Below are 230686 nucleotides of genomic sequence, written 5' to 3' on the forward strand. Positions count from 1 at the left end.
CCAATACCATTTTACCAATGTCTTGCCATTCTAGATCTTCTTCTTGGCGCCCTAACACTTTGTAGGTGCCGCAAATATGCTCAGCCATTTTTAAAATACAGGTCAGTGTGGTTTGATCATTCTCAACGGTTTGCTGACCAAATATGCGTTTACAGCTGTGATGCTCAGCAATGATGTCACAGAGTATTTTGGGCAGGTTCCATGATTTAGCGGTGTAATAGCCTATTACCGCGTGGTTTGTGTTGAGTTGTTGGTTTTCAAAGTCGATGATGCGGTTATAACCGCCACTGTAGCTTTCTTCTAAAACCGATAGGTAATTCGGGTAGCGACTCATAAGTAGCGGAACACCAACATTATGGAATAGCCCTAAAGCATAGGCATTATCAGGGTAGTTATACCCGACCTGTTTAGCGATGGTGGCACTGGTCATAGCCACATCCATTGCGCTGTCCCAAAAGCGTGTTAATGATTTGATGGTGTCATCGGTCATGGAGCTCTTAATACTGATGCCATTGACGATGTTCACCACACTGTTCATACCCAAAATACCAACCGCTTGTTGAATACTGGTGATTTCATTTGCTAGGCCATAAAACTGGCTGTTTACAACCTTTAATACCGTGCCAGCAAGCCCCACGTCTTGTTTTATGAGTTCAGCAATGCGGTTGATGTCGGGGTCGGGCATGACCTGTTCCATCTGTAGATCCACCATGATTTTGAGGCTGCGGTGGAATGCTGATGCCCTGTAGGATCTTTTTGATTTGTTCTTCAGTCAGGTCAGACACGGATAGTGGCCTAAAAATGGTTATCTGATATTTAGTTTAGACAACATTTCGTATTTCCCAGTTATAATTAGCCCGTTTTGATACAAATCATTTATCCACAGGAATCCTATGACCTTACCCATTTTGCGCTTGCGAGCGAAAGAAGATAAACGCCTAAGACAGGGTCACGTTTGGATTTACAGTAATGAGGTGGATACAAAGGCGTCGCCATTGAAAAGCTTCACCTCGGGCGAGCAAGTTATTGTTCAAAGCTCGCAAGGCAAAAATTTAGGAGTGGCTTATATTAATCCTAACAGTTTGATCTGTGCGCGCTTGTTATCTCGTCGTCCTAAGTTATTTGGTCGTGGCCAGATCATGCAAAAAATTGAAATGGCGCTGACTTTGCGTGAGGCTTGTTTTGACCATCCTCATTATCGTTTGGTTTACGGTGAAAGCGATGGTTTGCCTGGTTTAGTGGTTGATCGATTTGGTGATTATTTTGTTGCGCAAATATCCACCGCGGGAATGGAAGCGATGAAGCCACAAATTCAAGCGGCCTTAACCCGTATTTTTGAGATCAAAGGTTTGCTATGGAAAAACGATGGCAAAATGCGTGTGCAAGAAGGTCTTGAAGAATACGTTGAAGTGGCTGTGGGTGACGTGCCAAAAATGGTGCCGATGATTGAAAATGGAACCCAGTTTGAAGTGCCAGTTTGGGATGGGCAAAAAACAGGTTGGTTCTATGATCATAGGTTGAATCGCGAGCGTATTAACCGCCACGTAAAAGGTAAGCGTGTACTGGATATTTGCAGTTATGCTGGTGGCTGGGGTGTGCAAGCAGCGACCGCGGGTGCTGAGCATGTGACGTGTGTGGATGTTTCTAAGCAAGCGTTAGAGTGGGTCGAAAATAACGCCCAGTTAAACGCAGTACAAGATTCGGTTACGTGCATTAAAGGTGATGCGTTTACTGTAATGGAAAAATTGATCGAAGAAGGCCAGCAGTTTGATGTGGTGATCTTAGACCCGCCGGCGTTTATCCCTAAACGTAAAGATATTGCCGCGGGTGAGCGTGCGTATCAAAAGCTTAATCAATTGGGGATGCGGTTATTGGGAGCGGAAGGGTTTTTATTAAGTGCATCGTGTTCAATGCATTTGAGCGAAAGCAGCTTAGAAAATATGCTGATGCAAGCTGGTCGCCATCTTGACCGTCATGTACAGATTATAGAGCGCGGCAGTCAAGGCCCTGACCACCCCGTGCACCCAGCTATCCATGAAACTCGCTATATTAAAAGTTTAATGTGCCGTGTTGCATTTAATTTATAAAGAATGGCAGTTGGAATATGAAAGCATTAATTCAACGAGTTAAGTATGCGAAAGTTGAGGTTGCCGGTGAAACCATCGGTGAAATCGATCAAGGTATCTTAGTGTTGCTGGGTGTTGAAAAAGACGATACTCAGGATATTGCAGATAAGCTGTTAAAAAAACTGCTTGGTTATCGAATTTTTTCTGACGAAGACGGAAAAATGAATTTGAACGTGCAACAAGTTGCAGGCAGTGTATTGGTGGTATCACAATTTACGTTAGTTGCCGATACACAAAGGGGCACACGACCTGGCTTTTCAAAAGGTGCATCACCGCAGTTAGGTGAATCGCTTTATGATTATTTTGTGCAAAAGAGTTCAGGCTTAATAGCCACTCAAATAGGTCGCTTTGGTGCCGATATGCAAGTAAGTTTGCAAAATGATGGGCCTGTAACATTTATGTTAGAAGTGAATTAATTCTGTCTCGGCTTGATGAAAAAAGGCGATCATTTGATCGCCTTTTTTGTTTTCAGAATAAATGTTCCGGCGTGAAATCGTCGGTTCTATTATTTTCATTTGAAGGTTCATTAGAATACGGGTTACCAATCGCGGGTGGTTGTTCCATCTGTTGAGGAATGTTCTCTTGGCGAAAGGTTTCAAAAATGGCATTAGGTTGCCCAGGGTAAGCTCGGTTACCTGTATCAGGGTCAATTCTAATAGAGACCAAACCATCCGGTTGTTTAATTGGAGACTCAGGCACCCCTTTTAATGCGACTTTCATATATTCAACCCAGATTGGTAATGCTGTGTTGCTACCAAATGCCCAGCGCCCTAATGTTCTTGGGCTATCAAAACCAACCCAGACATTGGCAACCAGCTTACTGTTGTAACCTGAAAACCACGCATCTTTTTGATCATTGGTTGTACCCGTTTTGCCCGCTAAGTCATTGCGTTTAATTGCTAAGGCGCGCTTGCCTGTGCCGTATCGGATTACATCTTTTAGCATGGTATACATTAAGTAGTTCACACGCTGATCCATAATACGTGGTGCTAATGGTGGAAATTGCTGAATATACTCTTCAAGCTGCATTTGTTTTTGTTCTTTTAAGGCCGTGGCATTCATCTCACTATCGAATTCTGCACGTTCCAATTGCGTTTGCTCATCTTCATCCAGTCTTTGCTTAAATTCGGCAATACTTTTTAAGCACGATTCACACACAACTTTAGCTTCATGCTCAAATAACACTTGGCCTTCGTTATCTTCAATCTTGGTAATAAAATGTGGGTCCACTCGGTAGCCACCATTGGCAAGTGCATTATAGGCACTGGCCATTTCATATGGCGTTAAGCCTGAGCTACCTAAAGCAAGTGATAGATCTCGGTTTAGCTTTTGTTTTGGAAAGCCAAAGCGCGTCATGTAATTAATAGAACGACCAACGCCTGTACGACTTAGTACTCGAATCGATACAAGGTTTCGCGACTTGTAGAGTGCTTGGCGTAAGCGTGTTGGGCCGAAGAATTTACCACTGTAATTCTCAGGCCGCCAAATAGCCTCAAGGCTGTCATCTTCAAAAACTACAGGCGCGTCATTCATAATTGACGCAGGTGTCAGGCCATATTCTAAGCCAGCACTGTATACGAATGGTTTGAAACTTGACCCGGGTTGGCGGTCTGCTTGAGTGGCACGATTATATTTACTCAAATTGAAATCGTACCCGCCGACCATTGCTTTAAGCGCGCCGTTTTGAGGGTCAAATGATACTAACGATGCCTGCGCTTCGGGTTCCTGTGCCAACCAATAACCGTCATTAATTTTTTGGATCAATACGCGTTGACCGATACTGAATAATTGATCGGCTTGTTTGATTTCTGGCCCCAATTGATTCACCGACTTATAGGTTCTTGCCCACTGATAATGTTCAAATGGCATGACGATATCGGTTTCTTGATCTGTAGCAAGCTCAATAGATTGAGCTTCGGTATTAATAGCTGTTACGACAGACCATTCTAAATCACCGGGATTATTTAAATTCTTAATTTGCTCACGCCAATTGTGGATATTTAAATCTTTTGGGCTAGGGGGTAAAAAAATTGTTTTATCGACAATGGGACTAGGGTCGTTAGGTTGCCAAATATTCGGGGGAATATTAACCAGGGACATTTTGCTGTTCGGCGAGAATAAAGGTATGTAATACTTTTTTCTCTGAGCGCAGCCCATGTTTGCGGTCATAATCTTGTAAACCTTCACGAACAACCTTCTGAGCTGTAGTTTGTAGCTCGCTGTGAATGGTTGTCGTGACACTATAGCCTTTTGTATATAAATCATCAGGAAAGCGATCAACCATTTGTGCGCGCACCAGTTCTGCAACGTAAGGTGCTTCAGTTTCGGTTGCCAGGCCGTGATATTTTGCGCTTATAGGCTCAGAGCCAGCTGAATCAAACTCTTCTTGTGTTATGAAGTCCGAAGTAAACATACGAGCCAAAACATAGTTGCGACGGTAAATCGCTCGCTCTGGATTGTTGATTGGATTAGCGGCGCTCGGTGCTTGGGGTAAGCCAGCAATCATGGCAAGTTGTGCCAGTGATAACTCTTGTATCGATTTACCGTAATACACTTGGGCCGCAGATTCGACACCGTAAGCGCGTTTGCCCAAATAAATCTTATTAACATACAGCTCTAGAATATCTTTTTTGCTTAATTCTTGTTCAATATGTAACGCCAGTAAGATCTCTGTAAATTTACGCGTGAAGGTTTTGGCGCTGCTTAAATAATAGTTTTTAGCGACTTGCATGGTGATGGTACTACCACCAGAGCGTTTTTTACCCGTGGTGATGAGTTCATAAGCCGCACGAGCAAGACCTTTAAAATCAATACCGATATGTGTATAGAAATTTTCATCTTCTGCTGCAATTAATGCATTGTAGAATTGTTGTGGCACATCGTCGTAGGAAACAGGCGTTCGACGCTTCTCGCCATACTCGGCCATAAGCTTGCCGTCACTGGTATAAATACGAAGTGGCGTTTGTAATTGAATGTTTTTTAAACTTTCAACAGCAGGTAAGCTAGGTGCTAGGTATAAATAGACACTTGAGACCCCTAAAATAAGACTAAATATGCCAGCGGCGCCAACTAAAATCAAAAAACGCAAAACAGGTCGATTTTTTTTCATCATAAAATGCTTAAAATGCTCGTTTACCCAGTAATTATGGGGTGTTGCCATTATAAATGGTTTTTGTTCTTTTCGCAGGATTGTGCTTATAATGCTTTAATATTCATGCATTTTGGCATTTTTCCGCCTTCTATGCTGGATAAATTAAGGAATAGCAGTGCTAGCCAATCTATTTAAAAAGAAAAATAAGGCAGTCCTCGGGGTCGATATTAGCTCAACCAGCATCAAATTAATTGAACTTGCTGAGCAAAACGGTCGAATGCAGGTTGAAGCCTACGCATCAGAGCCCCTGCCAGAAAACTCCGTGGTTGAACAAGCCATTAACGATGAAGAAGCCGTCGGCGGTGCTATTAAGAAAGCATTGTTGCGATCGCGTACGGGTGTTAAACGTGCAGCGGTTGCCGTGGCTGGCTCGGCTGTTATTACTAAAGTCATACAGATGGGTGCCGGCTTATCTGATGATGAGATGGAACAGCAAATCACCTTAGAAGCTGATCAATATATTCCTTACCCTCTTGAAGAAGTTGCCATGGACTTTGAAGTTCAAGGTGCGGTTGAGGGGGATGATCAGCGTGTCGATGTACTGCTAGCGGCCTGTCGAAAAGAAACCGTTGAATTAAGAGAAGACTCAATCGAGATTGCTGGTATTGAGTCCTCGGTTGTAGATGTTGAAGCATTTTGTATTGAGCGTGCCTTTCAGCTTTTAGAGTCTCAGCTAGAAGGCGAGCAAAAAGAGACCGTAGCTATTGTGGATATTGGCGCCACTATGACCACGTTGAACGTGTTAAATAATGGCAAAATTATTTATACCCGTGAACAAATGTTCGGTGGCCAGCAATTAACAGAAGAAATTCAGCGTCGCTATGGTATTAGTGCACAAGAAGCGGCTCGAGCTAAGTTAGAAGGCGGCTTGCCAGACGATTATGCGACAGAAATATTAAAACCATTCAAAGAGTCCGTTGTTCAACAGGTAAGTCGGTCTTTGCAGTTCTTTTATAGTTCAAGCCAATTTAATGATGTTGATTACGTGATATTAGCTGGCGGCACGTCCTCCCTAGACGGTTTAGCTCATTTGGTTCAAGACAAAATTGGCACACCTGCGATTATTGCCAATCCTTTTGCTAATATGACATTAGGGTCAAAAGTAAATGCACAAATGTTAGCGAATGATGCTCCTGGATTATTAGTGGCATGTGGCTTGGCCATGAGGAGTTTTGATTAATGGCAAAGATTAACCTCAGACCGTGGCGAGAAGAGTTACGTCAAGAGCGTCAAAAAGAATACGTGGGTGTGTTAGTGCTTGTGCTTATGGCATCGCTTTCTATTTGGTGGTTTACAAGCGGTGCTTACGACAGTGCCATAGAGGCACAGCAGTATCGTAATCAATACGTGCAAAAGCAAACATCTGCATTAGATAAAAAGATAAAAGAAATTCAAGAACTGAGAACGAAGCGTCAGGAATTGTTAGATCGGATGAAGTTAATTCAAGACCTGCAGGGTAATCGGCCTGTTATTGTACGTATGTTTGATGAGATGGCCCGTATTATGCCTGAAGAACTGTTCCTATCAGATGTGTCATCAAAAGGCACATTGTTTACTTTAAAAGGGCAGGCTTCTAGTAATGATCAGATATCTCAATTAATGCGTAATTTTGATGCATCCCCTTGGTTTGTAAATCCTAATCTTTTGGGTGTTAAGGCTGGGGATAATGGTTATAACAGTTTTGACATGTTGGTTAATCAGTCTACTCCTGTTGTTGAGGAGATTAAATAATGGATATTCAGTCATTAACTGAAAAGATTAATAGCTTTGATGTAAACGATATTGATTGGAATAATATGGGGTCATGGCCGTTAGCGGGCCGTGCATTCTTTGCTGCTTTGGTTTTTTTTGGTGTATTGATAGGGCTTTACTTTCTCGATATTCAAGCATCTATTGAGCGTTACGATCAGGTTGTTGCTCAAGAGGAGGTTATCAAAAAAGAGTTTGAAATTAAGGCCTTTCGAGTAGCTAATTTAGAATCTTATAAAAAACAGTTAGCTGAAATCGAAGAATCATTTGGTAGTTTGCTACGTCAGTTACCACGTGATACAGAGGTGCCTGGTTTGTTAGAAGACATAACTGCTTCTGCAGTTGGGGCTAACTTGGAAATTCGCTCAATAAACCTCGATAAAGAAATTGAAACAGAGTTTTATACGGAGCTTCCTATTAGTATTGATGTTGTTGGTGAGTACCATGATTTTGGTGCATTTGTGAGTGCAGTTGCTGGTTTAGGTCGAATTGTGACTTTGCATGACTTCTCTGTTGTACCTTTGAGCAAGCAAGATAATAATAGATTGAACTTGAAGATAACTGCCAAGACATATCGTTACAATGATGAGGCAAAAAAAACAGGCAAAAATAAACGGGCTAAAAGGTAGCAGTAATGAAGAGACTATTATTACTTAGTGTTATTTTTTTAGCCGCTTGTAGTGATTCAAATACACGCGATCTAGAGGAATTTATTGCGCAGACCACTGCAAAACCCAAGGGGCGCATTGCACCTTTACCTGAATTTAAGCCCTATTCTGCATTTATTTACAGTGCTTCAGCACTACGATCACCGTTTGAATCACCGGTTGCATTTGAGCAGTTAAGTAGTCGAGTTGATGATACCGTAGATGCACCGAGTTTAACTCGTGCAAGGGAAGCGTTAGAGCGATATAACCTCAGTGAGCTATCTTTAGTTGGGACACTTTCAAAAGATGTAGACGGTAAACTAAAAGCGTTGGTTAAGACTCAAGCAGGTAATGTTCATATGGTTGAGCATGGTCAGTATATTGGTAAGAACCATGGCCAAATTATGAACGTTACAGATAACAAAATAGAAATAATCGAAGTCGTGCCGAACGGCAGTGGTGGCTGGATTTCAAGGCCTCAAACTTTGGGGTTAAACCAGTCAGCTGGGGATGAGTAATCATGAAAAGCATAATAATGAAAAATAGTTTAGTAGCCTTATTATTTTTGGCGTCCTCATCTTTGTATGCGTCAGCTATAAAGGATGTAACATTTGCCTCCTTGCCGGGTGACAAAATAGAAATGAAGTTATCTTTTGATGGTGTGCCCCCTGATGTTTCGGGGTATACGATTGAAGAGCCTGCGCGAATTGCACTTGATTTACCTGATACGACCAGTGAGCTTAAATCTAAGTATCATAAGATTGGTATGGGGAATGCGCGAACTGCAATTATAGTAGGTACTCAAGAAAAAACTCGAGTCATTATAAATTTAACAGAGTTAACTGGGTATCAAACTAGAACTCAGGGCAATGATCTATTTGTTGTTATTGGTCAACAAGATGTGTTGCCAGAACCAGATATTGGCTTGTTGTCAGCTCAGGCTGGAGCTCAGTATCAACCTAAGAAAAAAGATGAGAGTGGCCGCATAATTGATGTTGATTTTCGTCGTGGTGACCTAGGTGAAGGCCAAGTATTAATAAGTTTAAGTAATCCAAATGTACCTGTAGATATTAGTCAAGAGTCTGGCCGCATTCGTGTTGAATTTAGTAATGTAAAGCTTGCAGAAGAAATGCGTCGCCGCCTAGATGTGCGTGATTTTGCCACACCGGTACGCTTTATTGATGCAACAATTGAATCTGGTAAGCCAGTGTTTTTCATCGAACCGACTGATGATCGTTATGAGTATTTGGCTTATCAAACGGATAATTTATTGACTGTCAATGTGAAACCCTTAACTAAGGCGGAGCAAGAGCGAAATAAAGAAGAACGCTTCCCTTATACGGGTGAAAAATTGTCTCTTAATTTTCAAGACATCGAAGTGCGTACGGTATTGCAGATCATCGCTGACTTTACTGGTTTTAACTTAGTGGCTAGTGACACTGTTCAAGGCAGTATTACACTTCGATTGAAAAATGTGCCTTGGGATCAGGCTTTAGATATCGTACTTAAATCTCAGGGATTAGCTAAACAACAAATTGGTAATGTATTGATGGTGGGTCCTGCTGATCAAATTGCTAATCGCCAAAAAATCGAATTAGAGGCTAATCGCCAAGTTGAAGATTTTGCACCATTGCGTACCGAGTTTATTCAAGTGCGTTACGCAAAAGCGACGGACTTGCTTGCATTAGTATCATCAGAGGGTTCTTTGTTGGGTGAGCGTGGGAGTGCTAGTGTTGATGCGCGTACTAATACTATTATTTTACAAGATACTGCTACCTCTATAGAAGCGGTTCGCCGAGCGATAAAAGTACTTGATGTGCCGGTGCGTCAGGTGTTGATAGAAGCACGAATCGTTGTAGCCTCTACTAATGTCGGTGAAAACTTAGGTATTCGTTGGGGCGGCGGCTATGGTAAATTGAAAAATGACAAAATATTTACAGCGGGCGGTTCTCGTGCAGCGACAACAGCTTACAATAATATTGTAGTTGATCGAATCAATGGTGATGATCCTAAGGATTTTAATCTTGAGGATGGCAACGTTGTTAATTTGCCTGTAAATAGTGCGAATGCAACAACATTTGGTATTGGCGTGAATGCATTTGATTATATGTTGGATTTAGAATTGTCTGCGATGGAGTCGGATGGTAAAGCTGAAATAATTTCTCAGCCACGTGTTATTACTGCTGATGGCCAAACAGCTCGTATCCAAGCAGGCTCACAAATTCCATATGAGCAAGCCTCTGCAAGTGGTGCGACAACTATTACATTTAAAGATGCTGTGCTGAAGTTAGAAGTGACACCGCAAATCACACCGGATGATCGCATTTTGATGGACTTAATTATTAACAAAGATGCGATTGGTGAAGTTATTAATAATATTCCAACCATAGATACAAATGAATTGGAGACTCAGGTGTTAGTAAATAATGGTGAAACTATTGTTTTGGGGGGCATCTTTCAATCTGAAGATGTAACTCAAATTGATAAAACACCATTCTTTGGTGATCTGCCTGTCATTGGACGTTTGTTCCGTCGTACTACTCATACAGAAGATAAAAGTGAGCTGCTTATCTTTATTACACCAAGATTGGTGAAGGATGTATTAAGCACCCGCTAGAGAAATATATGGCAAAGCATAATGTTTATTTAGTGGGGCCGATGGGTGCTGGAAAAAGCACCATCGGCCGCTTACTTTCCACTGAATTAAAACTTGAATTTAAAGATAGCGATAAAGAAATCGAAGATCGCTGTGGCTGTAACATACCTTGGATTTTTGATGTTGAAGGTGAACAGGGTTTTCGTGATCGTGAAGTGATTGCTATTGATGAAATTACACAAGAAAATGATGTATTGATGGCGACAGGTGGTGGTGCAGTGCTTCGACAAGAAAATAGAACGCACCTTAAAAGCCGTGGCACTGTCGTTTATTTAAAAACCTCCGTTGAGCAACAGCTTGCGCGTACATCAAAAGATAAAAATCGTCCACTTCTTCAAATTAGTAATCCAGAAGAAGTACTAACACGATTAATGGCACAGCGTGATCCCCTCTATAAAGAGGTGGCCGATATTACAATTTACACTGACGACCGCAATCCAAAATTTGTTGTGCAAGAAATCCTCAAACGATTATCTGAGATTAGTATCATTGAATAATATGAAAACCTTAACTGTCGACTTGGGTGAGCGCAGCTATCCCATATTTATTGGGCAAAATGTTTTAGCGCGTGCCGAACTTGTGAAACCTTATGTAAAAGGTCAGCAAGTCATGATTGTGACTAACGAAACGGTTGCACCTCTATACCTTGAGCAGGCGAAAGCAATATTTTCGGATTTTCAGGTTGATGAAGTTATTTTACCAGATGGCGAAGAGTATAAAAATTTAGAACATTTAAATCTTATTTTCGACGCTTTATTGAGTAAGCGCCATAATCGAACTACGACATTAGTGGCCTTAGGTGGGGGTGTTGTGGGTGATATGACCGGCTTTGCTGCTGCTAGCTATCAGCGTGGTGTTGATTTCATTCAAATTCCTACGACTTTGCTTTCTCAAGTTGACTCTTCAGTTGGCGGTAAAACAGGTGTCAATCACGCCCTTGGTAAAAATATGATTGGTGCTTTTCATCAGCCAAATTGTGTATTGATCGATGTAAACAGTTTGAATACGTTGCCGGCTAATGAATTAGCGGCGGGTATGGCTGAGGTCATAAAGTACGGTTTAATTTGCGATTTGCCATTTTTTGATTGGTTAGAGTCCAATGTTGAGCGGTTAAATAACAAAGATACGGCTGCGTTAGTGCATGCGATTGAAGCGTCATGCCTAAATAAAGCAAAAGTGGTTGCACTGGATGAGCGAGAAGGAGGGATTCGCGCTATTCTGAATCTTGGCCATACCTTTGGTCATGCTATTGAAACGGACCAAGGTTACGGGAACTGGCTTCATGGAGAGGCTGTTGCCACGGGCATGTTAATGGCCGCGGATCTATCTGCTCGCTTAGGCTGGATTACTACTCAGGACGTTACTCGTATTGAGGCGTTGCTGCTTAAGTCGCATTTACCCATAAAATCGCCCGAAGGAATGAGCCCTAGTCGATTTAAAGAGCTGATGGCTGTAGACAAAAAGGTGTTAGATGGTAAGCTGAGATTGGTTCTTTTGCGAGCAATGGGTGATGCGATCACCACATCTGATTTTGCACTGGAACATTTTGAGGCTACTCTGACGCACCTGACCAACTAATAATAAAATGGAGGGCAAGATGGCTGACTCAAATAAGGCATCGCCCGACATTATCCTCTTAGGGGAGCGTGAGCAACAACTTGATATGTTGCTGCATGTGCAAGAATTCAGTGCCATGTCGGTATTAATTACCGGCCCTAGCGATATAGGCAAAACAGCTTTGCTGAATGCCGCAATGACACAGTTAAGTGTCCATCATCAAATTATTTCTATTAACGCACTTCAAACCAATCAATTACCTGAACTTATTGATGTTATCTCACTGCAGTTAGGCTGTGCCGCTAATCTTTTAGATCTAGATTCCGAACTCAAAAACATGGCTCAACAGCAAGAAACGCTACACCTATTGGTCGATGATGCGCATTTGATTGCTGATGATGTGCTTCAGTTGTTAATGGAAAAATCGACACAAGAGCATGGTTGGCGGCTTATTTTATGTGGTGATGAGTCCTTAAAAGATCGCCTTAATAGTTTACAGAGTCAATTTGAAAACAAGTTATATCATTTAATTGAGTTGTCGCCTCTGACAGAAGAAGAAAGCGAAGCTTTTATTTCTCAATTATTTAAACGCTCAGGCGTCGATGTTGTTCCGATGAGCCTTAAGGATATGCATCAGTTGTGGCTTTTAAGCAAAGGGGTTCCTGGAAAGTTAATCGAGTTGATTGAGTTAGAGCAAGATAACCAAAAGCAACGTTCTGGTCGCTTACCTCTGGGTCATATAGCCGCCGTTTGCTTAATTGGTTCAGCATTGTTTGTTTCATTCCTTTATCAAGATAAAGACGTTAATCAGCAAATAGACAGTGATGATGCTATTGCAATGCTTTTGGCTGAGCAGAAAGCGCGCAAGGCTGTAAACGATAATTTGGGTATTGCTAAAAGCCATGGGCTATCAAGTGAAGAGGTTGCCATCGACGTTGTTTCTGATGAACCTGAAACAATCCTAGTACCTAAAAAAGAGCGAGTTAGTTCGGCTGGAAGTGTTGCAACCGAGAGTGCCGATGAGCAGCCGATAGCGGTTACTACAAAAAGCTTAGAGAGGGCATCTATACCTAAAAGGGTAGAGACTCTGGAGTCGCCTGTTGGCAAAATAAAGCAAGAGTCTGTAGTTCAGTCTAAGCAAAGAGCTGATTCCAGTAAGCATCCATTGCTATCGGCACCTAGCCAATCCTATGCTTTACAGCTACTTGGTGTGCGTAATGAAGAGAGTGCGAAGGCGTTTGTTCGACGCTTTGCTCGACAAATGGACGGTACAAAATTAACGATTTATGAAACACGATATAAAGGCGAGCCTTGGTTTGTGGTGGTGTATGGTCCTATGGACAATAAACAGCAAGCTAATCAACAAGCTAGCCAGTTATCAAAGACCATTAAAGGGCAGCCATGGGTGCGCCCAATCAGCAAAATTCAGGCGGATATAAGACAGATACGATAACTTAAATTTGAGTTGATCCTTTTCTAAAGAACGTAAACATCCCTGCTTTACTTGATGGGGTAATCCCCACTTTGGCTAATTTATTTGAGCCTACCCTCACTCGCGTGTAGAATAAGCCTCCTTTTGTCTGTTCAAAACTACTGAATCGGCGTCCAAATGCCATATAAGGCATTGATTTATAAAGAATTTTTGATGAGAGCGTCTATGAGAACAGGTCTGTACACACCAGGTGAATTCAAAGACAACTGTGGTTTTGGCTTGATTGCCCATATGGAAGGCCAAACGAGTCACGACCTATTGCGTACGGCTATCGAATCATTGACTTGTATGACACACCGCGGTGGTATCGCGGCAGATGGCAAAACAGGTGATGGTTGTGGCCTACTGATCCAAAAGCCAGATAGTTTCTTACGTCAGGTGGCTAAAGCCGACCTGGGTGTTGAGCTGCCTGAACAGTACGCTGTTGGTATGATTTTTTTAGATTTAGATCCAGCAATTGCAGATGAGCAGCGCGCTGCAATGAATACGGCACTTGCCGCACAAGGCTTAGACGTTAAAGCATGGCGTGTTGTTCCAACTAATAATGATTGCTTAGGGCCGATGGCGGTTGATTGTTTGCCGCGGTTTGAACAGGTCTTTGTTAGCGCAAAAGCCACCCAAACTGAGCAGGCGTTTGCAGTGCAGCTTTATTACGCTCGCCGTAAAGCAGAGATTGCATTAGCTCAGTATCCTGATTTTTATATTTGTTCGTTGTCAGAAAAAACCTTGTCTTATAAAGGTTTGATGATGCCAGTTGATTTACCTAATTTTTATTTAGATCTTGGTGATGAGCGTCTAGAAACCGCTATCTGTGTTTTCCATCAGCGTTTCTCTACGAATACGGCACCACGCTGGCCTCTAGCTCAACCGTTCCGTTTATTGGCACATAATGGTGAGATCAATACCATTCGTGGTAACCGTAATTGGGCCGCCGCTCGTGGCAATAAATTTGAGTCTCCACTACTCGAAAACTTAGAATCTATTCAACCAGTTGTAAATACAACGGGTTCTGACTCGTCCTCTATGGATAACATGCTTGAGCTACTGCATACCGGTGGTATGGATATGTTCCGTGCGATTCGTATGATGATTCCACCGGCCTGGCAAAACGTAGAGACAATGAATGCAGATCTTCGTGCATTTTATGATTACAACTCTATGCATATGGAGCCATGGGACGGTCCTGCTGGTTTAGTAATTACAGATGGTCGTTATGCGGTTTGTGGTCTTGACCGTAATGGTTTGCGTCCTTCGCGTTGGGTGAAAACCAAAAATGGTTTTATTACGGTTGCATCTGAAATTGGAACGCATAACTACAAGCCTGAAGATGTGATTGCGAAGGGGCGTGTCGGCCCAGGTCAAATTCTTGCAATTGATACGCAAACAGGTGAAGTACTTGAGGCGGACGAAATTGATAATCGCTTGAAGAACTCTCAACCGTACAGCAAATGGTTGAAAGAAAATTCAATGCGTATTGAATCTAAGTTAGAGCTAGAAAGCTTTCAAGAAAACAACTTAGATGAAGATGAATTAAAGTCCCGTCAAAAACTTCACTTAATCAGCTTCGAAGAGCGTGAGCAAGTGCTACGTCCTATGGCGGAGCAAGGTGTTGAAGGCACTGGTTCCATGGGCGACGATGCGCCAATGGCAGTACTTTCTCAAAAATCACGTCACATTGCCGATTACTTCCGTCAAATGTTTGCGCAGGTGACGAACCCGCCAATTGACCCGTTACGTGAAGCCATCGTAATGTCTCTAGAAACCTGTATTGGTAAAGAGAAAAACGTATTTATTGAAAATGCAGATCACGCAAGTCGTATCGTATTAACGAGCCCAGTACTGTCGCCGCTAAAATTCAACGGTTTAAAGAGTACAGGTAAAGATGAGTTTAACTTTACAACGTTATCTTTAGGTTATGACGCAGGCGTCGACTTAAAAGCAGCTATTAATGGCGTGGTTGATCAAGCGATCAATGCTTCTCGAGAAGGCATAACCGTTTTAATTCTATCTGACCGTAACATTGAGCAAGGCCAGTTAGTGATTCCAGCTGCCATGGCCACTGGCGCAGTGCATCACGGCTTAATTGAGAAAGGCCTGCGTACAGAAAGCAACTTAGTTATTGAAACGGGTGATGCTCGTGATGCGCATCACTTTGCGGTACTGATTGGTTTTGGTGCGACAGCGGTTTATCCATGGTTAACGTATGAAGTATTAGCGGACATGCACCGCAGCGGTGAATTATTGGGTGATCCTCTTCAGTCTAATCAAAATTACCGTAAGGGCATTCGCAAAGGCTTAATGAAGATTTTATCTAAAATGGGTATCTCTACCATTGCGTCTTATCGTGGCTCTCAATTATTTGAAGGTATCGGTCTTGCGAGCGATGTAGTTGATTTATGTTTCTGTGGATTAAGCAGTCGTATTCAAGGCGCAGGTTTTGAAGAACTTCAAGAAGACTTGGCTCGTAATGCAGCTAACGCGTGGAAAGCACGTAAAGGTTTAGATCAAGGTGGCTTGCTGAAATATGTTCACGGTGGTGAATATCATGCATTTAACCCTGACGTGATTACGACTATTCAAGATGCGGTGCAAACAGGCTCACAAGCGGCTTATGACAAGTACGCTGATCTTGTTAATAAACGTCCTGCTGCTACCTTGCGTGATTTGTTAGCCGTTAAAACGACAAACAGTATTTCGATTGATGAAGTTGAACCAGTTGAAGCAATCTTCCCTCGCTTTGACTCTGCGGCTATGTCATTAGGAGCATTATCACCAGAAGCCCACGAAGCATTGGCGCAAGCCATGAACGAGTTAGGCGGTAATTCTAACTCAGGTGAAGGTGGTGAAGACCCTAAGCGTTATGGCACGGTTAAAAACTCCCGTATCAAACAAATTGCATCTGGCCGCTTTGGTGTCACACCGCACTACCTATCCAGTGCGGATGTATTGCAGATCAAAGTAGCCCAAGGCGCGAAGCCAGGTGAAGGCGGTCAGTTGCCAGGCGGTAAGGTTAATAACCTAATTGCCACCTTACGTTATTCGGTGCCGGGTGTGACGTTGATTTCACCTCCACCACATCACGATATTTATTCGATCGAAGATTTAGCTCAGCTAATTTACGATCTTAAGCAAGTGAATCCACGCGCTAAAGTATCGGTGAAATTAGTATCTGAACCGGGTGTTGGTACCATTGCTGCGGGTGTTGCAAAAGCATATGCTGACCTCATTACCATTTCCGGTTATGACGGTGGTACTGCCGCATCACCACTTACCTCTATTAAATATGCAGGTTCGCCATTTGAACTTGGTTTGTCTGAAGCTCATCAAACTCTACGTGCCAATGACCTGCGTGGTAAAGTGCGCTTACAAACCGATGGCGGTTTAAAAACAGGTTTAGACATTGTTAAAGCTGCCATGCTAGGTGCAGAAAGCTTTGGCTTTGGTACTACGCCAATGGTTGCTCTAGGTTGTAAATACTTACGTATTTGCCACTTGAACAACTGCGCCACGGGTGTGGCCACTCAAAATGATTACCTGCGTGAAAAACATTTCATCGGCAGTGTTGAGATGGTGAAAAACTTCTTCCGCTTTGTTGCTGAAGAAACTCGTCAATGGATGGCCGCTGTAGGTGTGCGCTCTTTAGGCGAATTAGTAGGTCGTACCGATCTTTTAGAAATGATCGAAGGCGCGACGAATAAACAACGAAAAATAGACCTTACGCCGTTGCTAGGCAGCGATCTTATTCCTGCTGATAAACCCCATACCGTACAAGTTGATCGTAATAATCCATACGATGAAGGTGCAATGGCTGAACGCATGTTAGCGGATACGTTAACGGCCATAGAAAACAAAACAGGTGGTGTATTTACTTACACCATTGGTAACTGTGATCGTTCTATCGGTGCGCGTCTTTCTGGCGAAATTGCACTGCGTCATGGTAACCAAGGCATGTCATCTGCGCCAATCAAGATTAATTTAACCGGTACCGCAGGCCAGTCGTTTGGCGTATGGAATGCCGGTGGCCTTGAAATGCGTTTAGAAGGCGATGCGAATGATTATGTGGGTAAAGGCATGACAGGCGGTAAGCTTGTTATCTTCCCACCGAAAGTATCTGAATTCTCATCACAAGATGCGTCTATTGTAGGTAACACCTGCTTATACGGCGCAACAGGTGGCAAGCTGTTAGCAGCGGGTCGTGCAGGTGAGCGTTTTGCAGTACGTAACTCTGGCGCGAAAGCGGTAGTGGAAGGTGCTGGTGATCACTGTTGTGAATACATGACAGGTGGTCAAGTAACTGTTTTAGGCAGTACCGGCTATAACTTCGGTGCCGGTATGACAGGTGGTTTTGCATATGTCTTAGATCAAGACAACACCTTTGTGGATAAATATAATCACGAGTTAGTAGATATCCACCGCATTAGTAATGAAGAAACCGAAGGCCATCGTAATCACTTACGCGGCATTATTAAAAACTACGTTGAAGAAACCGGCAGCGACTGGGGCCAAGAAATCTTGGAAAACTTTGATAATTACATTGGCAAGTTCTGGTTGGTTAAGCCAAAGGCCGCCAGCCTAGAACAACTGCTGAAAAACACCCGGACTCGCTCCGAGTAATATTTACGAATAGCGAGTGAGTCAAGCAGAGGTGACTATGGCGAAACGATTAAGTAATGATTTTCAATTTTTAGATGTGGGTCGTAAAGACCCGGCTAAAAAAGATATTCAAACCCGTAAACGTAATTTTGTGGAAATTTATCAGCCGTTCCAACAGGCACAAGCTGGTGAACAAGCACACCGTTGTTTATCGTGCGGTAACCCATATTGTGAGTGGAAATGCCCTGTGCATAACTACATTCCAAACTGGTTACAGCTAGCAAGCGAAGGCAACATCATGGAAGCGGTGGAGTTAAGCCACCAAACCAATACGTTGCCAGAAGTGTGTGGTCGTGTGTGTCCACAAGACCGTTTATGTGAAGGTGCATGTACATTAAACGACGGCTTTGGTGCAGTCACCATTGGTAATGTTGAGAAATACATTACGGATACAGCACTGGCTATGGGCTGGCGCCCTGATATGTCAAAAGTGGTTGAGACAGGTAAGCGTGTTGCCATTATTGGTGCAGGCCCTGCAGGTCTTGGTGCAGCGGATGTATTAGCACGCAATGGCGTTAAGCCAGTGGTATTTGATAAGTACCCAGAAATTGGCGGCTTACTGACGTTTGGTATTCCAGAATTTAAGCTAGAAAAAAGCGTCATGTCGCGTCGTCGCGAAGTCTTCGAAGGCATGGGTGTTGAGTTTCGTTTAAATACTGAAATTGGTAAAGATATCCAGTTCAGTGAATTAGAAGCGGAATACGACGCTGTCTTTTTAGGCATGGGAACCTACAACTACATGAAAGGCGGTTTTCCTGGTGAAGAACTTCCGGGCGTTTATGACGCACTGGACTTCTTGATTGCCAACGTGAATCACAACCAAGGCTGGGAAAAGAATCCGGCTGATTTTATCGATATGAAAGGTAAAAAAGTGGTTGTGCTAGGTGGTGGTGATACGGCTATGGATTGTAACCGTTCCTCTATCCGTCAGGGTGCTAAGTCAGTAACCTGTGCTTATCGTCGCGATGAAGCCAATATGCCGGGTTCTAAACGCGAAGTAATTAATGCTAAAGAAGAAAGCGTTAAATTCTTGTTTAACCGTCAACCGGTTGCCATCGTTGGTGAAGATAAGGTTGAAGGGGTTAAGGTGGTCACCACTAAAATGGGTGAACCAGATGAGAACGGCCGTCGTCGCCCTGAAGTAGTAGAAGGCTCTGAAGAAGTATTACCCGCTGACGCTGTGCTAGTTGCCTTTGGTTTCCGCCCAAGCCCTGCACCTTGGTTTAAAGACTTTGGAATTGAAGTTAATAGCTGGGACGGTGTGGTAGCACCAGAAGAGCAAGAATTTAAATTTCAAACCAGCAATAAAAAAGTGTTTGCTGGCGGTGATATGGTTCGCGGATCAGACTTAGTGGTAACCGCCATTTGGGAAGGTCGTCAAGCTGCTGAGGGTATTCTAGATTTTCTAGACGTTTAAAAAAACAACCAGCTCAGTTACAAAAAAGCACGACAATCTTATGATTAGTCGTGCTTTTTTGTGCTTGTGTCATTGTTAGTTAAGAGTGATGCATAGATAATAGCCTAATTAAAAAAATCATGATAAGAACAAGCGGGAAATAACAGGGAATTTTATGAAAAGTACAATATTAACGTGGACCATGATGGTCCTACTGTCATTACTGACAGCCTGCGGCGGGTCTGATTCGTCAGATGGATCTAAATTCAGTAAGTCAGATGACACCCCTACAGATACAACAGATACGACAGACAAAACAGGTGATGATACTGGAACTGAAGAACCCGATACTGTGCCTGAAGATAATGTATTAGTTGCATTAGGCATCGGTTCTGGCAATACATTTCAGCCTGGTGTTGCTCGCACAGGCTTGGCGAATGGAGAGTCATTATCGGCTAGCGGTAGCACAACTATTTCTGTTGATTTAGTCGATTTAAATGCGAATAACGCACAGTTCTTGGGTTTACGTGAAGTATCGTTTGTTTCTACTTGCTCAAGTGCTGGCTTGGCTGAATTTACACCTGCAACAATTAAGACCTCAGGTACGGCCACCGCTACATATAAAGATTTAGGTTGTGGCAAAGAATTAGGCGCCAGCGATAGTATTGTTGTGTATGTCGCAGCAGAAACAGATACCAATCCAAATGCAACGGCTAGAACGACTATAGCGGTGCAAGCTGCCGAGATTGGAGCAATTCAATTTTTAGAAGCAAAACCTAGTTTAATTGCGCTAAGTGGTTATGGCGCAGGGGATGTACCATCATTAAGCACTTTGACATTTCAAGTAGTTGATCGTTCAGGAAACCCGATGCCTGATCGTACCGTAAACTTTGAATTGGATTACGAATATGGTGGTGCGGCTTTATCACTAGAAAAAGCGATTACAGATGCAGAGGGTAGCGTCAGTGTTATTTTAAATGCAGGTGCAGCAGCAGGGACTATTCGTGCCAAAGCATCGGTCGATATCAAAAATGCTTCTGGTGTTGTTACAGACATTATTACGACCATGTCAGTACCAATTACTATGGCGACAAGTCTTGGCGATCAAAATAGCTTCAGTTTTTCAGCTACACCGTTCAACCCAAATGCATGGGAAGTTGATAGTAAAACGGTAACGTTTGCCGTTCAAATTGGTGATCATTATCAAAACCCTGTTATTGATGGTACACGCGTTTATTTTCGTGCAAGCGGCGGTTTAATTACGTCTAGCTGTGAAACAGAGAATGGTGCATGTAAGGTGGACTGGAAAAGCAGTAACCCTCGCCCAGTTGATGGCTATGTAACAGTAGTCGCATACACGCGCGGCCAAAGTGATTTTCAAGATGTGAACAGCAATGGTTTATTCGATTTAGGTGAGTCATTTACCACTTATGGTGAATCTTATATTGATGCAAATGGTAATGGCGTGTTTGAAACAAGTGGTGATTATCAGCCGATTGTGGATATAGATAATGACGGTGTTGCAGATTTTGGTTGGAACCCGAATAAATATAAAACGGATGTTGATTCAGTTGGCAACCCTACTACAGGTAGTGACAATGATAACTTCCTAGAAGAGTTTGTTGATGCGAACAATAATGGTGTCTTGGATCTGATGCCAGCGTCTCGTTATCAAGGTGTGAATTGCAGTGATGCTGCCGTTGCAGCTGGTCACTGCGCAGCGCAAATTAACTTAGTCGGCAGTATTCGCTTGCAAATGTCGCAAGGGAATAATGCTTATATTGAAGGACCTTTTGCTTGGGATGACACTTTAGGGCGTTATGATACAACTAATAAACTGACTTGCATTGACGGCAGTGAAACGGCACAAAAAGTTGCTTGGCGTGTAGCCGACTCATCTTCACGACGAAATAATTTGCCTGTTGGCACCTCTATTGATTTAGATTTGGACGATGTTGAAGCTAAGTCATTATCCGGAAGTGGTACAGTCGCGAGTGTGCACCCTGCCCCTGTGTGGCCTGTGTGGAGTGCTTTACCGAATAATACAGCAAAGCCGAGTGCGCAAAAGAAATATGAATATCTAAATACTCGTGGACACTTTATTGTTGCCTCCTTAATTCGATCCCAAGAAATTTCTAGCTTTACTGGCCTTGGCTCTGCCGCGTTAAAAGTGAAAACAGTCAATGGTCCTGAAATCACATCAGGGTTTATCGACGTCGATTTGACAGGTCAAGCAGCGTTGTTATTTAAAGGTGGTATCCCACAAAGCTCAGTAGATGTTACTAATTCCACAGATACTTACACAGTCAAAATTAAAAATAAGTGCTCTCAAGGTTTACCAGAGAATGCAACATTACTGATCGGCTTATCGAATGGTAAGTTAAATGCGATTACCGTAGGTGGTGGTGCTGATACTGTGCTATCTAGCGACGCAGCAAGTGCATCAGTATCTATTGCAGATTCTACGCAAACAGTAATAGTAAACCTGACTATCGAAAGTGATAACACCTCTGACGGTTTAACTAATGCATTAAAAGTATCATATCAAGTTCCAGATGGTAGTGACTTTAAGCTATATAACTTGAATGACTTTACAATTAAAGATTAATTTATACGCGCTCTTATGAGCGCATTGTTTTTGTTGGAATGTATGACTGAATTAAAAAACGATCGTTTTCTTCGTGCTTTACTTAAGCAACCTGTAGATCGCACACCCATTTGGATGATGCGCCAAGCGGGACGTTATTTACCAGAGTACCGTGCAAGTCGTGCGACGGCTGGCTCATTCATGGATTTATGCATGAATCATGAGTTTGCCTGTGAAGTCACTATGCAGCCCCTTGAGCGTTATCCATTAGACGCTGCGATTTTGTTTAGTGATATTTTGACCATTCCTGATGCGATGGATTTGGGTCTTTATTTCGAAACAGGTGAGGGCCCTAAATTCAAAAAAGTGGTACGTACAGAGCAAGATGTAGCGGCTCTGCCCATTGTCAATACCGCCAGTGATTTGTCTTATGTGACAAAAGCGGTGTCGACGATTCGTCATGAATTGAATGGCCGCGTTCCGTTAATTGGATTTTCTGGCTCGCCTTGGACACTCGCCACTTACATGGTTGAGGGCGGTAGCAGTAAAGATTTTCGTCATGTGAAAGCCATGATGTACAGCCAGCCTGAAGTGATGCATGAGCTGCTAAATAAACTCGCCTTGTCTGTCATTGATTATTTAAATGCGCAGATTCAAGCGGGTGCTCAAGCGGTGCAAATTTTTGATACCTGGGGTGGTGTGTTAAGCCATGCTGCGTACCAAGAGTTTTCATTGAAGTACATGCAGAAAATTGTCGACGGTTTAATTCGTGAACACGAAGGTCGTACAGTCCCTGTTATTTTGTTCACCAAAGGCGCAGGTCAATGGTTAGAAATGATGGCGGACACTGGCTGTGATGCACTCGGTTTAGATTGGACGACTGATATTGCCAGCGCACGTCGTCGTGTTGGTGATCAAGTAGCCCTGCAGGGGAATATGGACCCAAGCGTGCTCTATGCTAAACCTGCCCGGATTCGTGAAGAAGTTGCTTCTATTTTGGCAAATTATGGTACCGGCTCGGGCCATGTCTTTAACCTAGGCCACGGTATTCACCAGTTTGTGGATCCTGATCATGCTAAAGCCTTTATAGAGGCCGTAGTTGAATTGAGTCCTGAATATCATAAGTAGACTTTAATTGACATTTGTTCACTAAATGTCCATTTAAAAACCCATTAAAAGCACAGCTTTTAATGGGTTTTTTGTTTTAAAGTCATTAGGTTTTGTAGCGGTCAGAATATAATCTAGTGTCATTTTGATGTGCTTGCTTCAACTAAAGTGTTTTTGTGTTTATGGTGCGAAATCAATACGTCATATTGAGCAAACCTCTGATAGGAGTCTTAAATTATTGGGGACAAGTCATCAATGAAAGGGATGTGGCGCGAATTAGTACAAAAAATCTCTTACTTAAACCATAACGTTTCTTTGTTTTATGGTTCGATTTATCAGTGTTATTGCACCCTGCGCGTTTTACCAAAAGCGATATTGAAGAGTCATTGTGTAATGGGCTATCGGGTCTTCTTTTGTTACATAAAAAACTTGGATTTTTCACTTAGTCCGTGAAGGGATTGTTGTTAAGTGGCCGTTATAACAAACCAACTTTCTATGTTGAGGGTATATGACATGGAGCTTATGTGGCCCATTAAGGACATCAGTATTCAGCGTTTTAATTCAGTGACCTGTGTACTGTCTATATTTAAATATATTAGCGCGTTGCAGGGACGTTAATGCAAACAAAGCAAATGATAAAAAATATGCCAATTGATCGTAAAAACGTTCTTGTTTTTTGACCAAGGTATTACAATGTGTATAGTAAGCAGTACATAAGGTATGACTTATCAATCAGTCTATTATTTACATCGCACTTTAATCTGGAGTCATCCCTTTATATGAACCTGCTATGGGTCGTACTGTTGCCTCTTATAGGCACACTAGTTCCTTTGTTAACAGAGCGTTTTGGGCGTAATGCCTGTGCTTTTTCAGTTGCAATATTACCCGCTTGGTCACTTATTTTAGTGTTCATGTATGCAGGAAATATATTTGATGGTGAAGCCGTTAGGCAAACCATAGATTGGATCCCAGCTATTGGTTTGGATCTTTCATTTCGGCTTGATGGTCTTTCTCTATTATTCTTGTTATTGATCCTCGGCATTGGTCTGCTGGTGATTCTGTATGCGCGATATTATTTATCTTCAAAAGACTCGATGGGTCAATTCTATGCTTACCTGATGCTATTTATGAGCGCCATGGTCGGTATTGTTATATCGAATAATTTGATTCAATTATGGATGTTTTGGGAATTGACGAGCATTAGCTCGTTTTTATTAATCAGTTTTTGGTCCCATAAGTCCGATGCTCGCAAGGGTGCAAGAATGGCCCTAACAGTCACGGGCGCCGGTGGACTTGCCTTGTTAGCGGGGCTATTGCTGATAGCTAATATCGTTGATAGTTATGACCTTGATACGGTCTTGGCCAGTGGCGACTTGATACGTTCACATGCCGCTTACCCGGTTGCACTAGTCTTGGTGCTTCTTGGCGCATTTACTAAATCGGCTCAGTTCCCATTTCATTTTTGGTTGCCTCACGCCATGGCAGCGCCTACACCTGTAAGTGCTTACTTACACTCTGCGACAATGGTAAAAGCCGGTATCTTCCTGATGGCTCGTTTTTATCCAGCGCTAGCCGGTACCGATTTATGGTTTATTATTGTCAGCATAACCGGCCTAATAACGTTGCTTTTAGGGGCTTATATTGCTCTGTTTAAACACGATCTTAAGGGCTTACTTGCTTATTCGACGATCAGCCATTTAGGCCTTATTACTCTTTTATTGGGTTTGAACTCCGACCTTGCAGCGGTCGCAGCTGTATTCCATGTTATTAACCATGCGATCTTCAAAGCCTCGTTGTTTATGGCCGCAGGTATTATTGATCATGAGTCTGGCTCACGGGATATGCGCAAGCTCAATGGCTTGATGAAATACATGCCCTATACCGCCACACTGGCAATTGTCGCGGCGTTATCCATGGCTGGCGTGCCATTGCTCAATGGCTTTTTATCAAAAGAAATGTTTTTTGCTGAGACCCTTAACCTTAGTATGCTTGGCTCACTTTCTTGGTTGATCCCCTTGCTTGCTACCGTGGGCGCGGCGTTTTCTGTGGCTTACTCGTTACGCTTTATTCATGATGTGTTCTTTAACGGTGAGCCAATCGATCTGCCTAAAACCCCAAAAGAACCGCCACGCTACATGAAAGTACCCGTGGAGATTCTTGTGGCGTTGTGTTTATTGGTCGGCATTTTTCCTGCTTTTGTCGTGGGGGATTTATTGAATGTCGCTTCTGCTTCTTTGCTTATTAACGGCCTTCCTACTTACAGCTTGGCCGTGTGGCATGGGCTTAATATTCCGTTATTTATGAGTGTTCTTGCTATGGTTGGCGGCATCACGATTTACTATAACCGCCGTCATTTATTTCAATTCCAATCACAATTTGATGAGCCAGATGCAAAACATATTTTTGAGGGTGTCATCCAGCGGGTTGTCAAAGCGTCGGAATACATTATTGATCTCTTAGAAAACGGCTCCTTACAACGTTATATCTTTTTACTGCTTTTGTTTACATTGACGATGGCGGCAGTGCCGCTGTTTAATCTGACACAAAATGCAGGTTCACGCCCTCAAATCCCGATTGATGCTGTCACGATAACAGGTGCTGTGTTGATGATTTTAAGTGCCATCGCAACGGTGGTATGGCATAGAAGACGTTTCCTTGCACTCATATTTTTGTCTGTGGTGGGACTCGTCGTCTCACTGGCATTTGCTCATTTCTCTGCTCCTGATTTAGCGCTTACACAGCTTTCAGTTGAGATTGTGACCATTATTTTGCTACTGCTGGCGTTATTCTTTTTACCGCAAAGTACGCTAAAAGAATCGAGCAACAGGCGCTTAAGTGGCGATTTATTTGTAGCTGGAATGATAGGGTGCGTAATCGGCACCATCTGTTACGCAATGCTAACAACCCCTTTGAATACCATTTCTGATTTCTTTTTAGCGAACAGTAAAACCGGTGGCGGTGGCACAAACGTGGTTAATGTTATCTTGGTGGATTTCCGAGGGTTCGATACATTGGGTGAAATCACCGTGCTGGGTATCGCTGCATTGGGTATCTTTAAGCTTATTGCTAAGATGCGAATCTACATGCCGACCCGTGACGACAAGGGGCGTGCTTGGAGTAATGATCCACACCCTATGATGTTTGAAATGGTGTCACAAAGTTTGCTTCCTTTAGCATTACTGGTATCGGTTTATATTTTCTTACGTGGGCATAACGTACCCGGTGGTGGTTTCATTGCAGGTTTGATTACGGCCGTAGCGATTATTCAGCAATACATTGCACATGGCGTTCATTGGATAAAACCGCGCGTTAAGGTGGATTACCAATGGCTTATTGCTGGTGGAATACTGATAGCGACTGCAACAGGTTTAGGCAGTTGGATCTTTGATAAACCATTTCTTAGTACTTGGTTCGACTATTTCAATTTACCTTGGATTGGCGAATTCGAACTTGCAAGTGCCATGTTGTTTGATTTAGGCGTATACCTAACGGTAGTCGGCGCTGTCATGCTGATACTGGCCAATTTGGGTAAGTTAACCACCAGTGAACGCATTGTTACTAAGGAGAACGATTAATGGAAGCGATGTACGCGTTCTGTGTCGGTGTATTAACCACCTGTGGATTTTTTCTTGTGTTAAGAGGGCGGACATTCACCGTTGTTATCGGGCTGACCTTATTATCGTATGCCGTAAACCTGTTTCTTTTCGCCAGTGGTCGGTTAAAGCTTGATGGTGCTGCTGTGTTAGGGCAGTCCGCTGAATACAGCGACCCACTACCTCAAGCATTGGTTTTAACCGCAATTGTGATCGGCTTTGCTATGACAGCATTTGTGGTGATATTAGCCATGCGCTCTCGTGCCGATCAAGGCAACGATCATGTCGATGGTCAAATCCCTGAGCAGTTAACCAACCTCAGTGCTTCAGATAAGAGGAATGGTTAATGCAGCACCTGCCTATTTACCCTATTTTATTACCGATGTTGGCGGCCATATTTATGCTGCTGCCGCCGTTAAGCAACTCTATAACTCGGCACCGCGTTTTCGCCGTCCTGGTTATGATTCTACTTGTTATCACATCTGCGTTTCTTTTGTTAAGCAGTCATCAACATGGGGTTCAAGTGTATGTGCTTGGTGGTTGGCAGCCGCCGTTTGGCATAACCCTCGTCGCAGATAGACTATCCACCATGATGGTGTTGCTAACCTCGGTATTGGGGCTGTGTGCACAGCTATACGCCTGTGCTGGTGATGATAAAGATGGTATGTTTTTTCATCCATTGTTTATGTTTCAGATCATGGGCATTAATGGCGCGTTTCTAACCGGAGACGTGTTTAACTTGTTTGTTTTCTTCGAAGTATTGCTGATTGCGTCGTATGCGTTATTGATTCATGGCGGTGGTAAACAGAAAACCAAAGCCAATGTGCACTATGTAATTCTTAACCTAGTGGGCTCTAGTATTTTCTTGTTTGCTTTGGGGATTCTCTACGGCACCATCGGCTCACTTAATATTGAAGACATGGCCAACAAGGTACCTTTATTAGGAGAGCATGAGCAGGCGTTAGCCAAAACAGGTGGGCTATTGTTGTTGGTGGTATTTGGATTAAAAGCAGCCATGTTACCGTTACATTTTTGGCTGCCCAAAACCTATGCCGCCGCGAGTGCGCCGGTTGCTGCGCTATTCGCTATTATGACCAAGGTGGGTATTTACAGTATTCTGCGAGTGCATACGACGATCTTTGGTGAAGATGCAGGTGCACTTGCGAGTATCGTTATACCGTGGTTGTGGCCATTAGGTTTGTTAACGATCGTTATGGGTGCTATTGGCGTGCTTGCCAGCCCAAGCTTAAGATTAACCAGTGCCAATTTAGTGGTTGTTTCGGTCGGCACATTGATTGTGGCCATTGCTATGGAACGTGAAGCCGCAACATCCGCTGCGCTTTATTACATGATACACAGCACTCTGGTTACAGGCGCATTATTTTTGATTGCTGATTTAGTGAGTAAACAACGCGGTAAAGCTGAAGATCGGTATGTTATAGCGCGTCAAATGCCCCATGCAAAAGTCATTGGTATTGCATTTTTTATTGCTGCATTAGTTGTAATCGGAATGCCTCCACTATCTGGTTTCGTCGGCAAAATACTCATATTACAAGCCGCGCAAGGCGTGACCGAAATGGTTTGGGTATGGCCCGTTGTTTTGATATCTAGTCTGGTGTGTCTGGTTGCAATATCTCGTGCGGGTACCACCATTTTCTGGCGATCGGCAGGGGAGGCAACAGGTGACGTACCGATTCCCCCGCTAAAGCTGATTGCTGTCGCATTGTTACTTTGTACTTCACCCTTGTTAGTCGTGTTTGGTAGTGCTGTGACCGATTATACCGACCTTGCCGCGTCTCAATTGCATGATCGAACTCCGTTAATTGAATCTATAATCGAAGGAGGGGATGAATAATGAAAGCTAAACCGACATTTCGCTTGTTGCCGATGCCATTCCATTCTCTTTTGTTGCTTATCGTTTGGTTATTGCTTAACAATACAGTGGCACCTGGGCACTTAGTGTTAGGTACATTTTTGGCCGTTGTGATTCCTTTGCTGACATCGGGTATGCAAGATCCTCAACCTAGTTTCCATAAGCCATTTACCATTATTCGTTATGTGTTAATGGTGATCGGTGACATCGTTGTGGCTAATTTTGAAGTAGCGATATTGGTGGTTGGGTCATCTAAACATTTGAACCCGGCACTAGTGGCCATTCCAATGGATATTGAACATGAGCTTCCGATCACCATATTGGCCAGCACGGTATCTTTAACACCGGGTACCGTTAGCGCAGAAATCTCCGAAGATAAAAAATGGCTCTATGTGCATGTGCTTAACCTAACGGATAAAGATGAGCTTATTGCTTTAATTAAAAGCCGTTATGAGCGACCTCTTATGGAGATATTTCAATGCTAAATATTGCAATAATGATAGCTACTATATTGGTTTGTATCTCGTTGTTCCTTAATTTGTGGCGACTGTTCAAAGGGCCAAGTAGGCCAGACCGTATTTTGGCACTGGATACCATGTACATTAATAGCATTGCGTTAATTATTTTGTTTGGTATTTCCTCCGCCACCACTCTTTATTTTGAGGCCGCATTGTTAATTGCCATGCTGGGGTTTGTCAGTACTGCGGCCATGTGTAAATACATTTTACGTGGCGATTTAATCGAATAATCGATCGTTTAAAGTCTGGTAACAAGAATCGTTAGGACAAGATAATGGAATTTTGGGTTGAATTAGTGGTATCCGTGTTTTTAGTGGTGGGAGCGATTTTTGTTTTCATTGGCTCTTTGGGGCTTGCAAAGCTGCCTGATTTTTACACCCGCCTTCATGGCCCAACCAAGGCGACAACATTGGGCATGGGCTGTTTACTGACGGCATCTGTGATATTAGTGACTTATCAACAGGGTTATTTAAGTTTGCATGAACTGCTTATTACACTGTTTTTACTGATAACGGCACCGGTTACGGCGCATATGTTGGCTAAAACAGCGCTGCACCATAAGTTAAAGATGGTCGATAAAACGATAGATAAAGACCTGTCAAAGCGTGCGCGAGAGCGAACAGCCCCTTAAAAAAAGCCTCCGTAAGATAGGCAGTCTCTTGTGTTGAGCTGCCTTTAGATGACAGTATACGTGTTGGATTCCGATTGTTTTTTGATCACATGTGCTTTTTACACTTCTTATCTTGATACACCCCTTAGTAGTTATGGTTTAGTCATGACGCATCCTCTAAAATGTCCGCCTTCTTTTTTATGGGGTGCCTATGATGCCTGACTATCTATCAGTAATAATAATTGGGTTAGCGTTTGCTGGCTTATTGTTTGTGGTTCTTGAGGATGTTATTCATGTGAACAAAGCCCAGACGGTTTTGTTTTTTGGCACACTCTCATGGTTACTGCTGTTTGCATTTTCTGGTCATGGTGCTCAGCATGAAAAGGTGATCGAGGGCCTGTATGAAAATATTGCTGAGATTGCAGGGTTATGGCTATTTTTATTAGCGGCAATGACCTTTGTTGTTTATCTCAATAAAAAGGGTTTGATAGAAAGTCTCATATATCGTTTTTTGCCAAGTCAAATGAGTGAGCGGAAACTTCTTTTCTTCATTGCGCTGTTCGCTTTTGTATTTTCGTCACTGGCAGACAACATTACGGCTACGCTCATTTCGATCGCGCTTATTTTATCGCTTAAACTTGATACAAAGAAAACCATACGCTTTGCCACTGTCGTAGTATTTGCAGTGAACTCAGGTGGTGTTGCCATGATTACAGGCGATGTCACCACCTTGATGATATTTTTGCAGGGCAAAGCGAGTATTTTAAATTTATTGCTGCTATCGATGCCGGCATTATTAGCCGTTGTTGTACTGGCTAGCTTATTAAGCTTTTCGTTAAAAGATACGATTTATATTCAAAAGAAAAAAGATATTCATGAAACAGTGGATGTTGCCATTGCCATTGTTTTTGTATTGACCATATTAAGTACCATTGCCAGTAATATCTTATTTGATATCCCCCCTGTATTAACCTTTTTGTTTGGTTTATCAGTGATGTTTTTGTTGGCGCGCGCCTTTGGTGAAGACACAGAAAACGACCCTATTTTAAATTATATCCGCCAAATTGAATTTGATACCTTGCTCTTCTTTTTAGGCATTTTGTTGTTGGTTGGTGCGTTAAAAGAAATTCATGCCCTAGAAAGCTTTGTTCGCATTTACGATGTATTGCCGGTTTGGCTGGCGAATTATGTAATGGGGATCTTGTCGGCCATTATTGATAACGTGCCTTTAACCGCCGCGCTATTAAAGTCTGATGTCACCATGAATGTACAAGAATGGTTAAGCCTAACTTACGCCGTAGGTGTGGGTGGCTCGATGTTAATTATTGGATCGGCGGCGGGTATTGTGGCGATGAGTAAAATCGAAGCGCTGACCTTTATCAGTTATTTTAAGTATTTTATCCTACTATTTTTTGCTTACACCCTAGGGTATGGTGCCACCATGTTGATGGGCACACTTTTGTAATACTGGTCGATTGAAGCGGAGCTTAATATTTATGGCAAAACGTAAGGTTGCATATGTGTGCAGTGATTGCGGTTCAGATCACAGCAAGTGGCAAGGGCAATGCGGTGCATGTGGTCAATGGAATACCTTACAAGAGTTTACGGTTTCACCCACCTCTAAATCGGCATCGGTGCGTGAAGGTTATGCGGGCAACGCAGGTGGGGTAGGCGCCAATAAAATTGTTAAGCTTAATGATGTTTCTTTAGAAGCGTTACCCCGTTTTAGCTGTGGTATGGCAGAGTTTGATCGAGTGTTGGGCGGTGGTTTAGTGCCGGGTTCGGTGAACTTAATCGGTGGTCACCCTGGCGCGGGTAAATCCACTTTGCTTTTACAAACCATGTGCTATTTGGCTGAGCACATGCCGGTGCTTTATATTACCGGTGAAGAATCATTACAGCAGGTGGCATTACGCGCGCAACGTTTGAATTTACCCTCCGATAAATTACAAATGTTGGCTGAGACCGATGTTGAGCAAATTATTTCCATCGCCAAAAATCACACGCCTAAAGTCATCGTTATTGATTCTATTCAAGTTATGCATACACCGGGTGTCGAATCCGCACCGGGCAGTGTGTCACAAGTGCGCGAGAGTGCCGCATACCTAACGCGTTTTGCTAAACAAAGTAATACGGTTTTATTTTTGGTGGGCCATGTTACTAAGGATGGCTCATTAGCTGGGCCTAAAGTGCTAGAGCACATGATCGATTGCTCCATCATGCTAGAAGGGGACAGCGATAATCGTTTTCGTACCTTGCGCGGTATTAAAAACCGGTTTGGCGCAGTGAACGAACTGGGTGTGTTTGCCATGATGGAAACCGGTCTTAAGGAAGTGAAAAACCCTAGCTCTATTTTCTTAAGTCGTTCCGATCAACCCGTCAGTGGTTCTAGCGTGATGGTGGTGTGGGAAGGCACTCGTCCTATTTTGGTAGAGATTCAGGCGCTGGTGGATGACAGCCATTTTGGTCATCCGAAACGTGTAGCGGTGGGCTTAGATCAAAACAGATTGAGCATGTTGCTCGCCGTAATGCATCGTCATGGCGGTATTCATTGTGGTGATCAAGATGTGTATATCAATGTGGTGGGCGGGGTCAGAGTCAGTGAAACCTCTGCAGATTTGGCTTTGTTGATGTCGGTATTGTCGAGCTTTCGTGATCGTCCGTTACCGCAAGATATGGTGATTTTTGGTGAGGTGGGTTTATCAGGTGAAATTCGCCCAGTACCAAGTGGACAAGATCGCTTAAAAGAAGCGGCTAAGCATGGTTTCAAGCGTGCCATTGCACCCAAAGCCAATATTCCTAAAGGCGGCATCGCAGGTATGGAAGTGATGGCGGTCGAGCATATATCGCAGGCGCTAGAAATTATTTAAAGCGCCAATGGCTAATCGACATCATGTTCTTTAATCAACGCGGCTAACTCTCGCTCTACCGATTCATCAGAGCCTACGTTCAGTTCAACCAAGCGCTTAAGCAAGGTGATGCTGTCTAAATCAATGTGACCACATTGGCAGCCCACATATTGAGGTGTAATGTGGACAAGTAGGGCTTCCATCTTGATATGGGTATGGTCAGCCAAACGAATGTCGATCATCAGGGCATTACCCGGATGAATGCTCCATACTTCTGGTTGCTTGAAGAGTACACCGTTGAGGCTTAGATCAATCAAATCCACGGGCCAGCTGTGATTACCTTGGCTGACCGTGGTTTGGGCATCGAATGGGATGCGGGTAAAGTGGCGATTTTCAGACATATTAGCTCCTCTAACGAGGAGCCTGTCCTCGTTAATTTAAACGCTTGTATTTGATGCGTTTAGGTTGCTCCGCCTCGGCACCAAAGCGACGTTTGCGGTCTTCTAAGTAATCTTGGTAATTGCCTTCCATAAAGTACAACTGGCTATCACCTTCATACGCAAGAATGTGGGTGGCAATACGATCCAAGAACCACCTGTCATGTGAAATAACAATAGCACAACCTGGGAAGTTCAGTAGGGCCTCTTCCAGTGCACACGTAGGGTTTCCACGTCTAGGTCATTGGACGGTTCATCCAATAACAGCATGTTCGCACCCTGCTTTAATACGCAGGCTAATTGCAAGCGGCCACGTTCACCACCAGAGAGTTCACCCACACGCTTTTGCTGGTCATTGCCTTTGAAGTTAAAGCGACCACAGTAAGCACGAGAACTGGTTTCGTAATTGCCAATTTGCAACATGTCATGACCATCGCTAATGGCTTCCCATACTGTCTTGCTGTCTTCAAGTTGATCGCGGAGCTGTTCCACAAAGGCGGTTTTAACAGTAGAGCCAATGCGAATTTCGCCGCTATCAGGCTGCTCAACACCGGCCACCATTCTGAAGAGTGTCGACTTACCCGCGCCGTTCGCGCCGATGACACCCACAATCGCGCCCTGAGGAATCTTGGCTGAGAAGTTATCAATCAATAATTGATCATCAAAACTTTTGCTGACGCCATCAAATTCCACCACTAAGTCACCTAGGCGTTCACCTTGGCGGAATAAAAATTTCGCTGGTTTCGTTACGCTTTTGCGTCTCTTGGCTGTTTAGTTCGTCGAAGCGTGCAATACGTGCCTTGCTTTTAGCCTGACGTGCTTTGGGGTTAGAGCGTACCCACTCAAGTTCGTGTTTAATAGTACGATCGAGTGCCGATTGTTGTTTGTTTTCTTGCTCTAGGCGGGCTTCTTTTTGCTCAAGCCAGCTAGTGTAATTACCTTCAAACGGAATGCCGTGGCCACGGTCTAATTCAAGAATCCACTCGGCGCAGTTATCAAGGAAGTAACGGTCATGGGTAATGGCGACCACGGTGCCCGGGTAGTCTTCTAAAAAGCGCTCAAGCCAGCCAACGGATTGTGCATCCAAATGGTTAGTCGGTTCGTCTAAAAGCAGCATGTCGGGTTTACTTAATAACAAGCGGCAAAGTGCCACACGACGACGCTCACCACCAGATAGCTTGGTTACGTCTGCATCCCAAGGGGCAAGACGTAACGCCTCTGCGGCGCGTTCCATAATGTTATCAATATTGTGACCATCGTTTGCTTCGATAATGGCTTCTAATCGCCCTTGTTTTTTGGCCAGTTTATCAAAGTCCGCTTCAGGGTCAGCGTAATCGGCATAGACTTGGTCTAACTGAGCCATTGCGTCGAACAGTTCACGCAAACCATCTTGAACATTTCCACGAACGTCCTTGTTAGGGTCTAATTCTGGCTCTTGAGGTAAATAACCGATCTGAATGTCTGGCTGTGGGCGCGCTTCACCGTTATATTCTGTATCGACTCCTGCCATGATACGCAGCAAAGTTGATTTGCCAGCACCATTTAAGCCTAGGACACCAATTTTTGCACCAGGGAAAAAGGATAAGGAAATGTCTTTTAATATTTCACGCTTAGGGGGAACCACTTTCCCCACTCGATTCATTGTAAAAACGTACTGAGCCATAGCTTTAAATGCCCTTAATATGGGTGAGATGCTAGAAATAGCTGCAAATTAATAGATTAAGCAGCTAAACGCAAACTGGGTAGGGAAAACAATGTTGATTGATCGTTTAATAACAATAAAAAAAGATTCTGTTCGGCTATTACTATTTTTGTTCTTTGTGTTCCTCTTGGCCACACAAATTGTTTCTTTTTATATTGAATACACACAAGGACAAGAGCATCGACGATTAATGATGGGCCATACCTTGTCTAGCTTGGCTAAACAAACGGCCAATAGCGTTTATGCGCAAAAAAACAGTATACCTTCTCTTATTAATCAGCACCGTGAACAAATAGAACGGTTTATTCAAGGTAACGGCGATCCATCATCTTATCAAGAGTTTCCTCAAGCGCTTGCAAGTACTCTGGCCGATTATCATGGCTTTATATTGTTTGATAGTGGTTTTGACATGGTCGCGTCTGAATACGAGCCCTTGTTCAAAGACGAAATTTCACGACTATCAAGCTTGATAGAAGTTTACCCACCTTCAATACAAGCCCCTATCAACCTGTTTGCAGATTCTGAATCTGGCGTAGGCAGTGTGCATTTTGTTTATGATCTTACGCATTATATTGACCAACCCTACTATTTAGCCGTAAGCCGAAAGATCCAAGTTTATAATCGAATTATCGAAAGCGATAATTATGAAAGCTTTCGGTTGGCGATAGTGAATGCTCGTGATGGTCGTATTGTATTAAGTATCGAAGACTTTAATGGTCAAAGCCGAGCCAATTATTTAGACAATCTTGATCAAACTGTATTGGGAGTACACGATATTGCTAATACGCCATGGCGAGTGGTGGCGGTGGAAAAACCGAATTTTTTACAAAAAGAAATACTGACTCTGGTTTTCCCAAAATTACTATTTATTGCTGTTTATATTCTATTGGGTTATTTGGCATTAAGAATCATTGGTCGTATTCACAATGAAAGTGGCCAAAAGCTGGAAAAATTTAATCGTAAATCGCAACGTGCTGAACAGGCCCTTGATTGCATTGATGAAGTCGTGGTTACGACGACCTTAAACGGCAAAATTATTTTTTGTAATACCTCTGCCGAGCGCTGGCTAAAAGGGCAAGAAATTGAAAGTGTCATTGGTAAGCCAATCCAAAAAGCATTTCCGTTTGAAGGCATGCCTTGGTTACAGAACTGGTCATACAGGCGAGATGATTCAGTGCTGACACAATATGGTGAGTTGCTGGTGGATCTTGATGGCAAGCTGGTGACGTTAGATATTAATCAGCATTTTTCTTACTTAGAAAAAACGGCCCCGACGATTATTTGGGTATTGCGTGATGTTAGCCGGCAAACCGCCGATAGAGACTTACTTAATATAAGCCGCTCTCGTTATCGTGCGCTTTATAATGGCAGTGGTATTGGTATGTGGCATATTGATATTTCATTGGTTAGAGAATGGTTGTCCAATATTGGTAGTAGTACCGTTCATGAATATATTAAGCAACACCCAAAAGAATTTGCCGCGCTGCGCTCATCGTTTCATTTGATTGACATTAATGATGCGGCATTAAAAATCTATAACGGCGCCAGTAAAAGTGAAATATTAGGAAAAATAAGTGAATTATTTAAACTTTATAATAAAGATTTAATGATCGATATTGCACAAAAAATTAATGAAAATAAATCTCGCTTTAGTACAGAAATTAAATTCACATCACTTGATGGTAAACAACATTTTTATCTTGTAAATGGTGCGCTTGATAGCGTAGGTCAAGATCAAGCCTTATTAAGTTTTATTAATATAAGTGATCGCATTGCTGCCGAATCGGCACTTAAAGAAAGTGAAAGTTTTTGGGCCAGTGTTATCGAAGCGTTACCTGACCCGATCTATGTAAATGATTTAAATAATAAACAAAGCGTTTACAGTAGTCGCCACATTGGTGAATTACTGGGTTATAGTCAAACACAAATGGAACTACTAGGCAGCTGGCGTAACTTATTACATAAAGATGACCTAGCAAAGGTTGATAATGCGACCACTGATTTAAAAACATTAAAACCAGGTCAGGTTAATGAAGTCAGCGCTCGTGCCAAACATTGTGATGGTAGTTGGCGTGTCATGCGTTTTCGCGATACTATTTTTACCCGTAATGATTCACAAGAGAGCCGCTATTATGTAGGGCTTGCCCGTGATATTACCGATGAAGAACTTGCTAAAAAACAGTTATCACAAAGTGAACGACGTTATCGACTATTAGCCGAAGGCATGTCAGATGTGGTTTTTACCTTAGATAGCGAGCTAAACCTTAATTATATTAGCTCTTCGGTTACACGTATTCTCGGTCAGAATGCAAGCAAAGTACTTGAAAGCGGTTTGTCTGTTATTTTAAAAGACAACAGCTACCAGTATTTGTATCGCGTATTTAAACAAGATTTAGACGCAGCCAATGATGATAAAAAAGAATCCGATTTTGTTCGGACCTTTGATGTTGATGCCACCGTTTATGACGGCTTACCTATGGTGCTTGAAATTCAAAGCAGCATTTTGCGCAATGAGGCAAATGAGATAGAAGGCATTTTGGCAACGGGTCGAGATGTGACGCAAAAACGATTCATAGAAAAAGAAGCACGCACGGCATCAGAAGTATTTGAAAACTCATCAGAATCGATCATCGTAACAGAAGCCAACGGCCGCATTAGTCGTGTTAATAAAGCATTTACACATTTAACCGGGTATGAATCTTCTGAAGTTATCCATAAGAATCCACAAAAATTTGTTTCGCCATCCACATCACGAGCAACAATAAAAGAACTTAATGCCGCGCTGCTCAGCGACAGTTATTGGCAAGGTGAGTTACAGTATGTTAACCAGCGTGGTGAAGTTCGCCCAAGTTGGACGGGCATTACGGCACTTAAAGACACAGAAGGCCGTGTGCAAAGCCATATTATTATTTCATCGGATATCGTTGAGAAAAAAATCACCGAAGCGCGTATTGAGCGTTTAGCGTATTTTGATGGCTTAACCGGTTTACCCAATCGCTCACAAATGCATGAAACACTAGAACGTTTAATGCTTGATAGAAAACAAATTCTCGCGTTACTGTTTATTGACCTTGATCGCTTTAAACCCATTAACGACAGTATGGGACACCCTGTTGGGGACAAAGTATTAAAAGAAGTGGCTAAGCGATTAAGTAATGCCATTCGCTCGCAAGACTTAGTGGCCCGAATTGGCGGTGACGAATTTACCGTGATTATGTCTGGCTTAACCAGCAGTCACGATGCGATGTTAGAATCCTTAGACGTGTCCGAGCGTATTCTTAAAAGACTGGAGCAGCCTTTTAATATCGAAGATCGCCAGTTGTATTTAAGTTGTAGTGTGGGTGTTGCTATCTATCCAGATAATGCAGACAGCGGCATGGACCTATTAAAAAATGCCGACACCGCCATGTACCATGCAAAAGCCATGGGTAAAAACAATGTGCAGTTCTATGCCGAGAACATGAATACCCACGCCATGGAGCGTTTAGAGCTTGAAAATAATTTGCACTTGGCACTGCGCCGTAACGAATTTGAATTATTTTACCAAGCGCAATGGGACACCATTGAAAATCAAATTTGTGGCATAGAATCATTATTGCGCTGGCGTCGACCTGGGTTTGGTATTGTTGCCCCGGATACTTTTATACCGGTCATTGAAGAAACCGGTTTAATTGTCCCCGTTGGTGAATGGGTATTGCGTACCGCCTGTGAGCAAATCATCGACTGGCAAGATGCGGGCTTTGTGGTGCCTAAATTATCGGTGAATTTAAGCGCTCGCCAATTTAAAGATGCCCAAATGCTCGATCGTATTTGCCGTATTGTGGATGAAACTGGGGTTGACCCAGAACTCATTGAATTAGAACTGACCGAAAGTATTCTGATGGACGATGTTGACCGCGCGCTAGCGGTGCTGAATGAAGCCCGCGCAATGGGCTTTCAGTTATCCATTGATGATTTTGGTACGGGTTATTCATCTTTAAGCTATTTAAAACAGTTCCCTGTGAATAACCTGAAAATCGATAAGAGCTTTATTGAAAACCTGCCGGATAACTTAGAAGATGCCCAAATTACTCGTACCATCGTCGCCATGGCTAATAACCTAGGTTTAGGGGTAATTGCAGAAGGGGTCGAGAAACAAGAGCAACAGGCCTTTTTGCAAGAAGTAGGCTGTCATAAGGTACAGGGTTATATGTACAGTTATCCCGTGACAGCGGATATTTTGGCCCATGACTTCTTAGACACAGAGCAAGAAGTGTATATGGAATAAACGTTAGGCGCGGCAGGCTCAAGTGTGGGCCTGCTTGCCCTACATGAGTAATCCTCCACTCCCCTTGATAGCCTTTCAAGTGCCTCGCCTGAACGCTTGATGTACAATGCGGCCAATTCCTCTTAGATTAGCTAAAATAGGCTAATGTAAGACACACCAGCTTTATCATTTAACTGAATCACGGGGACTATTTATGTTCAAAAAAGACATGAACATTGCGGATTTTGATCCAGCGCTATGGGAAGCCATGCAAGCCGAAGACGTGCGTCAAGAGCACCACATCGAGCTGATCGCTTCTGAAAACTACACTAGCCCTCGTGTAATGGAAGCCCAAGGCAGCCAGCTAACCAATAAATACGCTGAAGGTTACCCGGGTAAGCGTTACTACGGTGGTTGTGAGCACGTAGACGTGATCGAACAACTGGCCATCGACCGCGCAAAAGAGCTATTCGGCGCACAATACGCCAACGTACAGCCACACTCAGGTTCACAAGCCAACGCCGCGGTTTACATGGCGCTAGTGAAACCAGGCGACAAAGTTTTAGGCATGAGCCTAGCCCACGGTGGTCACTTAACTCATGGTGCATCTGTTTCTTTCTCTGGTCGTATTTACGATGCCGTTCAGTACGGTCTAAACCCAGACACAGGCGAAATTGATTACGAGCAAGTGGAAGCACTTGCCCTTGAGCACAAGCCAAAAATGATCGTAGCGGGATTCTCTGCGTACAGCCGTATTGTTGATTGGCAGCGCTTTCGCGATATCGCCGACAAAGTAGGCGCTTACTTGTTCGTTGATATGGCACACGTAGCGGGTCTAATCGCCGCTGGCGAATACCCAAGCCCAGTTGGCATCGCTGACGTGGTAACCACAACGACACACAAAACTCTACGTGGCCCACGTGGTGGTTTGATCCTAGCGAACGATAACGAAGAGCTTAACAAGCGTCTTAACTTTGCAGTATTCCCTGAGTCGCAAGGCGGCCCATTGATGCACGTTATCGCAGGTAAAGCGGTTTGCTTTAAAGAAGCCATGTCTGATGAATACAAAACTTACCAAGCACAAGTGGTTAAAAACGCCCGTGCCATGGCAGAAGCATTTATCGCTCGCGGCATTAACGTCGTATCGGGTGGTACAGACGATCACCTATTCCTAGTTGATTTAATCGGCAAAGAATACACAGGTAAAGATGCCGACGCAGCCTTAGGCGAAGCGTACATCACGGTAAACAAAAACGCGGTGCCTAATGACCCACGTTCACCGTTCGTAACCTCTGGTTTACGTATCGGGACACCAGCGATTACTTCTCGTGGTTTCAACGAAGCACAATCAGCTGAACTAACCGGTTGGATTTGTGACGTGTTGGACAGCCTAGAAAACGGCAACACTGAAGAAGTAACAGCGCAAGTACGTGAGAAAGTAAAAGCGCTTTGTGCGACGTTGCCTGTTTATTCTTAATAAACACTAGACGCGGTACGGGAGACGTAAGACGCTGATTGGGTGTCTAAATTTTGTAGGAGGGTGCTTGCACGGAACCACTTCTACAAAGCGTCTTCCTTACGAAAAACCCAAGCTATGAAAGTAGCTTGGGTTTTTTTATGGCTAAAATTTAGTTGGTATTAATTCTCTTCCCATTTTTTCAAGATATTGCTGGCTTTCTCCAACTAAGTATCCGTTTTTAGATATTTCGATGGTATCGTTTAGTTTACTGGATTTTATATCAATAATCGCGCTAGATAGATCAATATCTGATAGATTAAGTGTGTTTTTTAGATCTGATAAGGCGGTTCCTTTCGATGACTTAAGAGTCATCTTTGCGCTGGAGTTTTTAGTTATAAAAACATTTTCAGCAACAATTTTTTTTATAGTAATAGACCTATTTCCAAATATCTTTTTGTTTAAGTGTATAAAGTGTTCTATGTCAAAATTAATTTTATCAATAGAATAATTTAACTTAACTTCTTTTGAAAAGAAATCGAATAAAGGTTTTATAGACCTAGGAGGGTTGTAAATCAGTAATTCATTTAAGTTGCTGGATGAACTCATTATCTTAAATGAAATGTTTATATAATTAATTCTATCCTCTATCTCTTCATTTCCAAATGGATCTATTGTATATGTTTTTGTTGTGATTTTTTCTATGTATCTGGCGGTTAATTCAATTTTATTTATTTCTTCAATGATAAACCCCATAGTAGAGTTTTCTTTGAAAATAAATTCGTTAATTAAGTTAATGAAATAATTTAGACTAAAATTTGAATTTATTTTAAGCCATTTGATCTTCATGTAATGACTCCGAGTCTTTCGGTTTGGCTAATGAATTTGATTCGTTTAAATTTTCAATATAATCAATTGTTTCTTTTGCGGAGTTTTCAAGCTCAATGTTTATTTTTGTCTCATCGATATTTGATAGTAGGGTTTTGCTTTTGCTGAATTCATTGGCCGAAATGTAACGATAAAAACCTTTTGCGAGGTAATTGAAGTTATTAAATTCATCTGGATCAGAGAATTGTGCTTCCAATACATATTTATCTGAGTCTACCAGGTTTCTTTCTTTAGCAGTCCAGATAATTTTTGATATATAAAAGCCTCGAAGGTGTAGGTCATTTAATTCTGATGATTCAAGAACGCCTACTCCCTTTAAAGATGCTTTGTCTATTCTTATCCCTATATTTGTATCTGTTTCCTCGTTATATTCTTCTTTAGGGTGAAAAACAAACACATCTGTTACATCGACTAATTCGTAGGATTTAAGGCTTACGACAAGCTTCTTGAAGAACTCAGTTCTTAGTTGGCTATCCTGTATGTGAGAAAGAGATATTTCGGTTACATTTAACTCGGATTCGTGCTCTCTTTCAATGTTGTCTACTAAAGCGCATTTCCATTCTTCAGTTTCACTATTGTAGGGTGCTCTTATAACAATATTAGAACTTGTACATTCAAGTGAAATTATAGACTCTTTGTCAGTTACTTGTTTGAATTCACTTTTACTAAAATCAGTCTTTTTATAATTTATCTTTACAATGTAATTTCCATTTTTTGAAATCACCTCGGCGATAGCGCCTTCATTTATTATAGAGCTTTTTAATTCATCTAGTGCTGTTTCAATTGTTTCAGAATTTATATTATTGTTTATTCGTGTAGAAGTAACTCGATCCCTTCTTTTATTATTTCCAAGTATTAGTGAGAGCTGATGGTAATCATTGTATCCATGGGTGAATCTTGAGAATGTCCTTGCTATATTCTCTCTATTTGTGCTCTTTGAAACTATAATTCCTCTAGATAAGAAAAGGCTCTTGAGATCACTATTTGTGACCTTTGACTGATTTAGAGCATCGTATAGTGCTTTGTCACCTACACTATAAAGACTTCCTTTTATCATCTTATTTCCATCCAATTGCTGTTTTAGAAAAATTATTAGTTGTGGTTTCTACAATATCAAATTGAATGCTATTTATTTTCATTTCTTTTTCTTTATCAAATCCCCAGCCATGGATGTATTGGCTCACAGCTGATTCAAATTTACTTAAAATATCCGGATCGTAATCTGAGTTGGCAGCCCTAACTCTAATAAGTTCTCCTCTATCCAGAATCTGAAATTTGGAGATCATGTCGAGTAAATACAGGAATTCATTACTATGAGATCCTTTTCCATTGTAATAAATCAATACGCCTTTCTCTCCAGTAGTATCAATTTCTCCTCTGTCCTCACAATACTTTTTTACGTCCCCGTGTTCAATTATGATGAATGGGCCGCATATCATTTCGATAGTTGCAGGTCTATCTGATTTATCTCCAAATGACTTGTGTAGATGTAATTCAGGATAAAAGAAATTGTAATTTTTTTCTGGGAATGACCCTAACATGTGTAACTTTGATATGTCAGTTAGTATTGTTTGCATGTAGTTTATTGTAGCTGGCTCAATAATATGTAGCTGCTGGTTTTTTGCTAAAGGAATTGAGTCTGTATTAATTTTTTGAGTTTTCCCCTTTTCTTTATGAAAAAATTCCTTATAAAAATCCTTGTCGTATTTGTTATCATGATTATAAATAAATAATAAAGCCCTGATTTCGAAGTTGTCAGTAAAAATATTGTATCTTTCGACCCATTCTTTGCTAACTTTCGCACACTCAATAGTTTTAGCTAATGACTGGAGTGCAGTTCTTACTTGGGATGCGCCTATAGACCCTTTTTGATAGCTCTTTAAATCAGTGTTGAAATATATTCTTTTTCCTAGATAAGGATCAACATAGTGGAACACTACATCTACGGGATGGGTATGCTTTAGGTCTTGTTTATCTGGTAGGTCTGAAGATTTAGTACTTTTCTTGATTTTATGTTTTTCGGCTTTAACGCATGCAAAGTCTTGATCCATTAAATTTATCTTACCCCACTTAAACCAAGTGAGTAGATCAGTGCTAACCTTATTAGCCATCTCTGCGGTTGGGGCTGTTTCAGACATTATATCTACCTTAAGAAAACTCTATATCCATCAAATAATCCGTAACCTCAATATCCACTCCAGCTTGATAAAGCAAGGTAGAAACTTGGCCACGGTGATGGGTTTGATGATTAAACAAATGGGAAAGCACTTCCCCAAAGTTTTTACTGTGACTTTCGCCTTTGATGTTTTGGTAAGTAAACGTGCTGTCTAAATTCGCTTCGCTTAATTGGGTGTTAATCCAATCACTTATAGAGGCGTCTACTTCAATGCACACCGTTTTAAATGCTTCAAAATCATCAAATAGAATTTGATTGAGGGACTCAACAGCAGGGTAATTATCAAGCGTTTTTAAGTGGGAGAATCTCTGACTATCAGGGCCGTGATGCAAATAGAAACGACGCAGCCACAATAAATCGCCTACTAATATGTGATTAAGCGTACCGAGAATAGATTTAAAAAACGCGCCGCGATCTTCATTAATCTGATCGTGGGATAAAGACGAGGCGGCGACTAATACTTGCTGATTAAGGCGAATATTGTACTTAGCGAGGGTCTGAAAGTGCTGTATGCCGTTCATCTCTGTCCTTGAGATACTTGTACCAATTGGGTCAAACTATATTCTGAGTATGCGGTGAAATCAATTGTTTGGTTTATTATGACTGTTTGATACATCACAGATTACATTACCAATACACAGGCTACTACCCCGTCTAATCCAGCCATGCTAAGCTTTGCCCACTTAAAGAAAAGGATATAACTATGGATTCTACTATGATCACTTGGGCCGTTATTATCGGCGCCGTTTTGTTTGTTGTTATGATGTTCAACCGCTTGGTGAGCCTACGGAATCGTCATAAAAACGCCTTTTCTCAGATCGATGTTCAATTACAGCGCCGTTATGACCTGATCCCTAATTTGGTCGAAACGGCTAAAGGTTACGCCAAGCATGAGCGTGAGACCTTAGAAGCGGTAATTACGGCTCGTAATGAAGCCAGTGCCATTTTAAAGGGTATGCAATCGGCTAAAGGTCAGATAGACGTGAGTGCATTAAACGGTGCTGAAAATGCCCTTGGCGGCATGATGAGTAAACTGTTTGCATTAAGCGAATCTTACCCAGACCTAAAAGCCGATACTCAGTTTCAGCAATTGATGGAAGAACTCAGTTCGACCGAGAACCGCATCAGTTATTCACGTCAAGCATTTAATGATGCGGTGATGGCTTACAACACTTATCGTGAGTCGTTTCCTAATAATGTCATTGCCAATGCGTTTTCATTCCAAGAAGCTAACTTGCTAGAGTTCAAAGACAAAGCCATTAAAAAGCCTGTTAAAGTTAACTTTGGTTAATTCGAACAGCGTGTAAGAAGTGAATAAATAATATGGATTTTTTTGAGCATCAAGCACAAGCAAAAGCAGCCAGTAATCGGCTGCTTTTATTGTTTTTAGCCTTTTGTGTTTTTATCGTCTTGTGTGTGAACGGCACTATTTATGTTGGCCTAAGCTGGTCTAGCATCAGCCAATTTGCGTCTTCTAACATTACGTTTAGTGACTTTTTAGTGTGGCAGTTTAGCTATGCAGGTTTCATTACCTCTGTGGTCACGCTTTTCATTATCGGTAGTGGTAGTTTTGGCCGTTGGTTGGAGCTGCGTCATGGTGGTAATGGCATGGCGGTGAAGCTTGGTGCGCGCTCTTTGGGGTTTGCATCTAAAGACGAAACCGAGCAAAAGCTAATTAATGTTGTAGAAGAAATGGCCATTGCGGCAGGTGTCACGACACCGGGCGTGTATGTACTTGATCACGAAACGTCGGTGAATGCATTTGTGGTCGGTTACGATTTTGAAGACAGTGCTTTAGTTGTGACTAATGGTTTAATCAACGCGATGAACCGTGACGAATTACAAGCGGTTGTAGGCCATGAGTTTAGCCATATTTTGCATGGCGACAATCGCATTAATATTCGCTTGATGATTTTACTCGGCGGCATTGTTTGGGTGTCAGAACTAGGGCGCATGTTGATGGCGGATAGTCGACACCGATCTGGTCACAGGCGCTCATCGATTGGTTTTAATAAAGATAATTACAACAATGTTATCGCGAGCAATTCATTGTCAAGTATGAGAAGAAAAGATGACGCGGGTGTTTTTTTTATTGGTTTGCCACTAATCGTTATTGGCTCTGTTGGTGTTTTCTTAGGTCGTTTGATTCGAACGGCAATCAGCCGTAAGCGTGAATATTTAGCCGATGCGTCAGCTGTGCAATTTACCCGAAACCCAGAAGCACTTGCCAGTGCGCTTAATATTATCCGCACCAATAGCCATCAAGGTTTTTTGCAATTACCACGAGCCGAAGGCATTAGTCATATGTGCATTAGCTCATCACAAAAATCGTCTTGGTTTGCAACGCATCCGCCATTGGACCAGCGAATTAATAGTATCGACCCTACATTTATAATGCGCTTTGAATCTCGCGAGAAGAAGCAGCAACGTGAAGAAAAACGAGAGCAAAAACAGGCACAACAAACACAAGCCGCTCAGAGTATTTACAATCCGGATGTGGCCCGTATGCAAAATCATGCTAACGAGCATTTACATGATGTGATTGGCACGCTAAACCCAGAAAACCTTGCCTATGCAATGAGTCTGCATGAGCAAATTCCTTATGAATATCGCCAAGCATTGCATGACCCTGAACTGGCAAAAATCATGCTGCTGTATGTTCTGATGGATACAGAAACAGCGTTACGTCAAGAACAGCAAGCTTGGTTGTTGGCCCAGTACCCAGCCTCTAAGCAATATTTACAAACGCTCACATTGCTTTCACAAGGGTTAAACCCTCGCTTGGCACTGCCTTTGGTTGAGTTACTGATTCCATTATTAAAAACCCTTGATGAGGACATGCAAAAAGGGTTACTAGAACAAGTGCTCGTCATGGCAAAATGGGATGGCAAGTTAACGTTATTTGAGATTTGTTTGTATAGCTTGCTTAAGCATACGTTTGAACCTAAAAAACCTAATCGTTCGTCTCATACCATTAAAAAGTTTGATGTGGTGTCCTATGAGGTCAACGTTATTGTGTCTAGCTTGGTCCATAATGCAGGCGGGCAAGCACAAGAAAAAACGGCGTTACATCAACGCATGATGGATGTGTTTGTAATGAAGCAGCAAAGTTTAATTGCTGAAAAAGATGTTCAAACAAAAGATATATACAATAGTTTGAAAAAGCTCAAAACCCTTTCGCCGATGTTAAAGCGCTCCCTGATGGATGTCTGTGGTGATATCGTTTTACACGATGGCATCATTCAAGGTTCAGAGTACGAGACGGTAAAATTAATGAGTTTATTATTGGCGTGCCCAATGCCTGCTATGAAGCTGTAGTGGCTTTTGTTAGATACTTCTTATTATCATTGAAGCTATGCATACCTGAAAACAACAATTGTAATAATTGTCCTTTATTTCAGGTGTGTATTTTTTTGATTGTGCTCGCTAATATGCGGCACACAACCCTTGCGTCTGCAAAAAAAATCAGCATTCATGTATTTTTTTTGGCCTAGTCATAAACCGTTTGTTTAATGAGTTTTTTTAACGTGCAGGAATTTGCACAATCATAAAGCAAGGCTGAATGCTTTAGTGAATACCTGTGCTCTACCCCTTAAGTGATATGGATTAACTTGACTGTATTGCTCAAAATGCTACAAGTTGAGACAGATAATCAATTTCAGTTCACAAAGGGGGTGTGGCATGGCCACACAATACACACCAGCGCAACTTCGCCATGCAATTCGTACGGGTGAATACACAACCAATACCTCAGGCTTATGTCAGGGGTTTGTGCAATGCAATGTGGCCATACTCCCTAAAGCGTGGGCCAATGAATTTCTCCAGTTTTGTCAGTTAAACCCCAAGCCTTGCCCCGTAGTTGCCATGGCGGCACAGCCCGGTGATACCAATCTTGTCGAAGTAGCCCCCGATTTCGACATTCGCACCGATGTGCCTAAATACCGTATTTGGCAGCAGGGCAAATTAGTGGATGAGGTTGCTGACATTTCTCATGTATGGCGTGATGACTTAGTCACGTTTTTATTAGGCTGCTCTTTTAGTTTCGAAGAGGCCTTAATCGCTGATGGCTTAGACGTGCGCAATATAAGCGAAGGCAAAAACGTCCCTATGTACGATACTAATATAGCGTGTCGACAGGCGGGGCGTTTTCATGGCAATACGGTGGTGAGCATGCGCCCATTTAAACCGGTTGATGCGATTCGTATGATTCAAATTTGCAGTCGGTTTCCATCGGTACATGGGGCCCCTATTCATTTTGGTGACCCAGCGGCCATTGGTATTAAAGATATTAACCAACCAGAATACGGCGATGCGGTGACGATCAAAGAAGGTGAAGTACCTGTGTTTACCGCCTGCGGTGTGACACCACAAGCGGCGATTATGGCCGCTAAGCCTGACTTCTGTATTACCCACTCACCGGGCCACATGGTTGTGACAGACATACCTAATTCTAAATTAGCCATTTTATAAGGGTGGTAAATATGAACAATAACCGCCGTCAAATGGCCGCTAAACAACACTCTAGATTTTTTAGTATTATCCACTCACCGGGCCACATGGTTGTGACAGACATACCTAATTCTAAATTAGCCATTTTATAAGGGTGGTAAATATGAACAATAACCGCCGTCAAATGGCCGCTAAACAACACTCTAGATTTTTTAGTATTACCCATTCACCGGGCCACATGGTTGTGACAGATATACCTAATTCTAAGTTAGCCATTTTATAAGGGTGGTAAATATGAACAATAACCGCCGTCAAATGGCCGCTAAACAACACTCTAGATTTTTTAGTATTACCCATTCACCGGGCCACATGGTTGTGACAGATATACCTAATTCTAAGTTAGCCATTTTATAAGGGTGGTAAATATGAACAATAACCGCCGTCAAATGGCCGCTAAACAACACTCTAGATTTTTTAGTATTACCCATTCACCGGGCCACATGGTTGTGACAGATATACCTAATTCTAAGTTAGTCATTTTATAAGGAGCCACCATGTCGTTGTTGTTAAATTGTGATTTGGGTGAAAGTTTTGGCTCGTGGAAAATGGGTTTAGACGAAGACGTTTTCCCGCATATTGATCAAGCGAACATTGCCTGCGGGTTTCATGGTGGTGACCCTGTTGTCATGATGAATACCTTAGCGTTGGCAAAAAAACATGATGTGATAGTGGGCGCGCATCCAGCTTACCCAGATCTTGTGGGATTCGGTCGCCGCTCGATGAATTGCTCAAGTGATGAAATTAAAGGGTTAGTGTTATATCAAATGAGCGCCCTGGACGGCATGGCAAAAAGCCAAGGCATGATCATGGCGTATGTCAAACCACATGGTGCGTTATATAACGATATGATGGCAAAAGCGGACGTGCGTCAGGCCATTATGCAAGCCATTGCTCACTATCACCGTCCGGTTAAATTGATGCTGCAATCCACCAATGACTCGCCGCAGCACGCACAAGAAGCAAATGAGCTTGGCATTGAATTATTATTCGAAGCCTTCGCCGATCGTTGTTATGACGATGACGGTAAACTATTAGCCCGCAGTCAACCGGGTGCCGTACACAATACAGAAAAAATGCTGGCGCAAGTTAAGCAATTAAATGAACACGGTACGATCACCTCTGTTAGCGGCAACACGCTGACTATCAAAGCCGATTCTTTATGTGTGCATGGTGATAATCTTGACGGTGTAACGGCCATTGCGCAGATTCGTAACATAATCGAAGGCGCATAACATGAACATTCATGTGGCGGGTGAAAATGCACTCATCGTTTATGTTGCTGAAACCGTCAGTGATGAAACCAGTGTGCGTATTCAACAAATGTCCCAAGTATTAGCGCAACATATGGGTGACGCGTTAATTGATTTAGTGCCCAGTTATGCTTCTATTTTGGTGGTGTTCGACCCGTCTAAAACGGATCACTTACACGTGCGTGGTTTGATTCGACACGCTGCTAGTCAAGAGCAAACAAAACAACCCTTACAAGCAGAAAACATTGTGCGGTTACCGGTTTACTATGGCCCACAAACCAGCCCAGACTTAAGCAACATCGCCCAACATGCCGGCTTGAGTGTTGAGCAAGTTATAGAGATACATCAACAAACGATTTATCGCGTGTACGCCATTGGTTTTGCACCAGGCTTTGCATACTTGGGTGAAACGGATGAACGCATTGCTATGGCCCGTTTAGCCACGCCTCGTAAAAAAGTGCCAAAGGGAGCCGTTGCTATTGCGGATCGTCAAACGGCGGTTTACCCATCAGTGAGTCCAGGTGGTTGGAATTTAATTGGCTGTTGCCCAACGCCTATGTTTAATCCAAACGCGTCACCAACCATGCCTGTGAAAGCTGGTGATGCTGTGCAGTTTTATGCCATTGATCAAGATACGTTCTTAGCCCTAGGTGGCAGCTTCGACGGCTGGGAGGGCTTATAACATGAGTTATATGATGCACGTTTTAACGCCGGGTATTTTAACGTTAATCCAAGATGCTGGACGGTTTGGTCAACACGGTATTGGGTTGACCACTGGTGGCCCAATGGACCCGTTGGCGTTTAAATGGGCCAATAGGTTAGTGGGCAACGATGAAAACACACCGGTTTTAGAAAACACCATTGGTGGGTTAAAGCTCAAAAGCCCATGCCAAACACAAATCGCCATTACTGGTGCCGAAGTTGTCGTTAAAGTAAATGGTAAACCACAATCACAATGGCAAACCTTAAACGTAAATGCGCACGATGAAATTGAATTGGGTTATGCCACTGAAGGTTGCCGTATTTATGTGGCGGTGGCGGGTGGCTTTAAAATTAAACAACAATTTTCAAGTGTTAGCACGGTGGTGCGTGAAGGCATTGGCGGTTTAAACGGCAAGGGGTTACAAGCGAGCGATAAATTAGTATTAACGGCGTCGACCACGGCGAAAAAATGTTTTGTGCTCCCCTTGAGTGCTCGCCCAGTTTATAAAAACAATGTGACGCTGCGTTTGATTCCGGGTTATCAGCAAGCACATTTTTCTCGACACGAGCAACGCATGTTTTTTAATCATCAATACGCGGTGAGTGATTTGTGCGATCGCATGGGTTACCGCTTAACCGGTCCAAAAGTTACGTGCGATATTGACGGTATTTTATCTGAAGGCATTTGTTTAGGCGCGGTACAAATTCCCAAAGACGGTCAACCCATTGTATTAATGAATGATCGCCAAACCATCGGCGGCTACCCAAAAATGGGTTCGGTACTGTCACTAGATTTAGCCAAGCTTGCGCAATTAACCGCTGGCGGCAAAGTAACATTTGAACCGATCTCCATTGATCAAGCCCATAACGAATTAGCGCTTGCCCACTATAAATACAGTCAGCAAGTTTTAGTAGCAGTGGCACCTGAGGACACCCCATGAGTCAATTGACGACGGCAATGCAGTTAAGCCTTGATATTGAAAACATGCTGGTTGAACGTAACCTTCGTGGCATGAAAACTATACAAGGGGCGTTGCCTCAAGGTTATGTATTACGTGCGGCGCAAATGATGCTGCCTATTCGTGGCACGGTTTTAATCGGCACGGGCTTTCCAGTGGTGGATACGTTTGAAACCGATGGGCCAGTGGGGGCCATCGCGTTGTATCAAGTATTTGAAGCACTGGGCGCGCACCCTGTTATCGTTTGTGGTGCTCCGTTAAGTGGGCAATTAGCCAATATCTATCGTGTACATGAAATTACCGTGGGGCTTAATGCTCATCGTGATGAAGAAGCGCTGCAAGCCCTTGAACAATTACAACCAGAATTGATTGTATCGATTGAGCGCCCAGGTTTAGCCGCCGATGGTAAATATTACAATATGCGTGGTGAAGACATCAGCGCGCGTGCGGCCTGCTTTGATACCTTTTTGATACACGGGCAGTGCCCAACCATTGCGATTGGCGACGGTGGCAATGAGATTGGTATGGGCAATATTCAAGACGCGTTAAAAAGCTTAGATATTCAAGCGGCTGCCACGGGCTGTAATGAATTGATCATTGCCGATGTGTCTAACTGGGCGGCGTTAGGGCTCATTGCCATGCTTGATTGGTTAAGCGGACAAAACCTGTTAGCGAAGCTAGATGCGATGGCTGTACTACAATTTCTATCAGAGCATGGCAGCGTTGATGGTGTTACTCGTGAAAATACATTAACTGAAGATGGCCTACCAGCTCAAGAGGGCATTGACTTGCTCAATCGTTTACACGCATTAGTTAGTAAAAAGAAATTAGTAAATAAGTAAATCATAAAATTTTATCGAGGTGCCCTATGAGCATTGTATTTTTAAACAACGATTTTATGCCCATGGAAGAGGCAAAAATTTCACCGATGGATCGTGGCTTTTTATTTGGTGATGGCATTTATGAAGTGATCCCCGCTTACAATGGCAAACTTGTAGGTTTTGGCCCACACATTGATCGTATGAATCAAGGCTTAGAGTTAATTGGCATTGAATTTAAGTGGGATCAAAATAAATGGCGTGAAATTTGTGACCAATTAATCGAGAAAAACGAGGGTGAAAATCTCGGAATTTATTTGCACGTAAGTCGAGGCACAGACAGTAAACGTTTCCACGCTTACCCTGAAAATGTCGCGCCCACTGTGTTTGCGTATGCGTTTGATATTCCGGCCGCCAACGTACCCGATAAATCAAAAGCGAAAGGCTATAAAGTCGCCACTACACAAGATTTACGCTGGCAGCGCTGTAATATTAAATCCACGGCCTTGTTAGGTAACGTGATGCACTTTCAGTTTGGTTATGCTCAGGGTTACAACGAAACATTATTGTATAACGAGAAGAATGAATTAACCGAAGCAGGCGCATGCAACGCTTACATTGTTAAGGATGGTGTGGTGATTACGCCACCTTTAGATAACCAAATTTTACCGGGCATTACGCGATTTATGCTGCTTGAAATTTTACGCAAATACAGCGATATAAGAGTAGAAGAACGCATCGTGACAATGGATGAAGTATTGAACGCAGACGAAGTGTGGATTACCAGCTCATCGAAAGAAATTGCCGCAGTGGTTGAGATCGATGGCAAGCCAGTGGGCGATGGCAAAGTAGGCGACGTATGGCTTGCGGCGCAAACTCAATACACGGCCCATAAATTTGAATTTTAATTAACGCTTATATTTAGATTATGATTTGGTGAATGTAAGCCCATCTTCATGCAAATAGAGGTGGGCTTTTTTAATGCTTAAAGACAAAAAATATTGTGGTAGGTTCGGGCATTGCCCACCCTACCAAATATAGATATTTTAGATTGAAGCGGACATGGATGTTTGATCGCTCGCGGGGCAAGCTCGTACAAAAGAATAGTGATGTAGGTCGGGCATTGCCCGACAAAAGCAGTTGCTGGTGGGCAGTGCCCACCCTACCAAATATAGATATTTTAGATTGAAGCGGACATGGATGTTTGATCGCTCGCGGGGCAAGCTCGTACAAAAGAATAGTGAGGTAGGTCGGGCATTGCCCGACGAAAACAGTTGCTGGTGGGCAGTGCCCGCCCTACAGCGACAGCTACTCAGTGTTTATTTATACGGATTTACATCGTCTGGGTTTTCTTGTGTTTTAAAGCGTTTATGCAACCAAAGATATTGGGCAGGGTAACGACGAATTGCGCTTTCTAACCACTGATTGTAGGCTTTAGCATCTTGTTCTTCATCGCCTGTTTCAGGCAGTGCTTCGTAGAATTCTAAAATATATTCTTGGCAATCTTGTTTGCGATGATAGCTGTAAGGCACGATGCGCGCGTTGCCGCTTTTGCTTAAAAACGTTAGGCCAGAAATAGTAGAGGCTTGGCGGCCAAATAAGGGTGCAAATACAGCGTGCTTACGGCCGTAGTCTTGGTCGGGTGCATACCAAAGTGCTTCGCCACGTTGCAAACAATCAATAAATCCTTTGACGTCTTTTTTGTGGTACGCGTGGGTCACAAAACGGTAGCGGCCACGCATCATGATGGCGTTCATTAATTTGTTATCTAATGGGCGATAGGTGACGTTCATTTCGGTAATGAGACTGGTGATGGCACCTGCTAAATCTAAAATACTAAAGTGTGCACCGGCTAATACAACGCCTTGGCCATTGTCTAAAAACTTATCGAAGTGCTCTTTGCCACGCACATCCAAGGTTGGTTTAAAACGTTTATAATTGCCAAACCAAGCTGTACCGCTGTCTAAATAACCTTGCATGTTTTCGTGAAAAATTTCTTTTACTAACGCGTCTTTTTCATCGGCGTTTAACTCAGGAAAACAAATATCCACATTGACTTGCACAACATGGCGGCGGCTTTTTGCTAAATTATAGGTTAGCCACGCTAAGCCTTTACTGATTTTCCATTGGACTTTGAATGGGAATAATTGGCATACAAATAAGAAACCCACAAATAACCATACGCCCCAATATTTAGGTTTTAAATATTCGAGCTTTAATAAGCGTGTATCTTCAATTTGATTGGGTTCTTTTTTATTATTCATATTTCTATCGTTAGATGGGATACGAGAGAAGAGAGATGTTTTGCTCTTCTCGTTAGTAAATTAATAAGGTGACGACGTCTAACGTCTAACGTCTAACGCTCAGCTATGGGCTTTAATACTGTTAATAATGTTGGTGGTGCTGCACCCGTCTTCGAAGTTTAGCACTTGTACTTGGCCACCATTTTCGAGGACTTCTTTACCACCAGCGATGTCTTCAATTTTATAATCACCACCTTTGACTAAAATACCTGGGTAAAAGTTTGGCGATTAAACGCTGAGGAGTGTCTTCGCTAAACGGCACGACGTAATCCACACTTTCAAGACCGATTAATACATCCATGCGGTGGTCGGTTGGGTTAATTGGGCGACCTTCGCCTTTTAAACGGCGCACGGAATCATCCGTGTTCACGGCAACAATTAATTTATCACCTAATTTTTTGGCATTTTTCAAATAACTAACATGGCCTGGGTGCAATATATCAAAACAGCCATTGGTCATGACGATGGTTTCGCCTTGGGCTTTGGCATCGCTGATGATATCCAGCAAGGCGTCTTCGTCTAAGATGCCGCCGTGGGCAATTTCATCGGCTTTGGCAGCTCGGCGTAACTCCGCAAGGCTCACAGTTGCGGTTCCTAATTTCGCAACCACAAGAGCGGCGGCGGTGTTGGCAAGTGCAGTGGCTTCGGCCAGTGGGCTACCCGCGGCAAAGGCAGCCGCTAGCACGCTGATCACGGTATCACCTGCACCGGTGACGTCATACACTTCGCGAGCGGTGGCGGCCAAATGCACAGGCTGTTCGCCTTTTTGAAAAAGTGTCATGCCTTTTTCGCTGCGCGTGACCAGTAAAGCATCAAGGCCTACGGTTTCGAGTAGTTTAAACCCCTTGCTTACCAGTTCGGCTTCGTCTTTACACGGGCCAACCACTTGCTCGAACTCACCCATGTTAGGGGTGATTAAAGTTGCGCCACTGTAACGCTTAAAATCACTGCCTTTAGGATCAATAAAAATAGGTTTGTCTTGAGCATTGGCGATGGCAATAAAGTCTTCGATGTTGTGCAATGCGCCTTTGCCATAATCACTTAATATGACCACGTCGCATTCTTCAATTTGCTGTTTATAGTTTTCTAGCATGTTGGTGTTGTCGGCATCAGCAAAGGATTCTTCAAAATCCAAGCGAATCAATTGTTGGTGGCGACTTAAAACACGCAATTTGGTAATGGTCGGGTGACTGGCAATGGCGGTGAATTGGGTTTTAATGTTTTGGTGACGCAAGGTGGTGCTTAATACTTGTGCGTTGTCATCGCTGCCCACCAGTCCTAACAAGCTGGTTTGGGCGGTGAGACTGGCAATGTTGAGCGCCACGTTACCTGCACCACCGGCGCGATCTTCGATATCGCTAACTTTAACCACAGGTACAGGTGCTTCTGGTGAAATACGCGAAGTTGGGCCGCTCCAGTAGCGATCTAACATCACGTCCCCAACCACTAAGATACGGGCGTTGGCAAAGTTAGGAATACGCAAAGTCATGAATTAAAACCAAATAATTTTATTAGCTGGCTATGTTAGCACAAGCAAATGCTGTGGGCAGTGCTTCGTGTACCAGTTGTGCCTCGCTTTTGCGACAAAGGGGTAATCATGAATCGGTGGTGCTAGAATGAGCTCGTACTCATTATGTATCCACAGTATTAGATAAATCATGGCTAGATTACTTTATACCCTTGTTTTAAGTGCGCTCATTCCCATCATCGTGTTGCGTATATTTGTGCGTGCACGTAAAGCGCCTGCTTACGCAAAACATTGGTGGCAGCGTTTTGGTTTTTTCACGGGTCCTAAGCGTCTCAATGGTAAGCAAGGTGGTATTTGGTTTCATACTGTGAGTGTGGGTGAGTTCATTGCAGCGGTGCCGCTGATTGAGCAAACCATGAAAGCGCATCCTGATGAACTGATTACAATTACGACGACTACCCCTACTGGTAGCGAACAAGTTAAGAAACGCTTTGCAGCTGAGTTGGGTAAGCAGCTATTTCATGTGTATTTACCTTATGATCTGCCTTGGTTTTTGCAGGGGTTTTTACGCAAAGTACGTCCGCAATTGTTGGTGATCTTAGAAACAGAGCTGTGGCCGAATTTGATTCATTGCAGTAAAAAAAGTGGCTGTAAGGTGTTGGTGGTGAATGCGCGCTTGAGTGAAAAAAGTGCCAAAGGCTATCAAAAAGTAGCTGTGTTAGCGCGCGCTATGCTGAATCAATTAGATGGCTTAGCGGTGCAAAATGCAGCGGATGCTCAGCGGTTTGTAGCGCTGGGAATGCCGGAACATGCCATGAATGTCACGGGCAGCATTAAGTTTGATTTAACGATTTCGCCTGAATTACTTAACCAAGGCCAAGCCCTACGCCACAGCTGGGGGAATAAGCGCAAGGTGTTAATTGTGGCGAGTACCCACAAAGGCGAAGACGAGATTGCATTGGACGGTTTTGCAACGTTGCTCAAACACGACCCTGAACGGATGATGATTCTGGTGCCGCGCCACCCTGAGCGTTTTGATGATGTAGCGGGGTTGATTCAGCAGCGTGGTTTTACGCTGAGCCGTCGCAGTTTATTAGACGCCTCAAATCAAACACAGGTCTTGTTGGTGGATGCCATGGGCGAGCTGATGGCATTTTTGGCGGCAAGCGATGTGTGTTTGATGGGTGGCAGTTTTGTTGAAAACGGCGGGCACAATCCGCTTGAGCCAGCGGGTTTAGGTGTGCCTGTATTGATGGGCACTAGCCAGTTTAATTTTGCTTTGATTTGCCAGCAACTAGAGCAAGCGGGTGGCCTGCAAACGGTGGGGGCTGAAAACTGGGCTGATGTAGCCAATGATTGGTTAACAGATGCGCAATTAGCTCAATCAAAGGGGCAAGCTGCGAAAGCCGTAGTTGAGGCTAACCGTGGTGCAAAACAAACCGTATTCGAATGGATTGAGGCATTATTTGCCCGTCACTAATACGGGTTTGAGTTCTAAAGCTAAAAAGCCCAAGCGGATATCGATTCGCTTGGGCTTTTTTATAAAACGGTGTGAAGTTGTTTTACTCAGGTATTTTTGATCAATACCCTTTGGTTGTGTAATCAATTTTAAAGTCGATGCCTTCAACACGGGATACGGCGGTTTCTATGGTGCCGTCATCGTTTAGCTCTATCCAGCGGTAGCCAGGCCCTTCTTTGTCGACATCAAAATCATTGGATTCTGGCGTAAACTGTACGCAAGTCGAAGGTGTCGAAATGAAGCGCACGTCGTCTACCATGTTGTCGCTGTCTTGATGAACATGACCCCACAACACCACACGAACGTTGTCGTATTTAGCGATGATATCTAAGAAGGCTTGGCTGTTTCGAATTTGCTGAGTATCTAACCATTTACATCCCATAGGTTTTGGATGGTGATGCATGGTGATAAGCGTGTGACTGGTTGAATCGGCTTGCAAGGCGTTTTCAAGTAAATCGAGCTGGCTCTGAGCAAGGTTGCCGAACACACTGCCAGGGACTTGGCTATCTAATAAAATTAACTGCCACTTCCCTTTTTTAATCACGGGCAACATTTCGTGTTGCTCGCTGACCACCTGTAGCATATTGGTACGATAGTCGTGATTACCAGGGATCCAGAATTGTTCTTTTTTATCTTGGGCTAACAGATTTTTTAAATGTTGGTAGGACTCAACACTGCCGTCTTGGCTTAAATCGCCTGTGCATAAATAAAAATCATAGTTATCTTGTTCGCAGTGGATTTTATCCATGACAGCCTGAAGACTAGCTTGAGTATCCATGCCGAGGAGTTTGCCTTCCTCTGTTGCAAACAGATGGCAGTCAGTGATTTGTATAAATTTTTGCATGACTAGTAAGGTCCATACCCATCCGTAGGCGCTAACAACATGAATTCATAGCACTATAATGTTAATAGCTTAGTCACTTCCAGTGTCGGAGTCACATTTTAACGGCTTTGGGTGGAAATTTAGTTCGATGTCCGCTTCACCATGACGCAAGCAATGCTCTAACCAATCCGCTAAAAACTGATTAATTTGATGCTTTTCATCCGGCTGACGCATTTGAGGGTTTGGATAGTGGTATACCCCATTAAAGCGATGGTGGTGATCAAATACCACAACTTCAGCCATGTTTACATCATGGTACAGGCGGACTTCCATATGGGGAGGCTGCAAGAAATCATGTAGCTCACTTATTTGTTCAATGGCAATGGTTAAGGTGTATGGGAACTGTTCCGTGATAGTAAAGCGAATACTGGTGCGATGACCTATACCGCCAGTCACGGTGAATTCACGACCTGTGCCTTTGTCCATTTCGGGCAGCAAAGTGAGCAAGCGCATGTAATTATTTTCACATACCTTGGCAAAATTGGTGAGGTCGGGCACATAGTGCTTGGCCATGTTTAATGGTGTCCCATGGTTTATGACTGGGCCTGTTTAAGTAATCTAAGCTCTAACCACTGTAGCGCAATAATGGTGGCGGCATTGCTAATAATACCTGAGTTTACCGCGCTAAAGGCCTCAGAGCTTGAGATCTTGGTTATTTTAATGTCTTCGGATTCGTCTGCCACACCATGTATGCCCTCAATGGCTTGGCTATCTACCTCCGCCATAAACACATGCAATACTTCATCGCAGCCACCAGAGCTTGATAAATAACGGCTGATAGGGACAAGGTGCTCTATGTCTGCGCCGCTTTCCTCTTTGGCTTCTTTAGTGGCAACGGCTTCTGGTGAGAGGCCTTCTTCAATCATTCCCGCCACAATTTCAAATTGCCAAGGGTGTTCGTAATTTAGGGCACCAATTCGAATTTGCTCGGTCAGAACCACAATGTCGAGATTAGGGTCATACAATAAGACAGCTGCGGCTTCACCTCGTTGAAATAATTCACGGGAAATAACCGGCCCCCACTGGCCATTGAACATTTTATGCTGCAATGTAATCTTACTCATACGAAAGAAACCCTGATAACAGGTTTCTTTTTTATGAATTTTTATGTCGTTTTGTTGGTACGTTGGCTTTATCATAGTGACAATTTAAAACTTAACTCAGGCTTTATATCTGATTTTGCAACAATATGTTGTATTAGGTCTTTCTAATGTATGGTTCCAAGATGGCCATTAAGTGGTTAGAATCCGTGCAACTTTAGTTCTTCTACAGGAAGCAACCATGAAAAAATTGGCGTTAGCCCTTTTCACCATAGGCGCCACAGTAACATCACAGGCAGCCGATCTTAAAAATGTTTTTGAGCAGGCGCTTGCCAATGACCCGCAACTGGCCGCTGAAATAGCGTCTTCTGATGCAAATGGTCAAAGTTTAGGCTTAGCTCGTCAGGCCTTTCTACCAACGGTAACATTCGAAGCCGATATTGGTACGACAGAGATCGAAGTGGGTGACAACCCAAAACAAGAATACGATAAAACGGTATATGCATTACAAGCCACGCAGCCTTTGATCGCGCCATCAGGCTGGTACAGCTATAGCTCGGCTAGTGCAGCGACCGACAGTTCTGTGATTGAACGTCGTAAAGCAGAACAAAGTTTAGTGGTGCGCATAAGTGAGGCGTATTTCAATGTTCTGCGTGCGAATGCAGGTTTAGCGTCCTCTAAAGCACAAGAGGCGGCGGTTAAACGTCAGCTAGAACAAACACAGCAACGTTTTAAGGTTGGTTTAATAGCCATCACCGAAGTGCATGAAGCGCAGGCTATTTATGATGGCGCGACCGTTGAGCTGATTGTTGCAGAAAGTCAGTTAGACATTGCCTATGAATCACTTGCATTGCTAACAGGTGAACGTTATGACCGTATCAATCCATTGAAAGAAACGATTCCTTTGATTGGCCCAGTGCCAGCTGACCGTACGTATTGGGAGCAAAAAGCACTGGGGCAAAACCTTGATGTGTTAATTGCAGAGAAAACCCAATTGTCAGCTGTGGGTAACCATAAGTCTAAAATCTCTGGCCATTTACCGACTGTTAATTTGGTTGGTCGTTATCAAGTCAGCGATGATGAATCGAGCCTGAGTGCTAATGACGAAGAAGTGACGTCGACTTACGTTGGTGTCAATGTAAGCATGCCAATCTTTGCTGGTGGTGCGACTTGGGCTGGTCAGAAGCAGGCTTATTATCAGCGCCAAGCGGCTGAGAAAAGTTATGAAGCTGCACAACGTTCAGCTACGTTGAATATCCGTTCTTTATATCGTCAGCTTGAAGCCGACGTTGCTCGTATTACAGCGCGCAAGCAAGCGACCAGATCAGCACGTAGTGCCATGGAAGCAACTCAAACGGGTTATGAAGTGGGTACACGTAACATTGTTGAAGTACTACAAGCACAGCTTTCAGTATTCAGTGCGCAACGTGATTATGCTTATGCACGTTATGATTATGTGATTGATCTATTGAAATTTCGTCAGGCAGCGGGTGAATTATCGGTTGCTGATATTGATGAGCTTAATGGCTGGTTACAGCGTTAATCTTAATACCTAAAGCAGCATTATGTACAACCCGCCTAGGCGGGTTTTTTTATGACTTTAAATAGGGCGAATAAACGCTAATAGCGTTGTGTTTTAACACATTAGGTTAGTGCCTTCGCCATTGCTCACTTGCAGATTTGCATTCGCTACTAGTATGCTAGCGCGATTATCTAAATAAGAACTATAAGCCCAATGATCCCAGAATCCTTGCGTTGCCTATACTTACACGGTTTTAAAAGCGGCCCCAGCTCAGTGAAAGCTCAGCAAACGGTGCGCTTTTTTGCCGAGTATGATGTGGCGCAAAATCTACATGTTCCGCAGTTATCCCCAGAGCCTGCGACAGCCATTGATGAAGCTCAATTCTTATATGAACAGCTCATCGATGAAGTGGGTGTGGATAACTGTTTGGTCATAGGTTCAAGCCTTGGCGGCTATTATGCGAGCTACCTAATTGAACGATTTGGCGGCCGAGCGGCTTTAATTAATCCAGCTGTGCGCCCGTACGAGTTATTACAGGACTATTTAGGGGAGAATGAAAATCTGTACAATGGCGAAAAATTTATCGTCACACCCAGTTACATACAAGAGCTTAAAGACATAGATGTGATGCCACTACAGCATCCTGAACATCATCTATTGTTAGTGAAAACCCATGACGAAACACTCGATGCCATGGAGGCGGTTAAAAAATATCAAGCCAGCCCCAGCATCATAGAACATGGCGGTAATCACAGTTATGACGATTACGCCAAACGTTTACCCAGTATATTAAATTTTGCCACCCAGCCTTACTAGGCCGGCACAGATACATAAGAGCATTAGATAAGTATGAGTAACTATACTGCGCAATCCATAGAGGTATTAAGTGGTCTTGACCCAGTGCGTAAACGCCCGGGCATGTACACCGAAACCACTCGCCCTAACCATCTTGCTCAAGAAGTCATCGATAACTCGGTGGATGAAGCATTGGCGGGCCACTGTAATCACATAAAAATCGAATTATTTGCAGACCAATCGTTAGCGGTGACCGATAACGGCCGTGGTATGCCAACCGACATTCACCCAGAGCACGGCGTCAGTGGTGTTGAATTAATCTTAACCAAGCTGCATGCCGGTGGTAAATTCAGCAATGACAACTACCAGTTCAGTGGTGGTTTACACGGTGTGGGTGTATCGGTTGTAAACGCATTATCCCAAGCGTTAGAAGTGACCATTCGTCGCAATGGTGAAATACACCGCATCGCATTTAAAGATGGTTACAAAGCGTTAGAGCTTGAAAAAATCGGTGAAACTAAAAAGAAAAAAGACACCGGCACCACGGTACGTTTTTTAGCCGACCCTAAATACTTCGATAGTTATAAGTTTTCGGTTACCCGCCTAAAACACGTGCTGCGTGCTAAAGCGGTGTTATGCCCAGGTTTGCGTATTGAGTTTATTAATCACGGCAATAACGAAGATAACAGCGAATGGCATTACGAAGACGGTTTGGTTGATTACTTAACCGACGCCACCAATGGCTATGAAGTATTACCGCCGGAACCCTTTGTGGGCTCCATGGCCGGTGAAAAAGAAGCCGTGGACTGGGCCGTGCAATGGCTACCTGAAGGTGGCGAGCAGCTCATGGAAAGCTATGTGAACTTAATTCCCACTGCGCAAGGTGGCACGCATGTAAACGGTCTGCGTACAGGTTTGTTAGAAGCGTTACGTGAGTTCTGTGAATTCCGCAGTTTATTACCACGCGGTGTGAAACTCGCACCCGATGACGTGTGGGATAAAGTTTCATATGTATTGAGTACAAAAATGGCCGACCCTCAATTTTCGGGTCAAACCAAAGAGCGTTTATCCAGCCGTGAAGCGGCCGCGTTTGTATCGGGCGTTGTGAAAGACAGCTTTAGTTTGTGGCTAAACGAACACGCGACCATGGGTGCGGCCCTTGCCGAAATGGTCATCAGCAATGCACAACGCAGAATGCGCAGCGCAAAAAAAGTGGTGCGTAAAAAAATCACCCAAGGCCCTGCACTGCCGGGCAAGCTGGCGGATTGCTCGACTAATGACCCTAAGTATTCTGAAATATTTTTAGTGGAAGGGGACTCCGCTGGCGGTTCTGCAAAACAAGCCCGTAGCCGAGAGTTCCAAGCCATCATGCCTTTGCGCGGTAAAATCCTAAACAGTTGGGAAGTCGATTCAGGCGAAGTACTGGCCAGCCAAGAAATTCATGACATTTCCGTCGCCTTGGGTGTCGACCCCGGTGAAGCGGATATGACGAACTTACGATACGGTAAAGTGTGCATCTTAGCGGATGCCGATAGCGATGGTCTTCACATCGCCACCTTGTTATGTGCATTATTTGTAAAACATTTTAGGCCTATGGTTGAGCAAGGTCATGTGTATGTGGCAATGCCGCCATTGTATCGAATTGATGTGGGTAAAGATGTTTATTACGCATTAGACGAAGCCGAACGTGAAGGTGTGCTTGATCGTATTAAAGCTGAAAAGAAAAAAGGCAAAATTGGCGTGCAGCGATTTAAAGGTTTGGGTGAAATGAACCCACTGCAATTGCGCGAAACCACCATGGACCCAGATACACGTCGCTTGGTGCGCTTGTCGCTAGACGCTGAAGACGGCACAGATGAAATGATGGATATGCTGTTATCGAAAAAACGTGCAAGCGATCGTAAGACTTGGCTTGAATCGAAAGGCAATCTTGTCGAGTTATAAGCGGCGCTAGATCCAATCTGTTTTGTAGGTTAGGTATTGCCTGACACAAGAATTATAAAACCTTAGCGTATTGAGCTAGGAGAGATAAAAAGAATGAGTGAAATAATAATTGGTGAAGACGGTATTGAACGTCAAACCTTAAAAGATTATACCGAAGGCGCATACCTAAACTATTCCATGTACGTCATCATGGACCGTGCTTTGCCACACATTGGTGATGGCTTAAAACCTGTACAGCGTCGTATTACCTACGCCATGAGCGAACTTGGCTTAAAAGCCGGTGCAAAATATAAAAAATCTGCCCGTACCGTCGGTGACGTGTTAGGTAAGTTTCACCCTCACGGAGACAGTGCTTGTTACGAAGCCATGGTATTAATGGCGCAGCCGTTTTCATATCGTTACCCGCTGGTGGATGGACAAGGCAACTGGGGTAGTGCAGATGACCCTAAATCATTTGCAGCAATGCGTTATACCGAAAGTAAGTTAACCAAATACGCAGATGTATTACTGGGTGAGCTGGGTCAAGGTACAGTTGATTGGCAGCCAAATTTTGATGGCAGTTTACAAGAGCCAATAACCTTACCCGCACGTTTACCGAATATATTATTAAACGGCACTACCGGTATTGCCGTGGGTATGGCCACCGACGTGCCGCCGCATAACTTACGTGAAGTGGCTAATGCATGTATTCACATGTTGGATAATCCAAAAGCCACCACGCAAGACTTAACTCAATTTGTGCAAGGCCCTGACTTTCCAACCAACGCTGAAATCATTACGCCAAAAGCCGATATACAGCGTATGTACGAAACCGGTAAAGGCAGCGTAAAAATGCGCGCTATTTACGAAATGGAAGATGGCGATGTCGTGGTTACCGCATTACCGCACCAGTGTTCAGGTAATAAAGTACTTGAGCAAATCGCGGATCAAATGAATAAGAAAAAGCTACCAATGGTAGCGGATTTACGTGATGAGTCTGATCACGAAAATCCAACTCGACTGGTTATCGTGCCTAAATCAAACCGAGTGGATATTGTGCAATTAATGAATCATTTATTTGCCACTACAGACCTAGAAAAAAGCTACCGCATTAATATGAATATGATCGGTATCGATGGCCTGCCAAAAGTAAAAAGTTTAAGTGACATTATCGGTGAGTGGTTAGTGTATCGAACCAACACCGTTCGCCGTCGTTTAGAGCATCGTTTAGAAAAAGTATTGGCTCGTTTGCATATTTTAGATGGTTTGTTGGTCGCGTTTTTAAACATTGACGAAGTGATCGAGATTATTCGTCATGAAGAAGAACCAAAACAAGAATTTATCAAACGTTTTGGTTTATCTGATATTCAAGCTGAAGCCATTTTAGAATTAAAATTACGTCACTTAGCTAAGCTAGAAGAAATGCGGATTCGTGGCGAGCAAGACGAGCTACAAAAAGAACGTGAAAACCTAGAAAAAACCCTAGGTAGTGAGCGTCGCATGAAAACCCTAGTGAAAAAAGAAATCACCCAAGACGCCGAAAGCTATGGCGACGAACGTCGCAGCCCAATGGTAACCCGTAAAGAAGCACAAGCATTATCTGAAACAGACCTAATGGGCGCTGACCCAGTGACGGTTGTGTTATCAGAAAAAGGTTGGATTCGTGCGGCGAAAGGTCACGATATCGATGGCAATACACTCGCGTATAAATCAGGCGATAAATTCTTAAGCCAAGCCAATGCCAAGACCAATCAACAAGCGGTGTTTATCGACAGTACAGGGCGTAGCTACAGTATCAATATTCATGGCCTACCAGGTGCACGAGGTTATGGGGAGCCTGTAACGGGTTCGGTGACATTGCCAGCTGGGGCGAATTTAAGCGCCATGTTAGTGGGGCAAAACAAAGACCAATACCTAATTGCCAGTGAAGCTGGTTATGGTTTTATCACCACCTTTGATGAAATGCAGTCGAAAAACAAAGCCGGTAAAGCCTTGTTGAATAAACCTGCCGACAGAACACTTCATCAGCCAACCAAGGTACAAGACTTGGCCAATGATTGGGTAGTGGCGGTGAGTAACGAAGGTCGATTGTTAACGTTCCCTGCGGCAGATTTACCGATTATGTCAAAAGGTAAAGGCAATAAGATTATTAATCTTGGCACAGGCGGCACTGAAAATTTGATCGGCTTATCACTGATGAAACAAGGTGACATGTTGATTGTGAATGCCGGTAAGCGCCATGTAAAAATGAAGTTTGCCGATCTTGAACATTATCAAGGTGAACGTGGACGTCGTGGTAATAAGTTGCCACGTGGCTTCCAAAACGTCACCAGTATAGAGGTGATACGCAAAGATGATGAATAATAAGTAGAAAGCCAACTGTAGGTCGGGCACCGCCCGGCGCAAACAGTTGATGGTGGACAGTGCCCACCCTACAAACCCAAGTTGGTAACAGCTTGGGTTTTTATTTGTAAGTATAAAAATAGTAAAAAGAAAAAGGATGTTTTATGAAACGATTATATGAAGCTCAAAATTCAATAGAAGCCCATATGATTCTTAATTTGCTAGAGCAATCGGGTTTAACGGGCCGTGTGGATGGTGAACACTTACAAGGCGGTGTGGGTGAAATTCAAATGTCAGGCATTGTACGCGTAATGGTTGAAGATGCCGATTATGAAGAAGCATTAAGCATCATCGAACAATGGGATGCAAAGCAGCCAGAGATTAAAGAAAACATAAAAATAGTAACAAAAAGAAAAAATTCATTGTTAATGATGGTAATTGGTTTTCTAATAGGGGTAGCTTGTACCTTTTATTATTATGATGTGACTCCTGAATTTGATGGAGCCGATAATAATAAAGATGGAAACCTAGATGAATTTTGGACGTATGTGAATGGGTATCTTAGAGAAGCTAAGGTTGACCGAAACTTTGACGGGGAGATGGATTTAATTATTACATATGATCGTTTTGGTAAGCTTAAGACGTCAGTCTCGGATGATGATTTTAATGGTACGTTTGAAACGACGATGGATTATGAGTTCGGTAATGTTATAAGTATGAAATCAGACACAACAGGTGATGGCTTTAAAGATGTTCAAACCCAGTATTTAAATGGCGGAGGCGCCATCACTCAATTATTAACCCCTGAGACAAAAGCCATACGACTGATACAAAAATTTAACGCGTTTAAACTGTATGAATCCCATTTTGATAGTAACGATGATGGCGTGTTAGACACAATGCATCGATATGATGAGTATGAACAGATTATTGAGACAATTAAAAAATAAAATGACTGAATCCAATATTTATCCTGATGTTTGCCCTTTATGTCAACAACAAAACCGTTGCGTAAATTTGAATTCGGAAAATAAAAAAGAGTCTTGTTGGTGTCGTGATCCTAGTATTCAATTTCCAAAAGCTTTATTAGACCAAGTGCCAGAGAATAAAAAAGACAAGGCATGTATTTGCCAACAATGTACGAGGGATTATTTAAAAAACATTGTTGATGACAACACTAATATTGGTGTGAAAAAATATACGCCAGAGTGAGCTTCGTTCTTTTTAGGTCGCCTGCAAGCAATCTCCTACGATGATGGTTACTGTAGGAGTCGAGCTTGCTCGCGATAAGTGAGGTTTGGATTTTTGCTTGTCTCGTTTGTGGCGAGCGACCAAAATTAATGGTCATGCTCGGTAAAAGTTATAGCCCCATTTCACTTAAACCTGCATGATCAGCAGGCCTTACGCCTAATGGCCAATGAAATTTACGTTCACTTTCTAAAATAGCCTCGTCGTTAATACTGGCATGACGCTCGGTCATTAACCCTTTTTCATTAAACGCCCAGTTTTCATTGCCGTGGCTGCGGAACCAATTACCGTTTTTATCATGCCACTCATACGCATAGCGCACAGCAATTCGGTTGCCTTCATAAGCCCATAATTCTTTGATTAAACGATACTCTAATTCTTTATTCCATTTACCACTTAAGAATTGAATGATTTCATCTCGGCCTTTGACGAATTGATCGCGGTTACGCCATTGGCTATCTAAACTATAAGCCGTGGCAATTTTTTTAGGATTTTTATTATTCCAAGCATCTTCAGCTATGCGGACTTTTTCGATGGCGCTTGTTTGTGTAAATGCAGGAAGTGGGTTACGAATGTCTTCAAAATTTAAATCAAAATTCATGGGGTTGCCTTTTTTTGGTCTTGAAAAATGTTTCATAAATCTAATGTGATAGCATCTGTTGTGCTGCGTGAGACACAAGGACACATTAGATTTTGTGTGTTTCTATCTTGATCTGTTAAACAGTTGTCATGATGTTTGGCTTTTCCATTAAGTACAGTCACAGCACAGGTTTTACATTGCCCAGTTTTACAGCTGTGTAATGCGTCAATACCAGCATCTATTGCGGCATCCAAGATGCTCTGATGTTCACTGACGATCACGGTCTTGTTTGATTTAGCAAACGTTACACTAATGGGTTTTGCTAGTACTGAGGATTGCTGGCTGAATCGTTCATATACGATTCGATCTGCATCTAGGCCGAATATGTTGGCTTGTTGGATTACATCTTCCAGTAATCGGTTTGGACCACACACATAAATCCATGCATCCTCTGGCGCTTGCTTAAGAATGTTTGCAATATCCATGCGCGCATTGGTCTCTTGGCTATAAAATGATATTTGTCCTGATAATGCTCGCTTTAATCGATCTTGAAACGGCATGTCCGCTAAGCTGCGTCCAGCGTAGTGCAAATGGAATGATACTTGGCGACATTGCAGTGCTTGCGCCATGGCCTTAATGGGGGTGATGCCTATGCCACCTGCTATTAAAATAGCTGGACGATGATCGTTATGGAGTTTGAAATAATTAGTGGGCTCATCACATAGCAGTACTTGTCCCAGCTGAATGTTTGCATGAATAGCATTGGATCCGCCTTGACCGTTTGCCTCTTTTTGCACTGCAATTTCATATATATCTGTGCGCTTTGGGTTCGAACAAATAGAGTAATGACGATGGATTGTATTGCCGCTACTAAGTTGAACAGGAATTTTTAAATGCGCTCCAGCTTGAAAACTGGGTAATGATAATCCACTTTCATTACGTAATTCGTAGGCTCGCACATTGGGTGTAAGCTGACGGATACCGGTTACCACTAAACGCAGTGAGCCAGTGCCGAGTTCAGGCATTTTCGATTGTATGGTGTTTGTTTTTAATGTTTCATTTTCTTTTAGAATAGGCGCAATGACTTTTTCTACATCTTCTTCTGTAAAGCGAGGTGTGATGTGTTGTGGGCAATTCCAATCAAACCCTTCAATTGTGATTAAGAAGCCACGTTCAACGGTGGCTCGATAACCATCTATTTCTAGTTTAGCGAGCATGTCCCAGTCTTGGTCGTGGACTTGTGTGACGCGACCAAACATTTTTAATCGACGGCGATTTGGGTAATCCATAAAAAATAACGCAACACGATCATTTGTTTTAAAGTTGCCTGTACTGACATATTGGCGATTACCGCTGAAGTCGGCGAAGCCAATGGTGCTAGCATTAATGACTTTCATGAATCCTTTTGGGCCGCCGCGGTGTTGCAAATAGGGCCAGTTATTTTCATTGACACTGGCCATGTAAAAGCTATCGCGCTGGGCAAGGAATTCGGCTTCATAGTCCGATAATAAATAATTGTGGTCATCACCTTCATCCATGATGGCATAACCGGATCGACTGTTGTGCTGGGTTTGAATTGCCCTTACGGTGTCGGTAAAAGCAATTTGTGCGTATTTATGGGCCATGGTGGAGCCTCCCACAGAAGCGGTGAGGGCTTGATTCAAGCCACTCGCCTAAGTGATCAAAATTAATTGGCGTTTTGTAAACTGACTTTTGGGAAATCAATTTCAACTCGACTGGCTTTGCCTAAAATATTGGTTAATACATTCATTCCCACGTGAGTGATGATTTCAACGATTTGGCCATCGTCATATCCAGCATTTCGAACCTCTAGTAATTCAGCTGTGGTGACTTCGCCATTATGTTCGGCCAGAGAACGGGCAAATTTAACGGCCACGGCGGCTTTTGCATCCTGGCTGCCACCAGCGCGGTTGGCTTCAATTTCGGCTGTTGATAAACCGGCTTTACGGCCAATGGCACTGTGAGCGGATACGCAATATTCACAGGCGTTTTGTTCTGCCAAACCCAATGCAATGCGTTCACGAGTTTGTGGGTCCAAGCTGCCCTCGCCGGCAATACCGTGTAAACCCAGAAATGCACGCAGTGCAGCAGGAGAGTTGGCAAAGATTTTTAAAAAGTTTGGCACCATGCCGATCTGACCCTGAATGGCGTCGTAAAGTGCAGCTTGTTCTTCGTTTGCTTGTTCGTTGGTGACAAGGTTAATACGGCTCATGTTCTTTCCTTTGTTTATTTAAGTGAAGTGGTGGTGGGTGTAATCACCATGGAAAGCAGTTTGCCTACTAACGTTTGATTAAAGAATACTCGTAATGCACAATATATTATTTCGATTGGTGGAATAATAATGGATCAATTACACCTTATGACTGTGTTTGTGGCAGTGGCAGAGTTACAGGGTTTTGCTCCGGCCAGTCGTCAGCTCCATATGTCACCACCGGCGGTCACTCGGGCGATTGCGGCTCTAGAGGCAAAGGTAGGGGTGAAGCTGCTGGCTCGTACCACGCGTTTTGTGAAAACCACCGAAGCTGGGCAGCGCTATTTAGAAGATGCTAAACGCATATTGCAAGATGTGGAGCGAGCGAATGAAGCGGTACAGGGGATTCACAGCGAACCTAAGGGCTTGCTAAGAGTGACGGCCCCTGTTTTGTTTGGGCAGCAGAATGTTTTACCGGTAGTCGTGAAGTACCTCAATGATTATCCACAAACAACGGTTGATTGCGTATTTGTTGATAGGGTGGTGAATTTACTCGAAGAAGGATTTGATGTGGGTGTGCGTATTGGTCATTTGCCGGACTCTACGATGAATGCTCGTCATGTGGGTCAAGTGTCATTGCAGTTGGTGGCATCACCGGAATATATAAAAAGAAATGGTTTACCCGATACACCACAAGATTTAAAAGCCCATACGTTAATTGCTTCAAGCTTTGGGGATATGACCTATGACTGGCACTTTCATCAAGATAAGCAAGAAACATCAGTGCGTATCATGCCTACACTACTGGTTAATACTAATCAGGCTGCGATTAATGCAGCTAATGAAAGTTTAGGAATTAGTCGTGTGTTGTCTTATCAAGTGGGCGAAGAGTTAAAGTCTGGGCGTTTAAAAAGTGTCTTGACCCAGTTTCAGCTGCCTCCTTTGCCGGTACACATTGTTCACCGCGAAGGCCCTAACGCATCCACTAAAATTCGTTCATTTATTGATATTTTAGCCGCGCGTTTATTAAAAGATTCTATTTTAAATTAAGGTTGATGATGCAGGTAAGAGAGGCGATAGATCTGTTTATGAGAATATATTTTGTATAAAATAAAGGTAATTGAGCCTGCAAAAAAGCAGGCTCAATTATTGATGCAGGTTTTAAGATTTATCAAATGTATGGACAGCCGCTTTAATTGAGCCGCCTAACTCCGACCCCGCTTTTTCAATGCCTGACTTTATTTTACGCCAAGCATTGCCACCGTCATCGGATAGTTTACTCAGCTTTTCTTTTAGCAGTGCATGCTTTGCCTCTAAATCATCAACTTTATGTTGTAAATCAATGGAGGCATCGGATTTTTCTTGGCGAGCTTTTGCTTTCAATTTCATAATTTCAGCTTCCCACTCATCCAATTTAGCTTCGTATTTCTCTCGGTATAATTCGACGTCACTCATTATAGTGCTCCTTTTCTCCTATGTTATAAGGCAACTATAATAAGGCAGCAATTGTGCCAACTGTATAACAGCCATTTCATAGGGTGTTATCTAATAAGTGGTTCAAAAAATGGTGTATTTAACCCATTTGATGGTGCTTTTGAGCCACTGAGGTTTCTTTTTAAGAGGCTTTATCTTTTAGATTGTATTTTTGAATGCGGTATCTCAATGTTTCTCGTGTTGTGCCAAGAATATCGGCGGTTTGCGAAACATTAAAATCATTTTGTTCAAGTGCTGTTTGTATAATGAAGCTATCCATTTCATCAAGCTTCATGCTGCCATCTAAATGAATTGTGATTGCGTTTTTAGGCACATCATTCGTACATTCTTTGTCATCTATGTCACAGGTCTCAGTTAACTGTAACCATTTAGCTGGTAGCTCTTCATCTTTAGATAACAATACGCTACGTTCAACAACATTGCGCAATTCACGAATATTACCTGGCCAAGAATAATTAAACAGTTGCTCCCATACATCGTCTGTTACTACAGTGACGCGTTTGTTTGCTTTTTTGTTGTACTCTTGAATAATGCTTGGTACGAGTTCGACTAAATCTTCCTTGCGCTGGGCTAATGAGGGTAGGCTGACACAAAACACATTAAGGCGGTGATAAAGGTCATCTCGAAACTCTCCTTTATCCATTGCTTCGCCTAGATCAACACCCGTCGCGGCAATGATTTGTACATCAAAGCTTATTTCACGCTCACCCCCAATACGACGTGCTTTTTTATCTTCCAATGCTTTGAGCAGCTTGGCTTGAAGATCAAGATCCATATCGCCAATTTCATCTAAAAACAATGTGCCGCCATGGGCCTGCTCAAATAAACCGCGGAAACGTTCATTGGCACCCGTAAATGCGCCTTTTTCATGACCAAACAATTGTGATTCAAGCAGCTCTTTAGGCAACGCTGCACAGTTGATCTCAATTAAAGGGCCATCGCTGTTAAGGCCGCAGTGGTGAATAATGCGAGCAGCAAGGCCCTTACCACTGCCTGTTTCGCCAACAATGGTCACGGCACTTATAGGCGCTTCAGCGAGTACGCCGAGCATCTCCCTTACATGCTTAGCCGCTTCACTTTGCCCAAGGTAACTATCTATTTGGTAAAGCTGTTTATTGGTATTGCTGGATTTGATAAGGCGACGATTAATCGTTGCTAATCGATGGGCGCGAGTAACCACCACTTCTAAGCGGCTGTTTTTAACGGGTTTGGATAAAATATCGTACGCTAGGTCGTCAATTTCATCGACATTGATGTCTTTTTCAGGGTCATGAGTGAAGATCCACTCTGAATAATTAGTAAGTGCTTGTAGTTCATTGCTGTTGTTAATCATTTCATCTGCAGACGCATCTAGGTCTGCGAGGATGACATCGGGGCAATAGTCATCATCCGACAAATGATCTTTTACCATTGTTAAGCTATCAACAAGATCAACATGCCAGTCTTTTGCTTTAAAGTACTTCGCTAAACTCTCACTATTTTGTACGTCATCTTTAATGACCAGCAATCGTTTCTTCATGTATGTTTTCCTTTGAAAAATTCTTGAACTTATTGCCTAGTGATAACATAGAAGCAAGTGCTCGTATTGAAAGGGCCGATCTTATATTTGTATAAAGTTAATGTCTTTATCTATTTATAAATATGTTGATTATATCGAACAAACAATAAAAGTGATTCGGGTCTTTTCAACCAAATATATTTTTCATTGGTGATTTTCAACCATATATTCTTCCTAAATAGGGGTTTTAGCCCAGTAAACACGCTATTTTTTTCTGGCATGCATGTTGCTCTATGGTAATCGTGTTCAACAAAAAAAGGACTAACCATGTTAAAACGTATTACCACTATTAGCACGATTGCCACTCTCGGTATGTTGTCATTAACGCCATCAGCGGCTGTTGCAGAGCCGCATGGATATATTGGTGCAGGTTACGGCCAATATAAATTTAAATTTGACGACGGTGATAACGATCAAAAATTTAGTGATAAAAATACGGTTGGAAAAATCTTTTTAGGCGCACAAGCAACGGACGTTGTGGGTGCCGAGGTGACTTATTTATCTTTTAGTGATGGTGAAGATGGCGTTATAAAATCTGAAATAGAAGGTGTATCGGCGGCTTTAACCCTAGGTGTACCAATTGGTGATTATCTTGCAATTAGAGCTCGTGGTGGTTGGTTAATTTGGGAAGCCGATTACAAAGTGGATAATCTTCCGCTTAAAGAAACCGTTGACGGCGAAGACTTTTTTGTAGGTGTTGGTTTAGAAATTGGTCTTGGTGACTCAGTTGATATCCGAGTTGATTATGATCGTTATGAATTGGATGAAAATATCGACCCAGAACTGGATATGATTTCTGTGTCAGCTCAGTTTTCATTTTAATTAAACCACGCTATAAAATTTGCTAAGCCAGTTCACAACTCTGTGTTACCGAGCATTAAGCAAAACGAAATAAACTAGCTAAAAAGTGAGGTAAAAGATATGTTACATTGGGCAGTCGTGTTTTTTGTAGTCTCTATAGTTGCAGCGTTGTTTGGATTTGGCGGTATCGCGTCATCGGCGGTTGGTATTGCTAAGGTGTTGTTTTTTATCTTTATTGTGTTATTTGCAATTTCATTAATCTTAGGATTGATAAAGGGTAAAAAACCCAATATATCGTAAAGCAAATTTAAAAAATATTTTTTATTAACTTTAAGGAGAACATCATGAAAATTGTATCAGCTCTATCAGTAACGGCGCTTGTATTGACATTGGCTGCATGTGATAACAACACAGCAGATAAAGCCAGTGACAAAGCGAATGAAGCTTACGAAAACACCAAAGAAATGGCGCACGATGCGGGTGAAAAAATCAAAGACACCGCAGATGAAGTGGGCGATAAAATGAAAGAGCCATTTCAAAACCCAGCTGAAGAAGTGGGTGAGCAAATAGAAGACGGTGTTGACGAAATCAAATAATCAAAATTTGATGGTTTGATATAAAAAAGCCCGATTATTCGGGCTTTTTTATGCCTGCTACTTATTAAACGGCTGTATGACCGCCATCTACGGGTAGAGCGATACCTGTGGTAAACCCAGAATTAGATGAACACAAATACATAACGGCTTCGGCTATTTCTTCTACTTTACCGATGCGGCCTACTGGGTGCATACCGGCCACAAACTCCGCTTTACGTGGATCACTTTCAGCTGCACGGCGAAACATTTCGGTATCGATAACGGCTGGGCAAACGGCATTGACACGAATGCCTTTTTTACCGTACTCAACCGCGGCGGATTTAGTTAACCCAATCACGGCGTGCTTGCTGGCACTGTAAATGGCCATTTTAGGGGCTGCGCCTAAACCGGCAACTGATGCGGTATTGACGATAGAACCACTGCCATTTTTGAGCATGGCAGGAATTTGATACTTCATACAACGCCACACACCTTTGACGTTGACGTCCATGATTTTATCAAATACGCCTTCCTCACCATCGGCAAGTTTACTTTGTTCTATTTCAATGCCTGCGTTATTAAATGCAATATCGAGTTTACCATAGGCTTCAATGGTGGCATCCACCAACGACATCACCTGCTGGTCGTTTGTTACATCACACGGTACAAACATAGCGGTACCACCTGCTTGTGTGATTTCATTTACGACTGCTTCACCATCTTGCTGATTAATGTCAGCAACAACGACCTTAGCGCCGCCTTGAGCAAAAGCCATCGCCGTTGCTTTACCGATACCGGCACTTGCACCAGTGATAATGGCCACTTTATCGTTAAAATCTTGCATAGCACGTCCTATTAATATGAATCAATCATGACTCAAGATTAGCGCTAAGTGCTCGCTAGGTGAAATGGATTCTATGCATGTTGCTTTATTAATAAGACTAATGATGGGGTTAGGTTAGATGAAGCCTAATTCGATTGCTTTTAAAACCGCTCGTGTTCTGTCGCGCACGCCTAATTTTTGCAAAATACAGGAGACTTGATTACGAACCGTGCCGACCGACTTATGCAGCGCATCGGCTATTTCATGATTAGAATAGCCGGCTGCAACCAAATTAAGAACCTGGGTTTCAATCGCGGTTAACTCACAAGAAGGATGTGTGTCGGTGTAGGATATGTGCGCTTTATTTTTTGTCAGAGTGACAGATTGGGCGGGCTTTACCCATGGAATGCCTTTGGCTAGTGATTCAATGGCGCAAACTAAATCATTTAAGCTGACATCTTTTTTTAGATAACCCATGGCGCCTAACTTTAGACAATTTAATACAAGGTCATGTTCGTCGAAGGTGGTAAGAATTAAGGTAGGCACGTTTATATTTTTTTGTTGCATGGCTTCAAGTACGCTTAAGCCGTCTCGTTTTGGCATGCGTAGGTCTAATAGCATGATATCGGGTGAGTATTGTTCCAATGCGGTTAACGCTTCGTCACCATCGCAGGCTTCTGCGATAACACTCATTTGAGGCGTCAATTGCAGTAATGCTTTAATGCCTTCACGTACTAAATTCTGATCATCAACAAGTAAAATTTTAATCATGGGCGTGATCCAGTGGTAGGTGAATCAGTAATTGACAGCCGGTTTCATTTTTTTGAATATTTAGTTTGCCATCTAATAGTTCGATTCGTTCTTGCATGCCAGTGAGGCCGTTGCCAGGTTGAATGCTTTGTGTGCTTTTGCCATTATCTTGTATGCGTAATGCTAATTGATTGTTATTTTTCTCTAAGTGTATTTGGCCATGAGTGCCCTTACTGTGCTTGAGCATGTTGGTTATTCCTTCTTGTACACAGCGTAACATCGCGTCGGCTAGCCTGACGTTGGTTAATGTTAGGTTTGGCTCTACATATAATGTCAGTTGAATACCGTCCACGTGTTCTGTTAGAGCATTTAGAGACTGGATAATATTGATATCTGTATTATGACGAATATCAGAAACTGCCTCACGTACATCACTCAGCAGCAGCTTTGTTATCTTTTGGGCCGTTTCAATATGCTCATTTTTTTGAGAGGAATCGGTATGGTAAGCTACTTCTAACTGCAAGCTTAATGCCGTGAGGTGGTGCCCCAATGCATCATGAAGGTCTCGTGATATTCTTAATCGTTCGTCACGCTTTGATGTGATGGATAGCAGTGCTTGAGTGGCTTTTAATTCACGCAGTAAGTGAGCGGTATATTCTTTCGCTTTACGTTCTGAAATATTTTTTAAACTGACCATTAGTGCAAAAATATTGAATAACATATATAGAAAAGCACTGATAAAAACATGTTGTTCGTCTAGCCACCATTCATGATAGACCGCTGTTAATAATGGAAAACCAATCGCGATCAATAAGCAAAACGTAAGCGATTTTACCTCGGCCAGTTTAGCCACCAAAATAATCATGAGTATAGCGGGAAAGCCAATTGAGAATAAAAACAAAATGGCAGATACGCTGATGATGGCGCCGTATAAACTAGCCTGAAAAAAATAATGCCTATTGGTTATTTTTTTGAACTCAAGATGATACAAAAAACATATGAACATAATAAAAAAAAGACTAACAGCCAATACACTATATACATTAACTGGCAACGAATGATGCGCGGGAGTGTCTAAAGACAGCCAACTATAAAAAGTGGCGCCTGCGACACTTAATGTTGTGAGTAAGGTTAGAACAAAGTCCCAACGGTTTAAAATGCTCACTGAATGCTCTTTCACTTAACGTATATCCTAATACCGGATTCTCTCATGGTTCGCACTTGAACCACATAGTGCAAATGTCATGATATATAGCCTGGTCAGTCGTGACATTTGACACATGCCTTAGCATACAGGTTGGCTTATTATTTTCTAAGTTTAACTTGGACGCATGCTAATGAAAAATACGAATAATACTCGAAAATCCACTGGTATCTTGGCCATTATGCTGTGTTGTGTAATTGGCAGTGTTGATCAAATGGCTCAGGCTGATGAACAAGCGGTTAAATATAACTTAGGCGGTGGCTATCTGGGCATGAATACGCCATGGCGGGGGCAAGGCTTTAAACACATATCGGTTCCAGTGGTGAGTGTAGAGTATAAAAACTGGCGATTCGGAATGGAGCACGGCCCCGTGCAATATGTGCTAATGCGTGAGCCGGTAGAGCTGGCTGTGAGTCTGGTTTATCGAGATGAAACCTATAATAATTATTTAGATTATGACGATACGCCCTCTAATGCCCGTGTGTTCAAAGGTTACAAGGACCCTCATGGTGAAGTAGCAGGGCGCTTTCATTTTCGTTATGAGCGATTTCAATTTTTGTTGGCACAGGATATTACAAATGTCTCAAACGGATTAACAGTAACGGCCGTTCTGGATATTCCGTTATGGTCAAAAGGTCCTGGTTTTCAAGTGTTCAGTTCCGTTGGGGTGTATTGGCAAGATGCCGATTACGTTGACCATGTATATGGTGTTAAGGCAAGCAATGCGGATGATAGCCTGGGGCGTTTCGTCTATGGCGGGTCAGAGTCGGTTAATCCATATTCATCATTAACCATGCACTATGCCATGACGCGTCATTGGGTTTGGGTTGCGCGCTATCAATATGAAAAATTAGATAATGCCATTTCAGATAGTCCGCTAGTGAATAAAACCTATAAACAAGAGATGCTTATTTTGCTTAGTTATCATCTGTAAAACAGTCCTTTTCAGTTCTGTATCATAGTATTCGCATGGTATAAGCGGATAATGCTTTGATATTTTGTGATGGGCTTTGTTATGTATTACTTATTTCCGCTCTTAGCTGTTTTGATTTGGGCGGGTAATACAATTATCAACAAGCTGACGGTTGGTGTGATTTACCCCGCAGAGATTGGTTTTTATCGCTGGGTGTTTGCGGCTGTGATTCTGACCCCATTTATGATTGTACCGACGATAAAAGCGTGGTCATCAATCAAGCCTTATCTTGCTAAGGTATTTGTTCTTGGCTCATTAGGCATGGCAGTGTTTCAAAGCCTTGCGTATTTTGCAGCGGACAAAACCAGCGCGGTAAATATGGGCATTGTTTTATCATTAATGCCGATCATGGCGTTGGTATTATCTATTATTGCTCTGGGACAGCGCTTAACATACGGTGCTTTATTGGGTTCTTGCTTGTCATTTATTGGAGTGCTTTGGGTTGTGACGGCAGGGGACTTATTCGCTATCACTCATCAAGGCATTAATTTTGGTGATGCATTAATGTTAATGGCGACGTTTGCGTATGCACTTTACAGTGCGTTATTGAAACGTTGGCAGATACCATTTGGTGCGATGCAATTACTTTATTTACAAGTCATAGTTGCCGTAGTTGTGCAGTTTCCATTATTTATGATGAGTGCCAGTTATGGATTAAATACGCAAAATTTACCGTTGGTTTTATATGCGTGTTTATTTGCTTCGATAGCGGCCCCACTGGCTTGGATGAGCGGAGTTAAGTTTTTGGGGCCAAGCCGAAACTCGATATTTTTCAACTTAATGCCCATTTTAACCGCAATTATTGCGATGCTGGTATTGGATGAACATTTGCATACTTATCATTATATTGGTGGCGCCATTACGCTGGTGGGCGTGGTCTTATCGGAGCGATGGACCCATGCGATAAGACCTGCCATAACTAATGGTTGATTACGCCCTGTAAGATACTAGTAATGATTGAATCTGAAAGCTTACCCGTGGGGAGCATAAAGCCTGATTAATCAGTTTAATGCGTGACTTTAATGTTGTGTTTTTGAATGAAACTATCAGATGCGAATGACCCAATTAATGCACCAGAAGATAAAGTGATCATGACAATAAACAGAGCAGCTAAAATGTATTCATTTTGAATTTGCTTCGCAAAGAAAAAATTTGCCATGGCAGATAAGGTAAATAGAACTAAAGCTATTTTGCCTGTCATGAAAAAGAACGGAATATCAAATGCCCATATTTCTTTATTAGCTTTAAATGAGGCTAAGCCAAAATAAACGTAAGCACCAATACATGCCAGTGCTATCAGTATAATAGGTAGGCCAAATGGCAACGGGTGAACGCTAATAAGGTGATAACCCATGCGTATGGAGTATATCGCAGCGATAAACCATAGAATCATGAGCGGTAAAATAATTAATCCCATAAGTGAATCCTTTTACATGATGGTAAAGATATAAATAGTATCACTGTGTCAATCACTCGTCATTGGTTTAACTTGTTATGATTGACACGAGCTACAGGATTATTTGTCTCAAGGCTAATTTCGCCCGCATTGCTTAAGAGCATTATTTAATGGGCCCATCGAGATTGGCTTATACATAATCATTAATTCAAGGTTACGTACGGTGCGTGCAAGCTTAGAACAGGTATCACCAGTGACAACGATAGCGGGTGTTTTTTTGCCAATTTGCGCGCGTAATTGTTTGATGGCATCGATACCACTTTCATCATGATCTAAGTGATAATTTGATAGTATTAGATCGGGGTTTCGGTTGCCATGAGGTATTAACTCTTGTGCTTCTTGAATTGATCTTGCTAGTAATGGAACACAGTTGCTCGCCTTTAACATTGCATTAAGCACTTCAAGAGTGCGTGCATCATTCTCGATAACCAAAACGATTTTTTCGGACGCATTAGATATAAATTTCTTAGGTAGCGGCGATGAACCATTATGACGAGTTGAAAGCGGTAGGCGTAACCTGAACTGAGTACCTTTTCCAATCTCTTTGATGAAACGGCAAGCTTTAAATTAAGTAGCCTATTAATTTTATGAACAATAGCTAAGCCCAATCCTGCTCCATTTTTGATGCTTTTTTCTGCGTTATTGAGTTGAAATGTGTAATCAAAAATAGAGGATAAATGTTCTTTCGAAATACCAATACCATGGTCAGTAATGCTGAGCTGAATGGCTTTATTTATGATCTGTGTTTTAATGTGAATACTACCTGAATCTGAATATTTTACCGCATTGCTTAACAGGTTTCTGATAAGTCGCCTAATCAGATTAGCTTCTGAGAAAATAATGATTGAGGTTGGATGATAAAATAATTTTATGCCTTTTATAGATGCTTCTATGTCAAACTCTTGTACTAAGGGGGTAATAATATTTTTAATATCAAAATGTGTTTTATTGATGGGGCGATGATTAAAATCTAGGCTAGTAAACTCCATAGTAGATGTAAACATATCAATAAAGTTGGTATGGCATAAGCGAAGCTGATCTAAAATGACCTTACCTTCTTTCGGGTTTGAAAGGTTAAACTCAAGGGCTTCTAAGCAAAGTCCCATTGCATGTAATGGTTGTTGAAGATCATGACTAGCGGTTCCAATAAACTTTGACTTGCTGATGTTTTCTTTTATTGCATTTTTACTTTTACGTTCAGCTATATGTCGCTTTTTAGCATGTTTATTTGCTAATTTTTTACTTTTCTCTGCTATCTCTAAATTTTGATTAATACTGCGGTGACAGTGGTAGCTAATGATTAAGCTGGTGGTAATACAAAGACCAATGCTCAATGCTGGGCTCGTCATTCCCATTGTATAAAAACGATATATTAATGATAAAAATATAGGAACAGAGAAAATATAAAACGCCGGAAGATAAGTTGACAACACGGGCAGCATTGTTGAAATAATACCAAGTATGGTAGCCACTAAAAATATAATCATTTCAGGTTGATTATCAGTTACAAATACCAATGAGCAATAGCACCATAATAAACTTGTGTACAGTGCTGATGTCAGAATTAGGAATTTTGACAGTTTTGGCCTTTTTACGGTTTCGTATTTATTTTCTATATATTGGCTAAAAATAAAACGACAAATTAAATTTATTAAACCTAATATTAGCCAGATTATAATTAGATGAGGGTCGCAATGATCCCATATCACGATACTAACAATGGTCATTAGAGCCGCGGTAACAAAAGCACACGAGATTGTGTGCTTGTATAAATAGCTAGCCTGCGAAAAAAAAGCAGCGGGGTCTTTCATGTAAAACACTCATGTGATTTAAAAAATAATGCCTTGCCTTTTGGCTTCAGCAGCACAATGAGTACGGTTGTCAGCGCTAAATAGTTGCATAACTAACGACACATGTTTTTTCACCGTGCCTATTGCGATATTCAAGATATTACTGATTTCTTTATTGTTATAGCCTTCTGAAATTAAGAGTAGAACTTCTCTTTGGCGACTGCTCAATGAAATAGAGGGCTCAATAGATTGGCTCGAGATAATTGATTGAATATTGGGCTGTATATAAAACGATTTTTGTCTTATTTGGCTTAAGCATGCCTCAATTGCTAATGAATTAGCATTCTTTGACATCATACCATTTACGCCGGCCTCGATGCATTGGGACAGCATATTTGCGTCATCGGATGCAGAAACAACGATGATTGGGCATAGGTATTTTTGTGATTGACAGTAATGGACTAATGCTATTCCATTAGTATCGGTTAAACTTAAATCAAGAAATATCCAATCTAAATCTAAATGTTCGTCCGTGATTGCCTGTGCACTCTTAACAGATGAACAATATAAGATTTTTGGCTCGTAAAACATTGATTGAAATATTTGACCTAAGCCAAATGAAAAGATGGGATGGTCGTCAACTATTAATATTTTTATTGTTTTCACGTGGATCTCCATAGCGCAACACTAGTCTATTTTTATAATTTATGAGTACTAGGTCTTAATCTAATATTTACGTTAAGCGTCATCGACTTTCTGTGGTCGATACCTCACTTTAGTAAAGCTACGTATTAAATTAAATAAAAGTTGCAACTTTATAATCGATATTGTTATTTCCTCTGCATCATCCAAACGTTAAATTGTCTGACACTTATATGCTTTCTAATTCAATAGAAAAATTGTGGACTATAAATATTTTTTCCTATTACGCCTATAAACAAGCGCTTGTTCGGTTTTGTCGATAAATTGTCATCAAATAATACATCTTTAAATTTCTGCCTATGTCAATAGGTCTTAAGACCCCCATGAATTTTCACATCCTATGCTAACGTTCTCGTCGAAATTAAGTGACGCCTGCTGGCCGTAAAAATTATAAATATTATGAAACCTAAAAATTAATTTAGGTTATATGGGGTTGTAGAAATGGAGATTCATAACTTAGCGAACAATGAAATTTGTCGATCAACAAATTTAAAAGAATTTGTTGAAAATAAAGCTATAGAGAATGCACTTCCAATTAAAGCCCCTTATTTGAAGCGCCCGAAATTTCAGTCCATTACGGAGTCCGAATTAATTATGCTGGCAAAAGATGGTGATTCATTATCATTTGAACAACTGATTAAAGAATACTCAGGAAAGCTTGAAAACTTTATAAAAAAGAATAGCTACGATAAATCCTATGTCGATGACTTATATCAGGAGACATTACTTCAGGCCTTGATTGGCATTAAAAGTTTTAATGGCGGGTCAACGTTTTCTACTTGGCTGCTGGGAATTGCGTTTAATCTTATTCGTAATCACTATAATCGATCACCACAATATAAATATAACCTCAGTAGTGATGATTTACTCGATGAACATGTATCCGATTTATTGAATCCTGAGCAATATATGGAACAATTTGATCGTATTTGTGAATTACAACTTCAATGTGAAAAACTGCCATCTCGAAGTCGAGACGTATTATCACTTTATGTGTTTGAAGGGGATAGTTATGAGCAGATCTCTGAGAAAATTGGAGAAAGTGTTTCGGCGGTGAAAAGCCGTTTGTTTCGTTCTCGCGTTAAAATAAGAGAAGCATTAGAGCCTTTTTTATAAAAGAGCGTTACATGAGTAACGCTCTTTTATCATCATGACTAAAATTTTAAACCTGTGTGGTTGTTTTCACTATTTCATTCATGAGGTTAACGATTTCTTTTAACGAACTGACGAGATTACTGCGGAATTTCTCCATTTCTTGGTAATCTTGTGAGGCTAGATCTGACGCTTTTTGGTGAGTTTGGCTCACGGCTTCGGTTTCTTTTTTCTCGGCTTCCATGGTTAAGTTGACTCCTTGGCCAACCCCACTGATCACCTGCCCACTGGCCATAATGCTTTGACTATAAGTCGTTGCATAAGCACTGGACATTCCACCTTTAGCTTGAAGTGCTGAAGCACTTTCTTTCATGGTATTGACCTGAGATAGCACTTTTGTGTCTGCTTGAGTGTGAGGCCCGTGTTGTAATTTAATAGCATCTGCCTTAGGTTGCAGTGCACTTGCTTGCTTGTTGAGATTATTGGCTTGTGCCATTTGAGTATTCGAGGTTTTTTGAGCACGGATCCCCATGGCACTTAACCCTACTGAAAACGCAAATGATACGATGGCGGTGACAAAAGCGGCCGTAGCTTGATCACGAGTGAGCGACGCGCTTTCTTTGAGTGCGTGTACGGCAGAGTCATGATGAATTTTTGTTTGTTCTCTTTGCTGATCTCGTAGTGCAATGCCCACTTTTGCAAGTAGCAACATGATTTCACCAATACCACTCATCATGCCATTTGCACCAGGCCAAGTAGGGGGCTCTGGCTGCTCTATATTCGGTTTACCATTAAAGTTTAATTTGTCCTTGATAAAATCAAATTGTTCTTCAAATTTTGCAAGGTTAATTTTAATGTCATAGTTTTGTTCGCTAACAAATGTTTGTTTAATTGATGCTGAAATTTCAAATGACATAATTATGCTCCTGTGCGAATAAAGACCATGGCTTGTGCCACTTCTTGCTTGCCTGAAATCATATTGGTAATACGCGCAATGGCATTTAAAAAATATTCCATGGCTTCTTCTAAATCTTCTTTTCGCATTTGAAGTGACAAACCAATTTCGTGAATCATGGCGGCAATTTCTTGCGCAGATGCTAGATGAGTCAATGAAGCTGATTCTGTAATGCCTGCTCCAAGATTACCGCCAGAGCCTGCTAAGCCTGCCACTGTGGTTGTTCCCGTAATAGCCGTGCGAGTCATATTGCCACTGGCGGCCATTGTTTTGATTAAACTTTGCATGGTATTGACTAAAGTATTGCTTGCGGAAGAGCCAACTTTGGCAGCGGTTGCTGACACGACAGAGGTGGCTCTAAATGCCAGTGAGCCTGCACTAGAAGCAACACTTGCGGCTTTTGTACCAGCATTTGCAATAACTGAAGCGCCGACGGTTGTACCGGCTGCTGCACCTGCACCTGCGGATGCACCAATTAAGATAACGAAATAAAGAGCCATGCCTAACCATTTGGCGGCATCCTCGCTCATGCCGGCCTTCTCAAGTAAGGTGCTAATACCCCCAGCAATACCGCCTTGCAATGTGCCTGTGTCTTTTAAAACTTGATCTGTAATACCAATCACACCACCGACAATCAGTGCGGCACCTAGCCCTGCGCCCACACCTGTTGCAATTAATAACGCGCCACCAATAATGGCGAGTGCACCGCCGATGTAACTCATAGCGCGACCAAAGGCTCCCCATTTTTCAGCTTGGCGGCTTTCTTCTAGCCATTCGAGCATTTCTTCCATTTTCTTTTCAAATTTTACTTTTTGTAGCTCTTGGTTTTTGTCCATTTGATCAAGTGCGCTGGTTTTTAAGGTTTCAGCAATCTTACTCATGATGGCACTGAGTTCAATTTCGTAGTTGCGAACTTCTTTGGGTGCTTCAATTTGAGGTTTGCCAGATTGACTTTGACCTGTGGTATCTATGGCTAAAATATCGGAGATTTTTCCGATTAAATCTTTTAGATTTTTAAAGTCGAGTTTTTCAAACTGGGTGTTTAAGTTAACACCGGAATAACTGGGATTAATGGTTGTCATGTTTTTATCCTTATAAGCGTTCGGTTGTCAGATGTGAGCGTTTTATGAGTGAATCAGATAGGTTTATATATCTATACGGCAGCCTGAAACTCATTAAATGTATTTAAAATAGCCTTAGATTTATTGGCGACCCATGCAAATTCCGGTTTACCTTGGGATAGGTCACAAGCCATTTCAAACGCAATGCAAGCGTCTTTAACGAGTTTTAAGTGGGTGTAACATTCACCCGCATGAAAGTGCGGTGTAGGGTCATGTATGCCAGCCGTTGTGGCGGCCATGCCGTAGGCTTCGGCCGCTTTTTCATAAGCTTTGTTTACTTGAAGTGAGGCACCAAGACCTTTCCAATATTTGCTTTCGTATGGGTTAAGCATAGCCAGCATGCTAAACGTGCGAATGGCATCTTCTAATTTTTCGGCTGAATAATAGTTGTAAGCGATGCCATACAGCGCCTCCATTTGTTCGGTATTGATGCCTTTCATTTCCTGAATCGTGCGGCCGTCTTGACTGATGCCGCTTAATATTCTGCCCAGTTCTTCTTCGGCAAAATTTTCAGGAAGGTTGTCGATGGTTGCTGCTGTTTGAGCCATGATGTTTTCCTCTTTATTTAGACAAGTGTGCGAATGAGGCCTTCTAGTACCTCATGGGCCTTTTTCAAGATGGTGGTGGTGGATTGGAGTAATTGATTTTGTTTGTTGATGATGTCGTTCAGCTTGATGACATCTGTTTCAACTTCGTTAGAGCGACCTTTAATCCAGTTATTAAGATATTCAATGTTGATTTGCCATTCTTTTGCATTATGGTCATTGTCATTCCCATTTCGATCAGTGGGGATGTTATGTCGGTTTAAAAACGTTTTCATTTCGCCAGAGACGGCGCGTAATCCGCCACCTTCGACACGGGTTTTTAATTCCTGCATATTTGCTAAGTGCTTGCCGCCTTGCTCAATAAGAGAATGTTTATTATTAACGGCTAAAATATATTTTTCGATTGCAGTTTTATACGAGGTAACATAAAGCGTCGCAATTGTGAAGGCGGCTTTATCAATTGAGAGGTGGCCGGTGTTAATGCCTGTTAATCTTCTTGATAAGAGCGCATCTGCTTCTACAATCGGTCGGTTAGCTGCAGCGACAGTGCCGTTAAAATTAGCCATAGTATTCCTTTGTTAAACAAGTGATTTAATTAAACCTTCTAGTACATCATGGGTTTTTTTCAATATTGTGGTGGTGGATTGGAGTAATTGATTTTGTTTATTAATTATGTCGTTTAATTTAATGACATCGGTTTCAACTTCATTTGATCGACCTTTAATCCAGTTGTTTAAGTATTCAATGTTAACTTGCCATTCTTTATCGTTTTGTTTTGTGTCATTTCCCTTTTTGTCATAATTAATTCCGTGACGATCTAAGAAGTTTTTCATGCCGTTAGGCATATTGGTATACCCTTGGCTGTTGCTTTCAGCCCTTATTTTGTGTTCTTGCATTTGGCTTAAATAAAACCCACCTTGTTCAATAAGGGAGTGTTTATTCGTGACGGCGGTTATGTATTTTTCGATGGCGCCTTTATAGGACTCCACATACCGTCTTGATACTTCAAAAGCGGCTATGTCGATGCTCATGCCATTGGTGTTTACATTAATCTTATTGCTTAATAAATTATCGGCATCAACGATTGGTTGGTTTGCTTGAGCAACCGTGCCTGAAAAATTACTCATGATGGGTACCTGTTAAATTCGGATGCCACGTATGGGGCGTTTAACTTTTGATAGAATAGGCTTGGGGTTAATGGTGCTTAATGAGATGTTAAATTCTTGGTCAAGCGCCTGATGAATGCTGTCAGTAATTGTCGAAGGAAGGTTATCTATAAATGCCTTTACGTCTTCGGGGAATTCGTTGGCCTGTAATGTCATGGCCTCGATCACCTCGTTATGCTTCTTTGAGGCCGTTGTTAGATTGTCTATTTTGGCTTTAAGGTCTTTGATCTTTTGCAGTGTCTCTTGCATGATGGCTCCTACAGATAGGCGAAACTTGCCTTTGTCTATATGGTGGGTAACAAGGCGTAGGATTAAGTTTCGAAATTAATTTTTTAAAAATATCAGGCCCGAAGGCCTGTGGTTATGAGGTTGGTAACGAGATGCGATTGATTGGCTGTATATTGATTTCTGGTGTTAACTCCTGGTAGGAGAGTATGGGCATGTCGTATAGGTCTAGCTCGAGCAGTTTTCGTACGTAACGCCGGATATCCATAGACACCACTAATACTGGCTTGTGTTGTATATGGCGTATATCACCCACCTCTTCTCTTACTTTGCTTGTAAATTGCGATGTTAAAGATGGGTCAAGTGCTAAGTAGGCACCGGAAGAGGTTTGTCGAATACCTTCACGGATGGTCTCTTCAATACTTTGATCTAATAAATATGCGGGCAAAATATTAAGGCCGTTGCTGTATTTATAGCTAATGTGTCGTTTAAGTGTTCCCCTCACATATTCGGTAAGTAGTACCGTATCTTTTTCTTTTTGGCCCCATTCGACAAGGGATTCAAGTATGGATCTTAAGTTACGAATAGAAATATCCTCACTGACCAAGCGTTGGAATATTTCGGTAATTTTCTGCAAGGGTAAAAGGCGTTGTACTTCTTTTACCAGTTCAGGGAAGGAACCTTCCATTTGCTCAAGTAAATGACGGGTCTCTTGAATGCCAATAAATTCTTCGGCGTAGCGTTTTAATACAAACGAAAAATGAAAAATAAGCACTCTTGAGGGTTCCATGAATTCAATAGACGCTGACGTCAGGCTGGTTTTGTGCTCAACATCGACCCAAAGGGGGTCGATACCAGGTAATTGATTTTTTAATATTTCATAAGGAATGTTAACGATTTCTAGTTGCTCTGCTTTTTCTGTAATCATGAGTTTGGTTGGGTAAATGTATCCATGCACAATGGGGATTTCATGGACTAAAATGCGATACTCACCTTTTGATAGGTTTTCATTGAAGCGCAAATGCATACCCGGAAATGGGACGCCTAAATCCAAATAAAGGGCACGTCTTACTTGCAATAAGTGCTCGTTTAACTCAGCTGCGGGCAAGTCGTGCTCTAAGTCGGCACTGACATCAATCAACAACGGCAATGTGTATGTGAACTCTTCTTGTTGTCCTAGTTTTTTTCGTGTGATTGAGGGAGGCGTTGTTTTCTTTGAACCGGCAGGAGCCATGGCAGGGATCGCATTAGTATCAATGACCTCTTCATCGGTTGATGATTGGCGTTTTTGTAAAATAAAACCACCGCCGCCAATCAATAATGCTAACGTAATAAATGTAAAGGTGGGAAACCCTGGAATCAGTGAAAAGGAAAAAAGTAAGGCGCCGCCAATCATTAACGCTTTAGGGTGTCTTACAACTTGGAAACCAATATCATTCCCTAAATCACTGTCATCACCTGTAGGCACGCGGGTGACAATAAAACCAGCTGTCATCGCAACAAGCAACGCCGGTATCTGTGCGATTAAGCCGTCACCAATGGTTAATATGGAATAAATCTCTAACGCTTCCCCTGTGGATAAATCATTTTGGAATACGCCAATTGAAATGCCCCCTAGTATATTGACGACAATAATAATAATGCCTGCAATGGCGTCTCCTTTGACGAACTTCATTGCGCCATCCATCGAACCATAAAGCTGGCTTTCTTGTTCGATTAGGGCACGGCGAGTGCGAGCTTCTTCGACTTCAATCACACCTGCACGCATGTCCCCGTCAATGCTCATTTGCTTGCCTGGCATGGCATCTAGTGAGAATCGAGCGCTCACTTCTGCGACACGCTCCGAGCCCTTTGTTATGACCAAGAACTGAACGATGGTAATGATAAGAAAAATAACCAAGCCAACAATCAAATTACCGCCAACTACAAAGTTGCCAAATGTATAAATAATGTCACCGGCATCCGCTTGTAACAGAATTAAGCGTGTAGTGGTGATAGAAAGGGCTAACCGAAAGAGTGTCGTCAACAGTAATAATGAGGGGAAGGCAGACAATTCGAGTGGTGTTTTAATATATATTGCGAGCATCAGTAACGTGACTGATATGCCGATATTAAGGGCAATCAGCACATCGATGATGATCGTTGAAAGTGGTAGCACCATCATAAAAATAATGGAAATTAATAATAAGGCTAAAAAAATGTCATTTCGCTTACCTATTACCGTAAGTACTCTTAATATTCGATTATTCATGACAAAGGGTACTCTGTTTTAAGGCATGCTGACGTGATGTCAACTGGTTTAGTTTGCGTAATGTTGTCAATACGGATTGATGTTCATCAGACAGAGGGTGGTTTAAACACTTATGAATGATCAATTGAGCTTTTTCAAAATACTTTAATGCATTCAGGCATTGAATCAGTTGAATATCGACACTGAGTTTAAACACATCGTGTTTATGTAAAAATTCTAATAAAGGCAAAGCTTTACTGTACTGATTTTGTTGGAAATACATAAAGGCTAATACCGAGAGCCATTGCAAATTTTCATCTTTTAATACGGCTGGTGTAATGTGATTCATGAGAGACTCATATTTGAATTAATAGGCTGCGGTAAGTACTTAAAATCGCGTTATTGTCTTGATGGCTTTGCAACACGTTGATGACATCATCGATGGGTATATTGATGTTGCTTAATATACTCAGTGTGTCTTCTCCTACTCGTTTGAACTGCGATGGGTTAAGCAAATGTGTATCACTAATAATGGGCTTTGATAGGGATTCGAGCCTACTTTCGAAGGTTTTGGGCTTAAACAGTGATGCCATGTGGCATTCTGTTGGGTGCCCCATTGTGGGCAATGATTTTTTCTCGATATTGGGGAGACTAGAGTTCCAAGCATCTGCAAGGGTGTACTCAAAGCCTTGGTTTGTGCCGGCTGGTTTGATCATGATGTGAGACCCTGAGTGACAGCGGTATCGAGTGTCATAAACAGTGTGTCGAAGTATTTGTGAATATCAGGGAGTGTCATTTTTTCTGATGGAATATGAGCACAAACACTTAAAATATTATCCGTTAAGTAACCCGGTTGAAGTGTAAAAGAATGATGATGATCAAAGTGACATAACTCTAATAATTTTAGGATCGATGACTGTGTATCATAATCGCTTACTTGTTTGAGTATCGACAGCTGGGTTGTGTCGTGGTGGAAGTCAAACATGATCGTGTAATCATTGCCAAATGTGAGCGCTAAAGGCTGATCATGTTGTATTTCAATATTCGTTATGCCAAATGTGCGGTTAATGAATTCTGTCACGTTTAGTACGGCAATGTTTTCTGGCATGTTAATGATCCATTTCTTCGTTTGAAGATTCAAGCAGCTCAATTATTTCATTCAATGCCTCTTGCGAGGTTTGCAGAAGCGTATCTCGATCATTTGAATCGGCATAAGCCTTTAGAGGAATAAGGCGCAATAGTTTGTGTATTTCGGTTAAAAAATACAGGCGGTGAGATAGATTGCTGGATAAGCCCATTGATTGCGTGACATTAAAAAACTGATCAGGCTGTAACCATGTCTCTTCTTTAATATCCAGTATATATGCCATAAGCATTTGCCCACTCTCAATTGATTGTTGATGAAAATAGGTCTTCATTTTTAAAATCAACATACTGCATTGATCATGTATGCCGCCGAGTACTTTAAGATAAAACATATCATCGTTAATGACGGTGAGTTTTACGATGGGAATAGAAGAGCCTTGCGCATTCATATCAGCACTGAGAGCGCTTAACAGAAATGCACGAATTTCATCGAAGTTATCTTCCCCGTGATTTTTGATGATATTGCGATAGGTATTGGTCAGGCCTTGATAATCAAGTACTGAGTCACGATAGGTATTTCTTAAAAACTGTGTGCTGACTGAATTTGAATGTTGCTCGGCGGCTTGTGAAATATTAATGCCCGAAATGATTGCTGGGCCGTTCAAATCAAGCTCATTGGCAAGCGCGTTGTCGAGCTCTTGTTTTAAGTCATCTAATCCTTCTTGACCCGTGATGGCATCTTTTAAGATACTTAATGCTGCAAATTGCAGTGACGGATCGTCAGAAAACAACAGATCCCCTTTTGTATTCTTTGCGTTATATCGCTTGAGTTTTTCATAAGCCAAATTTGGGTTTTGCAGTAGTTTACTTACAAATTCCTGTACTGAGTTTTTACGTTCTAAATCCGGTAATTTTTGCAAGTACTCTTGTATTTTTTTAACTGAAATAGGAATGTCTCTCGTTCTTTCTTGTGCTTTTCTATTGCTCAGTTTCTTTTCTGCTTTTTCACTGGCCTGCATTGTGGCTTCTTCAGCGGCATTTAAAATGGCTTGAAGGTGATTAGTCGGGGCTAATGTGACGCTTTGGCCCTTATATTGACCTTTTACATTTGAGGCTTGCGTAACAAACGTATTGGGTTGTAAGGCTGCACTATTGATGTGTCCTTGAATGATGCTAGACAAGCTAGGCTCCTTAACGTTCTTTTTATAATTTATTGAATTGCCACCGCAACTTTCTAGTGTTTGGTATCACTAAGTTTTCAAAAGTTGCAATAAGTTATGAATATGACCGAGCTAAATTATCAAGATGAATTGGATGTGTTGATGGGGTTTTCCGATCGGATAAAACCTGTCATTCGAGAATCCAATCTTGTCAGGGTATATGGGCGAGTCACAGAAGTTGTTGGCACCATTATTAAAGCCGTTGTGCCAGGTGTTGAAGTAGGTGAGCTTTGCTATTTGCAAACCCCAGGTCAAAAAAATCGTCTATTAGCGGAAGTGGTAGGGCTTTCCAAGTCCATTGCATTACTGACACCCATTGGTGAAATGTACGGCGTATCCATCAATACAGAAGTCATTCCCACAGGTGCAGAGCATGAAGTCGGTGTGGGACCTGAATTGCTTGGCAATGTATTAAATGGTTTGGGTGAGCCTTTAAATGGTCAATCAATTAGCACGTGTGAAAAACGTAAAGTATTAAATAGCGCCCCTGACCCCATGACTCGTCGACTCATCGAGCGTCCACTCGCCATGGGGGTAAAAGCGATTGATAGTTTGCTGACCTGTGGAGAGGGGCAGCGCCTTGGCATTTTTGCAGCGGCTGGCGGTGGCAAAAGTACGCTCATGTCTATGTTGGTAAAGGGCTCAGATTCCGATGTCACAGTGATTGCTTTAATTGGTGAGCGTGGTCGAGAAGTAAGAGAGTTTATTGAACATGACTTAGGCGAAGAAGGGTTAAAGCGATCAGTCGTCGTGGTGGCCACGTCAGATAGGCCAGCAATGGAACGCGTTAAAGCCGCCCAGGTGGCGACAACCATTGCAGAATATTTTCGAGATCAAGGCAAGCGAGTGTTGCTATTAATGGACTCCGTAACGCGCTTTGCCAGAGCCCAGCGTGAAATCGGTTTGGCTGCAGGCGAACCGCCCACGCGAAGAGGATTTCCACCGTCTGTTTTTGCAAACTTACCTAAGTTAATGGAACGCGTGGGTCAAAATGATAAAGGTTCGATTACGGCATTTTATACCGTATTGGTTGAAGGTGATGACATGACGGAGCCGGTTGCGGATGAAACACGGTCCATCTTGGATGGACACATTGTGTTATCCCGAAAACTGGCAATCGAAAACCATTATCCGGCCATTGATGTTTTAGCCAGTGTTAGTCGGGTAATGGATAATCTTGTGTCACAAGAGCATAAGTTACAAGCCGGAAAGCTAAGAGAATTATTAGCTAAGTACGAAGAAATTGATATATTGGTAAAAATTGGGGAGTACCAGCCAGGCAGTGATGCGATGGCGGATCTAGCACTTGAAAAAAATGCATCGATTAAAGCATTTTTAAAACAATCAATAACAGAAAAAGTGGCTTTTGATGATGCCTTAGACAGTATGCAAAGGGTATTAGGTTAATGATGTTTAAAAAGATAACAAAAATAAAAAAAATTAAACACTTAAATGCTAGGTTAAAAGAAGCAAAACTAAATGCGCGTTATCAGCAGGCAATGAAGGATTATGAGCAGTCTAAAGTGGATGTTAAAGAGTTTCATGACTATCGCTTAAAAAAAGAAGACATGCTTGTTTCACAGGTGTTAGGAGAATTAGTCACACTCGTTGATATTGATTTAATGAATGAAAAAGTAAGCGGTCTACGGGGCAGTGAAACAGATCTTAAGATGAACGTTCGAAAACAAAAAAAAGCACAAGACTCTGCTTATGATCAATGGCAAATAGGTGTACGAACATTAATACAGGCCCAAAAAGCAATCGATAAGTTTGAATATATAACAGAATTAGAAAGACATACAGAAAGTATAAAAATACAGTATTTAGAGGATTTAGAGTTAGAAGAATTTAAGCCCATTAAGACATTGGAGTATGCAGCTATATGAGTAAGCTATCTTCATTGAATGTATATTTCGATACAAATCAATCTAATAAAAATACAGGCCAGCAAGGTATAGACAAATTGTCAATGCCATTGGGTAATAAGCAATTATTAAAACCTTTAGAATTATTAGTATTTGAGTTGCAGCAAGCGAAATTTGAAAAAGCAGTTTCTCAAGACAATGTAATTGATCAAGCGTTTGATAAAAATCTATTTAATACTATGAGTATTGGTCGCCATGTCCCTTTATTCCAATCTTTAGAAAACCCTTTTCGAATAGAAAAAAATAGGGCTATTAATCACCCAGAAAAAACGAATGGTTTGTCTTTAAACGATTCAATAAGAGCACTAATATCAAATTTATCCATGAAAGAAGATGCTTTAGATGAGGTCAATGTCATGGATGGCAGTCGCGTGCAGTTAGTGAATAATCACACTGATTTTACTAAAAGTAATGTTCGTATCAATGAATCTAATCAGTCAGGTTTAGTAAGTAAGATTAACCTTGTTCAATCCATGGAGGCAGAAATTTTACCAAAATTGTCTGGTATTTTAGATAAAAAGACGGTGACTATTCGACTGTCCGGTGAAGGTACCGCTGGATTAGAGATTCAAGTCTCTCGTCAAGGTGGTGAGCTATCAATGTTGGTCAAAACAACCAATGCAGATGTCTTTAATCAAGTCATCAATGCACGGCAAGATATTCAATATAGCTTGGAGTCAAAGTTACCTAACATGATGGTAAGAATTGATATGGATCTTACTGATCAGTCTGATAGAGAGAGTAAAGGCCATTACGTTTTACCTGATGAAGATGAATCATGATGAATCATTTTGATGTGTTACCTAGTTTAAAGTATCCCTATTTTGAGCCAGCCAGTATTCGATTAATAAATGTATTGGCGCAAACTCCGGTTATGTTCGAATTGAATCACAACACCATGACATTAAATGCAGGGTTGGGCTTTGATGGTTCAAGCTGGATTATTGTAGTGACCTTTAATACTGGCGAGGGAACTTTTTCGCTGTATTTACCACAGAATTTATTCATCGATTTTATGGGCGATTTTAAATCGGCTCAAACTTGGCCAGTCGAGCTACTAAATATTAGAGTTCAACACTTTTTAGAACCAGTCATGCACTTGTTCGAACAAGGGTTTAAAAAAGAGATAGTAGTAGAAGGTGTAAATATTCATAAAAATTTATCATCGAGTAATTATAGACATGCTACTTATCTTAATTTACAGATAAGTGATCAGTCATATGATTTTGCCTTAGAGGCACAAGATTCTATTTTAAGTGAATTTGTAGATCGACTTAATGCGGCTCGTGAAATAATCCCATTAAAAGGTCGATTTTATTATTCAGTACAAACAAAGTTATCGATAGGGTCTTCTCGATTATCATTACAACTTATTAAAAATATAAATATTCATGACATTATTTTTGTTGAAAAAGAGAACTTTAAGGGTGGTGTTTGTCAATTAATATGTGCTGATCAATGGCTTGAAGCCCACAGTGTTGATCTTAAAATATTTTCAATTATTAAAAAACTAGACGGAAGATCTATGAAAAAAGAATCAGATAAAAGCTTGATTGAAACCTCTGAAATCGAACTGAATGTTGATTTTATTTGTGGCCATAAGCAGATTCCAATTTCGGAACTAGAAGCTGTCAATCCAGGTTATGTCTTTGAATTAAATCAAGACATCAGTAGTTTAGTTTCGATAGAAGTTAATGGTACAAGAATTGGAGAAGGCCGGTTAGTAGAAGTCGATAACCGATTAGGTGTTCAAGTTGTAGCTTTGGCTAAAGGGCAATCAGCCCTTAATCATAGTGGGACAGTTGAAGAAGTAAAAGTGGCATCGGTGTGAATAATTTACCGGATCCGTTTTTTCTTATATTGGCGCTGTCTGCTATGGCATTGGTGCCTTTTTTAGCGGTGATGACAACATCATTTGTTAAGCTAGCGGTGGTCTTTGGTTTATTAAGAAACGCGCTGGGTATACAGCAAATCCCACCAAACATGGCCATTTATGGTTTGGCCATTATTCTTTCGATATATATTATGGCCCCTGTTGGGTATGCGATTCATGACAGTTTGTCAGATAAAGAATTTTCTTGGGAAAACAGCGATGAATTTGTCGAAGCAATTGATGACGGCAGTATTCCATTTAAACAATTTCTAAAAAAGCATACTAGCCCTAAAGAGACGGATTTCTTTTTAAAAAATGCGGCTGCACTATGGCCAGAAGAATATGCCGCCAAACTGACAGACGACAGTTTTATGGTTTTAATTCCAGCTTTTACTGTGAGTGAGCTAACATCTGCATTTGAAATTGGATTCTTATTATATTTGCCCTTTATTGTTATTGATTTAATTATTTCAAATATTCTCTTGGCGCTTGGTATGATGATGGTTTCGCCCATGACCATATCGTTGCCATTTAAACTACTATTATTTGTATTGCTTGATGGTTGGGCTCGATTAATACATGGCTTAGTGTTGACCTACCAATGATAGAGTCCGATGTTATTCAATATACATATCAGGCGCTAATGCTTGTTCTGCTTTTATCTATGCCGCCTATTATTGTTGCGTCACTGGTGGGGACATTGGTTAGTTTGTTTCAGGCACTTACACAAATACAAGAGCAAACATTGGCGTTTGCGATTAAATTAGTGGCCATTACGATCACCATATTTTTTACCGCAAGATGGTTAGGTATGGAGATTTACCAATTTGCACTCAAGATACTGCAAGCTATACCGGCATTAGGCTGATATGGAATTCGAACTTTTAAAAGCAACATTCTTTACTTATACCTTGTTGCTACCGCGTATGTTGGCAACCTTTGCAGTGCTCCCTTTCATGGGTAAGAGTGTTATGGGTGGCGCTTTGATTCGTAATGGCGTTGTGGCCAGTCTTGCTTTAATGGTTTTTCCTGTCATTGATCATCAGCTAGAAGGTATCAAGCTGGATGTTACAAGCGTCATGCTAATTATTCTAAAAGAAGTCTTTATTGGCGTGGTGATTGGCTATCTTGCAACGATTCCATTTTGGGCAATTGAGGCAGCGGGATTTTTTATTGATAACCAGCGGGGTTCAACCATGGCCAGTTCACTTAACCCTTTATCCGGTAGTCAAGCATCACCCATTGGCATACTTTTAGTACAGGCAGTGACAACTGTTTTTTTCGTGTCGGGTATGTTTATGTTGTTTTTGTCTGCACTGTATGCCAGTTATGTGACTTGGCCAGTGACGTCATATGTGCCAGATTGGTTGAATTCAGATGCGCCATTATTTTTTATTAAGCAAATGGATATATTAATTAACCTTACGGTTATTTTTGCTGCACCGGCCATCATCGCTATGTTTTTAAGTGAATTTGGACTGGGGTTAATTAGCCGATTTTCCCCACAGCTCAATGTATTCTTTTTAGCAATGCCAATTAAAAGTGCAGTGGCCATTGCCGTGCTTATGATTTACTTGACTGTTTTAATAGGACTATTTGGTGAACATTTAAGGAATTTACCCAATATATTTCACTCGTTGGATGGAGTTTTTTAGGTATTTTATGGATCAAAAAACAGAAAGTCCTACACCGAAAAAATTAAATGATGCAAGGAAGAAAGGGCAAGTCGTTAATAGTAAAGAAGTGGTATCAGCATCGATGCTGAGCGCATTAGTGTTTTACTTCTGGATAACAGGCGATATGTATATTCAGATGATGAGCGATATGGTTACGTTACCCTCTCAGTATTATCATCTCCCATTTATTGATGCGCTTAAATTTGTATTTGATGGTTTATTGTCTAAAGCAATTATATTATCCGTGCCGCTGCTTTTTCTATTATTTGTTATTGGCATTATGTCTAATTTTTTTCAAATAGGTGCGCTTTTTGTATCGGAGCCTATTAAACCAAAAATGGAAAAAATAAGTTTTGTATCCGGTTTTAAGAAAATTTTTTCTATGAAGAATTTTTTCGAATTCATTAAATCCATGATAAAAATAATATTTTTATCAATATTAGTGTATTTGGTTATTGAAAGTAATATTAAGGATCTTGTGAAGTTACCAAACTGTGGTAAGCAATGCTTACTTCCATTACTTGGTCAGATGGTGTTATTACTATTACTAAACAGCGTCGTGGCCTTTATTATCGTTGCTGTTGTAGATTATATTTTTCAAAAAGCACAACACATTAAAGAACTTAAGATGTCGAAAGATGAGATTAAGCGTGAATATAAAGAAACAGAAGGTAATCCAGAAATAAAATCTCAGAGAAAGAGCGTTCACAAAGAACTTTTAAATTCAGACACCCGTCAAAAGGTATCGGGCAGCAGTGTGTTGGTTACAAACCCTACCCATGTAGCCATTGGCTTGTATTATAAAAAAGGTGAGACGCACTTGCCGAGAATGACCATTAAAGGTGTGGATACCGTTGCGTTTAAGATAAAAAGAATCGCACAGGAAGAGGGCATTCCTATTATCGAAAATGTGCCTTTGGCACGAGCACTGTTAGCCCAGGTCGAAGTTGATCAGTTTGTGCCGGATCATTTGATTGATGCCGTTGCAGAAGTGTTTGGCTGGATAGAAAGAATGCAAAAAAAGCAATAGTGTTATTGCTCTTAATTTTGCTCTTCATTTTTCTATTTATTTTAATATATCCGTTAGGCTATTGAGCTGTGTACGTGCACTAATGTCATGTGTGCCATCAGGGTGCTCAAGTAAGCAGTCCGACTCTGATAATCTAGGATCAACAATAATATTGAATCCTTCTAGTGTAGGATGATCAGCTAATATATTTTGAGTGACTTGTTTTGCTGTTTCAGAATTTTCAGGTGATACTCTTAAATTCAGTACACATTCAGTTGATAATTGATCAATGGCTTGGTTAACTAAACCCCTTAACAGATCAGTTTCATTTAATGAACCCACTAATTTTTGAGTAATTTGTAGCACATTATTGGTTAGCTTTTCATGTAAAGTCATAATATGTTGCTTGATTTCTATATTAAGCTTCGTAATGTCCACGGCTTTTTGTATTTCCCATTGTTTTTGGCCTTCGTTGTAACCTTGATCAGACTTTAATTGATAATTTTTCTGAGCGTCATGCGTAATTTTATTAGCAGCCTTTATTGCATCTTCAATGATGTTATTAGCTGTTCGTGAAGCGATAACCAAGTTAGCTGGTATGACTTTATCATAGGCTGTTATATCGGCTTGGGTTAGGGTTATGCGAGTAAGTGATAGCATGCGATAGCATTGTCCTTCGCGATTTTAACGGCTTTATTTCGCACGTTGTATTGAGGTTCGCAAGTATGATCCGTTGATAGATATTCAGCGATGTATGTAGGTAATTTATACTTTATGATATTAAAAGCAGTGTTGTCAGGTTTTTTAATCGCACTAAAAAGAGTTTGTGCACCCGCGCACTGTAATGCTCTTAGCTGATCAATTTCGAATATTTTTTCTAATATATCTTTTTTGGCTAATTTGGGTAGTGTATAAAGTCGCCCAAAATTAATTGCAAATTCATATTGATCAAGCCCAATATTATTTTTAAGGTTGGCTAAGTCTTTCGACAAAATGGTATGAGAGATACACTGTTGAAATTGAATCGAACCCAATAAGCTCAGTAGTTTTAAAAGGCTACTTCTTTCCATTAAAAATAATGGATCAATTGGCTGATCAATCTTCGATATTTCAGTGCAGGATATGTTGAGCTCATTAAAAATAATACGATTGATGAATGGATTTTTGATAGTATTTATTGGGTACTGTTTTAAATAATGTCCGATTGTAAGCGTGTCCAGCCATGAATAATCAATATCGGCAACACTAAAACTACATAGCTTACTATAGGCTATAGCGAGATCAGGATTTTTGATATCGCTTAGCCATCTCATGCCGCTTGACCCGCTTCAGGATTCGTTTTTGTAGTATCATTACGCTTTAGTAAATACTGTCTGTAAGCGTACCAACCAGCTAATCCAAGTAATGCCATAATAAGTATGGTGCACATTATAACCACTACCATAGATATAGAATCGTCTTGAATAATATTGGTTTGGCTTGATGATGAAGGAAACAGCGCAACGCTAACTTGCTTTTCGGTTAGCCCGACAATACTGTTTGCAACTAATAATTTAATTTTTCCCGTGAGTGAATCAAGATTTGTTTCGGCCGTGTGCTTTATAAAAACAGATGCGCTCGTGGGTTTTGGTTCTTTCCCGTATTCTGATTTGTCTGGCATGACTACATGCACTCGAGCAGTTAACACGCCATCTATTTGGGATAAGGTTGAAGAAATCTCTTGAGAAAGTGCATATATTAGTCGGGCCTTTTCTTCAGTTGGTGATGAAATCAAGCCTTCTTTTGAAAAAACATCGCCTAAATTGGTAAAGTGATCTTTTGGATAGCCATGGTTATTAAGAGTGTCGATCGCTGATGCACTTTGCTCCTTTTCGACCAAAAGAGTAATAAAACGGTCTTTGTCTGTCTTTTTATCCACAGAAATACCGGCTTTATATAATATAGCAAACATATGGTTGCCTTCTTTTTCGCTTAACCCTCCATAGAGCTCAGTTTTACAGCCCGTAAGAAAGACAAAAAAAGCAAAATATATAAACAGTCGAGCAATCATAATCTTATCTCTAATATTGCTATTGGCTTTTAAGTAACGTATCAACATTTTGAGTCGTTTTACTGGCTGTTTTTGCCATTAACTCTTCTTGCATTTGCAGCTTGGCGATTTCTAATTGCAGTTTCATCACATCTTGAACCGTCAGCTGACCAATATTTACGGCATCATTTATCGCGCTGACTTTATCGTCATAACCAGATTTTAACTGTTGCATACCTTCTAATATTCGATTGTCCATGCAGTTAGCATTATTAGATGGATCACAGTGCTCACTTTTCTCAACAGCATTTCTAAATTTCTGCTCACTTTCACTGCTGTATGTTTCGGTGAAATCCAACGCTGAGCTGTTATTGGGTAAAGCAGTCGCTGCGGATGCACTTGTGGCTTCGATCATATTTTTTCCTACTTTCTACGCGGCTAAGAATTCTAAAGCCAGAGCTCGAGAGGGTTGATCATTGTTTGCGGATTCATTAGACAATGGCTTTAGTAATGAATAGCCTTTTTCATAATGCCCGGAGCAAATGTGAGCATAACCAATCAATACTTTAATAGTTGGGTTTTCAGGATCCAATGGCAATGCATTGTCTTCAAGTAACTTTAACGCAACCAACGGTTTGTTTGAGTTTAATTGTGATACGGCTTTTAACAGAAACGGCAGCGGGCTACTTTCATAGATCGCTGCGATACCCTCACTGATGCTGTAACACGCTTCAGTGAGCCCATTTGTCGCACAGGTAAAAGCCAGTTCAGTTAATGCTTGTTTAGGAAATGATTGTTTTATGCTCATATTCTTTGCCTATTACATTTTTTGAACAACGCCCTGCAAGGCATCTTTTAGTGCTTTAATGGTTGTGCTTTGTAAATTAGTAGCAATGGTCCATTCATTTACTTTTTGTTGAAATTTCAACATCTCGGTAGGATCGTGAAGATTGGCATCTTTAAGTGTGTCGAGTTCGTTTTGAGCGGTTGTAACTGCCTTATTAAGTGCAGTGCTTATTCCATTGAAATCCAAAGCCATGATAATCTCCTGATTAGCTCGTTAGTTGTTTTATAGCTGCTTGTGCAGCCGAATAACACGTTAATAGTTTAGAATATTGATCGTAATCTTTTGGTGTTAGGCCTGTCTTGGTTTTTTTAAGTGCATCTTCTTTTAATGCATTTAAATACTTATAAAAATCTTGCGTTAAATAATCGGAATCATCTATCGGGTTTTGGTCACTACTTTTGGAGCCGTTGTTTAGCGATATCATTTAGTTCGCTCCCAATTGATGAAGGTATATCTCTTCACCTTTTTTTAATTGAATATATTGTGTATTGATGTCGTCGATAATCAGGCCACTTAATAAGGTGCTGCCGTTAACAAATTTTTGTCCATCATCGGTAATAAAATATGGAGTCCTGCCTATGTTGACACTGCGCACGTTTAATCCCATTCGAATATTACGAGGAATTGATACTTGATTTTCGAGTTCTGTATTGTTAATTATGTTTAAAATATTTGTGTTACTTTCTTTTTCTGTGTTAATTATATTTTTCAATTGTTCTGATTTATTTGTAGTGCCTTGTACAATTAGTTCACCTGGGTTTTCCCCTAATACGACGTTAATACTGTCTTCTTTAAGGGATGATAATTTTTGATATAACAATTGCTTTAGATTTTCATCAATAATGATATCTATTTTTGCTTGTATATTTGCCAGTTCCATTATTGTTTTTAATTGAGTTAAGTCAGATTGATTTCTTAAACGACCTTTTATTTCAGCCCCATGTTCATTTTCATTAAAAATTAAGTAATCGGATTTAAATGTCCCTTTTACTTGCTCCCATTTCGGGGCTTGTGTGAGATAGATTATGTCTTCTTTTTTGTCGTTTTGATCTTCTTTAAAAATCATAATACTGGCTAAGGCCAGTGTGATAAATAAACCTGTATAAATTGAATTTTTTATTGTCTTATTTCGATTTTTATCGTCTTTGTTGATTGATGTATTACTGATTGAGTGATTATCTGTAGTATCTGTTTCTTGTTTAAAATTTATGCCGGGTAAGCTGACGTTCTGCCAATTTTCAGTCTTGAGACCGATTACCATTTTTAATGTCCCCACAGATATAATTTGTGGAAAGATAACAAGGTATCGTTCGTTATTGTCTTGTTCATGATTACGTGGCTTTGTTGCGTTATCGCCAATAAATATAGGATTACTTTCTTTGGGTAACGATATTTCGGCAGAAGTTTCATTTAAGTGTAAAGTAAAGTGATGTGCGACTAATGCTGCATCTGTAAGAGTGAGATCGTCTGTGTCGGCGCATCCAATTTTGTAGTCGCCGTCTTTTAATGGGATTTCGGCGCCTTGATGGGCTCCCGTTAAAAATTTAATTATCCATTTATTCATGATGTGATTCTCCATGATGATCTAATGGCTCTTTTTCAATACAGTAAGGCGGTATAATAATATTAGGCTCACTAGAGTGCTTTAAATGTTGAAGTTCATGGCAACTGGCGGGTCTAACTTTGTCATTAAGTAATGTCATACCCATTTTCTTTTGGCTTTTAATGTCATCAGTTGAAATTGAGCTGTCTGCCACTGAGTCATGTTCTATTGGCGTTTGGCTGCTAATAAGACGTGGCGTAATTAAAAACAACCGTGCCATACGCGTATGTTCTTCGTGTGTACGCTTAAATAAATTACCAAATATAGGAATACTAGAGAGTATCGGCACACGACTTTCACTGCTGACCATTGTATCGAAGTGATAGCCGCCAATAAGTAAGCTTTGATTTTCTTGAACAATGGCGCGAGTAGAAATAGTACTGTTTTGTATCGTAGGAATATTGTCGACTCTGTCTTGAGTTTGTTGTCCGTCTTCAATATTGATTTCAAGATGAATACTGGTTTGGTTATTATCTTTAATCACATGGGGAGTCACTTTTAATACAGAGCCCACTGATATCGGGAATAGGTCAACTTCATCTTTGCCGGCCACTCTTACATAAAAGGTAGAGCTATTATCTAAAATAGCCTCCATGTTGTCGGTCGACACAACAGAAGGTCTTGATAGTATTTGAGCTTCACCTTCTTCGGTTAACATGTTTAAACGCGCAAATACATGATTGCTCGCACTATTTAATACTGTTGAGAAAGAAACGCCATTGCCTAATGCTAACCCAATGCCTGCCCCGTCTGGCTCAGCACCATCGGGCATATCACCAAAGCCTGTTATACCATTGCTTTTAGAACCGGCTCGCCAGCTCACGCCTAAATCTTCTATTTTGTTGGTGCGGATATTAATGATGCTGACGCTAATCTCAATTTGATCCACGGGTCGGTCTAGTTTTTCAATTAACGTTTCATAAATTTCCATGCGGGACGCTAAATCATAAACCACGACGGCATTACTGCGAATGTCGGCTTCAATCGTGGCTTTTTCCCCAGGATTACCGATGGCAGTCTCATCATCTTTTTTTGTTTTTTTGTTGATGCCTTTCCCTTTTAATTTTTCTACACCAGATGATTCATCAGGTAATGGTCGGCGTACGGTATTTTGACCACTGACGAGACGCTTTAGCATGGTGACAACACCGGGGACTTCCATGGATTCTTGGCGAAAGGTGAGAGCGCGGTCATAAGCAGAGGCGTATTTTAATGGAAATATTTTAACGGTATAGGTGGATTCCATTTGATCCTTTGCCCTTGCATCCATCATTGCCGCGGTTTCAGTAATGATTTCAACCATTCTAGGAGGACCAGATAAGTAAATTAATCCACTGTCAGGTAGCTCTTTCCAGTTGTATTGATGGTCCCAAATCCCCAATGCGTGCAAGTTGTAACGCAGTGTTGATGGTTTTATATGATCGAGTTGTAATAACTGATTTTCGATTTCATCATTACGATAAAAATACAAAATACTGCCATCGTAATACCAATTAATGCCATAGACATCCGACATTTTTTCTAAAAATAGCTTTGCCGTGATACTCGGAAATTTTCCGTTTACATTACCGCTGATTTTGGTGCTTACAAAAACAGGTGCATCGTAGGTATTCGCGAAATTTTTAAGTACTTCTGCCAACGATTCATTGTTACTAATGAGTGAGAAATTGTCTTTGCCTGACCATGGCATTTTATTTGCCATCACACTGGAAGAAAATAATAAAAAAGTGAATAAATACACTGGCTGCATCAGCTTTAAATACATATCAGGCTTCTTTATTCATCGAGTGGTGGGGTTTTGAATACGGATTGTCTGATCTATAGTGGCTTTTTTCTTGGGATGGCACGAACTTAGAGCACTCTTTTGAAAAATATTCACACGTGTTTAAAAAATCTTCAACTGACAGCAGAAAATCATGATTAGACAGTGATTGTGTCTCTATTCTTTTTTTGATAAATAGAGGATATCAGATGCCTTATCAATAGATATACCTTCCTGAAAGTATGTATTTTTGTTCCAACTTAACGACAGTAATTTTTTATAGATATCTAAGATGTCTTCGGCAGGTACTTGATGAATACTTGTATAAAGCACCATTAGATTTGCTCTGCTTTTGATTTCCAGATGAATATGGTCAATCGTCATATTGATTTCTCCATTAGCAGCGGTATGCCGAATGCCAAATTCAGATGCTAGAGCGTCAATAAGTGCTTCTGCCCGATTTTTTAGATGTGATTGAGACGTCATATTCAGTTATTTGTTAAATTTATACTGATGTGTGGCAGTTGCTCGAGAATAGTTTCGAAACTATTCATTTGATTTTGCTACTACAGATATAAGCTTAAAAATTTAACTAACGGTAAATATTATTATCAATTTCTAGTTGTTTTGATGGATAGAGGTTGGTAATCAATGAGCGCCTTATAGAAGCTGTTTTATCTAATATCGTAAAGGGGATAATAATGCGATGTGCACACGAACAAATGGGTCATTGGCTAGCTGAAATGAGCGGGTCACTAGGTGCGAAAATTCAGTTAAGTGATGATGGTTACTGTCGGATGATGAGCGAAGACGAGACAGTAATGACATTAGTCGCTGAGCCTGCTACAGAAGTATTTCGTGTTTTTTTAGATATTCTCCCTATGCCACTCGATAATCATATTCAGATTTATGAAAATTGTTTAAAAATGAATCTTGATCAAGGTTATACTGGCGGTGCATCTATTGGCGTTGACTTACCATCCTATTCTTTAGTTTTGTCATATATAAGCCAAGTGGAAAATATTACGTTTATTCAGTTTAACAATGTTTTACAAAACCTTTTAGGGGTCGCAAAAAAAATAAAAATAGATTTAATCTCGTATGAACAAGACTCTCAGCCGCAATTAATTAGAGAAGACATTGGTTTCACTAGCCATATTTTGCAAGTGTAATTCAGACAGCCGATTTTAATATCTGACCTAAAATTTTTACATATAAAATCATAAAGGTGTATTAACATGGTTAATGCTGTTACGAATGCAAGCCTTACACATACCATTCAAACTATTGATACTAAAAGAGCTTCTGTTGATAATCTTAACCCGCTTGATCCGGGTGAAAGGCGATTTTCACTGACTGCAAATGCAGTGACGGTTACTGCTAGAATTGAGGGTGGGCCGAAACATTTAGAACCTGTCGAATATCGTGAGGAAAATAAAAAACTTGATAAAACTCACAGGGATGACCTGCTCGAAGGATTAACATCGCGCCGTGTTTCGATTGACAGTACTCATGAACTTCATGAACGGGGGGAATTAATCGAAAGCCCTATTACACAAAAAGAAGTTGAGAAATTTAGTACACTTGTTACAGATGTGAAAGCACAAATGAGCACCACTAAAAAGCCTGCTAACGATAATGATGCGATAGCTAAAATTGCAGAAACAGCTATTCACAAAACGCTTGAGTCTGATTCTCAAAAAACTTATCAATTAGTGACTTTTCAGAAGCTGTTAGAATTTATTTTTGTGGTAAATAGTACACCTGAAGGTAAGAAGCAATTAAGCAGTTGGGGAGGGAATAAATATGCGCATTATACTAATAAAGAACCTTCAATGGTTGGCTATAAAGGTAATTCGAGCTCCCCAGCAGATGCGATTAATCTTGTTATGGCTCGCGTTAATCAGGATTTAGAATCTGAATCAGGTAAGCTAACTGTACAAACTATGAGGGACATATCTGCTTTATCAACCCAAATAGCCGCTCAGTTTAAGCCTAATACAAAAGCGCTGGTTCAATTAGATAACATGATTGCTTTACTTGAGGGTAATCAAGATTCTGAATCAACGGCATTAAAGTGTATTGATAATAGATTGGGTAATATTGCTGGCAAGCTTAATGAACTAAGTGAAAATAAGATTCAGACGGGTAATGCTGCTGACGATGTAAAAGAATTAATTAAAGATCACTTACTCAAAAATGGTGTGTTGGATTCAGAAGTAATCAAGCTAATTAATGACGGTTATAAGGATATATTAGCTGATAGTGACTTTAAAAGCCTTTCGCAAACAGAACTGAGATACCCACTTAAGGGTGCAAAAATGTGGGATCAAGATCGCATCCCTAAAGAGAATAGACTCGATACAGCTATAGCAGTATGGGGACCTGCATCATCAGCTAGAAACGCAGGTGCGACTCATACAACAGCTTTCCCAGAAGAAAGTAATAAGATGGGTGATGGAGCATTTGATGCAGTCAGGGTAGCAGAAATGAGCGATGCGAAATATCCGCAGTCAGGATTTGGTTCATCGTTAACAACGTGGCACACAACACAGTTTTTAGATGTAGTTTTAGGTGCTACAAATGAGCAGAAAAAGGTGTATGCAGCTGGACAGGCCAGTGACTGGGCGGCTAATAGTGCAAGTATTTTAAATAAATATGGTGTTCAGGGTGCTCACGGATTACCAGAAGCATTTCTAACTTATGCGTTGTCTTCGACAGGTCATGTAACTGAGGATCAACTGGTTTCGGATGAAAATGCAGGTATAGGTAAAGAGTATATGAGAACGACATTAATAAGATCAATCTTGAAAATGAATATGGGAATAACGCCATCTCAAGATGGGAAACCTTGGGAATTAACCGCTCACCCAAGAACGGCAGCGGATGTTGAGGGTGATTACCTAAAAGCACGTAAGGGCGACCTCGAAGAGGCGTTATAATAGAGAATGTAAACTTTAACGATAAGGGCTTTAATGACCCTTTTTCGGTTTAACTAAAGGCTTTCAATGGTGCTCTTTAATCGCAAAAGTGCATCTTTTGATTTTTTCTCTGTCAATTTTTCAAAATACAGCGCATTAAAGGCAGTGAGTAATGCATTCGGCATCGTGTAGTTTAGCGTACGCTGAAAATGAGTTTGACCGTTAATGTCAGTGACACGATATTCAAGTTCTATTTTTACGCCATTATTTTGATTGATGGCGTGTGCATACCATAACTGCCCAGGTTGACTGTCTATGATTTCCCATACTAGGTGGTTCATGCCGATGGGTGTATTAATGTCTTCTTCGAAGCTTTTCCCTTTTGTGAGAGGGCCATTCGTTGGTGCATAAACCTTGGTGGACTGAGGATGCCATTGTGGCCATAGCGCAACGGAGCTTGCATAGTTTAATGTCTCAATGGTTGAGCGATTAATCGTAATGTGATCAACAATATTAGTTGTCATCGTGCTAAACCAAAGCGTTGAGGTAAACCAAAGTATTAATGGTAATCGAACGATTTCAATTAGCGCAAAGCGCGTCTTATTTTCCAGTAAATCATTTGCAATCACTAGCCCTGTTAATATTAAACCTACGCCAATAATTAGCTGCGCCCCTGATAATGACGGTGCTAAAAATACAAACAGTGTCGTGACTAAAAATGTAACCAGCATGGATAAACCCACATACATTTTAATGAGGGGTGTTGTTTGCGGGTTGTATTTTTTACGGTTTAAGCTGCCACTTTTTTGCAGCATACGAGTATTGGTATTACGGTCTTGGCAATCATCGGGACGCCAGCCTGTTGGTTTGATCCATAATGTTATTTTATTTTTCCACGATTCAGTGTGTATGGTGTCTTTTGCCAGCAATGCCCAATGCTGCAGGTTGGCTTTGATAGGGTTGAGGGTATTAAGCGGTTGGGTGGTGCCATAGTGACAAGGCTCATCGACCAGCTCTGGTTGCCAAGTGCGAAATACGCGATCCCAAATAACCAATGTACCGCCATAATTTCTGTCAATGTATTTTGGATTTTTTGCGTGATGTACTCGATGACTTGAGGGTGTGGATAATATGCCCTCTACAAGGGGCACTTTATGTACAGCTTGTGTATGCAACCAAAATTGATACAGCTTTAAAATGATAAATTGGATTAAGAATACCTGAGGCGGGCAACCAAATAGCGCCAGCGGCAAATAAAACACCCATGAAAACGCATACTGAAACGCACTCTGTCTAAGGGCTGTGGTGAGATTGTATTCTTCACTTTGATGGTGCCCCACATGCGCCCCCCATAAAAAATTGACTTCATGGGCGAGTCGATGAAACCAGTAGTAGCAAAAATCCACACCAAAGAAAAATACAACCCAAGTGATGATATCGGTGCTGCTAAAGTCAACCATGCGATGGTTTTGCCAAATATAAATGAAAACAGCAAAGGTATAGGCTTTCAGTAAGGCATCGGAGATTAATAAGCATAAGCCCATAGACAGACTGGTGACGCTGTCGTTATAACGGTGCAGGTTACGACCACTTAATCTTAGAAATAGGTATTCTATGCACATAATAATGAGAAACAGCGGAATGGCTAACCCATTAATATTGTATTCACTCATGTTCGGCCCTACGTATGTCTTAGACACATCATTATTGTTATTTTAATGGCTTAGTATTACGTGTTAAAAGGTGAAAGGCACTGTTGTTTGGTGACAGCCTTTGACAGAAGGTGACATTTTAAAAAAGAAAAGCATTTATAACAGAGCGATTGAGGGTTTAATTTGACGACGTTGTCACAATTAACGTTGGTTCAAAACCGATAAGACATGCTGTAAACGTGATAAGGCTGAACGGTCTTCGAGGATAGACTGCTGGATCTCGGAATCTAATTGGATGATTGAGAACACTTCAAAACTGAATGCCAGTGCTGATTTGTCGGCCCATTCAGGAGACTCTAAACGTTTCACAACACTTGGGTCACCGCCACTAAAAGCGATTAAACGATGAATAATTTTATCCTTTATAACGTCTGCTTCTAATTCGTCTTGTTCATTTAACACCGTATCTAAATAAGGGCGACAGCGACCAATTTTAAACGGCAGTACCTGAGTTTCTTCAACGAGTTCTAAGCGACGATCAATGTATACATTAACCAATAGACGACCGTCATCAGTCGTACTCACCAATTCGCACAGACCAGCACTAAAAATGGCACAGGGTTTGTAAGTATCATGGTTGCGATTGAGCGGTTCTACCTTATTAGATAGTGGCTTTACTTCATGAATGATTTTTTCGGTATGACAGATAGCTAACGGCATTCGTGTATCGATGCATTGTTGCACCATTGCGCGGTACCTTGGCTCAAATACGTGCAAAGGAAAGACCATACCGGGAAACACCACGCTATCGGGTATGGGAAACAGGGCGATTTCTTCTAGGTTATCAGTAGTCATGTATTTGTTACGTTTCGTCCTGAGTTTTGGATGCATGACAGGCTAAATCAACTAACCGATTTGCATAACCCCATTCGTTGTCATACCAAGCCACTATTTTTATAAAGTGATCAGTGAGTGCGATGCAAGCATTAGCATCAAAAATGGCACTGTGGGGGTCATGAATAAAGTCGCTGCTGACGACGAGATCTTCAGTGTAAGCCAAAATACCCTCTAACTCGTTTTGGCTGGCACGCAACATCTCTTGTTTAATGTCGTTCAAAAACGGCGGGCTGGGTTAAGTGTACGGTTAAATCGACCACGGACACATCGGTGGTTGGTACACGAAAGGCCATACCAGTGAGTTTACCATTAAGTTCAGGGATAACTTTGCCAACCGCTTTGGCTGCACCGGTTGAACTTGGAATAATGTTATTGCCCATGGAGCGTGCACCGCGCCAATCATCTTCAATGGCGCCATCGACAGTGCGTTGTGACGCTGTTGCCGCATGTACGGTTGTCATTAGACCCTCTTTAATCCCCCATTTGTCATTAAGTACTTTTGCAACGGGCGCTAAACAGTTGGTGGTGCAACTGGCGTTGGATATAACCGTTTGTTCTGCTTTGTACAAATGGTGGTTAACACCCATGACATACATGGGTGCGTCACTAGAGGGGGCACTAATCACGGTTTTTTTTGCGCCCGCTTGGATATGGCCACTGGCGAGTTGCAAGGTCGTAAATTTACCTGTGCACTCTAATACCACATCACATTGGTGTTCGCCCCAGTAACATGATGGTGGGTTTGCTTCGTGGCTGATATTAATGGTTTCGTTATTGACTAATAAAAATTTTTCTTTTGAATGAATTTCTTGACGAAGTTGACCATGGGTTGAATCAAAGCGCAGTAAGTAGGCCATGTATTCACTGCTCATAAGATCATTAATAGCCACGACTTTGACATCGTCTCTTTCTAGGCAGGCGCGTAATGCCAATCGTCCAATTCGGCCAAAGCCGTTGATCCCAATTCTGATCGCCATAATAACCTCAAGATATTTTTCTATTAAAGATGAGTATAGATGCCATAGCTTAATCTGTTTGTATGCTGACGGAAGTAAATGAAAATTAAGATAAAAGCGTGAGTGACGCGTCGATTTTTTAACAACAAAAATTTATCTTATGCATAAAAAAGGCCAAAAAAATAATTAATTTTTTTTGGCCTGTTATGTGTAAGAAAGAAAAAATAACGATAAAATCGGCTTAGCTTGTCTAAACAAAAGTCCAAAATAGCGATTTCTGTTCTATTTCTTTTCAGGTGCATTGTTATACTGAAATCACAATAAATATAAAAACTATAATCAGCCTGAGGGGGTCCCATGCAACGAATGGGAATTTCTGCTGTATCCGCTTTACTCTTATTATCCACTTCTCATTCTGCATTTGCTGAGTGGGGGCTGAATATGACGGAGGGTGTTACTAAGCTAAGTCAAAACGTTCATGGTTTGCACATGACGATATTTTATATCTGTGTGGCCATCGCTGTAGTGGTATTTGGCGTTATGCTTTATAGCATTATTTACCATCGCAAAAGTCGTGGCGCGCAAGCGGCTAATTTTCATGAAAGCACAACTGTCGAAATTCTCTGGACCATTATCCCTTTAATTATTTTGGTGGTGATGGCGATACCAGCAACACAAACTTTAATTGATATGTACGACACTGAAGATGCTGAAATTGATATTCAAGTGACGGGGTATCAATGGAAGTGGCGATATACTTATCTAAATGAAGACGTGGATTTCTTTTCGATTCTGTCAACACCACAAGAACAAATCGACAATACCGAAGCCAAAGGCGAGCATTATTTACTTGAAGTAGATAACCCATTGGTGGTGCCCATTGATACAAAGATTCGTTTTTTACTGACCGCTAAAGATGTTATTCACTCATGGTGGGTGCCCGATCTTGCGGTAAAAAAAGACACCATTCCAGGCTTTATTAATGAGTCATGGGCTGTGATTGATAAACCCGGTATTTATCGCGGCCAATGCACCGAGCTATGCGGCAAAGGCCATGGTTTTATGCCGATTGTAGTAAAAGCCGTATCAAAAGATGAATACAACATCTGGATAACCGAGCAAGCCACGTTACAAGCTGCGGCTCGTGAAGTGAAAGACATGAGCTTTGATGAGCTTATGGTTCAGGGTGAAAAAGTTTACAAAAGTAATTGTGCGGCTTGTCACCAAGTTAATGGTAGTGGTATGCCACCAGTCTTCCCTGCGCTTAAGGGCAGTAAGGTTGCTTTGGGGGATATTACGGGTCATATCGATATTGTATTGAACGGCAAAAAAGGCACATCGATGTCAGCATTTGCTGAGCAGCTTAGTGTCAGTGATGTTGCTGCGGTGGTTACCTATGAGCGAAATGCTTGGGGTAATGATAAAGGCGATATGGCAACACCGAAGCAAGTGAAACAACAAAAAGAATCTGGGAAATAGGAGGTCATTATGTCGCACGCCATAGAATCAGCAGACCATCACCACGGCCCAGATAAAGGTATTTTACGCTGGGTATACACCACCAATCATAAAGATATTGGCACCATGTATTTATTACTGGCGCTCAGTTCATTATTGATTGGCGGTACCATGGCCTTCGTGATTCGTGCTGAATTATTTCAGCCGGGTTTACAGTTGGTCGACCCTAACTTTTTTAATCAGATGACCACCATGCATGGCTTGATCATGGTATTTGGTGCCATCATGCCCGCATTTGTAGGCTTGGCAAATTGGCTAGTGCCTATGATGATAGGTGCGCCTGACATGGCGCTGCCTAGAATCAACAACTGGTCATTTTGGTTGTTGCCATTTGCGTTCGGTATGTTGCTTTGTACCTTATTTATGGATGGCGGCGCACCAAACTTTGGCTGGACTTTTTATGCGCCACTTTCTACCAGTTATGCACCGCCCAGTGTCACCTTCTTTATCTTTAGTGTTCATATTATGGGGATTAGCTCCATCATGGGTGCGGTGAATGTCATCGTGACCATATTTAATATGCGTGCGCCGGGTATGACCTTTATGAAGATGCCATTGTTTGTTTGGACTTGGTTAATAACGGCGTTTTTATTAATCGCCGTTATGCCGGTACTGGCAGGTGTAGTGACGATGATGCTAATGGATATCCATTTTGGCACGTCATTTTTTGATGCCGCTGGTGGTGGTGACCCTGTGTTATTTCAGCATGTATTTTGGTTTTTTGGTCACCCTGAAGTTTACATTATGATTTTGCCAGCCTTTGGTATTGTCTCTCATATTATTTCGACGTTCAGTCGCAAGCCATTATTTGGATACACCTCAATGGTGTGGGCAACAGCCTCTATCGCGGTGCTAAGCTTTATTGTATGGGCCCACCATATGTTCACAGTGGGTATTCCGTTAGTGGGGGAGCTGTTCTTTATGTACAGCACCATGCTAATTGCGGTACCAACGGGGGTGAAGGTATTCAATTGGGTCACCACTATGTTCCGTGGTTCCATGACATTTGAAACCCCCATGTTATTTGCCATTGCGTTTGTGGTGCTGTTTACCATTGGTGGCCTAAGTGGATTGATGCTGGCCATTGCCCCTGCGGATTTTCAGTATCACGACACCTATTTTGTCGTGGCGCACTTCCATTATGTATTAGTACCAGGGGCGTTGTTTAGTATTTTGGCGGCGGTGTATTACTGGCTACCTAAATGGTGTGGCCGCATGTACAGCGAAACATTAGGCAAGTGGCATTTTTGGTTAAGTTTCATTGGGGTGAATATTACGTTTTTCCCGATGCACTTTGTGGGGCTAGCAGGCATGCCACGCCGTATCCCAGATTATGCTCTACAGTTTGCTGATTTTAACGCCATAGTGTCTGTGGGTGCGTTTATCTTTGGCCTTAGCCAATTAATATTTGTTTATAACATTTGGCGCACCACCATTGGTGGTAAAGGTGAAAAAGCCACTGACAAGGTTTGGGACGAACCAACTGGGTTAGAGTGGGAAATTCCAAGCCCTGCGCCCTACCATACCTTTCAAGAACCACCCGTTGTGAAGTAATAGGAAGGCTAATATGAAAAAAATGTCACCATGGAAGCTGTCACTCATCCCCGTGTTTATGTTTGGGTTTGGGTTTGCCATGGTGCCTTTGTACGATATTTTCTGTGATGTAACGGGCTTGAATGGTAAAAGTTTTCAAGTGTTTGAAGGGGATAAAAATTCATTAATTAATGATGACGGCGTGCAAACAGCAAAACTACAAATGTTAGCCGATGCCGATAGCCGAGATTTATGGCAATTCAAACCAGAGAATAAAACCATGGTGTTGCAGGCGGGTAAGCTAATGACCACCTACTATGAATTAACCAACCCTTATGATTATCCCGTTACCATTCAAGCAGTGCCCAGTGTGGCACCGGGCGAATGGGCTGAGTATTTAGTGAAAATAGAGTGCTTTTGTTTTACCCAACAAGTTATACCGGCGAAGTCAAAAATGAAGCTACCGTTACAGGTAACTTTAAGTGCCAAAGCTCCCAAGGAAGTGAATCACTTATCGCTTTCTTATCGACTTTATCAAAGTGAATCCCTAGGAGGTACATTTTGAACACACCTAAGTATTATGTTCCAGCGCGTAGCCATTGGCCAATATTTGGTGCCGTGGCCGTTTTTTTAACCCTGTTTTCTATGGCATCTATTATCCATGAAAGCAGCCAAGGGCATGTGGGCACAACTTCAGTTGTCATGGCCGTGGTTGCTGGTTTTTTAATGTTGTACATGTTGTTTGGTTGGTTTGGCGAAGTGGTAAATGAAGGCTTACGAGGCTTGAATAGCGATCAATTAAAGCGTTCTTTTCGGTTTAGCATGGGTTGGTTTATCTTTTCTGAAGTGATGTTTTTCGGCGCATTTTTTGGTGCATTGTTTTATGCCCGCATGTTTGCAGTGCCTTGGCTGGGTGGTGAAGGTGCTAAAGGTGAAGCCAATATGCTCTGGGAAGGTTTCACTGCTCATTGGCCACTGCTTAAAACCCCCGATATGAACGCATACCCTGGTGCAATGGGTGTGATTGACGCATGGAAATTGCCTTTCTTAAATACCGTATTATTAATCGTATCGAGTGTGACGTTAACATTGGCTCACCACTGTTTACGCGCTAAAAACAAAATCGGCACATTACGCTGGATAGCGGCAACCTTAGTACTGGGTGTTGCGTTTATGTGCGTGCAGATTTATGAGTATGGCCATGCAATAAATGACTTAAATTTAACGCTTAGCAGCGGTATTTATGGCTCAACCTTTTTTATGCTGACAGGTTTTCATGGTGCCCATGTAACACTGGGTGGCATTATGATTTTTGTGATGTATTGGCGCGTTAAGAGTGATCATTTTACGCCAGATGACCATTTCGGCTTTGAAGCCGCAGCATGGTACTGGCATTTTGTGGATGTGGTCTGGTTGATCCTGTTCACGTTTGTATATGTTTTTTAAGTAATTGAATACGAAGGCGAAAGCCTTCGTGTATTAATAATATAAAAACTTAAGAGTAGTGATTTAGAAAAAAGAATAGGCCAATCAAAATAAGGGTGCAGGCCGCAAATATGACTCGATATTTTAAACCTTTAAATGTTTTCTCTGAGCTTTTTGGTGCGGTAATTAAGTGAAATAAACCGTAAAACAATGCAGCAATACTGAATAATAAAAATAACAGGATGAGAGCCTTAAGCATGACGAATCCTTCTATTGTGAACGTGGACCGGAATTGGCACTTTGTAATCAAGCCACTTTATAGTTTTATTATGTTGTTGGGTATTGCTATTTGTTTAAGTGCGGCCGTTTGGCAGTATCAAAAATCTATTTTTTATCAAGCCCCTGTCGCTCAGACTTTGCACATGCATGGGCAGTTCTTAAATGAATATACGCATTATCTTGATAATCAAACATTTAACGGCAAGCCTGGCTACGCGGTTATTACTCCATTTGAATATGAAAATACTATTTATTTAGTTAATCGAGGTTTTGTAGCGTATGAGCGCAGAGACCTATTGCCTAATGTTAAAGTGGTACCTAGTACCGTACAAATAGAGGGTTATCTCAAAGCAAATCATAAGCCTTTGTTGCTGAATAATTCCTTACAAGACCCTATCTCTAAGCGAATCCAATTTATTGATGAAAAATACTTTTCAGCCCAATTAGAACAAGACGTTTCGCACGAAGTTTTTATGCTTCAAGAGGGTGATGGCCAATTGTTAATACAGCCAAGAAAATCTGCCTATTTAAGTCATCATCGTCATCAAGGTTATGCCATTCAATGGCTTCTTTTAGGTGTGTGCGGAGTTGTTATTTTGTTATTGGCCAGTGTAAAGCGAGGAAAAAAACATGCGTAGGCTTCCTTTAATAATAATGCTAATGGTTTTGGTTGCGCCGTTTGCTGTATCACTTGTGTTATTAGATGGTAAAAAAAATATAGCAGACAAGGCCCGGGGAGAGTGGTTAGAGAACACATACTATGTGGATGAATCACAGAGTCGGCACTGGCAAGTATTGTGGCGTGAACAAGATTGTCAGCCTAATTGTGATGCTTGGTTTAATGTATTACAGCGCTTAAAAATGGCATTAGGAAAAAACCAAGATAAGGTTGTTTTGGAAAGCACCCAACTAACCAGTCTTAAAGAAATGGGCGATGGCTTATTTATCGCTAACCCAAAGGGCTTGGTTTTATTGTCTTATCAAGCGAGTGATGATGGTGCATATAAGTTATTAAAAGACTTAAAAGTGCTGCTGAAACACAGTGGATAATTCACTCATAATAATAAAAAGTGAGGTCGGAATGCGTCGCTTTGCATTAATTAATATCGGTATGACGTTGCTGGTTATTACCTTGGGCGCACTAACACGTTTGTTAGATGCTGGCTTAGGTTGCCCAGATTGGCCGGTATGTTATGGCCATGCTTTTCCTGTTTCTAATGAAGCCGCACAGGCGTTTACCCAATGGCAGTTCGATTCAGGTAAAGCCTGGATGGAAATGATTCATCGTTATGTCGCAAGCTTATTAGGTTTAAGTATTTTAATTCAGGCGTGTTTGATTTGGCCTCGATATCTTGGCGCGGTACGCTGGCTTGCCGTGTTTTTATGTGGCTGGGTTGTATTACAAGGTCTGTTTGGTATGTGGACCGTGACGTTACGTCTGTGGCCGCCGGTGGTCAGTGCGCACTTGTTAGGAGGGGCCGTGACATTGGGTGCTCAATTTTTAATTTGGCGCGTGATGAAAAGCAATACAGAGCCGAAATGGAATTCTGTATGGAGCGCTTTTGCATTAGTTGTGTTTTTACAAATGGCGCTAGGCGCTTGGACATCCAGTCAATATGCGGGTCTTGCTTGTCCTGACTTTCCAACGTGCCAAGGACGTATGTGGGTTGACATTACCCCTGATGTTTTTCACGCCCCAATGGTAGAAGGTGACGAATACCTTGGTGGTATCGGCTCAAACCAACAGCGAATGGGTATTCAATGGCTGCATCGTTTAGGTGCGTTAGCGGTTGTATTGATGTTTGTTTATTTAGCGCTTAAACATTCTCAGCAGCGACGCTCATTGTATATTTGTTTAGCAATATTAAGCGCACAAATTGCATTGGGCATTTTGAATGCGGTGTTGTTATTACCACTGAGTTTGGCGCTGCTCCACAACACATTTGCTATGTTTTTATGGATGAGTGCACTAGATGGATTAACTCGTCCTGTCATAGAAAAAGAACCAGAAGAAACAGCACAAGAGCTATTGGCTTAGCATTACAACAATAAGAAGGTGGAGCATGGAAAAGATAAATGTTTGGCAGGACCGTGCTAAATACTCAGCCACAATTAAAGATTATTTTGCGCTTACAAAATTTAAAGTCGTTGCCGTTATGTTGTTCACCGTGATGGTGGGTTTCTTATTGGCAAGTGATATGAATATTCAATTTTTAAAATTGCTGTATACGTTAGTGGGTGTTGGCGCGTGCGCAATGAGTGGCGCTGTTTTGAATCATTTGGTTGATCGCTATCGTGATACCCAGATGCAACGTACAAAGCGCCGTCCAGTGGCGACGGGTAAAGTCAGTGCTGAATCGGCCTTTGTATTTTCGATGGCATTGCTCCTGTTTGGAGCCGTACTTTTATATTGGCAACTGAACTTACTGACCTCAATTCTATCTGTCGCATCAATGTTTGCTTATGGTGTGATTTACAGTTTATGGCTTAAGCCTGCCACGCCGCAAAATATTACGGTTGGAGGCTTGGCCGGCGCGATGCCGCCATTACTGGGTTATTGCGCTGTCACTGGGCAAGTGGGGCCTGAGGCGTTGCTTTGGGTATTGATTATTTTCACTTGGACGCCACCTCACTTTTGGGCGCTGGCTATTTATAAACGAGACGATTATGCCAAGGCGGGTGTGCCTATGCTGCCTGTGACCCATGGTATTGAATTTACTGCGTTTCAGGCCTGGCTGTATTGTTTGTTGTTGTGTGTTGTCAGTATTGGGCCTGTGTTATTGGGCACGCAAGGCTTGGTGTATTTGACCATTGTGACGTATATAAACGCTCGATTTACATGGCTGACGTACCGTATGTGGTGCAATCCAAGTGATCCAAATGCTAGGCGGACATTCCGTTATTCAATCATATATATTTTATGGTTATTTGCGGCGCTGTTATTGGATCATTATGTGCAGTTGATTGCATTTTAATGGTCTATTAGCCAATATTTAGACAGATAAGCTGGGCAGAAATGGAGGAGATAAAGCCTGTTTAATGCAGTAACTCAAAAGCTTTATTTAAATTAAATCGAGCGAGGGTATTCCCAAGATGTACGCTTTACTGAACAAGAACAACCAACCAAATTAGGGGAAGGTTATGTATTTGCAACACATGTTCGGATTAATGTATCACCCACGAGCAGAATGGGACTCCATAAAACGGGAGGACCACTCCCTTGGTCATATTTATTTAACGCACTTGCTATTTTTGGCGGCGTTACCGCCTTTTGCACTGCTCGTTGGCACGACCCAATTTGGGTGGAGTTTTGTTGGTAAAGAATTTTATTATTTGAGCTTTGAATCAGCATTGCCCTTAGCAGGGGCGTTTTATGTCGCACTGCTCGCGGGGATGTTTTTTATCGCGTATACAACCTACTGGATGGAGCGAACGTTTGGTGCGGAAGCAAGTCTGGAGCGCTGCCTTTTATTCACCACCTTTACATCTACACCCATGTTTCTTTCTGGTCTTATCGGCTTTATACCGATTTTATGGTTGGATGTATTCGTCGTGATGGCGGCTGTATCGTATACCGTATATTTGTTATATGCCGGTGTGCCAATTTTTATGAATATTCCCGAAGAGCGCGGCTTTATATTTGCCACGTCTATTTTGACGGTTGGCCTTTGTGGCCTAGTAGGCATGATGGCCGCTACCGTCATTATTTGGGGAATGGGGTTTGCCCCGCAGATTATGCTTAGCCAATAAGTTATTAGTGATTCAACCCGTGCAAAGCCCGAGTTATCTCGGGCTTTTTTTCGGACTATTTTTGTTCTTCAGTTTTTTCTTTTAATAATCGCTCTCTTTTTGCTTGATATCCTTCATTATCATTTTTTAAAAGATCGTCACGTTTTGTCTTGTATTGGTCATAATCCTCTATTTCATCACACTCGTACATCCCTGTTTTTTCATAGCATTTTTCATGTTTCATTGTGTTGTATACGGCCTGTTTTGAGCAGCCCATAAGTACCGTTAAGCTAAGCAGTAAAAGTATGCGAATCATGACGCGAGTCTCCTTATGTGATGAGAGGTTTTTCTTAGTTCTTATAAAAATCCAACTACACTATATATAAGAAGTGAGAGGGATGTGAAGATAAATGGATGAAAACACTACAGACTTTATGGATCTCAAGCTTAGCCCTGGGCAGTTGTTTCAACTAGAGTTTGACAGTTATAACACGGATCGAGACAAATCCGTTTTGATCGGTTATAGACGTAATGTCTCTGTATTGGTCACCATGCCTCCTGGACGAGGTGTCAAAATTGGCGACAAAGTGAATGTCCGTTTTTTTTATGGTCGCATGAGCAGCGCGTGTGCCTTTCGATCGGAAGTGATTCATCCGACCAAATTGCCGTTTCCGCATATCCACTTAAAAATGCCAGATAAGGTGATGATCGGAGAGGTACGTCAAAATGTGCGGGCGGATGTTCAGGTGGTATCTCGAGTGCAATTTATAGTCGGTAACGACACTCAGAATACCACGGCTAAAATTGTCGATTTAAGCCTCAATGGCGCACGCATTTTAGGCCGTAAGTTTGAGTTTACATCGGGAGACGAGATATTGCTGATCTTTACGATTAACGTAACTGAAATTGAATATGAAATTACGGTTCAAGCTAAGGTGCGCTCAATGAACCCAATTGATAAGGGGTTTGCGGCGGGACTACAGTTCCACGATCTGCCGCCCAACGACAAAATTGCACTGCAAGCCTTTGTGTTGACCCATATCCATGATTTATGACCCAACCTCCCATCATTACAGGCCCAAACACTGTGTTTGCCAGTTTCCAGATGGGTCATAAACAGGTATAATTTGCGACCTATTTTTTGCTCTTTAACACAGGATTCGCCATGCGCTGTCCGTTCTGCGGTGAACAAGATACAAAAGTGATCGATTCGCGCTTAGTGGCCGAAGGTGAACAAGTTCGCCGTCGTCGCCAATGCCAAGCCTGTGATGAGCGTTATACCACTTTTGAATCCGCCGAATTACTGATGCCTAAATTGGTTAAAACCAATGGCACCCGTGTTCCTTTCGATGAGCAAAAGCTCCGTGCTGGTATGCAGCGCGCGCTAGAAAAGCGGCCTGTCAGTGTTGAAGACATTGAAGCCTCCATATTGCACATCATGGCTAAACTGCGCGCCACTGGCGAGCGGGAAGTCAAAAGCCGCTTAGTCGGCGAACTTGTCATGGACGAGCTACGCAAGCTCGACCAAGTAGCTTATGTGCGTTTTGCCTCTGTGTATCGTAAATTCCAAGATATTGATGAATTCCGCCAGGAAATTGATCGTATCCGTCATGACAGCCGTAAGAATGATGCGCAATTAGATATACTGGCCGATGATCCAGAGCTTGCCCCATGAGCCATACTCAATATATGACGCGAGCGATAAATCTCGCTAAGCAAGGCCTATACACAGCGAGCCCAAATCCAAGGGTTGGTTGTGTCATCGTCAAAGATGGCGAGATTATTGGTGAAGGCTACCACCGCAAAGCCGGTGAAGGGCATGCTGAAGTTAATGCACTTGCTATGGCAGGAGACAATGCCAAAGGCGCCACGGCATATGTGACGCTTGAGCCATGCAGTCACTTCGGGCGTACGCCTCCTTGCAGTGATGGGTTAATAAGTGCTGGCATTCGCCATGTGGTGTGTGCCATGAAAGACCCAAACCCACAAGTGAGTGGTCAAGGCTTTGCTAAGCTGATTGCAGCCGGTATCGATGTGACATTGGGTATTTTAGAAGAACAAGCCCGTGCACTGAACCCAGGTTTTATTAAGCGTATGGAAAGCGGTATGCCGTTTGTACGTTTGAAAATGGCCTCAAGTTTAGATGGCCGAACCGCGATGAAAAGCGGCGAGAGCCAATGGATAACCGGCGCGGCCGCGCGCCAAGATGTACAGCGATTACGTGCACGCAGCTCAGCCATTATTACCGGTATCGAAAGCATTAAGTCAGATGATTCATCTTTAACCGTGCGCGCAGACGAGTTAGGCCTAGACGCTGATTTTGCAAATGAAATTGCGGCTAAGCAGCCCTTAAGAGTGGTGTTGGATAGCCAAGGGCAAATTCATAAAGATGCCAAAATCCTGCAACAAGCGGGCACCACAATTGTTGCCGTACGTCATGGTGTGCAATTGCATGGCAACATTGAGACCCTAGCTTTGAATCATAATGAAGCCGGTTTGGATCTTAAAGCGTTGTTAAAAGAATTAGCGTTGCGCCAATGTAATGAAGTCTTGATCGAAACTGGTGCCACATTAGCGGGTGAATTTGTGCGTCAGGGTTTGGTTGATGAAATGATCTTGTACATGGCCCCTTGTTTTATGGGCAGTGATGCACGGCCTCTTTTAAGTTGGCCAATCGACACCATGGCAGATAAACAAAATGTAATCATTTTAGATAACCGCTGCGTGGGGCAAGACATTCGCCTAACACTCGGTTTTGCAACAAAAGGCGATTAGTGTGTTTACAGGCATTATTGAAGCCAAAGGAAAAGTGTTAGCCAAGCAGGTGCAAGGCGGCGACTTAAAGGTAAGCATTGAAAGTGCGCAACTAGATTTAACCGATGTAAAACTCGGTGACAGCATTGCGGTTAATGGCGTGTGTTTAACCGTGATTAGCCTGCAAGCGCAAGGATTCAGTGCGGATATCAGCAATGAAACATTAGCTTATACCCGCTGGCGCGAGATTAATCTTGGCGATGCGGTAAATTTAGAAAAAGCATTAACGCCTACCACACGCTTAGGTGGGCACTTGGTCAGCGGTCATGTGGATGGTATTGGTCAAGTCATAGAGCGTCGTGAAGATGCGCGCTCTATTCGTTTCACCGTACAAGCGCCAACGGAATTGGCACGTTACATTGCTCATAAAGGCTCCATCACAGTCGATGGCGTTAGTCTTACTGTTAATGCAGTTAATGGCGATGTATTTGAATTAAATATTGTGCCTCATACTGCAAAAGAAACCACCTTATATGGTTATGGCCCAGGGCAGAAAGTACATTTAGAAGTGGACTTAATTGCCCGCTATTTAGAGCGTTTAATCTCAGGGCAAGCACAACCACAGCAATCGAATTTAAGTGCCGGCTTTTTAGCTGAACACGGCTTCGTTTAAACCGTTTATATACTTGAGAGTGTGATCATGGCGTTAAATAGTATCGAAGAAATTATTGCCGACATGCGTGACGGCAAAATGGTTATCTTGATGGATGATGAAGACCGTGAAAACGAAGGTGATATTATTGTCGCCGCTGAAAAAGTCACGCCAGAAATCATTAACTTTATGGCCAGTAAGGCGCGAGGTTTGATCTGCTTAACCTTAACACCTGAGCGTTGTGACTATTTAGGTTTACCTGCCATGGTTGCCGGTAACGGTGCAAAATTTTCGACACCGTTTACCGTATCGATCGAAGCGGCAGAAGGTGTGACCACGGGTATTAGTGCTGCGGATCGTGCGGTAACCGTGCAAGCGGCGGTTAACCCAATGAGTAAACCAGATGCGATTGTACAGCCTGGGCATATTTTCCCACTACGTGCACAAGCTGCAGGTGTATTAGCACGTGCAGGCCACACTGAAGCGGGCTGTGATTTGGCTCGTTTAGCGGGTTTACAACCAGCAAGCTGTATCGTTGAAATCATGAACGAAGACGGCACCATGGCGCGTCGACCTGAACTGGAAGAGTTCGCGCAAGAGCACGGTTTGAAAATTGGCACCATCGCCGATTTAATTCAATACCGCATGGCCAACGAACAAACCATTGAAAAGCTTAGCACGGATAAAATTCAAACCGCGCATGGTGAATTTGACTTGCACGTTTACCGCGACACCATTAACGGTGACTCTCATTTGGCTATTTCAAAGGGTGATGTGAAAAATGCGCAAGCCCCATTGATTCGTGTGCAAGCGGCTGAAACGTTACGCGATGTGCTTGGTGCCATGATGCCTAGCAGTGAAAGTTGGTCATTAAGTAATGCGCTTGAAGCCATCGCAAAAGATGAAGCTGGAGCACTGGTTATGCTTAATGCTGGCGAGCGTGAAGATATTCTGGCCTCGGTTGAAACTTTCTTTGGTCGTCAAAAACCACTGCGTACAACCGATGTTGATAGCTCGGGTGCGTATGTCACCATTGGAACCGGCTCACAAATTTTACGAGATCTGGGCGTGACAAAAATGCGTTTGTTAAGCAGCCCAATGAAATTTACCGGTATCTCTGGCTTTAATTTAGAAGTGGCTGAATACATCCCTTGTAAAAATTAGTCGTCAGAAAATTGAATTTAAATTTATAAAATTTTTTAAAGGTACACATATGAAAACAATTGCAGGAAGCTTTACTCCAATGGAAGCCAAGTTTGCCATTGTGCAAACCACTTGGAACGAATTTGTTGTCGACAAATTAGTGGATGGCGCCGTGCGTGGTTTAACACGTCATGGCGTTAGCGAAGATAACATCACACTGATTCATTGCCCTGGCGCATTTGAAGTGCCACTTGTAGTTAAAAAATTAGCAGAAAGCGGTAAGTACGACGCTGTTATTGCGTTAGGTGCTGTTATCCGTGGTTCAACCCCACACTTTGATTACGTGGCGGGTGAGGCGGCTAAAGGTTTAGGTCAGATCGCATTGAACACCGGTATTCCGGTTTCTTTCGGCATTCTAACTGTAGACACAATCGAACAAGCCATTGAGCGCGCCGGTACAAAAGCGGGCAACAAAGGTGAAGAATCTGCGCTTAGCGCCTACGAAATGGTCAGTCTGCTTAAGCAGCTGGAGGCTTAATGAGCGACAACCCGATCTCAAGAAAAGACAACGACAGCGGCCGCCCGAATCCGGGTGCCCGTCGTAAAGCACGACATTATGCAATGCAGGCGTTATATCAATGGGATATGGCCGGCGCGAGCCTAAATAGAATCGAAGCTGAGTTCTTAATTGATAACGACATGACACATGTTGATACAGAATACTTCCGTGATATTTTACGCGGTGTGCCTAACAGTCTTAGCGAACTAGATGAAATGCTAAGCCCGTGCTTAAGCCGAGGCATTGAAGAAGTAACCCCTGTTGAAAAAGCCATTTTAAGATTAGCCGCATTCGAATTAGCTCATCGCATCGATGTGCCGTATCGTGTGGTCATAAACGAAAGTGTTGAGCTATCGAAAAAGTTTGGTGCCACAGAAAGCCATAAGTTCATTAATGGCGCGTTAGATAAACTTGCACAGCGTGTGCGAGTCGTTGAAATAAAAAAATAAGAATATGACTCTTGTTGCTGTGAGCAGCAGGGGTACCCCCTGAAAAGTGAGAGGCCACGGTGAACGAATTTCAGCTGATAAAGCAGTTTTTTCAACAACCGGATCTCGCTTTTGAAAATGCCTATCTTCGCCAAGGAATCGGTGATGATTGCGCATCCTTTAATATCCCAAACACACATGATTTACACATTTCGATAGATACCTTAGTTGAAGGTGTCCACTTCCCCTCTCTTGCCAATCCGTTTGATATTGCAACTCGCGCATTAGCCGTGAGCATCAGTGATCTTGCCGCTATGGCAGCAACACCGATTGGGTTTACCCTTGCCATTACGCTTCCTAAAAAAGATGAAGTATGGTTAAAACAATTTAGTGATGGTTTAACCCAAGCCGCGCAGTTTTATCAATGCCCGCTGATCGGTGGTGATACCACAAAAGGCCCAAGCCTAGTGATTAGCTTACAGGTTCATGGGTTAACAGAATCCGGCTCAGGTTTAAAACGCAGTGGAGCCATCATTGGTGACAAAGTGTATGTCAGTCATACTCTGGGCGATGGAGCAGGGGCCTTGCCTTTAGTGCTAAAAGATCCAACGCTAAATACAGGTTTAGCAAAGCAGTTTTATATGCCAGTTGCGCAGATTGATTTTGCACAAAAAATTAAAAACTATGCATCAAGTTGTCTTGATGTTAGTGATGGCTTGATCCAAGACTTAAATCATATTTGTCGGGCTAGTCATATAGGTATGAATATAGACCCCAACCTTATTCCATTGTCGCAATTATTAATTAAAACTTATGGTCACGAGCAAGCGTTGCAATATGCGTTAAGCGGCGGCGATGATTACCAGTTAGCGTATACCGCGCAGCATTGTGATAGCGGAATTTGTATAGGGGATGTAATAAAGGGCGTTAGTGCTGATGTTATGGGTATGAAATTAGACGTTAGGGGTTTCCAGCATTTTGAGTAGGCGCTTCTTTCGCTTTTGGTGATTTGGGCATAACAAGATTCACTGAGGTAGGTAATTTAGCTTACCGTGTTGTATTAGCCGTGTCAGAACGGTTGCTCTGCCTTTAGTGCCATAAATCACTTGTGCTTATTTATAGGTCATAGCCCCGCAACAACCTGTAATTCAAAGTCGGTGGTGTAGTCGCCTTTTCCAGGGTGGTACATTAAGAATAAAAAAAGGCACTAAACTCAAAATAATTAAGTGACTTGTGTTAGTAGATAGCTAAGATTGTGTTTTTACTGATTCAGTAGCTGTATTTACATTGCAAATCAGTTCATTCAGCTCATTTCAGTTTAATTACAAAATAGCGTTGACAGAAAAGCTCACATGCGTAGAATGCGCCACCTCGACAAGGCAAGCCGATTACTTAATCGAAACTAAATTGTTGATTTTGAAAGAAAAAAACAGTTTCAAAGCGTTTTTAAAACAACTTGAAACAAACTTTCAAAAAGAGGTTGACGCAAGTGATTATCACTGTAGAATGCGCGCCTCGCTTGAGTTAAGTCCTTCGGGAATTAAGTTAAGCGCCTTGATTTAAGGTCTTGTTTTTAAAAACAAAATTACAAATTAAGGTTGACATAGAGATGCGGTTCTGTAGAATACGCGCCTCGCTTCGAGAGAAGCACTGCACTAGCCCAGCTAGAGAAGCAGATAAGAAATGGCCAGTCCGAGCGACGGTCACGATCTTTAAAAACGAATTCAGACAATTCGTGTGGGTACTTACCGAGAGTCGAGATGTACAGCTTCTTAGGAAGCAAAAGACTTTTCAAGTAAGTATTTACACTGTCAAATTTATTTAACAGTAGTATTTAATACTTGAGCACATCTTAGGATGTAAAATTTTTAAACTGAAGAGTTTGATCATGGCTCAGATTGAACGCTGGCGGCAGGCTTAACACATGCAAGTCGAGCGGAAACGAAGATAGCTTGCTATCAGGCGTCGAGCGGCGGACGGGTGAGTAACGCGTAGGAACCTACCTAATAGTTTGGGATAGCCCAGAGAAATTTGGATTAATACCGGATACGCCCTACGGGGGAAAGCAGGGGATCTTCGGACCTTGCGCTATTAGATGGGCCTGCGTGAGATTAGCTAGTTGGTGAGGTAATGGCTCACCAAGGCGACGATCTCTAGCTGGTCTGAGAGGATGATCAGCCACACTGGAACTGAGACACGGTCCAGACTCCTACGGGAGGCAGCAGTGGGGAATATTGCACAATGGGCGCAAGCCTGATGCAGCCATGCCGCGTGTGTGAAGAAGGCTCTAGGGTTGTAAAGCACTTTCAGTCGGGAGGAAAGCTTGTAGCTTAATACGCTACAAGTGTGACGTTACCGACAGAAGAAGCACCGGCTAACTCCGTGCCAGCAGCCGCGGTAATACGGAGGGTGCAAGCGTTAATCGGAATTACTGGGCGTAAAGCGTACGTAGGTGGTTTGTTAAGTTGGATGTGAAAGCCCAGGGCTCAACCTTGGAACTGCATTCAAAACTGGCGAACTAGAGTATGGTAGAGGTGAGTGGAATTTCCTGTGTAGCGGTGAAATGCGTAGAGATGGGAAGGAACATCAGTGGCGAAGGCGACTCACTGGACCAATACTGACACTGAGGTACGAAAGCGTGGGTAGCAAACAGGATTAGATACCCTGGTAGTCCACGCCGTAAACGATGTCTACTAGCCGTTGGGGTCCTTGAGACTTTAGTGGCGCAGCTAACGCACTAAGTAGACCGCCTGGGGAGTACGGTCGCAAGATTAAAACTCAAATGAATTGACGGGGGCCCGCACAAGCGGTGGAGCATGTGGTTTAATTCGAAGCAACGCGAAGAACCTTACCTACTCTTGACATCCACAGAACTTTTGAGAGATCAATTGGTGCCTTCGGGAACTGTGAGACAGGTGCTGCATGGCTGTCGTCAGCTCGTGTTGTGAAATGTTGGGTTAAGTCCCGTAACGAGCGCAACCCTTGTCCTTAGTTACTAACATTAAGTTGAGAACTCTAAGGAGACTGCCGGTGACAAACCGGAGGAAGGCGGGGACGACGTCAAGTCATCATGGCCCTTACGAGTAGGGCTACACACGTGCTACAATGGCCAGTACAAAGGGTTGCCAAGCCGCGAGGTGGAGCTAATCCCAGAAAGCTGGTCGTAGTCCGGATCGGAGTCTGCAACTCGACTCCGTGAAGTCGGAATCGCTAGTAATCGTGAATCAGAATGTCACGGTGAATACGTTCCCGGGCCTTGTACACACCGCCCGTCACACCATGGGAGTGGGTTGCTCCAGAAGTAGATAGCTTAACCCTTCGGGGAGGGCGTTTACCACGGAGTGATTCATGACTGGGGTGAAGTCGTAACAAGGTAGCCCTAGGGGAACCTGGGGCTGGATCACCTCCTTAAACGATAACATCCGCTCTCGGTTAAGTGCTCACACGAATTGTTTGAATGAAATCTTGAATGCCTTAATTGGTATTTGAGGTTTTGTTTTGCTCTTTAAAAATACGGATAAATTTTCTCTCAAGAATTAAAACTGAGTCAGCTTGCTGATTTAGGATTAATGATTGAAACGTTCTCATTGTTCTTCCTAGCCGAATGAATGATGAAAACACCAAAGTAACAATCAAGCGCGATCCGGAGAACGAAAGTTCTTATCAAGTGCGAAAACACTTAAAAATATATCGTAATGTTGTTTGATGATCTTAAATTTTCGATTTCTTTATCAAAAGTGGGGATTGAGAAAGTTTTGGGTTATATAGTCAAGCGACTAAGCGTACACGGTGGATGCCTTGGCAACTAGAGGCGATGAAAGACGTTGTAGCCTGCGATAAGCTACGGTGAGGTGGCAAACAACCTTTGACCCGTAGATCTCTGAATGGGGAAACCCACTGCTCCGGCAGTATCTTTAACTGAATACATAGGTTAAAGAGGCAAACGTAGGGAACTGAAACATCTAAGTACCTATAGGAAAAGAAATCAAATGAGATTCCCTTAGTAGCGGCGAGCGAACGGGGAGTAGCCCTTAAGCTGCATTGTAGATAAGAGAAGGCCCTGGAAAGTGCCGCCATAGTGGGTGATAGCCCCGTATCTGAAATCTTATATGTAGTGAAATCGAGTAGGTCGGGACACGTGATATCCTGACTGAATATGGGGGGACCATCCTCCAAGGCTAAATACTCCTAGTTGACCGATAGTGAACCAGTACCGTGAGGGAAAGGCGAAAAGAACCCCGGTGAGGGGAGTGAAATAGAACCTGAAACCGTGTACGTACAAGCAGTGGGAGCAGACTTGTTCTGTGACTGCGTACCTTTTGTATAATGGGTCAGCGACTTATTGTCAGTAGCAAGGTTAACCGTTTAGGGGAGCCGTAGGGAAACCGAGTCTTAATAGGGCGTTTAGTTGCTGGCAATAGACCCGAAACCCGGCGATCTATCCATGAGCAGGTTGAAGGTTGAGTAACATCAACTGGAGGACCGAACCCACTGTCGTTGAAAAGCCAGGGGATGACTTGTGGATCGGAGTGAAAGGCTAATCAAGCCGGGAGATAGCTGGTTCTCCTCGAAATCTATTTAGGTAGAGCGTCACGTATTACCCACGGGGGTAGAGCACTGTTAAGGCTAGGGGGTCATCCCGACTTACCAACCCTTTGCAAACTCCGAATACCGTGGAGTACAGCGTGGCAGACACACTGCGGGTGCTAACGTCCGTAGTGAAAAGGGAAACAACCCAGACCGTCAGCTAAGGTCCCAAAGTTATGGTTAAGTGGGAAACGATGTGGGAAGGCCCAGACAGCTAGGAGGTTGGCTTAGAAGCAGCCATCCTTTAAAGAAAGCGTAATAGCTCACTAGTCGAGTCGGCCTGCGCGGAAGATTTAACGGGGCTCAAACCATACACCGAAGCTACGGGTTCATCGAATGATGAGCGGTAGAGGAGCGTTGTGTAAGCCGTCGAAGGTGAACTGAGAAGTTTGCTGGAGGTATCACAAGTGCGAATGCTGACATGAGTAACGATAAGGGGGGTGAAAAACCTCCCCGCCGGAAGACTAAGGGTTCCTGTCCAATGCTAATCAGGGCAGGGTTAGTCGGCCCCTAAGGCGAGGCTGAGAAGCGTAGTCGATGGGAAACGGGTTAATATTCCCGTACTTGTAATTACTGCGATGGGGGGACGGAGAAGGCTAATCGAGCCAGGCGTTGGTTGTCCTGGTTTAAGGTTGTAGGCTGAATGTTTAGGCAAATCCGGACATTCTTAAGGCTGAGAACTGATGACGGTGAATCCACGGATTCCGAAGTCGATGATGCCATGCTTCCAAGAAAAGCCTCTAAGCTTCAGGTAATTACGAACCGTACTCTAAACCGACACAGGTGGTCAGGTAGAGAATACCAAGGCGCTTGAGAGAACTCGGGTGAAGGAACTAGGCAAAATGGTACCGTAACTTCGGGAGAAGGTACGCCCTGGACTGTGATCAGACTTGCTCTGTGAGCGGTTCGGGGTCGAAGATACTAGGTGGCTGCGACTGTTTATTAAAAACACAGCACTCTGCAAACACGAAAGTGGACGTATAGGGTGTGACGCCTGCCCGGTGCCGGAAGGTTAATTGATGGGGTTAGCTTCGGCGAAGCTCTTGATCGAAGCCCCGGTAAACGGCGGCCGTAACTATAACGGTCCTAAGGTAGCGAAATTCCTTGTCGGGTAAGTTCCGACCTGCACGAATGGCGTAACGACGGCCACACTGTCTCCACCCGAGACTCAGTGAAATTGAAATCGCAGTGAAGATGCTGCGTACCCGCGGCTAGACGGAAAGACCCCGTGAACCTTTACTATAGCTTCACAGTGGACTTTGATATTACTTGTGTAGGATAGCTGGGAGGCTTTGAAGCGTGATCGCTAGATTGCGTGGAGCCAATCTTGAAATACCAGCCTGGTAATATTGAGGTTCTAACTCAGGTCCATTATCTGGATCGAGGACACTGTGTGGTGGGTAGTTTGACTGGGGCGGTCTCCTCCCAAAGAGTAACGGAGGAGCACGAAGGTTGGCTAAGCATGGTCGGAAATCATGCGGTTAGTGTAATGGCACAAGCCAGCTTAACTGCGAGACAGACACGTCGAGCAGGTACGAAAGTAGGTCATAGTGATCCGGTGGTTCTGTATGGAAGGGCCATCGCTCAACGGATAAAAGGTACTCCGGGGATAACAGGCTGATACCGCCCAAGAGTTCACATCGACGGCGGTGTTTGGCACCTCGATGTCGGCTCATCACATCCTGGGGCTGAAGCCGGTCCCAAGGGTATGGCTGTTCGCCATTTAAAGTGGTACGCGAGCTGGGTTTAGAACGTCGTGAGACAGTTCGGTCCCTATCTGCCGTGGGCGTTTGAGATTTGAGAAAAGTTGCTCCTAGTACGAGAGGACCGGAGTGAACGAACCTCTGGTGTTCCGGTTGTCATGCCAATGGCATTGCCGGGTAGCTATGTTCGGACAGGATAACCGCTGAAAGCATCTAAGCGGGAAGCCCCTTTCAAGATGAGATCTCACTAACACTTCGAGTGTTCTGTAGGGCCGTTGAAGACTACAACGTTGATAGGCTGGGTGTGGAAGCGTTGTGAGGCGTTGAGCTAACCAGTACTAATTGCCCGTGAGGCTTGACTATATAACGCCAAAACTGATCTAAAAACTTCAGTACGATATTAAGATCGCACAACTTGATTGCTACAACGTGTTTAAAACAAAGAACGAAGAAAATTTATCCAAAGCATTTGGAAAGCCGTTTGAACAAACGTCTATCCGAACCAGTTTGCTTGACGACAATAGAGCGTTGGAACCACCTGATCCCTTCCCGAACTCAGTAGTGAAACGATGCATCGCCGATGGTAGTGTGGGGTCTCCCCATGTGAGAGTAGGTCATCGTCAAGCTTTAAACACTAAAATCCCTGATGCTTGCGCATCGGGGATTTTTTTTGCCTGTCTGAAAGTCCTTCACACTGACGTTACTGAATTATTAGATTCATTATTATCGTTATACTCGCTGTGTCTTTGTTTTTATATTGACCAACGTCGTGCAGTCATAATTTATTTTTAAGTTTAGATAAAGTGACTAGATAAATTGCTGACGTATTCGGTTTAAGTGTAATCATATTTTTTCGCGTGAGAAAATCTGTGTTAAATATCTAGTGATGGATAACCTTTATGTTTTTTAATCGTTTTTTTTTCGATTTATTTTTGGTCGTCTTGATATAGCTTCTGTTTGGTCTGACCAATAAGTTATGCTCTTTTAGATAATAAAAAAACGCATCACGGCCAAGTTTAATACTGCCGTTTTCAATTTTGGTTTTATTAACCAATAGAGCTTTTTATGCCTATGTGAGGTATAAATCTGCGCAGCTCTAAAACTATTGCTTTAACGGGTATTAATTCAATGGTTCTGGCTTTATCACGCTTTTGTTGTTGATAAATAGACTGACGGCTAATACCAAGAAGGAGACTGTAGAATGAACTTGCTTTCTTTTGGAGGTGTTTTGCTCCTTGGCTATAAGCTTTGTTCGTAAGCTAGTTCCATGTTCGGTATAAAAAATATCGATGAGAAATCAATTTCTTGCTCGCTCATCTCTAAGCTTTTTCTCAAGGCGCTTGATTATAGGATGGGACAAAAAAACAAAAAAAGCCCAGCTAAAATAGCTGGGCTTTTTATTAAAAAATTAAGCTTATTACTTATTTTTCCATGTTAGCGAGCAGCCTTGAGCGCCTAAAGAGTTTCGCTAGCTCATCATGGCCTTTTTTGGTTTGTGCAACTTGAGAGCGCTATAGTGCATAGGCAATAAAAAGCCCAGCTAAATAGCTGAGCTTTTTATTAGAAAATTAAGCGGTTACTTATTTTTCCATGTTAGCGAGCAGCCTTGGGCGCATAAAGAGTTTCGCTAGCTCATCATGGCCTTTTTTGGCTTGTGCAACTTGAGAGCGCCATAGTGCTTTTATAGCTCTATAGGCAATAAAAAGCCCAGCTAAATAGCTGGGCTTTTTATTAGAAAATTAAGCGGTTACTTATTTTTCCATGTTAGCGATTTCTTTCGCTAGCTCATCATGGCCTTTTTTGGCTTGAAACTTCTGCCATAGAGCCTTCTCGTTGTTCATAGACGTCTTAAGGGCTGTTTCGTGGATAAGGCCTGCTGCTTTATCATCTAAACCAACTAGTACGTATAGCGTACCGTTAGGGCTGGTTTTAGACTTGTACATACGAGTACCAACAAGCGTTTCGTTCGTGATCTGCTTAGTAACAGAAGTGTTCACTTTATCAACGGTTTCGCTATCGCCAACACCTGTGGTTTCAGCAAATTGCTTAACCATGTTTTGTACTTGTACTTTCATCATTTGTGCAAGTTGTACACGGGCAGCAGCGGTTGCTTGTTGCTTCATGAAGTTCATACCTGCGCCAGACTTGTCAGCACTGCCCACAGCCGATACTTCTAAACCAGGAACTGGCTCATCACATACCCAGCCAGGAGCGGCCGTTTGTGGTGCGTCAGGGAAGGTGCAATCAAGTGCAACTTGTTTCTCACCGCCACCAAAGCAGGCAGTTAGAGATAGGGTTAAGGCACTGATGCCAATAATACGAGTTAGGGCCATCTTCTTCTCCTTGAAGGATTTGTTTTAAGACGCTGTAACCTTAACCAATAACGGAGAATCTCGCCATAGTTTACCGTTAAAATTTACGTAAAAATGTGAAGATTGTGGGGTATGTATAGGCTTTTCTGCAACTGAGTGATGAGTTGACTAAGTGCTTACGCAATAGATATAAAAGAGGTTGAATTAAATAGGACGAATGTTAGAAATGCCGCCTTGCAAAGGCGGCGGGTATTAAGGTTCGTTATGCAGGGCGGTTATGATACATGCTCCTCTTCGCTAGATGCTTCATTCGAAGTTTTGTCTGCTTTATTTTTCTCAACTAGGCGGCCAAAGAATATGCCTACTTCGAATAATAAATACATAGGCAAAGCTAAAATGGTTTGGCTAATGACATCTGGCGGCGTCACGAGCATGCCGATAACGAAGCAACCTACAAAAATATAAGGGCGCTTACCGCTTAGGCTGGCAACGGATGTAATGCCGGTCATGATCAATAAGATGGTTGCGATGGGGATTTCGAATGCAATACCAAAGGCAAAGAACATTTTAAGAATGAAATTTAAAATATTATTAATGTCAGGTAAAAAGTTGACGCCTTCGGGTCCTACTGCGGTAAAAAAGCCAAAAGCCAGTGGCAGTACCACAAAATAAGCGAACGCAATGCCCACATAAAATAGCACAATGCTGCTTAACAGCAGTGGGATGGCAAATCGCTTTTCGTGTTTATACATGCCTGGTGCAATGAATGACCATACTTGATGCAAAATAAACGGAATGGCAATAAATACAGCGGCAAACAGAGTCAGTTTGAACGGCACCAAAAAGGGTGATGCGACGCCTGTGGCAATCATACTGCTACCTTGCGGCAGTAGAATTTCCAGTGGTTTTGATACCCATAAATACAGTTCATTGGAGAAACTATAAAGACCAACAAAGACCACTAGTATTAATAGCAATGCTTTGAGTAATCGATTACGCAATTCGATTAAATGTGCAATTAATGGCTGTTGTTGCTGCAGTTGTTCCATTTCAGCGTTGCTTTTTTTCGCCATTACGCATCCCCTTTTTTATCATGAGTGGCATTTGCATCATCTGCGTTAGGCGCAATGCGGTTCTCATCTAGGGGTTGTGTCTGCGGAAAGTCTTCATGATCTTGTGCTTGCTGCTCTTGGGCTAATTGCAGGGCTTGTTCTTCTGGACTCATGAAGCTGTGCTGAGCGTCTTTGAGTTTTTCTTGCAGCTCTTGAGCGCGTACTTCGCGTTCAATTTCTTGCTGAATCCCACTCATTGTGCGCCGAGCCCGGCCAAGTAATAGCCCTACCGTACGGGCAGCTTTAGGCAGTCGCTCAGGGCCTAATATAATCAGACCCAGCACGCCTACGACTAATAACTCAGCAAAACCAATATCAAACATAATAACTTCTTATGGGGTGTGTTTATTTGGTTTTGTCTTCTTGTTTCGCTTTTTCAGAAAACTGAGCATCTTGCTTTGTGTTTTCTAATTTTTCAGCGTCTTGTTTTTTTTCATCTTCGCCTAGGGCTTTTTTGAAGCCTTTTACTGCACCGCCCAAATCACCGCCCAATGTGCGTAATTTTTTAGTGCCGAAGATTAAAATTACCACAACCAAGATAATCAATAACTGCCAAACGCTAATGCCACCGAACATGTTGTTCTCCTATGTGTATAAAAAGGCTGTTAAAAGCCTATTAATTTTGATCCCGCCAATACATGCCAGTGCATGTGGAAGACTTCTTGGCCGCCTTTTTCACCGTTATTACTAATAACGCGAAAGCCTTCCAGCTTTTCTTGGGCAGCGATGGTATTAATACTTTGTAACACCTTAGTGACAATTGGCCATTCATTCTCTCGAGTGGTGCTTAAATTCACAATGTGTTGCTTGGGTATCACTAATATATGAGTGTCTGTCTTGGGTGCTATGTCATGAAACGCAAGAACCTGCTCGTCTTCATACACTTTATTGCAGGGAATTTCACCGGCTACAATTTTGCAAAAAATACAGTCACTCATATTGGCTCGCTTATTTTGTTCGGTTGGCTTTTTCTTCTAAGCCCGATAAGTTAAAACGACGCTTTAATTCATCGATTACCGCTTGTGGCTCTTCGCCTAATTCTTTTAGCATGACCATTGTATGAAACCAAAGGTCGGCTGTTTCATAAATGACATCTTTATTGTCACCAGACAGTTTTGCGTCTTTGGCGGCAATGATGGTCTCGGTGGCTTCTTCGCCTACTTTTTCTAAAATCTTGTTGAGGCCATCACGGTACAAGCTTGCCACGTAAGAGCTGCCTGCATCGGCGGATTTACGCTCTTCTAGGATATCGCCTAATTGGTTGATTACATCGCTCATCGTTGGTTCCTTAAGTCTGTGTGGATAATAGCGCATCTGCCGTGCTGGCAGTACCAAAGCGGTGCATTTTTTAGCCGCGGACTAATATCCAAGTTACACCCAGCACAATCAAAGCGATACTGCCATCAAAGCCCCACAGAAAGGGGCTGTGCAGGCCCACTAGGCCAAGTGCACTGACAATCGCGCCTAAGCTTCTGTGCTTGCGTCGGTGACTCTGCTCGCTCAGTTCACGCTCTATCGCATCTAACTTGTTGTGTAATTGTTGTTGCTGCGCAGGATACTGCCCTAATGTGATCAGGGTGTTACGTATGGTTTCTGGCATATGCGGCGCGTGTTGAATCCACGCAGGGGCTTGGCGTTTAAGCTCGCGCCAGATGGCTTTCGGGCCAATGCGGTTGTGCATCCACTGCTCAAGGTAAGGTTTGGCGGTGTTCCAAAGGTCAAGCTGTGGATAAAGCTGGCGACCGAGCCCTTCGATGTTGAGTAAGGTTTTTTGCAGTAACACCAGTTGTGGCTGCACCTCCATGTTAAAGCGGCGAGCGGTTTGAAATAAGCGCAACAGCAGCTGGCCAAAACTGATCTCAGCTAATGGCTTTTCAAAGATAGGCTCGCATACGCTGCGAATGGCGGCTTCAAATTCATTAATTTTGGTGTCACTGCCCACCCAGCCGGATTCAACATGCAGGCGAGCCACCTCATGGTAATCTTGATTAAAAAAGGCGAGTAAGTTGCGCGCAAGATAGTCTTGGTCGGATTCGTTTAATGTGCCCACAATGCCGCAGTCGATGGCAATGTATTGGGGTGTTTGTGGGTCATTATGTGCGACAAAGATGTTGCCAGGGTGCATATCGGCGTGAAAGAAACTGTCTTTGAATACCTGACGAAAGAATATCTCAACCCCGCGTTCAGCCAGTACTTTCATATTGGTGCCACGTTCAACCAGTTGTTCGACATCGCCAATGGGGGTGCCGTAAATACGCTCCATTACCATGACATTAGAACGGCAATAATCCCAGTACACTTCGGGTACATACAGCAATGGGCTGTCGTTAAAATTGCGGCGCAGCTGTGATGCGTTAGCGGCTTCGCTCATGAGATCTAATTCACCAAAAATAGTGTGACGGTAATCTTCGATCACATCAACAGGGCGCAGACGCTTGCCGTCTTTGGCATAGCGTTCTACTAATTTGGCCGCGACCATCATCATGGCGATATCTTTGTTGATGATTCTTTCTAGGTTAGGGCGAATCACTTTTACGACGACGTCTTCGCCACTGTGTAATTGTGCGCTGTGTACTTGTGCAATTGAAGCCGATGCCATTGGCTGTGCTTCAAATTGTGCAAAGAGTGTATCGACATCTTCACCCAATGCATCTTCAATAATTTTACGTGAGGTCTTTGCTTTAAAGGGCGGAACCTTGTCTTGCAGTTTGGCTAGCTCAAGGGCCAAGTCTTCAGACAGTAAATCTTTACGCGTAGATAACAGCTGGCCAAGTTTGATGTAAATCGGCCCAAGGGCCACCAGTGCTAAGCGTAAACGTTTAGCCTTCGGGATGCGCTTAGGGATCGGATTCAAACGCCAAGGGGCTAAGTAAAAAGCTAAGCGTAAATACCAGGGCAGTAAGCTCACAGGAATAAAGTCATCAAGACGATATTTACTAAAGATGTAGAGCAGAGTGATCACACGCTTGAGTTGCATCATATTACAAAGGTTTTGGCTTATTTAATTGAGTGGCAAGGCGGTTAATGCGCGCCTCAAGTCGGTCGCTATCGAGCTTGAGTTTGTGAATCTCGTTATATCTAGATTCACCTTCGAGTTTGTGAGGTGCCAGTTGCAGCTCATCACGTACGTATTCTACTGAATCTTGTTTGAATTTTGCGCCAGTGCCTTTTAGCCAGCCGCTCAATCGGCGAAGATTTTTGCCCATCACATGGGCAACCACCGGGCCTGTGAGCTCGCTGATCATGGCTTCAAAGTCGATATCCAAATCGCTCATGGCATCGGCTAGGCCCATTGCCAATTGGCTAGAGCCTTGGATTTGAATATCACTTTTCATTAACGCCGCGTGTTTGTCTTTATGACTGGCAAGGTTGATAAAGGCTTGTAAGTCCCCTTGTAACGTCGCTTGGGCGGCATCTTCGTGATGGGCCATTAAGCGCAACTGTTCGCCAAATTGCACATAAATCGTAACCGCAGGCTGCGTGATCTCAATGGCGAGCACCTTAGGTGCCAGCTTGGCGAGCTTTTGAGCGGTGGCAGCGTCATAACGCAATGCTTTATTGACGATACGTTGAGCGCTGGCCAGTGCGCCTTGTACAAGGGTTGGGTCCATGTTAAATCCTTAAGGCTTGATGCCTTTATGCAGAGCAACAATGCCACCGGTTAAGTTGTGATATTCACAATTGGCGAAGCCCGCTTGTTTGAACATGGCTTTTAATTCGTCTTGGCCTGGGTGCATGCGAATGGATTCGGCTAGATAGCGATAGCTTTCAGAATCATTTGTGATTAATTTGCCCATAAATGGCAGAGCAGTGAAGCTGTAAAGATCGTATGCTTTTTTAAGCAATGGATTATTGGTTTTAGAAAACTCTAGCACTAATAAACGGCCACCGGGTTTAAGTACGCGATTAAACTCACTTAAGGCATTGTCTTTGTTGGTCACGTTACGCAAACCAAATGCCATGGTGACCACATCAAAACTGTTGTCATCAAATGGCAAGCTTTCTGCGTTGGCTTGTACACATTCGATGTTACCGCTGTAACCTTTATCGAGTAAGCGATCACGACCCACTTTTAGCATCGAGTCGTTAATGTCAGCTAATACGACCTTGCCTTCAGGGCCCACTAGGTCAGAGAATTTCATGGTTAAGTCGCCAGTACCGCCTGCGATATCGAGCACACAATCCCCTTTACGCACACCTGTAAATTCCATGGTGAAGCGCTTCCATAAACGGTGAACGCCAAACGACATTAAGTCGTTCATTACATCGTATTTAGCGGCAACACTGTGAAAGACGTCTGCGACTTTGCCTTGTTTCTCTTCGGCGTCGACGGTTTGATAACCAAAATGCGTGGTTTTCTTTTCGGACATGGCTTAAGGCCTGATCTTAACAACGATAATTGCCCGCTATTCTAGCCCGCTTAATCACAGATGTCTTGTGGCAGATCAGGCAAGCGAGTGTCTTAAGAGCGCATTAGTCCACAGACTTAAACTGAATCACGCCGCTTTCTCGTGATTTACCTGCGTGGGCGAGTTTATCTAGGTAGTCTTGCCAGAAACGCGCTTTATCGATGCACAGTTCTCGCAGATAGGGCCAATTGAATAAACCAGAGTCATGGCCGTCATCAAAGGTAATTTTGAGCGCATAGTTACCCACAGGCTCAAGTTTTAAAATACGCACGTCCTTCTTACCAAATTGCAGAACTTCGTTGCCTGCGCCGTGCCCACGAACTTCAGCACTGGGGCTTAATACGCGCAATAATTCGGCGCTGAGTTCAAAGTGCTCGTTGTTCCATGCCAGTTCGAGTTGTTGAGACTGCTTATGAAATTTAATGACGTTAGGGATGCTCGTTTGGCTCATACGTTAACCATTTAAAATGTGTTGTGGCGATAAATTTGGGCTGCCAAGACCCGCATCTTGGGCTTGCTTTACTAATCGAATCAAGCGCTCATTCATCGGTGTAGGCGTATTGACGCGCTTACCTAAAGCAACGATCTCACCTGAAATGTAATCCACTTCAACAGGGCGCTGGTTCTGTAGGTCTTCCCACATACTGGAGCGGGCGTTTGGGTCCATGGCGAGCATTTTTTGGGCGATGCGTTTAAATAAAAAATCAGGCAGTGAGAGTATATAGGGAATCAAGGCCACAGGCACGGCGGCCACTTGTCCTGGTTGAATCTTTGCCGCCTTTAAAACCTGTAAGCCTTCTTTTAGGCATTGTGCATAAATTTTGCGATAACCATGTGTTTCAAGCTGCTGTTTGAGTGGCATGCCCGATAACGCGTTCACTGGGTTATTTAAATTTAAAAGTAACTTTCCCCACATGATGTTGAGCATATCGGGTTTTAATTCAAAGCCTAACTTAGCCTGATCAGCAAGGGTTTTAAGGGCGAGTGCAGCGGGGTGATCCTCACAATATAAATTGCCTTCTGTGCCGCAATGAAAGTGTCCGTGTGGTTGGTACACCACATTGTAAGGCACCATTACGGGCAATATGGTGTGGTTGGGCAAAATGCTTTTTAGTGTTTCGGTGTTATTCATGCCGTTTTGTAACGAGAAAATAGTGGCGTGTGTATTACCACTGCGCAAAATGTTGTTTGCCATGGCTTGCGTATCTTTGCTTTTGACACACACCAGAATGATTTCGGCATCTTTTAGTGTGCTTTGATCAAGTGAAACGGTGAATTTTTCCGGGGTCAGTGTGATGTCTGCGCCGGTCCAATCGGTGAGGTGTAAGCCGTGTTGGTTTAAATCATCCGCGATGCGTGCACGGGCCAAAAAGTGCACGCAAGCGCCACCGCCAGCTAAACGACCGCCTACATAGCAACCGATGCTCCCCGCGCCGGCAATAACGATTTTTGGCGAATTCATAATATGTTCCCTCATGACGATAAGGCATAAAGAATACGCTAATAGACCCAACGTTTGGGGCCAATTGTTAGGCGCTACGAGTCAAAATTATTGCGTTTGTGAAGCCAGTATTATCAACGAATTGAGGTCACGCTGTTTCTGTAGAGAATACTCATAATGCAAATGTGAATAACTCTTAATCTGTTCTTGAAAATACCTTTAAAAATAGCCAAGTATTGATTGGAAGTTGCGGTTTAAGTGCATATACTTTTCGCCAATTGAAAGCGCTTTATTTATAAATATTGAATGCAATGAAGATTAATTCGTATTCATAAATAGGATGCTTTCCAAACAATACGTATTTTATGAAAGAGGGGTGTGATAATGAAAGGTGACCAAAAAGTCATTAAGTTATTAAACACATGCTTAGAAAATGAATTGGTGTCGATTAACCAATATTTTTTACACGCTCGTATGTTTAAAAATTGGGGCCTAGAGGGCCTTGATAAAATTGAATATAAAAAGTCCATTAAAGACATGAAACAAGCCGATAAAATTATCGAGCGTGTTTTGTTTTTAGAAGGCATTCCTAATTTACAAAAATTAGGAAAATTGTTTATCGGTGAAAACACCAAAGAAATGTTGGAGTGTGATTTAAAACTTCAAGATGTGAGCCTGAAAGATTTACGCGAATCCATTGTTTATTGTGAATCGGTTTCGGATTATGTGACACGAGATATGCTGGCTGAAATTCTTGAATATGAAGAAGAGCACTTTGACTGGATCGAAACCCAGTTAGATCTCATCAAGAAAATCAGTATTGAAAACTACATGCAATCTATGATGCACAGCGCATAATCAACCGGAGATAAATAATGAAAGGTAATCAAAAAGTCATTGAGACATTGAATTCATTGTTGGCCGGTGAATTGACCGCAATGGACCAGTACTTTATTCATTCCAGAATGTATGAAGATTGGGGTTTGGGTAAATTGTATGATCGCATCGCCCACGAAATGGAAGATGAAACGGGTCATGCCGATCAAATGATCAAGCGTATTCTGTTTTTAGAAGGTTTCCCTAATATGTCGACTCGTGAGCCGCTTAATGTGGGCAAAACGGTCGAAGACATGTTGAAGAATGATCTAGCGCTTGAATACGCAGTGGTTAAAAACTTAAGAGATGCCATTGCCATTTGTGAAAAAGAAAAAGACTTTGAAACTCGTGCCATGTTGGTTAAACAACTAGAAGACACCGAAGAAGACCATACTCACTGGCTTGAACAGCAACTTGGTCTGATCGAGAAAATTGGTATGCAAAACTACCTGCAAGCGATGATGTAGTCTTCGATTCGTCATTGATGATATTGTAGTTACACAAAAAGCCCTAAGTTATGCGATTTAGGGCTTTTTTGTGTCGGTCGAATAATGATGGCTGTTGTTCACTGGCAGTGGCTGTCATATCGTCATAAATTTAATAAACCTGCAATCAAGCATAAATATGCTTCATAAAGAAGGGCACTTTGAATCAACACCCTTCAGGTTTCCATTTTTACCTTACTTCGCTGTTAACTGGTCGCTCGCACTGAGCGGGTTCAAACGTCACCCCGTTGGGGTAAAGTAATAATAAAAGTTCTTATTTGTATTGCAGTACCTAAATTCATAATTTCTTGGAGTTTTAATTCAAAGCCAACGTTTTTACTGATATCGATAAACGCTTGCTTCAATTGTTGCTGATTATTGGCATAGAAATAGTGCTGCTTTTCTGCAATGTCGCTTGCGCAAGTTTGCATGCTAATATTTGGAGATGAGAATTGGATGGTATAGATATCTATGCCATTTGCTTTCATTGCTGCGCAGGTTGGAAGAAATATCTCTCTTTCGTTACTAATAGATGCACCGTCAGAGAAAAAAATAGCCACTTTCTTTACCTCTGTATTGGCTAAAGGACGATCTATTGCACTAGACCAAAGCCCTTGCCACTCTTTTGTGAGTGTTCTCCAGCCCCAAAGCATACCCTGATCACCATCTGTCGCTCCACTGGCGACCATTTCAGTAACCTTTGAAAGCAACAAGGATTTATTGTTCGTAAGCCCTAAAATTGGTGTCTCAGCGCAAGGAGAAAAAGTACCGGCCGCATAGCCTGGAAATTTCTTACTGGCACTGCCCGCGACAGAGATCGGTGGAAGTATTGCATTGGTTATGATGCTTGAGGCAGGAGGGCTGTTATATCGGTACTGTGTGCATGCACCAAAACTATGAGCATCAGCTGATAAGTTATTATTGATCCAGTTAAGGTTCTCTTTTCCTATATTAACTGAAGATGAGAACGGTACTATGCTGATATAAACTTGTTCTGCATTTGAGCGATGATCAATAAGTTGATTGATAAACAGTTTTGCGCTGTCTTTTAGTGTATTTATATCGGCGTACATTGAGCCAGAATTATCCATTACCATGGCGATTTCAATATTCCCCTGCACAACATCAATACCCATCTTAGAATTTAATTTGATGTTGCTATTAGATTCTACGTTAGTCCACGCTAGCCAGTTTGCTGCGATGAAATTAAAGTCTACCTCAGCATCAATAGTATAGGGATCACCAGAAACGACAGGAGGGTTTATAGTGAAGTTAATGCTTTTATAGCTATCTGGAAAAGATGCGGCAAGAATGTTACTGACTATTTCGCGATAATCACTGATTGTTAGTGGGTTGTTCGCAGACCCCGTGCCCGCTAGGCCAATGGCAACAACAGAACTTTCTATGACATGTTCTAAGCGGGATTTACTCATTGCCAAATACGCGGTATTTGCGCTGATAATAATGATGGAAATAATCATTATTAGGCTTAACGCAAAAATAATGGAGATAGCCCCCTGTTGTTTTTTCATAGATTTTATCGCACGACTTGAATTACTTTTCATTATTTTTATGATCGCGACTGAAGCGCTTTATGATTAATTGGATAATAAGACTGGCTAATCAAAGGCATTTTTCCAAAATCATCAAATGGAATGATTTCAATCCAACTTTTAGGCTGTGCACATAGAGATAGTCCTAATAAATAGCGAGTAGGTATCGTTTTATGTTGCACTGAATTAACAGGTTCAATTGCGACTAATTCTTCCATTTTAGTTACAAATTCACGGTCTGTTTTACAATTACTGCCTACGAAGAAACTCTCTTCTTTTTTTATATCATCACTAATAACGTTTATATTCAGGCCAAGTGTGAAGTTTTTATGCTTTAAGTGATTTTGTACTATATCCAAGGCTTCACTGAAACTTGTCTGGTCGACTTTTCGTGTTATTTGTATGTCTAATACCAGCAGTTTTACAAGACGATCAGCGGTATGATTAAAGTGTTGCTGCCAATAAAACTGTTGTCCAAGCTGTACACTGAAAGAAAAAATAAACACTATTATTGTTATGATAAGTGCTAGCTCAATAGCAATAATGCCCGATTGATGCTGTGTATTTCTAATGTTTGAAAAATTAGATGATGTCATTTTCATTATCTCCAAGCCAACTAGAACTGCTTAGGGTTAGATCTTTGTGTGGAAGAAAAAAGTATCGAGTTTTATAGTTAACGGTAAATTCAGATAAATAAAGGACGCCAAGTGATACCGTTTTTTTTTGAATAGAGAGTTTATTCGTATCTATTAATAGACCCTTTAATCGTTCTTTAAGTCGACTCTCAACACCCATTCCGGGTTCCCATGCCTCGTCTTTCACCGCTTGATGAAGATTATAATCGAGCCAGTAACTTGTCCAAAAAAAACGATTTATTTCTAATGTACCTAATATAAGAGCAAGGAATATAGGCAGTGAGAATGCCATCTCTATGGCGACATTACCTTTTTGTTGAGCTGCGGATGACTTTGTTAATTTTTTCAAATGTTTCATGGGGTATTACCACCAAACATAGCTTCTATAGCAAGGCGATTATGTTCAGCGGCTGGTTGACCTAATAGTTCTTGATCAATCTCATAAGCCTTTTCAGGATTATTATTGCTTGCATAAGCAAGAGACAAATTCGAGCGTAATTTATTTTTCTCTGAATGACTTAAGGTTGAATAAACAGCGGCTTGATTTGTTATTGATTTTAATAAGGGAATAGCAAGATGAGCTTGTTGAGATAAGATATAAGAAATCGCCAGATTGTTCTTTAACTTGAAATTATATTTATCTAACTCTAGTCCCTGTAAATAATATCTTTGAGCTTGTAAATGGTCTTTTATATTATCGGCGCATATGCCTAGCCCCATGAAAATTTCAGCATTGTTATTATCGAGTCGTTTAGCTTGTAAAAAAGCGATGCGAGCACGTTCAATGTCACGCTCAGCTAAAGACCAATAGCCGCTTTTTATCCAAGGCCTCGCATCTGCTAGATTATCTTGTTTTAGCTTTTGAAGATTGGATCTTGCCGTAGAGGGGGATTGTTGATAATCATCATCAAGTTGCAAAAGTTGTTGGTTTAAATTGCCGCCAGATAGACTGCTGCAGCCAGATATTACGGTAATAAGGAGTATTAAGGTTGTTTTTACTACAGATAATAATGTCATATTTATATGCCTTGTAATGAGCGAATTAAGCTAATCATTGCTGGTCCTGCAAGTAAAATAACAAGAGGAAATAATACCAATATCATTAATGGTAGGCTCATTGTTGCAGGAACTTTTCCGATTCTTTCTTCAGTGGTAAGGGTTCGAATTCGACGTATGTCGTGTGCGAGTTCTTTGAGTGTTTTTACAAGCGGAGTGCCATATCTATCTGATTGGATCAGTGCATTCACTAGGTGGTTGAATTCTTCAGTATCAATGCGTTGTGCTAGATTTTTTAAGGCATCAGCTCTTGTTAATCCCATACTTAATTGAGCACAGGTAAATAATAATTCTTCGCTTAATTGAGGAGACCAATCATGGATCTCTTCACCGACTTTTTTAAGAATACTGTCTAGATGTAATCCACTTTCTGCACAAATAACCATAAGGTCAACGGAATCCGGTGTAGCAGCCCGCATTTTTTCTTTATGACGGTTTGCTCGATGTTTTAGCCACCATTCTAAGCTCATTGAACCGAACAGGCCGGCAATGGTGCACTTGGCGAGTAATGTTAAGCTAAAGCCTCCTTGGTGAAATAAAAAAACCAATAATGGGAAGGTTATTAGGCACATTAATTTTAGTGCTATTAATACAAAAATAGCTTCTGGTTGTCGGTAGCCTGCTTGTAATAGCAGCAGTCCTAGTTGTTGGCGATCTTTATCGGTAACTGGCAGCATGTATAAAACGTTTTGCCATTGAAAGCCTTGCTTTTTGAATTGGCTGTATCGGTTAATTCGCTGATTGAGAATTCGGCTTCGCTGCCATTGAGTTAGCAAAAAATAAACACAGAGACTCATGGCAAGAGTGATTGCAGTAATAAATATAATCATGCAATTCCTCCTCGGGCTAAGCGGTGAATGAGCAACAGTCCGAAGGTTACGCTACTACCTGCATAGATTAATATGGATTGGCCGCTAGGATCGTGCCATAAGAAATCCCATTGTGCCGGGTTGAATAACCATAACCCGAGAAGCGTTAACGGAGGGAATGCACTAACAATACTGGCAGCGGCTCTCGGTTCAGAGGTAAGTGACGATAATTTTAAACGCAAGGCCTTACGGTCGCGTAGGCTGGTTGCTAAGTTGTTCAAGGCATCGCTTAATCTTCCACCTGTTTGCTGGTTAAGAATCAAAATCACAGCGAGGAAATTGAACTCGCGAACGGGTATGCGCTGCTGGGCTTCAACCAAGGCATTTTCTAGTGTGATTCCTAGTATAAGTTGCTGGGCTAACCGCTGTAATTCGGTACTCACTGGTAATTGGCTAGATTGAGCACAAGATGACAAACCTTGAGGGACAGATAGGCCAGTGCTAACCGCTCTTGCTAAATGCTCAATGATACTGGGCAATTGCTCTTCATAAGCTTTTATTTGCTGCTTGTATAAATATTGATAATAGAGCCAAGCAATTAATGCGGTACTGACAAAAGAGCACAGAGTTTGGCTATACCAATTAAAAGAATAAAATAGAATGAGTGTCGATGTGAATGTAAAAAGCAGCAGTAAAGATGCCTTTTTCAATACGTTTTCACCTGCTAATGCTTGTAGGTGTAAACGAAAAGGCTTCCAATGGCGTTGAAAATTATGTTTGATGGTAGCGGTATTCCCCAATAAATACTGTATTAGAGGTACTTTTAAAAAAATAGTATTTTGGTCAGAATTGTCTTCAGTTAAATTCAACTCTTTTGCTAAGATCAATAAGCGCTTTTCAACTTTAGTTTGGCTTTTATTCGGCAATAAAAAAACAACTAAGCTCGATCCTGCAATAAAAAAACAAAGAAAAGCGAATAGAAATAGTAGCCAGCCTGACATTACTGATTTCCTTGCATGATACGTTCAAATTCATTCGCCAATCCGGCATAACGTATTTTTTCTAAGAAACTGAGATTTAAAGAAGCCGTTTGAGCGTACTGACCTTGAACGGCATGGTTATTATCAAGGTTTGATTCTTCAATCTGAAATTCAAAAATATTTTGTGTGATCGGAGTATCATCTTCTAAACCAACCAATTCAGTAATTTCAACGATACGACGCTTGCCATCACGCATACGCTCAACCTGAATAATGATATCGATAGAAGATATGATCTGGCGACGCATCATACTAATAGGAATATTTTGCTGCCCCATTAATAGCATGTTTTCTAAACGGTAAATGGCATCTCTTGCGCTATTGGCGTGAAGCGTTGACATGGAGCCTTCATGGCCTGTATTCATGGCTTGTAGCATGTCAAACGCTTCTGCTCCACGAACTTCACCTAAAATAATACGCCTTGGGTTCATGCGTAATGCATTACGTACTAAATCTCGCTGAGTTACTTCTCCACTTCCTTCTAAGCTAGCAGGGCGTGTTTCTAAACGAATGACTTGCGATTGCTGAAGTTTAAGTTCGGCGGCATCTTCAATAGTAACGATGCGTTCGCCATCTTCAATGGGGTCTGACAGTGCATTTAGTAGTGTTGTTTTGCCCGCACCCGTACCGCCTGAAACAAGGATATTTAATCGGGCTTTAGCCGCAACTTCCAAAAACTCGGCCATAGAGCGAGAAAGACTGCCTGCATCTGCTAGCTGAAATAAACTCATTTTATGTTCGCTGAATTTACGGATAGATAAGCAGGTGCCGTCTAACGCTAGGGGAGGAATAATAATATTCACTCGGCTGCCGTCACTTAAACGAGCATCAACCATAGGGCTAGACTCGTCTATGCGACGACCAACAAAACTAGCAATACGCTGAGCAACATGACGTAAATGTTGTTCATCACGAAAAATAACATCAGCTTTTACCAAGCGTCCTGCTTGTTCTATATAGACTTGATCAGCGCCATTGACCATGATGTCGGTGATGCTTGGGTCGTCTAATAATGTTTGAATTGGGCCGATACCTAGCATGTCATCTAGTAAACTTGAAATTAAAGATGATTGCTCTTGTGCGCTGAATATCCAGCGCAGGCGATCTGCAAGTTGGTTAAATAGGGATTCAATATGTAGCTCTAACTCTGGTTTAGACAGTCTGCTGGTTAATAGAGGGTCGAGTTCTTTTAGCAATAATTCACGCGCTTGATTATTTTCGGTTTTAATGTCAATGGCTGGGGTTGGTGTTTTTTTATCGACAACAAATTCTTCAGTTTGATTTAATGTTTTTCGGCCGAACATCACTATACCGCAACTTTGTTAGATTTTAATTTACGCAGAGGGCGTAAAAAATTACGCAACGGGCTGCGTGTTTCAATTTTTTTCTTCGACCGGGTAAGAATATTGGCACAAATGTCATCAATAGCTTGGCCTAGCCTTCCCTCTAATAATAATTCAGCTTGTCCCAAATTAGCGGAATCTAAGGCTTGTTGTCCTGCATAGGGTAATATAATTAATGACTGCTGTAGTGCTTGTTCTAATACGTTTATTGATATTTGTTCGCTGCGTTCTTTTCGTGTTTGATTGAGTACAAATATGTGACGCGTATTATTCGCTTTATTATTATGGTGGTCTAAGTATTGTTTAATTGTATTCCAATGACGCAATACCGAAACACTGCTTTCTAATACCCAGACACAGGTATCTGCTTGCAGCCATAATGATTTTGCTAGGTGGTGATGCTTAGGAATATCCCATAATACGGTGGTCGCTTGCGTCGCTAGTTTACTTCGAACGTTAGAAAATACACTAGGGTCATCGTTTAACGTGGTATCAACGGCTAAATAATTTAACCTTGGCGCTAAATTTTGAATAATGCGTTCTATAGACCCAATTTCTTGTAACTGTTGTAGAGGAATGGCGCTTTTTTTAAATTTATCTTTTTCGTTTTCATTGAGCTTTTTCCAAAATAAAGATAAATCACCTAGCTCGGTATCGATATCAGCAATTAACGAGTGACTGCCTAGTTGAGCTAACTTTTGAGCAAGCGCTGCTGTTATTGTCGTGCTACCAACGCCACCTTGTAGTCCTGTGATAACAATACTTTTACTGTGCTGCTTGGGTAAATTAGACGCTAAACCAAGACATTGCTTAGCACTGTGTAATAGCACGTCATAATTAATGGGCAGTGTTAGATAATTTTCAATGCCAATGTCTAATAATTGTTTATAGCGCTCTAATGTAATTTCATCGCCAATGATGATAACCTTTGTCCCAGGTTCACACACTTCTGCTAGTTGGTGTAAAGCATCTTCGAGTTTTATTTCAGTCGTCAGATTTATCTCACTTAAATCAACGATCAAAATATTAGGGGAGGGCTTAGTCGCTAAATATTGAGACATTTGCGTAATGCTTGCAGGAAAAGTATTGTGTTCGCTGATATTTAAGTCGTTACATAAATGATTTACTTGCGCATGAATATCATCTTTAAATTGCCCACTGTGTGCAGTGAACGCTAATAATGAGGGTTTCATATTAAGTTCCTATTCATTTTAGCGATGCGCTATTGAGCGGTGATTACGGGAGAGGTTAAAGGTCCCGCTGGAGTTTCTGGTTCTGGTTGCTCTACATTACGACGGTAATAGCGGTTAAGGGCATTCGTAGTATATTCAGCGCTAGCAGGACTTAGTTTTTTACCGCGAATAAGGTCGCTTGGATCTGCGACCATAATGGCGAGATTCCGTTGGCTAGCACAGCCAAAATTACTACTTTGGCTTACATTACTATCCGCCATATTGGGTACAACCCAAGATGGACAGTTTGGAATGCTGCGCTTTATAACAATGCCGGCAATAAAAATATTGTTTGTCGGTAAGCTAATTTCTTCTGAAAAAGTTTCTAATTGTTCTGAAGTGAAGCCTTGTTTTATTAGATAAGCTCTTAATTGCGAATAATAGTGTGTTGATGAGTCTAGCTTTAAGCGTACATCTGCTATTGGTAATGAATTAATCCACTGAGTAAGGCTGTTTTGTGCTTGCTCATTAAAGGCTGTTGAATCTGTGGTCCACTCGACTTGTTTAATCGAGAGCTTTATTTGTGCCTTCGGAGACATTCCAGCGCAGCCAGTTAATATACTTAATAAAATAAGTATTAAAGGGACAGCCCATTTTTTTGTTAAAGTTTTATAAGTGTATTTTTTCATTCTGTTAATACCTACGTTTTAGCGCTAAAAAATAAAACCGTAATCACCGACTATTTTTGGTTGGTCACCGTTAATGGATTCATTTGAATCAATGGTATTAGGTTTTAAGATTCGACCATATAAATAACGCTGCCAATGGTCGTAAGGTTCCATTCCGTGCTGAGGAATGTGTAAATTATTTTCTCTGCTTGGCTCAACGATATAGGCCGTTGCAATAATGACTAGTTCAGTTTCTTTACGACTGTATTTTTCTGAACGAAATAAGGCACCTAAAATAGGGATGTCAGCTAAAAAAGGAATTTCACTGATAACCGTATTTTCTCTTTCGTGTATTAACCCCCCTAAAATAAAGCTTTGCCCACTGGCAAGTTCGACGGTCGTCGATGCTGAGCGAGTTGTGAGCCCCGGTAGCGTAAATCCATTTACTTGAACGACAGCTCTATCACTGAGTTCACTAACAGAAGGTTTTACTTGTAAGCTTATACGCTCAGGAGAAAGTATTGTTGGGGTTATATCTAAGGCGACGCCATAATCACGATATTCAATGGTTATCTCACCATTATTGCCAGTAATAAAGATTGGAAATTGTCCTCCAGCTAAAAACTGTGCCTGCTCTCCTGATACCGCCGTTAAATTAGGTTCAGCTAATATACTGATTAAGCTTTCTGCTTCTAAAGCCTTTAGCTGTACACTTAATGAATTATTGAATGGATTAATTGTTTTTAGGGACACGGCGTATTTAACTTTAAGTTCTGTATCAAAACCAAATTCTCTAGCTGTTTCTCTGTCCATTTCTGCAATTCGAACACGTATATTAACTTGAGTTGGCAGATTTATACTGAGCTGGTTAATTAATTCTGGATTACTGCCTTCGGCTTCGATATCGGATAAGTACCCTTGGGAAAGAAATGCAATTTTGTCGGCTACTTCAGGCGTAGAAATACTTCCTGTTAATATTAATCGGTTGGCAGTCGAAATAACGCTCACGTCACTGGCGGGGAATTGTTGCTTAATTAATTTCGATAAATTATCGACATCATGTGTTACTTGGATAGTTCTGGCATAAATTACTTTTTCATCTTGCCCTAAAACATAAAGAGTTGTAATGCCTGCAGATTGCCCAAAAATAAATAATGATTGAGAGCTAGGCGCTTGGTAACTAGCAATTTCTGGGTTGGCAATAAAAATCGCTTTTGCTGCTTGAGGCAGTTGGATGAGCTGCCCCTGTTTTAGCAATAAGTTCAGGCTTTTTAAATTTTCTGCATGGGCATTTTGAAATGAACATAAGACAGCTGCCAAGGTAAAACAATTGCAGATAATCGTAAGGGCTGACTTCATTGATTTAATCGTCATTTAGTTATTCTTTTCCTGCTTTGGTATTTTGATCTTGCTGAGGGTAGCCGACTATTTGGGTTGAACTGCCTCTCATCAGAACTAATCCAGGGTCAGGTTTTAATTGATCGACCGCTGTGTGAACATCACCACTCCAAGATTCCATATCCGTTATGTTCCCTGGTGTACGCTTTGAACGCAACGTTAATGCAAGCTCACCCATGCGAGTCGCGATGGTTAAATGCTGTGCTAATTTTGGTTTAACTTCTAATGTTGCCGTTGTAATTACGGTATCAAGTTCATTATTGGGATGAGCGACACTCTGACGATTGATCGCGATGACTCGAATGGCAGATGCAAGTGTTTTACTGGTCAACATTGAAACATCACGTCCTCTTTGGACAGATTTCTCACCACGATCACTATCAGCGTAAAAAGTGAGTAGGATATCGACAAAATCACCAGGACTAATAAGTCCTGCATTAGCGGTTACTTCGTTAACAGGAATGCTAATAGCACGAGTTTCAGGTGCAAGAACGGTTGCCAAAAAGCCCTGTTGCTGTGGACGAATCAGATTTTCATACAAGATAGGCTCTCCAGCTTGAATTCCTTCAAATGCAACAGCGCCTATAAAATCGTTAAGGTCAAATTGATTGCTGTGTATCCAACCATTGCCAATAAGTTCTTTTTTTTCCCAGCGAACATCACCTTTACTGATAAAAGATCCATCATCTAAAGTGCGTTGAGCCACGAGGACTTTCATTATTTCAATGGGAGGAGATGTCGTTATTATGCTTTTTTTTTCTTTTTCTATTGGGGTCATCGCTATTTTAATAAATACAGCGCCCAAAATTGAAAAGATAAAAACTAAAGAAAAAGCGATGAGTCGCTTTGTATTCATAAATGACTCCAAATTGGCCATTGGTAAAATAATATTAAGATTATTGAGGCACTATTCATTGGGGCTAGTAGTGCAAGTGATTGTGTCGATTTAAAGTAGGAAAAAATTAGATAAATACTTAAAAGAATTGAGAATAATAAACACCACTCACCCCATGTACTTAAATCTAGCCAAGGCATACTCAGTATTAACCATTTGCTATCACTGCCTCCCCAAATTCCAAGGAACCAAAATAAAAAACTGATAGTCGTGACAGAAAAAAAAACAATGATAAATTGCCAAAAGTGAATTGAACTTCAATTATTAAGTGTAAAAACGTTAATAAAAGCATGGCTAATGTTATAGAGTGATAAACTTCACGGTTAAGAACATCTTGTGTCATTGCAATGATTAATAAAATAATCACAGTGGCTAAAATAATGCCTGACAAGTAAGTATTTATTCTGAGGCACTACCAAGTTGCTTGGTAATATTTCCGAATGTCTTCGTTAGGGCATCCATAAATTCACTATCACTGCCAAAAATCCCACCAATACCGAGTGCAATTGATGCTGCTAATACGCCGTATTCGATAGCGGTTACTGCTCGTTTGTCTTGAGAAAATGCAATTAATATATGTATGATTTTCATGGCATGTCCTTAAATAATGAACGGCATTATACACGAGTGAGAGTGATTCGCATTAAGTTTATTGTTATTTAGAGTAGAAGGTTGAGAGGGCGGTTTGCATGATAAGTACAGTACTTATCATGCAGGGGTTAGAAACTACTTCACGCAAATAAATGGCTGTTGATGCCCAAGATCTTTATTATAGGTAGACCAGCTCCCATAGTAGGTTAATGCTTGAGCACGATTATAGTTCAGCTCATTATCTAGCAGCCAATAATAAGTTGAGCTAGTGGCTAAGCTAAGTTCTGTTGCCAGATTCGATGCAATAGAAATAGCGGTTGCCTGAGTAACCAGTGATGCACTATCCGCAATGCAAAAATCTTTGGCTTCTGTCCAATTCTTCCCTGAGTCATGGCGTGTATAGCAATTGCCATCAATTTCTACAGCTGCATCACCTCCGGCACAAAGGCCGGCCTGTTTAGTGAAAGCGTGCAAAGATTTTAGAGTATCACCAGTAGGGTTTGTATCTTCCGCGGCTTTGACTCGCACTTGAACATGGCCCGCTGCTATGTCGAGGTTAGATGGATTAATCGGATTGCTAACAACGTCTTTCCAGCTTATCCCATTGTCTAAGCTATATTGATAGTCTGTTGCATCATCAAAGCCAGTAGCATTTGTCCAGCCAAAGGTATCGGCATCGTCGTCGTGAGTTGGCGATGTTGGGGCAGTAGGTTTGCTTAGCGCTATGGCCGGGCCAGTACAGATATAGGCTTTGGGATTGGATTTATGCTCGAAGGTATTTTCTTCCCAAATATTAGTAGTTTCTTCTTTTAAGTAGTGCGCATAGCTAGAAAATGTTGTTTCTTTTGTTAGCCAGTATGTCTCGCCAGAGACAAGGTTTAAACCAAGCTGGAGACGTGAATAATCTTTTTTTGTTAAGGCGCTATTCGCAATTAAATGTTGGCCGCTATCGATACAGTTCTGTCTAGCATCTTCCCATGATAGTTTATCGGTATGCACCTGATAGCAGTTACTTCCAAAACGCACACCATTCTCGCCACAAGATGTATCTCCTGGAGTATAGGTCGTCACCTCGTAAAAGAAGCGGCTGTTGACATCACTTACTGTGTCGTCGTTACTTTTGCGAGTGCTAGAGCTGCTTTCTTCAATATCAGCTTGTGCATAGCGGACAATATTTGGGTTTAAACCGCTATCATTAGTCCAATAGTAGGGAGCAGTTTTAATAGCGTCTTGATGATGGATGAAAATAGCGTCATCAATGGTCTTCGTTTGAGTACCACTGCTGGTTGTAATATCAATGGTTTTTAATGTTTTTAACGCATCTTTTGAAGGTAATTGCCAAGTATTAATGCCGCACAAGTTTTCAGTATTGCTATCGATTAAGCGTTGCGTAGCGGTTGAGTGATTATTTTTTAGGTCTAGGTTATCTAGAATCGTCCAATTGATTTTGGTTGTAAAGCCGCCAATAATGTCTGTTTTCTGAACGCAGCGCCAAGCATCGCCATAGGCTGTAGACGTTTTTGCTGTATTACCATTTTTTGCAATCTTGAAAAAACCATTGATGCTGACAATGGGTAAAGTTTCTGACTCGGTTATTCTGGCTGCTACCAGGGATTGAATGGCTGCTTTGTCAGCGGTGGCGTCATCACCTAGCTTATCGCCTAAGTCCGTTAATAATGCCAAGATTGCATTGGCGCTACTGATGCCTGCGCTTAATACTTCTGCCTTGGCGTTATCAGAACTAAAGCTTACAGTATCGTACTGTGCGAATAATTCGTTCAATTTATTTTTAAGATTATGGGTGTCGACCACCAATTCATTTTGGATACGTGTTTGTGCTGCTTGCTCCGTCGATAAGTTATTTGTGCGCTCCACTGTTTTCATATCGATATACAACGATATGTGCTGAGCTTCCGCGGTGGTTAATACGGTTTTCGCGGCCGCAATTTTTTCTTGACGATCTTCCAGAAGACTTGGCAAGGTTGAAAGCGCTCGAAAGGCTGTTTTAATGTCTTCTTCTGCAGTCGCAGAAGTATCAACATCGATATTATCGAAATCAGTTTTTAAATCATCGATGGCATTCACTTTTTCGATATACTTTTCAATGTTTACATCAAAATTCGTGGCTGCGAGTATGTCATCACGGACTAAAATTAGTTTTACATTATTATCATTCATGCTGGTATGGGGTAGGTCATAATCAGACTGCATTCTTAGATGTACAGCTTCGTCATCATCGCCTTCTTTCGGTTGAGTCCAAACATAATCGTGATAATAAGTATTGTAGTTTCTAACTTCTTTTAAAGTACCAATGTGGAAGTAGGCATCGCTGTGTATAGGTTTTAGAGTTAACAATTCTTGCTTAGTCGGTAGGCGCCAATCATTAAATCCACAGGTCTTTTTGTTATTGAATATGTCGATCGATGAAGAAATTTCTGCGAATTTTACATCAGCTAGCTCGGCCACAGGGTTACTCCAGTAGCGTCTTCCAGGGGTTTTGTTATCTTTCACACACTGCCAATCGGTGCCGGTTAAATTTAATTCAGTGCCATTATTGGCTATGCGTTGAAAGCGGTTATTACGTACGGCACGTAACGCGAAATAGGTGTTTCCACCAAAGATATCGGTAAGTATGTGGTCAGAATTATTCGTTTCTGTTGGATGTAAGTATTTTTTATACTCATTAATACTTATACTTAATACACCATTTTTTTGTGTGCGTGTGCTTGTCCAAAAATAAGGATTAACTAAATAAGGGGAATAATTCGGGTCAATATCGCCACCATTCAATTGGCTTCTATTTTTTATTTCAGTTTCAATACCTGTAAAGTTCTTAAATATTTCTCTGTTTAAAGACTTGATATTCGAATTATTTTCTAATGGTGATGTATTCAGTGCTTGCATGTCAGTTACTGATGGGATTGTCCAATCACTAAAGCCACAGTATTTTGCTTTATTCAGTAATTCGACATACATTTCTACTTGATTGGCGTTATGACTCCTGCTGGTTAACCCATTAGGTTTTGTAAACGTTGTGCTGTAGCTTGCATTTGGATTCCATGAATAATCCCAAAATAAATCTGTGGAAGTATAACCTTCTGGAGTAAACGCTATATCTTCATAAGTAGTATCTTTAGGAATAAGTAGCATCCAAGTATTACGTTTTTCTGACGGTATAACTTTGTTTTCTGCGTTGATGTTTTGTGTGACACAGGCATATTCATTTGCATTTTCTGCGAGTATTTGACCTGTCGCACTTATCTTACTGAATTGACCTTTGGGTGCAGGCTTAGTGGGTTTAGTAGGTTTAGTAGGTTTAGTAGGTTTAGTCGGGGTGTCATCTGAAATTTCTTCTTTTGTAATATTTAGCTCTGGTGTCGTATTAATCCAGAGCGTAGACAGTTCACTTGGTAGGGCATCGCTATTTTGTAATCTCAATTTTGTTAATGTTACTAATGCAGCGGGCGTTATCTGTTGCCACGCCAACGCTTCTATTTTTAATTGGTCAATGGTCGGATTGTCAGATTCTTGTAGCGCTTTTTTAGAAATGGATTGAATAGTATCTACTAATATTTGAGCAATTTTAGCCATCGCTGAATCCCCTATTTTTACAAAATCTTGGGTAATATTTTCAGTGGCAATATCGATACTGCTTGATAGTTCTGTTAATGCATCTGTTTTGCTTAATCCGTTTTTTTCTAAAGCGACTAGCAGTGTTGTAAAAGGTGTTATTATTCCGCCATGATCAGCTGAGGCCGTCAGTGTAAATCCTTGTTTAATGGTTGTGCCATTATCATCGCTATCTTTAGTCATGCCTGCGATAGCTTGTGCGATGAGCGGTTTATTATTTAGTTCGGCTAAGTTAAACCTACCTTGATTATCTGTTTTAATTGGGCTTTCGGTAGTGCTGCATTGGTTATCGCTGTTGCTATCAACGCAAACAATGGCATTTTCCAAATAGCCATCAATAACACGACCGTAATGAATATTGCCAGAATTTGGGTCAACTGGCGCAAGATCACTTTGATTCCTAGTTTTGTCACTGGATGAAGAGCTTCCGCAGGCGGCAAGTGCCATAATAGCAGTGGCCAGCAAAGAGGATTGCCAAATTTTCATGAAAGTCTCCGTAATTAATGTCTGTGAATAAGGTTAAGGTTGCGCAGGAATGGTCAGCCGAAACTGTTTTTGCCAGCGAAGTGCATCACCGCGAAAGTAACCATTAATAGTGGCGGTCAATACACCTTGTTTAATCGTTGAAGATTGAGTAACCGTACCATTTTCATCAATGTTACTGCTCAGCTCAGAAGGAATTTCCCAGTTAATCTTCATCTCTGTATAACTTTCTTTCTGTGAATGACTGAGTTGGGCTACATTATTTGGAAGCATTAAGTTACTTGTAATGTTATTCAATGATGTGTTACTTGCGGCAATATAGCTGTCCGTTAATAATGATTTTGCAGCTTGAACAGGGTTTGATGTTGGTGGCTGAATCGATAATATTCTGACTGTATTATTGTTGCGTGTAAAAATTTGGTCACCGTTCCAAATGATCGATTCGACATTGTTGTATGTACCGATCGGGGCGTTATCAGTTAGTCTATAAATGCTTAGTTCATTATTATTTATTCTTGCAATTAGGCTGGCGTTGTCATTTAGACTGATTTTCCCTGTTCCTATTAATTCACCACTTTCCAGCATTGTAGGATTATAAGCCAAGCGAGTATCCCAGAGTTGCCATTCGTTTAGGCTAGTAATAAATAATTTATTACCTTCTGCTAGCCACTGAACATCTTCAATCTGGTTGCCTGCAAATGAAAAGTCATCCATTACTTTCATATCATTAATACGAACAATATAGCTACGCTGGCCTTCTTCTTCCGCGATAAAAGCATATTCTCCAGATGGATTTAATTTCATTTTCAATAGAGGAGAATTTAATTGTAAATAATAGCTACTTGCTTCGTACATAGTCTGACTATCAATAATGTATAAGCGTTTAGCAATGTAGTCCCATGCCAAGATTGATGAGCCATCTGATGAAACATCGATTAGGCTTAAGCTGTGTTGTGAGCAGGCAGAGGTCACGGGTGTTCGTTTATTATTTGTTAAATAGTAATCAAATTTGAATATGCCATAACTGATAATATCTTGATTACAGGCTCTTTTTGCTGATTGTAATTGTGCGGAGTCGATGGTTAATACTAATCCTGTGCGATTATCAGAACTTAAATAAAGCGCTTGTATTTCGCCACTGGGTGTTAAAACTCTCGCTTCACCAGTAGGAGCATCTGGATTCGTAGGTGTAGGTGTAGGTGGAACAGGAACAGGTGGTGGGGCAGGTGGTGGAGCAGGCGTTACGGATGTTGCTGATGTGAATGCGTCTATTCTTTTTAAACTTGTATTTCTTGTTGCCAACATTGTTATTTTTTTGCCGACCTTCTTTGAATCGACTCTTTTTGTGCCAGAACTAATGTTTAAATCTTTAGGGTTTGACATTTGGCCAATAGAGCTCACATTTAATAACTCAATAGTTCTGCCTAGGTGGGCGATTGCCAATTTCTGTTGGCGTTGGTTGTAATGCCAGCGAGTAATCGGTGCTGAAGAAACATAATGGTCATTCATTACAAGAGGAAGTTGTTGATCTTGCACTAAAGAAAAATCGGCCATAGTGTCAAGTGAGCGGCTTTGAATCATGGATTCAACCGTTGCTGTAATGGCTATTCTTGATGTGTTGATTGATTGTGCATAGATAAGATGTTCGCGAACAATGGACTCTTGCTGTTCATAAGCCGCCGAAATGATATTGCCTTGTGGCCAGATTATTCCAAGTTTTTGAGTTAAATAATTTTTGGCTTCTTGTGCATTATTAACCAAAGGATTGTGATGGATTTCGTGCCAAAGAAGCGTGGTGAGCGCATCGGTTTGTAGGCTTGATAGTGGCGCGGTAAAAACGTATTTTTGTTCGCCAGTTAAAGTATTTACAGTTTCTAGTAAGCGTGTGCTTAAAAAATGCGGCTTATCATTAGTATTGTCATCAATGGATGTTTTATTTTTTGAAAGCTCAGAGAATTTTTCGAGCTCTGCAATTTCACAACGATGGTTATTATTGCTATCAATGCAGCTTCTTTCAACCAATTCTGATACGAGTGGCGTGGAGTTGTAGCTGTTGCCTCCGCAAGCTGTCAGTAAGATAAGGCTTCCATACAGGCTAAACAATTTAATGTGAGAATGCTTGTTGGGAGGGGTCATTGTAATTCTTAATCTAAATGATAATATATCTCATTATTATTAACTATTGGTGAGATATAAACTAGTGATTTATGAAAAAAAAATTGTTTTAGGCATTATCATGTCAACTTTCTTGACGGCTTGCGGAGGCTCTGGTTCAAGTTCTAATTCGAAAAGAAATACCAGTGACTTGCCTAGCTCCGGAAGTATTGATACCGGGCCTGTTACCCCGCCCCCGATCTCATCTTTTCCTGATCAGCCTGTTGCAGATCATGGGGTTCTTGCATTATCGGGTGGGCTTCACTCAATATTTTCTTCTTCCTCAATTCAGCCAATATTGAATTTTGATTTAGAAAATAATCAAATTCTAATCGCATTAGCATCACCCAATACGCTAAAAACTATTGATGTGACAGACCCTTTGTCACCCGTTGTGACAAGTGATCAGTCGTTTGCGACTCGTGTTACGACAGAGGATGCAGGCGATTATTACGATTTTGATAAGTCAGGCTTTGTGGCATTAAAGGGTGAGGGTGAGGATGATGATGATGATGATGATGATGATGATGATGATGATGAGGATGATGATGATGATGATGATGATGATGATGATGGTTATTCATTTCTCTATCCTAATTCTTTAGTAAGCGCTTCACTTGATGTCAGAGATAATCAAAAAATTTGGGCTGTTGTTCCTTTTCGTACGGCATCGGCAATCGAAGAGCGATTAGGCATTGCATATAGTAAACAATATGGCGTTTATACTGGCGATGTATCTTTGTTAACTGCGGCGCAAGAGAATAGTGATCGTTTCCTTCGTTCGATGGCAATGGATGGCAGTGGTAATATGCTTGCGCAAACCGGTTATATCCAACGCACATTACAAGCGGAAAATGGTCGACTATTAGGTTGGCAAATTTATCGTAATGCATTGACAAATCAAGATGAAATTCGAATTGTAGAGCTGAATTCTAAGGCTGTTGTTATCGCTCAATCGCCTATTTTAGGATGGGCTCCAGGGGACGTTTTGATTGATTGGGCGATTGATAAGGATGGGGAAAGATTGGCACTGGTGACATTAAAGGTTGCTGGGCAATATAATCTTCATTTAATAGATATTAAAGCATTAGGATCAGCTTCAATGAATAATGGGGCTTTGTTACCTATTGATGCGGTTACTAGCAGTGCTGAAAAAGTAACAGACATGACATTTTTTAATTCATCAGATTCTATTGCGGTATCAATTGCAAACCGGGTAATGTTAATCGATATTAATCAGGGTAGCTTGGTTGCGCGCTCAGATTTATCATTTTCAGATAATGTTATGGGCATTGAAAGTGATGCTAAGCGTGGTTTTCTAGCCGTGTTGCAAGGGAACAGCGTGGAATTGAGATCAGTGGAAAACCCGGTTAAAATTATTTCAACTCTTGATTTAGAAAAAGAATTTACCTCTCTCGATATGGAAGAAAATAATTTAGTTGTTTCAACTAAGTCTGAATATCAAATGATAGCGTTCTAGCTCTTAATATAAAACTGAATCCAGTTCATAAATATTGGATTCGAGGCTGTAGATAAATCTGTGTAACTGCTTATCATCAAAGCCAGAAATGGCTAAGGATAGGCAGCAATGAACAAAGAAGCACTAGAAGCCTTTGCCCGCGAAGCGGCAAAGGGTATTAAAACAGAACAAGACCTTAATGAATTTCGTCAGATGCTCACTAAAGTGACAGTTGAGCGGGCTTTAAATACTGAGCTTGATGAGCACCTTGGTTATGAACGGAATGAAGAATCCTCTAACTCCAATAGCCGCAATGGCACCACCAGTAAAACTTTACGCACCGAAGATGGCCAGTTTCAACTAGATACCCCTAGGGATCGCGAAGGCTCTTTTAATCCTAAATTAGTAAAGAAAAATCAGACTCGGTTTACCTCGATGGACGATAAAATTTTATTTTTATACGCCCAAGGCATGACCACACGAGAAATCGTTAAAACGTTTAAAGAACTGTATAACGCAGATGCCTCTCCAAGCCTAATTTCAAAAGTCACTGATGCGGTCATTGAAGAAGTGATTGAATGGCAATCTCGTGAATTAGATGCGGTGTATCCCATTGTTTATCTTGATTGCATCGTGCTTAAAATTCGTCAGGACAAACAGGTGATCAATAAATCAGTTTACCTTGCCTTAGGCGTCAACATGGAAGGCCACAAGGAGTTATTGGGCATGTGGCTATCTGAAAACGAAGGGGCTAAGTTCTGGCTAAATGTTCTGACTGAGCTGCAGAATCGTGGTGTGAAAGACATTCTCATTGCTTGCGTGGATGGCCTGAAGGGCTTTCCAGATGCTATCAATGCCGTCTATCCAGAAACGCAAATTCAGCTGTGCATCGTGCACATGGTGCGTAACTCAGTGAAGTACGTTCCTTGGAAAGATTACAAAGCCGTCACCGCTGATTTAAAGAAAATTTACCAGGCCGCGACTGAGGAAAGTGCCTTGCAATCACTGTCTGATTTTAGTGAGAAGTGGGATGGTCAATATCCACAAATCAGCCGATCTTGGCGTAATCACTGGGAGAATTTAAATACGCTTTTTAACTATCCTGCTGATATCAGAAAAGCCATTTACACAACCAATGCCATTGAATCTCTGAACAGCGTTATTCGAAAAGCGACGAAAAAACGAAAAGTATTTCCAACAGAAGAGTCGGCTAAAAAAGTGGTTTACCTTGCGGTACGACAAGCTTCGGAAAAGTGGACTATGCCCATAAGAAACTGGAAAACGGCCTTGAACCGATTTATGATCATGTTCGAAGACCGTTTGAAAGATTACATTTAAAACTGGCGGTTACACAGAATGGCTTACATCCTCTTGGATTCAGTATCGATTGTATTAGCGCTTATTTTTCGAATATCAACTTTAATACTTAATTGTAAAACTTGAACTTACCCAATTTGCTTCGAAGCCGGTATCATGTTGATACTTACCGGTTTGACCACTGAGTATGATTGTATTTAATAATACATAAGTAATTCCTGCTTCTGTTGTAGTCGAACGATAGCTTCCTAATCTATGATCGGCACTGCCATAGCCTGTTATCGCAAATTCAGGCTGTATTTTGTCGGCATCTTTATAAAAATCAGCGGCGGATTGCTGGTAAATACGAGCCATTAAATGAAAGTTCCAATTATCATTTAAACTGAAGTAGGTTTTCCATGAAGCTGTTTGTGAATTTATTCCCCAGTCATCTTGATACATTCTAATATTTACATGGGTACTGAATACGTTATTCCACTGCACAGTCCAATTGCTTGCAATACCGTAGCCTTTTTTTTCTTCTGGGCGTTGTTCTGCTGATAAATAGCTTTCTTGAATGCCATCGCCATCACCATCGAATTTTCTGAGAATCGTTTGATAGTGATTTGATAAGTATCCTTCGTCATAAATCACAAAGATGTTGCCGTCAATCAAACTTCTTTTGGATATTACCTGGCTTACCCCCAGTTGAATGTTTGTTGCTGTCAAACTGTCCCAACTGGTTTTATAGAATGAATCAAAAACTTTAGATTCATTACTTTGAAAAGAAGCACCTAAGCTATAGCTGCGATTTTTATAGCGATCAGCAAAGAGAAGATAATTAGCCGCAATAGCCTTACTTACATAATCAGGTTCAGTTGAATAATCTAAGCTAAGAGTCAGTTCATTTCTTTTTTGGTCACGACTTAGCCAGCTGATACCCGCCGACTTTCTTTGCTCTTCAGGTAAAGGAACATTTTTTATGCGATAACCTGCGCTATCAAAACCATAAATATTAGAGGATGATGCCTGTTGAACTTGTAAAGGAGCGGCACTTTGTACGACATCAGGTTGCCAAGCAGGTGATGCTCCAGTAATCGTATCGATGCCTGCATTTATTTTAATTTGATGGTTCACATTAGGATTAGTCTCTATGCTAACTGCGTAGTCGTCGACCTTAATTCTATTGTCATTTTCTTGATAGGATAAATAATCTAATGATATTTTATCATTGGCCTGTATGAGTGATGATGCGGCTGCCGCGATCAAAGCTAAGGTTGATTTTGCTTTCATTAGTTACACCCACACCCGCCGCCAGCAACGCCTAGGCCACCGCGACTACTTTCTTTAGATGAATATATTTTTTGATTAAATTTTTCACTCGCAGGCGTTAGCCCGCCAGGTTTCATGGTTGCCTTGGCCAGTATTGATTTTTGCCAAGGTTTTACTTTTTCAGGAGTGAAAATGTCAATAAACTGTGACCAAAGAGAGGGCTTACTTGGTGCATTCTTTTTATTATTGGTTACTATCGATTTTGGTATTATTTTTTCTTCTTCGACTTTCGGTATGACGGCTGAAAGGGGCTTTTTATTTGAGAAATTGGTTAGCTCGACTGCCGAGGAGCGTGCTTCTTTGCGCTTACTATCAAAAACGATATCGCCTTGATTGTATCGATTTTTCGATTGTGAGGCCGGATTGGTTTTAGACTGGACTTGTTCAATTTTCTGATAGTGACTACAAGCCGTTAAGAATAGCATTAAAGACAGAACGGCTATTTGAGTCATTATTGATATCCTAGTTTAGATATATCCGACACAATAACGCTATCAATGTTTGTCATGGCACCTAAGTGCATTATTTTAATTTTACCATTTTGAATGTAATACAAGGCAGGCATTCCAATGGGCTCAAATATCTCAATCATCTGTTGTTCTGGATCCATAACAACTCTGAAATTTAATCCTCCAACTTTAGAAAAAGAGTCGATGTATTGTTGGCCTTCAAGTGGCTCTTCATCGACATTGATGCCGATCACTTCAAATTGAGTGCTATCTAGTTGCGGTACTAACTCAGAAATTTTTGGTAGCTCAACACGGCAGGACGCGCACCAAGATGCGAAGAAGTCAATTAAGGTGATTTTATTTGGATCAATATCCAGTTTTTTAATAAGCTCTGGTGTTAATTGTTCTTCAACGTCTAACGCTGAGCTTGAAAGGGGGAGAATACTGAAAAGTGATGCGGATAGAATAGATAACAGAGTATTTTTCATAATAGTAAGATGGGCATAGTTTTATTAATGTGCATCTTAATGATTGTTATTATCATTTGCAATATTTGCTTAGTAATAGGATATTTACGTTTTTTCGCTTTACGGATTAATCAAAATCACAAATAGAATAGGCATCCAACCCTGCTTCACGAATCTTATGTGAGCCGTTAAGTGCTGGGAAGTCGATTATTGCGGCCCATTCAACCACTTCTGCGCCTAGTTTTTTACCTGTTCGCAAGCGGCCAGCATGGTGATACCTATGGAAATAAGGTCATCAATTAACATGCGAAAGATTTTTGGGTCGAGCATGAATAGAGTAATGTCGCTGAGTTGAGTGCTTTACTTTGGCCAATCCGCTGTAGTACTCAAATGTAACAACCGCGCGGTCAGATCAATTACTTCATAGCTTTGCCCATATCAAACGGTGAGGCGATTATCGCAAAAAAGTTTCTGCACTTGGCGTTCCGTCAGCAACCGTCATTGCTGTTGCTAAAGCAATTTTAGTCAATTTCATGGTAGGTCCTATTATTATTATTTTGCCAATAATGTTTTAGGCCTTGTTAAATATAATAGTGATACTGAAGCGGCAGACATTTTGGCACCCTGAAATTCCAATATTATTGACCACAATTTAGTATCCGTGGCGATATCGACAGCGTTATCGTTGGTTACACGGCGATGGCATTGCAAAACTGCAAGATACAGGCAAGTGGGTAATAACCAATAATACCAATTCAATGATGCAAACTATGGAAACAAGCATCTGCCAGTGGTCACCCGATAGTCCTTCTTGTAAGGGCGTATTGTTTGTAGCGTGCATTATACAAAATAGTGAAGGCCGTACTTTTACGGCTATTGGGAAATCAATCTACGAGATTTTCTAATTAAGGTAACAATATGACAGCGCCCTATCATTGCAATAGGATGCCGGTAATTTTGTGTCGTGCTTTAACGCAGTTCTTTCACTATTTCCGCGCTGATTGCCTTAGCATCATTACCCCAAGACTGCGCATGAAAGTCATAAGCTTAGGAACTTGTTCACCATTGATAAATAGGCATCCGACGAATGGTTTGGTCAGGGCCGCTTTCAGGGCTTATTGCACCGTGAAGAATAATGCCGTCAATACCAATCAATAAAAGACGTGAGTCGCTAAAGAATCGTCACTAATGTGTATGAAGATGACGGTTTAGTGCTTTACTACGTCTATACCGTTTAAATAAAGTAATAGGGTGGGGAATGTATGCCCATAGAAAATGAAAATATTGCGCAAGAGCGCCATCCTGAAGGGGTTAGCGCTTTAATATCCCTGTTGCTCAGCATGGAACCGGGCGCACAAGTATCGTATGGCGAATATGAAGCGTTGCTGGATGACGAAATTGCTCAGGTAATCGAGTCGGTTCCGTTAGATTTACGCTTGGTTGTCTGGAAAGTACTGCCCGCCACGCGTTATTGGCATGTGTTGTATAACCTTCAGGACGATACCGCCAAGAACCTGATTGACTCACTGGACCTCGCCACTCGCCAAGCGCTGCAAAGCGAAGCGGATACGGCGGATTTACTCTTATTTGCCGACATCATGCCTAACAGCATGGTGGATGCGATCTTACTCGATCAAGAAGATGAGTTAGTCGAAGAATTACAACAAGCCTTGAGTTATGACGATACCCAGGTGGGTCGTCATTTGAACAGCAGTATTTTACGGGTGCGCCCTCGGGTATCGCTTAGTTCATTGGCTGAGAGAGTTCGTAAAAAAGGCGACGTTAAGGCCCTGTTTGTGGTGAATGATCGCAGCGAGTTGTTGGGCATGATTCCTTTGCACGTGGTGTTTGAACAGCAAAACGATGTGAAAGCCGAGACGGTGATGTTGCCGTGCATGGAATGTGATCATCTGGATAGTTTGACGAGCCTGATCCCACGTTTAGACCCTGAAGCAAACCTGTCATGGTTGCCGGTGCGCCGTAACGATAAAATTGTGGGTGCGATTCCTGTATCTGTGTTGTTTTGGGAAGCGCAAGAGCTTGTACTTCAGGCGTCTATTCAAGAAACCCCCACAACTCAAGAAGACTTGTTTACACCGGCATCGACGGCGGCAAAATTGCGTGCCGTTTGGCTGTGTATCAATTTATTAACGGCATTTTTGGCCTCGTTTGTCATTGGGTATTTTGAAGTGGCGCTTCAGCAAATTGTGGCGTTAGCGATTTTAATGCCCGTGGTTGCCAGCATGGGCGGCATTGCCGGCAGTCAAACCTTGGCGGTGGCGTTACGGGGCTTGGCGTTAAACCACATAACCTCCGACAACATTAAATTAATACTGAAAAAAGAAATGTACATTGCGGCTATTAACAGTGCGCTATTAGGTGTGATTATTGCGCTTGTGGTGATGTATTGGTTTGATTCGATTGGCTTAGGGCTCATTATATTTGTGTCTATTTTTATTAACGGTTTAGCGGCGGCCTCATCGGGCACGCTTATTCCGTTTTTATTGAAAAAGGTCAATATTGATCCGGCAATTTCAGGTTCAGTGATATTAACAACGGTAACCGATGTTGTCGGTTTTGTTGTTTTCTTAGGTTTGGGTTCATTCATTTTATTGAGTTGATTATGACAGTAGATATTTTTATTTGGATGGGCATCGCATTGTGCTTGTGTCAGTCAGCGGCTTTTTCTGGGCTGAATTTAGCGTATTTTAGTTTGAGCCGTTTGCAGCTAGAAGTTGAAGCGAAGCGTGATAACAAAAGCGCTCAGATTATTCTTGGTATGCGTGAAGACTCCAACTTCTTATTATCGACCATTCTTTGGGGGAATGTATCAATCAATGTATTGCTGACATTATTGTCGGATTCAGTGCTGGTGGGTGTGTATTCATTTTTGTTTTCAACCGTTGCCATTACATTTTTTGGTGAAATATTTCCGCAGGCGTATTTTTCAAGAAACGCCTTAAGAGTTGCGTCATTTTTAACGCCGTTAATTCGCTTTTATCAAGTTGTCTTGTTTCCTGTGGCAAAACCGACCGCGATAATTTTAGATGGCTGGCTGGGTCGAGAAGGTATCACCTATTTTCGTGAAAACGAATTGAGGGGCATCATTGAAGCCCATATGCATGCTGACGAAGCCCATGTTGAACACGTTGAAGGCATAGGGGCATTGAATTTTTTATCAGTGCAGGATGTATTAGTGTCTGATGAAGGTGAAGTGATTGACCCTAAAAGTATTATTCAATGTGAATGTAAATTAGATTTACCTGTGTTGCCAGAACAAGGTTCGGCCGACTTTGAAGCGTTTTTAGCTAAGGTGAATGCATCGGGGCACAAATGGGTTGTGCTGATAAATGCGGCACGTGAGCCATTATTGGTATTAGATGCAGACGGGTTTATTCGCTCTGCATTATTAGACGAAACCCCAACTGACTCGTATGTATTTGCTCATCGCCCAATTATTTTTAATGATGATCAAGTAACGTTAGGTACGGCCATGAGACGTTTAAAAGTCGCGCAGCAAGTGAGTGCCGATAGTAATGATGTGTTAGACCGAGATGTGATTTTAGTGTGGGCTGAAAATGGTAGCCGCGTGATTACCGGTGCCGATATTTTAGGGCGGTTACTAAAAGGCATTGCCACTCTCCCAGACGAAGAATCGTAATCGCTTGAATTAAGCGCCATAAAAAGGAGAGCAGATGCTCTCCTTTTTTGATGCAAACGTCATACTTTGATTAGCGCTCTTCAGGTAATAACGTATCTTGAATATGTTCAATGTGCTCCGCAATGGTTTCGTCATCTTCAGAAAAGTAAGCAACGTGAAACATGGCTTCTCCTTCTTGTACCAACGGAATGTTTTGCTTGCCAATGATAATACCTGAGCGCGTGGCTTTTACATGGTCGAGTACTTGTCCCATGGGATTGCCGATTTCAGCCATGATATCCCCTTTGGTCACTTGATCGCCAAGGGATTTTAAACTGTGGGTAATACCACTGGAATTGGCTCGAATCCATGCGCTGTGGTTAGCGATGTATGGCTCACGTGTGCGACGCTTTTTCGATTTACGCGTCATACCTAGGTGAGACAGAACATTCAAAACACCTTGTAACCCAGCGCGAATTGAAAATTCATCAAAGCGTAATGCTTCACCCGCTTCATACAGTAAAATTTTAGTGCCTGATTCTACTGCTGCTTGGCGCAGTGAGCCATCACGCAAGTTTGAGTTTAACAACACCGGCACCGAAAATGATTTGGCCATTTCGAGGGTTTCGGAGTCGCTTAAATCCGCGCGCACTTGTGGTAAGTTTGAACGGTGAATCGCCCCTGTGTGTAAGTCTATGCCATGTGTGCAATGTTTAACGATGTCATTTAAGAACCGATAAGCAACGCGACCCGCGAGTGAGCCTTTTTCTGAGCCCGGAAAGCTGCGATTTAAATCCCTGCGGTCAGGTAAGTATCGAGTTTGATCGAGCACGCCATACACATTCACCATCGGCACTAAGATCAAGGTGCCAGCGGATAGTTTAAAGCCTTTTTTCTGGATTAAACGGCGTATGATTTCAATGCCGTTTAATTCATCACCGTGAACCGCCGCCGAAACAAACATGGTTGGCCCGCTTTTTTTCGCACGTATAACATGCACTGGCATATGAATGTCAGTGTCTGTGTATAAATTCGCAACGGGGATCTGTATTTCACAGGTTTCCCCTGGCGCAATATCGGTCCCTGCAATATTCAGCATGGGCATGATTTAGCCCTTACCTTTTGTTTTCGTGTTTTGAGGTTTTGCATTTTTTTCAATGTACTCAATAATCATAGAAGCCACGTCTTTTTTCGTTGCTGCTTCAATACCTTCTAAGCCTGGAGACGAGTTCACCTCCATAACAACAGGACCGCTTTTCGCCTGTAAGATATCCACACCACATACACCTAAGCCCATGGCTTTTGCGGCGCTGACTGCCGTCGCGCGTTCATCTTTGGTCAGCTTGATTAATTGCGCTGAGCCACCTCGGTGTAGGTTTGAACGAAACTCGCCTTCAGCCCCTTGACGTTTCATGGCAGCTACAACTTTATCGCCCACAACAAAACAACGAACATCCGCACCGCCGGCTTCTTTGATAAATTCTTGTACAAGAATGTTTGCGTTAAGACCCATGAACGCTTCAATAATACTTTCGGCTGCTTTTTTAGTGTCGGCTAATACCACGCCAATGCCTTGTGTGCCTTCTAGCAATTTAATTACAACAGGTGCGCCACCCACATTCTTGATTAAATCATCGGCCTTATCTGCTTTGCTTGCAAAGCCAGTGCGTGGCAGACCAATGCCTTTACGAGATAATAATTGCAGTGAACGCAATTTGTCGCGTGAACGGCTAATCGCAACCGATTCATTGACAGAGAACGTGCCCGTCATTTCAAACTGTCTGACCACAGCGGTGCCGTAAAATGTAATGGATGCACCAATACGGGGAATAATGGCATCATACTTTGGCAATTCTTTACCGTGATAACGCACAGCCGGGCGACTCTGAGTGATATCCATATAACAGTGAAGTGTATCAATTACGTCAACTTCATGTCCCATGGCCTCACCCGCTTCTTTGAGGCGCTTAGTCGAGTAGAGGTTGGCACCTCTCGATAAGATGGCAATTTTCATAGTGATCCCGTCAGTGACGTGCAGTAAGTAAGAGTTGAGAATTATAGAGTAGACGCTACTTGGCGGAGAATAGACACAAATAAATAAAAAAGCCCTCTTTTTTTGAGAGGGCTTTTAAATATTTTATTAAGCGGTGAATTGATTACAGAATAAAGCGACTTAAGTCTTCATCTTGTGCAATTTCACCTAGGTGTTCGGTGACAAATGGGCCGTTAATTTGTAATGGCTTGTCACTGTATTGGGTGGCAAGACTTTCGGCGTCAAAGCTAACTTTTTCAAGCAGGCGTTCCATCATGGTATGTAAACGACGGGCACCGATGTTTTCGGTATTTTCGTTTACCTTAAAGGCGGTTTGTGCCAGTTGTTCAATGCCATCTTCGGTGAATTCGACGTTTAAGCCTTCAGTCGAAAGCAGCGCTTTATATTGCTCAGTCAGTGACGCACTTGGCTCGGTCAAGATGCGCTTAAAGTCATCAGGTGTCAGTGCTTGCAGCTCTACACGAATTGGCAAACGGCCTTGTAATTCAGGAATCAAATCCGATGGCTTACTTAAATGGAAGGCACCAGAGGCCACAAATAAAATGTGATCGGTTTTTAGCATGCCGTATTTTGTTGAAACGGTGCACCCTTCAATAAGCGGTAGCAAGTCACGCTGAACACCTTCACGGCTAACATCACCGCCACCGGCTTCTTGACGCTTGGCCACTTTATCAATCTCGTCAATGAATACGATACCGTTCTGCTCAACCGATTCTACCGCTTTTGCTTTTAGGTCGTCCATGTTGATCATGTTGTGGGCTTCTTCATCTTGAATCACTTTAAGCGCGTCTTTTACTTTCATTTTGCGCTTATTGCTTTTGCCTTGACCAAGGTTGCTGAACATACTTTGAATCTGGCTGGTCATGTCTTCCATGCCCGGCGGTGCCATGATTTCAACGCCCACTTGTGGTGCTGTTACATCGATTTCTATTTCTTTATCGTCCATGTCGCCGTTTAATACTTTTTTGCGGAAAAGCATACGAGTTGCGCTGTCTTCCGGTTTTTCGGCTTGGCTTTCGAAGTCATTGCGCGCTGGGGTTAATAAAACATCAAGCACTCGTTCGATTGCGGCTGATTTTGCACGCTCTTGCACGGCTTCTACTTCTTGCTCGCGCAGCATTTTAAAGCCGGTTTCCACAAGGTCACGAATAATGGTTTCAACATCACGGCCCACGTAGCCTACTTCGGTAAATTTAGTGGCTTCTACTTTGATGAATGGCGCGTTTGAAAGTTTTGCTAAACGGCGAGCAATTTCGGTTTTACCCACACCCGTTGGGCCAATCATTAAGATATTTTTTGGCGTAATTTCATCGCGCATTTCTTGCGGTAACTGCATGCGACGCCAGCGGTTGCGTAACGCAATGGCAACACTGCGTTTGGCTTCGCTTTGGCCAATAATATGGCGGTCTAATTCTTTAACGATTTGACTGGGGGTCAATGATTTTTCAATTTGTGTATGTGGCATCTTTACTCTCTTAACTTAAAACCAAAATAAAAAACGGTAACAACTATTTTTCGATCTTAAGTCTTTCAATGGTGTGCTGATGGTTGGTGAATACGCAGATGTTACCTGCAATGGTTAAGCCTTTTTGCACAATATCGTATGCAGGTAGGTCGGTGTTTTCAAATAAGGCGATTGCAGCTGCATGTGCATAATTACCACCACTGCCCACTGAGATCACGCCATTTTCAGGCTCCAATACATCGCCGTTACCGGTAATGGTGAGAGTGGCGGTTTCATCGGCCACAATTAAGATGGCTTCGAGTTTGCGTAAGGCGCGATCGCTGCGCCATTCTTTGGCTAGTTCGACGGCGGAGCGCGTTAAATGGCCCGAATGTTTTTGTAAATGCGCTTCGAATTTTTCAAACAGTGTAAAGGCGTCGGCTGTGGCTCCGGCAAAGCCAGCGATGACTTTATCATTGTACAGGCGGCGTACCTTACGGGCATTCCCCTTCATTACGGTGTTGCCTAAACTTACTTGGCCATCACCACCTACTACTACTTCGTCGTCGCGGCGCACACTTAATATGGTTGTCATAGTTCGGTATCTATATCTGTATCAATGAATTTGGACAATCCACATTTATGGGGGTGGTTTGTCTAACTTCAAGTAATAAAAAGTCGTTTTGTGCCTGCATTAACGAAGACTGGCCGCTATTAGGCACGGTTATGGGTCTGTATAGGGCGTTTTAAGTAATTTGGATCAGTTTTACGAGTGTATGTATTTAGGTCAGGTTTAATGTAACTAAGGTTGTAAATAGCGGTTTTAATGTAACCAACATTGTCTGTTATACCTTAATGATATTAGCGCGACTTCTGTTTCTATTTGGCGATTGGAATGTGGTAATTTGGAATGTTAATGCCTTATTACTTTATGTAATTTTGGGCCTTTAAATTGTTTTTTTTAATGTTTGTCTAATGGGGATCTTGGTCATAGCCGAAGCAGTGTCCATATTACGAACAAAGTCTAAGTGAACGATTTAGCAATGATATAGTAAGTGCATTCGTTCTAAGGACAAGAATTAAAAGAAGTGATCAAATGGATGTTAGTAACACAATAAAAATAAGAACCTTTTTAGGTCATCAACTGACGTATTTTGATTTGTCACAATCAACCCCCTGCTTAGATATGGTTTCAACGCCCTTAACGGGAGATGGTCAGCTTGAAATGTCCATCGTTGATTTTGGCCCGTTAATGTTGATTAAGCGTCGTAACACTGAGGCGGCTGTTGAGCAGTATCAGTTTCCAGAGCATATCATTGCCATCCAATTACCTTTCGCGCAGCGTGAAAATATCGAATGTTTTCAAAATGTGTTGGGAGGCATTAGCCATAGCCCTTTTTTATCTGCCGGTGCCAGTGTGCGCTGGATTATCCCTGCCAATACTTGGTTGTATCAATTGCATGTGGATAGTCGTTGGCTTACGAGTGTCTTAGGTGAGTGCGCGATGAAGGATTATATGGAGTTAACGTGTGCGGCTAGTCGCAAGGCATATGACTGGCATGCTTTGTTTAAGGTTGGGTCTGTGTGCGAATGGGGTTTAAATATGGGTTTCGAGAAAAAAGCAGAAGGCTTATCGATCTCGACTTCTGTGTTAGAAAAAATGGTGATGGATATTTTTATGCCCTGTATTTTGTCGGATGTGGGTGAAAATAAATGCACAACGCGACAAAATATTTTAGGTAAGGCGTTGGACTTTATTCATCATAATTATATCGAATCCATTTTATTAAAAGAGCTGGCTCAAGCGGCTTCAACATCGGTGCGCAATTTACAAATTGTCTTTAAACAAGAGCTAGGCATTACACCGATTGCGTACATTCAGCAATTTCGATTACACCGTTTTCGTCATCGCTTGAGTGATGCCCAAAGTGTGACGGAAGCGGCTTATGCGTCTGGTTTTAAACATTTAGGCCGATTAACTGAGCGTTATGCTCGGGTTTTTAATCACACGCCCTCGCTTCATTTAAGTAAGCCCTCGCAAAAGACGTTAGGTGTAAAAGACATTTTTGGCATGAATCACGAAGATATTTAATAGCTATTTACGGCTTGTAAAATGCGCTCTGTGCTCATGTATAGGCCATATTGTTGTTCAATTAATTGGCTAAGCTGTTGTTGGTGTTTCGAAAGGGCGCTGACTAATAATTGCTGGCGTTTGTTGGCGGGAATGACTTCAGCAGGTGTGATTAATGGCATGACGGTCTCATTAAACGCCTGATACATTTCGCTAGAGCGTTGTAATACACGGGAATGATTTAAGTCTAGGTCGTTGTGTATATTTAGCTTGTCTGCGAATTGCTGCTGCTCTTGCGGTAATTGTGTTTGCAAAAATGCTTCTAATGAAACCTGTAAACATAAACTTTCGACATGGGTCATCCACAGTAGCCATATGTCTTTATGGCTGTCGAGTATGTCTGCGTTTTCTTGATGTTTGGAGAGATAGAGTTGAACAAACTGCATCTTAAAAATAATGGCGTGTTCTAATTCAACCACTTTCATTGAGCGAATGTGACTGCCTTTTTGTGGCTTCTCACCATGATACGTGGCGTGTTGGCCCGCTTGGAAATGCTCGATGGTCACGCGATCACAAACCTCAAGCCGATAATATCCGTCTAAACGTAGCTGCAGCATGATGTTACTAATAATTTCGCACACATCATGGGTATTACGGCAGTGCATAACGTGGTGGCAGCTTTTTAATAGCGTCGATAACCAGGTGTCGTGCTGGGTATCGTGCCAGTTATAAATGTGATGGTAAAAAGAAACAGGCTGGGCCATGTTCTACTCTTCTCTAGAGTGAGATGTATTGTGATTGTAGTTTAATACCCTCTCTAAGCTATCCGGTTTGCGCTAAATGCACGTATTTGATCAAAAATGGCGACCTATGCCGACAGCCACTCGCTGCGTGACGTTGTCATCGGTAAGTGGGCTGTTTTTGAATTCATCACCATGTTGGTAGTAGCGCCACACCGCTACGGCTGACCAGTTTTCATTGATATCGTAGACCGCTAATAGCTCTATCTCTTGAGTGAGTTCGGCGTCGGGTTGGTAGGTATCTGTGCCCACGTAATAATCCATTAGGTCTTGGCTTTGATATTGTGCGGCTAGGGTGGCAATAATTCTTAAATCATCAAATGCAAAGCGCTTATAAATAGCAGCCTCGTATTCTTGGGCTTCATGCTTGCCACTGATGTCTTGTAGCACACTAAATTGAGATACAAATCCTTGCCCCAGCGGCACGGAAAGTTGCGGGCCAATTTCAATGCTTTGGTCACGGTCTTTATCGGTAAGGTTGGTATCTTTTGCATCAAGGTATTGATGAGTGCGCACTTGACCAAGGGCCGATAACGTACCAAAACCAAATCGCTTTAATGGCAAGCCCGCGCGGTTGCCTTCAATAAAGACATCGCCTAATCGGCCAAATACCAACAAGCTTGGTTGAGTTTGAGTACCGACTTGTTTATAGGGCAAGTTGTCTTGCGAGACAGCACCCGCAACGAGGCCATTAAACTCAGGCCATTGCCAATCGTCATCGGCGTAAGCATTAAGGCTAAAAAGACAAAGCAGTGCGGTTAAGCGAGAGAGGGTTTTCATATTGAGCCCTTAAACCAAGTATCTGTTTTAGGGGGCTCAATCCATGAAAAGTTCAACACAGGGAAGGTTGTTTAGTCTTTTTTAGCGATGGGCTGCTTAATTTCGACGGTTTGAATACCCATGTTAATCAGCTGATCTTGGGCTTTGTTCATTTGCGAGCGATTAGCAAACGGGCCAGTAAAGACGCGGAACCAGGTTTTGCCGTTAATATCGGCACTTTCAATTTGAGTATTAAAACCATTTAAAATGAGCTGCGCTTTGAGGCGGTCGGCTCGTTCTTGGTTGGTGAAGGACCCCGTTTTTAAGCGGTACTCAATCTTGTTGCCGTCTTTGTCCGTGCCTTTTGGCGTGGACTTATATTCAACAACTTCTTCAACCTTAATCTCTTTGTTTTCCAATATTTCGAAAAACTCGTAGTTATCCACAGATTTGTTTAAGTGACTGGAATCAACTTCAGGCAGTTGATCTTTGATGGCTTGTTGCATCTGTTCGTTCAGGCCTTGCTTAGCCTGATTACTTAGATTGTCTTTGGCTGCTTTTGCATCCTGCATGAGGTCATCAGTGATTCTGTCGATATCGTCGCCCGCGGGAACCGTGGTGAGATACAACAAAAAACCAGCGAAGCTCAACGCAACCAAAGGCGTGAATATCCATACCCAACGCGGTGCACCCGATGCCATGTTACATTTCCTCTGGGGCACTAATGCCCATTAGGTCTAAACCATTGGCGATGACTTGGCGTACCGCTTGGGTCAGAGTGATACGGGCATCACGTAAATCTGCATCGTCCACAATTGTTTTGTGTGCGTTGTAGTAGCCATGGAACTCGCTGGCTAATTCGTGCAGGTAATTGGCAATCATGTGCGGCGCACTGGCAGTGCCAGCGGCTTTTACAATCTCAGGGAAACGAGCCAGTTTATTCGCTAATAGTTTTTCTTGGTCTTCGTTTAGACGATCCAGTTTTGCCAAACCATTGGCTTGATCCCATTGTAGATTCTCTGTGCCCAGCTTACGCAAAATACTGCAAATACGCGCATGTGCATATTGAATGTAATACACCGGGTTATCGTTTGATTGGCTTAGGGCTAAATCAATATCAAACGTAAGCTGTGAACTTGGCGCACGGGCGGCTAAGAAATAACGAGTTGCGTCTAAGCCCACTTGGTCAATCAAATCACGCAGCGTTACGTAACTGCCTGCACGCTTAGAAATTTTCACTTCTTCGCCGCCCTTCATGACCGTCACCATTTGGTGCAGTACGTAGTCTGGAAAGCCTTCAGGGATATCCATTTTCAAGGCTTGTAAACCAGCGCGGACACGGGTGATGGTCGAATGGTGATCGGCACCTTGCTCGTTTACCACACGTTTAAAACCACGCTGCCATTTTTCTAAGTGGTAAGCCACGTCTGGTACAAAGTAGGTGTAGCCGCCGTCAGTTTTGCGCATGACGCGGTCTTTGTCGTCACCGAACTCAGTGGTTTTTAACCACAGCGCGCCGCCGTCTTCGTAGGTGTAACCGTTTTTAATTAAGGCTTGTACCGCTTCTTCAACTTTGCCTTCGCTGTAGAGCGAGCTTTCTAAGAAGTACACATCGAAGTCCACTTCAAACGCTTTTAAATCTAAGTCTTGCTCACGACGTAAATAGGCAACCGCAAAGTGGCGAAGGCCATCTAGGTCATCGGCGTCTTTGGTGCCCGTGAAGCTTTGATCGGCCGACTCAACGGTGTCGCCTTTCATGAAACTGTCAGCGAGCTCGCTAATGTAATGACCTTGGTAGCCATTTTCTGGCCAGCTGTCATCGCCTGGGCCAAAGCCTTTGCAACGTGCTTGAACCGATAGCGCTAGGTTATCGATTTGTGCACCTGCATCGTTGTAATAAAATTCACGGGTGGTGTCCCAACCGTTGGCGCTTAACAACCGGCTGATGCAATCACCAACAGCCGCGCCACGACCGTGACCCACATGCAGCGGACCAGTTGGGTTAGCGGATACGAATTCCACTTGCACTTTTTGTCCTTGACCTGAATCGTTATGACCAAATTTATTCGCTTGGTTAAAGATGGTATCAATAATAGAAAAACTAGCCGCTTCGGTGACAAAGAAGTTAATAAAGCCAGGGCCTGCGATTTCGGCTTTGTTTAGGATCGGGCTATCAGGCAATGCGTTGATGATCTCTTCAGCCCAGTCTCGTGGCTTCATGCCCGCTAGTTTGGCGCTGGCCATGGCCACATTAGAGGCGTAATCACCATGAGCTTTGTCTTTGGTGTTTTCGATCATCACTTTAGGCGCCGCATCGGCCGGTAATTTACCAGCGGTTTTTAGGGCTTCAAGGGTTTGCTCAATTAAACGGACTAGCTCTTGTTTCATGGTGACCTTACAAATCGAGGGTTAGGGAGAACCTAACAGAATATGCACAAAAATTGCGCGCATTATCCCAGTTTGAGGCTGATTTTTCCACACAAGATGTCGCTCATTTGAAGGTTGTGCCTTTATGCCAGAGGGTGTGGATAACGATAATTAGCTTGTGTATATGATTTCCCATATATATGATTCGGCGTATATGAATGCGATGGTGAATATGAACCCTTTATCTTTATTTAAATGCCTAGGGGATGAAACCCGCTTACTTATTATGGTATTGATTCAAAACCAAGGTGAGTTGTGTGTGGGCGAGCTTGTAGATGTGTTGGCGCTTAGCCAACCTAAAGTGAGCCGGCACCTAGCCAATTTACGTGAATGCCAGTTATTAGATGTGCGTAAGTCGGGCCAATGGGTGTTTTATCGTGTGCACGATGACGTGCCTAAATGGGCCAATGAAATCGTATGCCAAGCGGTTGAGGCCAGTGCTGAGCCATTAACGGCTTTGGTGGCCCGTTTAAAATTAGTGGATGAACCCAATCGTAAAGTCGCTTGTTGCTAGTAAATATTTCTGCAACACAAACGTTATAGCTTCGTAATGTTTGTGTCGTGGGCGAAAGCCTTTGGGTTAGAAATATTTGAGGCGGCTAAGCCGTATATCGTATGAAAATTTTATTTGTATGCTCACAAAACCGGTGTGCGAGTATTTTGTCAGAAGCCATTGCCAACTACGGCGATGATCCTAGGTTACAAGCGGCAAGCGTTGCGAGCCAAGGGGCAGGGGAGTTGCATCCGCTGTCTTTGCAGTACCTAGAAGAGGCTGGAATCCCAACGGATAAATTAAAAAGTCAAAGTTGGGATGAGCTTAAAAATTTTGATCCAGATGTTGTTGTCAGTGTTGGCGATGATGTTGCAAGTGAAAATTACCCTCAGTGGTTAGACAACAGCATCAAACTGCATTGGGGGTTAGCTGATCCATCCAGTAAAAAAGGGTCGGCAATGCAAATGAAAGCGGCATTATTATTTTGCCTAAACGAAATCATGTGCCGCACCCATAGGGTGTTAGCATTAGATTTAGATAACTTATCTCGCGATGCCCTTAAAAATGAGTTTATGAAACTAGGGGCGCAGGCATAACAACCAAACCTTTAGAGGGCCTAGTGCACGTTAAATGAAAATATTATTTATTTGTACCCACAACCGCTGCCGCAGCATTTTATCAGAAGCCATTGCGAATGATGTCAATGATCCTCGATTACAAGCGGCCAGTGCAGGCAGTCAACCTGTGGGAGAAGTACACCCTCTTTCGATTAAATATTTACAAGAACAGGGCATTGCCACCGACGGCTTAAAAAGCCAAAGCTGGGATGAATTAGAAGACTTTGGCGCGGATGTTGTTGTCACTGTATGTGATAGTGCCGCAGGCGAGACATGCCCTGTATGGTTTGGCAAAAGCATCAAATTGCATTGGGGCCTTGAAGACCCATCAAAAGTACAAGGCAGTGATGATCAAATTAAAGCGGCATTCTTAACCTGCATAAATGAAATTAAATACCGTATTACAAAAATCCTACAACTCGATTTAAATAGCTTAAGTGGCGATGCGCTCAAAGCCGAGCTAGTGACGCTAGGCGCGCAGGGTTAATTCATTTTATCTATAGTATGTGGGAGGCGTACCCAATACATCCTCTACAAGGATGGGGCATGCTACTTGCGCGCGAAAGGGTGTCATTAGCGTTTCGCGCGCAAGCGCCCTCCCACAGAACATGTATCAATAATTGAGTCGTAGGATGGGTTAGATGTGAGTACAACGAACATCGTAACCCATCATGAATATCATGGGTTACGTCCTCGCCTTGGCTCGGCACTAACCCATCCTACAAATTGTATTAAAAGAGAAAAATATGGGTATTTTTGAAAGATATTTATCGGTTTGGGTTGGCCTTGGCATTGTGGCGGGTGTGATTCTGGGCAGTATTATCCCCGGTGTGTTTGAAGTCATTGCATCGTGGGAGTTCGCTCACGTTAATATTTTAATTGCGGTATTAATTTGGTTGATGGTTTACCCAATGATGGTGCAGGTGGATTTTTCGTCTATCAAAGACGTGGGTAAAAAACCAAAGGGTTTAGTGCTGACGTTAGTGATCAACTGGCTAATCAAACCCTTCACCATGGCGGCGCTGGGGTGGTTGTTCTTCAAAGTATTTTTTGCCGATATGGTGGATGCACAAACCGCGAACGAATACATCGCCGGTATGATTTTATTGGGCGTGGCGCCTTGTACCGCCATGGTATTTGTATGGTCGCAACTCACCAAAGGTGACCCAAATTACACCTTGGTTCAAGTCAGTGTGAACGATGTGATCATGGTGTTTGCCTTTGCGCCGATTACGGCGTTTTTACTAGGCATGACCGACATTACCGTACCGTGGGAAACGTTATTACTTTCAGTTGTATTGTATGTATTATTGCCATTAGTGGCGGGTGCTATTACGCGTAAGAAATTAGACAAACGTGACGATCATACAAAACTCAATAACTTTCTTGCTGCAGTAAAGCCGTGGTCAATTGTGGGTTTGATTTCAACCGTGGTTTTATTATTTGGCTTTCAAGCGCAAACCATTTTAGATAAACCTGAAGCCATCGTGATGATCGCTATTCCGCTGGTTATTCAAACCTATGGTATTTTCTTTATTGCTTATGCGTTTGCTAAATACTTAAAATTGCCACACAACATTGCGGCCCCTGCTTGCATGATTGGCACAAGTAACTTCTTTGAGCTGGCGGTTGCGGTGGCCATTAGTTTGTTTGGTTTGCATTCTGGTGCGGCGCTGGCCACAGTGGTGGGCGTATTGGTTGAAGTGCCTGTGATGTTGAGTCTGGTCTGGTTTGCTAATCGCACGCGTCATTGGTTCTAGCCGCTAGCTTAGCTTTGGTATCCATTTTTTATTTGGCTACATTATATGTAGCCATTCGTTGTTATAAAATCAGCCTCGCTGAAGATTCTAATACTTGAAAGTTATCGTACCTAATTTTGATATATCAAAATTAGGTACTCAGTTTTAGAAAAGTTCATATTATTTAAATTATACTAACCTTAATGATATTTATATTGAAATGTCAGGTTATATATGAAAATAAAAAGCTTACTTTTGCTGCTTTTTTTAATTTCTGTTTCGGGCTGTATTACTACAAACGTAAAGGGATATTCGGACCCGGAATTCTCATATTATAAAATATCTAATATGGCTGTAATGACAAATTCTAATGATCCTGTTGCATTGGATTTAGTATTGATGGCTATTAAAAGAAAATTAAGCTCTCATCGAGTTACCATCTATGATTTTTGGGAAATTGTTCCTTATTCAAAAAGTAACGACCAAAAAGAAGTAAATAAACGTTTAGAAAGATATAATATTGATACTATTTTTTACATAAGCTTTGGGTCTGTGAACAGTCTCCAATACTTAGGTAGTATTAACAATACAACCACTACCTTCCATGGAAATAAAGCATATTCATCTGGATACTCCACTCCATTAATCAGCGAAAGTAGAGATACATTTGGTATTGCAAAGCTAGTAAATGTCTATTCTGGTGGTGAAGTTTGGAGAGGACAGTTTTCTTCAGAGTCATCCGGGGTATTGTTTACAGGAACAGATGTTCATACTAAAAATACGATTGATCAAATTATGTCTGAGCTATTTAAGCATCAATACTTTAATGAAATGTAATAAATCTGGTCGATTGGTGTCTTTCATTCATCAAATGTGAATACATACTGACCTAATACAGTGCTATAATCACGGCATTACTACCCATCTTGTCTGACACTGCGTCACTTGGAATCCAATGAAAAAGACCTTTACCCTAGCCCACCCTAAAAAGAAGCCTGCACGTGTTGTAGACGCGATTAAGTCTGAGGTGAAAAAGTACATCAAGCGTGAGCGTAACAAGAAGCTGCCACAAGACACCAACTACTGGGCGTTTGATTGTAAGTTCGGTATGACCGAAGACGAAGCCCATGAAGTGCACCAAAATGCCATTGGCAAAATGATTGATGCTGCGGTAGTTGCTGGCCAAGACTCTTTTTATGTTGAAGTGGTCGCCCGCGCTGATTTTCGTGCACGTAAAATTGAAGATTAGTTAAGGCTGTAGGGTGGGTTAGTTGAGAGTCGAACGAACAGCGTAACCCGCCATGTATTTGATGGGTTACACTCGTACCCATCCTACGAGCTCGAAAGTTTCAACAGTTAAAAGAAAAAGAGCGCTTAGCGCTCTCAGACTGCTGATAAACCCCAGTGTTTTCACTGGGGTTTATTCATTTCAGGGCAATTTAAGCGCCTCCTTGCTCAATTTATTCTCACCTCATATATCTCAATTTAATATTCCACCCACACTTATCGAGCTTTAGTTTGGCCTGATAAGGCTTTTCTGACAGGCATTTTTAATGCAAAGCGCTTTACGCTGCCATTAATGCGATCTTTTTCATATTTTGCGCAGCGGCCGTCATTAAGCACTGCATTTGCACTTTGTGTTTGCCTCGAAATTGCGCGTAGCGATAGCCGTGTAATTGTTTGGCATCTGCAAAACTTCTTTCCACCGTTTCCTTTCGCCTTGCGTAAAGTAGTTTGCCTTTGTCTGTTAAGCGGTGTTCGTTGATTCTATCCTTGCTGCCTTCCCAAACATGCCGCGTGATCACTTTTGTGTGATTTTGACTGTTGGTACAGCGCGTTAAGTCTGGGCAGTGTTGGCATGCGTTTGCGTCGCTATGATATTGGCGATAGCCTTCTCGAGTGGTGGTGCGATAAAAAACATTCTGTCCTTGTGGGCAGGTGTAGAGATCTTGTGTTTCATCGTAAACGTATTGGTTTTTGTAGAAATACCCTTTTTTATGCGTGGGTCGTCTGTAGCCCATGACACCATAAAGGTTTCTATCTTCGATGCCTTTGCATAACGCTGCGGTAAAATACCCAGCATCCAAACCCACATGCTGAAGATTAAATCCAAAACGTTGCACCTGTCTGTCGAGTCTTGCTAGATACGGGACACTGTCGTGAACATTACCCGCCGTGACGTGTACGTCGGTAATGATGTTGCAGCGTGCATCAACTGTGCGATGGTCTAAATAGAAAAACCCCTTTGGCTTGTTATCACGCACCATGTAGCCACTGTCTTTGTCTGTGGTGCTTTGTTTGATGTCTCTCGATTTATTGGGCGTCTCTGACCGCGACGCCAAGGGCTTTTTTCCGTGATCTAGCCTGTCTTGCTCAACCGCTTTATCCAGCTCATCCATATACGCTTGGCGTTCAGCTTGTGCTTGCACTTTAATGTGCTTGTTTTTATTGGCGTTGGCTTTCAAATGAGTAGAGTCGGTATAAAGGGTGGTTCCGCCCACCAGCTTCTTCTTCATGGCTTGCAGCACGATTTCATCAAAAATCTGCTGATAGACATCGGATTCTTTAAACCGTCGAATACGGTTTTGGCTTAAGGTGGAGGCATCGGGAATCTTGTCGGTTAACCCAAGACCTAAAAACCACCGATAGGCCACGTTAACCTGAACCTCGCGGATTAATTGGCGCTCGCTGCGCACGCCAAATAAATAGCCGATGAATAATAATTTGAACATCAAAGTGGGATCTAACGCCGGTCGGCCGTTATTGGGGCTATAAAAGTCTTTGACTAAATCGTGAATAAAACTGAAATCCACTTTCTGCTCAATCTTGCGCAGAAGATGGTCATTAGGCACAAGCTCGTCAATGGAAACGAACTCAAGTTGCGACTGTGTTTGGGGGCGGTCATTTAGCATGGCCCTATTATAAAAAATCCTCACCTAAAAAGGCGAGGACTTTGTCAGCAGTCTGAGAGCGCTTAGCGCTCTTTTTTTATGCCTGTATCACCCAACTAACCGGCGGTGATGCCACCATCAATAACTAGGTTTTGCCCGGTCATAAAGCTCGATGCATCACTGGCAAGAAAGATAGCCGCCCCCACTAATTCTTGCGGCTTGGCCATGCGTTTCATGGGAATTTTTTCGATTTCTTTATCAAAGATAGCCGTGTTGTTTTTTAGATCGGTGAGCATGTCTGTATCAATGAGCCCTGGGCAAAGAGCATTTGCCCTAAACTTATAGGGCGCCCATTCAATGGCCAATGATTTGGTTAGCATCGAGACAGCGGCTTTACTGGCAGAATAAATAGACGATACATCGCCGCCTACCACGCCCATAATCGAAGACATGTTGATGATATTACCGCCCAGCTTACGGTGGGTTTTGTGATAGGCCTGACAGCAGCGCATAACCGAAATAAGATTAATATCCATCACTTCTGTCATGCGTTCGTCATCTAACCATGATGCCAACGTGTGGTCAGCAACCCCCGCGTTATTAATCAAGCAGTCGACCTTTTTACGTTTGCGTACCAAGCCGTTAAATAAATTATTCATGGCCTCGCGGTCACGTACATCAATGGCGTGGCCTTCTAAGCCTTGCTCTTCGTGCATCCATTCAACAGACTCAGGTTTGCTGCCTGTGCCAATCACATAAGCCCCTGCATCACGCAGGCCCAATGCGATGGCTTTACCGATGCCGCGGCTGGCACCTGTGATGACAACGATTTTGTTGTCCATGCTGAGAGGGTTTTGATACATAAAAAATCCTTTTCATTTACGTGTTATTTTTATTCGTTTCCTATACTAAACAGCATTTTTGGCGATCGCCAGTGGTAATCTTTATTTTTGTCGTGATGCGAACGATTACGCTTAACCTGTAGGAGTTGCGCCCTGCGCACGAAATCTGAGACTTACATATTTCAATTATGTTTGGGTGGTGAATTATCTAGTTTACATCGCTCGCCACAATAGATTATTTGAATGATCAATGCTTTTGGTATCGCGCTCAGGGCGCAACTCCTACAGGGTTTTGTTGTGTTAAAAATAGTAGGTCGGATAAGGCACGAGGAACGAGCACTGCCATCCGACGTTTGAATTATTTATATTGGCTGGTATTGGTTGCTATTTGATTGGCCGGCCGTTTGTGTCGGAAGGCGCTTCGCTTTTTGACTTGTGCACTAGAGATGATTTTTGTTTTTGCCGTGATGCGAACGGATTTGCTTAACCTGTAGGAGTTGCGCCCTGCGCACGAAATCTGTGACTTACATATTTCAAATATGTCTGGGTGGCGAGTTATCTAATTTACATCGCTCGCCACAATAGGTTATTTGAATAATAAATGCTTTTGGTTTCGCGCGCAGGGCACGACTCCTACAGGGTTTGTTGTGTTAGAAATGGAAGGTCGGATAATGCGCTCGCTTTTTGATTTATGCGCTAGAGATAATCTTTGTTTTTACAGTGATGCGAACGGGTTTGCTTAACCTGTAGGAGTTGCGCCCTGCGCACGAAATCTGTGACTTAGATATTACAATTATGCTTGGGTGGTGAATTATCTAATTTATATTATTTGCCACAATAGATTATCTAAATTATCAATGCTTTTGGTATCGCGCGCAGGGCACGACTCCTACAAGGATTTTGTTGTTTTGAAAATGGTGGGTTGGGTAAGGAGCTTCGCTTTTCCGACCGATCTGCTGATTTGATCAAAGAAAACGCCTTATAGCCATTTGATATAATAAAACACTGTAAATCATGCGAATAATAAAATATTTATAATTATCAATAGGTTAGAAATTATTATGTAAATAAACAGAACACTAATGCTGTGTTAATTCGATAGAAAGTGTATTTTTAGGCTTAAGATGCATCAAAAAAACTGATAGATCTTGATTGGGAATGATATAATGAACAGGCAGTTTATCTGCTGAAAATAACGTCCTAGATTAGAAACTTTCCAAGGGGACTGATCTAGGAGTCAAGTAGCTTCATTATAATCAAAACCTACAACACTGCAAGAGCGTTTTCAGGTCGTGATTAAATGAATTTGAGGAAGCCTTTATGGATTTTTGGATGTTTTCATTTTTTACAATTGCCTTGATTGTAATTATTCTTTTTACTTTTTTCTTACTAAAAAAAGAGAGTATATTAGTAGGGCAAATTTAAAAATATTCTTTTCGAACGTATCAATTCATTTAAGTGTAAAAAAATTCAAGTAACACTTTAAATTATTATTTTTTAAATAATTGGGTTTTCCAAGGATTACCCATGACCTTAAACCTTTAGAGAATTTAAGTATGAAAAGAGATTGGAATATAATTAGAGATATTTTGCTAAAAATAGAATCAAATCCAGCTGATGGGAGGCCTTTAGAGGTTGCGGATTTTTCGAGTGATTTAAAGTTTGAATATAGTAAGCACGTTGAGATGTTACTTGAATTTAAACTAATTAGCGGGAAGTTGGTTTTCCAATTAAACCCACCAAACTATTATGTTATTACTGGCATGACTTGGGAAGGTTATGAGCTATTAGACACTATCAAAAGTGATACTGTTTGGGAAAAAACAAAATCGATTATTTCGAGTGCAGGAATCAGTGTTGGGTTGCAGTTACTTAAGGAAATTGCAATTTCGCAGAGCAGAGATTTATTAATAAGCTGAGTGTAGTCATAGGGCCGTCAGTGGCGAAATCAGAGCTAGGCGAAAATCTTTTTTCGTAAGGATTTTATATATCCATAAATGACGCATGAAAAAAGATTTTTAACAACGCTCTGGTGAGTAAACTAGGCACTAAAGGTTGTCGGTAGGATCGATGTCCAGCGACCACCGCACCCTATTAAAGCCTTTAACCTCATACACCCCATCCAACACCAATTTAATAAAATGATGTAGCAATTTACGATTAGGACTGTTTACCCACAACTGACTTCTAAAACGCCCAGCGCGTAATTCCATGGGTGAAGGCAGTGGCCCTAAAAATGAAATGCCGCTAAGTTGATTATTCTTTTGATGCCAGTTAAATAATTCGCGCACGCGATATAAAAACTGTTCCGCTTCTTTTGGGTTAGGGCTATCTGCGCGCACGAGTGCTTGAAACCCATAAGGTGGCAAGTGTTGTTGTTTGCGCTCGTCTAATAAAGCCAAGCTTAATGCGTGGTAATTTTCTTCAGTGAGCAAGTGCAATAATGGGTGGTCGGCAAACTCGGTTTGTAAATAGGCGCGCCCTTGATCTTTTTCACGCCCGGCACGCCCGCTGACTTGCAGTACCAGTTGGGCGGTTCTTTCCATCGCGCGGAAATCGGCGCTAAAAAAGCCGCTGTCGATGTTGACCATAATCACCAAGGTCACTTTGGGAAAGTGGTGGCCTTTGGCTAACATTTGCGTGCCGATTAAAATACAGGGTTCGCCCGCGTGTACGGGTTCAAGCAACGTTTCCATTGAATCTTTTTTGGCGGTGCTGTCACGGTCAATGCGAATGACAGGCACTTGATTAAACTGCGCGCTTAAATGACTCTCTAAACGCTCGGTGCCCACACCCATGGGGTGGATTTGATTGCTTAAACATTCTGGGCATTGGCGTGGCAGTGCGCTTTTATTGTCGCAGTGGTGGCAATGCAGATGGGGCGGCTTTTGATGCAGCGTCATTTTGGCATCGCAGCGTTTACATTCGGCGATCCAGCCGCAGTCTGGGCAATATAATGTGGGTGCAAATCCGCGGCGGTTAATAAAGACCAATACTTGTTGCTGCTTATTTAATGTTTGCTGAATTTCAGCGAGCAGTTCATCCGCTAGGCCATGATTGACCGCGCGTTTTTTCATATTAAATATATGCAACTTGGCGTCGGTGGCGTTGCCCGCGCGTTCGCGCAAAATAAGGTGCTGGTATTTATTGGCTAATGCATTTTGCAGGCTGTCTAAGCTTGGGGTAGCGCTGCCTAATATGATGGGCACATCTAATAATTTTGCGCGCATGACGGCCACATCGCGGCCATGGTAACGAATACCGTCTTGTTGTTTGAAGCTGGCATCGTGTTCTTCGTCAATGATGATCATGCTTAGGTTGGGCGCAGGGGTGAAGACGGCGCTGCGCGTACCAATAATAATTTGGGCGCGATCGGTTTGTGTGTGTTGCGCGGCCATGATCCACGCGTCTAAGCGCTCACGGTCGGTGAGGGCGCTGTGCAGTAATAGTATGTCGGCATCAAAGCGTTGGGCAAAGCGCTGAATCATTTGTGGGGTGAGGCCAATCTCGGGCACCAGTATTAATACTTGCCTGCCTGCTTTTATATGAGGGGCAATACTTTGTAAGTAAACCTCGGTTTTACCAGACCCAGTGACGCCGTCGAGTAAGTAAGGTTGAAAGTGTTGCTGGGCGCTGATGGTGGTAACTGCGCTTTGTTGTTCATCATTTAATGTTAGGTGCGCTTGGTTGGCTTGGCCGTTAATTGCCTCAAAACTGGGTTTTTGTGTTTCGCTGATGAGACCTTTGTCTTTAACCGCGTTAATAATGGCAGAGGTAAACCCGGTTGCGGTTAGGTCTTTGTGCCAAGCGTCGCCTGCTTGTTGTAGGTGCTCAACTAAGGCTTGTTGTCTGGGGGCACGTTTAAGTGAGGCGATGACGTCTGCATCTGCGCTTGCGACCATGTGATAAACCGCTTCGCAGCTTGGGTTCGCCGCTTGGCCTTTGCGTAATAATACGGGCAATACAGTGTGTAAACACTCACCAATTGGCTGGTGATAATATTGGTTTAGCCATAAGCCAATATCGTAGATGTCTTTACTTAATAGTGGTTTGTGGTCGATACGGTTTTGAATGGCCTTGAGTTTATGCCCTTCGCTTTGCGGTTGACTGCGAATATCCACAATGATGCCGACCATAGTACGCGGGCCAAAAGGGACATTAACGCGCAAGCCTGTTTGGTATTGGCTCATATCACAACCCGCCTCAGGCAGGTAATCGAAGCTGCGATTGAGGGGGGCGGCAATGGCGACGCTTAAATAAAAAGGTGCCGTCATGGAATCTCTTACTATTATTAGATGACGATAAGGCGAGTGTATCACGGCATTGGGCTGGTGATAGGCCCGTAAGATTAGAAAAAATCTAATGATGACGGGCACTTATCTAAAGGTTGAAAAAGTGCATGCAACTGGGGAATGCTTTTGATAAGATGCGCGCTCCCTAGAGGTCTGTAATTAATCTAGTCCAGCGGTGCTTATTGAGGCTCAGCGTTTCCCACTCTAGGTACGGGGAATGATAGAGAATAAGTGGCGGCATAGGAAAACGAGGTCATTATGAGAGAAGGTATTCACCCTAATTACGAAGCGCTAGAAGCGACTTGTTCTTGCGGTAACGTAGTAAAAACAAATTCTACTAAACCAGGTACTATGCACTTAGACGTATGTTCTCAGTGTCACCCGTTCTACACTGGTAAGCAGAAGACTATGGACGCTGGTGGTCGTATTGATCGCTTCAAGAAACGTTTCGGTGGTCGTGTTAAGTAATAGCATTGATATCAAAACGTGGAGGCTTCGGTCTCCCCAAAAAAGGCGCTCATTGAGCGCCTTTTTTGTTTTTGTCTTATGATGACTTAGGTCAATATCGTCTTGTTTTGATAAGAAGTGATTAAATAACAGTCAGTTAAAGGTTGGAATAAATGCTCTACGGGGTATGAACTGTTCAATTTTTGCGTAATAATACGCGGCCATCGCCTGACGCGAGCGGCCTGGTTGGCCCCAGGTTGGTGAAAACTAACTAACGGAATTTGTCAGAATGTCAGATTTTAAGCAAGATGCATTAGATTACCATCAGTTCCCGAAACCTGGGAAAATCAGCGTAGAGCTTTCTAAGCCTGCTGAAACTTCACGTGACCTTTCTCTAGCGTACAGCCCGGGTGTGGCTGAGCCAGTTAAGGCGATTGCAGAAGATCCAGAAAATGCTTATAAGTACACTGCCAAAGGCAACCTAGTAGCGGTTATTACAGACGGTTCTGCTATTTTAGGTTTAGGTAACTTAGGTCCTTTAGCTTCTAAGCCTGTTATGGAAGGTAAGTCTCTACTTTTCAAACGTTTTGCTGGTGTTGATTCAATTGATATTGAAGTTGAATCTGAAAGCCCACAAGCGTTCATCGACACCGTTCGTCGCATTGCAAATACCTTCGGCGGTATTAACCTTGAAGATATCAAAGCACCAGAATGTTTTGAAATCGAACGTGTTCTTAAAGAACAGTGCAACATCCCAGTTTTCCATGATGACCAACACGGCACAGCGATCGTAACGGTTGCGGGTATGTTGAACGCACTTGAAATTCAAGGCAAAAAAATTGAAGACGCTAGCATGGTTGTATTAGGTGCGGGCGCAGCTGCAATTTCTTGTTCTAAGCTGCTAATCAGCGCAGGCATGAAACCAGCCAACATTTACATGCTTGACCGTAAGGGTGTTATCCACTCAGGTCGTGAAGATCTAAATCAATATAAAGCTATGTTTGCTGTTGAAACGGACAAACGTACTTTAGAAGACGCAATGGACGGTGCTGATATCTTCCTTGGTCTTTCTGGTCCTGATCTATTGGCACCTGAGCTGTTAGCGAAAATGGCTCCAAACCCAATCGTGTTTGCTTGTTCTAACCCTGATCCAGAAATCGCGCCAGCACTTGCTCATGAAGTACGTGATGACTTGATCATGTCAACGGGTCGTTCTGATTACCCGAACCAAGTAAACAATGTACTAGGTTTCCCATTCATCTTCCGTGGTGCACTTGACGTTCGTTCAACGGCTATCAACGAAGAGATGAAACTAGCAGCGGCTTATGCCATTGCTAAGTTAGCAAAAGAGCCTGTTACTCAAGAAGTGTTAACAGCTTACGGCGTTGACTCTATGGAATTCGGTAAAGAATACATCATCCCTAAAGCGACGGATTCTCGTCTTTTAGGTATCGTATCAAATGCAGTAGCACAAGCGGCTGTTGATACTGGTGTTGCTGCTTTGCCTATGCCAGCTAACTACCCGCTTAAGTCTATTTCAGACATCTAAGAAGGCGAGTAAAATGCTAGCAGCATTGTAAATGCTGCCTAAAAAGAAACCCAAATGCTTCGCGGTATTTGGGTTTTTTTATGGGGCTCTGTTTGACGGATAACTGGGTTGAGTCATGTGTGTCTGAATTGACCCATAGTTTAAAACAACGTATAACAGCGCCACATGTTATTTGATGCCAAGCATCATCAGGGAATACGGTGAGCCGACTATATTGGTCAGGTAAGTCCGTAACTGTACCCGCAACTGTAAGGGCCTTACTGTTTAGTAAGGCTTAAGTCAGATACCTGAAATAACACTGTATTGAACCGGGCGGGGATTACCTGGCAATGATCTTTTCACGTTTGGTGTGATGCCATTTGTTTTTCTGATCTGTCTATTATCCCGGTTTAGCGTTCGCCTTTGCTAATGGAGCCGTGATGACACGTATAGTATTTTCTGCCGTTCTTCTTTGTTTTTTATACGAGCAGGTTTCTTTGTTCGCATGCAGTCTATTGCAAAGCTTGTTTGTAATAAAAAACCATGTGTTAGCAACGGCATTTTTAAACGGTCAATAATCAAATGCCTTTACTCCTTGAAAGCGCCATTATTATTTTAAGTGCCCTCATTTTAGATGCCTTATGTGGAGAGGTAAAACGCTTCCATCCGTTGGTGATATTTGGTCATTATGTAACGCGTTGTGAGCAGTTTTTTTATCCTAAAAAAGAAGTGAAACAAGCGGCCATATTAATGCGTGGTATGTTGTCTTGGTGTGCCGCGGTATGCGTACCGACAAGTCTTTTATTGAGTGTGTATGTGATAAGCCCAGATTGGCTGCAAACTTTATTGAGTGTGATTGTGTTGTATTTTGCCATTGGCGCACGCAGTTTATCTGAGCACGGTAATGAGGTAGCAAAACCATTGTTCGCTAATGATATGCTTAAAGCGCGAGAACAGCTTAGCATGATAGTGAGCCGAGATACTCAAGATTTAAATGAGACACAAATTAGCAGCGCCACCGTCGAAACCATCACCGAAAATACTCACGATGCCGTCATCGCCCCTATTTTTTGGTTTTTAGCGTTGGGTGTCGCTGGTGTTATTGTATTTCGCTTAGCCAATACATTGGATGCCATGTGGGGCTACCGCAATGCGCGCTATGAGTACTTTGGTAAATTCAGCGCACGAGTGGATGATGTATTGGGCTGGCCCAGTGCTAGGCTTACAGTGGGTTTGTTTATAATAATTAGTGTCTTAAAAGGCCGTATTAAAGGTGTACTGCGCATTAATACATGGGCGCGTAGCTGGTATAGCCCAAATGCCGGGCCGGTGATGGCGGCAGGGGCATTTGCATTGAATGTACGTTTAGGCGGCCCAGCCCCTTATCACGGTGTGCTAAAATCTCGGCCTTGGTTGGGTGATGGTGAGCAGCCTAAGGCCGCACACATAAAACAATCAATATTATTAATGTACCAAAGCAGTTATGTTTTGGTTTGTATTTTATTCGCAGTGGGCGCCATACAATGGCTTTATTAACAGCGCAAAATCTTAGTTGGCTGGTGAGTGATAACGCCATTGTCAAAGATGTGAGCTTTAGCATTAACAAAGGCCAATTTGTGGGATTAATCGGCCCTAATGGTGCAGGAAAGTCCAGTTTGATGCGCTGCTTGTATCGGGTAAACGCGCCTACGTCTGGCCACGTTTTATTTGAAAAAAATGATGTGTGGCAGTTATCGGCAAAAGATAATGCAAAAAATATGTCGGTTATTTTGCAAGAACACAGTGATCATTTAGGTTTAACCGTGCGCGATGTGGTGTCGCAAGGCTTAACCCCTCATAAAAAGTTATTCCAATGGGATGATGAAAAAGACGCGGCACAAATAGATGCAATAATGCAGCAAATGGACATTACCGAATTAAAGCGTAAGCCGTTTCAATTATTATCCGGTGGTGAAAAACAACGGGTCATGCTGGCCCGTGCATTAGCGCAAAATACTGAATTGCTCATCATGGATGAACCCACCAATCATTTAGATGTTCATTACCAAACCGATATGATGGCCAAGGTGAAATCGTTAAATAAAACCATACTGGCGTCGTTTCATGATTTAAATTTAGCGGCCGCGTTTTGCGATTACATCTTAGTGTTAGATAAAGGCCAGCTAGTGGCCAGTGGCACGCCAACACAAGTACTAACACAAACATTGATTAATAATGTGTTTCGCACTCATACCATGGTTGATACGCACCCTGTCAATGGTCATCCAAGAATTACTTACCAATATCATGATTAAATTATTCAGTTATATTTTCATAGGGTTTTGCATTGTATTAATCAGTGCGGTGATGGCTGTGAGTTTTGGTGCGGCCAATATTTCAAGTGGCGATGTGTTATCGGTTTTATTTAGTCTAGTGGGCGGTGAAAGTGATGTGTCTGATATTAAGCAGCGTATTATTCTTGAACTGCGCATTCCTCGTTTGATTCTTGCTTTTTTAACGGGTGCGGGTTTGTCATTAGCCGGTGCTGTGTTACAAACCGTCACCCGTAACCCATTAGCCGACCCCTATTTATTTGGTATTGCATCGGGCGCATCGTTTGGTGCGGTATTGGTGATAGCTTCTATTAGTGGCGGTGCCGGTTGGGCAGTTGGCCAGATGAGTATTACCACAGGCGCATTTATAGGTGCCGCGTTTTCAGTTTTAATTGTTTTGAGTTTAGCGGGGCGCGGCGTGCAAATTGAACGCATGCTACTGGCCGGTGTGGCATCGTCGTTTATGTTCAGTGCGGGCACCAGTTTGGTGTTATATGCATCTGACCCAGAAGCGGCGGCGTCATTATTGTTTTGGACATTAGGCAGTTTTACTCGCGCAAATTGGAATAACTTATTGGTACCAAGTGTTGTGATTATGAGTTGCTTGGTTTTATTTTTAGGGTATTCACGTGCATTAAAAGCCGTGTTGGCAGGGGATGAAACGGCAAAAACCCTTGGTGTCAATGTGACACGATTACGCATGGGCATGTTGCTGTTAAGTTCGTTGCTTACCGCAACCTTAGTGGCTAATACAGGCGGTATTGGTTTTGTGGGATTGATGATCCCGCACATTGTGCGCCGGCTATTACAAAGCCATCAGCAGTATGTGTTATTAGCGTGCGTCGTGTTTGGTGGCGTGTTTATGGTGTGGGTGGATGTGCTGGCCCGCTCATTAGTGGCCAACAATGAACTCCCCATTGGTGTGATCACAGCAGCCATTGGTAGTGTGTTCTTTTTATTAGTGCTGCGTAAGCGTTCATGGATTGACTCATGATGTTTATTGAGAGAAATCAAAAATGAGTGCGCCATTATCCATACATCCAGTGCATGGTGGTCAGCTAGAGACTTATGCAAAACATTACGACATCGCTAACAATCAATGGTTAGATTTAAGCACAGGCATTAACCCCAAGGGTTATCCACAGCCCAAGATTCCTGACTCAGTGTTTCGTGATTTACCCAATGAAGACGATGGCTTACAGCAAGCGGCCTGCAAGTACTATGGCAGTGATGATGTATTAATGGTGCCAGGCTCCAGCTGGGCGATTCAATGTTTGCCAACGGTTTTACAACAATATGATGCGCAGATAACTAAAGTATTACTGCCGACCATTGGTTACAGTGAACATGAGCGCGCTTGGCGAGCATCGAATGTTGAGGTGGTGTTTTATCATTATGCCCCGACCAACGCGCAACTACAGGATTGCGATGTGTGTGTATTGATTAACCCTAACAATCCTAGTTCGCACTTATTATCGAGCGAGGTTGTATCGGATATGGCTCATCAACTGAATACACATTCTGGTTGGTTAATGGTTGATGAGGCCTTTATAGACACACAACCGCAAAATAGCGTAATACAAAACCAGTTGGATAATGTCATTGTATTGCGTTCGTTAGGCAAGTTTTTTGGTTTAGCAGGTTTACGTGTTGGCGCGATCATCGCTAATGATAATCTACTTAAAAAGTGTAGCGAGCTTTTACCCCCATGGGCATTAAATAATCCGGCACGCTTTATTGCTAAACAGGCTTTGCAAGATAATGAGTGGATTAACCAAACAACGTTAACGCTTATGCAACAAAGTAACAATCTTGCTAGTTTATGCGAAAATACTTTTTTAGTTAAAATTAAGTCGGCACTTAAAATAGTCAAAACCGATTTTTTTGTAACCTTAATTTTTGATGCTAAACATGATGCCTTTAAGTGTCATCACACTCTATGTGAGCAGGGTATTTATACACGACTTCTGGATAATAAAAGCGGCATTCGTATTGGCTTGCCTAATAATACTGATGAGAACTGGCAGCGTTTGGAGCATGCCTTTATGCAAGTGGCCAATGAATTAATCAAGGAAAAAAACGATGTTGATGTTGTATAAAAAGATGCGGCATAAAAAGATAGTACATGAAAAAAGAATACTTGCGTTCAACATAAGTGCACTGCTTTTTATGTTGTGTGTTGTAATCAATACAAGTCATGCTCAAACAGAAAAAGGCGCACAACGCATTATTGCGCTGGCGCCTCATTCAGTAGAGCTTTTATATATGTTAGGGGCCGGTGACCGTATTATTGGTACCACCCAATATGCAGACTACCCAGAAGCCGCAAAAGCCATTCCGCGCATTGGTGGTTATTCCGGTATTCAACTTGAGCGAGTATTAGAATTAAAACCCGATTTAGTCATTGCTTGGAAAGGCGGCAATAAAGATCAAGACATTGAACAAATGCAGGCATTGGGTTTACCAGTGTATTTAAGTATTACCAAAAGACTTGATGATATTCCAAAAGAAATGCTGTCTTTAGGGGATAAGTTGGGCTTGCAAGCAAGCGCAAAGCAACACGCACAGGCATTTAATCAACAGTTAGCAAAATTAAGAGAAGACAATAAAGATAAGCCAAAGGTAACCGTGTTTTATCAATTATGGAGCGAGCCACTACGAGCCATGGCGGCAGGTTCATGGATTAATGAATTAATCACAGGGTGTGGCGGCGTAAATGTATTTAATGACAATAGCCTGGATTATCCACAGGTGAGCATTGAAACGGTTTTACTCGAAAACCCAGACGTGATTATCATACCGTCACAACACGGCAGTAAAATTGAAGCTGGGGATAAGTGGGGCGTATGGCCTGAGATTCCGGCGGTTAAAAATAAACAAATTCATTTTATAAATGGCGATATAGTGCATCGCTTTTCTGGGCGAATTCTACAAGGCATGCAAGCGGTATGTGATGTATTAGACCAAGCCCGTGCAATCAAAACTGATAAAAAATAGGGGCCAGCATGACGGATCAAGAGCAAAAGCATAAAGAGAAAATGCAAAAGCAAAAAGAAAAGATCGATGCGAATATTGCTAAGGCCGATATTGAGCGTGGTGTTGTTATCGTTTTAACCGGTAATGGCAAAGGCAAAAGCAGCTCAGGTTTTGGTATGGTATTGCGCGCCCTAGGATACGACCACAAAGTAGGGGTTGTGCAGTTTATCAAAGGCCAGCAACTAAGCGGTGAAGAAATTTTCTTAAAAGAAAAAGCGTCACTATTACCTAACTTTGAGCCAGAAGATTTTTACCAAATGGGCACAGGGTTTACTTGGAATACCCAAGATAAAAGTGGTGATATTAAAGCAGCCGAAGATACATGGGCTGTGGCCGAACGTATGTTAAAAGATGATCGTTATGATTTGGTTTTGCTAGATGAGCTAACCTACATGATCGGTTATAAATATTTAGATGAAGCCCGTATTTTAGACGCCATAAAAAATCGCCCAGCACACCAAAGTGTAGTGGTAACCGGACGTGGCGGCGGCAGTGCCTTGCAAGAACTATCCGATACAGTATCTGAAGTAAAAGACATTAAGCATGCTTACAAAAGTGGTATTAAAGCGCGTAAGGGTGTGGATTATTAATTGAGCCTGCCCCTCATTTAGAACATAAAAAGCCGTAGGATGGGTTAGCGAGGTACGAGCGTAACCCATCATGTAATTGACGGGTTACGATTTCGCTGCGCTCGATCTAACCCATTCTACTGAGTACAGTGTGATAGCCGTAGCCCCACTTTTTAATGACACGACTTCTTATACTTCTGCAAGCGCCAATAATTATACGGCCAAGGCGTTAAAAACCCAGCCAGTAAGGCAATGGGAATCACCCACCAAGTTAAAATAGCACCACCTGTTAGCAAATAATCAGTGCCATTCATGGCGATTTCCATGGCCAGCATAGAAATAAAACTCATCCCCAGTGCGGTTTTTAATGCGTGTTTAAACTGAAAGCCATCGCGCAATAAGATGATTGTTTCTAGCAATATGCTGGTGAGTAAACCGTTCATGGTGGCCAGTAGCATAACGCTGAGAGTTGATAATTCATGAGGCGTGAATTGAAAGTACGCAATGGTACCAAAATCACCGATGGCACAGCCAATCAAACACCATTTGGTATTGTGTGCGCTTTTAATCCAGTTTTGTTTGTTTTGCCAAAATTGATTCATGAGGTTGCTCCTTGATTGGAGCCATCATAGCGCAAGCATTAAAGCAGGCTGTTATAGGATTTTAGCTAGATGTTACATAGTTTATGGTTTATCGATTTGACGGCGCAGCGAGGGTGATTCTAATGAGCGAAAATAGCTTGGTGTCATGCCAGTTGTTTTCTTAAATTGGCCACTTAGGTGCGCGACGCTGCTAAAGCCTAAATTGTATGCAATTTCACTGAGGGATTGTTCGTTGTAGACCAAAAGCTCTTTTACTTTCTCAATGCGCTGGGCAATAAAATACTGCTCAATGGTTAAGCCTTCTACTGATGAGAAAATTTGGCTTAAATGCGAATAGTCGGCGTGAAGGTTGTCACTAATGAGTTTAGACAGCGTTGATTTAGTAGCGCTTTGATGCGTAATTTCGTGTAAACAAATACGCTTAATGGCTTCGATGGTTTTACTTTGTTTGTTGTTTAGAATTTCAAACCCAAGTGCCATTAGCTCGTTATTTAAGGTTTGGTATAGAGGTGTTGTTGCATCTAACTCAAACTGACCAAAATCAATTACCCCAAGCTGTACGTGGTGATATTCAATCGTGAGTTTTTGCAGGGTTTGCTCTACAGCCATAATACAGCGTTGGCAAACCATATTCTTGAGATGCAGTTTCATCGTGCTCGCCTTTGTGTGTAGGGTTATATAAACAAAAAACGGTCAACATCGCTATGGTTTATGTCAGTGGTTAAGTACTGATTAATATTGGCATAAAAGTCGAATAGATTAGGTGTCTATATCGTTAATGGCTAAGCCATTAAGTTATTTAGTATCATACTGTGTATTTGAGTGGTGTTTAATATTAGTAGGTCGGCCATTGGCCGACAATAAAAGGCACATGCTTAGCCATGTAAAGCATGCTTCATAAAAAAAACCGCAGGTATTGCTACCCGCGGTTTTTTATTTCGTGCATCAAACATCTGTTCCCAGATATTTGAATGATGGGTTCTTAGAAAAGAACACGTGCACGGATAGTACCTTCAACTTCTAGTACTTTTTCAAGTGCTAGTTCACCGGCTGCCGCGTCAACGTCAATCACAACATAACCAATGTCAGCGGTTGTTTGTAAGAATTGACCAAGAATGTTGATGCTGTTTTCAGCAAAGATCGCGTTAATCTTATTCAGTACACCCGGTACATTTTCGTGGATGTGAAGAATGCGGTGGAAGTTACCATGCTGTGGCAAGGAAACCTGTGGGAAGTTAACCGCAGATAGCGTGGCGCCCGTGTCAGAGTAAGTAGACAGTTTTTCGCCCACTTCTTTACCAATGTTCGCTTGTGCTTCTTGGGTTGAACCACCGATGTGCGGAGTCAGAATCACGTTATCTAGGCCGCGTAGTTCCGATACGAATTCGTCATCGTTGCCTTTAGGCTCTTTCGGGAATACGTCGATGGCTGCGCCGCCAATGTGACCGCTTTTAAGTGCGTCAGCCAATGCAGGGATATCCACAACGGTACCGCGCGCGGCGTTGATGAACAGGCCACCTTTTTTCATTTTGGCGAATTCTTCTGCGCCCATCATGTCTTTCGTGTCGCCAGTTTCAGGTACGTGCAACGATACGATGTCAGACATAGCCAATAGCTCGTCCATGGTTTCAACTTGCGTCGCGTTACCCAATGGTAATTTAGTTACGACGTCATAGAAGAACACCTTCATGCCTAGGCCTTCAGCCAATACAGATAGCTGAGTACCAATGCTGCCGTAACCGACAATACCAAGGTTTTTACCACGAATTTCATAGCTGCCCACAGCCGACTTGATCCAGCCGCCACGGTGACATGCGGTGCTTTTTTCAGGGATGCCACGTAACATTAAGATGGCTTCACCTAGCACTAATTCAGCAACTGAACGGGTGTTAGAGTAAGGGGCGTTAAATACTGGAATACCACGCTTAGCAGCAGCGGTTAGGTTAACTTGGTTGGTACCAATGCAGAAACAACCTACGGCAATCAGCTTTTCTGCGGCTTCGAACACTTCTTCGGTTAATTGAGTACGAGAACGAATACCCACAAAGTGCGCGTCTTTGATTTTTTCTTTTAGTGCATCACCCGTTAAAGCGGTTTTAACGTATTCGATGTTGGTGTAACCAGCAGACGTCAAAGTATCAAGGGCAGTCTGGTGAACGCCTTCTAATAACAGAATGCGAATTTTGCTTTTATCTAACGATGTATCTGTCATGGTCTGAGCCTTATGAACGGTGAAGCGTTTTATGGCGGCCGAATATTGGTCTTATGGGAGAAGGCCCTGCCAGTATGGGTCGTGTAAAACTTGAGTCTAAATTAAGGCGCATATGGTATCATAATCCACTTTGAAAGAAGCCCCAGCGGCTCGGAAATGTATGCAACAACTGTTGCAAATGGCTCATATAGCCAACCATGCCGCCTTTAGAGACTGTATTTTAGGGTAACCACATGAGTCAAAACGCCGTAATTAGCCGCCTACAAGCCATTCTTGGTGAAGACAAAGTCAAAACCGACGCCGACAGTTTAGAAACCTTCGGTAAAGATTGGACCAAGATCTACGCCCCTAAACCCCTTGCAATAGCGTTCCCAAAAACCACTGAACACGTGGCTGAGATCGTCAAAGCGGCCAACGAATTAGAGTTCGCCATTGTGCCATCTGGCGGTCGTACCGGTTTAAGTGCTGGCGCGGTTGCAGCCAACGGCGAAGTGGTGGTTGCGCTTGATTATATGAACACCATCAGTGATTTCAGTCTAACCGACCGCACCGTACGGTGTGGCGCTGGCGTGATTACTGAGCAGCTACAAGTCTTCGCTGAAGAACAAGGCTTGTACTATCCTGTGGATTTCGCATCAGCCGGTTCTAGCCAAATTGGTGGCAATATCGGCACCAACGCAGGCGGCATTAAAGTCATCAAATACGGCATGACACGTGATTGGGTTGCGGGCATGAAAGTGGTTACCGGTAAAGGTGACATACTTGAGCTCAACAAAGACCTTGTGAAAAACAACACAGGTTACGACTTACGTCAATTGTTCATCGGTGGTGAAGGTACGCTGGGTATCGTTACCGAAGCCACTATGCGCTTAACCCGTACGCCTAAAAACTTAAATGTATTGGTGCTGGGTGTGCCGGAATTAGACGCCATCATGCAGGTGCTACACGCTTACCAAGGTAAGATGGATTTAACCGCGTTTGAATTTTTCTCTCACAAAGCCATGAGCAAAGTGATTGCCCGCGGTGATGTACCGGCTCCATTTGAAACCGAAGCCGAATACTACGCACTGATCGAATTTGAAGCCCTAAGCGATGCCGATATGGATAACGCCATGGAATTGTTTGAGCATTGCATGGAAGAAGGCTGGGTGATCGACGGCGTGATCTCACAAAGCGAAACCCAAGCGAAAAACCTATGGCGCTTGCGTGAAGATATTTCTGAAACCATCGCTGAATGGACGCCATACAAAAACGACATCTCCGTTGTGGTATCAAAAGTCCCGCCTTTCTTAACGGAGATCGAAGACGTGGTGAACAAAGAATACCCAGACTTTGAGATTATTTGGTTTGGCCACATTGGCGACGGTAATCTGCATTTAAATATTCTTAAGCCAGACGCGTTAGCCAAAGAAGAGTTCTTTGAAAAATGCGCCAAGGTCAGCACTTGGGTATTTGAAATTGTCGAAAAATACCAAGGTTCTGTTTCAGCAGAACACGGTGTCGGCATGACTAAAAAACCATATCTTAAATATACCCGTAGCGCCGTTGAAATTGATTACATGCGTGCTATGAAAGCGGTGTTTGATCCGAAGAATGTGATGAACCCGGGTAAGGTCATCGACGCGTAGCATGAAGTAGAAAGCAGGTGGGAGGGCGCTTGCGCGCGATTAATTGGAATATTATAGCTAATCGCGCGCAAGCGCCCTCCTACAGTTAGAATATTATTTGAGACGTTTTATTAAGTTATAGGAATCAAGGATGATTCATGACAGTGCTAAAAGGCTCTTCAGATATTAGGCGAGGCCGCCAATCAATTATCAATACGGCATATCATGTGACGTTTACCACAGAAAATCGGAAATCTATTTTTAGAGACTTTGGTGCTGCTAACATGTTTAGACACTGTTTAAAAAACAGTGATGATCAGGGGTATTCAAAAACATTAACCTTTTGCATCATGCCTGATCATATTCATTGGTTGTTTGTATTAACCGAAGGTGCTTTATCCAGAACGGTAGCGAGAGTCAAAGCAGACTTCTCTCGTAGGTCAAAAATGAAAATTTGGCAAGACGGCTTTCATGATCATGCTATAAGGTCAGATGAATCTTTAATTAATGTGGCTCGTTATATTGTTGCAAACCCACTGAGAGCTAACTTAGTAAGAGAGTTAGGAATGTATCATTATTGGGATTCAGTCTGGTTAGCATAAAATAATTTATTATGTTGTGGGAGGGCGCTTGCGCGCGATAGGCTCCCGTATAAAGTTATCGCGCGCAAGCGCCCTCCCACAGGTAGACAGTTTTTATGTTTCAACATCAAACCATTGAAAACCAAGTTTTAGATTTACCTTTAGGAAAAATCGTGTGTGTTGGCCGTAATTATGCCGAGCACGCCAAAGAGCTGGGTAATGAAATCCCAGATGCGCCTATTTTATTTATTAAGCCAGCCACTTCAGTTGTGAGTTTAGAAAATGGATTTTCAATTCCGCAAAACCAAGGCAGTGTGCATCACGAAGCCGAAATCGCTTTATTGATAAACAAAGAAGCTAAGAATATCTCGGCTGATAATGCTTGGGATTATGTCAGCCATGTAACGGCCGCACTGGATTTAACATTACGTGACGTGCAAAGTCAGTTAAAAGAAAAGTCACACCCGTGGGAAATTGCAAAAGGCTTTGACGGTGCTTGCCCGTTAGGTCAATGGGTGAGTGTCACTGAGTTATCAAATAAAGAAAGCATCGCCATTGAGCTTATTAAAAATGGTGAGCAAAAACAAATAGGCAATAGCATGCAGATGATCACTTCGATTCCTGATCTTATCGCCTATATAAGTACTATGTTTACGCTGCAACCAGGTGATGTGATTTTAACGGGTACACCAGCAGGGGTTGGGCCATTAGAAAGTGGTGATGTGTTAAAAGCAGTATTAGATAGTCAGTTTAATTTTGAATCACAAGTACTGTAGCAACAAACCTATTATCTTTGTGAACAACGTCAATGTACTGAGTATGTGAGAGACGAATATGGAATTACTCAAGTGGTTTAAAAAGCCAGTTAAATGGTGGGTCGGTTTATTACTGATTGTACTGGGTACTATATTGATGCGCCAAGTTTATGTTTGGGAGTGGGCGCAGCCTGTGGGCGGTGCTACAGTGTTTGTAGGTATTGTGATGGTACTATTGTTTGGTCGAGTGCGAACAGAAAAAAACGAAGAATCATAAGTGATTATTTTTAATCTAAAAAGCCGCTAAAAAATAGCGGCTTTTTATTTTATTTAACGAATCTTAAATTATTGTGAAACCCAATTCCCTTCGTTAGATAGATCATTGGCATTGATCCAAACATGAGTCAGGCCGCCTTTTGCTTCTTTCAGTGCCTCGTTTTCTTTGCTGTTTTTCGGTGCGCTAAAGCGATAGTCACCTAAAATATCACAAGCGTTTTGGCCATCGCTCCAAACATCGCTGTAGGTTGAAATGTTCCACTCATTGGTTTGGTTATGCTGGCATGCAAAGAAGTGTTGGTTGCCACAGTTGGCATCATCCCAACGACCGTTGCCCCATTGCACGGCGCAATCTTGATTGCCGCCGGAGTTATTTGGCTCGTTTGTATCCCATGACCAAATCCCCGCAGCCATGCGACCATCGTTATGGGTTAGGTCATCTAGGTTCACAATGTTACCGCCGTTTTTAAAGGCTTGTGTGACATCGCCAGCTTCAATGCGTTTAACTGAACCATTAGTAAAGAATGCACCAATCGCACCGACTGCAGTACGATCTTCCCATATACGGTTAATGTCACCCAAGCCAGTGAATGCTAAGTTTTTCATGCCTGTATTCGATGAGCAGCCACCGTCTTTCCAAAGCACCACTTGTTTACCGGCAGCACGCACTTGGTTTTTGGTTAGTGTATTGGGTATAGATTGACAGCCATTGCTGGCATAAACCTTACCGGCTAATTTGTCATTAATAATGTTAAGCAGTTGTTGATGGCGACCATCAGTATGATCTTCAAAATATAAAATGATGACTTCATTTGGGTTTTCATTTAACCAGCGACCAACCTCTGCAACGCCGTCTTTTACAAATCGATCCGTTAAGCTGCAACCCAAGTGTAGGTCACCTAGGTCAACGCCAATACCAGAATGGCACAATAGTAAGTCTGTGCCCCATTCCCAAGGCCAGCCATGTGTGTGAGCTGTCCAGTGTGCATCAAGTTCGATAAAGCGGGCACCAATGCGCAGTTGATCATAGATGGTCTGTTTTTGCTGTGGGTCTAGGTAGCGAGTGGCGTTACGATATTTTGTTGAATTGTAAGTATTGTGTGAGCCTAAAATATTATTGTCCGCTAATGGCGTGTCTGCATCCATACTCCGTTGATGCGCTAACGCTTTGCCTGCCCAACTGGTTTGAAATTGGGTGATCGCATCTACGCTTGCGGCTGCTTGAGGTGCGGGCTTGGCACTCATGGCATGGCCTAGGGATGACACTAATAAGGCTGATATGAACACTCCGGTTAAATGGGTGAGTCCTTTATATTTCATTTTTAGTCTCTTGTATGGGTATGTGGAAGATAGCGGATTTTTTATTTTTATAATCAACTATTACGAACGGCTATTCATGTTTAAACCACTCAGTTGGTTCATGCAAATGCATATGACAACTTGGCCGGAAATGCTATTGGATTGGCCGCAATAGTGATCAGTTTTTGTTGGCTGATTTTTATATGGCTTAAATGATCTAGTATCTAGATGCATTTGTTATATATGAAATTTGTTAATGATGTTGAATGTTGAGCAAGAACGATACAGGGGTGAAGTGTTCTGTTGATATGGCGTTAATAGCGGACTAAAAACCTTCAACGATAAAAAGTTTTTAGTCCGAAGTTGGGAGATAAATAATGAATAAAAACTAAATATTATTAATTAATAACATTATTTTTTAATGAATGGCGAATTGTCCTTCTAAATCTAGACACGTTTTTGTTACTCTGGATTCACTCCAAGCCTGTTGGCCGTTTGAATAGTAGTGGTTGTCATAAATAAGAGATTGAGGGTCGTGATAGTCTAATTGGATATTCTTACAACGCGCAATGCGGTACTCACTTGGGCACGCTTCAGATTTAAATTGAGCCTCAGTTAATGATTCGCAGCCTTCTTTTAAATCATTTAGTTTATGGTTTAACGATGCGTTGATTGGGTATTCGCGGCATTGACTGTAGTGCGTGTTCAACTGGCATGAAAATCGTTTTGCATTTTTAAGCGATGCAATGCGTAATTCAAGCGTTCGTTTTTCTTCTGCTTCATGTTGTTCGTGGTCGCCCGTAAGGTCATCGTTTAGTACGTCAAATTTTGAATCAATATTACTGCCCATGACTGTGACGGCAAAAAGACTGATTAAAAGACTGAGTGATGTTTGAGTGATGAATGTCATAATATTTACCGAATAAGAATAAAGTGATAAAAAAATCGACCGACAAAGTCGGCCGAGTTTCATTAATCAAGCGCTTCGTATTTACGAACAAGGTCTTCACCACAGGTGGTGCATGAGACTTCTTGTGTGCATCGGAAGCTTGTATTTTCTTCTTCTGTTATGGCGGTACAGTGAGCAGATAGTCGCTCTACCTTACCTGGGTAGCAATTATCGACTGCTTCTTCCCAAGCTGCTTCGATTGCCTCTTGTTTTGAATGCCCCCAATGTTGGCCCTCTTCAATAGTGGCTTCGCAGTCGGTAAGAGCCATGGCTCCATTTGAAAACAGAAGTACAATTAAAAAGAAGGCTTTCATATTAATACCCTTTCACAACAGTAAATTGATCAATAATTTGACCATTAATATTTTTAAAATAAAACTCAGCACGATCCTCATAAAACGTGCCAAACATCGCGCCATAAGTGGCCCCTTGAGTAGCGGTATAAATACGTGCCCACCAATTACCATTGCGTTCTTGGTCACGAATACCCACGCCGCCTAATCCAGAAACAAAGGCAAATGTTTCGCCTTCCGATACGGTAAAGCTGGATGATGTGCTGGCCACGGTTTTACTGCTCATGTCACTTAATAGGTGAGTACGTGAATAGGAGTGCTCATGACCTGTTGATATAATAGCGCCGCTTTGACGACATGTTTCATAAGCGGTCCAGCCGACTTCATCTGATTTGCCACCCGCTTGCATATCACGTTGATTTTTATGCCATGCGCAAATTCGCCATGCGTTTGCTGGTGCGTTATTTAAACTATTACTGATAAAGTTTTCATGATCGTTACGGCTGCCAGACGACCCAATTGCCGATAGCACAATATATACATTTTCAATTTGGCAGGTCATTTTTTCGGCATAGGTGCCTGTGCACTGAGTATTATTTTGATTATTTAAACGGCTTTGGCCATAGGCAATGACGTCGGCAAAATTACTGTCGCCATAATCATGATTACCTGCGGCAATGAGCGCTGGGTCAGCACCAAGAGAGTTGCGCACCATGGCATCCCAGTTATCATCACGACTGCTGTTATAAGAGGTATCACCGGCAACGAGTGTTAGGTCAGCACCTTCACTTTGAATAAGATTAAGCACCGCTTGAAAGTTTCCGCCTGCACCTGTGTCGCCAATAAAGGCAATTTTGACGGCGTCGCCATTGTTACCACCATCACCATCGGTTTGATAATCAATATGCAACAACGGTGCTTTACTGCTCGAGCCATCATAAGATTCTGCGGTGCGTCGACCTTGGCCATTTATAATAAAGGCTAAATCGTTACCAGACTGCCAGCCATTACGGTTAACAATCTCTTGCACAATACTGGTTAGATCAGGCGTACGTTGATCTGCAGTGGCAGCACCGACGGTATTCCAGTTTGCCGGTTGCCAATTAATATTTGCATTCGTCAACGAGCGGTTAGATACGTTGTTTGAGTTGCTATTGAAGGCACTTGCGTCGTTAATATTTTCGCCTTTAATACTGAGAACAGAACTGCCGGTGCTGACTTCATCAACGGTGAATTGAATGTAGGCGTTTTCAATCACCGAACCTTGTGGAATTTGAATACCGGTAAAACGTAAACCAATGGTTTGATCGTTACCATCGTTGACTAATTCAAGGTCTGAACTATTGGTGTACATACTACCGTTAGATTTTTCTTCTACGTCATCTAGGCTGCTGGTGATGCGTTTATTTAGCGTTGCGGTTTGTGGCTCGCCACCTCCATTTGAGTCATCGTCATAGGTGATATAAAGCAATGGCGCTTTACTACTTGAACCGTTGTAAGACTCAGCCGTACGCTCGCCAGATCCGGTTATGATGAGTGAAAGCTCATTACCCGACTGCCAACCTGAGCGATCAATCACTTCTTGTATAATGTCTTTAATATCGGGGGTGCGTTGACTGTTACCAGACGCGCCAACAGAGCTCCATGGGCTTGGCTGCCAATTTACGGCTGCATTGGTGGTTGTACGGCTAGAAACATTAAAGTTACTGCTAGAGAATGCTGAAGAGTTATTCGTGTCTTCGGCTTTAATCGTAATATTGGTTGAGTCGCTATTGGTTTCATCGACAGTAAACTGTACATAGGCTTGGGTGATAATAGCGCCTTGCGGAATATTGAGGTCACGAAAACGTAAGCCAATGGTTTGGTTTTTACTGCCATCGTTGACCAGTTCAATGTCACTGCTATCTAAATACATCGATCCGTTTGTGCGTTCTTCTACGTCATCATTGCCTGTGCTGATGCGCTTGCTAATGGTCACGTCGGCCATTGCGGGAGCACTCAATAAGCAAGCACTTAAAATTGTCCCTAATATGGGTCTCATCATCGTAGTGTCCTTACAGTGGTATCATCGTTATTGTATTTAGGTGGGTACAACGAACGCGATGCTAGAAGAGAAAGTTGACAGTGATGTTGCATAAAAATGAACAGCACATGACCAATGTATTAAACATTAGTTAAGAATGGCCAGGTGATAAAGAAATTAAGCGCCATTAATCATTGAAGGCGTTGAGGTGCAAAGAAAGGCGAAAAGGTGAGGTTTTTATCGAGTCGTTTCTATCAGTATCGAAAGGTTAATCACCATGATTGAACGGTTGCGGTTTTATGATAAGAAAGACATGTTTGAGAGATTAAAAATAGACAGCAGGTTCGCATCATTCAGTAAGGTTTGAATGATGCGATATTAAACGTTATGTGATTAAGATAAACGCATCTTAAAATCGTCATAGTTAAACTCACGCACAATATTTAATGCGTTGGTTTGTGAGTTCCAAACAGCCAATGCAGGTAAGCGGGTGCCATTAAACGTGCTGGTTTTTACCATGGTGTAATGTCCCATGTCTTCGAACACTAAGCGCTGGCCAACTTCTAGCGGTTTATCAAAACTGTAATCGTTAATCACATCCCCTGCTAAACAGGTCAAGCCGCCTAGGCGATATGTGTGGGCTTTTTCGTTTGCTTCGCCACTGCTGGTAATGTCGGGGCGATAAGGCATCTCTAATGTGTCCGGCATGTGGCACGTTGCTGATGTGTCGAGAATGGCTTGAGGTAATTGATTAAAACCAATATCTAACACCTCAGCCACTAATACGCCAGTGCCGATGGCCACAGCTTCACCGGGTTCTAAATACACATCTAAATCGTATTTTTTACGGATTGCTTTAATGCATTCGACTAAATCATCAATTTGATAGTCTGGGGCGGTAATGTGATGGCCACCGCCAAAGTTTAACCATTTAAGGTTGATTAACCATGCACCAAATTTTTGTTCCACTGCTTTTAGTGTACGTTGCAAGGGTAAAAAATCTTGCTCGCACAGTGTGTGAAAATGAAAACCGCTAATGAGTGTAAATGCTTGCTGGCATTCTGGTTGCTCAAGGGCTTTTACTAATTGATCATAGGTGGTGCCCAAGCGTGAGCCCGCTGCACATGGGTCGTAAATGGCTACATCCCCTTCGCTGTGCTCTGGGTTAATGCGTAAACCAAAATGCAGTTCAGGTCTTGTTTGTTTTGCCTGTTCACAGAGCGTAGCAAAACGGACTAGCTGACTTGGTGTGTTAAAGACAATATGATCAGCAAAGGTGAGCAGTTCTTTAAAATCACTTTCTGTATACGCCGCCGAAAATACATGAACTTCGCCGCCGTAATATTCTTTACCCAGTTGTGCTTCGTGTAAGCCACTTGAGCAGGTGCCAGATAAGTATTGGGTGGTTAGTGGTGCCAATGACCACATGGAAAATGCTTTAAGGGCGTGTAAAACTTTTGCACCACTGCGAGTTTGTACATCATTTAAAATACGCAGATTACGTTCAACCGCCACTTCGTCTACCACAAAACAAGGGGAAGGAAGTTGGCTTAAATCGAGTTGACTAAAATCAGTAAATTGCATCAGATGGACTCACAGGTGATAAGCAAAAATATTATAGTCATAATATCTTTTAGAAAAGTAGGATGAGTTAGCAATGTGCGAAGCGCTTTTCGTAACCCATCTAAGCGATGGGTTACATGGCTCGCAAAACTCACCATTAACCCATCCTACGTATGTTGCGTTTTGTGTTATTGGTCTAAATCAAACGTATCAAGTTCAATCACTTTCCAAGGAAGGCCATATTGATTCATGGCTTCCATGAATGGGTCTGGGTCGAACTGTTCGATGTTAAACACACCAGGCTCTAACCATTTTTTCTCGATCATCATTTTGGCGCCAATCATGGCCGGTACACCTGTGGTGTAAGAAATAGCTTGAGACTTCACTTCTTCCCAACATGATTCGTGGTTACAAATCTGATAGCAGTAAACGATTTTTTCTTTGCCATCTTTAATGCCGCGTACCACTGTACCGATGCACGTATTACCTTTGGTGCGTGGCCCTAAAGACGATGGGTCTGGCAATAATTTGGCTAAGAATTGAATCGGCACAATTTGCTGACCTTCGTATTCGATTGCTTCGATGCCTGTCATACCGACATTGCCGAGTACTTCTAAGTGTTTTAAATAATTGTCAGAAAAGCTCATCCAAAACTGCGCACGCTTAAGCGTTGGGAAGTGCTTGGTTAAGCTTTCTAATTCTTCGTGGTACATACGATAAATATTGTAGTCACCCACGTTGTCAGGGCATGTAAATGCCGCTTTTTTACTCATGGCAGGTGTGGTGACAAACTCGCCGTTTTCCCAGTGACGACATTCAGCAGTGACTTCACGAATATTGATTTCAGGATTAAAGTTAGTGGCAAATGGATAGCCGTGGTCGCCGCCATTCACATCGATGATGTCTAAGTAATGAATCTCATCAAAGTAGTGCTTAGCCACATATGCGGTAAAGACGTTGGTGGCACCGGGGTCAAAACCGCTGCCGAGCAATGCGGTTAAACCGGCTTTTTTGAACTTATCTTGGTACGCCCACTGCCAGCTGTATTCAAATTTAGCGGTGTCTAATGGCTCGTAGTTGGCTGTGTCCATGTAATGTACGCCTGCTTCTAAGCATGCATCCATAATGGTTAAATCTTGGTAAGGCAAGGCAACGTTAATAACAAGCTCTGGCTGTTCTTGTTTTAACAGTGCGGCTAGCTCAGGCACATTGTCCGCATCCATTTGCGCTGTACGAATGGTTTGGCCTGTTTTTTCTTTTACGCCTTCAGCGATGGCTTTACATTTACTTTCTGTACGGCTGGCCAGAATAATGTCGGTAAATACGTCGGGCAATTGCGCACATTTTTGTGTGACGACATTGCCGACGCCGCCGGCACCAATGATCATAACTTTGCTCATAGTGTCTCTCTCTGAAAGTAAGGGTGTCACCTTAACTGGCTTTAAAGGCCGTTATCGTTTGTTTGTACCAGTCTTGGGCACAAAATTCATTTATACAAAATTGCGTGAATGCCGTTTACTAGCTAATGATAAAACGTGGCAGGTCTTAGTCTGGCAAAACTGTACCTATGCCAGATGACGGTGAGCCATATGTATCAAAAAAGAGAAGTCTCACTGAGATCTATCGCTGGGATTAAAAAACGACGGTCATCGAGTAAAGAAAGGGATATGAAAAGAATCACTACCCATCATCTCTGTGTTATGGCAAAGGCCAAAGCTAGTTGCTTGTGCGCCTTCTTCTAACATAGAGAAAACGCTGGGCTAAGCGTGCATAAATCCTCAATAGGAATCACTAAATTGAGCGCATTTTATGCGCTGACTTCTAAAATACAAGGACTTTTTTAATAACTTAAAAGAGAGGCGTTTAATGAAAATACGATGAAAGGCCGCATTAAAAAATTTGAATACGGCGCATCTCGAATCATTATTCGGGTTATGAAAAGCGTGGCTAGTCGTACAATGGTTTACACCCACGATGGACACTGAGGTGAGGCATATAAATGCAGAGGTAAGCGAGTGAACCGTAAAATTATGAAACAGGGTACAGCCAATGGCGGACCCTGTGTGAGTTGATTATTGCGGGAATGCTTCTAGCGTGAAATATAATGTTCTTTGCCCGAAAATCACATCTCAATGGAATTTGAACATGCTGCGAAAAGCAGTTGGTCGTTCTTATATCACCAGTGGTGGTGATAACGTATTCATGGTTTCTGGTGCGTTTCATTTGTTGAGCACGGATCACCATTTACAGGAAGCCGTTAGATATTAATCATATAAGTAGCCAAAATAGATAAAGTGTCACTATTATTAGTGTATTCAATTGCTACTTAGATACTCATATGACTTATTGTGTTGCTATAAAATCACAGGATGGTTTGGTGTTAACCTCTGATTCGCGTACCAACGCTGGGGTTGATCATATTGCGAGTTTTAAAAAATTGCATACCTTTGAGATAGAGCATGACCGAGTCTTGTTTCTACAAAGTGCGGGCAATTTAGCGACAACACAAAGCGTGTTATCGATTATTGAGCAGGAAATAAAAACCGCTGAAAAGCACATCTTGAATACCCATACCTTGTTCGAAGCGGCTGAGATTATCGGGCGCATTATTCGTGGGGTGATCACCCGTGATGAAGGCCAAAATCAGGGAATCGACTTCAGCTGTAATATTTTATTGAGCGGCCAAATTAAAGGCGATATTCCTAGGCTGTTCCATATTTATCCACAGGGTAATTTCATCGAAGCCAGTGACGATACGCCTTACTTTCAAATCGGTGAGAGTAAATACGGTAAGCCTATTTTAGACCGTATTATCAAGAGTGATACACCGCTTGAGAAAGCACTGCAATGCAGCCTGATCTCAATGGATTCAACGTTGCGCAGTAACATATCTGTTGGTATGCCAATCGATATTATGACGTACCGGACAAATTCGCTAGAAGCGAAAGGTATGATGCGTTTAGATGAATTTCATGAGGGCTTTTTACAGCTGCGTAATGCTTGGTCGGTTGGGTTAAGTCAATTGTTTGATGATCTCGATATTTTTGTGTGATAAAAAAACGGCCAAACACGTGATGTGCTGGCCGTTTTTGATATTCGCGTAAATCAGTTTTTCGCTTTTAAGGTCTTGACCCCTTCACTGGTACCCATCAAAAATACATCCGCAGGGCGACAGGCAAATAAGCCATTTGTCACCACGCCCACAATGGCGTTAATGCGTTCTTCAAGGGCGGTTGCACTGCCGATGTTTAAGTTGTGCACATCTAGAATAACGTTGCCGTTATCTGTGACGACGCCTTGGCGATAAACGGGGTCACCACCTAAGGCCACCAGCTCACGGGCCACATAAGAGCGAGCCATGGGGATCACCTCAACGGGCAGTGGGAACGAGCCTAAAATAGGCACCAACTTGCTGTCATCGGCGATGCAAATAAACTCTTTGCTACAAGCAGCCACGATCTTTTCGCGAGTTAGGGCTGCGCCACCACCTTTAATCGCTTGCAGGTGGTCGTTAACCTCGTCAGCCCCGTCGATATAAAACTCTAACGTACCAGAACTGTTTAAGTCATAAACCTCAATGCCATGATCTTTTAAGCGTTGAGCGGTGGCATCTGAGCTGGCGACGGCACCATCAAACAGATCCTTTATGTTGGCGAGCGCATCGATAAAGCAGTTGGCGGTTGAGCCTGTGCCCACGCCAATGATGCTGTCTTTTTCAAGATGCGGTTTGATGTAATCGACCGCGGCTTGTCCGACTGCTTGCTTTAGCTCATCTTGGTTCATAAGGTTTACCCTAGGGATTTATGAAATTTAGGTGTGATTATATCTAAGCACAGGGCAAAATGGTTACAATAATGCACTTTTAAAATAGGTAAGTTGATTTCCAATGGCGGATAACTACATAAAACGCATACTAGAAGCCAATGTATACGATGTGGCGATTGAAACCCCACTATCGCCGGCGCAATTTCTCAGTGACCGCCTCAATAATACTATTTTGATTAAGCGTGAAGATGAGCAGCCCGTTTATAGCTTTAAGTGCCGTGGTGCTTATAACTGTATTTCAAAGAAAACCCCTGAAGAATTAGCAAAAGGTGTGGTGACGGCCAGTGCGGGTAATCACGCGCAAGGCGTTGCGATGTCCGCGCAAAAGCTCAAAATTAAAGCAACCATTGTGATGCCCCTTACCACACCTGAGATCAAGGTGGCGTCTGTGCGTGCCCGTGGAGCAAAAGCGGTTTTACACGGCGATACCTTTGATGAAGCCTTTGCGTATAGCCAGAAGCTGGTTGAAGAAAAAGGCATGACATACATTCATCCCTACGACGACCCAGACGTGATCGCAGGGCAAGGCACCATTGCCATGGAGATGTTGCGTCAGTGTACTGGTGACATTCATGCGATCTTTGTCCCAGTGGGCGGCGGCGGTATTGCGGCCGGTGTGGCCGCGTATGTGAAGTACTTGCGTCCAGAAATTAAAGTCATTGCCGTTGAAAGCACCGAGAGCGCGTGCTTAGACGCCGCCATGAAAGCAGGTCGTCGCGTGACGTTGCCTCATGTTGGTATCTTTGCCGATGGTGTTGCCGTTGCTCAAATTGGCAAGCACACATGGCAGGTGTGTAAAGATCATATCGATGAATGCATCACGGTGACACCGGATGAGTTATGTGCGGCCATTAAAGATATTTTTGATGATACCCGTAGCGTGGCAGAGCCAGCAGGTGCATTAGGCGTGGCGGGCTTGAAAAAGTATGTGGAGCGCACAGGCGTTGCAGGTAAAACCTTAATTGCCATTGAGTCAGGGGCAAACATGAACTTTGACCGTTTGCGTTATGTGAGCGAAATGGCCGAAGTGGGTGAAGGTCGTGAAGTGATCATGGCGGTGACGATTCCAGAAAAGCCGGGCAGCTTTCAAACATTTTGTAATTTACTAGGTAAGCGCCCCATTACCGAATTCAATTATCGTTATGGTCGTGACGAACAAGCGCAAATTTATGTGGGCATCAAAGTGCCAGAAGGAGGTAAGCAGAACCTACTGGATGAGTTAGAGGCTAAAAATTACCCAGCCGTTGACCTTAGCAATGATGAGGTTTCTAAATATCACATTCGTCATATGGTGGGTGGTCATGCCCCTGAGTCTGTGAACAATGAAATTATATATCGCTTTGAATTCCCAGAGCGCCCTGGTGCGTTATTGGTCTTCTTAAAAACGTTAGGCAAGCGTTGGAATATTTCAATGTTCCATTATCGCAATCATGGTGCAGCCAATGGACGTGTTTTGGTGGGCTTGCAAGTACCAGCGGGCGAAGAAGTTGAGCTGAAAAAATATTTGGATGAAGTGGCTTACCCTTATTGGGAAGAAAGCGATAATCCTGCCTATAAGTTGTTCTTACGTTAAGCGCATTATTACCATTAAAGGCGACTTTTAGTCGCCTTTTTTATTGCTCGATTTTAATATGCCATCAATTACGTCTATGTAATCTTGCAGCTTGCCCTGTAGGTGCACAACTTGCTCCGGTTGAATATGCACACTGAATTGACGAATAAACGCCTGTATATTGTCTCGATTATGCTGTTGTTGGCTAAGATAGGCTTGTGGCTTAAAGGATTCAGGGTTATCCAATAGTATTTGTAATGCGCCGATGTCTACAGGTTGTTGCATTTTTTGTTTGAGTTGCGCTTGGTACGACCTTAAGTACGCCACACGCTCGCGGGTTAAATCATGTTGCGTGTTTACAAATTCATACAGTAATGTGGCTTGAACAGAATTAATCGACCCTAGCCAGTCTATTAACATGTCCTCTAGTTTTTCTAATTGTTGTTCTTTTATTTGTGCATCACTTAGATCAAGAATTTCGTCTAAGCGTTCTTGATTGCGGTCTTCTAGTTGACGGAATAAATATGTAATTTGTGCGGCACTGAGTTTTGCAGCTAACGGCGGGAGCTGTTCACTGATCTGCTTGCGCATTTTTTGCCAGTGAAGACGGATCGATGTAACGTGTTGTGAAATAACCGTTTCAGTTAAAGGCAGTGTCTTTAAATCATGTGAGATGGATTGTAGTTGGGCGCGATACTTTGGCAGTTCGGATTTTTCATGCCATGCGAGTAATTGTGATAACTCACCTTCAAGAATGCGTTCTTGCTGGCGGTTTAATTCAAGGTAATCATCAGCGTACCAAAGAATAATCCAATCTAAGTGGCGATAGGCAAACTGTGATGAGCAACTGCCCAGCAACAAGCTTATAACAAGTAAAATAATGACACGCATGATTTACCTCAGATAGTGAATCAATCTGTTTGTTACTACGTGTTGAATATTCAGTTGGATCTACATTGTCATACATATAAAAAAGGAGAGCTTAGCTCTCCTTTTTTAGGTTTGTTTTACTTCTTTTTATTTTTGGCTAATCGCTTAACCCAGTAATCTGCGTTTTTAATGCCTAGTTTTTCAGGGTCGAATGTATATTCTTCAACATTATTATTTTTCTGTTCTTCATAGTCTTTCAGCGCTTTCATTGCCGGTTTTGCCATGAAGAAAATAATCAGAATACCAATGATGTTCAGCCAAGCCATTAAGCCTACACCGATATCACCTAAGCCCCATGCAAGGTCTGCGGTTTTTACCGTACCGTAGAAAACAGAAGCTAAAAGACCCACTTTCAAAAAGCCCATCATGCCAGGGATTTTAAAGTTTCGTCTAATGTAAGTCACGTTGGTTTCGGCAATGTAGTAATAGGCCAAAATGGTGGTAAATGAGAAGAAGAATAAAGCAAATGCAATAAACGGTTTGCCGACCCCGGGTAACGTACTTTCGATCGCAAGTTGCGTAAAGGCTGGGCTATTGGCCGCGATATCCGCGCCGATGTTTTGAATTAAGAAACCATCCATTGGGCCGTGTACATTGTATGTGCCGGTAATCAAAATCATGAATGCCGTGGCTGAACATACAAATAAAGTATCCACATAAATCGAGAATGCTTGTACCAAACCTTGTTGTGCAGGGTGAGAAACATTAGACGCGGCGGCGGCGTGAGGGCCTGTACCTTGTCCTGCTTCGTTCGAGTACACGCCTCGCTTAACACCCCAACCAATGGCTGCACCAACGCCCGCCATCGGCGTAAAGGCATCACCTAAAATCATGCCTATAATCCCAGGCAGTTGATCGATATTAAGCGCCACAATAACAAGGGCGATAACGATATAGGCAAGAGCCATGAAAGGCACAATCACCTGCGCCACCATCGCGATACGCTTGATACCACCAAAAATAATGAACGCTAAAATAATACAAATTAATGTGCCAGTAGCAATTTTAGCCGAGCTCATTAAACCCATACCAGTATTGACCATATCACCAGTACCAAATGCGGTGGCGATGGCATTACCAATACTATTGGATTGAATGCCAGGCATTAATAAACCACATGCGATGATCGTCGAAATCGCAAAAATCATGGCGAACCATTTTTGGCCCATTGCTTTTTCAAAGTAATAAGCGGGACCACCACGGAACTGATCGCCTTCTTCTTCTTTGTAAATTTGCGCCAGTGTGGATTCGACATACGCCGTGGCAGCACCAACAAACGCTACCATCCACATCCAGAAAACCGCACCAGGACCACCAAAACCAATGGCCGCTGCAACACCTGCGATGTTACCTGTGCCTACTCGTCCTGATAATGAAATCGCTAATGCTTGAAACGATGAAATACCTTTACTGCTTTGGTTAGGGGTAAACAACAAGCGCCACATTTCTTTAATGTGTCGTACTTGCATAAAGCGGGTCATGATTGAGAAAAACAAACCTGAGGCTAAGCACAAATATATAAGTACTGGGCTCCAGATAACGCCGTTAATAGCATTAACAATATCTTGCATGGGGAAAACCTTTAAACGTGAGTTGTACGCAGAATAACAAAAGTTAAAAAACAGGAAAGCGTTAAAACAGTATTTGTCTAATAATTTAACCAAATGGTTAATTTTGCATCAAAGCTGTGCTGCTGCTGTTTGTTATTTGCCGTTATTAATTTAATCGTGATTCATAACAGGTCATAGCGGTCTCTGAATAATCGAAGAAAAGCTCATGCTTAGTGCTTAGCCTTATACCGACGTTGTGGTTTTGTCTTATATCGACTAGATCTAAAGAGACAGCTTAACCATGTAATATAAGTCTTATAATGGCAAATGTCGCTGCAAGAATGCCGTAATGTGGAACTGTTGGACAATCATAAGATGTTGATTTAACTAAGGTAATTTCAACTGGTACAAAAGTACATTAAATAAGTTAACAAACGGTTACAAAAGCCTTGGATGCCTCAAAAGTCACATGTTAAGGTGCTCAACCTGAATGACTGTCTGACATAAAAATAAAAAATCATCAGCGTACTTTCAACACTATCAAAACGCCTGACCCAGACAGACTTGCAAACCCGAACAATAATAATATCCACGGGAGCCAGACAATGGCAGACAAGTATAAAATTATCGGACCTGTTTACGATTTTTTAAGCACAATTTACAGTGGCCGCCAGATTCACAAATGCAAAACCGCTATGAACATCGATTTAAAAGCCGGTGATAAGATTTTATTTGCAGGTGTTGGCCATGGTCGTGATGCAATTGATGCCGCCGAAAAAGGTGCGCAAGTTACGGTAGTAGACTTATCCGCCACCATGCTTAAAAATGTTGAAAAGAATTTACAAGGCAAACCGTTCAAACATCCTATTCGTTTAGTACACAGTGATATTTTAGCGTTTGACGAAGTGGGCGAATACGATCAAGTGGTTGCTAATTTCTTTTTGAATGTTTTCCCTGAAGACTTCATGGTAACGGTAATGCAGCATTTGGGTACGTTAGTAAAAGCCGACGGACACTTTGTCATTGGCGACTTTCATTATCCAACGGGTAATGTGCTAACAAAGTCATTCCAAAATGCTTATTGGTATATTGCGGTTTCGATCTTTACCTTATTTGCTAAAAACGCATTTCATAAAATTTATAATTACCCTAAACACCTTGAAAGCATCGGCTTTTCGATTGAAAAAAAGCAGTCTTTTAATGTGTTGTTGGTGCCTTCTTTGTGGTCAATGAAAGCATCACGCAAACAAATTGCAAAACCTCAGCAAGTGGATGCCGCGTAATAAACAGCGGACTCGTTTGCACATAATAAAAACAGAGGTCTGACTATGAACAAAGTCGATATTGAAGTGACAGACATCGCCCACGAACATGAAACGTCCCATGGTGGCGGTGTTTTTACATTTTCTGAGCGCGTTGAATTTCTTAAACGCTTCGGGCGTCACTCTATGGCGTTTTCTGCGTTACAGCCGCAGATGCGATACTTCGACATGGAAGGCGTGGGCTACATTGCTTATCGTAAGCAATGGGGCTCAGTCGTGTGCTTGGGTAATCCTATTTGTGCAGAAGCGGATCGTGAGATTTTAATTCGAGCATTTTGTAAAAAATATTCCAATCCTGTTTTTATTCAAGTGACCCAAGCGGTTGCAGGCCTAATACATGACATCACCGGTTTTTATGCCACGCAATTTGGCAAAGAAACACACATTGATTTAAAGACTTGGACAATGTCTGGCAAGAAAAAACAAGTGATTCGTACCGCCGTTAATCATGCTGAAAAAGAAGACATTATGGTAAAAGAAAGCTACGGTGAAATGTCTTACCGTAATTTATCTGACTCATGGCTTAAAACGCGAAAGTGTAAGGGCCGTGAAATTGTTTTTTTAATTCGCCCAATGGAAATGGATTACAAAGAAGGCACGCGTCGTTTCTTTGCTTACCAAGGCGAAGAGATGATTGGGTTTATTTTCTTTGATCCTATTTATGAAAACGGTCACGTTGTGGGCTATGTTCCTAATATCAGCCGTGCCTCTGCAAAATTCCCACAAGGTATTTTTTATATGTTGATGGTACAAGCCATGAGCAAATTTAAAGAAGAAGGTGTGAGCTATATATTCTTAGGCTTATCGCCACTTGCATTGGATTACCCACCAAAGGCAACAGAATCAAAAGTATTGCGTTGGATGCTGGAATTTACCGCAAAAAACCTTAACTTCTTGTATAACTTCAAGGGCATCGACTTTACTAAGTCTCGTTTTCGCGGTGAAGAGGAACCCACTTATGCGGTACACAAACGGATCATGCCGTCTAAAGATTTTATCTGCATGTTTAAGATTTGTAATGTTATTTAAGCAAACAGGCGCAATAGCCAGCCTTTATAAACAGACCCGCCTTATGGCGGGTTTTTTGTGCTGATGCGTTTTAGGAACGCATCATCCCAAAACCCTGCCTAGAATAGTTTATTCGCTATGCCACAATAGCCACACAATTGAATAAACCGCCTGTCAGGCAAAGAGCCATATAGTGATAGTAGAAAACTATAATTTAGATTTCAGTCAAGTCGTCGTGATCGAGACAGCCAAGCAAGCGTGGCAAGACTCGCCAGCTCAGGGCGTACGCCGCATACCATTAGAGCGTGAAGCCGCCGAAAGTGGCCACGTGAGCAGTATTGTTGAATATGCCCCAGGCTCAAGTTTTAAAACCCATACCCACCCATTAGGTGAAGAAATCTTTGTATTAAAAGGCGTATTCAGTGATGAAAAGGGTGACTACCCTACTGGCTCGTATTTACGACACCCGCCGGGATCATCCCATGCGCCATTTAGCAAAGACGGTTGTGTCATTTTTGTGAAGCTTAATCAATTTAATGAACAAGACTTGGCCGTAGTCAATATCAATACTGAGCACACACCTTGGCTACAAGGGCAGGGGAATCTAAATGTGATGCCCTTACATGAATTTGAAGGCCAAAACACAGCCTTGGTATTTTGGCCCAAGGGCGAGCGTTTTTTGCCTCACAAGCATTGGGGCGGCGAAGAAATTTTTGTGATCAGTGGTGAGTTCAAAGATGAACATGGCAGCTACCCAAAAGGCACATGGATACGCAGCCCGCACTTAAGCGAACATTTCCCATTTGTAGAAGAAGATACCATTATATTGGTTAAGGTTGGCCATCAACCGTAGTGATGCTGTAATCATTTGTATATTAGCTATGACGTCATGTGATACGAAATACGCTGTTCATGAGATTAAAGAGAGCCTATAGCAAATACTACTCACAAAGCATGATGAGTAATAAAGAGTTATAAATTAGTGACCTAAACATGTTCAAATATTTTGCTGAGACGTAAAAGACGAATGCACATATTGCCAAGGGCAGCTTAAACCCACATTATACGCGACTTACAATGAATCACCGGGCAAACACGCCCTGCAAAGACATCACGTGACCGTATAATATGTTTCTCGATCATGAGACGTAGAATAAACTGTTAACTGCTCCTAGAGGTTTAGAGTGATCTACGAAATTCGAATTAATGATGTAGTAATTGGTACTACCAAGCTAGAAGTTGGTGATCCGCCGATGGGGTTCGTATTTGGCAACGTCACTCCAACCGAAAACTATGAGTTATTATCTGGCGTAGTAAAAGCTGAGCTTTATGAGCAAGGCCAAGATACTGAAATAAAATGTGAGTCTATTTCTTTTGAAGACCTCTCAAAGGAAATGGGAGAAACGTGCGTTGAAGTCACAGCTCTCATAGATTCTTATGAAGAATATGATAAGTATTTTAAACACCATCGAGAAGCTTATGAAAAACAGTTCTCGTAATCAGCAGTTAACAAGTAAAGGCATTGGACGCGATAAAGCCGCGCCCATGTTTTAGGCGTTATACGCAAATCTAGTCCAGAGAGAATTTTAGATCAGAGATGCTATGTCAATAAAGAATATACAAAAATTAAAGAAATTCGGTATCTTCCAAGATCATACGAACTACAATGCTAAAGATTTCGGAAAATACAATTTGTTCTATGGCTGGAATGGAAGCGGAAAATCTACGCTTTCGGGTGTATTTCGGTGCATCGAAAATAAAACTACTTCAAGTAAATTTCCTTCTTCGGAATTCACTGTAAGCGTAGACGGCGGCACCGTAATCACACAAGCGAACACGGCGGATTCAGACCTTAACGTATACACCTTTAACCATGACTTTATTGACGAAAATATTTCATGGAATAACGTTGTAAAAAGCATATTACTTGTTGATAAAGAAAAGATTGAAGAACGCGAAAAACTAGAGAAATTAAAAAAAGAACAGGAAGTCGATAACAAAGCGCACGGCGTAGAAGCTGAAGCAATAAGAAAACTTGATGGTGCTGTTTCAAAATTTGGAACTGATAGCGCGCGACATATGAAGACAAGTCTTCAATCCATTGATACTACTGACAGCTACTACCTTAACTACGATAAGCGTAAATTTGGAAAATTCATAGATGATCGCCTTGAAGAAAGTAAGTCGGACAGCTCACTGCTTGATGATCAACAAATTGTTGAATTAACCAATGCTGCCAAGCCTGATCAAAAGTCCCCGATCACCTTTAATCAACAGACCATTGATCAAGAAATATTCACCAAAGCAAAAGAACGTCTTGATGATCTTTTAAAAACCAGTGTGGTTAGTAAAACTATTCAACGGCTTGTTGAATATGGTGATATAAAGTCTTGGGTTGAAACTGGTCTTGATCTTCATAAACGTCACGATACAAACCAGTGTGAATTTTGTGGTAACGCCATCACCGAAGAACGTACCAAACAGCTTGAAGCCCACTTTAATGACGATTACAAAGCCTTTCAAACCCGGCTTGTAAGTGCTGATGGTTGGCTTGCCGGTCAATATATTCAGCCCCAAACGCTACCTGCCGCAAGTGATTTCTACGACGAGTTCAAAAATAGGTACAGCGAAGCATGTACAGCGTTGGAAAAAGCAATCACAGGCCTGAACGAAGAAATAACGGTCTGGCACACTGTCTTGAAAGATAAGACCGCCAATCCGCTTGAAACTGGTCTAGCAGTTGAAGTTATCAGTGAATCATCCGTGAAGGCGTTTAACGATGCCATGACCGCTATTGGTGCGGCTATTGATAAACACAATCATAAGTCAGGGAATTTTAAAGAAGAAACCGACAAAGCCAAAAAGAAACTTGAACTTCATTACGCTACTACTGAAGTTAAGTCATTCAGTTATCACGACAAGAAAAAAGAAGTTATTGATCGAACAACCGCGAATGAAACGTTAAAGACCTCAATCAACACAAGAAACACTGAAATCCGAGCACTTGAAGACTCACTATCAAATGAAGGCGTGGGCGCTGACCAGTTCAATGAATCACTCCACAAGTTTCTTGGTCGCAGTGAATTAACCCTTCGATTCAACCCGGTTAAAAAAGGATATGAAATACTGCGGAACGATTCGGAACAGGTTGACGGGAATTTGAGTGAAGGCGAAAAGACGGCTATTGCGTTTGTCTACTTCATAACCAAACTGAAGGAGAATGACAACAAAATTGAAGACACTATTGTTGTTGTGGATGATCCTATTTCAAGTTTCGATTCCAACCACCTTTTTCACGCTTATTCATTTATGAAAGTTAATTGTGAAAAAGCAAAGCAACTGTTCGTTCTTACCCACAACTTCACGTTTTTCAAGTTGGTTCGTGATTGGATTTCGCGGAAGAATAAACGCGACAATCAAAATATTGCAAACTTCTATGTTGTTAAGGCAAACAACGAAGTGCCAAGAACCTCAACTTATACAGACGCCGAAAAAGCATTAACCTTATACAATTCAGAGTATCACTATATTTTTTCACGATTGCATTCGTTAAAGAATCAACAGGCGCTTGAAACGGACGATCATTTTCTTGCAGCCAACTTATCCCGAAAGCTTCTTGAATCCTTCTTGTCTTTTAAATTTCCAAAGAACCGGGGAAACTTCGCCAACTTGTTTAATACGGCAGTTTCAGCAAGTCAGAATCCGGAAGACGAAGGAAAAGAAAAAATCCGAAAGTTCATTAATGAGTATTCACATAACGACCTTATTGAAACCAATGAAGACTTCGTTGAAAACCTGATTGGTGAAGGCGTTGCAGTCATTTCAGACATCTTTGACTGGATAAGCGAACTTGATGAAAAGCACTACCAAGAAATGGTGGAGGTAGTGTCATGAGTAAGAAAGCGTATAACAAGGCGCTGCTACGGAAAATTTACTCGCTGGCGCTCCCAAATTTCCGAAGAGTGCGGCGTTAAGTGTCATCAGAGTCATTATGAAGAAGAAAGGGATAATTCAGTTAGTAGTTTCAATGCCGCTCTTTTTGTTTTCGTGGTGGTGCTTGCTTTGGATGTTTTCCTCATCCAGTCTAGCAATGCAGTTTTGCGACAATAATTATTCTCTCTTTCACGAACATTTTAGCTGTAGGCAGCCGTACATTGCTTTAATACTTTGGGCTTCAAGTGGTCTGGGATGCGTTACATTATTCGTGCTAGGCATTAAAAATATTAACCGTGACGATAAAGCCACTTAACAATACGCAGCAATCTGATTCCGCAAACCTTGTCACCTTTTCTAAAGTCAAACTTACCTGACATTCCTAAGGCAACGTTATTAGCCTGTTGGCACATGGTATCAGTTACTCTTTTTATCAGTGGTCTTGTCTTAACTTATGTTGGTTGGTTCAATCTGGATGCTTTTTTAAATGTAGTATTTGGTATATCTACTATTTTCGTTATTTTTTCACTTGTATTCGTTGCTGTAGGTGGGTACTTTTTTGGGCTAAAAAATTTTATCAAATTACCCCAATGGGTTTTGCTACTACCAATTGGAGCGTTGGGGCTTATTGCTGCAATGTAAACATAACAAGCTGTTAACAGGGCGTTTTGAGACTAAATGAAAAAAATATTGTTTTTGTGCAGTAAGAATAAACTAAGAAGCCCTACTGCAGAAGCCATCTTTAGCAATGTCGATGGCTGGGACGTTTATTCTGCTGGTGTGAGTAATGATGCCGAAGTTCATGTGAGTCTTGACGATATTGAGTGGGCGGATTATATCTTTGTGATGGAAAAGGCTCATAAAAAGAAATTAAGCAACAAATTTGGACGCGCCATAAAAGACCAAAAAATCATCTCTTTAGACATTCCCGATGATTATGAATATATGGATGAAAAACTCATCGAGATATTACAATCAAAGGTTCCGTTACTTGTACAATAAGTAGTACATATTAATATGCGATAAACTGACCTTAAGCCGTTAGCACTCTGTTACCTGCGCTCTAATTATCTCATAACCCAATCGAATGTTACCCTCTGTTATAACGGCTTATGAGTTTTAAATAAACCTACTTGTTTATTTTTTGCTTCGATCCACTGTGCCATATATTGGGTAGACTTCATGCTGTGATGGCGCAGCATGCTGCCGGTGAAATTATTCAGTCGATGGGTGTCTAAATTATTTTCGATGTCTGTTATTCGTTGAATAAGCTGTGTGCTGAATATCGGCCAAGCAAACCCTTTTTCTAAAAATTCATGGGCGTTATTTTGCAAGCCTGACCAAACATCTTCATTGTTGTATAAATTAATGGCGTGCTGAGCAAATATTTCAAAGTCATCACTGACCAAAGCCGTTGAGTGTTCGCCGGATTCATATAGCCCTTCAGCGCCGATGGACGTCGTCACCGCGGGTAAACCACATTGGGCGGCATCCAATAATTTGCCTTTTAAGCCAGCACCAAATCGTAAAGGGGCAAGCAGTACACGGGCCTGGCTTAACTCATCAAATGCATTTTCGCACCAGCCTTTAATCAAAAAACCTTGTTTTTCATTGTGCAGTTGGGTGGCTTTTTTAGGCGGATAAGCACCAAAAATATGCAGTTGAGCTTTGGGCAATTGTTTTCGAATCAGTGGCCAAATGTGTTGCTTAAGTTGCAGAACCGCGTCCCAATTCGGTTCGTGTCGAAAGTTACCAATCGATACAAAATGCTGGCGCTCATTAAAATTTAACTGAGTATTGACGCTTATATGTTTCAGCATAAACGGTACATACAATAAAATATTGGCAGGCACATTGAATACGGTTTGCAGTACGTCCATTTCGTATTGGCTAATGGTTAATGTTAAGTCACAGCGATAAATCGCCGCAATTTCACGCTTAGCGTGCTCACTAAATAAATCAGCAGGCGCAACATCCTTAATGACATTGTGATTGCTTTTGGCAAGGGCTTGGCGAGCAAAGCGTAAACAATGTAGGTCTTCGCTGTCTAAAATACGCAGGGCCTGTGGGCAGTGTTTTTCGACACGCCAACCAAATTGTTCTTCCATCATAAAGCGGTCAAACATCACAACCTGCGGGTTAAGTGCGGTTAAGTAGTCATCGAAACTGGCACTGTTCAATTCTATTTTCGCTGTACTAATACCGTATTGTTGGTAATCAATGGCGTGCTCGCTGGGGGCGGCAGGGGATGCGTATTCAACTTGATAGCCAGCTTGCTGCATGCACTCAATAAGCTGCAACATACGCGCACCGGCGGCGCTGGAGTTTGGCTCAGGCCAAACATAACCAATGATCAATAACGTTTTCATGTGCACAGTTCGATGACGATAAAAGCGGTTATTGTACCTTAAACTACCCAAAGAGACCTTGTGCAGACTTTTATACTACGCTGGGTATAATGATGGCTCTTTATTAATGTGTATTGAATATGTCTGCGCTACCAAAACCGAATTATAAAAACCCCATTCATATGCTGGCCTTTGGTCTGGGCAGCGGTTTATCGCCTAAAGCACCGGGCACCATGGGAACCATTGCAGCACTGCCTATTTATTGGTTTTTGTTACAAGACTTAACGGGTGCTGAGTTATGCCATCGTTATGTTGCTTACTATGGTAGTGGGCACCTACGTTTGTCATCAAACCTCGAAAGATCTTAACGTGCATGATCATGGTGGCATCGTCATCGACGAATGGTTGGGCATGTGGCTCACTATGTTTTTAGCGCCACAAGGGGTGTTGTGGTTGTTATGGGGTTTTGTGTTATTTCGTATTTTTGATATTGCCAAGCCTTGGCCAATCAAGTGGTTCGATAAAAACGTTGATGGTGGCTTTGGCATTATGATTGATGATGTGGCTGCCGCTGTTGCTGCATGGCTGTGTTTGCAATTAAGTGTTTGGCTAATTGCGCTGATATAAACATGACGCCGATGGGGTTTATCGGCGAAAAAAGCGCAACCAGCGCCAAACATTAAATAAGCTAGCTAGTGCGGCAGAGACATAGGTTAAGGCGCAGGCTAATAGAATCTTGCGAGCATCTTGGTAGTCTTTCTCTTGTAGGTATTGGCCGTTTTTAAGAATGGGCAGTGCCTTAGAGAAACTGGCGTTTATTTCAACGGGCAATGTGACAAAATGCACCAGAGTACTGGCAAGCATTCCGGCAATCGCCACGATCAATGATAACTTGCCTACCCCTGGTAAAAAGCTTAAAAATACAGGGGTACTTAATAGTGCTACCTGTGCGATTCTCTCCACATAATATGCAAACTTGGCCAATGGTGTGCGTAATAGTAATAAGGCCATGCCCTGTTGGTGCTGAATAGCATGACCCACTTCGTGAGCGGCGGTGGCCACGGCGGTGAGCGACTTTCCATTGAAATTGTCACTGCTTAAGCGCACAGTTTTGCTGCTAGGGTCGTAATGGTCGCCTTGTTCGGTTGTCTCAAGTTTGACCTTTAAACCTTGCTGTTTAATTAAGTGGCGGGCAAACTCTCCCCCTGTGCCGGGAAAATCCGCACGCTCGTTACTGTGTTTTTGCAGAACGCGCCTTACCCAAAACTGGGGTAAAAATATTAACGCGACCAATATGATTAACAACACAATCCAAATCATAACGCACCTCAAGTAATCGTAAGGACAGTATACGTGAGAGTATTGAAAATATTGACTGGCTTAAGCCTGTTAGCCGTGACTTTTTTTAGTCAGGCTAATATTCAAGCGGTAGGCCTTATGCCGGGCATGGCCATTCTTGAAAAAGATGGCGAGCGTTTAGTGATTAAAGCAGGGCAACAGAAGCAAGGTATTACGCTGATTCGCGCGGATAGCGAGCAGTGTGTCATCGAAATCAATGGCGCGCGTCAAACTCTATTATTAGGCGCTTCACTTGCTTCAAGTTATGCACCGGCACAAACAAAAGAAGTGCGTTTGCAGCAAGACTTTAGTGGTCACTACTATACCGATGTCGTATTAAATGGGCGCAGGGTGCGTATGCTAGTGGACACAGGTGCGACAAATGTCGCATTAAGTGGCAACACGGCGCGTAAGCTGGGAATTGCTTATGCGAAGGGTCAGCGTAGGCGCAGTGCCACAGCGGGCGGTATTGTGAACAGTTTTTTGGTGCACGTGAACGAAATAAAACTAGAAGGCATTACGCGCTATAACGTGCCGGTAAGTGTGATAGAAGGTTCCCACCCAGATGTACCACTTTTAGGTATGAGCTTTTTAGGGCAGCTTAAAATTCAGCAGGATAATGGCGAGCTAGTTATTAGCGAATAAGCAGCGTTACTGCTTTTTACGAAACGCGACCAGTTCATCGAGTAGCCATTTTTTGGATGTGATGACGTCTTCATCGGGGCAATGCACCTTGTATGCTTTGCCGCTCATGGTGCTTTTTGTTGCACTTAATTCAATAAAATCTTCTGCCGTGTCGATATCATCTTCGAAGTAGTCGTATTTCTTTTTAATATGGGCAACTGCATCCACTCCATTGTGTTGTGTGCCGTTGCGTTCATATTTGCATTCTGTGCTTTCAACAAAGCTAAGCAGATGATTAATTTCTTGTGTGTTTGCGGTCGCCCATTGTGAACGTGACCGGCGAAACTTAAAAAAGAAAGTGCAATAACCAGTGGCTTAATCATTCGTGATTCCTTTAAAACTTATAACAATGTTTTAATTTTATTGATAATGCCTGAGCTATCTAGCCCCATTTGCGCCCACTGCTGTGCTTGTGATGCATGTTCAATGTACGCATCTGGAATGCCCAGCGTCAAAATGTTTAATTGGATATTATGTTGTGCATAAAATTCAAGTACAGCCGAACCCGCGCCACCCATAATCGCGTTATCTTCTAACGTGATAATGTGCTGATGGTCTTCACTTAATGTTTTAAGCAGTGTTTCGTCGATGGGTTTAACAAAGCGCATGTCCACAAGCGTAATCTTTTTGCCGTTTTCTTTCGCAAGGGTTTCAGCGGCTAGTTTGGCTTCTTTTAATAATGGGCCAAAGCACAATAAGGCGATGCCTTCGCCTTGTTGAATGATATACCCTTTACCAATCGGCAGTGTTTGTGTCGTGACAATCACTTCAATATCACTGGCGTTACCACGAGGGTAGCGAACAGCCGCAGGGCCATTAAAGTGATAAGCGGTGTTGAGCAATAGACGGCACTGGCTTTCATCACTTGGGCAAGCGATTACCATATTCGGAATGCAACGCATAAAGCTAATGTCATAGGCGCCTGCGTGGGTTGGGCCATCGGCACCCACAACACCCGCGCGATCAATGGCAAAGGTGACGTCTAAGTTTTGCAGGGCCACATCGTGAATCAATTGATCATAAGCGCGCTGTAAAAATGTACTGTAAATGGCGACAACCGGTTTAGCGCCTTCGCAGGCCATGCCCGCAGCCAGTGTCACGGCATGTTGTTCGGCAATGGCCACATCAAAATATCGATCAGGGAATTTTTCAGAAAACTTAACTAAGTCGCTGCCTTCACGCATGGCGGGTGTAATGGCCATAAACTTAGGGTCAACAGTGGCGGTATCACAGGCCCACTTGCCAAAAATATTACTGAAGGTTTTTACTTTTTTGCTACTGGCGCCCACAGGCGACAATGCATGATATTTGATTGGGTCGGCTTCGGCCGGTTCAAAGCCTTTGCCTTTTTTGGTGACGATGTGCAAAAACTGCGGGCCTTTTAAATCTCGCATATTGCCTAGCGTGCGCACCAGCGCATCAAGGTCGTGACCATCGACAGGGCCAATGTAATTAAAACCTAATTCTTCAAAGAAAATACCTGGGGTAAAAAAGCCTTTTACATGCTCTTCGGTTTTGCTGGCTAATTCCCACACATGAGGAATGGTGCTCAATACTTTACGAGAGCCCTCACGCATGGAGTTATAGGTTTTTGAACTGAGCAATTTCGCGAGGTATTTATTTAGGCCGCCTACGTTTTCACTGATCGACATATCGTTGTCGTTTAAAATCACCAGCATGTCGGTATCGGTATGGCCAGCATGATTGAGTGCTTCAAATGCTTGGCCTGCTGTCATGGCGCCGTCGCCAATGATCGCGGCGACTTTTTTATTGGTGCCCATTTTCTCAGCGGCAAGGGCCATACCTAATGCGGCACTGATCGACGTAGATGAATGGCCAACACCAAAGCTGTCGTACTCACTTTCATGGCGTTTAGGAAAAGGCGATAAACCATCTTGTTGACGAATAGACGGTAACTGTTCACGGCGGCCCGTTAAAATTTTATGTGGGTAGGCTTGGTGGCCAACATCCCAAAGTAAAATATCGTCAGGGGTGTTGTAGACATAATGCAAAGCAATGGTGAGTTCAACGACCCCTAGACCGGCCCCAAAGTGACCACCGCTTTGACCAACACTGAACAGCAAAAATTCACGTAATTCACGGGCGAGCTGCGGCAACTGATTTTGAGCCAGCTGACGTAATTGGTCGGGAAGATCAACACTATCCAATAATGGAGTACTTGGACGGCTGGTAGGGATTTCCTGGAACATCTGTTACCCAGTGCAAACGTGACTTTTAAGAGGCGGTATTCTACCCGTTATGAGTCAAAAAGTAATGAAGCACGCGGGTCTTAATTGACCCGCTTGATGATGTAATCGGCAATTTGGCGCAATGCTTGTGCATTTTCGCCCAATGGCTCAATGGCGTACATGGCGGTTTGGTGTAATTGAGCCGCTTTTTGCTTTGCGCCTTCTAAGCCCAACAAAGAAACATAAGTTGGTTTGTTGAGTGCAATATCGGCGCCTTGGGTTTTCCCGAGTGTTTGGGTATCGCTGGTCACATCAAGAATATCGTCCTGTACCTGAAACGCTAAACCAATGGCATCTGCGTATTGGCTAAGGGCGACTTTGGTTCGGCTGTCTAAGCTGGCTTGGCATTGAGCACCCAGTAGCACACTGGCTTTAATTAAGGCACCCGTTTTGTGGTTGTGCATGTTTTCAAGGTAACTCAGGTCAACGGTTTGGTTAACGGCTTCTAAATCTAAGCTTTGCCCGCCGGCCATGCCATATAAGCCGCTGGCGGTGGCCAGTATATTGACCATGCTGAGTTGCTGGGCTGGCATAAGGCCGTCAATTTGGCTGCTTAATAAGCTAAAGGCTTCACTTTGTAAGGCGTCACCCGCCAAAATGGCACAAGCTTCATCAAAGGCAATATGGCAAGTGGGTTGACCACGGCGTAAATCATCATCGTCCATGGCCGGTAAATCATCGTGAATCAACGAATACGCATGCACCATTTCAATGGCAAGTGCTGCGTAATCTGCGTGATTTAAGTTCGCTTGGCATGCTTGCGCACTGGCATAGACGAGTAACGGGCGAATACGTTTGCCACCATTAAGTAAGCTGTACTTCATGGCTTGCAGTAGGCGAGCAGCATCAGCGTTGGGCAAGACACTCTCATTGGCTAAAACAGCGGCAAAGCGTTCTGCCGCCATTGCTTGAAATTGGCTAAATTCCATTACTGGGCATCACCTTCAAATGGCACTGCGGTGCTTTGGCCGTTTTCTTCAATCAGTAGCTGCACCTTTTGTTCGGCTTGGCTGAGTGCTTGCTGGCACTGGCGAGTCAGTTTCACCCCTTGCTCAAACGCTTGTAGTGACTGTTCTAGCGTGAATTCGCTGTTTTCTAACTTTTCTACTAATGATTCTAATTGCGCCAGTGATTGCTCAAAGTCGATAGGTGCTTGTTGGTCAGCCATGTGATTCCTTAATTTAAGTCGCCTTACGGCCATTCGATGATTTGCGCAATTGTAGCCTATATGGTCGTGCAAACTGAAATACTCTGTCTAGACTCAATATTAAGTGGGAGCCCAAAATATTACGGAAGTCAGGGTGATGCAGTGGATTTAGCGACGATTGTAGGTTTAATTGGGGCGTGGGTCATCGTAGTGATGGCCATGGTGTTGGGCGGTGATCCCGCCATGTTTGTGAATATCCCTTCTTTGTTAATTGTGGTTGGCGGCGCTATTTTTGCCGTTCTCATGAAATTTGAATTAGGTCAATTTTTAGCTGCGGGTAAAATCGCGGCTAAAGCGTTTAGTTTTAAATTACCTAAGCCTGACGCTATGATCGAAGAGATTGTTGAGCTAGCCGGTGAAGCGCGCAAAAACGGTCTGCTTGCGCTTGAAGGTAAAGAAGTGAGTTATGATTTTTTAGCCAAAGGCATTCAGCTGCTGGTGGATGGTCATGACCCTGACGTGGTGAAAAGTTTATTAGGCAAAGATGTTCGCTTAAGTGTTGATCGTCATAAACTGGGAACCGAAATATTTGCGTCACTGGGTGACACCGCACCTGCCATGGGCATGATCGGTACACTGATTGGTTTGGTGGCGATGTTGGCCAACATGGACGATCCAAAATCCATTGGTCCTGCCATGGCCGTTGCACTATTAACAACCCTTTATGGTGCGATGATGGCAAATATGTTTTGTTTGCCTGTTGCGTATAAGTGCGGCTTACGTGCGGATGAAGAAGGCCGACTCCAAAGTATGGTAATAGATGCTTTATTAGCGATACAAGCAGGC

At 42.3% G+C, this 230686-nt stretch carries 217 protein-coding genes, 3 rRNA genes, 5 pseudogenes and 1 riboswitch (2 of these 226 running past the window's edge); of the genes and pseudogenes, 115 read left to right on the top strand and 110 right to left on the bottom strand.

The genetic code is table 11. The features are described 5' to 3' along the window. A pseudogene (locus ACU6U9_RS07255) lies at positions 1-785 on the bottom strand (HDOD domain-containing protein) (it extends 92 nt beyond the left edge of the window). A 108-nt stretch (positions 786-893) separates the two neighbouring features. Between ACU6U9_RS07255 and ACU6U9_RS07260 the strand changes: the two are divergent. Both ACU6U9_RS07260 and dtd read left to right on the top strand, forming a co-directional pair. After that, entirely contained in the window at positions 894-2087 is a 1194-nt protein-coding gene (locus tag ACU6U9_RS07260) for a class I SAM-dependent rRNA methyltransferase (protein WP_446734368.1), read from the top strand. A 17-nt stretch (positions 2088-2104) separates the two neighbouring features. Further along, positions 2105-2542 carry a D-aminoacyl-tRNA deacylase gene (gene dtd, locus ACU6U9_RS07265; protein ID WP_446734369.1) on the top strand — a complete coding sequence of 146 codons (438 nt, stop codon included), beginning with the start codon at positions 2105-2107 and terminating at the stop codon, positions 2540-2542. Between the two features lie 52 nt (positions 2543-2594). Here the strand turns inward: dtd and ACU6U9_RS07270 are convergent, their stop codons facing one another. Together ACU6U9_RS07270 and ACU6U9_RS07275 are read right to left on the bottom strand one after the other, a co-directional pair. Then, complete coding sequence (locus tag ACU6U9_RS07270) at positions 2595-4226, bottom strand: penicillin-binding protein 1A (protein ID WP_446734370.1); 1632 nt, start codon at positions 4224-4226, stop codon at positions 2595-2597. Then, on the bottom strand, positions 4213-5238 hold the full coding sequence (locus tag ACU6U9_RS07275) for a transglycosylase domain-containing protein (RefSeq protein WP_446734371.1): 1026 nt from the start codon (positions 5236-5238) through the stop codon (positions 4213-4215). The genes ACU6U9_RS07270 and ACU6U9_RS07275 overlap by 14 nt, the downstream gene beginning before the upstream one ends. A gap of 154 nt (positions 5239-5392) precedes the next feature. Here ACU6U9_RS07275 and ACU6U9_RS07280 point away from each other — a divergent pair, with 154 nt between their 5' ends. The 20 genes from ACU6U9_RS07280 to radA all read left to right on the top strand — a co-directional run bounded on the left by ACU6U9_RS07280 (position 5393) and on the right by radA (position 32585). Next, the gene (locus ACU6U9_RS07280; protein WP_446734372.1) at positions 5393-6457 is read left to right on the top strand and encodes a pilus assembly protein PilM; all 1065 of its coding nucleotides are present in this window, start codon (positions 5393-5395) and stop codon (positions 6455-6457) included. Then, positions 6457-7008: a PilN domain-containing protein gene (locus tag ACU6U9_RS07285; RefSeq protein ID WP_446734373.1), complete on the top strand. Its 552-nt coding sequence runs from the start codon at positions 6457-6459 to the stop codon at positions 7006-7008. The genes ACU6U9_RS07280 and ACU6U9_RS07285 overlap by 1 nt, the downstream gene beginning before the upstream one ends. Then, positions 7008-7655 carry a type 4a pilus biogenesis protein PilO gene (locus ACU6U9_RS07290; RefSeq protein ID WP_446734374.1) on the top strand — a complete coding sequence of 216 codons (648 nt, stop codon included), beginning with the start codon at positions 7008-7010 and terminating at the stop codon, positions 7653-7655. Before ACU6U9_RS07285 ends, ACU6U9_RS07290 begins: the two co-directional genes overlap by 1 nt. A gap of 5 nt (positions 7656-7660) precedes the next feature. Beyond that, on the top strand, positions 7661-8191 hold the full coding sequence (locus ACU6U9_RS07295; protein WP_446734375.1) for a pilus assembly protein PilP: 531 nt from the start codon (positions 7661-7663) through the stop codon (positions 8189-8191). Positions 8192-8193: 2 nt separating this feature from the next. Beyond that, positions 8194-10290, top strand: coding sequence for a type IV pilus secretin PilQ (locus ACU6U9_RS07300; RefSeq protein WP_446734376.1), 2097 nt, complete (start codon positions 8194-8196; stop codon positions 10288-10290). Between the two features lie 8 nt (positions 10291-10298). Continuing rightward, the gene (aroK, locus tag ACU6U9_RS07305) at positions 10299-10826 is read left to right on the top strand and encodes a shikimate kinase AroK (protein ID WP_446734377.1); all 528 of its coding nucleotides are present in this window, start codon (positions 10299-10301) and stop codon (positions 10824-10826) included. A 1-nt stretch (position 10827) separates the two neighbouring features. Next, positions 10828-11907, top strand: coding sequence for a 3-dehydroquinate synthase (gene aroB / locus ACU6U9_RS07310; RefSeq protein WP_446734378.1), 1080 nt, complete (start codon positions 10828-10830; stop codon positions 11905-11907). A gap of 19 nt (positions 11908-11926) precedes the next feature. After that, positions 11927-13339: an SPOR domain-containing protein gene (locus ACU6U9_RS07315; protein WP_446734379.1), complete on the top strand. Its 1413-nt coding sequence runs from the start codon at positions 11927-11929 to the stop codon at positions 13337-13339. A gap of 204 nt (positions 13340-13543) precedes the next feature. Next, the gene (gene gltB / locus ACU6U9_RS07320; protein WP_446734380.1) at positions 13544-17992 is read left to right on the top strand and encodes a glutamate synthase large subunit; all 4449 of its coding nucleotides are present in this window, start codon (positions 13544-13546) and stop codon (positions 17990-17992) included. A 37-nt stretch (positions 17993-18029) separates the two neighbouring features. Further along, positions 18030-19448 (top strand): FAD-dependent oxidoreductase, encoded by a 1419-nt coding sequence (locus ACU6U9_RS07325; protein WP_446734381.1) that lies wholly within the window; start codon positions 18030-18032, stop codon positions 19446-19448. Between the two features lie 154 nt (positions 19449-19602). After that, positions 19603-22035, top strand: coding sequence for an Ig-like domain-containing protein (locus tag ACU6U9_RS07330; RefSeq protein WP_446734382.1), 2433 nt, complete (start codon positions 19603-19605; stop codon positions 22033-22035). A 42-nt stretch (positions 22036-22077) separates the two neighbouring features. Continuing rightward, positions 22078-23142 carry a uroporphyrinogen decarboxylase gene (gene hemE, locus ACU6U9_RS07335; RefSeq protein WP_446734383.1) on the top strand — a complete coding sequence of 355 codons (1065 nt, stop codon included), beginning with the start codon at positions 22078-22080 and terminating at the stop codon, positions 23140-23142. A 758-nt stretch (positions 23143-23900) separates the two neighbouring features. Beyond that, complete coding sequence (locus tag ACU6U9_RS07340) at positions 23901-26696, top strand: monovalent cation/H+ antiporter subunit A (protein WP_446734384.1); 2796 nt, start codon at positions 23901-23903, stop codon at positions 26694-26696. Beyond that, positions 26696-27061 (top strand): Na+/H+ antiporter subunit C, encoded by a 366-nt coding sequence (locus ACU6U9_RS07345; RefSeq protein WP_446734385.1) that lies wholly within the window; start codon positions 26696-26698, stop codon positions 27059-27061. Before ACU6U9_RS07340 ends, ACU6U9_RS07345 begins: the two co-directional genes overlap by 1 nt. Beyond that, complete coding sequence (locus ACU6U9_RS07350) at positions 27061-28569, top strand: monovalent cation/H+ antiporter subunit D (protein ID WP_446734386.1); 1509 nt, start codon at positions 27061-27063, stop codon at positions 28567-28569. Before ACU6U9_RS07345 ends, ACU6U9_RS07350 begins: the two co-directional genes overlap by 1 nt. Further along, entirely contained in the window at positions 28569-29072 is a 504-nt protein-coding gene (locus ACU6U9_RS07355) for a Na+/H+ antiporter subunit E (RefSeq protein WP_446734387.1), read from the top strand. Before ACU6U9_RS07350 ends, ACU6U9_RS07355 begins: the two co-directional genes overlap by 1 nt. After that, a complete protein-coding gene (locus ACU6U9_RS07360; protein WP_446734388.1) occupies positions 29066-29335 on the top strand; it encodes a K+/H+ antiporter subunit F in 270 nt (89 codons plus the stop codon). Before ACU6U9_RS07355 ends, ACU6U9_RS07360 begins: the two co-directional genes overlap by 7 nt. 44 nt (positions 29336-29379) lie before the next feature. Then, positions 29380-29736 (top strand): Na+/H+ antiporter subunit G, encoded by a 357-nt coding sequence (locus tag ACU6U9_RS07365; RefSeq protein WP_446734389.1) that lies wholly within the window; start codon positions 29380-29382, stop codon positions 29734-29736. Between the two features lie 193 nt (positions 29737-29929). Continuing rightward, entirely contained in the window at positions 29930-31180 is a 1251-nt protein-coding gene (gene nhaD / locus ACU6U9_RS07370; RefSeq protein ID WP_446735071.1) for a sodium:proton antiporter NhaD, read from the top strand. Between the two features lie 31 nt (positions 31181-31211). Further along, positions 31212-32585: a DNA repair protein RadA gene (gene radA, locus ACU6U9_RS07375; protein WP_446734390.1), complete on the top strand. Its 1374-nt coding sequence runs from the start codon at positions 31212-31214 to the stop codon at positions 32583-32585. An 11-nt stretch (positions 32586-32596) separates the two neighbouring features. Here the strand turns inward: radA and ACU6U9_RS07380 are convergent, their stop codons facing one another. Then, positions 32597-32965 carry a PilZ domain-containing protein gene (locus ACU6U9_RS07380; RefSeq protein ID WP_446734391.1) on the bottom strand — a complete coding sequence of 123 codons (369 nt, stop codon included), beginning with the start codon at positions 32963-32965 and terminating at the stop codon, positions 32597-32599. Between the two features lie 31 nt (positions 32966-32996). After that, positions 32997-34664 (bottom strand): annotated as a pseudogene (ettA, locus tag ACU6U9_RS07385) (energy-dependent translational throttle protein EttA). 166 nt (positions 34665-34830) lie between these two features. Between ettA and ACU6U9_RS07390 the strand changes: the two are divergent. Continuing rightward, a complete protein-coding gene (locus tag ACU6U9_RS07390; protein WP_446734392.1) occupies positions 34831-38970 on the top strand; it encodes an EAL domain-containing protein in 4140 nt (1379 codons plus the stop codon). Between the two features lie 193 nt (positions 38971-39163). Further along, a complete protein-coding gene (glyA, locus tag ACU6U9_RS07395) occupies positions 39164-40426 on the top strand; it encodes a serine hydroxymethyltransferase (protein WP_446734393.1) in 1263 nt (420 codons plus the stop codon). 144 nt (positions 40427-40570) lie between these two features. Here the strand turns inward: glyA and ACU6U9_RS07400 are convergent, their stop codons facing one another. Genes ACU6U9_RS07400 through ACU6U9_RS07415 form a run of 4 tightly spaced genes read right to left on the bottom strand, consistent with a single transcriptional unit; the run spans position 40571 to position 43990 of the window. After that, positions 40571-41254 carry a hypothetical protein gene (locus tag ACU6U9_RS07400; RefSeq protein ID WP_446734394.1) on the bottom strand — a complete coding sequence of 228 codons (684 nt, stop codon included), beginning with the start codon at positions 41252-41254 and terminating at the stop codon, positions 40571-40573. After that, positions 41235-42350: a hypothetical protein gene (locus ACU6U9_RS07405; RefSeq protein WP_446734395.1), complete on the bottom strand. Its 1116-nt coding sequence runs from the start codon at positions 42348-42350 to the stop codon at positions 41235-41237. Before ACU6U9_RS07405 ends, ACU6U9_RS07400 begins: the two co-directional genes overlap by 20 nt. A gap of 1 nt (position 42351) precedes the next feature. Further along, the gene (locus ACU6U9_RS07410; protein WP_446734396.1) at positions 42352-43431 is read right to left on the bottom strand and encodes a hypothetical protein; all 1080 of its coding nucleotides are present in this window, start codon (positions 43429-43431) and stop codon (positions 42352-42354) included. A 10-nt stretch (positions 43432-43441) separates the two neighbouring features. Next, positions 43442-43990 (bottom strand): DinB family protein, encoded by a 549-nt coding sequence (locus tag ACU6U9_RS07415; protein WP_446734397.1) that lies wholly within the window; start codon positions 43988-43990, stop codon positions 43442-43444. Positions 43991-44172: 182 nt separating this feature from the next. Between ACU6U9_RS07415 and ACU6U9_RS07420 the strand changes: the two genes are divergently transcribed. From ACU6U9_RS07420 to ACU6U9_RS07455, 8 genes are all read left to right on the top strand, one after another. Then, positions 44173-44760: a LemA family protein gene (locus ACU6U9_RS07420; protein ID WP_446734398.1), complete on the top strand. Its 588-nt coding sequence runs from the start codon at positions 44173-44175 to the stop codon at positions 44758-44760. A 32-nt stretch (positions 44761-44792) separates the two neighbouring features. Then, positions 44793-46787 carry a M48 family metallopeptidase gene (locus ACU6U9_RS07425; protein WP_446734399.1) on the top strand — a complete coding sequence of 665 codons (1995 nt, stop codon included), beginning with the start codon at positions 44793-44795 and terminating at the stop codon, positions 46785-46787. A 363-nt stretch (positions 46788-47150) separates the two neighbouring features. Further along, positions 47151-47939, top strand: coding sequence for a putative hydro-lyase (locus tag ACU6U9_RS07430; protein WP_446734400.1), 789 nt, complete (start codon positions 47151-47153; stop codon positions 47937-47939). Positions 47940-48472: 533 nt separating this feature from the next. Beyond that, on the top strand, positions 48473-49210 hold the full coding sequence (locus ACU6U9_RS07435; protein WP_446734401.1) for a 5-oxoprolinase subunit PxpA: 738 nt from the start codon (positions 48473-48475) through the stop codon (positions 49208-49210). A gap of 1 nt (position 49211) precedes the next feature. Further along, on the top strand, positions 49212-49910 hold the full coding sequence (gene pxpB / locus ACU6U9_RS07440; protein WP_446734402.1) for a 5-oxoprolinase subunit PxpB: 699 nt from the start codon (positions 49212-49214) through the stop codon (positions 49908-49910). 1 nt (position 49911) lies between these two features. After that, positions 49912-50871, top strand: a complete 960-nt coding sequence (locus tag ACU6U9_RS07445) for a 5-oxoprolinase subunit C family protein (protein WP_446734403.1) — start codon at positions 49912-49914, stop codon at positions 50869-50871. Further along, positions 50868-51731: a DUF4392 domain-containing protein gene (locus ACU6U9_RS07450; protein WP_446734404.1), complete on the top strand. Its 864-nt coding sequence runs from the start codon at positions 50868-50870 to the stop codon at positions 51729-51731. The genes ACU6U9_RS07445 and ACU6U9_RS07450 overlap by 4 nt, the downstream gene beginning before the upstream one ends. 26 nt (positions 51732-51757) lie before the next feature. Then, positions 51758-52615 carry a D-amino acid aminotransferase gene (locus ACU6U9_RS07455; RefSeq protein WP_446734405.1) on the top strand — a complete coding sequence of 286 codons (858 nt, stop codon included), beginning with the start codon at positions 51758-51760 and terminating at the stop codon, positions 52613-52615. A 411-nt stretch (positions 52616-53026) separates the two neighbouring features. Here ACU6U9_RS07455 and ACU6U9_RS07460 read toward each other — a convergent pair whose 3' ends face one another. Continuing rightward, on the bottom strand, positions 53027-53971 hold the full coding sequence (locus ACU6U9_RS07460) for an LpxL/LpxP family acyltransferase (protein WP_446734406.1): 945 nt from the start codon (positions 53969-53971) through the stop codon (positions 53027-53029). 99 nt (positions 53972-54070) lie between these two features. Beyond that, positions 54071-55499 (bottom strand): annotated as a pseudogene (gene hldE, locus ACU6U9_RS07465) (bifunctional D-glycero-beta-D-manno-heptose-7-phosphate kinase/D-glycero-beta-D-manno-heptose 1-phosphate adenylyltransferase HldE). 169 nt (positions 55500-55668) lie between these two features. On the opposite strand from hldE, the gene waaA reads away from it, so the two are divergent. Continuing rightward, a complete protein-coding gene (gene waaA / locus ACU6U9_RS07470; RefSeq protein ID WP_446734407.1) occupies positions 55669-56958 on the top strand; it encodes a lipid IV(A) 3-deoxy-D-manno-octulosonic acid transferase in 1290 nt (429 codons plus the stop codon). 100 nt (positions 56959-57058) lie between these two features. Here waaA and cpdA read toward each other — a convergent pair whose 3' ends face one another. The 3 genes from cpdA to ACU6U9_RS07485 form a co-directional block, all read right to left on the bottom strand. Then, positions 57059-57841: a 3',5'-cyclic-AMP phosphodiesterase gene (cpdA, locus tag ACU6U9_RS07475; RefSeq protein WP_446734408.1), complete on the bottom strand. Its 783-nt coding sequence runs from the start codon at positions 57839-57841 to the stop codon at positions 57059-57061. Positions 57842-57910: 69 nt separating this feature from the next. Then, entirely contained in the window at positions 57911-58393 is a 483-nt protein-coding gene (locus ACU6U9_RS07480; RefSeq protein WP_446734409.1) for a DUF1249 domain-containing protein, read from the bottom strand. Between the two features lie 20 nt (positions 58394-58413). Further along, a complete protein-coding gene (locus tag ACU6U9_RS07485) occupies positions 58414-59019 on the bottom strand; it encodes an NUDIX domain-containing protein (RefSeq protein ID WP_446734410.1) in 606 nt (201 codons plus the stop codon). A 142-nt stretch (positions 59020-59161) separates the two neighbouring features. Between ACU6U9_RS07485 and ACU6U9_RS07490 the strand changes: the two genes are divergently transcribed. The 6 genes from ACU6U9_RS07490 to ACU6U9_RS07515 all read left to right on the top strand — a co-directional run bounded on the left by ACU6U9_RS07490 (position 59162) and on the right by ACU6U9_RS07515 (position 66715). Further along, positions 59162-60463 (top strand): TolC family outer membrane protein, encoded by a 1302-nt coding sequence (locus ACU6U9_RS07490; RefSeq protein WP_446734411.1) that lies wholly within the window; start codon positions 59162-59164, stop codon positions 60461-60463. Between the two features lie 192 nt (positions 60464-60655). Next, positions 60656-61258 (top strand): YqiA/YcfP family alpha/beta fold hydrolase, encoded by a 603-nt coding sequence (locus ACU6U9_RS07495; RefSeq protein WP_446734412.1) that lies wholly within the window; start codon positions 60656-60658, stop codon positions 61256-61258. Between the two features lie 33 nt (positions 61259-61291). Then, complete coding sequence (gene parE, locus ACU6U9_RS07500) at positions 61292-63181, top strand: DNA topoisomerase IV subunit B (protein WP_446734413.1); 1890 nt, start codon at positions 61292-61294, stop codon at positions 63179-63181. 93 nt (positions 63182-63274) lie between these two features. Beyond that, positions 63275-65524: a DNA topoisomerase IV subunit A gene (parC, locus tag ACU6U9_RS07505; protein WP_446734414.1), complete on the top strand. Its 2250-nt coding sequence runs from the start codon at positions 63275-63277 to the stop codon at positions 65522-65524. 143 nt (positions 65525-65667) lie between these two features. Continuing rightward, the gene (locus ACU6U9_RS07510; protein ID WP_446734415.1) at positions 65668-66453 is read left to right on the top strand and encodes a putative signal transducing protein; all 786 of its coding nucleotides are present in this window, start codon (positions 65668-65670) and stop codon (positions 66451-66453) included. Next, positions 66422-66715, top strand: a complete 294-nt coding sequence (locus ACU6U9_RS07515) for a cysteine-rich CWC family protein (RefSeq protein WP_446734416.1) — start codon at positions 66422-66424, stop codon at positions 66713-66715. The genes ACU6U9_RS07510 and ACU6U9_RS07515 overlap by 32 nt, the downstream gene beginning before the upstream one ends. Before the next feature lie 148 nt (positions 66716-66863). On the opposite strand, the gene ACU6U9_RS07520 is transcribed toward ACU6U9_RS07515, so the two are convergent. From ACU6U9_RS07520 to ACU6U9_RS07530, 3 genes are read right to left on the bottom strand one after another with little or no spacing between them, the layout of a single operon-like run. Then, positions 66864-67352 (bottom strand): nuclear transport factor 2 family protein, encoded by a 489-nt coding sequence (locus ACU6U9_RS07520; protein ID WP_446734417.1) that lies wholly within the window; start codon positions 67350-67352, stop codon positions 66864-66866. Positions 67353-67384: 32 nt separating this feature from the next. After that, positions 67385-68995, bottom strand: coding sequence for a 2Fe-2S iron-sulfur cluster-binding protein (locus ACU6U9_RS07525; protein ID WP_446734418.1), 1611 nt, complete (start codon positions 68993-68995; stop codon positions 67385-67387). 23 nt (positions 68996-69018) lie between these two features. Beyond that, a complete protein-coding gene (locus ACU6U9_RS07530) occupies positions 69019-69564 on the bottom strand; it encodes a carboxymuconolactone decarboxylase family protein (RefSeq protein ID WP_446734419.1) in 546 nt (181 codons plus the stop codon). A 129-nt stretch (positions 69565-69693) separates the two neighbouring features. Between ACU6U9_RS07530 and ACU6U9_RS07535 the strand changes: the two genes are divergently transcribed. Continuing rightward, positions 69694-70593, top strand: a complete 900-nt coding sequence (locus ACU6U9_RS07535) for a LysR family transcriptional regulator (RefSeq protein WP_446734420.1) — start codon at positions 69694-69696, stop codon at positions 70591-70593. Between the two features lie 111 nt (positions 70594-70704). Here the strand turns inward: ACU6U9_RS07535 and ACU6U9_RS07540 are convergent, their stop codons facing one another. Together ACU6U9_RS07540 and ACU6U9_RS07545 are read right to left on the bottom strand one after the other, a co-directional pair. Continuing rightward, positions 70705-70998 (bottom strand): hypothetical protein, encoded by a 294-nt coding sequence (locus ACU6U9_RS07540; protein WP_446734421.1) that lies wholly within the window; start codon positions 70996-70998, stop codon positions 70705-70707. A 160-nt stretch (positions 70999-71158) separates the two neighbouring features. Further along, positions 71159-72556 (bottom strand): sigma-54-dependent transcriptional regulator, encoded by a 1398-nt coding sequence (locus ACU6U9_RS07545; RefSeq protein WP_446734422.1) that lies wholly within the window; start codon positions 72554-72556, stop codon positions 71159-71161. A gap of 306 nt (positions 72557-72862) precedes the next feature. Here ACU6U9_RS07545 and ACU6U9_RS07550 point away from each other — a divergent pair, with 306 nt between their 5' ends. From ACU6U9_RS07550 to ACU6U9_RS07560, 3 genes are all read left to right on the top strand, one after another. Next, on the top strand, positions 72863-73417 hold the full coding sequence (locus tag ACU6U9_RS07550; RefSeq protein WP_446734423.1) for a porin family protein: 555 nt from the start codon (positions 72863-72865) through the stop codon (positions 73415-73417). Positions 73418-73516: 99 nt separating this feature from the next. Further along, complete coding sequence (locus ACU6U9_RS07555) at positions 73517-73696, top strand: DUF1328 domain-containing protein (protein WP_446734424.1); 180 nt, start codon at positions 73517-73519, stop codon at positions 73694-73696. A 44-nt stretch (positions 73697-73740) separates the two neighbouring features. Next, complete coding sequence (locus tag ACU6U9_RS07560) at positions 73741-73992, top strand: hypothetical protein (protein ID WP_446734425.1); 252 nt, start codon at positions 73741-73743, stop codon at positions 73990-73992. A gap of 64 nt (positions 73993-74056) precedes the next feature. Here the strand turns inward: ACU6U9_RS07560 and ACU6U9_RS07565 are convergent, their stop codons facing one another. From ACU6U9_RS07565 to ACU6U9_RS07575, 3 genes are all read right to left on the bottom strand, one after another. Continuing rightward, entirely contained in the window at positions 74057-74815 is a 759-nt protein-coding gene (locus tag ACU6U9_RS07565; RefSeq protein ID WP_446734426.1) for an SDR family oxidoreductase, read from the bottom strand. Positions 74816-74929: 114 nt separating this feature from the next. Continuing rightward, positions 74930-75565: a response regulator gene (locus tag ACU6U9_RS07570; RefSeq protein ID WP_446734427.1), complete on the bottom strand. Its 636-nt coding sequence runs from the start codon at positions 75563-75565 to the stop codon at positions 74930-74932. Next, the gene (locus tag ACU6U9_RS07575) at positions 75558-76709 is read right to left on the bottom strand and encodes a sensor histidine kinase (RefSeq protein WP_446734428.1); all 1152 of its coding nucleotides are present in this window, start codon (positions 76707-76709) and stop codon (positions 75558-75560) included. Before ACU6U9_RS07575 ends, ACU6U9_RS07570 begins: the two co-directional genes overlap by 8 nt. 172 nt (positions 76710-76881) lie before the next feature. On the opposite strand from ACU6U9_RS07575, the gene ACU6U9_RS07580 reads away from it, so the two are divergent. Beyond that, a complete protein-coding gene (locus ACU6U9_RS07580; RefSeq protein WP_446734429.1) occupies positions 76882-77682 on the top strand; it encodes a MipA/OmpV family protein in 801 nt (266 codons plus the stop codon). An 81-nt stretch (positions 77683-77763) separates the two neighbouring features. Further along, a complete protein-coding gene (locus ACU6U9_RS07585; protein ID WP_446734430.1) occupies positions 77764-78651 on the top strand; it encodes a DMT family transporter in 888 nt (295 codons plus the stop codon). A gap of 76 nt (positions 78652-78727) precedes the next feature. Here ACU6U9_RS07585 and ACU6U9_RS07590 read toward each other — a convergent pair whose 3' ends face one another. From ACU6U9_RS07590 to ACU6U9_RS07605, 4 genes are all read right to left on the bottom strand, one after another. Then, positions 78728-79138 (bottom strand): hypothetical protein, encoded by a 411-nt coding sequence (locus ACU6U9_RS07590; RefSeq protein ID WP_446734431.1) that lies wholly within the window; start codon positions 79136-79138, stop codon positions 78728-78730. A gap of 114 nt (positions 79139-79252) precedes the next feature. After that, entirely contained in the window at positions 79253-79564 is a 312-nt protein-coding gene (locus ACU6U9_RS07595) for a hypothetical protein (RefSeq protein ID WP_446734432.1), read from the bottom strand. Then, positions 79558-80988, bottom strand: coding sequence for a sensor histidine kinase (locus ACU6U9_RS07600; protein ID WP_446734433.1), 1431 nt, complete (start codon positions 80986-80988; stop codon positions 79558-79560). Before ACU6U9_RS07600 ends, ACU6U9_RS07595 begins: the two co-directional genes overlap by 7 nt. 18 nt (positions 80989-81006) lie before the next feature. After that, complete coding sequence (locus ACU6U9_RS07605) at positions 81007-81633, bottom strand: response regulator transcription factor (RefSeq protein WP_446734434.1); 627 nt, start codon at positions 81631-81633, stop codon at positions 81007-81009. Between the two features lie 477 nt (positions 81634-82110). Here ACU6U9_RS07605 and ACU6U9_RS07610 point away from each other — a divergent pair, with 477 nt between their 5' ends. Then, positions 82111-82785: an RNA polymerase sigma factor gene (locus tag ACU6U9_RS07610; protein WP_446734435.1), complete on the top strand. Its 675-nt coding sequence runs from the start codon at positions 82111-82113 to the stop codon at positions 82783-82785. 46 nt (positions 82786-82831) lie between these two features. Here ACU6U9_RS07610 and ACU6U9_RS07615 read toward each other — a convergent pair whose 3' ends face one another. The 11 genes from ACU6U9_RS07615 to sctW form a co-directional block, all read right to left on the bottom strand. Further along, entirely contained in the window at positions 82832-83677 is an 846-nt protein-coding gene (locus ACU6U9_RS07615) for a hypothetical protein (RefSeq protein WP_446734436.1), read from the bottom strand. A 2-nt stretch (positions 83678-83679) separates the two neighbouring features. Next, positions 83680-84798, bottom strand: coding sequence for a type III secretion system translocon subunit SctE (gene sctE, locus ACU6U9_RS07620; RefSeq protein ID WP_446734437.1), 1119 nt, complete (start codon positions 84796-84798; stop codon positions 83680-83682). A 71-nt stretch (positions 84799-84869) separates the two neighbouring features. Then, positions 84870-85385 (bottom strand): SycD/LcrH family type III secretion system chaperone, encoded by a 516-nt coding sequence (locus tag ACU6U9_RS07625; protein ID WP_446734438.1) that lies wholly within the window; start codon positions 85383-85385, stop codon positions 84870-84872. A gap of 17 nt (positions 85386-85402) precedes the next feature. Next, positions 85403-85948 (bottom strand): hypothetical protein, encoded by a 546-nt coding sequence (locus tag ACU6U9_RS07630; protein ID WP_446734439.1) that lies wholly within the window; start codon positions 85946-85948, stop codon positions 85403-85405. Positions 85949-85960: 12 nt separating this feature from the next. Further along, positions 85961-86509, bottom strand: coding sequence for a hypothetical protein (locus tag ACU6U9_RS07635; RefSeq protein WP_446734440.1), 549 nt, complete (start codon positions 86507-86509; stop codon positions 85961-85963). A gap of 12 nt (positions 86510-86521) precedes the next feature. Next, positions 86522-86797 (bottom strand): hypothetical protein, encoded by a 276-nt coding sequence (locus ACU6U9_RS07640; protein ID WP_446734441.1) that lies wholly within the window; start codon positions 86795-86797, stop codon positions 86522-86524. Between the two features lie 112 nt (positions 86798-86909). Next, entirely contained in the window at positions 86910-89024 is a 2115-nt protein-coding gene (gene sctV, locus ACU6U9_RS07645; RefSeq protein WP_446734442.1) for a type III secretion system export apparatus subunit SctV, read from the bottom strand. After that, positions 89017-89352 (bottom strand): hypothetical protein, encoded by a 336-nt coding sequence (locus tag ACU6U9_RS07650; protein ID WP_446734443.1) that lies wholly within the window; start codon positions 89350-89352, stop codon positions 89017-89019. Before ACU6U9_RS07650 ends, sctV begins: the two co-directional genes overlap by 8 nt. Before the next feature lie 7 nt (positions 89353-89359). Continuing rightward, a complete protein-coding gene (gene sctX, locus ACU6U9_RS07655) occupies positions 89360-89719 on the bottom strand; it encodes a type III secretion apparatus assembly protein SctX (RefSeq protein ID WP_446734444.1) in 360 nt (119 codons plus the stop codon). Further along, on the bottom strand, positions 89716-90111 hold the full coding sequence (locus ACU6U9_RS07660) for a hypothetical protein (RefSeq protein ID WP_446734445.1): 396 nt from the start codon (positions 90109-90111) through the stop codon (positions 89716-89718). The genes sctX and ACU6U9_RS07660 overlap by 4 nt, the downstream gene beginning before the upstream one ends. A gap of 1 nt (position 90112) precedes the next feature. Further along, positions 90113-91270, bottom strand: a complete 1158-nt coding sequence (gene sctW / locus ACU6U9_RS07665) for a type III secretion system gatekeeper subunit SctW (protein ID WP_446734446.1) — start codon at positions 91268-91270, stop codon at positions 90113-90115. 102 nt (positions 91271-91372) lie between these two features. On the opposite strand from sctW, the gene sctN reads away from it, so the two are divergent. Genes sctN through sctU form a run of 8 tightly spaced genes read left to right on the top strand, consistent with a single transcriptional unit; the run spans position 91373 to position 97813 of the window. Continuing rightward, positions 91373-92716 carry a type III secretion system ATPase SctN gene (gene sctN / locus ACU6U9_RS07670; protein ID WP_446734447.1) on the top strand — a complete coding sequence of 448 codons (1344 nt, stop codon included), beginning with the start codon at positions 91373-91375 and terminating at the stop codon, positions 92714-92716. Next, a complete protein-coding gene (gene sctO / locus ACU6U9_RS07675) occupies positions 92716-93195 on the top strand; it encodes a type III secretion system stalk subunit SctO (RefSeq protein ID WP_446734448.1) in 480 nt (159 codons plus the stop codon). Before sctN ends, sctO begins: the two co-directional genes overlap by 1 nt. Then, a complete protein-coding gene (locus ACU6U9_RS07680) occupies positions 93192-94016 on the top strand; it encodes a hypothetical protein (RefSeq protein ID WP_446734449.1) in 825 nt (274 codons plus the stop codon). The genes sctO and ACU6U9_RS07680 overlap by 4 nt, the downstream gene beginning before the upstream one ends. Then, positions 94013-95065: a FliM/FliN family flagellar motor switch protein gene (locus ACU6U9_RS07685; protein ID WP_446734450.1), complete on the top strand. Its 1053-nt coding sequence runs from the start codon at positions 94013-94015 to the stop codon at positions 95063-95065. The genes ACU6U9_RS07680 and ACU6U9_RS07685 overlap by 4 nt, the downstream gene beginning before the upstream one ends. Beyond that, positions 95062-95712: a type III secretion system export apparatus subunit SctR gene (gene sctR / locus ACU6U9_RS07690; RefSeq protein ID WP_446734451.1), complete on the top strand. Its 651-nt coding sequence runs from the start codon at positions 95062-95064 to the stop codon at positions 95710-95712. The genes ACU6U9_RS07685 and sctR overlap by 4 nt, the downstream gene beginning before the upstream one ends. Beyond that, positions 95709-95975 carry a type III secretion system export apparatus subunit SctS gene (gene sctS / locus ACU6U9_RS07695; protein WP_446734452.1) on the top strand — a complete coding sequence of 89 codons (267 nt, stop codon included), beginning with the start codon at positions 95709-95711 and terminating at the stop codon, positions 95973-95975. Before sctR ends, sctS begins: the two co-directional genes overlap by 4 nt. Before the next feature lies 1 nt (position 95976). Beyond that, positions 95977-96762: a type III secretion system export apparatus subunit SctT gene (gene sctT, locus ACU6U9_RS07700; RefSeq protein ID WP_446734453.1), complete on the top strand. Its 786-nt coding sequence runs from the start codon at positions 95977-95979 to the stop codon at positions 96760-96762. 7 nt (positions 96763-96769) lie between these two features. Beyond that, positions 96770-97813, top strand: coding sequence for a type III secretion system export apparatus subunit SctU (gene sctU, locus ACU6U9_RS07705; RefSeq protein WP_446734454.1), 1044 nt, complete (start codon positions 96770-96772; stop codon positions 97811-97813). 36 nt (positions 97814-97849) lie between these two features. Here the strand turns inward: sctU and ACU6U9_RS07710 are convergent, their stop codons facing one another. The 10 genes from ACU6U9_RS07710 to ACU6U9_RS07755 form a co-directional block, all read right to left on the bottom strand. Continuing rightward, positions 97850-98452: a V-type ATP synthase subunit E family protein gene (locus ACU6U9_RS07710; protein ID WP_446734455.1), complete on the bottom strand. Its 603-nt coding sequence runs from the start codon at positions 98450-98452 to the stop codon at positions 97850-97852. Beyond that, positions 98431-99105 (bottom strand): SctK family type III secretion system sorting platform protein, encoded by a 675-nt coding sequence (locus tag ACU6U9_RS07715; RefSeq protein WP_446734456.1) that lies wholly within the window; start codon positions 99103-99105, stop codon positions 98431-98433. The genes ACU6U9_RS07710 and ACU6U9_RS07715 overlap by 22 nt, the downstream gene beginning before the upstream one ends. Next, positions 99102-99890, bottom strand: coding sequence for a type III secretion system inner membrane ring lipoprotein SctJ (gene sctJ / locus ACU6U9_RS07720; RefSeq protein WP_446734457.1), 789 nt, complete (start codon positions 99888-99890; stop codon positions 99102-99104). The genes ACU6U9_RS07715 and sctJ overlap by 4 nt, the downstream gene beginning before the upstream one ends. Next, positions 99862-100236: a type III secretion system inner rod subunit SctI gene (gene sctI, locus ACU6U9_RS07725; RefSeq protein WP_446734458.1), complete on the bottom strand. Its 375-nt coding sequence runs from the start codon at positions 100234-100236 to the stop codon at positions 99862-99864. Before sctI ends, sctJ begins: the two co-directional genes overlap by 29 nt. A 15-nt stretch (positions 100237-100251) precedes the next feature. After that, positions 100252-100629 carry a hypothetical protein gene (locus tag ACU6U9_RS07730; RefSeq protein WP_446734459.1) on the bottom strand — a complete coding sequence of 126 codons (378 nt, stop codon included), beginning with the start codon at positions 100627-100629 and terminating at the stop codon, positions 100252-100254. 12 nt (positions 100630-100641) lie between these two features. Then, positions 100642-100860, bottom strand: coding sequence for a type III secretion system needle filament subunit SctF (sctF, locus tag ACU6U9_RS07735; protein WP_446734460.1), 219 nt, complete (start codon positions 100858-100860; stop codon positions 100642-100644). A gap of 13 nt (positions 100861-100873) precedes the next feature. Further along, positions 100874-101092 carry a hypothetical protein gene (locus ACU6U9_RS07740; RefSeq protein ID WP_446734461.1) on the bottom strand — a complete coding sequence of 73 codons (219 nt, stop codon included), beginning with the start codon at positions 101090-101092 and terminating at the stop codon, positions 100874-100876. Continuing rightward, positions 101093-102232 (bottom strand): FHA domain-containing protein, encoded by a 1140-nt coding sequence (locus ACU6U9_RS07745; RefSeq protein ID WP_446734462.1) that lies wholly within the window; start codon positions 102230-102232, stop codon positions 101093-101095. Continuing rightward, positions 102225-104036, bottom strand: a complete 1812-nt coding sequence (sctC, locus tag ACU6U9_RS07750) for a type III secretion system outer membrane ring subunit SctC (protein ID WP_446734463.1) — start codon at positions 104034-104036, stop codon at positions 102225-102227. Before sctC ends, ACU6U9_RS07745 begins: the two co-directional genes overlap by 8 nt. A gap of 174 nt (positions 104037-104210) precedes the next feature. Then, a complete protein-coding gene (locus ACU6U9_RS07755) occupies positions 104211-104519 on the bottom strand; it encodes a type III secretion system chaperone (RefSeq protein ID WP_446734464.1) in 309 nt (102 codons plus the stop codon). Between the two features lie 215 nt (positions 104520-104734). On the opposite strand from ACU6U9_RS07755, the gene ACU6U9_RS07760 reads away from it, so the two are divergent. Then, the gene (locus ACU6U9_RS07760; RefSeq protein ID WP_446734465.1) at positions 104735-105205 is read left to right on the top strand and encodes a CesT family type III secretion system chaperone; all 471 of its coding nucleotides are present in this window, start codon (positions 104735-104737) and stop codon (positions 105203-105205) included. Between the two features lie 66 nt (positions 105206-105271). Further along, positions 105272-106975: a hypothetical protein gene (locus ACU6U9_RS07765; RefSeq protein ID WP_446734466.1), complete on the top strand. Its 1704-nt coding sequence runs from the start codon at positions 105272-105274 to the stop codon at positions 106973-106975. A gap of 53 nt (positions 106976-107028) precedes the next feature. On the opposite strand, the gene ACU6U9_RS07770 is transcribed toward ACU6U9_RS07765, so the two are convergent. From ACU6U9_RS07770 to gap, 3 genes and pseudogenes are all read right to left on the bottom strand, one after another. Then, positions 107029-108627: a sterol desaturase family protein gene (locus tag ACU6U9_RS07770; protein WP_446734467.1), complete on the bottom strand. Its 1599-nt coding sequence runs from the start codon at positions 108625-108627 to the stop codon at positions 107029-107031. 180 nt (positions 108628-108807) lie between these two features. Further along, entirely contained in the window at positions 108808-109461 is a 654-nt protein-coding gene (locus tag ACU6U9_RS07775) for an LON peptidase substrate-binding domain-containing protein (protein WP_446734468.1), read from the bottom strand. Positions 109462-109468: 7 nt separating this feature from the next. Beyond that, a pseudogene (gene gap, locus ACU6U9_RS07780) lies at positions 109469-110480 on the bottom strand (type I glyceraldehyde-3-phosphate dehydrogenase). Positions 110481-110825: 345 nt separating this feature from the next. Here gap and coxB point away from each other — a divergent pair. Genes coxB through ACU6U9_RS07800 form a run of 4 tightly spaced genes read left to right on the top strand, consistent with a single transcriptional unit; the run spans position 110826 to position 114956 of the window. After that, positions 110826-111938, top strand: coding sequence for a cytochrome c oxidase subunit II (coxB, locus tag ACU6U9_RS07785; protein ID WP_446735072.1), 1113 nt, complete (start codon positions 110826-110828; stop codon positions 111936-111938). Between the two features lie 9 nt (positions 111939-111947). Further along, the gene (gene ctaD, locus ACU6U9_RS07790) at positions 111948-113531 is read left to right on the top strand and encodes a cytochrome c oxidase subunit I (RefSeq protein WP_446734469.1); all 1584 of its coding nucleotides are present in this window, start codon (positions 111948-111950) and stop codon (positions 113529-113531) included. A 13-nt stretch (positions 113532-113544) separates the two neighbouring features. Continuing rightward, on the top strand, positions 113545-114075 hold the full coding sequence (locus ACU6U9_RS07795) for a cytochrome c oxidase assembly protein (protein ID WP_446734470.1): 531 nt from the start codon (positions 113545-113547) through the stop codon (positions 114073-114075). Next, entirely contained in the window at positions 114069-114956 is an 888-nt protein-coding gene (locus ACU6U9_RS07800; protein WP_446735073.1) for a cytochrome c oxidase subunit 3, read from the top strand. Before ACU6U9_RS07795 ends, ACU6U9_RS07800 begins: the two co-directional genes overlap by 7 nt. Positions 114957-115005: 49 nt before the next feature. Here the strand turns inward: ACU6U9_RS07800 and ACU6U9_RS07805 are convergent, their stop codons facing one another. Further along, positions 115006-115194, bottom strand: a complete 189-nt coding sequence (locus ACU6U9_RS07805; RefSeq protein WP_446734471.1) for a DUF2909 family protein — start codon at positions 115192-115194, stop codon at positions 115006-115008. Between ACU6U9_RS07805 and ACU6U9_RS07810 the strand changes: the two genes are divergently transcribed. The 5 genes from ACU6U9_RS07810 (at position 115193) to ACU6U9_RS07830 (ending at position 118964) form a co-directional block, all read left to right on the top strand. Further along, positions 115193-115852, top strand: coding sequence for an SURF1 family protein (locus ACU6U9_RS07810; protein ID WP_446734472.1), 660 nt, complete (start codon positions 115193-115195; stop codon positions 115850-115852). The genes ACU6U9_RS07805 and ACU6U9_RS07810 overlap by 2 nt on opposite strands. Further along, positions 115845-116264 carry a hypothetical protein gene (locus ACU6U9_RS07815; protein ID WP_446734473.1) on the top strand — a complete coding sequence of 140 codons (420 nt, stop codon included), beginning with the start codon at positions 115845-115847 and terminating at the stop codon, positions 116262-116264. Before ACU6U9_RS07810 ends, ACU6U9_RS07815 begins: the two co-directional genes overlap by 8 nt. A 31-nt stretch (positions 116265-116295) precedes the next feature. Continuing rightward, positions 116296-117252, top strand: a complete 957-nt coding sequence (locus ACU6U9_RS07820; RefSeq protein ID WP_446734474.1) for a COX15/CtaA family protein — start codon at positions 116296-116298, stop codon at positions 117250-117252. A gap of 25 nt (positions 117253-117277) precedes the next feature. Further along, positions 117278-118189 carry a heme o synthase gene (cyoE, locus tag ACU6U9_RS07825; RefSeq protein WP_446734475.1) on the top strand — a complete coding sequence of 304 codons (912 nt, stop codon included), beginning with the start codon at positions 117278-117280 and terminating at the stop codon, positions 118187-118189. A gap of 166 nt (positions 118190-118355) precedes the next feature. Next, positions 118356-118964 (top strand): Yip1 family protein, encoded by a 609-nt coding sequence (locus ACU6U9_RS07830; protein ID WP_446734476.1) that lies wholly within the window; start codon positions 118356-118358, stop codon positions 118962-118964. 55 nt (positions 118965-119019) lie between these two features. On the opposite strand, the gene ACU6U9_RS07835 is transcribed toward ACU6U9_RS07830, so the two are convergent. After that, positions 119020-119259 carry a hypothetical protein gene (locus ACU6U9_RS07835; RefSeq protein WP_446734477.1) on the bottom strand — a complete coding sequence of 80 codons (240 nt, stop codon included), beginning with the start codon at positions 119257-119259 and terminating at the stop codon, positions 119020-119022. Between the two features lie 94 nt (positions 119260-119353). Here ACU6U9_RS07835 and ACU6U9_RS07840 point away from each other — a divergent pair, with 94 nt between their 5' ends. The 11 genes from ACU6U9_RS07840 (at position 119354) to rrf (ending at position 131395) form a co-directional block, all read left to right on the top strand. Next, positions 119354-119998: a flagellar brake protein gene (locus ACU6U9_RS07840; protein WP_446734478.1), complete on the top strand. Its 645-nt coding sequence runs from the start codon at positions 119354-119356 to the stop codon at positions 119996-119998. 110 nt (positions 119999-120108) lie between these two features. Then, positions 120109-120618, top strand: a complete 510-nt coding sequence (nrdR, locus tag ACU6U9_RS07845; RefSeq protein WP_446734479.1) for a transcriptional regulator NrdR — start codon at positions 120109-120111, stop codon at positions 120616-120618. After that, positions 120615-121718: a bifunctional diaminohydroxyphosphoribosylaminopyrimidine deaminase/5-amino-6-(5-phosphoribosylamino)uracil reductase RibD gene (gene ribD, locus ACU6U9_RS07850; protein ID WP_446734480.1), complete on the top strand. Its 1104-nt coding sequence runs from the start codon at positions 120615-120617 to the stop codon at positions 121716-121718. Before nrdR ends, ribD begins: the two co-directional genes overlap by 4 nt. 1 nt (position 121719) lies before the next feature. Continuing rightward, a complete protein-coding gene (locus ACU6U9_RS07855; RefSeq protein WP_446734481.1) occupies positions 121720-122370 on the top strand; it encodes a riboflavin synthase in 651 nt (216 codons plus the stop codon). Positions 122371-122397: 27 nt separating this feature from the next. Then, positions 122398-123513, top strand: coding sequence for a bifunctional 3,4-dihydroxy-2-butanone-4-phosphate synthase/GTP cyclohydrolase II (gene ribBA, locus ACU6U9_RS07860; protein WP_446734482.1), 1116 nt, complete (start codon positions 122398-122400; stop codon positions 123511-123513). Between the two features lie 49 nt (positions 123514-123562). Continuing rightward, positions 123563-124030 carry a 6,7-dimethyl-8-ribityllumazine synthase gene (gene ribH / locus ACU6U9_RS07865; RefSeq protein WP_446734483.1) on the top strand — a complete coding sequence of 156 codons (468 nt, stop codon included), beginning with the start codon at positions 123563-123565 and terminating at the stop codon, positions 124028-124030. Continuing rightward, entirely contained in the window at positions 124030-124500 is a 471-nt protein-coding gene (gene nusB, locus ACU6U9_RS07870) for a transcription antitermination factor NusB (protein WP_446734484.1), read from the top strand. The genes ribH and nusB overlap by 1 nt, the downstream gene beginning before the upstream one ends. Before the next feature lie 59 nt (positions 124501-124559). After that, on the top strand, positions 124560-125465 hold the full coding sequence (thiL, locus tag ACU6U9_RS07875) for a thiamine-phosphate kinase (protein WP_446734485.1): 906 nt from the start codon (positions 124560-124562) through the stop codon (positions 125463-125465). A gap of 884 nt (positions 125466-126349) precedes the next feature. Then, a 16S ribosomal RNA gene (locus tag ACU6U9_RS07880) occupies positions 126350-127890 on the top strand. A gap of 355 nt (positions 127891-128245) precedes the next feature. After that, positions 128246-131132, top strand: a 23S ribosomal RNA gene (locus tag ACU6U9_RS07885). Between the two features lie 147 nt (positions 131133-131279). Further along, positions 131280-131395, top strand: a 5S ribosomal RNA gene (gene rrf / locus ACU6U9_RS07890). The 16S, 23S and 5S rRNA genes sit together here, the layout of an rRNA operon. Positions 131396-132520: 1125 nt before the next feature. Here the strand turns inward: rrf and ACU6U9_RS07895 are convergent. The 11 genes from ACU6U9_RS07895 to ACU6U9_RS07945 form a co-directional block, all read right to left on the bottom strand. Next, positions 132521-133102, bottom strand: coding sequence for an LPP20 family lipoprotein (locus ACU6U9_RS07895; protein ID WP_446734486.1), 582 nt, complete (start codon positions 133100-133102; stop codon positions 132521-132523). A gap of 254 nt (positions 133103-133356) precedes the next feature. Then, positions 133357-134154 (bottom strand): twin-arginine translocase subunit TatC, encoded by a 798-nt coding sequence (tatC, locus tag ACU6U9_RS07900; protein WP_446734487.1) that lies wholly within the window; start codon positions 134152-134154, stop codon positions 133357-133359. Continuing rightward, positions 134154-134516, bottom strand: a complete 363-nt coding sequence (gene tatB, locus ACU6U9_RS07905) for a Sec-independent protein translocase protein TatB (protein ID WP_446734488.1) — start codon at positions 134514-134516, stop codon at positions 134154-134156. The genes tatC and tatB overlap by 1 nt, the downstream gene beginning before the upstream one ends. Positions 134517-134538: 22 nt before the next feature. Continuing rightward, positions 134539-134769, bottom strand: a complete 231-nt coding sequence (gene tatA / locus ACU6U9_RS07910; RefSeq protein ID WP_446734489.1) for a Sec-independent protein translocase subunit TatA — start codon at positions 134767-134769, stop codon at positions 134539-134541. Between the two features lie 29 nt (positions 134770-134798). Then, a complete protein-coding gene (locus tag ACU6U9_RS07915) occupies positions 134799-135131 on the bottom strand; it encodes a histidine triad nucleotide-binding protein (RefSeq protein ID WP_446734490.1) in 333 nt (110 codons plus the stop codon). A 10-nt stretch (positions 135132-135141) separates the two neighbouring features. Then, positions 135142-135471, bottom strand: a complete 330-nt coding sequence (locus ACU6U9_RS07920) for a phosphoribosyl-ATP diphosphatase (RefSeq protein WP_446734491.1) — start codon at positions 135469-135471, stop codon at positions 135142-135144. Positions 135472-135541: 70 nt separating this feature from the next. Continuing rightward, a complete protein-coding gene (gene ubiB, locus ACU6U9_RS07925; RefSeq protein ID WP_446734492.1) occupies positions 135542-137173 on the bottom strand; it encodes a ubiquinone biosynthesis regulatory protein kinase UbiB in 1632 nt (543 codons plus the stop codon). A gap of 1 nt (position 137174) precedes the next feature. After that, complete coding sequence (locus tag ACU6U9_RS07930) at positions 137175-137804, bottom strand: ubiquinone biosynthesis accessory factor UbiJ (protein WP_446734493.1); 630 nt, start codon at positions 137802-137804, stop codon at positions 137175-137177. Positions 137805-137813: 9 nt separating this feature from the next. After that, on the bottom strand, positions 137814-138563 hold the full coding sequence (gene ubiE, locus ACU6U9_RS07935) for a bifunctional demethylmenaquinone methyltransferase/2-methoxy-6-polyprenyl-1,4-benzoquinol methylase UbiE (RefSeq protein WP_446734494.1): 750 nt from the start codon (positions 138561-138563) through the stop codon (positions 137814-137816). A 103-nt stretch (positions 138564-138666) separates the two neighbouring features. Beyond that, entirely contained in the window at positions 138667-139053 is a 387-nt protein-coding gene (locus ACU6U9_RS07940; RefSeq protein ID WP_446734495.1) for a gamma-butyrobetaine hydroxylase-like domain-containing protein, read from the bottom strand. A 3-nt stretch (positions 139054-139056) separates the two neighbouring features. After that, positions 139057-140064 (bottom strand): 2-dehydropantoate 2-reductase, encoded by a 1008-nt coding sequence (locus tag ACU6U9_RS07945; protein WP_446734496.1) that lies wholly within the window; start codon positions 140062-140064, stop codon positions 139057-139059. Between the two features lie 363 nt (positions 140065-140427). Between ACU6U9_RS07945 and bfr (ACU6U9_RS07950) the strand changes: the two genes are divergently transcribed. Both bfr (ACU6U9_RS07950) and bfr (ACU6U9_RS07955) read left to right on the top strand, forming a co-directional pair. Continuing rightward, positions 140428-140901 carry a bacterioferritin gene (gene bfr, locus ACU6U9_RS07950; protein ID WP_446734497.1) on the top strand — a complete coding sequence of 158 codons (474 nt, stop codon included), beginning with the start codon at positions 140428-140430 and terminating at the stop codon, positions 140899-140901. A 17-nt stretch (positions 140902-140918) separates the two neighbouring features. Beyond that, positions 140919-141386, top strand: a complete 468-nt coding sequence (gene bfr / locus ACU6U9_RS07955) for a bacterioferritin (RefSeq protein ID WP_446734498.1) — start codon at positions 140919-140921, stop codon at positions 141384-141386. A gap of 251 nt (positions 141387-141637) precedes the next feature. Here bfr (ACU6U9_RS07955) and ACU6U9_RS07960 read toward each other — a convergent pair whose 3' ends face one another. The 14 genes from ACU6U9_RS07960 to ACU6U9_RS08025 all read right to left on the bottom strand — a co-directional run bounded on the left by ACU6U9_RS07960 (position 141638) and on the right by ACU6U9_RS08025 (position 158813). Continuing rightward, positions 141638-142936, bottom strand: a complete 1299-nt coding sequence (locus ACU6U9_RS07960) for a VWA domain-containing protein (RefSeq protein ID WP_446734499.1) — start codon at positions 142934-142936, stop codon at positions 141638-141640. Between the two features lie 38 nt (positions 142937-142974). After that, complete coding sequence (locus ACU6U9_RS07965; RefSeq protein WP_446734500.1) at positions 142975-143553, bottom strand: hypothetical protein; 579 nt, start codon at positions 143551-143553, stop codon at positions 142975-142977. Further along, the gene (locus ACU6U9_RS07970) at positions 143540-143950 is read right to left on the bottom strand and encodes a TadE/TadG family type IV pilus assembly protein (RefSeq protein WP_446734501.1); all 411 of its coding nucleotides are present in this window, start codon (positions 143948-143950) and stop codon (positions 143540-143542) included. Before ACU6U9_RS07970 ends, ACU6U9_RS07965 begins: the two co-directional genes overlap by 14 nt. Continuing rightward, positions 143947-144609 (bottom strand): hypothetical protein, encoded by a 663-nt coding sequence (locus ACU6U9_RS07975; RefSeq protein WP_446734502.1) that lies wholly within the window; start codon positions 144607-144609, stop codon positions 143947-143949. Before ACU6U9_RS07975 ends, ACU6U9_RS07970 begins: the two co-directional genes overlap by 4 nt. A 2-nt stretch (positions 144610-144611) precedes the next feature. After that, the gene (locus ACU6U9_RS07980; RefSeq protein ID WP_446734503.1) at positions 144612-145478 is read right to left on the bottom strand and encodes a type II secretion system F family protein; all 867 of its coding nucleotides are present in this window, start codon (positions 145476-145478) and stop codon (positions 144612-144614) included. After that, complete coding sequence (locus tag ACU6U9_RS07985; RefSeq protein WP_446734504.1) at positions 145475-146458, bottom strand: type II secretion system F family protein; 984 nt, start codon at positions 146456-146458, stop codon at positions 145475-145477. Before ACU6U9_RS07985 ends, ACU6U9_RS07980 begins: the two co-directional genes overlap by 4 nt. Then, the gene (locus ACU6U9_RS07990; protein WP_446734505.1) at positions 146458-147801 is read right to left on the bottom strand and encodes a CpaF family protein; all 1344 of its coding nucleotides are present in this window, start codon (positions 147799-147801) and stop codon (positions 146458-146460) included. Before ACU6U9_RS07990 ends, ACU6U9_RS07985 begins: the two co-directional genes overlap by 1 nt. A 2-nt stretch (positions 147802-147803) precedes the next feature. After that, complete coding sequence (locus tag ACU6U9_RS07995) at positions 147804-149033, bottom strand: AAA family ATPase (protein WP_446734506.1); 1230 nt, start codon at positions 149031-149033, stop codon at positions 147804-147806. A gap of 29 nt (positions 149034-149062) precedes the next feature. Further along, entirely contained in the window at positions 149063-149701 is a 639-nt protein-coding gene (locus tag ACU6U9_RS08000) for a CpaD family pilus assembly lipoprotein (RefSeq protein ID WP_446734507.1), read from the bottom strand. A 24-nt stretch (positions 149702-149725) separates the two neighbouring features. After that, positions 149726-151054: a type II and III secretion system protein family protein gene (locus ACU6U9_RS08005; protein WP_446734508.1), complete on the bottom strand. Its 1329-nt coding sequence runs from the start codon at positions 151052-151054 to the stop codon at positions 149726-149728. Positions 151055-151058: 4 nt separating this feature from the next. Continuing rightward, positions 151059-151934, bottom strand: a complete 876-nt coding sequence (gene cpaB, locus ACU6U9_RS08010; RefSeq protein ID WP_446734509.1) for a Flp pilus assembly protein CpaB — start codon at positions 151932-151934, stop codon at positions 151059-151061. Positions 151935-152372: 438 nt separating this feature from the next. Further along, entirely contained in the window at positions 152373-152564 is a 192-nt protein-coding gene (locus ACU6U9_RS08015; protein ID WP_446734510.1) for a Flp family type IVb pilin, read from the bottom strand. Positions 152565-152699: 135 nt separating this feature from the next. Further along, positions 152700-156680 carry a hypothetical protein gene (locus ACU6U9_RS08020; RefSeq protein ID WP_446734511.1) on the bottom strand — a complete coding sequence of 1327 codons (3981 nt, stop codon included), beginning with the start codon at positions 156678-156680 and terminating at the stop codon, positions 152700-152702. 33 nt (positions 156681-156713) lie between these two features. Continuing rightward, the gene (locus ACU6U9_RS08025; protein ID WP_446734512.1) at positions 156714-158813 is read right to left on the bottom strand and encodes a hypothetical protein; all 2100 of its coding nucleotides are present in this window, start codon (positions 158811-158813) and stop codon (positions 156714-156716) included. A gap of 64 nt (positions 158814-158877) precedes the next feature. Between ACU6U9_RS08025 and ACU6U9_RS08030 the strand changes: the two genes are divergently transcribed. Continuing rightward, entirely contained in the window at positions 158878-160311 is a 1434-nt protein-coding gene (locus tag ACU6U9_RS08030) for a hypothetical protein (RefSeq protein ID WP_446734513.1), read from the top strand. Positions 160312-160419: 108 nt separating this feature from the next. Further along, on the top strand, positions 160420-161628 hold the full coding sequence (locus ACU6U9_RS08035; protein WP_446733082.1) for an IS256 family transposase: 1209 nt from the start codon (positions 160420-160422) through the stop codon (positions 161626-161628). Positions 161629-161709: 81 nt separating this feature from the next. Here the strand turns inward: ACU6U9_RS08035 and ACU6U9_RS08040 are convergent, their stop codons facing one another. The 4 genes from ACU6U9_RS08040 to ACU6U9_RS08055 all read right to left on the bottom strand — a co-directional run bounded on the left by ACU6U9_RS08040 (position 161710) and on the right by ACU6U9_RS08055 (position 164093). Further along, complete coding sequence (locus ACU6U9_RS08040) at positions 161710-162879, bottom strand: DUF3570 domain-containing protein (protein ID WP_446734514.1); 1170 nt, start codon at positions 162877-162879, stop codon at positions 161710-161712. Next, positions 162879-163370: a DUF4266 domain-containing protein gene (locus ACU6U9_RS08045; RefSeq protein WP_446734515.1), complete on the bottom strand. Its 492-nt coding sequence runs from the start codon at positions 163368-163370 to the stop codon at positions 162879-162881. Before ACU6U9_RS08045 ends, ACU6U9_RS08040 begins: the two co-directional genes overlap by 1 nt. After that, the gene (locus tag ACU6U9_RS08050) at positions 163370-163855 is read right to left on the bottom strand and encodes a TlpA disulfide reductase family protein (RefSeq protein ID WP_446734516.1); all 486 of its coding nucleotides are present in this window, start codon (positions 163853-163855) and stop codon (positions 163370-163372) included. Before ACU6U9_RS08050 ends, ACU6U9_RS08045 begins: the two co-directional genes overlap by 1 nt. 106 nt (positions 163856-163961) lie before the next feature. Further along, positions 163962-164093, bottom strand: a complete 132-nt coding sequence (locus ACU6U9_RS08055; protein ID WP_446734517.1) for a hypothetical protein — start codon at positions 164091-164093, stop codon at positions 163962-163964. 1003 nt (positions 164094-165096) lie between these two features. Between ACU6U9_RS08055 and ACU6U9_RS08060 the strand changes: the two genes are divergently transcribed. Beyond that, positions 165097-166455: a magnesium transporter gene (locus tag ACU6U9_RS08060; protein ID WP_446734518.1), complete on the top strand. Its 1359-nt coding sequence runs from the start codon at positions 165097-165099 to the stop codon at positions 166453-166455. A gap of 2 nt (positions 166456-166457) precedes the next feature. Beyond that, positions 166458-167495 carry a DUF21 domain-containing protein gene (locus tag ACU6U9_RS08065; protein ID WP_446734519.1) on the top strand — a complete coding sequence of 346 codons (1038 nt, stop codon included), beginning with the start codon at positions 166458-166460 and terminating at the stop codon, positions 167493-167495. Between the two features lie 70 nt (positions 167496-167565). On the opposite strand, the gene ACU6U9_RS08070 is transcribed toward ACU6U9_RS08065, so the two are convergent. The 4 genes from ACU6U9_RS08070 to hslV all read right to left on the bottom strand — a co-directional run bounded on the left by ACU6U9_RS08070 (position 167566) and on the right by hslV (position 171566). Then, the gene (locus ACU6U9_RS08070; protein WP_446734520.1) at positions 167566-168579 is read right to left on the bottom strand and encodes a succinylglutamate desuccinylase/aspartoacylase family protein; all 1014 of its coding nucleotides are present in this window, start codon (positions 168577-168579) and stop codon (positions 167566-167568) included. 3 nt (positions 168580-168582) lie between these two features. After that, positions 168583-169488 (bottom strand): 30S ribosomal protein S6--L-glutamate ligase, encoded by a 906-nt coding sequence (rimK, locus tag ACU6U9_RS08075; protein WP_446734521.1) that lies wholly within the window; start codon positions 169486-169488, stop codon positions 168583-168585. A gap of 142 nt (positions 169489-169630) precedes the next feature. Further along, a complete protein-coding gene (gene hslU / locus ACU6U9_RS08080; protein WP_446734522.1) occupies positions 169631-170992 on the bottom strand; it encodes an ATP-dependent protease ATPase subunit HslU in 1362 nt (453 codons plus the stop codon). Between the two features lie 43 nt (positions 170993-171035). Further along, positions 171036-171566, bottom strand: coding sequence for an ATP-dependent protease subunit HslV (gene hslV, locus ACU6U9_RS08085; protein WP_446734523.1), 531 nt, complete (start codon positions 171564-171566; stop codon positions 171036-171038). A gap of 501 nt (positions 171567-172067) precedes the next feature. Between hslV and ACU6U9_RS08090 the strand changes: the two genes are divergently transcribed. Beyond that, entirely contained in the window at positions 172068-173063 is a 996-nt protein-coding gene (locus ACU6U9_RS08090; protein WP_446734524.1) for a helix-turn-helix domain-containing protein, read from the top strand. Here ACU6U9_RS08090 and ACU6U9_RS08095 read toward each other — a convergent pair. The 4 genes from ACU6U9_RS08095 to argS form a co-directional block, all read right to left on the bottom strand. Further along, positions 173060-173806, bottom strand: coding sequence for a hypothetical protein (locus tag ACU6U9_RS08095; RefSeq protein WP_446734525.1), 747 nt, complete (start codon positions 173804-173806; stop codon positions 173060-173062). The genes ACU6U9_RS08090 and ACU6U9_RS08095 overlap by 4 nt on opposite strands. A gap of 90 nt (positions 173807-173896) precedes the next feature. Then, positions 173897-174622: a MipA/OmpV family protein gene (locus ACU6U9_RS08100; protein WP_446734526.1), complete on the bottom strand. Its 726-nt coding sequence runs from the start codon at positions 174620-174622 to the stop codon at positions 173897-173899. A 71-nt stretch (positions 174623-174693) separates the two neighbouring features. After that, positions 174694-175302 carry an SPOR domain-containing protein gene (locus ACU6U9_RS08105; RefSeq protein ID WP_446734527.1) on the bottom strand — a complete coding sequence of 203 codons (609 nt, stop codon included), beginning with the start codon at positions 175300-175302 and terminating at the stop codon, positions 174694-174696. 1 nt (position 175303) lies between these two features. Continuing rightward, the gene (gene argS, locus ACU6U9_RS08110; RefSeq protein ID WP_446734528.1) at positions 175304-176989 is read right to left on the bottom strand and encodes an arginine--tRNA ligase; all 1686 of its coding nucleotides are present in this window, start codon (positions 176987-176989) and stop codon (positions 175304-175306) included. A gap of 211 nt (positions 176990-177200) precedes the next feature. Here argS and ACU6U9_RS08115 point away from each other — a divergent pair, with 211 nt between their 5' ends. The 6 genes from ACU6U9_RS08115 to ACU6U9_RS08140 all read left to right on the top strand — a co-directional run bounded on the left by ACU6U9_RS08115 (position 177201) and on the right by ACU6U9_RS08140 (position 181126). Then, positions 177201-177542, top strand: coding sequence for a metalloregulator ArsR/SmtB family transcription factor (locus tag ACU6U9_RS08115; RefSeq protein ID WP_446734529.1), 342 nt, complete (start codon positions 177201-177203; stop codon positions 177540-177542). 101 nt (positions 177543-177643) lie between these two features. Further along, positions 177644-178117, top strand: a complete 474-nt coding sequence (locus tag ACU6U9_RS08120; protein ID WP_446734530.1) for an arsenate reductase/protein-tyrosine-phosphatase family protein — start codon at positions 177644-177646, stop codon at positions 178115-178117. A 34-nt stretch (positions 178118-178151) separates the two neighbouring features. Continuing rightward, entirely contained in the window at positions 178152-178625 is a 474-nt protein-coding gene (locus ACU6U9_RS08125; RefSeq protein WP_446734531.1) for an arsenate reductase ArsC, read from the top strand. A gap of 259 nt (positions 178626-178884) precedes the next feature. Further along, a complete protein-coding gene (arsB, locus tag ACU6U9_RS08130) occupies positions 178885-179898 on the top strand; it encodes an ACR3 family arsenite efflux transporter (protein ID WP_446734532.1) in 1014 nt (337 codons plus the stop codon). A gap of 213 nt (positions 179899-180111) precedes the next feature. Then, positions 180112-180714 carry a hypothetical protein gene (locus tag ACU6U9_RS08135; RefSeq protein ID WP_446734533.1) on the top strand — a complete coding sequence of 201 codons (603 nt, stop codon included), beginning with the start codon at positions 180112-180114 and terminating at the stop codon, positions 180712-180714. A gap of 118 nt (positions 180715-180832) precedes the next feature. Next, the gene (locus ACU6U9_RS08140; protein WP_446734534.1) at positions 180833-181126 is read left to right on the top strand and encodes a DUF6172 family protein; all 294 of its coding nucleotides are present in this window, start codon (positions 180833-180835) and stop codon (positions 181124-181126) included. Positions 181127-181442: 316 nt separating this feature from the next. Here ACU6U9_RS08140 and ACU6U9_RS08145 read toward each other — a convergent pair whose 3' ends face one another. Next, the gene (locus ACU6U9_RS08145; protein WP_446734535.1) at positions 181443-182789 is read right to left on the bottom strand and encodes an IS1182 family transposase; all 1347 of its coding nucleotides are present in this window, start codon (positions 182787-182789) and stop codon (positions 181443-181445) included. Positions 182790-182884: 95 nt separating this feature from the next. After that, positions 182885-183631: an SDR family NAD(P)-dependent oxidoreductase gene (locus tag ACU6U9_RS08150; RefSeq protein ID WP_446734536.1), complete on the bottom strand. Its 747-nt coding sequence runs from the start codon at positions 183629-183631 to the stop codon at positions 182885-182887. A gap of 1535 nt (positions 183632-185166) precedes the next feature. On the opposite strand from ACU6U9_RS08150, the gene ACU6U9_RS08155 reads away from it, so the two are divergent. Further along, positions 185167-185529, top strand: a complete 363-nt coding sequence (locus ACU6U9_RS08155) for a DUF2513 domain-containing protein (RefSeq protein WP_446734537.1) — start codon at positions 185167-185169, stop codon at positions 185527-185529. 129 nt (positions 185530-185658) lie between these two features. Here ACU6U9_RS08155 and ACU6U9_RS08160 read toward each other — a convergent pair whose 3' ends face one another. Continuing rightward, positions 185659-187884 (bottom strand): primosomal protein N', encoded by a 2226-nt coding sequence (locus ACU6U9_RS08160; protein ID WP_446734538.1) that lies wholly within the window; start codon positions 187882-187884, stop codon positions 185659-185661. Between the two features lie 276 nt (positions 187885-188160). On the opposite strand from ACU6U9_RS08160, the gene rpmE reads away from it, so the two are divergent. The 8 genes from rpmE to cobO all read left to right on the top strand — a co-directional run bounded on the left by rpmE (position 188161) and on the right by cobO (position 195815). Further along, positions 188161-188370 (top strand): 50S ribosomal protein L31, encoded by a 210-nt coding sequence (gene rpmE, locus ACU6U9_RS08165; protein ID WP_446734539.1) that lies wholly within the window; start codon positions 188161-188163, stop codon positions 188368-188370. A 268-nt stretch (positions 188371-188638) separates the two neighbouring features. Then, complete coding sequence (locus tag ACU6U9_RS08170) at positions 188639-189898, top strand: malic enzyme-like NAD(P)-binding protein (RefSeq protein ID WP_446734540.1); 1260 nt, start codon at positions 188639-188641, stop codon at positions 189896-189898. Between the two features lie 147 nt (positions 189899-190045). Then, positions 190046-190207: riboswitch (cobalamin riboswitch) on the top strand. A 252-nt stretch (positions 190208-190459) separates the two neighbouring features. Beyond that, positions 190460-191413, top strand: coding sequence for an adenosylcobinamide-phosphate synthase CbiB (gene cbiB, locus ACU6U9_RS08175; RefSeq protein WP_446734541.1), 954 nt, complete (start codon positions 190460-190462; stop codon positions 191411-191413). Beyond that, positions 191401-192171 (top strand): ABC transporter ATP-binding protein, encoded by a 771-nt coding sequence (locus ACU6U9_RS08180; RefSeq protein WP_446734542.1) that lies wholly within the window; start codon positions 191401-191403, stop codon positions 192169-192171. Before cbiB ends, ACU6U9_RS08180 begins: the two co-directional genes overlap by 13 nt. Next, positions 192164-193183 (top strand): FecCD family ABC transporter permease, encoded by a 1020-nt coding sequence (locus tag ACU6U9_RS08185; protein ID WP_446734543.1) that lies wholly within the window; start codon positions 192164-192166, stop codon positions 193181-193183. The genes ACU6U9_RS08180 and ACU6U9_RS08185 overlap by 8 nt, the downstream gene beginning before the upstream one ends. A 22-nt stretch (positions 193184-193205) precedes the next feature. After that, entirely contained in the window at positions 193206-194288 is a 1083-nt protein-coding gene (cobD, locus tag ACU6U9_RS08190; protein WP_446734544.1) for a threonine-phosphate decarboxylase CobD, read from the top strand. Then, entirely contained in the window at positions 194272-195186 is a 915-nt protein-coding gene (locus ACU6U9_RS08195; RefSeq protein ID WP_446734545.1) for a cobalamin-binding protein, read from the top strand. Before cobD ends, ACU6U9_RS08195 begins: the two co-directional genes overlap by 17 nt. An 8-nt stretch (positions 195187-195194) precedes the next feature. Then, entirely contained in the window at positions 195195-195815 is a 621-nt protein-coding gene (gene cobO, locus ACU6U9_RS08200) for a cob(I)yrinic acid a,c-diamide adenosyltransferase (RefSeq protein WP_446734546.1), read from the top strand. A gap of 152 nt (positions 195816-195967) precedes the next feature. Here cobO and ACU6U9_RS08205 read toward each other — a convergent pair whose 3' ends face one another. The 3 genes from ACU6U9_RS08205 to serA form a co-directional block, all read right to left on the bottom strand. After that, entirely contained in the window at positions 195968-196396 is a 429-nt protein-coding gene (locus ACU6U9_RS08205) for a DUF4396 domain-containing protein (protein ID WP_446734547.1), read from the bottom strand. An 81-nt stretch (positions 196397-196477) separates the two neighbouring features. Further along, positions 196478-197047, bottom strand: coding sequence for a helix-turn-helix domain-containing protein (locus tag ACU6U9_RS08210; RefSeq protein ID WP_446734548.1), 570 nt, complete (start codon positions 197045-197047; stop codon positions 196478-196480). Between the two features lie 331 nt (positions 197048-197378). Next, positions 197379-198608 carry a phosphoglycerate dehydrogenase gene (gene serA / locus ACU6U9_RS08215; RefSeq protein WP_446734549.1) on the bottom strand — a complete coding sequence of 410 codons (1230 nt, stop codon included), beginning with the start codon at positions 198606-198608 and terminating at the stop codon, positions 197379-197381. 233 nt (positions 198609-198841) lie between these two features. Between serA and ACU6U9_RS08220 the strand changes: the two genes are divergently transcribed. The 4 genes from ACU6U9_RS08220 (at position 198842) to ACU6U9_RS08235 (ending at position 201828) form a co-directional block, all read left to right on the top strand. Then, entirely contained in the window at positions 198842-200236 is a 1395-nt protein-coding gene (locus ACU6U9_RS08220) for an FAD-binding oxidoreductase (protein ID WP_446734550.1), read from the top strand. Positions 200237-200373: 137 nt separating this feature from the next. Continuing rightward, complete coding sequence (locus ACU6U9_RS08225; protein WP_446734551.1) at positions 200374-200817, top strand: REP-associated tyrosine transposase; 444 nt, start codon at positions 200374-200376, stop codon at positions 200815-200817. A gap of 95 nt (positions 200818-200912) precedes the next feature. Beyond that, entirely contained in the window at positions 200913-201572 is a 660-nt protein-coding gene (locus ACU6U9_RS08230) for a fumarylacetoacetate hydrolase family protein (RefSeq protein WP_446734552.1), read from the top strand. 58 nt (positions 201573-201630) lie between these two features. Continuing rightward, positions 201631-201828: a hypothetical protein gene (locus ACU6U9_RS08235; RefSeq protein ID WP_446734553.1), complete on the top strand. Its 198-nt coding sequence runs from the start codon at positions 201631-201633 to the stop codon at positions 201826-201828. 68 nt (positions 201829-201896) lie between these two features. Here ACU6U9_RS08235 and ACU6U9_RS08240 read toward each other — a convergent pair whose 3' ends face one another. The 6 genes from ACU6U9_RS08240 to ACU6U9_RS08265 form a co-directional block, all read right to left on the bottom strand. Continuing rightward, the gene (locus ACU6U9_RS08240) at positions 201897-203147 is read right to left on the bottom strand and encodes a phosphatidylinositol-specific phospholipase C domain-containing protein (protein WP_446734554.1); all 1251 of its coding nucleotides are present in this window, start codon (positions 203145-203147) and stop codon (positions 201897-201899) included. 397 nt (positions 203148-203544) lie between these two features. Further along, positions 203545-204036, bottom strand: a complete 492-nt coding sequence (locus tag ACU6U9_RS08245; protein ID WP_446734555.1) for a hypothetical protein — start codon at positions 204034-204036, stop codon at positions 203545-203547. A 62-nt stretch (positions 204037-204098) separates the two neighbouring features. Continuing rightward, a complete protein-coding gene (locus ACU6U9_RS08250; protein ID WP_446734556.1) occupies positions 204099-204389 on the bottom strand; it encodes a hypothetical protein in 291 nt (96 codons plus the stop codon). 1 nt (position 204390) lies between these two features. Further along, the gene (locus tag ACU6U9_RS08255; RefSeq protein WP_446734557.1) at positions 204391-206412 is read right to left on the bottom strand and encodes a metallophosphoesterase; all 2022 of its coding nucleotides are present in this window, start codon (positions 206410-206412) and stop codon (positions 204391-204393) included. Between the two features lie 372 nt (positions 206413-206784). Then, a complete protein-coding gene (gene nspC, locus ACU6U9_RS08260) occupies positions 206785-207975 on the bottom strand; it encodes a carboxynorspermidine decarboxylase (RefSeq protein ID WP_446734558.1) in 1191 nt (396 codons plus the stop codon). Positions 207976-208142: 167 nt separating this feature from the next. Then, complete coding sequence (locus ACU6U9_RS08265; protein WP_446734559.1) at positions 208143-209354, bottom strand: saccharopine dehydrogenase family protein; 1212 nt, start codon at positions 209352-209354, stop codon at positions 208143-208145. A 745-nt stretch (positions 209355-210099) separates the two neighbouring features. Between ACU6U9_RS08265 and ACU6U9_RS08270 the strand changes: the two genes are divergently transcribed. Together ACU6U9_RS08270 and ACU6U9_RS08275 are read left to right on the top strand one after the other, a co-directional pair. Continuing rightward, entirely contained in the window at positions 210100-210222 is a 123-nt protein-coding gene (locus ACU6U9_RS08270) for a hypothetical protein (protein WP_446734560.1), read from the top strand. A 70-nt stretch (positions 210223-210292) separates the two neighbouring features. Continuing rightward, complete coding sequence (locus ACU6U9_RS08275; RefSeq protein WP_446734561.1) at positions 210293-211006, top strand: peptidase; 714 nt, start codon at positions 210293-210295, stop codon at positions 211004-211006. Positions 211007-211059: 53 nt separating this feature from the next. Here ACU6U9_RS08275 and rpiA read toward each other — a convergent pair whose 3' ends face one another. Beyond that, positions 211060-211737, bottom strand: coding sequence for a ribose-5-phosphate isomerase RpiA (rpiA, locus tag ACU6U9_RS08280; protein ID WP_446734562.1), 678 nt, complete (start codon positions 211735-211737; stop codon positions 211060-211062). A 103-nt stretch (positions 211738-211840) separates the two neighbouring features. On the opposite strand from rpiA, the gene ilvA reads away from it, so the two are divergent. Continuing rightward, entirely contained in the window at positions 211841-213352 is a 1512-nt protein-coding gene (gene ilvA, locus ACU6U9_RS08285) for a threonine ammonia-lyase, biosynthetic (RefSeq protein ID WP_446734563.1), read from the top strand. Positions 213353-213379: 27 nt separating this feature from the next. Here ilvA and ACU6U9_RS08290 read toward each other — a convergent pair whose 3' ends face one another. Then, entirely contained in the window at positions 213380-214222 is an 843-nt protein-coding gene (locus ACU6U9_RS08290) for a DUF6279 family lipoprotein (RefSeq protein WP_446734564.1), read from the bottom strand. 116 nt (positions 214223-214338) lie between these two features. Beyond that, a complete protein-coding gene (locus ACU6U9_RS08295; protein WP_446734565.1) occupies positions 214339-215832 on the bottom strand; it encodes an alanine/glycine:cation symporter family protein in 1494 nt (497 codons plus the stop codon). A 584-nt stretch (positions 215833-216416) separates the two neighbouring features. On the opposite strand from ACU6U9_RS08295, the gene ACU6U9_RS08300 reads away from it, so the two are divergent. The 6 genes from ACU6U9_RS08300 to ACU6U9_RS08325 all read left to right on the top strand — a co-directional run bounded on the left by ACU6U9_RS08300 (position 216417) and on the right by ACU6U9_RS08325 (position 223076). Further along, on the top strand, positions 216417-217094 hold the full coding sequence (locus ACU6U9_RS08300) for a class I SAM-dependent methyltransferase (protein ID WP_446734566.1): 678 nt from the start codon (positions 216417-216419) through the stop codon (positions 217092-217094). Between the two features lie 45 nt (positions 217095-217139). After that, entirely contained in the window at positions 217140-218162 is a 1023-nt protein-coding gene (locus ACU6U9_RS08305) for a DUF2156 domain-containing protein (protein ID WP_446734567.1), read from the top strand. A 172-nt stretch (positions 218163-218334) separates the two neighbouring features. Further along, entirely contained in the window at positions 218335-218994 is a 660-nt protein-coding gene (locus tag ACU6U9_RS08310) for a cupin domain-containing protein (protein WP_446734568.1), read from the top strand. A 331-nt stretch (positions 218995-219325) separates the two neighbouring features. Further along, complete coding sequence (locus ACU6U9_RS08315; protein ID WP_446734569.1) at positions 219326-219640, top strand: hypothetical protein; 315 nt, start codon at positions 219326-219328, stop codon at positions 219638-219640. Between the two features lie 103 nt (positions 219641-219743). Beyond that, positions 219744-222035, top strand: a complete 2292-nt coding sequence (locus tag ACU6U9_RS08320) for an AAA family ATPase (protein ID WP_446734570.1) — start codon at positions 219744-219746, stop codon at positions 222033-222035. A gap of 717 nt (positions 222036-222752) precedes the next feature. Further along, a complete protein-coding gene (locus ACU6U9_RS08325) occupies positions 222753-223076 on the top strand; it encodes a low molecular weight protein tyrosine phosphatase family protein (protein WP_446734571.1) in 324 nt (107 codons plus the stop codon). 98 nt (positions 223077-223174) lie between these two features. Here ACU6U9_RS08325 and ACU6U9_RS08330 read toward each other — a convergent pair whose 3' ends face one another. Next, positions 223175-224443 carry a glycosyltransferase gene (locus tag ACU6U9_RS08330; RefSeq protein WP_446734572.1) on the bottom strand — a complete coding sequence of 423 codons (1269 nt, stop codon included), beginning with the start codon at positions 224441-224443 and terminating at the stop codon, positions 223175-223177. A 119-nt stretch (positions 224444-224562) separates the two neighbouring features. On the opposite strand from ACU6U9_RS08330, the gene ACU6U9_RS08335 reads away from it, so the two are divergent. Further along, a complete protein-coding gene (locus ACU6U9_RS08335) occupies positions 224563-224790 on the top strand; it encodes a hypothetical protein (protein ID WP_446734573.1) in 228 nt (75 codons plus the stop codon). Then, complete coding sequence (locus ACU6U9_RS08340) at positions 224744-225049, top strand: phosphatidylglycerophosphatase A family protein (RefSeq protein ID WP_446735074.1); 306 nt, start codon at positions 224744-224746, stop codon at positions 225047-225049. Before ACU6U9_RS08335 ends, ACU6U9_RS08340 begins: the two co-directional genes overlap by 47 nt. A gap of 18 nt (positions 225050-225067) precedes the next feature. On the opposite strand, the gene ACU6U9_RS08345 is transcribed toward ACU6U9_RS08340, so the two are convergent. Then, a complete protein-coding gene (locus tag ACU6U9_RS08345) occupies positions 225068-225742 on the bottom strand; it encodes a zinc metallopeptidase (RefSeq protein WP_446734574.1) in 675 nt (224 codons plus the stop codon). 33 nt (positions 225743-225775) lie between these two features. Between ACU6U9_RS08345 and ACU6U9_RS08350 the strand changes: the two genes are divergently transcribed. Continuing rightward, positions 225776-226405, top strand: a complete 630-nt coding sequence (locus tag ACU6U9_RS08350) for a retropepsin-like aspartic protease family protein (RefSeq protein WP_446734575.1) — start codon at positions 225776-225778, stop codon at positions 226403-226405. 6 nt (positions 226406-226411) lie between these two features. On the opposite strand, the pseudogene ACU6U9_RS08355 reads toward ACU6U9_RS08350, so the two are convergent. The 4 genes and pseudogenes from ACU6U9_RS08355 to ACU6U9_RS08370 form a co-directional block, all read right to left on the bottom strand. Then, a pseudogene (locus tag ACU6U9_RS08355) lies at positions 226412-226687 on the bottom strand (DUF5329 family protein); the annotation flags it as partial. A gap of 98 nt (positions 226688-226785) precedes the next feature. Continuing rightward, entirely contained in the window at positions 226786-228654 is a 1869-nt protein-coding gene (gene dxs / locus ACU6U9_RS08360) for a 1-deoxy-D-xylulose-5-phosphate synthase (protein WP_446734576.1), read from the bottom strand. An 80-nt stretch (positions 228655-228734) separates the two neighbouring features. Next, on the bottom strand, positions 228735-229622 hold the full coding sequence (ispA, locus tag ACU6U9_RS08365; protein WP_446734577.1) for a (2E,6E)-farnesyl diphosphate synthase: 888 nt from the start codon (positions 229620-229622) through the stop codon (positions 228735-228737). Then, a complete protein-coding gene (locus ACU6U9_RS08370) occupies positions 229622-229861 on the bottom strand; it encodes an exodeoxyribonuclease VII small subunit (protein WP_283789172.1) in 240 nt (79 codons plus the stop codon). Before ACU6U9_RS08370 ends, ispA begins: the two co-directional genes overlap by 1 nt. A 36-nt stretch (positions 229862-229897) precedes the next feature. On the opposite strand from ACU6U9_RS08370, the gene pomA reads away from it, so the two are divergent. Continuing rightward, on the top strand, positions 229898-230686 hold the 5' portion of the coding sequence (gene pomA / locus ACU6U9_RS08375) for a flagellar motor protein PomA (protein ID WP_446734578.1). 72 nt of this gene lie beyond the right edge of the window; 789 of the gene's 861 nt are visible here — the first part of the coding sequence; the start codon lies at positions 229898-229900; its stop codon lies beyond the right edge, outside the window.

The organism is Pseudomonas sp. HK3 (assembly GCF_052920985.1).

Coding starts and splice junctions, on each gene's coding strand:
- ACU6U9_RS08115 (WP_446734529.1), top strand. CDS start 177,201: ATGAACCCTTTATCTTTATTTAAATGCCTAGGGGATGAAACCCGCTTA.
- ACU6U9_RS08065 (WP_446734519.1), top strand. CDS start 166,458: ATGACAGTAGATATTTTTATTTGGATGGGCATCGCATTGTGCTTGTGT.
- ACU6U9_RS07810 (WP_446734472.1), top strand. CDS start 115,193: ATGACGAATCCTTCTATTGTGAACGTGGACCGGAATTGGCACTTTGTA.
- ACU6U9_RS07805 (WP_446734471.1), bottom strand. CDS start 115,194: ATGCTTAAGGCTCTCATCCTGTTATTTTTATTATTCAGTATTGCTGCA.
- ACU6U9_RS07760 (WP_446734465.1), top strand. CDS start 104,735: ATGCGATGTGCACACGAACAAATGGGTCATTGGCTAGCTGAAATGAGC.
- ACU6U9_RS08160 (WP_446734538.1), bottom strand. CDS start 187,884: ATGACGGCACCTTTTTATTTAAGCGTCGCCATTGCCGCCCCCCTCAAT.
- ACU6U9_RS07490 (WP_446734411.1), top strand. CDS start 59,162: ATGAAAAAATTGGCGTTAGCCCTTTTCACCATAGGCGCCACAGTAACA.
- ACU6U9_RS08270 (WP_446734560.1), top strand. CDS start 210,100: ATGCTGCGAAAAGCAGTTGGTCGTTCTTATATCACCAGTGGTGGTGAT.
- ACU6U9_RS07325 (WP_446734381.1), top strand. CDS start 18,030: ATGGCGAAACGATTAAGTAATGATTTTCAATTTTTAGATGTGGGTCGT.
- ACU6U9_RS08005 (WP_446734508.1), bottom strand. CDS start 151,054: ATGACGATTAAATCAATGAAGTCAGCCCTTACGATTATCTGCAATTGT.
- ACU6U9_RS07840 (WP_446734478.1), top strand. CDS start 119,354: ATGGATGAAAACACTACAGACTTTATGGATCTCAAGCTTAGCCCTGGG.
- ACU6U9_RS07345 (WP_446734385.1), top strand. CDS start 26,696: ATGGAAGCGATGTACGCGTTCTGTGTCGGTGTATTAACCACCTGTGGA.
- ACU6U9_RS08330 (WP_446734572.1), bottom strand. CDS start 224,443: ATGAAAACGTTATTGATCATTGGTTATGTTTGGCCTGAGCCAAACTCC.
- ACU6U9_RS07965 (WP_446734500.1), bottom strand. CDS start 143,553: ATGACATCATCTAATTTTTCAAACATTAGAAATACACAGCATCAATCG.
- ACU6U9_RS07765 (WP_446734466.1), top strand. CDS start 105,272: ATGGTTAATGCTGTTACGAATGCAAGCCTTACACATACCATTCAAACT.
- hslU (WP_446734522.1), bottom strand. CDS start 170,992: ATGCCACATACACAAATTGAAAAATCATTGACCCCCAGTCAAATCGTT.
- ispA (WP_446734577.1), bottom strand. CDS start 229,622: ATGGAATTTAGCCAATTTCAAGCAATGGCGGCAGAACGCTTTGCCGCT.
- sctE (WP_446734437.1), bottom strand. CDS start 84,798: ATGACAACCATTAATCCCAGTTATTCCGGTGTTAACTTAAACACCCAG.
- ACU6U9_RS07590 (WP_446734431.1), bottom strand. CDS start 79,138: ATGGGATTAATTATTTTACCGCTCATGATTCTATGGTTTATCGCTGCG.
- ACU6U9_RS07455 (WP_446734405.1), top strand. CDS start 51,758: ATGAGCATTGTATTTTTAAACAACGATTTTATGCCCATGGAAGAGGCA.
- ACU6U9_RS07960 (WP_446734499.1), bottom strand. CDS start 142,936: ATGAAAAAACAACAGGGGGCTATCTCCATTATTTTTGCGTTAAGCCTA.
- ACU6U9_RS07550 (WP_446734423.1), top strand. CDS start 72,863: ATGTTAAAACGTATTACCACTATTAGCACGATTGCCACTCTCGGTATG.
- ACU6U9_RS07260 (WP_446734368.1), top strand. CDS start 894: ATGACCTTACCCATTTTGCGCTTGCGAGCGAAAGAAGATAAACGCCTA.
- ACU6U9_RS07600 (WP_446734433.1), bottom strand. CDS start 80,988: ATGAAAGACCCCGCTGCTTTTTTTTCGCAGGCTAGCTATTTATACAAG.
- coxB (WP_446735072.1), top strand. CDS start 110,826: ATGGGAATTTCTGCTGTATCCGCTTTACTCTTATTATCCACTTCTCAT.
- ACU6U9_RS08210 (WP_446734548.1), bottom strand. CDS start 197,047: ATGAAACTGCATCTCAAGAATATGGTTTGCCAACGCTGTATTATGGCT.
- ACU6U9_RS07680 (WP_446734449.1), top strand. CDS start 93,192: ATGAGTAAGCTATCTTCATTGAATGTATATTTCGATACAAATCAATCT.
- ACU6U9_RS08225 (WP_446734551.1), top strand. CDS start 200,374: ATGACAGTGCTAAAAGGCTCTTCAGATATTAGGCGAGGCCGCCAATCA.
- ACU6U9_RS07460 (WP_446734406.1), bottom strand. CDS start 53,971: ATGAATAATAAAAAAGAACCCAATCAAATTGAAGATACACGCTTATTA.
- ctaD (WP_446734469.1), top strand. CDS start 111,948: ATGTCGCACGCCATAGAATCAGCAGACCATCACCACGGCCCAGATAAA.
- ACU6U9_RS07640 (WP_446734441.1), bottom strand. CDS start 86,797: ATGCAAGAGACACTGCAAAAGATCAAAGACCTTAAAGCCAAAATAGAC.
- arsB (WP_446734532.1), top strand. CDS start 178,885: ATGGGTATTTTTGAAAGATATTTATCGGTTTGGGTTGGCCTTGGCATT.
- ACU6U9_RS08290 (WP_446734564.1), bottom strand. CDS start 214,222: ATGCGTGTCATTATTTTACTTGTTATAAGCTTGTTGCTGGGCAGTTGC.
- ilvA (WP_446734563.1), top strand. CDS start 211,841: ATGGCGGATAACTACATAAAACGCATACTAGAAGCCAATGTATACGAT.
- ACU6U9_RS07895 (WP_446734486.1), bottom strand. CDS start 133,102: ATGGCCCTAACTCGTATTATTGGCATCAGTGCCTTAACCCTATCTCTA.
- ACU6U9_RS07755 (WP_446734464.1), bottom strand. CDS start 104,519: ATGACGTCTCAATCACATCTAAAAAATCGGGCAGAAGCACTTATTGAC.
- cobO (WP_446734546.1), top strand. CDS start 195,195: ATGACGGATCAAGAGCAAAAGCATAAAGAGAAAATGCAAAAGCAAAAA.
- sctS (WP_446734452.1), top strand. CDS start 95,709: ATGATAGAGTCCGATGTTATTCAATATACATATCAGGCGCTAATGCTT.
- ACU6U9_RS08140 (WP_446734534.1), top strand. CDS start 180,833: ATGAAAAAGACCTTTACCCTAGCCCACCCTAAAAAGAAGCCTGCACGT.
- ACU6U9_RS07795 (WP_446734470.1), top strand. CDS start 113,545: ATGAAAAAAATGTCACCATGGAAGCTGTCACTCATCCCCGTGTTTATG.
- ACU6U9_RS07540 (WP_446734421.1), bottom strand. CDS start 70,998: ATGAGTGACGTCGAATTATACCGAGAGAAATACGAAGCTAAATTGGAT.
- ACU6U9_RS08060 (WP_446734518.1), top strand. CDS start 165,097: ATGCCCATAGAAAATGAAAATATTGCGCAAGAGCGCCATCCTGAAGGG.
- ACU6U9_RS07985 (WP_446734504.1), bottom strand. CDS start 146,458: ATGTCAGGCTGGCTACTATTTCTATTCGCTTTTCTTTGTTTTTTTATT.
- ACU6U9_RS07995 (WP_446734506.1), bottom strand. CDS start 149,033: ATGAAACCCTCATTATTAGCGTTCACTGCACACAGTGGGCAATTTAAA.
- sctV (WP_446734442.1), bottom strand. CDS start 89,024: ATGAATAATCGAATATTAAGAGTACTTACGGTAATAGGTAAGCGAAAT.
- ACU6U9_RS07450 (WP_446734404.1), top strand. CDS start 50,868: ATGAGTCAATTGACGACGGCAATGCAGTTAAGCCTTGATATTGAAAAC.
- ACU6U9_RS07970 (WP_446734501.1), bottom strand. CDS start 143,950: ATGAAACATTTGAAAAAATTAACAAAGTCATCCGCAGCTCAACAAAAA.
- ACU6U9_RS07740 (WP_446734461.1), bottom strand. CDS start 101,092: ATGATATCGCTAAACAACGGCTCCAAAAGTAGTGACCAAAACCCGATA.
- cbiB (WP_446734541.1), top strand. CDS start 190,460: ATGCCTTTACTCCTTGAAAGCGCCATTATTATTTTAAGTGCCCTCATT.
- ACU6U9_RS07520 (WP_446734417.1), bottom strand. CDS start 67,352: ATGAATTTTGATTTAAATTTTGAAGACATTCGTAACCCACTTCCTGCA.
- ACU6U9_RS08240 (WP_446734554.1), bottom strand. CDS start 203,147: ATGAAATATAAAGGACTCACCCATTTAACCGGAGTGTTCATATCAGCC.
- ACU6U9_RS07425 (WP_446734399.1), top strand. CDS start 44,793: ATGGATTTTTTTGAGCATCAAGCACAAGCAAAAGCAGCCAGTAATCGG.
- ACU6U9_RS07615 (WP_446734436.1), bottom strand. CDS start 83,677: ATGTCATTTGAAATTTCAGCATCAATTAAACAAACATTTGTTAGCGAA.
- sctC (WP_446734463.1), bottom strand. CDS start 104,036: ATGTATTTAAAGCTGATGCAGCCAGTGTATTTATTCACTTTTTTATTA.
- ACU6U9_RS08220 (WP_446734550.1), top strand. CDS start 198,842: ATGAGTCAAAACGCCGTAATTAGCCGCCTACAAGCCATTCTTGGTGAA.
- ACU6U9_RS08070 (WP_446734520.1), bottom strand. CDS start 168,579: ATGCCCATGCTGAATATTGCAGGGACCGATATTGCGCCAGGGGAAACC.
- ACU6U9_RS07820 (WP_446734474.1), top strand. CDS start 116,296: ATGCGTCGCTTTGCATTAATTAATATCGGTATGACGTTGCTGGTTATT.
- dtd (WP_446734369.1), top strand. CDS start 2,105: ATGAAAGCATTAATTCAACGAGTTAAGTATGCGAAAGTTGAGGTTGCC.
- ACU6U9_RS07815 (WP_446734473.1), top strand. CDS start 115,845: ATGCGTAGGCTTCCTTTAATAATAATGCTAATGGTTTTGGTTGCGCCG.
- ACU6U9_RS08015 (WP_446734510.1), bottom strand. CDS start 152,564: ATGAAAATCATACATATATTAATTGCATTTTCTCAAGACAAACGAGCA.
- ACU6U9_RS07990 (WP_446734505.1), bottom strand. CDS start 147,801: ATGTTCGGCCGAAAAACATTAAATCAAACTGAAGAATTTGTTGTCGAT.
- ACU6U9_RS08235 (WP_446734553.1), top strand. CDS start 201,631: ATGGAATTACTCAAGTGGTTTAAAAAGCCAGTTAAATGGTGGGTCGGT.
- ribD (WP_446734480.1), top strand. CDS start 120,615: ATGAGCCATACTCAATATATGACGCGAGCGATAAATCTCGCTAAGCAA.
- ACU6U9_RS07555 (WP_446734424.1), top strand. CDS start 73,517: ATGTTACATTGGGCAGTCGTGTTTTTTGTAGTCTCTATAGTTGCAGCG.
- ACU6U9_RS08345 (WP_446734574.1), bottom strand. CDS start 225,742: ATGATTTGGATTGTGTTGTTAATCATATTGGTCGCGTTAATATTTTTA.
- ACU6U9_RS07595 (WP_446734432.1), bottom strand. CDS start 79,564: ATGTTAAAGGCGAGCAACTGTGTTCCATTACTAGCAAGATCAATTCAA.
- argS (WP_446734528.1), bottom strand. CDS start 176,989: ATGAAACAAGAGCTAGTCCGTTTAATTGAGCAAACCCTTGAAGCCCTA.
- sctN (WP_446734447.1), top strand. CDS start 91,373: ATGACCGAGCTAAATTATCAAGATGAATTGGATGTGTTGATGGGGTTT.
- ACU6U9_RS08020 (WP_446734511.1), bottom strand. CDS start 156,680: ATGAAAATTTGGCAATCCTCTTTGCTGGCCACTGCTATTATGGCACTT.
- ACU6U9_RS07350 (WP_446734386.1), top strand. CDS start 27,061: ATGCAGCACCTGCCTATTTACCCTATTTTATTACCGATGTTGGCGGCC.
- ACU6U9_RS07485 (WP_446734410.1), bottom strand. CDS start 59,019: ATGATAAAGCCAACGTACCAACAAAACGACATAAAAATTCATAAAAAA.
- dxs (WP_446734576.1), bottom strand. CDS start 228,654: ATGTTCCAGGAAATCCCTACCAGCCGTCCAAGTACTCCATTATTGGAT.
- radA (WP_446734390.1), top strand. CDS start 31,212: ATGGCAAAACGTAAGGTTGCATATGTGTGCAGTGATTGCGGTTCAGAT.
- sctU (WP_446734454.1), top strand. CDS start 96,770: ATGGATCAAAAAACAGAAAGTCCTACACCGAAAAAATTAAATGATGCA.
- ACU6U9_RS08305 (WP_446734567.1), top strand. CDS start 217,140: ATGAACAAAGTCGATATTGAAGTGACAGACATCGCCCACGAACATGAA.
- waaA (WP_446734407.1), top strand. CDS start 55,669: ATGGCTAGATTACTTTATACCCTTGTTTTAAGTGCGCTCATTCCCATC.
- glyA (WP_446734393.1), top strand. CDS start 39,164: ATGTTCAAAAAAGACATGAACATTGCGGATTTTGATCCAGCGCTATGG.
- ACU6U9_RS07940 (WP_446734495.1), bottom strand. CDS start 139,053: ATGAGCCAAACGAGCATCCCTAACGTCATTAAATTTCATAAGCAGTCT.
- sctX (WP_446734444.1), bottom strand. CDS start 89,719: ATGATCAAACCAGCCGGCACAAACCAAGGCTTTGAGTACACCCTTGCA.
- ribBA (WP_446734482.1), top strand. CDS start 122,398: ATGGCGTTAAATAGTATCGAAGAAATTATTGCCGACATGCGTGACGGC.
- ACU6U9_RS08135 (WP_446734533.1), top strand. CDS start 180,112: ATGAAAATAAAAAGCTTACTTTTGCTGCTTTTTTTAATTTCTGTTTCG.
- ACU6U9_RS08265 (WP_446734559.1), bottom strand. CDS start 209,354: ATGAGCAAAGTTATGATCATTGGTGCCGGCGGCGTCGGCAATGTCGTC.
- ACU6U9_RS07410 (WP_446734396.1), bottom strand. CDS start 43,431: ATGTCTGAAACAGCCCCAACCGCAGAGATGGCTAATAAGGTTAGCACT.
- ACU6U9_RS08255 (WP_446734557.1), bottom strand. CDS start 206,412: ATGATGAGACCCATATTAGGGACAATTTTAAGTGCTTGCTTATTGAGT.
- ACU6U9_RS07730 (WP_446734459.1), bottom strand. CDS start 100,629: ATGAGCATAAAACAATCATTTCCTAAACAAGCATTAACTGAACTGGCT.
- ACU6U9_RS07300 (WP_446734376.1), top strand. CDS start 8,194: ATGAAAAGCATAATAATGAAAAATAGTTTAGTAGCCTTATTATTTTTG.
- ACU6U9_RS08170 (WP_446734540.1), top strand. CDS start 188,639: ATGTCAGATTTTAAGCAAGATGCATTAGATTACCATCAGTTCCCGAAA.
- ACU6U9_RS07340 (WP_446734384.1), top strand. CDS start 23,901: ATGAACCTGCTATGGGTCGTACTGTTGCCTCTTATAGGCACACTAGTT.
- ACU6U9_RS08325 (WP_446734571.1), top strand. CDS start 222,753: ATGAAAAAAATATTGTTTTTGTGCAGTAAGAATAAACTAAGAAGCCCT.
- ACU6U9_RS08155 (WP_446734537.1), top strand. CDS start 185,167: ATGAAAAGAGATTGGAATATAATTAGAGATATTTTGCTAAAAATAGAA.
- ACU6U9_RS07515 (WP_446734416.1), top strand. CDS start 66,422: ATGAACAGATTATTGAGACAATTAAAAAATAAAATGACTGAATCCAAT.
- ACU6U9_RS07630 (WP_446734439.1), bottom strand. CDS start 85,948: ATGGCTAATTTTAACGGCACTGTCGCTGCAGCTAACCGACCGATTGTA.
- ACU6U9_RS08340 (WP_446735074.1), top strand. CDS start 224,744: ATGGTAGTGGGCACCTACGTTTGTCATCAAACCTCGAAAGATCTTAAC.
- ACU6U9_RS07290 (WP_446734374.1), top strand. CDS start 7,008: ATGGATATTCAGTCATTAACTGAAAAGATTAATAGCTTTGATGTAAAC.
- ACU6U9_RS07625 (WP_446734438.1), bottom strand. CDS start 85,385: ATGGCTCAAACAGCAGCAACCATCGACAACCTTCCTGAAAATTTTGCC.
- ACU6U9_RS07545 (WP_446734422.1), bottom strand. CDS start 72,556: ATGAAGAAACGATTGCTGGTCATTAAAGATGACGTACAAAATAGTGAG.
- sctF (WP_446734460.1), bottom strand. CDS start 100,860: ATGGCTTTGGATTTCAATGGAATAAGCACTGCACTTAATAAGGCAGTT.
- ACU6U9_RS07775 (WP_446734468.1), bottom strand. CDS start 109,461: ATGACTACTGATAACCTAGAAGAAATCGCCCTGTTTCCCATACCCGAT.
- ACU6U9_RS08000 (WP_446734507.1), bottom strand. CDS start 149,701: ATGAAAAAATACACTTATAAAACTTTAACAAAAAAATGGGCTGTCCCT.
- gltB (WP_446734380.1), top strand. CDS start 13,544: ATGAGAACAGGTCTGTACACACCAGGTGAATTCAAAGACAACTGTGGT.
- ACU6U9_RS08275 (WP_446734561.1), top strand. CDS start 210,293: ATGACTTATTGTGTTGCTATAAAATCACAGGATGGTTTGGTGTTAACC.
- ACU6U9_RS07745 (WP_446734462.1), bottom strand. CDS start 102,232: ATGAATAAATGGATAATTAAATTTTTAACGGGAGCCCATCAAGGCGCC.
- tatB (WP_446734488.1), bottom strand. CDS start 134,516: ATGTTTGATATTGGTTTTGCTGAGTTATTAGTCGTAGGCGTGCTGGGT.
- sctJ (WP_446734457.1), bottom strand. CDS start 99,890: ATGTTGATACGTTACTTAAAAGCCAATAGCAATATTAGAGATAAGATT.
- parC (WP_446734414.1), top strand. CDS start 63,275: ATGAGTGAAATAATAATTGGTGAAGACGGTATTGAACGTCAAACCTTA.
- ACU6U9_RS08250 (WP_446734556.1), bottom strand. CDS start 204,389: ATGAAAGCCTTCTTTTTAATTGTACTTCTGTTTTCAAATGGAGCCATG.
- ACU6U9_RS07495 (WP_446734412.1), top strand. CDS start 60,656: ATGATCCCAGAATCCTTGCGTTGCCTATACTTACACGGTTTTAAAAGC.
- rimK (WP_446734521.1), bottom strand. CDS start 169,488: ATGAAAATTGCCATCTTATCGAGAGGTGCCAACCTCTACTCGACTAAG.
- ACU6U9_RS08295 (WP_446734565.1), bottom strand. CDS start 215,832: ATGCAAGATATTGTTAATGCTATTAACGGCGTTATCTGGAGCCCAGTA.
- ACU6U9_RS07945 (WP_446734496.1), bottom strand. CDS start 140,064: ATGAATTCGCCAAAAATCGTTATTGCCGGCGCGGGGAGCATCGGTTGC.
- ACU6U9_RS08035 (WP_446733082.1), top strand. CDS start 160,420: ATGAACAAAGAAGCACTAGAAGCCTTTGCCCGCGAAGCGGCAAAGGGT.
- nusB (WP_446734484.1), top strand. CDS start 124,030: ATGAGCGACAACCCGATCTCAAGAAAAGACAACGACAGCGGCCGCCCG.
- ubiE (WP_446734494.1), bottom strand. CDS start 138,563: ATGTCCGAAAAGAAAACCACGCATTTTGGTTATCAAACCGTCGACGCC.
- parE (WP_446734413.1), top strand. CDS start 61,292: ATGAGTAACTATACTGCGCAATCCATAGAGGTATTAAGTGGTCTTGAC.
- ACU6U9_RS08145 (WP_446734535.1), bottom strand. CDS start 182,789: ATGCTAAATGACCGCCCCCAAACACAGTCGCAACTTGAGTTCGTTTCC.
- pxpB (WP_446734402.1), top strand. CDS start 49,212: ATGAACATTCATGTGGCGGGTGAAAATGCACTCATCGTTTATGTTGCT.
- ACU6U9_RS07330 (WP_446734382.1), top strand. CDS start 19,603: ATGAAAAGTACAATATTAACGTGGACCATGATGGTCCTACTGTCATTA.
- ACU6U9_RS07635 (WP_446734440.1), bottom strand. CDS start 86,509: ATGAGTAATTTTTCAGGCACGGTTGCTCAAGCAAACCAACCAATCGTT.
- bfr (WP_446734497.1), top strand. CDS start 140,428: ATGAAAGGTGACCAAAAAGTCATTAAGTTATTAAACACATGCTTAGAA.
- ACU6U9_RS07710 (WP_446734455.1), bottom strand. CDS start 98,452: ATGCTATCACTTACTCGCATAACCCTAACCCAAGCCGATATAACAGCC.
- ACU6U9_RS08105 (WP_446734527.1), bottom strand. CDS start 175,302: ATGGCATCGGGTGCACCGCGTTGGGTATGGATATTCACGCCTTTGGTT.
- ACU6U9_RS07535 (WP_446734420.1), top strand. CDS start 69,694: ATGGATCAATTACACCTTATGACTGTGTTTGTGGCAGTGGCAGAGTTA.
- ACU6U9_RS07685 (WP_446734450.1), top strand. CDS start 94,013: ATGATGAATCATTTTGATGTGTTACCTAGTTTAAAGTATCCCTATTTT.
- ACU6U9_RS07380 (WP_446734391.1), bottom strand. CDS start 32,965: ATGTCTGAAAATCGCCACTTTACCCGCATCCCATTCGATGCCCAAACC.
- sctT (WP_446734453.1), top strand. CDS start 95,977: ATGGAATTCGAACTTTTAAAAGCAACATTCTTTACTTATACCTTGTTG.
- ACU6U9_RS08205 (WP_446734547.1), bottom strand. CDS start 196,396: ATGAATCAATTTTGGCAAAACAAACAAAACTGGATTAAAAGCGCACAC.
- ACU6U9_RS08045 (WP_446734515.1), bottom strand. CDS start 163,370: ATGACTCAAATAGCCGTTCTGTCTTTAATGCTATTCTTAACGGCTTGT.
- ACU6U9_RS07585 (WP_446734430.1), top strand. CDS start 77,764: ATGTATTACTTATTTCCGCTCTTAGCTGTTTTGATTTGGGCGGGTAAT.
- ACU6U9_RS08245 (WP_446734555.1), bottom strand. CDS start 204,036: ATGACATTCATCACTCAAACATCACTCAGTCTTTTAATCAGTCTTTTT.
- ACU6U9_RS08370 (WP_283789172.1), bottom strand. CDS start 229,861: ATGGCTGACCAACAAGCACCTATCGACTTTGAGCAATCACTGGCGCAA.
- ACU6U9_RS07650 (WP_446734443.1), bottom strand. CDS start 89,352: ATGAATCACATTACACCAGCCGTATTAAAAGATGAAAATTTGCAATGG.
- ACU6U9_RS08195 (WP_446734545.1), top strand. CDS start 194,272: ATGTTGATGTTGTATAAAAAGATGCGGCATAAAAAGATAGTACATGAA.
- ACU6U9_RS07920 (WP_446734491.1), bottom strand. CDS start 135,471: ATGAGCGATGTAATCAACCAATTAGGCGATATCCTAGAAGAGCGTAAA.
- serA (WP_446734549.1), bottom strand. CDS start 198,608: ATGACAGATACATCGTTAGATAAAAGCAAAATTCGCATTCTGTTATTA.
- ACU6U9_RS07415 (WP_446734397.1), bottom strand. CDS start 43,990: ATGAACGGCATACAGCACTTTCAGACCCTCGCTAAGTACAATATTCGC.
- ACU6U9_RS07580 (WP_446734429.1), top strand. CDS start 76,882: ATGAAAAATACGAATAATACTCGAAAATCCACTGGTATCTTGGCCATT.
- ACU6U9_RS08150 (WP_446734536.1), bottom strand. CDS start 183,631: ATGTATCAAAACCCTCTCAGCATGGACAACAAAATCGTTGTCATCACA.
- ACU6U9_RS08090 (WP_446734524.1), top strand. CDS start 172,068: ATGGATGTTAGTAACACAATAAAAATAAGAACCTTTTTAGGTCATCAA.
- nrdR (WP_446734479.1), top strand. CDS start 120,109: ATGCGCTGTCCGTTCTGCGGTGAACAAGATACAAAAGTGATCGATTCG.
- sctI (WP_446734458.1), bottom strand. CDS start 100,236: ATGATCGAAGCCACAAGTGCATCCGCAGCGACTGCTTTACCCAATAAC.
- ACU6U9_RS07275 (WP_446734371.1), bottom strand. CDS start 5,238: ATGATGAAAAAAAATCGACCTGTTTTGCGTTTTTTGATTTTAGTTGGC.
- ACU6U9_RS07660 (WP_446734445.1), bottom strand. CDS start 90,111: ATGCCAGAAAACATTGCCGTACTAAACGTGACAGAATTCATTAACCGC.
- ACU6U9_RS08125 (WP_446734531.1), top strand. CDS start 178,152: ATGAAAATATTATTTATTTGTACCCACAACCGCTGCCGCAGCATTTTA.
- ACU6U9_RS07430 (WP_446734400.1), top strand. CDS start 47,151: ATGGCCACACAATACACACCAGCGCAACTTCGCCATGCAATTCGTACG.
- ACU6U9_RS08300 (WP_446734566.1), top strand. CDS start 216,417: ATGGCAGACAAGTATAAAATTATCGGACCTGTTTACGATTTTTTAAGC.
- cpdA (WP_446734408.1), bottom strand. CDS start 57,841: ATGCAAAAATTTATACAAATCACTGACTGCCATCTGTTTGCAACAGAG.
- rpiA (WP_446734562.1), bottom strand. CDS start 211,737: ATGAACCAAGATGAGCTAAAGCAAGCAGTCGGACAAGCCGCGGTCGAT.
- ACU6U9_RS08040 (WP_446734514.1), bottom strand. CDS start 162,879: ATGAAAGCAAAATCAACCTTAGCTTTGATCGCGGCAGCCGCATCATCA.
- tatA (WP_446734489.1), bottom strand. CDS start 134,769: ATGTTCGGTGGCATTAGCGTTTGGCAGTTATTGATTATCTTGGTTGTG.
- nspC (WP_446734558.1), bottom strand. CDS start 207,975: ATGCAATTTACTGATTTTAGTCAACTCGATTTAAGCCAACTTCCTTCC.
- ACU6U9_RS07915 (WP_446734490.1), bottom strand. CDS start 135,131: ATGAGTGACTGTATTTTTTGCAAAATTGTAGCCGGTGAAATTCCCTGC.
- ACU6U9_RS07435 (WP_446734401.1), top strand. CDS start 48,473: ATGTCGTTGTTGTTAAATTGTGATTTGGGTGAAAGTTTTGGCTCGTGG.
- ACU6U9_RS07830 (WP_446734476.1), top strand. CDS start 118,356: ATGTATTTGCAACACATGTTCGGATTAATGTATCACCCACGAGCAGAA.
- ACU6U9_RS08095 (WP_446734525.1), bottom strand. CDS start 173,806: ATGGCCCAGCCTGTTTCTTTTTACCATCACATTTATAACTGGCACGAT.
- ACU6U9_RS07975 (WP_446734502.1), bottom strand. CDS start 144,609: ATGACATTATTATCTGTAGTAAAAACAACCTTAATACTCCTTATTACC.
- ACU6U9_RS08050 (WP_446734516.1), bottom strand. CDS start 163,855: ATGAAAAATACTCTGTTATCTATTCTATCCGCATCACTTTTCAGTATT.
- ubiB (WP_446734492.1), bottom strand. CDS start 137,173: ATGATGCAACTCAAGCGTGTGATCACTCTGCTCTACATCTTTAGTAAA.
- rpmE (WP_446734539.1), top strand. CDS start 188,161: ATGAGAGAAGGTATTCACCCTAATTACGAAGCGCTAGAAGCGACTTGT.
- ACU6U9_RS07715 (WP_446734456.1), bottom strand. CDS start 99,105: ATGAGATGGCTAAGCGATATCAAAAATCCTGATCTCGCTATAGCCTAT.
- ACU6U9_RS08180 (WP_446734542.1), top strand. CDS start 191,401: ATGGCTTTATTAACAGCGCAAAATCTTAGTTGGCTGGTGAGTGATAAC.
- cobD (WP_446734544.1), top strand. CDS start 193,206: ATGAGTGCGCCATTATCCATACATCCAGTGCATGGTGGTCAGCTAGAG.
- ACU6U9_RS08120 (WP_446734530.1), top strand. CDS start 177,644: ATGAAAATTTTATTTGTATGCTCACAAAACCGGTGTGCGAGTATTTTG.
- ACU6U9_RS07835 (WP_446734477.1), bottom strand. CDS start 119,259: ATGATTCGCATACTTTTACTGCTTAGCTTAACGGTACTTATGGGCTGC.
- aroB (WP_446734378.1), top strand. CDS start 10,828: ATGAAAACCTTAACTGTCGACTTGGGTGAGCGCAGCTATCCCATATTT.
- ACU6U9_RS07405 (WP_446734395.1), bottom strand. CDS start 42,350: ATGATAAAAGGAAGTCTTTATAGTGTAGGTGACAAAGCACTATACGAT.
- hemE (WP_446734383.1), top strand. CDS start 22,078: ATGACTGAATTAAAAAACGATCGTTTTCTTCGTGCTTTACTTAAGCAA.
- ACU6U9_RS07360 (WP_446734388.1), top strand. CDS start 29,066: ATGCTAAATATTGCAATAATGATAGCTACTATATTGGTTTGTATCTCG.
- sctO (WP_446734448.1), top strand. CDS start 92,716: ATGATGTTTAAAAAGATAACAAAAATAAAAAAAATTAAACACTTAAAT.
- ACU6U9_RS07315 (WP_446734379.1), top strand. CDS start 11,927: ATGGCTGACTCAAATAAGGCATCGCCCGACATTATCCTCTTAGGGGAG.
- ACU6U9_RS07770 (WP_446734467.1), bottom strand. CDS start 108,627: ATGAGTGAATACAATATTAATGGGTTAGCCATTCCGCTGTTTCTCATT.
- ACU6U9_RS07480 (WP_446734409.1), bottom strand. CDS start 58,393: ATGGCCAAGCACTATGTGCCCGACCTCACCAATTTTGCCAAGGTATGT.
- ACU6U9_RS07510 (WP_446734415.1), top strand. CDS start 65,668: ATGAAACGATTATATGAAGCTCAAAATTCAATAGAAGCCCATATGATT.
- ACU6U9_RS08335 (WP_446734573.1), top strand. CDS start 224,563: ATGTCTGCGCTACCAAAACCGAATTATAAAAACCCCATTCATATGCTG.
- ACU6U9_RS07400 (WP_446734394.1), bottom strand. CDS start 41,254: ATGAAGATCAAATGGCTTAAAATAAATTCAAATTTTAGTCTAAATTAT.
- ACU6U9_RS07530 (WP_446734419.1), bottom strand. CDS start 69,564: ATGAGCCGTATTAACCTTGTCACCAACGAACAAGCAAACGAAGAACAA.
- ACU6U9_RS07295 (WP_446734375.1), top strand. CDS start 7,661: ATGAAGAGACTATTATTACTTAGTGTTATTTTTTTAGCCGCTTGTAGT.
- bfr (WP_446734498.1), top strand. CDS start 140,919: ATGAAAGGTAATCAAAAAGTCATTGAGACATTGAATTCATTGTTGGCC.
- ACU6U9_RS08230 (WP_446734552.1), top strand. CDS start 200,913: ATGTTTCAACATCAAACCATTGAAAACCAAGTTTTAGATTTACCTTTA.
- ACU6U9_RS07365 (WP_446734389.1), top strand. CDS start 29,380: ATGGAATTTTGGGTTGAATTAGTGGTATCCGTGTTTTTAGTGGTGGGA.
- ACU6U9_RS08185 (WP_446734543.1), top strand. CDS start 192,164: ATGATTAAATTATTCAGTTATATTTTCATAGGGTTTTGCATTGTATTA.
- ACU6U9_RS08100 (WP_446734526.1), bottom strand. CDS start 174,622: ATGAAAACCCTCTCTCGCTTAACCGCACTGCTTTGTCTTTTTAGCCTT.
- ACU6U9_RS07560 (WP_446734425.1), top strand. CDS start 73,741: ATGAAAATTGTATCAGCTCTATCAGTAACGGCGCTTGTATTGACATTG.
- ribH (WP_446734483.1), top strand. CDS start 123,563: ATGAAAACAATTGCAGGAAGCTTTACTCCAATGGAAGCCAAGTTTGCC.
- ACU6U9_RS07420 (WP_446734398.1), top strand. CDS start 44,173: ATGGATTCTACTATGATCACTTGGGCCGTTATTATCGGCGCCGTTTTG.
- ACU6U9_RS07980 (WP_446734503.1), bottom strand. CDS start 145,478: ATGATTATATTTATTACTGCAATCACTCTTGCCATGAGTCTCTGTGTT.
- ACU6U9_RS07270 (WP_446734370.1), bottom strand. CDS start 4,226: ATGTCCCTGGTTAATATTCCCCCGAATATTTGGCAACCTAACGACCCT.
- ACU6U9_RS08025 (WP_446734512.1), bottom strand. CDS start 158,813: ATGACCCCTCCCAACAAGCATTCTCACATTAAATTGTTTAGCCTGTAT.
- hslV (WP_446734523.1), bottom strand. CDS start 171,566: ATGACAACCATATTAAGTGTGCGCCGCGACGACGAAGTAGTAGTAGGT.
- aroK (WP_446734377.1), top strand. CDS start 10,299: ATGGCAAAGCATAATGTTTATTTAGTGGGGCCGATGGGTGCTGGAAAA.
- ACU6U9_RS07285 (WP_446734373.1), top strand. CDS start 6,457: ATGGCAAAGATTAACCTCAGACCGTGGCGAGAAGAGTTACGTCAAGAG.
- ACU6U9_RS07355 (WP_446734387.1), top strand. CDS start 28,569: ATGAAAGCTAAACCGACATTTCGCTTGTTGCCGATGCCATTCCATTCT.
- cpaB (WP_446734509.1), bottom strand. CDS start 151,934: ATGAATACAAAGCGACTCATCGCTTTTTCTTTAGTTTTTATCTTTTCA.
- cyoE (WP_446734475.1), top strand. CDS start 117,278: ATGGAAAAGATAAATGTTTGGCAGGACCGTGCTAAATACTCAGCCACA.
- ACU6U9_RS07930 (WP_446734493.1), bottom strand. CDS start 137,804: ATGGACCCAACCCTTGTACAAGGCGCACTGGCCAGCGCTCAACGTATC.
- ACU6U9_RS07610 (WP_446734435.1), top strand. CDS start 82,111: ATGGAGATTCATAACTTAGCGAACAATGAAATTTGTCGATCAACAAAT.
- ACU6U9_RS07570 (WP_446734427.1), bottom strand. CDS start 75,565: ATGATTAAAATTTTACTTGTTGATGATCAGAATTTAGTACGTGAAGGC.
- tatC (WP_446734487.1), bottom strand. CDS start 134,154: ATGGCGAAAAAAAGCAACGCTGAAATGGAACAACTGCAGCAACAACAG.
- ACU6U9_RS08320 (WP_446734570.1), top strand. CDS start 219,744: ATGTCAATAAAGAATATACAAAAATTAAAGAAATTCGGTATCTTCCAA.
- nhaD (WP_446735071.1), top strand. CDS start 29,930: ATGCCTGACTATCTATCAGTAATAATAATTGGGTTAGCGTTTGCTGGC.
- ACU6U9_RS07445 (WP_446734403.1), top strand. CDS start 49,912: ATGAGTTATATGATGCACGTTTTAACGCCGGGTATTTTAACGTTAATC.
- ACU6U9_RS07565 (WP_446734426.1), bottom strand. CDS start 74,815: ATGCAAGATTTTAACGATAAAGTGGCCATTATCACTGGTGCAAGTGCC.